Origin of the sequence: Dokdonella fugitiva (genome assembly GCF_004342425.1) — a bacterium.
GTDB classification, from domain to species: Bacteria; Pseudomonadota; Gammaproteobacteria; order Xanthomonadales; family Rhodanobacteraceae; genus Dokdonella_A; species Dokdonella_A fugitiva.
The window spans coordinates 170,878-401,563 of sequence record NZ_SLWQ01000003.1 but is presented as its reverse complement, the minus strand read 5'-3'; the positions used below and the strand labels follow the sequence as shown (position 1 = coordinate 401,563).

At 70.5% G+C, this 230,686-nt stretch carries 196 protein-coding genes (2 of these 196 running past the window's edge); 87 read left to right on the top strand and 109 right to left on the bottom strand.

The window, feature by feature from the left end:
- Positions 1-875: the 3' portion of a DUF3667 domain-containing protein gene (locus EV148_RS08535; protein WP_131996506.1), read on the top strand. Its footprint begins 340 nt before the window's first position; only the last 875 of its 1,215 coding nucleotides appear in the window; its start codon lies off the left edge, out of view; the stop codon is at positions 873-875.
- 90 nt (positions 876-965) lie between these two features.
- On the opposite strand, the gene EV148_RS08530 is transcribed toward EV148_RS08535, so the two are convergent.
- Genes EV148_RS08530 through EV148_RS08520 form a run of 3 tightly spaced genes read right to left on the bottom strand, consistent with a single transcriptional unit; the run spans position 966 to position 2,603 of the window.
- Positions 966-1,670 carry a DUF3106 domain-containing protein gene (locus EV148_RS08530; RefSeq protein WP_158287397.1) on the bottom strand — a complete coding sequence of 235 codons (705 nt, stop codon included), beginning with the start codon at positions 1,668-1,670 and terminating at the stop codon, positions 966-968.
- Positions 1,657-2,016, bottom strand: a complete 360-nt coding sequence (locus EV148_RS08525; protein ID WP_131996500.1) for a hypothetical protein — start codon at positions 2,014-2,016, stop codon at positions 1,657-1,659. Before EV148_RS08525 ends, EV148_RS08530 begins: the two co-directional genes overlap by 14 nt.
- Positions 2,013-2,603, bottom strand: a complete 591-nt coding sequence (locus tag EV148_RS08520) for an RNA polymerase sigma factor (protein WP_199222742.1) — start codon at positions 2,601-2,603, stop codon at positions 2,013-2,015. Before EV148_RS08520 ends, EV148_RS08525 begins: the two co-directional genes overlap by 4 nt.
- 469 nt (positions 2,604-3,072) lie before the next feature.
- On the opposite strand from EV148_RS08520, the gene EV148_RS08515 reads away from it, so the two are divergent.
- Complete coding sequence (locus EV148_RS08515) at positions 3,073-5,244, top strand: primosomal protein N' (RefSeq protein ID WP_131996497.1); 2,172 nt, start codon at positions 3,073-3,075, stop codon at positions 5,242-5,244.
- Between the two features lie 19 nt (positions 5,245-5,263).
- Here EV148_RS08515 and EV148_RS08510 read toward each other — a convergent pair whose 3' ends face one another.
- Both EV148_RS08510 and EV148_RS08505 read right to left on the bottom strand, forming a co-directional pair.
- Positions 5,264-6,463: a hypothetical protein gene (locus tag EV148_RS08510; protein WP_131996494.1), complete on the bottom strand. Its 1,200-nt coding sequence runs from the start codon at positions 6,461-6,463 to the stop codon at positions 5,264-5,266.
- A 112-nt stretch (positions 6,464-6,575) separates the two neighbouring features.
- Positions 6,576-8,906 (bottom strand): winged helix-turn-helix domain-containing protein, encoded by a 2,331-nt coding sequence (locus tag EV148_RS08505; RefSeq protein ID WP_158287396.1) that lies wholly within the window; start codon positions 8,904-8,906, stop codon positions 6,576-6,578.
- 157 nt (positions 8,907-9,063) lie between these two features.
- On the opposite strand from EV148_RS08505, the gene EV148_RS08500 reads away from it, so the two are divergent.
- Entirely contained in the window at positions 9,064-10,320 is a 1,257-nt protein-coding gene (locus EV148_RS08500; protein ID WP_131996488.1) for a choice-of-anchor Q domain-containing protein, read from the top strand.
- Positions 10,321-10,484: 164 nt separating this feature from the next.
- Here EV148_RS08500 and rpoH read toward each other — a convergent pair whose 3' ends face one another.
- From rpoH to gspF, 6 genes are all read right to left on the bottom strand, one after another.
- A complete protein-coding gene (gene rpoH / locus EV148_RS08495) occupies positions 10,485-11,348 on the bottom strand; it encodes an RNA polymerase sigma factor RpoH (RefSeq protein WP_131996485.1) in 864 nt (287 codons plus the stop codon).
- Positions 11,349-11,576: 228 nt separating this feature from the next.
- Positions 11,577-12,299 carry a uracil-DNA glycosylase gene (gene ung, locus EV148_RS08490; RefSeq protein ID WP_131996482.1) on the bottom strand — a complete coding sequence of 241 codons (723 nt, stop codon included), beginning with the start codon at positions 12,297-12,299 and terminating at the stop codon, positions 11,577-11,579.
- Positions 12,296-13,150, bottom strand: coding sequence for a response regulator (locus EV148_RS08485; protein WP_131996479.1), 855 nt, complete (start codon positions 13,148-13,150; stop codon positions 12,296-12,298). The genes ung and EV148_RS08485 overlap by 4 nt, the downstream gene beginning before the upstream one ends.
- Positions 13,147-14,142, bottom strand: coding sequence for a permease-like cell division protein FtsX (ftsX, locus tag EV148_RS08480; RefSeq protein ID WP_131996476.1), 996 nt, complete (start codon positions 14,140-14,142; stop codon positions 13,147-13,149). The genes EV148_RS08485 and ftsX overlap by 4 nt, the downstream gene beginning before the upstream one ends.
- Positions 14,139-14,816, bottom strand: a complete 678-nt coding sequence (gene ftsE / locus EV148_RS08475) for a cell division ATP-binding protein FtsE (protein ID WP_131996473.1) — start codon at positions 14,814-14,816, stop codon at positions 14,139-14,141. Before ftsE ends, ftsX begins: the two co-directional genes overlap by 4 nt.
- 118 nt (positions 14,817-14,934) lie before the next feature.
- Entirely contained in the window at positions 14,935-16,146 is a 1,212-nt protein-coding gene (gene gspF, locus EV148_RS08470; RefSeq protein ID WP_131996470.1) for a type II secretion system inner membrane protein GspF, read from the bottom strand.
- Between the two features lie 350 nt (positions 16,147-16,496).
- Between gspF and EV148_RS08465 the strand changes: the two genes are divergently transcribed.
- A complete protein-coding gene (locus EV148_RS08465; RefSeq protein WP_131996467.1) occupies positions 16,497-16,889 on the top strand; it encodes a hypothetical protein in 393 nt (130 codons plus the stop codon).
- A 69-nt stretch (positions 16,890-16,958) separates the two neighbouring features.
- On the opposite strand, the gene gspE is transcribed toward EV148_RS08465, so the two are convergent.
- From gspE to EV148_RS18475, 3 genes are read right to left on the bottom strand one after another with little or no spacing between them, the layout of a single operon-like run.
- Positions 16,959-18,446: a type II secretion system ATPase GspE gene (gene gspE / locus EV148_RS08460; protein ID WP_131996464.1), complete on the bottom strand. Its 1,488-nt coding sequence runs from the start codon at positions 18,444-18,446 to the stop codon at positions 16,959-16,961.
- Positions 18,443-20,509 carry a type II secretion system secretin GspD gene (gene gspD, locus EV148_RS08455; RefSeq protein WP_131996693.1) on the bottom strand — a complete coding sequence of 689 codons (2,067 nt, stop codon included), beginning with the start codon at positions 20,507-20,509 and terminating at the stop codon, positions 18,443-18,445. Before gspD ends, gspE begins: the two co-directional genes overlap by 4 nt.
- Positions 20,510-20,538: 29 nt before the next feature.
- On the bottom strand, positions 20,539-21,426 hold the full coding sequence (locus tag EV148_RS18475) for a type II secretion system protein N (protein ID WP_158287394.1): 888 nt from the start codon (positions 21,424-21,426) through the stop codon (positions 20,539-20,541).
- 135 nt (positions 21,427-21,561) lie between these two features.
- On the opposite strand from EV148_RS18475, the gene EV148_RS18470 reads away from it, so the two are divergent.
- The 3 genes from EV148_RS18470 to EV148_RS08440 all read left to right on the top strand — a co-directional run bounded on the left by EV148_RS18470 (position 21,562) and on the right by EV148_RS08440 (position 26,745).
- On the top strand, positions 21,562-23,328 hold the full coding sequence (locus EV148_RS18470; protein WP_158287393.1) for a hypothetical protein: 1,767 nt from the start codon (positions 21,562-21,564) through the stop codon (positions 23,326-23,328).
- 95 nt (positions 23,329-23,423) lie between these two features.
- Positions 23,424-23,996 (top strand): ECF-type sigma factor, encoded by a 573-nt coding sequence (locus tag EV148_RS08445; protein ID WP_131996458.1) that lies wholly within the window; start codon positions 23,424-23,426, stop codon positions 23,994-23,996.
- Positions 23,997-24,027: 31 nt separating this feature from the next.
- Entirely contained in the window at positions 24,028-26,745 is a 2,718-nt protein-coding gene (locus tag EV148_RS08440) for a serine/threonine-protein kinase (protein ID WP_131996455.1), read from the top strand.
- Between the two features lie 15 nt (positions 26,746-26,760).
- Here the strand turns inward: EV148_RS08440 and rhlB are convergent, their stop codons facing one another.
- Positions 26,761-28,497, bottom strand: a complete 1,737-nt coding sequence (rhlB, locus tag EV148_RS08435) for an ATP-dependent RNA helicase RhlB (RefSeq protein WP_131996452.1) — start codon at positions 28,495-28,497, stop codon at positions 26,761-26,763.
- A gap of 304 nt (positions 28,498-28,801) precedes the next feature.
- Between rhlB and trxA the strand changes: the two genes are divergently transcribed.
- Positions 28,802-29,131 (top strand): thioredoxin TrxA, encoded by a 330-nt coding sequence (gene trxA / locus EV148_RS08430; protein ID WP_131996449.1) that lies wholly within the window; start codon positions 28,802-28,804, stop codon positions 29,129-29,131.
- A gap of 204 nt (positions 29,132-29,335) precedes the next feature.
- Positions 29,336-31,012, top strand: a complete 1,677-nt coding sequence (gene rho, locus EV148_RS08425; protein WP_425479852.1) for a transcription termination factor Rho — start codon at positions 29,336-29,338, stop codon at positions 31,010-31,012.
- A gap of 258 nt (positions 31,013-31,270) precedes the next feature.
- Here rho and EV148_RS08420 read toward each other — a convergent pair whose 3' ends face one another.
- The 3 genes from EV148_RS08420 to EV148_RS08410 all read right to left on the bottom strand — a co-directional run bounded on the left by EV148_RS08420 (position 31,271) and on the right by EV148_RS08410 (position 34,216).
- Positions 31,271-32,110 carry a hypothetical protein gene (locus EV148_RS08420; protein ID WP_131996443.1) on the bottom strand — a complete coding sequence of 280 codons (840 nt, stop codon included), beginning with the start codon at positions 32,108-32,110 and terminating at the stop codon, positions 31,271-31,273.
- A 127-nt stretch (positions 32,111-32,237) separates the two neighbouring features.
- Positions 32,238-33,239 (bottom strand): patatin-like phospholipase family protein, encoded by a 1,002-nt coding sequence (locus EV148_RS08415; RefSeq protein ID WP_131996440.1) that lies wholly within the window; start codon positions 33,237-33,239, stop codon positions 32,238-32,240.
- On the bottom strand, positions 33,236-34,216 hold the full coding sequence (locus EV148_RS08410) for a helix-turn-helix transcriptional regulator (RefSeq protein WP_131996437.1): 981 nt from the start codon (positions 34,214-34,216) through the stop codon (positions 33,236-33,238). The genes EV148_RS08415 and EV148_RS08410 overlap by 4 nt, the downstream gene beginning before the upstream one ends.
- Positions 34,217-34,382: 166 nt before the next feature.
- Here EV148_RS08410 and EV148_RS08405 point away from each other — a divergent pair, with 166 nt between their 5' ends.
- From EV148_RS08405 to EV148_RS08385, 5 genes are all read left to right on the top strand, one after another.
- Positions 34,383-37,274, top strand: a complete 2,892-nt coding sequence (locus EV148_RS08405) for a molybdopterin oxidoreductase family protein (protein ID WP_131996434.1) — start codon at positions 34,383-34,385, stop codon at positions 37,272-37,274.
- Positions 37,271-39,037, top strand: coding sequence for an SLC13 family permease (locus tag EV148_RS08400; protein ID WP_131996431.1), 1,767 nt, complete (start codon positions 37,271-37,273; stop codon positions 39,035-39,037). The genes EV148_RS08405 and EV148_RS08400 overlap by 4 nt, the downstream gene beginning before the upstream one ends.
- Positions 39,034-39,870: a 4Fe-4S dicluster domain-containing protein gene (locus EV148_RS08395; RefSeq protein ID WP_131996428.1), complete on the top strand. Its 837-nt coding sequence runs from the start codon at positions 39,034-39,036 to the stop codon at positions 39,868-39,870. The genes EV148_RS08400 and EV148_RS08395 overlap by 4 nt, the downstream gene beginning before the upstream one ends.
- A gap of 10 nt (positions 39,871-39,880) precedes the next feature.
- Entirely contained in the window at positions 39,881-40,834 is a 954-nt protein-coding gene (locus tag EV148_RS08390; RefSeq protein ID WP_131996425.1) for a dimethyl sulfoxide reductase anchor subunit family protein, read from the top strand.
- Between the two features lie 128 nt (positions 40,835-40,962).
- Positions 40,963-41,775 (top strand): DUF481 domain-containing protein, encoded by an 813-nt coding sequence (locus EV148_RS08385; RefSeq protein ID WP_131996422.1) that lies wholly within the window; start codon positions 40,963-40,965, stop codon positions 41,773-41,775.
- A 226-nt stretch (positions 41,776-42,001) separates the two neighbouring features.
- Here the strand turns inward: EV148_RS08385 and hemC are convergent, their stop codons facing one another.
- The 4 genes from hemC to EV148_RS08365 form a co-directional block, all read right to left on the bottom strand.
- Entirely contained in the window at positions 42,002-42,919 is a 918-nt protein-coding gene (hemC, locus tag EV148_RS08380; RefSeq protein ID WP_131996419.1) for a hydroxymethylbilane synthase, read from the bottom strand.
- Entirely contained in the window at positions 42,916-43,653 is a 738-nt protein-coding gene (locus EV148_RS08375; RefSeq protein ID WP_131996416.1) for a LytR/AlgR family response regulator transcription factor, read from the bottom strand. Before EV148_RS08375 ends, hemC begins: the two co-directional genes overlap by 4 nt.
- Positions 43,650-44,696 carry a sensor histidine kinase gene (locus tag EV148_RS08370; protein ID WP_131996413.1) on the bottom strand — a complete coding sequence of 349 codons (1,047 nt, stop codon included), beginning with the start codon at positions 44,694-44,696 and terminating at the stop codon, positions 43,650-43,652. Before EV148_RS08370 ends, EV148_RS08375 begins: the two co-directional genes overlap by 4 nt.
- Positions 44,697-44,777: 81 nt before the next feature.
- Positions 44,778-45,446 (bottom strand): alpha/beta hydrolase, encoded by a 669-nt coding sequence (locus EV148_RS08365; RefSeq protein ID WP_241988027.1) that lies wholly within the window; start codon positions 45,444-45,446, stop codon positions 44,778-44,780.
- Between the two features lie 143 nt (positions 45,447-45,589).
- Between EV148_RS08365 and EV148_RS08360 the strand changes: the two genes are divergently transcribed.
- The 3 genes from EV148_RS08360 (at position 45,590) to EV148_RS08350 (ending at position 50,272) form a co-directional block, all read left to right on the top strand.
- The gene (locus EV148_RS08360; RefSeq protein WP_131996407.1) at positions 45,590-47,128 is read left to right on the top strand and encodes a malectin domain-containing carbohydrate-binding protein; all 1,539 of its coding nucleotides are present in this window, start codon (positions 45,590-45,592) and stop codon (positions 47,126-47,128) included.
- 265 nt (positions 47,129-47,393) lie between these two features.
- A complete protein-coding gene (locus EV148_RS08355) occupies positions 47,394-49,844 on the top strand; it encodes a S9 family peptidase (protein WP_131996404.1) in 2,451 nt (816 codons plus the stop codon).
- The gene (locus tag EV148_RS08350; protein ID WP_131996401.1) at positions 49,841-50,272 is read left to right on the top strand and encodes a DUF3574 domain-containing protein; all 432 of its coding nucleotides are present in this window, start codon (positions 49,841-49,843) and stop codon (positions 50,270-50,272) included. The genes EV148_RS08355 and EV148_RS08350 overlap by 4 nt, the downstream gene beginning before the upstream one ends.
- 28 nt (positions 50,273-50,300) lie before the next feature.
- On the opposite strand, the gene EV148_RS08345 is transcribed toward EV148_RS08350, so the two are convergent.
- Complete coding sequence (locus EV148_RS08345) at positions 50,301-51,311, bottom strand: bifunctional helix-turn-helix transcriptional regulator/GNAT family N-acetyltransferase (protein WP_131996398.1); 1,011 nt, start codon at positions 51,309-51,311, stop codon at positions 50,301-50,303.
- Positions 51,312-51,442: 131 nt separating this feature from the next.
- Here EV148_RS08345 and EV148_RS08340 point away from each other — a divergent pair, with 131 nt between their 5' ends.
- Positions 51,443-51,937 carry a GNAT family N-acetyltransferase gene (locus EV148_RS08340; protein ID WP_131996395.1) on the top strand — a complete coding sequence of 165 codons (495 nt, stop codon included), beginning with the start codon at positions 51,443-51,445 and terminating at the stop codon, positions 51,935-51,937.
- Positions 51,938-51,998: 61 nt separating this feature from the next.
- Here the strand turns inward: EV148_RS08340 and trpC are convergent, their stop codons facing one another.
- The 15 genes from trpC to pdsR form a co-directional block, all read right to left on the bottom strand.
- The gene (gene trpC, locus EV148_RS08335; protein WP_131996392.1) at positions 51,999-52,793 is read right to left on the bottom strand and encodes an indole-3-glycerol phosphate synthase TrpC; all 795 of its coding nucleotides are present in this window, start codon (positions 52,791-52,793) and stop codon (positions 51,999-52,001) included.
- Between the two features lie 98 nt (positions 52,794-52,891).
- Positions 52,892-53,941, bottom strand: a complete 1,050-nt coding sequence (gene trpD / locus EV148_RS08330) for an anthranilate phosphoribosyltransferase (RefSeq protein WP_182517777.1) — start codon at positions 53,939-53,941, stop codon at positions 52,892-52,894.
- Positions 53,942-53,958: 17 nt separating this feature from the next.
- Positions 53,959-54,855 (bottom strand): TolB family protein, encoded by an 897-nt coding sequence (locus tag EV148_RS08325; RefSeq protein ID WP_131996386.1) that lies wholly within the window; start codon positions 54,853-54,855, stop codon positions 53,959-53,961.
- Positions 54,856-54,874: 19 nt separating this feature from the next.
- Positions 54,875-55,471, bottom strand: a complete 597-nt coding sequence (locus EV148_RS08320) for an anthranilate synthase component II (protein WP_131996383.1) — start codon at positions 55,469-55,471, stop codon at positions 54,875-54,877.
- Positions 55,472-55,551: 80 nt separating this feature from the next.
- A complete protein-coding gene (gene ybaL, locus EV148_RS08315) occupies positions 55,552-57,255 on the bottom strand; it encodes a YbaL family putative K(+) efflux transporter (protein WP_131996380.1) in 1,704 nt (567 codons plus the stop codon).
- Between the two features lie 390 nt (positions 57,256-57,645).
- Positions 57,646-57,975, bottom strand: a complete 330-nt coding sequence (locus EV148_RS08310) for a hypothetical protein (RefSeq protein ID WP_131996377.1) — start codon at positions 57,973-57,975, stop codon at positions 57,646-57,648.
- Positions 57,976-57,979: 4 nt separating this feature from the next.
- Positions 57,980-59,254 (bottom strand): c-type cytochrome, encoded by a 1,275-nt coding sequence (locus EV148_RS08305; RefSeq protein ID WP_131996374.1) that lies wholly within the window; start codon positions 59,252-59,254, stop codon positions 57,980-57,982.
- The gene (locus tag EV148_RS08300; RefSeq protein ID WP_131996371.1) at positions 59,251-59,949 is read right to left on the bottom strand and encodes a c-type cytochrome; all 699 of its coding nucleotides are present in this window, start codon (positions 59,947-59,949) and stop codon (positions 59,251-59,253) included. Before EV148_RS08300 ends, EV148_RS08305 begins: the two co-directional genes overlap by 4 nt.
- A gap of 14 nt (positions 59,950-59,963) precedes the next feature.
- Entirely contained in the window at positions 59,964-60,173 is a 210-nt protein-coding gene (locus EV148_RS08295; RefSeq protein WP_131996368.1) for a twin transmembrane helix small protein, read from the bottom strand.
- 107 nt (positions 60,174-60,280) lie between these two features.
- Positions 60,281-61,705: an aminotransferase-like domain-containing protein gene (locus tag EV148_RS08290; protein ID WP_131996365.1), complete on the bottom strand. Its 1,425-nt coding sequence runs from the start codon at positions 61,703-61,705 to the stop codon at positions 60,281-60,283.
- Positions 61,706-61,787: 82 nt separating this feature from the next.
- Entirely contained in the window at positions 61,788-62,504 is a 717-nt protein-coding gene (locus tag EV148_RS08285) for an SDR family oxidoreductase (RefSeq protein ID WP_131996362.1), read from the bottom strand.
- Positions 62,501-63,976, bottom strand: coding sequence for an anthranilate synthase component I (gene trpE, locus EV148_RS08280; protein WP_131996359.1), 1,476 nt, complete (start codon positions 63,974-63,976; stop codon positions 62,501-62,503). The genes EV148_RS08285 and trpE overlap by 4 nt, the downstream gene beginning before the upstream one ends.
- An 88-nt stretch (positions 63,977-64,064) precedes the next feature.
- Positions 64,065-65,090, bottom strand: coding sequence for a sialidase family protein (locus tag EV148_RS08275; RefSeq protein ID WP_158287392.1), 1,026 nt, complete (start codon positions 65,088-65,090; stop codon positions 64,065-64,067).
- Positions 65,091-65,270: 180 nt separating this feature from the next.
- The gene (locus tag EV148_RS08270; protein ID WP_131996353.1) at positions 65,271-67,304 is read right to left on the bottom strand and encodes an ATP-binding protein; all 2,034 of its coding nucleotides are present in this window, start codon (positions 67,302-67,304) and stop codon (positions 65,271-65,273) included.
- Between the two features lie 153 nt (positions 67,305-67,457).
- Complete coding sequence (gene pdsR, locus EV148_RS08265; RefSeq protein WP_131996350.1) at positions 67,458-68,150, bottom strand: proteobacterial dedicated sortase system response regulator; 693 nt, start codon at positions 68,148-68,150, stop codon at positions 67,458-67,460.
- A 421-nt stretch (positions 68,151-68,571) separates the two neighbouring features.
- Here pdsR and EV148_RS18465 point away from each other — a divergent pair, with 421 nt between their 5' ends.
- Positions 68,572-68,739 (top strand): hypothetical protein, encoded by a 168-nt coding sequence (locus tag EV148_RS18465; RefSeq protein WP_158287391.1) that lies wholly within the window; start codon positions 68,572-68,574, stop codon positions 68,737-68,739.
- Positions 68,740-69,054: 315 nt separating this feature from the next.
- Here EV148_RS18465 and rpe read toward each other — a convergent pair whose 3' ends face one another.
- The gene (rpe, locus tag EV148_RS08260) at positions 69,055-69,729 is read right to left on the bottom strand and encodes a ribulose-phosphate 3-epimerase (RefSeq protein WP_131996347.1); all 675 of its coding nucleotides are present in this window, start codon (positions 69,727-69,729) and stop codon (positions 69,055-69,057) included.
- A gap of 28 nt (positions 69,730-69,757) precedes the next feature.
- The gene (gene djlA / locus EV148_RS08255) at positions 69,758-70,540 is read right to left on the bottom strand and encodes a co-chaperone DjlA (protein WP_131996344.1); all 783 of its coding nucleotides are present in this window, start codon (positions 70,538-70,540) and stop codon (positions 69,758-69,760) included.
- A gap of 182 nt (positions 70,541-70,722) precedes the next feature.
- On the opposite strand from djlA, the gene EV148_RS08250 reads away from it, so the two are divergent.
- Positions 70,723-71,619, top strand: coding sequence for a phosphoribosylaminoimidazolesuccinocarboxamide synthase (locus tag EV148_RS08250; RefSeq protein ID WP_131996341.1), 897 nt, complete (start codon positions 70,723-70,725; stop codon positions 71,617-71,619).
- A gap of 33 nt (positions 71,620-71,652) precedes the next feature.
- On the opposite strand, the gene EV148_RS08245 is transcribed toward EV148_RS08250, so the two are convergent.
- From EV148_RS08245 to EV148_RS08225, 5 genes are all read right to left on the bottom strand, one after another.
- Positions 71,653-72,117, bottom strand: coding sequence for an Mpo1 family 2-hydroxy fatty acid dioxygenase (locus EV148_RS08245; RefSeq protein WP_131996338.1), 465 nt, complete (start codon positions 72,115-72,117; stop codon positions 71,653-71,655).
- A gap of 73 nt (positions 72,118-72,190) precedes the next feature.
- Positions 72,191-74,335 (bottom strand): Ig-like domain-containing protein, encoded by a 2,145-nt coding sequence (locus EV148_RS08240; RefSeq protein ID WP_158287390.1) that lies wholly within the window; start codon positions 74,333-74,335, stop codon positions 72,191-72,193.
- Between the two features lie 205 nt (positions 74,336-74,540).
- Positions 74,541-75,290, bottom strand: coding sequence for a DUF2884 family protein (locus tag EV148_RS08235; RefSeq protein ID WP_131996332.1), 750 nt, complete (start codon positions 75,288-75,290; stop codon positions 74,541-74,543).
- Positions 75,291-75,327: 37 nt separating this feature from the next.
- Positions 75,328-76,206, bottom strand: coding sequence for an NAD-dependent epimerase/dehydratase family protein (locus EV148_RS08230; RefSeq protein ID WP_131996329.1), 879 nt, complete (start codon positions 76,204-76,206; stop codon positions 75,328-75,330).
- A gap of 4 nt (positions 76,207-76,210) precedes the next feature.
- The gene (locus EV148_RS08225; RefSeq protein WP_158287389.1) at positions 76,211-76,819 is read right to left on the bottom strand and encodes a hypothetical protein; all 609 of its coding nucleotides are present in this window, start codon (positions 76,817-76,819) and stop codon (positions 76,211-76,213) included.
- A gap of 147 nt (positions 76,820-76,966) precedes the next feature.
- Between EV148_RS08225 and EV148_RS18460 the strand changes: the two genes are divergently transcribed.
- From EV148_RS18460 to EV148_RS08205, 4 genes are all read left to right on the top strand, one after another.
- The gene (locus EV148_RS18460; RefSeq protein WP_158287388.1) at positions 76,967-77,314 is read left to right on the top strand and encodes an antibiotic biosynthesis monooxygenase family protein; all 348 of its coding nucleotides are present in this window, start codon (positions 76,967-76,969) and stop codon (positions 77,312-77,314) included.
- A 33-nt stretch (positions 77,315-77,347) separates the two neighbouring features.
- Positions 77,348-79,216, top strand: coding sequence for a choice-of-anchor B family protein (locus EV148_RS08215; RefSeq protein WP_131996320.1), 1,869 nt, complete (start codon positions 77,348-77,350; stop codon positions 79,214-79,216).
- 78 nt (positions 79,217-79,294) lie between these two features.
- Positions 79,295-79,975: an SH3 domain-containing protein gene (locus EV148_RS08210; protein ID WP_131996317.1), complete on the top strand. Its 681-nt coding sequence runs from the start codon at positions 79,295-79,297 to the stop codon at positions 79,973-79,975.
- Between the two features lie 83 nt (positions 79,976-80,058).
- Entirely contained in the window at positions 80,059-80,394 is a 336-nt protein-coding gene (locus tag EV148_RS08205) for a glutaredoxin family protein (RefSeq protein WP_131996314.1), read from the top strand.
- 206 nt (positions 80,395-80,600) lie between these two features.
- On the opposite strand, the gene lpdA is transcribed toward EV148_RS08205, so the two are convergent.
- Together lpdA and aceF are read right to left on the bottom strand one after the other, a co-directional pair.
- Entirely contained in the window at positions 80,601-82,394 is a 1,794-nt protein-coding gene (lpdA, locus tag EV148_RS08200) for a dihydrolipoyl dehydrogenase (RefSeq protein WP_131996311.1), read from the bottom strand.
- 10 nt (positions 82,395-82,404) lie between these two features.
- A complete protein-coding gene (aceF, locus tag EV148_RS08195; RefSeq protein ID WP_241988026.1) occupies positions 82,405-83,769 on the bottom strand; it encodes a dihydrolipoyllysine-residue acetyltransferase in 1,365 nt (454 codons plus the stop codon).
- A gap of 125 nt (positions 83,770-83,894) precedes the next feature.
- Here aceF and EV148_RS08190 point away from each other — a divergent pair, with 125 nt between their 5' ends.
- On the top strand, positions 83,895-84,527 hold the full coding sequence (locus EV148_RS08190; RefSeq protein WP_131996308.1) for a glutathione S-transferase family protein: 633 nt from the start codon (positions 83,895-83,897) through the stop codon (positions 84,525-84,527).
- Between the two features lie 127 nt (positions 84,528-84,654).
- On the opposite strand, the gene EV148_RS08185 is transcribed toward EV148_RS08190, so the two are convergent.
- Entirely contained in the window at positions 84,655-85,557 is a 903-nt protein-coding gene (locus tag EV148_RS08185; RefSeq protein WP_131996305.1) for a diguanylate cyclase, read from the bottom strand.
- 120 nt (positions 85,558-85,677) lie between these two features.
- Here EV148_RS08185 and EV148_RS08180 point away from each other — a divergent pair, with 120 nt between their 5' ends.
- Positions 85,678-88,110: a serine/threonine-protein kinase gene (locus EV148_RS08180; RefSeq protein ID WP_158287387.1), complete on the top strand. Its 2,433-nt coding sequence runs from the start codon at positions 85,678-85,680 to the stop codon at positions 88,108-88,110.
- Positions 88,111-88,179: 69 nt separating this feature from the next.
- Entirely contained in the window at positions 88,180-90,579 is a 2,400-nt protein-coding gene (locus EV148_RS08175) for a serine/threonine-protein kinase (protein WP_131996299.1), read from the top strand.
- 58 nt (positions 90,580-90,637) lie between these two features.
- Here the strand turns inward: EV148_RS08175 and aqpZ are convergent, their stop codons facing one another.
- From aqpZ to EV148_RS08150, 5 genes are all read right to left on the bottom strand, one after another.
- Positions 90,638-91,336, bottom strand: a complete 699-nt coding sequence (gene aqpZ / locus EV148_RS08170; protein ID WP_199222741.1) for an aquaporin Z — start codon at positions 91,334-91,336, stop codon at positions 90,638-90,640.
- A gap of 203 nt (positions 91,337-91,539) precedes the next feature.
- A complete protein-coding gene (locus EV148_RS08165) occupies positions 91,540-92,109 on the bottom strand; it encodes a hypothetical protein (protein ID WP_131996296.1) in 570 nt (189 codons plus the stop codon).
- Positions 92,110-92,281: 172 nt separating this feature from the next.
- Positions 92,282-92,743 (bottom strand): hypothetical protein, encoded by a 462-nt coding sequence (locus tag EV148_RS08160; RefSeq protein ID WP_241988025.1) that lies wholly within the window; start codon positions 92,741-92,743, stop codon positions 92,282-92,284.
- Positions 92,744-92,810: 67 nt separating this feature from the next.
- Positions 92,811-93,329: a DNA-deoxyinosine glycosylase gene (locus EV148_RS08155; protein ID WP_131996293.1), complete on the bottom strand. Its 519-nt coding sequence runs from the start codon at positions 93,327-93,329 to the stop codon at positions 92,811-92,813.
- A gap of 40 nt (positions 93,330-93,369) precedes the next feature.
- Positions 93,370-93,918: a peroxiredoxin gene (locus tag EV148_RS08150; RefSeq protein ID WP_131996290.1), complete on the bottom strand. Its 549-nt coding sequence runs from the start codon at positions 93,916-93,918 to the stop codon at positions 93,370-93,372.
- A 137-nt stretch (positions 93,919-94,055) separates the two neighbouring features.
- Between EV148_RS08150 and EV148_RS08145 the strand changes: the two genes are divergently transcribed.
- Positions 94,056-94,283, top strand: coding sequence for a hypothetical protein (locus EV148_RS08145; protein WP_131996287.1), 228 nt, complete (start codon positions 94,056-94,058; stop codon positions 94,281-94,283).
- 71 nt (positions 94,284-94,354) lie between these two features.
- On the opposite strand, the gene EV148_RS08140 is transcribed toward EV148_RS08145, so the two are convergent.
- Positions 94,355-95,080 carry a hypothetical protein gene (locus tag EV148_RS08140; protein WP_131996284.1) on the bottom strand — a complete coding sequence of 242 codons (726 nt, stop codon included), beginning with the start codon at positions 95,078-95,080 and terminating at the stop codon, positions 94,355-94,357.
- A 69-nt stretch (positions 95,081-95,149) separates the two neighbouring features.
- The gene (locus EV148_RS08135) at positions 95,150-95,899 is read right to left on the bottom strand and encodes a DUF4124 domain-containing protein (protein ID WP_199222740.1); all 750 of its coding nucleotides are present in this window, start codon (positions 95,897-95,899) and stop codon (positions 95,150-95,152) included.
- Here EV148_RS08135 and dinB point away from each other — a divergent pair.
- Positions 95,882-96,943 carry a DNA polymerase IV gene (dinB, locus tag EV148_RS08130; protein ID WP_182517759.1) on the top strand — a complete coding sequence of 354 codons (1,062 nt, stop codon included), beginning with the start codon at positions 95,882-95,884 and terminating at the stop codon, positions 96,941-96,943. The two genes, EV148_RS08135 and dinB, sit on opposite strands and share 18 nt — an antisense overlap.
- Positions 96,944-97,073: 130 nt before the next feature.
- Here dinB and EV148_RS08125 read toward each other — a convergent pair whose 3' ends face one another.
- Both EV148_RS08125 and EV148_RS18455 read right to left on the bottom strand, forming a co-directional pair.
- Positions 97,074-98,054, bottom strand: coding sequence for a DMT family transporter (locus tag EV148_RS08125; protein WP_158287386.1), 981 nt, complete (start codon positions 98,052-98,054; stop codon positions 97,074-97,076).
- A 7-nt stretch (positions 98,055-98,061) separates the two neighbouring features.
- Positions 98,062-98,250 (bottom strand): hypothetical protein, encoded by a 189-nt coding sequence (locus tag EV148_RS18455; protein ID WP_158287385.1) that lies wholly within the window; start codon positions 98,248-98,250, stop codon positions 98,062-98,064.
- A 110-nt stretch (positions 98,251-98,360) separates the two neighbouring features.
- Between EV148_RS18455 and EV148_RS08120 the strand changes: the two genes are divergently transcribed.
- Complete coding sequence (locus EV148_RS08120; RefSeq protein ID WP_131996272.1) at positions 98,361-99,332, top strand: LysR substrate-binding domain-containing protein; 972 nt, start codon at positions 98,361-98,363, stop codon at positions 99,330-99,332.
- Here the strand turns inward: EV148_RS08120 and EV148_RS08115 are convergent.
- Positions 99,318-100,037, bottom strand: coding sequence for a hypothetical protein (locus tag EV148_RS08115; RefSeq protein WP_131996269.1), 720 nt, complete (start codon positions 100,035-100,037; stop codon positions 99,318-99,320). The genes EV148_RS08120 and EV148_RS08115 overlap by 15 nt on opposite strands.
- 164 nt (positions 100,038-100,201) lie before the next feature.
- Between EV148_RS08115 and EV148_RS08110 the strand changes: the two genes are divergently transcribed.
- Positions 100,202-101,428 carry a PDDEXK-like family protein gene (locus EV148_RS08110; RefSeq protein WP_158287384.1) on the top strand — a complete coding sequence of 409 codons (1,227 nt, stop codon included), beginning with the start codon at positions 100,202-100,204 and terminating at the stop codon, positions 101,426-101,428.
- Positions 101,429-101,460: 32 nt separating this feature from the next.
- Here the strand turns inward: EV148_RS08110 and EV148_RS18450 are convergent, their stop codons facing one another.
- The 10 genes from EV148_RS18450 to EV148_RS08065 all read right to left on the bottom strand — a co-directional run bounded on the left by EV148_RS18450 (position 101,461) and on the right by EV148_RS08065 (position 114,058).
- Positions 101,461-102,417 carry an MBL fold metallo-hydrolase gene (locus EV148_RS18450; RefSeq protein WP_158287383.1) on the bottom strand — a complete coding sequence of 319 codons (957 nt, stop codon included), beginning with the start codon at positions 102,415-102,417 and terminating at the stop codon, positions 101,461-101,463.
- Positions 102,418-102,559: 142 nt separating this feature from the next.
- The gene (locus tag EV148_RS18445) at positions 102,560-104,308 is read right to left on the bottom strand and encodes a hypothetical protein (protein ID WP_158287382.1); all 1,749 of its coding nucleotides are present in this window, start codon (positions 104,306-104,308) and stop codon (positions 102,560-102,562) included.
- Positions 104,305-106,521, bottom strand: coding sequence for a DUF4175 family protein (locus EV148_RS08100; RefSeq protein WP_131996259.1), 2,217 nt, complete (start codon positions 106,519-106,521; stop codon positions 104,305-104,307). Before EV148_RS08100 ends, EV148_RS18445 begins: the two co-directional genes overlap by 4 nt.
- On the bottom strand, positions 106,518-107,681 hold the full coding sequence (locus EV148_RS08095) for a BatA domain-containing protein (protein ID WP_131996256.1): 1,164 nt from the start codon (positions 107,679-107,681) through the stop codon (positions 106,518-106,520). Before EV148_RS08095 ends, EV148_RS08100 begins: the two co-directional genes overlap by 4 nt.
- Complete coding sequence (locus tag EV148_RS08090; protein WP_241988024.1) at positions 107,678-108,586, bottom strand: DUF58 domain-containing protein; 909 nt, start codon at positions 108,584-108,586, stop codon at positions 107,678-107,680. The genes EV148_RS08095 and EV148_RS08090 overlap by 4 nt, the downstream gene beginning before the upstream one ends.
- Positions 108,583-108,975 carry a DUF4260 domain-containing protein gene (locus EV148_RS08085; RefSeq protein WP_131996253.1) on the bottom strand — a complete coding sequence of 131 codons (393 nt, stop codon included), beginning with the start codon at positions 108,973-108,975 and terminating at the stop codon, positions 108,583-108,585. Before EV148_RS08085 ends, EV148_RS08090 begins: the two co-directional genes overlap by 4 nt.
- A gap of 10 nt (positions 108,976-108,985) precedes the next feature.
- Positions 108,986-109,972 carry an AAA family ATPase gene (locus EV148_RS08080; RefSeq protein ID WP_131996250.1) on the bottom strand — a complete coding sequence of 329 codons (987 nt, stop codon included), beginning with the start codon at positions 109,970-109,972 and terminating at the stop codon, positions 108,986-108,988.
- 255 nt (positions 109,973-110,227) lie between these two features.
- Positions 110,228-110,962: a DUF4159 domain-containing protein gene (locus EV148_RS08075; protein WP_131996247.1), complete on the bottom strand. Its 735-nt coding sequence runs from the start codon at positions 110,960-110,962 to the stop codon at positions 110,228-110,230.
- 106 nt (positions 110,963-111,068) lie between these two features.
- Positions 111,069-112,403, bottom strand: a complete 1,335-nt coding sequence (locus tag EV148_RS08070) for a TldD/PmbA family protein (RefSeq protein WP_131996244.1) — start codon at positions 112,401-112,403, stop codon at positions 111,069-111,071.
- 20 nt (positions 112,404-112,423) lie between these two features.
- The gene (locus EV148_RS08065; protein WP_131996241.1) at positions 112,424-114,058 is read right to left on the bottom strand and encodes a TldD/PmbA family protein; all 1,635 of its coding nucleotides are present in this window, start codon (positions 114,056-114,058) and stop codon (positions 112,424-112,426) included.
- Positions 114,059-114,239: 181 nt separating this feature from the next.
- Here EV148_RS08065 and queD point away from each other — a divergent pair, with 181 nt between their 5' ends.
- From queD to EV148_RS08010, 11 genes are all read left to right on the top strand, one after another.
- Positions 114,240-114,599 carry a 6-carboxytetrahydropterin synthase QueD gene (queD, locus tag EV148_RS08060; protein WP_131996238.1) on the top strand — a complete coding sequence of 120 codons (360 nt, stop codon included), beginning with the start codon at positions 114,240-114,242 and terminating at the stop codon, positions 114,597-114,599.
- A 177-nt stretch (positions 114,600-114,776) separates the two neighbouring features.
- A complete protein-coding gene (locus EV148_RS08055) occupies positions 114,777-115,172 on the top strand; it encodes a phasin family protein (protein ID WP_158287381.1) in 396 nt (131 codons plus the stop codon).
- Between the two features lie 496 nt (positions 115,173-115,668).
- Positions 115,669-116,037, top strand: coding sequence for an ATP synthase subunit I (locus EV148_RS18440; protein WP_158287380.1), 369 nt, complete (start codon positions 115,669-115,671; stop codon positions 116,035-116,037).
- A 4-nt stretch (positions 116,038-116,041) separates the two neighbouring features.
- A complete protein-coding gene (gene atpB / locus EV148_RS08045; RefSeq protein WP_131996229.1) occupies positions 116,042-116,914 on the top strand; it encodes a F0F1 ATP synthase subunit A in 873 nt (290 codons plus the stop codon).
- 111 nt (positions 116,915-117,025) lie between these two features.
- Entirely contained in the window at positions 117,026-117,313 is a 288-nt protein-coding gene (atpE, locus tag EV148_RS08040) for a F0F1 ATP synthase subunit C (RefSeq protein WP_277871135.1), read from the top strand.
- Between the two features lie 60 nt (positions 117,314-117,373).
- Positions 117,374-117,844: a F0F1 ATP synthase subunit B gene (locus EV148_RS08035; RefSeq protein WP_131996226.1), complete on the top strand. Its 471-nt coding sequence runs from the start codon at positions 117,374-117,376 to the stop codon at positions 117,842-117,844.
- Between the two features lie 3 nt (positions 117,845-117,847).
- A complete protein-coding gene (locus tag EV148_RS08030; RefSeq protein WP_131996223.1) occupies positions 117,848-118,381 on the top strand; it encodes a F0F1 ATP synthase subunit delta in 534 nt (177 codons plus the stop codon).
- Positions 118,382-118,548: 167 nt separating this feature from the next.
- Entirely contained in the window at positions 118,549-120,096 is a 1,548-nt protein-coding gene (atpA, locus tag EV148_RS08025; RefSeq protein WP_131996220.1) for a F0F1 ATP synthase subunit alpha, read from the top strand.
- A gap of 100 nt (positions 120,097-120,196) precedes the next feature.
- A complete protein-coding gene (atpG, locus tag EV148_RS08020) occupies positions 120,197-121,060 on the top strand; it encodes a F0F1 ATP synthase subunit gamma (protein WP_131996217.1) in 864 nt (287 codons plus the stop codon).
- A gap of 138 nt (positions 121,061-121,198) precedes the next feature.
- A complete protein-coding gene (gene atpD, locus EV148_RS08015) occupies positions 121,199-122,635 on the top strand; it encodes a F0F1 ATP synthase subunit beta (RefSeq protein WP_131996214.1) in 1,437 nt (478 codons plus the stop codon).
- Between the two features lie 132 nt (positions 122,636-122,767).
- The gene (locus EV148_RS08010; protein ID WP_131996211.1) at positions 122,768-123,190 is read left to right on the top strand and encodes a F0F1 ATP synthase subunit epsilon; all 423 of its coding nucleotides are present in this window, start codon (positions 122,768-122,770) and stop codon (positions 123,188-123,190) included.
- 239 nt (positions 123,191-123,429) lie between these two features.
- Here EV148_RS08010 and EV148_RS08005 read toward each other — a convergent pair whose 3' ends face one another.
- The gene (locus tag EV148_RS08005; RefSeq protein WP_131996208.1) at positions 123,430-123,810 is read right to left on the bottom strand and encodes a GtrA family protein; all 381 of its coding nucleotides are present in this window, start codon (positions 123,808-123,810) and stop codon (positions 123,430-123,432) included.
- Entirely contained in the window at positions 123,807-125,753 is a 1,947-nt protein-coding gene (locus EV148_RS08000; protein WP_131996205.1) for a hypothetical protein, read from the bottom strand. The genes EV148_RS08005 and EV148_RS08000 overlap by 4 nt, the downstream gene beginning before the upstream one ends.
- Before the next feature lie 185 nt (positions 125,754-125,938).
- Here EV148_RS08000 and EV148_RS07995 point away from each other — a divergent pair, with 185 nt between their 5' ends.
- Both EV148_RS07995 and glmU read left to right on the top strand, forming a co-directional pair.
- Complete coding sequence (locus EV148_RS07995) at positions 125,939-127,888, top strand: right-handed parallel beta-helix repeat-containing protein (protein ID WP_158287379.1); 1,950 nt, start codon at positions 125,939-125,941, stop codon at positions 127,886-127,888.
- Between the two features lie 220 nt (positions 127,889-128,108).
- Complete coding sequence (gene glmU / locus EV148_RS07990; RefSeq protein ID WP_277871134.1) at positions 128,109-129,476, top strand: bifunctional UDP-N-acetylglucosamine diphosphorylase/glucosamine-1-phosphate N-acetyltransferase GlmU; 1,368 nt, start codon at positions 128,109-128,111, stop codon at positions 129,474-129,476.
- Between the two features lie 13 nt (positions 129,477-129,489).
- On the opposite strand, the gene EV148_RS07985 is transcribed toward glmU, so the two are convergent.
- Positions 129,490-131,478: an amidohydrolase family protein gene (locus tag EV148_RS07985; protein WP_131996196.1), complete on the bottom strand. Its 1,989-nt coding sequence runs from the start codon at positions 131,476-131,478 to the stop codon at positions 129,490-129,492.
- Positions 131,479-131,688: 210 nt separating this feature from the next.
- Between EV148_RS07985 and tviB the strand changes: the two genes are divergently transcribed.
- From tviB to EV148_RS07905, 16 genes are all read left to right on the top strand, one after another.
- Complete coding sequence (gene tviB, locus EV148_RS07980) at positions 131,689-132,981, top strand: Vi polysaccharide biosynthesis UDP-N-acetylglucosamine C-6 dehydrogenase TviB (RefSeq protein WP_131996193.1); 1,293 nt, start codon at positions 131,689-131,691, stop codon at positions 132,979-132,981.
- A gap of 84 nt (positions 132,982-133,065) precedes the next feature.
- Positions 133,066-134,073, top strand: coding sequence for an NAD-dependent epimerase (locus EV148_RS07975; protein ID WP_131996190.1), 1,008 nt, complete (start codon positions 133,066-133,068; stop codon positions 134,071-134,073).
- 193 nt (positions 134,074-134,266) lie between these two features.
- Positions 134,267-134,890, top strand: coding sequence for an XrtA/PEP-CTERM system exopolysaccharide export protein (locus tag EV148_RS07970; protein ID WP_131996187.1), 624 nt, complete (start codon positions 134,267-134,269; stop codon positions 134,888-134,890).
- Between the two features lie 17 nt (positions 134,891-134,907).
- Complete coding sequence (locus EV148_RS07965; RefSeq protein ID WP_241988023.1) at positions 134,908-136,461, top strand: XrtA system polysaccharide chain length determinant; 1,554 nt, start codon at positions 134,908-134,910, stop codon at positions 136,459-136,461.
- Complete coding sequence (locus EV148_RS07960) at positions 136,458-137,231, top strand: P-loop NTPase family protein (protein ID WP_131996184.1); 774 nt, start codon at positions 136,458-136,460, stop codon at positions 137,229-137,231. The genes EV148_RS07965 and EV148_RS07960 overlap by 4 nt, the downstream gene beginning before the upstream one ends.
- A gap of 104 nt (positions 137,232-137,335) precedes the next feature.
- Positions 137,336-138,640: a porin family protein gene (locus tag EV148_RS07955; protein ID WP_131996181.1), complete on the top strand. Its 1,305-nt coding sequence runs from the start codon at positions 137,336-137,338 to the stop codon at positions 138,638-138,640.
- A gap of 12 nt (positions 138,641-138,652) precedes the next feature.
- The gene (locus tag EV148_RS07950; protein ID WP_131996178.1) at positions 138,653-139,456 is read left to right on the top strand and encodes a polysaccharide deacetylase family protein; all 804 of its coding nucleotides are present in this window, start codon (positions 138,653-138,655) and stop codon (positions 139,454-139,456) included.
- Complete coding sequence (locus EV148_RS07945; protein ID WP_158287378.1) at positions 139,453-140,595, top strand: glycosyltransferase; 1,143 nt, start codon at positions 139,453-139,455, stop codon at positions 140,593-140,595. The genes EV148_RS07950 and EV148_RS07945 overlap by 4 nt, the downstream gene beginning before the upstream one ends.
- 3 nt (positions 140,596-140,598) lie before the next feature.
- The gene (locus tag EV148_RS07940; RefSeq protein WP_131996172.1) at positions 140,599-141,837 is read left to right on the top strand and encodes a glycosyltransferase; all 1,239 of its coding nucleotides are present in this window, start codon (positions 140,599-140,601) and stop codon (positions 141,835-141,837) included.
- Positions 141,830-142,972 (top strand): glycosyltransferase, encoded by a 1,143-nt coding sequence (locus tag EV148_RS07935; RefSeq protein ID WP_131996169.1) that lies wholly within the window; start codon positions 141,830-141,832, stop codon positions 142,970-142,972. Before EV148_RS07940 ends, EV148_RS07935 begins: the two co-directional genes overlap by 8 nt.
- Positions 142,973-143,050: 78 nt before the next feature.
- Positions 143,051-144,844 carry an asparagine synthetase B family protein gene (locus EV148_RS07930; RefSeq protein ID WP_131996166.1) on the top strand — a complete coding sequence of 598 codons (1,794 nt, stop codon included), beginning with the start codon at positions 143,051-143,053 and terminating at the stop codon, positions 144,842-144,844.
- Positions 144,834-146,045, top strand: coding sequence for a glycosyltransferase family 4 protein (locus EV148_RS07925; RefSeq protein WP_131996163.1), 1,212 nt, complete (start codon positions 144,834-144,836; stop codon positions 146,043-146,045). Before EV148_RS07930 ends, EV148_RS07925 begins: the two co-directional genes overlap by 11 nt.
- 5 nt (positions 146,046-146,050) lie before the next feature.
- Positions 146,051-147,919: an asparagine synthase (glutamine-hydrolyzing) gene (gene asnB / locus EV148_RS07920; RefSeq protein WP_131996160.1), complete on the top strand. Its 1,869-nt coding sequence runs from the start codon at positions 146,051-146,053 to the stop codon at positions 147,917-147,919.
- Between the two features lies 1 nt (position 147,920).
- On the top strand, positions 147,921-149,234 hold the full coding sequence (locus EV148_RS07915) for an O-antigen ligase family protein (RefSeq protein WP_131996157.1): 1,314 nt from the start codon (positions 147,921-147,923) through the stop codon (positions 149,232-149,234).
- Positions 149,231-150,802 (top strand): murein biosynthesis integral membrane protein MurJ, encoded by a 1,572-nt coding sequence (gene murJ / locus EV148_RS07910; protein WP_131996154.1) that lies wholly within the window; start codon positions 149,231-149,233, stop codon positions 150,800-150,802. Before EV148_RS07915 ends, murJ begins: the two co-directional genes overlap by 4 nt.
- Before the next feature lie 241 nt (positions 150,803-151,043).
- Positions 151,044-152,438, top strand: coding sequence for a hypothetical protein (locus tag EV148_RS07905; RefSeq protein ID WP_131996151.1), 1,395 nt, complete (start codon positions 151,044-151,046; stop codon positions 152,436-152,438).
- Between the two features lie 108 nt (positions 152,439-152,546).
- On the opposite strand, the gene EV148_RS07900 is transcribed toward EV148_RS07905, so the two are convergent.
- From EV148_RS07900 to EV148_RS07890, 3 genes are all read right to left on the bottom strand, one after another.
- Complete coding sequence (locus EV148_RS07900) at positions 152,547-155,810, bottom strand: DUF7933 domain-containing protein (RefSeq protein ID WP_131996148.1); 3,264 nt, start codon at positions 155,808-155,810, stop codon at positions 152,547-152,549.
- 440 nt (positions 155,811-156,250) lie between these two features.
- Positions 156,251-157,249: a helix-turn-helix domain-containing protein gene (locus EV148_RS07895; protein ID WP_131996145.1), complete on the bottom strand. Its 999-nt coding sequence runs from the start codon at positions 157,247-157,249 to the stop codon at positions 156,251-156,253.
- A gap of 60 nt (positions 157,250-157,309) precedes the next feature.
- Positions 157,310-158,047, bottom strand: coding sequence for a YdcF family protein (locus EV148_RS07890; RefSeq protein ID WP_158287377.1), 738 nt, complete (start codon positions 158,045-158,047; stop codon positions 157,310-157,312).
- Positions 158,048-158,223: 176 nt separating this feature from the next.
- On the opposite strand from EV148_RS07890, the gene EV148_RS07885 reads away from it, so the two are divergent.
- On the top strand, positions 158,224-159,702 hold the full coding sequence (locus EV148_RS07885; protein WP_131996139.1) for a TolB-like translocation protein: 1,479 nt from the start codon (positions 158,224-158,226) through the stop codon (positions 159,700-159,702).
- A gap of 5 nt (positions 159,703-159,707) precedes the next feature.
- On the opposite strand, the gene galE is transcribed toward EV148_RS07885, so the two are convergent.
- The 8 genes from galE to EV148_RS07845 are packed head-to-tail and all read right to left on the bottom strand — an operon-like array spanning position 159,708 to position 175,535.
- Positions 159,708-160,700 (bottom strand): UDP-glucose 4-epimerase GalE, encoded by a 993-nt coding sequence (gene galE / locus EV148_RS07880; protein WP_131996136.1) that lies wholly within the window; start codon positions 160,698-160,700, stop codon positions 159,708-159,710.
- The gene (locus EV148_RS07875; protein WP_131996133.1) at positions 160,697-162,388 is read right to left on the bottom strand and encodes a glucosamine inositolphosphorylceramide transferase family protein; all 1,692 of its coding nucleotides are present in this window, start codon (positions 162,386-162,388) and stop codon (positions 160,697-160,699) included. The genes galE and EV148_RS07875 overlap by 4 nt, the downstream gene beginning before the upstream one ends.
- Complete coding sequence (locus EV148_RS07870) at positions 162,385-163,167, bottom strand: alpha/beta hydrolase family protein (protein WP_131996130.1); 783 nt, start codon at positions 163,165-163,167, stop codon at positions 162,385-162,387. The genes EV148_RS07875 and EV148_RS07870 overlap by 4 nt, the downstream gene beginning before the upstream one ends.
- Positions 163,164-163,991: an alpha/beta hydrolase family protein gene (locus tag EV148_RS07865; RefSeq protein WP_131996127.1), complete on the bottom strand. Its 828-nt coding sequence runs from the start codon at positions 163,989-163,991 to the stop codon at positions 163,164-163,166. Before EV148_RS07865 ends, EV148_RS07870 begins: the two co-directional genes overlap by 4 nt.
- The gene (locus EV148_RS07860) at positions 163,988-171,769 is read right to left on the bottom strand and encodes a hybrid non-ribosomal peptide synthetase/type I polyketide synthase (RefSeq protein WP_131996124.1); all 7,782 of its coding nucleotides are present in this window, start codon (positions 171,767-171,769) and stop codon (positions 163,988-163,990) included. The genes EV148_RS07865 and EV148_RS07860 overlap by 4 nt, the downstream gene beginning before the upstream one ends.
- Positions 171,766-173,619: a non-ribosomal peptide synthetase gene (locus EV148_RS07855; RefSeq protein ID WP_131996121.1), complete on the bottom strand. Its 1,854-nt coding sequence runs from the start codon at positions 173,617-173,619 to the stop codon at positions 171,766-171,768. The genes EV148_RS07860 and EV148_RS07855 overlap by 4 nt, the downstream gene beginning before the upstream one ends.
- A complete protein-coding gene (locus tag EV148_RS07850) occupies positions 173,616-174,554 on the bottom strand; it encodes a cupin-like domain-containing protein (RefSeq protein WP_131996118.1) in 939 nt (312 codons plus the stop codon). Before EV148_RS07850 ends, EV148_RS07855 begins: the two co-directional genes overlap by 4 nt.
- 48 nt (positions 174,555-174,602) lie before the next feature.
- The gene (locus tag EV148_RS07845; protein WP_131996115.1) at positions 174,603-175,535 is read right to left on the bottom strand and encodes a cupin-like domain-containing protein; all 933 of its coding nucleotides are present in this window, start codon (positions 175,533-175,535) and stop codon (positions 174,603-174,605) included.
- A 244-nt stretch (positions 175,536-175,779) separates the two neighbouring features.
- On the opposite strand from EV148_RS07845, the gene EV148_RS07840 reads away from it, so the two are divergent.
- Positions 175,780-176,454 (top strand): J domain-containing protein, encoded by a 675-nt coding sequence (locus tag EV148_RS07840; protein ID WP_131996112.1) that lies wholly within the window; start codon positions 175,780-175,782, stop codon positions 176,452-176,454.
- Positions 176,455-176,463: 9 nt separating this feature from the next.
- On the opposite strand, the gene EV148_RS07835 is transcribed toward EV148_RS07840, so the two are convergent.
- Positions 176,464-177,864 (bottom strand): TIGR03013 family XrtA/PEP-CTERM system glycosyltransferase, encoded by a 1,401-nt coding sequence (locus EV148_RS07835; RefSeq protein ID WP_131996109.1) that lies wholly within the window; start codon positions 177,862-177,864, stop codon positions 176,464-176,466.
- Between the two features lie 198 nt (positions 177,865-178,062).
- On the opposite strand from EV148_RS07835, the gene glmS reads away from it, so the two are divergent.
- The 3 genes from glmS to EV148_RS07820 all read left to right on the top strand — a co-directional run bounded on the left by glmS (position 178,063) and on the right by EV148_RS07820 (position 182,690).
- A complete protein-coding gene (gene glmS, locus EV148_RS07830; protein WP_131996106.1) occupies positions 178,063-179,895 on the top strand; it encodes a glutamine--fructose-6-phosphate transaminase (isomerizing) in 1,833 nt (610 codons plus the stop codon).
- Positions 179,896-180,001: 106 nt separating this feature from the next.
- The gene (locus tag EV148_RS07825; RefSeq protein WP_131996103.1) at positions 180,002-182,047 is read left to right on the top strand and encodes a DUF7452 domain-containing protein; all 2,046 of its coding nucleotides are present in this window, start codon (positions 180,002-180,004) and stop codon (positions 182,045-182,047) included.
- Positions 182,048-182,111: 64 nt separating this feature from the next.
- Positions 182,112-182,690, top strand: coding sequence for an LOG family protein (locus EV148_RS07820; RefSeq protein WP_131996100.1), 579 nt, complete (start codon positions 182,112-182,114; stop codon positions 182,688-182,690).
- 71 nt (positions 182,691-182,761) lie between these two features.
- Here EV148_RS07820 and EV148_RS07815 read toward each other — a convergent pair whose 3' ends face one another.
- Together EV148_RS07815 and EV148_RS07810 are read right to left on the bottom strand one after the other, a co-directional pair.
- Positions 182,762-183,199, bottom strand: a complete 438-nt coding sequence (locus tag EV148_RS07815) for a TfoX/Sxy family protein (protein WP_131996097.1) — start codon at positions 183,197-183,199, stop codon at positions 182,762-182,764.
- A 32-nt stretch (positions 183,200-183,231) separates the two neighbouring features.
- Positions 183,232-183,720: a GAF domain-containing protein gene (locus tag EV148_RS07810; RefSeq protein WP_131996094.1), complete on the bottom strand. Its 489-nt coding sequence runs from the start codon at positions 183,718-183,720 to the stop codon at positions 183,232-183,234.
- Between the two features lie 142 nt (positions 183,721-183,862).
- Between EV148_RS07810 and bioD the strand changes: the two genes are divergently transcribed.
- On the top strand, positions 183,863-184,522 hold the full coding sequence (bioD, locus tag EV148_RS07805; RefSeq protein ID WP_131996672.1) for a dethiobiotin synthase: 660 nt from the start codon (positions 183,863-183,865) through the stop codon (positions 184,520-184,522).
- Between the two features lie 94 nt (positions 184,523-184,616).
- A complete protein-coding gene (locus EV148_RS07800; protein WP_241988022.1) occupies positions 184,617-184,967 on the top strand; it encodes a hypothetical protein in 351 nt (116 codons plus the stop codon).
- Between the two features lie 69 nt (positions 184,968-185,036).
- On the opposite strand, the gene EV148_RS07795 is transcribed toward EV148_RS07800, so the two are convergent.
- Positions 185,037-186,401 (bottom strand): glutamate--cysteine ligase, encoded by a 1,365-nt coding sequence (locus EV148_RS07795; RefSeq protein WP_131996088.1) that lies wholly within the window; start codon positions 186,399-186,401, stop codon positions 185,037-185,039.
- A 134-nt stretch (positions 186,402-186,535) separates the two neighbouring features.
- Here EV148_RS07795 and EV148_RS07790 point away from each other — a divergent pair, with 134 nt between their 5' ends.
- Positions 186,536-187,246: an expansin EXLX1 family cellulose-binding protein gene (locus EV148_RS07790; RefSeq protein ID WP_158287376.1), complete on the top strand. Its 711-nt coding sequence runs from the start codon at positions 186,536-186,538 to the stop codon at positions 187,244-187,246.
- An 11-nt stretch (positions 187,247-187,257) separates the two neighbouring features.
- Here EV148_RS07790 and yihA read toward each other — a convergent pair whose 3' ends face one another.
- Positions 187,258-187,959: a ribosome biogenesis GTP-binding protein YihA/YsxC gene (gene yihA / locus EV148_RS07785; protein ID WP_131996082.1), complete on the bottom strand. Its 702-nt coding sequence runs from the start codon at positions 187,957-187,959 to the stop codon at positions 187,258-187,260.
- Positions 187,960-188,086: 127 nt separating this feature from the next.
- Here yihA and EV148_RS07780 point away from each other — a divergent pair, with 127 nt between their 5' ends.
- From EV148_RS07780 to EV148_RS07760, 5 genes are all read left to right on the top strand, one after another.
- Complete coding sequence (locus EV148_RS07780) at positions 188,087-188,803, top strand: c-type cytochrome (RefSeq protein ID WP_131996079.1); 717 nt, start codon at positions 188,087-188,089, stop codon at positions 188,801-188,803.
- 110 nt (positions 188,804-188,913) lie between these two features.
- Positions 188,914-189,597: a thiol:disulfide interchange protein DsbA/DsbL gene (locus EV148_RS07775; protein WP_131996076.1), complete on the top strand. Its 684-nt coding sequence runs from the start codon at positions 188,914-188,916 to the stop codon at positions 189,595-189,597.
- 33 nt (positions 189,598-189,630) lie between these two features.
- Positions 189,631-190,287, top strand: a complete 657-nt coding sequence (locus EV148_RS07770; RefSeq protein ID WP_131996073.1) for a thiol:disulfide interchange protein DsbA/DsbL — start codon at positions 189,631-189,633, stop codon at positions 190,285-190,287.
- A gap of 41 nt (positions 190,288-190,328) precedes the next feature.
- Entirely contained in the window at positions 190,329-191,009 is a 681-nt protein-coding gene (locus EV148_RS07765) for a thiol:disulfide interchange protein DsbA/DsbL (protein WP_131996070.1), read from the top strand.
- A gap of 103 nt (positions 191,010-191,112) precedes the next feature.
- Positions 191,113-191,916 (top strand): endonuclease/exonuclease/phosphatase family protein, encoded by an 804-nt coding sequence (locus tag EV148_RS07760; RefSeq protein WP_131996067.1) that lies wholly within the window; start codon positions 191,113-191,115, stop codon positions 191,914-191,916.
- Positions 191,917-192,037: 121 nt separating this feature from the next.
- On the opposite strand, the gene EV148_RS07755 is transcribed toward EV148_RS07760, so the two are convergent.
- Positions 192,038-194,938 (bottom strand): TonB-dependent receptor plug domain-containing protein, encoded by a 2,901-nt coding sequence (locus EV148_RS07755; RefSeq protein WP_131996064.1) that lies wholly within the window; start codon positions 194,936-194,938, stop codon positions 192,038-192,040.
- Positions 194,939-195,148: 210 nt separating this feature from the next.
- On the opposite strand from EV148_RS07755, the gene EV148_RS07750 reads away from it, so the two are divergent.
- Both EV148_RS07750 and EV148_RS07745 read left to right on the top strand, forming a co-directional pair.
- A complete protein-coding gene (locus EV148_RS07750; RefSeq protein ID WP_158287375.1) occupies positions 195,149-197,257 on the top strand; it encodes a transglycosylase SLT domain-containing protein in 2,109 nt (702 codons plus the stop codon).
- A 273-nt stretch (positions 197,258-197,530) separates the two neighbouring features.
- Positions 197,531-198,460, top strand: coding sequence for a complex I NDUFA9 subunit family protein (locus EV148_RS07745; RefSeq protein WP_131996058.1), 930 nt, complete (start codon positions 197,531-197,533; stop codon positions 198,458-198,460).
- A gap of 128 nt (positions 198,461-198,588) precedes the next feature.
- Here EV148_RS07745 and EV148_RS07740 read toward each other — a convergent pair whose 3' ends face one another.
- A complete protein-coding gene (locus tag EV148_RS07740) occupies positions 198,589-199,056 on the bottom strand; it encodes a group I truncated hemoglobin (RefSeq protein ID WP_131996055.1) in 468 nt (155 codons plus the stop codon).
- A gap of 59 nt (positions 199,057-199,115) precedes the next feature.
- Between EV148_RS07740 and EV148_RS07735 the strand changes: the two genes are divergently transcribed.
- Positions 199,116-200,342, top strand: coding sequence for a multifunctional CCA addition/repair protein (locus tag EV148_RS07735; protein ID WP_131996052.1), 1,227 nt, complete (start codon positions 199,116-199,118; stop codon positions 200,340-200,342).
- Positions 200,343-200,408: 66 nt separating this feature from the next.
- Here the strand turns inward: EV148_RS07735 and EV148_RS07730 are convergent, their stop codons facing one another.
- Positions 200,409-201,584: a class I SAM-dependent methyltransferase gene (locus tag EV148_RS07730; RefSeq protein WP_131996049.1), complete on the bottom strand. Its 1,176-nt coding sequence runs from the start codon at positions 201,582-201,584 to the stop codon at positions 200,409-200,411.
- A 74-nt stretch (positions 201,585-201,658) separates the two neighbouring features.
- On the opposite strand from EV148_RS07730, the gene EV148_RS07725 reads away from it, so the two are divergent.
- Positions 201,659-202,405, top strand: a complete 747-nt coding sequence (locus tag EV148_RS07725) for a pteridine reductase (protein WP_131996046.1) — start codon at positions 201,659-201,661, stop codon at positions 202,403-202,405.
- A 36-nt stretch (positions 202,406-202,441) separates the two neighbouring features.
- On the opposite strand, the gene folK is transcribed toward EV148_RS07725, so the two are convergent.
- Entirely contained in the window at positions 202,442-202,921 is a 480-nt protein-coding gene (gene folK / locus EV148_RS07720) for a 2-amino-4-hydroxy-6-hydroxymethyldihydropteridine diphosphokinase (protein ID WP_131996043.1), read from the bottom strand.
- Positions 202,922-203,111: 190 nt separating this feature from the next.
- Between folK and EV148_RS07715 the strand changes: the two genes are divergently transcribed.
- Entirely contained in the window at positions 203,112-205,064 is a 1,953-nt protein-coding gene (locus EV148_RS07715; protein ID WP_131996040.1) for a choice-of-anchor Q domain-containing protein, read from the top strand.
- A 43-nt stretch (positions 205,065-205,107) separates the two neighbouring features.
- Here EV148_RS07715 and folB read toward each other — a convergent pair whose 3' ends face one another.
- Positions 205,108-205,464, bottom strand: a complete 357-nt coding sequence (gene folB / locus EV148_RS07710; protein WP_131996037.1) for a dihydroneopterin aldolase — start codon at positions 205,462-205,464, stop codon at positions 205,108-205,110.
- A gap of 97 nt (positions 205,465-205,561) precedes the next feature.
- A complete protein-coding gene (gene tsaD / locus EV148_RS07705; protein ID WP_131996034.1) occupies positions 205,562-206,605 on the bottom strand; it encodes a tRNA (adenosine(37)-N6)-threonylcarbamoyltransferase complex transferase subunit TsaD in 1,044 nt (347 codons plus the stop codon).
- A gap of 56 nt (positions 206,606-206,661) precedes the next feature.
- On the opposite strand from tsaD, the gene rpsU reads away from it, so the two are divergent.
- The 6 genes from rpsU (at position 206,662) to EV148_RS18435 (ending at position 210,316) form a co-directional block, all read left to right on the top strand.
- Positions 206,662-206,877 carry a 30S ribosomal protein S21 gene (gene rpsU / locus EV148_RS07700; RefSeq protein ID WP_131996031.1) on the top strand — a complete coding sequence of 72 codons (216 nt, stop codon included), beginning with the start codon at positions 206,662-206,664 and terminating at the stop codon, positions 206,875-206,877.
- A 270-nt stretch (positions 206,878-207,147) separates the two neighbouring features.
- Positions 207,148-207,594: a GatB/YqeY domain-containing protein gene (locus EV148_RS07695; RefSeq protein WP_131996028.1), complete on the top strand. Its 447-nt coding sequence runs from the start codon at positions 207,148-207,150 to the stop codon at positions 207,592-207,594.
- 16 nt (positions 207,595-207,610) lie between these two features.
- Positions 207,611-207,808 (top strand): PspC domain-containing protein, encoded by a 198-nt coding sequence (locus EV148_RS07690; RefSeq protein WP_131996025.1) that lies wholly within the window; start codon positions 207,611-207,613, stop codon positions 207,806-207,808.
- 49 nt (positions 207,809-207,857) lie between these two features.
- Positions 207,858-209,669 (top strand): DNA primase, encoded by a 1,812-nt coding sequence (locus tag EV148_RS07685; RefSeq protein ID WP_131996669.1) that lies wholly within the window; start codon positions 207,858-207,860, stop codon positions 209,667-209,669.
- A gap of 214 nt (positions 209,670-209,883) precedes the next feature.
- Positions 209,884-210,093 (top strand): cold-shock protein, encoded by a 210-nt coding sequence (locus tag EV148_RS07680; RefSeq protein WP_131996022.1) that lies wholly within the window; start codon positions 209,884-209,886, stop codon positions 210,091-210,093.
- A gap of 73 nt (positions 210,094-210,166) precedes the next feature.
- On the top strand, positions 210,167-210,316 hold the full coding sequence (locus EV148_RS18435; protein WP_158287374.1) for a hypothetical protein: 150 nt from the start codon (positions 210,167-210,169) through the stop codon (positions 210,314-210,316).
- Positions 210,317-210,338: 22 nt separating this feature from the next.
- Here the strand turns inward: EV148_RS18435 and EV148_RS07675 are convergent, their stop codons facing one another.
- From EV148_RS07675 to EV148_RS07650, 6 genes are all read right to left on the bottom strand, one after another.
- Positions 210,339-211,703: a hypothetical protein gene (locus tag EV148_RS07675; protein ID WP_131996019.1), complete on the bottom strand. Its 1,365-nt coding sequence runs from the start codon at positions 211,701-211,703 to the stop codon at positions 210,339-210,341.
- 26 nt (positions 211,704-211,729) lie between these two features.
- Positions 211,730-212,590, bottom strand: a complete 861-nt coding sequence (locus EV148_RS18430; RefSeq protein ID WP_158287373.1) for a D-alanyl-D-alanine carboxypeptidase family protein — start codon at positions 212,588-212,590, stop codon at positions 211,730-211,732.
- Positions 212,590-213,546: a DUF3617 domain-containing protein gene (locus EV148_RS07665; RefSeq protein WP_131996013.1), complete on the bottom strand. Its 957-nt coding sequence runs from the start codon at positions 213,544-213,546 to the stop codon at positions 212,590-212,592. The genes EV148_RS18430 and EV148_RS07665 overlap by 1 nt, the downstream gene beginning before the upstream one ends.
- A gap of 104 nt (positions 213,547-213,650) precedes the next feature.
- On the bottom strand, positions 213,651-215,246 hold the full coding sequence (locus tag EV148_RS07660; RefSeq protein WP_131996010.1) for a phytoene desaturase family protein: 1,596 nt from the start codon (positions 215,244-215,246) through the stop codon (positions 213,651-213,653).
- A 42-nt stretch (positions 215,247-215,288) separates the two neighbouring features.
- Positions 215,289-216,473 (bottom strand): Kelch repeat-containing protein, encoded by a 1,185-nt coding sequence (locus EV148_RS07655; RefSeq protein ID WP_158287372.1) that lies wholly within the window; start codon positions 216,471-216,473, stop codon positions 215,289-215,291.
- Positions 216,474-216,609: 136 nt separating this feature from the next.
- Entirely contained in the window at positions 216,610-217,884 is a 1,275-nt protein-coding gene (locus EV148_RS07650; RefSeq protein ID WP_131996004.1) for an MFS transporter, read from the bottom strand.
- Between the two features lie 215 nt (positions 217,885-218,099).
- Here EV148_RS07650 and EV148_RS07645 point away from each other — a divergent pair, with 215 nt between their 5' ends.
- On the top strand, positions 218,100-218,528 hold the full coding sequence (locus EV148_RS07645; RefSeq protein ID WP_131996001.1) for a hypothetical protein: 429 nt from the start codon (positions 218,100-218,102) through the stop codon (positions 218,526-218,528).
- Positions 218,529-218,577: 49 nt separating this feature from the next.
- Here EV148_RS07645 and EV148_RS07640 read toward each other — a convergent pair whose 3' ends face one another.
- From EV148_RS07640 to EV148_RS07620, 5 genes are all read right to left on the bottom strand, one after another.
- A complete protein-coding gene (locus EV148_RS07640; protein WP_131995998.1) occupies positions 218,578-219,057 on the bottom strand; it encodes a glutathione peroxidase in 480 nt (159 codons plus the stop codon).
- Between the two features lie 178 nt (positions 219,058-219,235).
- The gene (gene cyoE, locus EV148_RS07635) at positions 219,236-220,144 is read right to left on the bottom strand and encodes a heme o synthase (RefSeq protein WP_131995995.1); all 909 of its coding nucleotides are present in this window, start codon (positions 220,142-220,144) and stop codon (positions 219,236-219,238) included.
- 205 nt (positions 220,145-220,349) lie between these two features.
- A complete protein-coding gene (locus EV148_RS07630) occupies positions 220,350-221,495 on the bottom strand; it encodes a COX15/CtaA family protein (RefSeq protein ID WP_131995992.1) in 1,146 nt (381 codons plus the stop codon).
- A 1-nt stretch (position 221,496) separates the two neighbouring features.
- On the bottom strand, positions 221,497-222,045 hold the full coding sequence (locus tag EV148_RS07625; protein WP_131995989.1) for a hypothetical protein: 549 nt from the start codon (positions 222,043-222,045) through the stop codon (positions 221,497-221,499).
- Positions 222,042-222,767, bottom strand: coding sequence for an SURF1 family protein (locus EV148_RS07620; RefSeq protein ID WP_131995986.1), 726 nt, complete (start codon positions 222,765-222,767; stop codon positions 222,042-222,044). The genes EV148_RS07625 and EV148_RS07620 overlap by 4 nt, the downstream gene beginning before the upstream one ends.
- Before the next feature lie 62 nt (positions 222,768-222,829).
- Here EV148_RS07620 and EV148_RS07615 point away from each other — a divergent pair, with 62 nt between their 5' ends.
- Positions 222,830-223,039 (top strand): twin transmembrane helix small protein, encoded by a 210-nt coding sequence (locus EV148_RS07615; protein ID WP_131995983.1) that lies wholly within the window; start codon positions 222,830-222,832, stop codon positions 223,037-223,039.
- Positions 223,040-223,184: 145 nt separating this feature from the next.
- On the opposite strand, the gene EV148_RS07610 is transcribed toward EV148_RS07615, so the two are convergent.
- From EV148_RS07610 to coxB, 5 genes are all read right to left on the bottom strand, one after another.
- On the bottom strand, positions 223,185-224,051 hold the full coding sequence (locus EV148_RS07610) for a cytochrome c oxidase subunit 3 (protein ID WP_131995980.1): 867 nt from the start codon (positions 224,049-224,051) through the stop codon (positions 223,185-223,187).
- A 37-nt stretch (positions 224,052-224,088) separates the two neighbouring features.
- Positions 224,089-224,682 carry a cytochrome c oxidase assembly protein gene (locus tag EV148_RS07605; protein ID WP_131995977.1) on the bottom strand — a complete coding sequence of 198 codons (594 nt, stop codon included), beginning with the start codon at positions 224,680-224,682 and terminating at the stop codon, positions 224,089-224,091.
- On the bottom strand, positions 224,679-224,858 hold the full coding sequence (locus EV148_RS07600; RefSeq protein WP_131995974.1) for a hypothetical protein: 180 nt from the start codon (positions 224,856-224,858) through the stop codon (positions 224,679-224,681). The genes EV148_RS07605 and EV148_RS07600 overlap by 4 nt, the downstream gene beginning before the upstream one ends.
- Positions 224,859-224,946: 88 nt before the next feature.
- Complete coding sequence (gene ctaD, locus EV148_RS07595; RefSeq protein WP_425479851.1) at positions 224,947-226,554, bottom strand: cytochrome c oxidase subunit I; 1,608 nt, start codon at positions 226,552-226,554, stop codon at positions 224,947-224,949.
- Between the two features lie 79 nt (positions 226,555-226,633).
- A complete protein-coding gene (coxB, locus tag EV148_RS07590) occupies positions 226,634-227,533 on the bottom strand; it encodes a cytochrome c oxidase subunit II (protein ID WP_131995968.1) in 900 nt (299 codons plus the stop codon).
- A gap of 329 nt (positions 227,534-227,862) precedes the next feature.
- Here coxB and putA point away from each other — a divergent pair, with 329 nt between their 5' ends.
- Positions 227,863-230,686, top strand: the 5' portion of a protein-coding gene (gene putA / locus EV148_RS07585; protein WP_131995965.1) for a bifunctional proline dehydrogenase/L-glutamate gamma-semialdehyde dehydrogenase PutA. It continues 326 nt past the right edge of the window; only the first 2,824 of its 3,150 coding nucleotides appear in the window; its start codon is at positions 227,863-227,865; its stop codon lies beyond the right edge, outside the window.

Here is a 230,686-nt window from a genome sequence, read left to right as displayed (position 1 = left end):
TCTTCGCGATCCAGCTGAGCCTCGACCTCGACGACGCGAACTTCAATTTCGTCGGCGAAGGCCAGTCCGGTGGCATCGAGCGCGCGCAGACCGCGGCCGAAGTCGACACGCGCCTGCAGGAGTCGCTCGAGGGCCTCGCCGCGGCGCGCTCGGCGGCGGGCCATCGCGCCAAGGCGGTCGCGAAGATCGAGAAGGTGGAGGCGCAGCTGCACCAGAAGGCCCAGGAACGCCTCGCCTGGATCCAGCGCCGCGACGAAGCGAAGGCGGCCGGCCGGCCGGCGCCGCCGGACCCGACGGCGGACGACGACGACGGCACGCTGTCGATCGACGGCACGCCGTGGGACCCGGTCACGCATCCGATCGCGGTCGGCTGGCTGCCCGCGTTCGCCAACGCGAAGCTCAATTCGATGGCGCAGCACGCGAAGGACAACATCAATGCCGCGCGCAAGCATCCGGGCGAGGCGATCGCGCGGCTGTTCTCGGTGCTGCCGCAGACGCTGTTCGTGCTGATGCCGCTGTTCGCCCTGCTGCTGAAGATCGCCTACATCTTCAAGCGCCGGCTGTACATGGAACATCTGATGGTCGCGCTGCACAGCCACGCGTTCATCTTCATGTCGCTGCTGGTGATCGTCTCGCTGCACCTGCTGATCGGCTGGGCCGGGGCGAGCGCGACGTGGCTCGTGCCGGTGCTGAACCTGCTGCGCGCGGCGGCGTGGACGTGGCTGCCGATCTATCTGTTCCTGATGGCCCGGCGCGTCTATCACCAGGGCTGGTTCATGACGACGTTCAAGTTCTGCCTGGTTGGCTTCTGCTACCTGTTCCTGCTCGCATTCGGCCTTGCCGGCGCTGCGATCGCGAGCCTCACGATCGCATGAGGCGGCCCTGGCCCACCGCAATGCACTACGGCGGTCCGGTCGCCCCGAAACGACGAGCGCGCTTCGGTACGAAAACGGTGGGCGAAGGCCCTACGGCAATGCCGCGATGAAGGCGTCGCGCTCGGCCGGGGTCATCGCAAGCAGGCGCCGACGCAGGTCGGCGCGCGCGTCGGGCGACAGCGATTGCGCATGGCGGCGCAAGGCACGGCGCTGGTCGGGCGTCAGTGATTGCCACATCGTGCGCAACGCCGGTCGCTGCGCGGGCGGCATGTCGGCGAGCAGGCGCCGCCAGCCGCCACGGTGCTCCTGCGCGCCGGCGAAGAACGCGCGCCGCTCGTCCGGCGACATCGCTTCGTAGCGTTCGCGCAGCGCCGCGCGCTGCTCCGGCGGCAACGCGCGGAAGCGGCGGAACGCCTCGCGCAGTTCCTGCTGCCGCTCGGGCGACAGCTGGCGGAATGCCTCGTAGCGCGCGGCGAGGTCACGGCGCTGCGCGGGCGTGAGCGCCGCCCAGCGCGCGATGCGCCGCTCGATCGCCACGCGCCGCAGCGGTGGCGCGGCCTGCCAGCGCGCGGCGATGTCGCGCAGGCGTTGCTGCTGGTCCGGTGCGAGTGCATCCCATTGCGCCTGCATCGGCGCGAGCACGCCCTGCTCCGCGGGCGCGAGCTGCGACCACGCGATCCGCACCGGTTCGGGCGCTACCACCGGGGGTGGCTCGCCGGCATGGACGAGTCCGCACGCGGCGAACAGCGCCGCGAGCAGCAGGCGCAGCATCACGCGCGCATCAGCCGTCGACATCGTCCTGCTCGGCATCGAACCATGCATAGAAGTCGAGATCCTCGGAGAGTTCGAGACCATCGTCGTCGGCGAGCACGTCCAGCGCCGTGGCCTGGCCCGTGACGTGCTCCGGCGGCATCCGCGTCGCGGGCGCGAGCGCACGATGGCCGATGCCGATCATGAGCGCGAGCGCGGCCGTGCCGGCGAGTGCGAGGCCGACGCGCCAGTGGCGCAGGGTCGGCTGCACGAGCGCGGCCTGGCGCGCGCGGTTGAGGCGCGACAGGGTCGCCGCATCGAGCGATTCGGCCGACTGGTCGAGCAGGGCGAGCGAACGATCGAGCCAGGGTTCGCGCGGGGGCGTGTTCATCGATGCGGCTCCAGCCGGTTGCGCAGGTTCGCGAGCGCGCGCGACAGATGGGTCTTGACGCTGCCTTCGCTGCAGCGCATTGCGGTCGCTGTGGCGGCGACGTCCAAGCCCTCCCAGAGGCGCAGCAGGAAGGCCTGGCGTTGGCGCAACGGCAGCGCCTGCAGCGCCGCGTCGAGCGCCCGCGCCGCCTCGCCATCGGCGAGCCGCGCGAGCGGCCCCGGTTCGCGCGCATCGGGCACCGCGGCGAGCGGATCCTCATCGTCCTCGCGCCGATCCAGCCAGGCGAACCAGCGCCCGCGTACGCGCTGGCGCCGGTGCCAGTCGTGGATGCGGCTGTCGAGCACGCGCCAGAACAACGGCGGCCATTCGCTGGCGTCGCGCGTGCCGTAGCTGCGCACGAAGCCGAACATCGCGTCCTGGACGAGGTCGATCGCATCCTCGCGCTGGCGCGTCGCGAGCTCGGCCATGCGCAGCGCGCGCCGTTCGACCGCGCGCAGGAAGCGGTCCATCGTGCGTGAAGCGTCGAGGCGCCGGGCGTCATCGGTCATGCGCTCGCCGGGGATCGCCATCAGGGAGACAGGAAGCATCGTGCAACGGCCTTTCCGGGGGCTTTCGCTGCGATCCAACGCGGCTGCGGCGGATCGGTTGACGGCCCATCCGCAGCCTGCGTCGAGGAACGACAGCGGACGCCGGTGTCAAGCGGTTGTACACAGCCGTGCGCGATCGGCGCTCCGATGCTGCGAAAGCACGTGAAGATCCCTGTCGCGGAGCCGGGCCGTGCATGCAAGTATTTGAAACGAAAGGGTCATTACAGATTGATTAAACTTTCACCAACCCGTATCGCACGGCTTGGTTTCGCGCCTCGGGCAGGGCTCGCGGCACAGTGATCCACAGAGTTATCCACACATGTTGTGGATAAGCATGTTTTCCCCGCTGCCATGGTGACTTAGGGTGAAGTTCTGAAAGTTACGTGAGAAACCGACGGCAAGCGGTCCGGCCGGCTGCGCTCGCCCCGAATACACGGCATCCTGCGCGGGTTTTCCGCTTCCCACGACCATGACTTCGATCCTGCGCGTCGCCCTGCCCGTGCCATTGCACACCCTGTTCGACTACCGCGAGGGGGCCGCGCGCGCGGCGGTCGGCAGCCGCGTCCGCGTGCCGTTCGGACGGCGCGAGCGGGTCGGGATCGTCACCGAGCGCGTGGACGCCTCGACCCTGGACGAGGCTCGCCTCAAGGTCGCCGGCGAGGTGCTCGACGAGGCGCCCCTGCTCGGCGGCGAGCTGCTCGCGACCCTGCGCTGGGCGGCACGCTACTACCAGCATCCGCTCGGCGAAGTGCTGTTCGCGGCGCTGCCGACGAGCCTGCGCAACGCACGTGCGCTGCCACCCGGCGGCATCGCCGCGGCCGAACTCACGCCGGCCGGTGCCGCGGCGCTCGCCGCCGCGACGCCGCGCCGCGGCACGCGCATCGCGAGCCTGCTCGAAGCCCTCGTCGCCGGGCCGCTCGCGACGACGCGGCTCGACGCCCTCGCGGGCGCGGCGGCGCGGCGCAACGCGCTCGCGCGCGGCTGGATCGCCCGCTGCCGCCTCGCCACGCCCGCGCAGGCTGCCGCGGCGAGCGCCGGTCCGCCGCTCAACGACGCGCAGCGCGAGGCGGCGCAGGCGGTGATCGGCGCGGGCGGCGGCTTCGCGCCATTCCTGCTCGACGGCGTCACCGGCAGCGGCAAGACCGAGGTCTACCTCGAGATCATCCGCGACTGCCTCGCGCGCGGCCGCCAGGCGCTCGTGCTCGTGCCGGAGATCGCGCTGACGCCGCAGGCACTGCGCCGTTTCCGCGAACGCCTCGGCGTCGACGTTGCCGCGTTGCATTCCGGCCTCGGCGAGGTCGAGCGCGCGCGCGCCTGGCTCGCCGCCGCGCGCGGCGAGGCGCCGCTCGTGCTCGGCACGCGCTCGGCCGTGCTCGTGCCGCTCGCGCGCCCCGGCGTGATCATCGTCGACGAGGAGCACGACGGGTCGTACAAGCAGCAGGAAGGCTTCCGCTACCACGCGCGCGATCTCGCGCTCGTGCGCGCCAAGGCGCTCGGCATCCCGGTCGTGCTCGGTTCCGCGACGCCCTCGCTCGAAAGCCTCGCCAACGTCGAGGCGAAGCGCTACCGCCTGCTCCGCCTCGACCAGCGCGCGGGTCGCGCGCGGCCGCCGACGCTGCAAGTGGTCGACCTGCGCCGGCAGCGCCTGCAACACGGTCTCGCCCGCACCGCACTGGAGGCGATCGCGGCCTGCCTCGCGCGCGACGAACAGGTGCTCGTGTTCCGCAACCGACGCGGCTATGCGCCGGTGCTGCTCTGCCACGACTGCGGCTGGAGCGCCCGCTGCCCCGACTGCGAGCGCGCGCTCACCCTGCACAAGCGCGAAGGCCGGCTGCGCTGCCACCATTGCGGCCACGAGGAGCGCGTGCCCGCCGCATGTCCGTCGTGCAGCGGGCTCGCCCTGCATGCACTCGGTGAAGGCACCGAACGGCTCGAGGACGCACTCGGTGCGCAGTTCCCCGGCGTGCCGGTCGTGCGCGTCGATCGCGACACGACGCGCGGGCGGCGCCTGCGCGACGCGCTGCTCGACAGCCTGCCGGAAGGCGGCGCGCGCATCCTCGTCGGCACGCAGATGCTCGCCAAGGGCCACGACCTCCCGCACCTCACCCTGGTGGTCGTGGTCGGTGTCGACGAAGGGCTCTACAGCGTCGACTTCCGCGCCGGCGAACGCCTCGGCCAGCTCGTCGTGCAGGTCGCCGGCCGCGCCGGGCGCGCCGATCGTCCCGGCAGCGTGATCCTGCAGACGCACGACCCCGCGCACCCGCTGCTCGAGGTGCTGCTCAACGGCGGCTACCGCGCGCTCGCCTCACGCCTGCTGCAGGAACGGCGCGACGCGGGCCTGCCACCGTTCGTGCAGTTCGCGCTGTTGCGTGCGGAGGCGCCGCAGCAGGACCTGCTCGACCGCTTCCTGCGCGCGGCCGCGGCCGCCGCCGGCAGGGCGAGCGGCGTGAACCTGCACGGTCCGCTTGCCGCGCCGATGCCACGCCGCGCCGGCGCCTGGCGCGCGCAGATCCTCGTCGAGGCCGGCGAGCGCGCGCCGCTGCAGGCGTTCCTGCCCGCCTGGCTCGACGCGGTGCGCGCGCTGCCGGACGAGCGCCGCGTGCGCTGGTCGATCGACGTCGATCCGGTCGATCTGTACTGACGCGCGGCGCCCGCTGCGCTCAGTCCGCGCGCAGCGGCCCGAATCCCTCGAAGCTGTCGGCGAAGATCCAGTCGTCCTGCTGCACCTGCACGACCGCGCGACGACGCTGGTAGTCCGCGTCCAATCCGTTGAGCAGCAGGGTACGTCCGTCCGGCGTGACGCCGACGACGAGCAGGTCGATCCAGTCCGCCGCACCGAAGTCGATGCCCCAGCCGGCGAGGAAACCGGTGATGTCCTGCGGACCATCGGCTGCGGTCCAGTAGAAGCCGTGGTTGGTCGGCCCGAGGTTCGGGTCGAACACGACGTAGCTGCCGACGATGACGTTGCCGTCCTCGCTCGATTCGAAGGCGTAGGTGACCGCGCCCGCCTGCGCGCCTTCGGGGAGGTCGAGGTATTCGAGGCCGACGCCGGCCCGCCAGCGCCACGCGCGCGGATCGCCCTGGCCGTTCTCGACGCCGGCGCCGACGATGACCGAGCAGTCGCTGTTGCAGCCGATCACCTGGCCGACACGCTGGCCATTCGCGTCCGTGATCCAGCTCGGCACGCCATCGTCCCAGCGCAGGGCGTAGCGCGTGAAGTCGCCCGAGGACGTCCGGCCGAAGCCGGCGACGACGTGGCCGTCGTTCGATGCGGCCCATGCCTGCGCGCTGAATGCGTCGGCCGGCAGCGCGAGCCGGACCTGGCCGTCCGCCGCGGTCCACATCCATGGCAGCTGCGGCCACGGACCTTCCGCGGGTGGCACGGCTGGCTCCGCCGACCCGGTCAGCACGTTGCCGTCGGCGGAGATGCCGAATACCGACGCGCTGCCGAGCTCGGCGCTCGCGCCCGTGATGCGCGCCCAGTCCGTGCCGCCGGTCCAGATTTCAGGCGCCGCGACGGGCGCATCGCCGCCCTCGTCGAAGTAGCCGGTCGTCGCGATCACGGCGCCGTCCTTGGAGACGACCGGGGTGATGTTGTCGAGCGTGAACGTCATGCCGCCACCGAGCACCTCGGGTTCGGCGCCCGGTTGCCAGCGCACGACGAGGCCTTCCGGATAGGCGACGCCGATGACCGTGCCGTCCGCGGTGATGTTGGTCGCGCCGGCGACCGGATAGCCATCGGGCGCGGGCAGTTCGACCAGCGTGACCGAATCGGCGACGGCGCCGGACGCGCCGCAGAGCAGCACGGCCGCGCACAGCGGACGCAGGAACGGGCGGAGGTGGGACGTCGACGCGATCATGGAACGGCTCCGGCAGTGGGGTCCGGCCAGCTTCCGTCCGCGCCGCCGCAGGGTCACTCCAAGCGCGTTCCAAGCGCATGACGAGCGCGTCCGCGCCGCATGACGAACGCATTCATCGCGCGGCTGGAGCGTCCGGCGGGGCCAGCAGCAGCGCCGGGATCTCGCGTTCGCCGGCGAGCGCCTGCGCCTGGCGCAACGCGTTGAACCAGGCCTCGCGCGGCCCGAGGGCGCGGAACAGGCGCAACTGCAGCAGTGCACTGTCGAAGTCGCGCCCGGCCCACGGTGCGACGCGGCCGATCACCGCGACCGCGTCGTCGCGCTCGCCCGCCTCGAGCAGGAATGGGCCCTGCACCGTGGCGACCGCGACGATCTCGGCGGGCACGCCGCGCCGGTCGGCCGTCGCGGCGGCGAATTGCAGCCACGCACGCGCGCCGGCGCCGTCGCGCCGGTGGATGCACCATTCTGCCATCGCGAGCGCGTCGTCGACCGCGCCCGGTTCGGTCGCGGCGGCCGCCGGCGCTTCGCGCAGGCGGTCGAGCAAGGCCTGCGCCTCGCCGGCGCGATCGAGCGCGAGCAGCGCGCGCTGGCGCAGCCGGACGACCGCGTTGCGATCGCCGTCGGCGCCCGACGCCGGCCAGTCGGCGAGCGCCTCGGCGGCCGCGCGCCCGGCATCGGCCCAGCGTTGCTCACGCACGGCGAGATCGGCTTCGAGCGCCCGCAGGCGTGCCTGCAGCACGCGGTTGCCCGAGGTCGCGATCGCCGCCGCCTGCTGCAGGGCGGCGCGGCCTTCGCGATGACGGCCCGCGCCGTCGAGCACCTGCGCGCGATTGAGCAGCAGGTCGACGCGCTGGTCCGGATCGGTGATGCGCTCGCGCAGCGCCGACGCGCGCTCGACCGTCGCCCACGCGTCGTCCCGCTGCAGCATCGCGAGCTGCGCCTCGACGATGCCGGTCAGGGTCAGCAACAGTTCGTGCAGCGCGCCGTAGGACTGGAAGCGGTCCGCTGCACCGGGCAGGTAGTCGAGCGCGGCAGCAGGTCGGCCACGATAGAGTTCGAGCATGCCGAGGTTGGCGTCGACGCGCGTGACGCCGAGCGCGTCGCCCGCGCCTTCGAGGTCGACGCGCGCGGCGCCGAAGTCGGCCAGTGCTTCATCGTAGCGATGCGCCGCGACGCGGCTGTTGGCGCGACCGAGCAACGCCTGGCCACGCGCGAGCGCGTGCTGCTCGCCGAGCAGGAGCAGCGCGGCGTCGAAGTCGCGCCCGCCGTCCTCGAACGCGCCGCGCCGGATCCGCGTCGAGCCGCGCGCAACGAGCACGTCGGCGCGCAGGCGCGGATCGGCTTGCGTCGCCGCTTGCGCGAGCACGCCGTCGAGCGCCGCTTCGGCGCGATCGAGCCGGCCTGCGCGCAGGTCGACCTGGGCGAGGCGCCAGGCCAGTTGCGCGGGCTGCGCGGCGAGCTGCGGCGACGCGCCGAGGATCTCGCGCGCGGTGTCCAGCTCGTTGGCGAGCATCGCCGCACGCGCGCGCTGCAGCGCCTCGTCGAGCGCCGTGTCGGACTCGCGCGCCGCCGCGGGCGCGCGCCGGCCGAGCGCCGCGAGCAGCAGGTCGCCCGCGCCGCGCGCGGCATCGATCGCGTCATGCGCAGCGAACGTGACCGGGATCGCGATGCCGTGCTCGGGCTCCGCGGCGAGTTCGACGCGCCAGCCACCGGCGTCGTGATGCGCGCGACCCCGCACGAGGTAGCGCGCGCCGGTGGCGTCGCGCACGCCGGCTTCGGCATTGCCCTCGGGCGGGGCGGTGAGCAGGCCGAGCACATTCTCGCTCGGTGGCACGGTGAGCCCGGCCTGGCGCAGGCGCTCGGCGACGAGGTCCATCGCGCCGAGACGCACCCAGGCATCCTCGCGCAGGCCGTCGACCTGGATCGGCAGCACCGCCAGCGTTTCGCTGCCGGCAATGCCGTGCGTATCCGGCCGCGTCGCGTCACGGCGCGCGATCAATGCGGCGGCGAGCGCGAGCGCCGCGAGCGCCGCTGCCATGAAGGCGATGCCACGGCGCGCCCATCGCGGCGCGGCCGGCCTCGGCACGGGTGCGACCGCGGCCACGCCGACCTCGCCGGCTTCGGCTTCGATCTCGCGCGTGTCGGCGACCCAGCGGTAGCCGTAGCCCGCGATCGTGCGGATCGTGTGCTGCACGTTGCCGTCGTCGCCGAGGGCGCGGCGTGCGCGCAGCACGATCTGGCCGAGCTGCGCGTCGGAGACGTTGGAGCGGCCGAACACCGCGGCGACGAGTTCGTCGCGACCAACCGCGCGATCGCGGTGCGCGATCAGGTGCTCGATGCACTCGAACGTGCGGCGCGGCAAGGTCACGCGGCGCGCGCCGCGCCACAACTCGCGTGCGGACGGCAGGAAGCGGTACTCGCCGAATTCGAAACCAGGTGCAGTCATCCGCCAGAGGTTAGCGCGCGCGGCGCAGGCTGACGAGGAACGCGCGCGACGACGGGGCGGCGCGTTCGCGACGCGCGGTGTCCGTCTCGAGCGCGCGACGGCGTTACCCGGGGCTTCACGTCCATGAGGCGCCCGCATGCTTCCCCACCCGTTTCGCGTGAGGTCCCGCCACGCATCTTCCGCGCTCGCCGCGCTGCTCGCGATCGCCCCGGCCGGCGCAACCACGCTGACCTGGCCCGGAGCGCCTCCATGCGCGACCACACTTCAGGCGTGCATCGCGGGCGCCGGCGCGGGTGATGTCGTGGAGATCGCCAGCGACGGCCCGATCGAGGCGTCGCTCGAGATCCAGGGAAAGAGCCTGACCCTGCGCGCAGCCGAGGGCTTCACGCCGGTGCTGCAGGCGGGATCGTCCACCGACGTGATCGACGCCTTCGGCGGCAACTCGCAGGTCACGATCGTGATCGAGGGCCTGACGGTCCGCGGCGGCTCGATCACGGCGTACCAGGCCGGCAGCGGCGCGTTCGACGTGACGATCCGCGGCAACGTGGTCGAGGCCGAAGGACTGGATGCGAACCGCACCGCGATCAGCGTGACCACGTTCGGCGCCGCGCCGACCGGGCCGGTCGACTTCGCCATCACCGACAACGACGTCCGGCTCGGCTTCCTGCACGGTGACGACATCGCGGCGATCGGCATCGACGACCTGCCCGGCGCGACGACCGGCGCGATCGAGCGCAACATGATCCTCGACGGTGGCTCGTGGAGCACGCTGGGCGCGATCCTCGTGAACAACGACGATGGTGCGGCCGACGTGCTGCTGCAGCACAACCGTATCGAGGCGACCGGCTACAACGGCGGCATCGTGCTCGTGCAGTACGGCGCGGGCGGCACGCTCGATGCGCGCGTGTTCAACAATCTCGTGACCGGAACCGTCGGTGTCATGGGCCCGCAGCCCGCGGCCGTCTCGCTGCGCGCGAACGCGGGCAGCCTGCACGCCGACGTGTTCGGCAACACGCTCGTCGGCAACCACACCGGCTTCATCGCGAGCGTGAGCACCGGCGCGAGCCTGACCGGCACGCTCGCCAATACGCTCGTCGCCGGCAACGATTCGCACGGCGTCGTCATCGGCGCCGCCGCGGGCGGCGGTTTCGCCAACGAGCACAACCTCGTGTTCGACAACGGCCCGAACGACTTCACGCCCGGCGCGGGAACCGTCGAGGCCGATCCAGCCTTCGTCGGCGGCGGCGATTGGCGCCTGCGCGCCGACTCACCGGCCCGCGACGCCGGCAATTCGCTGTACGCGGCAGGCATCGCGGTCGATCTCGACGGCGAGACGCGCATCGTCGGCCCGGCGGTCGATATCGGCGCGTGGGAAGTCGGCGACGCGATCTTCGCCAACGGCTACGACGCGTGACCCCGGAGCCCCGGACGCAAACGGCCCGCAGAGGCGGGCCGTTGCTTGTCGCATTTGGCTTATGTCGACCGCGGCCGTGGGCGACGCCCTGGACTTCCGGATGGCGGGCCGATTGCCCTGTTCGACAACCGGCCGCGAAGCAGGGATCAGGGCGATCGCAAGGTTCAAGCCTCGAACAGGCCGCGCATCTTCTTCATCGCGTTCGCCTCGATCTGGCGGATGCGCTCGGCCGACACGCCGTACTCGTCGGCGAGTTCCTGCAGGGTCGCCTTCTCGCCGTCCCCGAGCCAGCGGCGCTGGATGATGTCGCGCGAACGCGCATCCAGGCGCAGCAGGCCGCGCTGCAGCGTATCGAGGCTCGACTCCTCTTCCGACTCGCTTTCGACGAGACCGTACGGATCGGCCGCATGGTCGATCAGGAACGCCGCCGGCGCGGGCTTCTCCTCGTCGTCGGCATCGACCGGCGCATCGAACGCGACGTCGCGGCCGTTGAGGCGCGCTTCCATCTCGAGCACGGTCGCCGCCGGCACGCCGAGTTCGCGCGCGACAGTGTTGACCTCTTCCGAATTCATCCAGCCCAGGCGCTTCTTCGACTTGCGCAGGTTGAAGAACAGCTTGCGCTGCGCCTTCGTCGTCGCCACTTTCACGATGCGCCAGTTGCGCAGGATGAACTCATGCATCTCGGCACGGATCCAGTGCACCGCGAACGAGACCAGGCGCACGCCGTGGTCGGGGTCGAAGCGCTTCACCGCCTTCATGAGGCCGATGTTGCCTTCCTGGATCAGGTCGGCGACCTGCAGGCCGTAGCCCGAGTAGCCGCGCGCGACGTGGACCACGAAACGCAGGTGCGACAGCACCATCCGCTTGGCGGCGTCGAGGTCGTTGTGTTCGTTGAAGCGGCGCGCGAGATCCTGCTCCTCGTCCTGACTCAGCATCGGGATCTGGTGGACCGCATTGACATACGCGTCGAGGCTTCCGACCGCACTCGGCAGCACCGGGAACTGGTTGGCAACCAAGGTATTGCTCATTCGTCTGGACTCCTCACTGCTACCCACTTTAGCACTCGGCTCCTTTGAGTGCTAAGAACGGCCAGAGTTCCGACCGACGATCCCGCCGGCCCATTTATTGAACTTGGCGGTATTGTACTAGGAAGTTTTCTAAATAGCGTTACCGGCAGCGAAACAGTGTGTCCCGCGCCGAAATCCTAACTCGTTGATTTTCCTTGGCCAGTGGCGAAGGTCATGCGCGACGGCCGCTCACGCGGGCGTCGGGGCGGGGTTTTCGAGCAGGGCGCGCGGCGGCAGGCGCCACTCGATAGGCGCCTGGCCGCGCTGGCGCAGGTACTCGTTGGCGCGCGAGAAGTGCCCGCAGCCGATGAAGCCGCGATGGGCCGAAAGCGGCGACGGATGCGGCGCCTTCAGCACGAGGTGGCGCTGGCGGTCGATCAGCCGCCCCTTCTGCTGCGCGTAGCTGCCCCAGAGCAGGAACACGAGCCCGTCGCGCTCGCGGTTGAGCGCGTCGACGCAGCGGTCGGTGAAGCCCTCCCAGCCCTTGTTCTGGTGCGAGCCGGCAAGGCCGTGCTCGACCGTGAGCACCGCATTGAGCAGCAAGACGCCCTGCTTCGCCCACGGCTCGAGGCAGCCATGGTCCGGGCGCGGGATGCCGAGGTCGCGCGCGAGTTCCTTGAAGATGTTCTCGAGCGACGGCGGCGGCTGCACGCCCGGCGGCACCGAGAAACACAGGCCATGCGCCTGCCCCGCCCCGTGGTACGGGTCCTGGCCGAGGATGACGACCTTGACCTGCTCGAACGGCGTCGTGTCGAGCGCGGCGAAGATGCGCGGGCCGGAGGGATGGATGATCTTGCCCGCGCGCTTCTCGGCGCGCAGGAATTCCGCCAGCGCGAGCATGTCGGGCCCGTCGAACGCGCTGCCGACGCGCGCCTTCCACGACGGCTCCAGCCGGACGCGGTCCCCGCTCACGCGTTGCCGCCCGCCTGTTCGCGCAGGCGGCGCGCGACGCGCAACTGGAACTGCAGCTTGTTGACGAGCAGGCGTTCCTCGATCGGCTTGTGCACGAGGTCGTTGGCGCCCGCGCGCAACAGGCCGGCCTGGTTCGCCGGGTTGTCGTCACCGGTCATGACGAGCACCGGCAATTCGCCCTTGCCGTAACCGAACGTGCCGCGGATGCGCTCGAGCAGGTCGCCACCGCTGAGCTCGCCCTTGAGGTTGACGTCGGTGAGGACGAGGTCGGCACCCGGGCCGCGGCCCTGCGCGCGCGCGGTCTCGAGCAGCGCGAGCGCATCCTCGACGCTGACCACGTGCGAGACCTTGAAGCCGCACTTCTCCATCATGCGTCGCGTCGCCAGCGCGACAACGCGGCTGTCCTCGACGTACAGCACCTCGCCGTCGATCTGCTCGGCCGGCTTGACGTAGCCGCGGATGAACGCGGCAAGCGCGTCGAAACCGAGTGCCTTGTCGAAGTAATCGGTCACGTGACTCGACAGCGTGCGCGCGACGAGGCGCTCCTGCACGTCACCGGAGACGACGATGACCGGGATGTAGGCCTGGTTGCCGCTCTCGCGCACGAGGCGGGCGAGTTCGAGCCCGTCCATGTCGGGCAGGCGCAGCGCGGTCGTGACGAGGTCGATCACGCCGTCGGCGAGATGGCGTTGCGCCTCGGCCCCGCTGCCGCAGCCGATCACGATCGCGTTCGGCAGCTCGGCCTTGAGCACGCGCTCGATCAGCTGGCGCACGACGCGCGAACCGTCGACGACTAGCACGCGCGGCTGGTCGCTCGAGATGTGCCGGGTCAGCGAAACGTCGGCGCTCATGCCGGGCGCCCCGCGGCGAGATGGCGAGCGGTCGCGATCCACGCGCCGCACCAGCCGAGCAGCGTGCTCGCGCCGGCGACCGCGGCGGCCACGCCGGCGCCGAGCCCGTGCAGCGCGAACCGGTGCGCGTAGCTCTCGACCAGCCGCGCGACCGGCTCGGCGAGCGCGAGTTCGACCACGACAACGACGAGCAGCGCGAGCAGCGCGCCGAGCAGGCCGTACCAGAAGCCGGCATAAAGGAACGGACGGCGCACGAAGCCGTTGCTCGCGCCGATCATCTGCATCACCGAAATTTCCGCCGACCTCGCCTGGATGTCCATGCGCACCGTATTGCCGATCACGAGCAGCGTCGCCAGCGCGAGCAGCACCGCGACCACCGCGACGACGCGCTCGCCGAAATGGAGGATACCGCCGAGCTTGCGTCGCCACGCCGCGTCATACTGCACCAGATCGACGCGCCTGTCCGCCTGCATCGCCGCAACGAGCGGCGGATCCTCGTCCGCGCCGCTCTCGCGCGGCGTGACGACGAGCACGCTCGGCAACGGGTTGGACTGCAGCGCATCGAGCGCCTCGCCGAAACCCGAGAGGTCGCGGAACTCGGCCAGTCCCTGCTCGGGGGTGCGCAGCAACACCGCGGCGACGTCGTCGCGCCGGCGCAGTTCGGCCGCGAACGACTCCGCCTGCTCCGGGCCGAGCGAGGGCTGCAGGAACAAGGTGACTTCGCGCGCCTCGCGCAGCCCGCCCGAGAGCTCGCGCGCGTTGTCGAAGACGAGCCAGAACAGCAGCGGCAGCGCGATCGCGAAGCCGAGCACGAGCACGGTCAGCAGGGTCGCCCACGGCCGCGCGGCGAGACGGCCGAGGCTCGAGAAGAAGCTGTAGAAGTGCTGGTCGCGCCAGGCGGCGAGCCGTTCGCCGAGCGGGGCCCGCGGACCCCGTGGTTCGGCGCCCTTCTTCGCCGGTGGCGCGGCGCGGCGCTCGGCCTGCGCGCTCATGCGGCGCGCACCGGACGGTAGTCGTCGACGAGGCGGCCGTGGTCGAGCACGAGCACGCGCTTCTGCATGCGCTTGAGCAGCAGCAGGTCGTGGCTGGCGATGAGCACGGTGGTGCCGACCGCACCGAACTCGGCGAACAGGTTCATGATCTCGAGCGAGAGCTGCGGATCGAGGTTGCCGGTCGGCTCGTCGGCGATGATCAGCGGCGGCTTGGCGACGATCGCGCGCGCGATGCCGACGCGCTGCTGCTCGCCGGTCGACAACGCGAGCGGAGCCGCCTTCTCGCGCGCCAGCAGGCCCACCTTGTCGAGCGCCGCGCGCACGCGCTTGGCGATCTCCGCGCGCGAGGTGCCGGCGATCAGCAGCGGCAGCGCGACATTGTCGAACACGCTGCGGTCGGTCAACAGGCGGTGGTCCTGGAACACCATGCCGATGCCGCGCCTGTGCTGCGGGATGCCGCGCCGGCGCACGCGCGCGAGTTCGCGCTCGTTGACGGTGACGTGGCCGCGCGTCGGCCGCTCGGCGAGGCTCACGAGCTTCAGCAACGTGCTCTTGCCCGCGCCCGAATGCCCGGTCACGAACGCCATCTCGCCCGCCTCGATCTCGAAGCTGACCTCGGCAAGCGCATCGAGCCCGGTGAGATAGCGCTTGCTGACGTTGTCGAAGCGGATCATGCAGGCGGGGAATGGGGAATGGGGAGTCGGGAATGGTTCGAACGGGCGCTTCCGATTGTACGGGCTGGGCTGCAACTTGCGGCACGGCCCCTATCCATTCCCCATTCCCCATTCTCGGCTACTTGACCATCTGATTGAGATTGAAGATCGGCAGCAGGATCGCCAGCACGATGAACAGCACGATCGCGCCGACGACGAGGATCACCGCGGGGCCGAGCACTGCCGTGAGGGCGGTCAGCCAGCGGTCGAGTTCGCGCTGCTGCTGCGCGGCGGCTTCCTCGAGCATGCGGGGCAGTTCGCCGGAGCGCTCGCCGCTCGCGATCAGGCGCAGCGCGACCGGGGGGAACTGGCCGCTCTCGCCGAGCGCGCGCGAGAACGCGCCGCCCTCGCGCACCTTGAGCGCGGCGCGCTTGAGGGCATCGCGCATCGGCAGGTTCGACACCACCTGCGCGGCGATGCCGAGCGCGTCGAGCAGCGGCACCGCGCTGCCGGCGAGCACCGCGAGCGTTCGCGTCGCGCGCGCGGTGTTCGCCGCGCGCACGAGCCTGCCTGCCAGCGGCAGGCGCAGCTGCCAGGCATGCCAGCGCGCGCGCACCGCTTCGCCGCGCAGGGCGACACGCGCGGCCGCGACCAGGGCGAGCACGGTGAGCAGGATCAGCCAGCCCCAGGCGCGCAGGAACGCGGACAGCCCGATCAGCAGGCGCGTCGCGAGCGGCAGCCCCTGGTGCAGGTTCTGGAACACGCCGACGATCTGCGGTACGACCCAGGTGAGCAGCCCGGCGACGACCGCGACGGCGACGAGCGTGAGAAGCAGCGGATAGGCGAGCGCGGCAAGGATCTTCTGGCCGAGCGCGTCGCGCGCCTCGGCATAGTCGGCGAGCTTTTCGAGCACGCCGTCGAGCCGACCCGACTGCTCGCCCGCGGCGACGGTCGCGCGGAAGATCTCGGGAAACGCATCCGGGAACTCGGCCATCGCCTGGGCGAGGCTCGCGCCTTCCATCACGCGCGCGCGCAGCGACACCGTGAGCGCGCGCTGGCGTTCGTTCTCGGCCTGCTCGGACAGCGCGCCGAGCGCCTCGTCGATCGGCAGGCCGGCGCCGATCAGGGTCGCGAGCTGGCGCGTGAGCAGCGCGAGCTGCGTGCCCGACAGCCCGCGCCGCAGCCGTACCGCGCCACCGGCGGGCGCGCCGTCGCGCACCTCGTCGACGACGAGCGGATTGAGCCCGCGCTCGCGCAGCAGCCCGCGCACCGCGCGCGCGGTATCGCCCTGCAGCACGCCGCGCTGGGTCTTGCCGGCGGCGTCGAGCGCCTGGTACGCGAATGCGGGCATCGGCAACCGTGTTGGGATGGACTTGTCCGGATTTCGTGCGAGCGGTGGAAGCCGCGATGCTCGCCGGACCGGCCGAAGAGCATCGCGGCTTGCGCGACTCCCACAGAGAGTAAACCGACGGCGGCGTGTTCCGCGACCGTCCCGAGTACTCCGGCGCGCGGCGCTGCTCCCGTGGGAGTGACGGAAATCGCGATGCTCTCCCGGCCACGGTTCCGCGCGTCCGCAACGCGCTTGCGGCGGCAGGCACCGCCGATCCGGGCCGGTGGGGCCATACGCCACGCTGCAATACCGGCGTCGATCACGCGCCGCATTCGCGCTACAGTGACCTGCGCAAGCAGGGGAACCGCGCCATGAGGGTACCCGGAACATCCGCGTCGATCGCATTCGCGCTGTCGCTGGCGGGCTGCACGACCGTGGGGCAGGTGCGCAACATCGAAGACCCGTCCTGCAGCGCGGCGTTCGAGCGCGAACTCGCCTCGATCCTCGTCGCGCAGCACGAAAGCAGCGCCGACGCCGAGGCCCTCGCGGCGAGCACGCGCGCGATGCTCGCGAGCATCGCGCTCGGCCCGCGGCCGTTCATGGTGTCGGCGCCGTCCGGCACCGACTACTCCCTCTTCGTCGAACCCACGGACGAGGGATGCCTGCTGCGCCTGTGCGGCCGGCAGAAAGGCTTCACGAGCTACACCAACAACATCACGTGGATCGAAACGCGGCCGCTGCCGGCGTGTCGGTGCACGCCTTGACGCGCAGCGGGGCGGTCGGGCCGATGAGGGCCGAGGGCTGGCCGAGGGCCGAGGGCAATGTCGGCGGCCCTATTCCTCGCGCGTCACGCGCAGCACTTCCTCGGTCGAGGTGATGCCCGCGACGCATTTGCGCCAGCCGTCCTCGAGGATCGAGGCCGAGCGCGTGCGCGCGCGCCGTTCGAGGTCGGCTTCGGACGCGCCCTCGTGCACGAGGCGGCGCAGCGCGTCGTCGAGCGCGACGAGTTCGTAGATGCCGGTGCGGCCCTTGTAGCCGCTCGCGCGGCCCTGCGCGGCGAGGTCGGCGCGCGGGCGGTACAGGGTCGCCTGCTGGTCGGCCGGCTTGCCGAACGCGGCGAGTTCGGCCGGCGTCGCCGCGTACGCCTCGCGCGTCGCGGGATCGAGCACGCGCACGAGGCGCTGCGCGAGCACGCCGATCAGCGACGATGACAGCAGGAACGGTTCGACGCCCATGTCGCGCAGGCGCGTGACCGCGCCGATCGCCGAGTTCGTGTGCAGGGTCGACAGCACGAGATGGCCGGTCAGCGATGCCTGCACCGCGACTTCGGCGGTCTCGAGGTCGCGGATCTCGCCGACCATGACGACGTCCGGGTCCTGGCGCAGGATCGCGCGCAGGCCGCGCGCGAACGTCATGTCGACGCGCGTGTTGACCTGGGTCTGGCCGACGCCGTCGATGTAGTACTCGATCGGGTCCTCGACCGTCATGATGTTGCGCGACGCGTCATTGAGCTGGAGCAGCGCGCCGTACAGCGTGGTGGTCTTGCCCGAGCCGGTCGGGCCGGTCACGAGCAGGATGCCGTGCGGGCGCGCGATGAGGTCCTCGAGCTTCGCGCGCGCGGCGTCGTCCATGCCGAGCTGGGCGAGGTCGAGCTTGCCGGCCTGCTTGTCGAGCAGGCGCAGCACGACGCGCTCGCCGCGACCGGCGGGAATCGTCGATACGCGCACGTCGACCGGGCGGCCGGCGATGCGCAGGCCGATGCGGCCGTCCTGCGGCAGGCGCCGCTCGGCGATGTCGAGCTTGGCCATCACCTTGATGCGGCTGACGACCGCGGATGCAATCGCCTTCTGCGGGCTCAGCACCTCGCGCAACACGCCGTCGATGCGAAAGCGCACGACGAGCCGGTTCTCGTACGGCTCGATGTGGATGTCCGACGCGCCTTCCTTGACCGCTTCGGTGAGCAGCGCGTTGATGAGGCGGATGATCGGCGCGTCGTCGTCGCTCTCGAGCAGGTCCTCGGGTTCGGGCAGTTCGTCGGCGAGCGCACGCAGGTCCATGCGCTCGTCGAGGTCGGACACCATCGCGCGCGCGTCGTCGCCCTGCTCGTAGAGCTCGCGCAGCAGGCGTTCGAAGTCCTTCTCGGCGAGCGCGGTGAAATGCAGCGGCGCGCGCAGGTGGCGGCGCAGTTCCGCGAGCACGTCGTTGCGCACGCCGGCGCGGCAGGCGATCTCGGCCGTGCCGTCCTTCCAGCCGGTCAGCGCGACGCCGTGGCGGCGCGCATAACCGAACGAGGGACGCGAAGGGCGCGCGGCTTCGCTCACCGCGAGCGCTCCGGGCGCGGCTGCGGATCGGCGAGACCGGGCCGGCCGTCGAGGCTGGGGCTGGCGAGGAAGTCGTGCACCTCGGGCAGCATCGGCCGCTCCGAGCGCGGCGTGATCGGCCAGTCCTGCTGGCGCATCTGCAGCTGCTCGGTGCGCATGTAGTTGTACTTCTCGCTCGACACCGCCGCTTCGGTGGCCGCGTCGCGCAGGATCTTCGGGTGCAGGAACACCATGAGGTCCTTCTTCGAGCGGTCGTTGGTGCGGTAGCGGAACAGGTTGCCGAGCAGCGGGATGTCGCCGAGCGCGGGCACCTTCTGCACGTTGTCCTTCGCCTGGTTGTCGATCAGGCCGCCGAGCACGAGCAGCGAATCGTCCTTGACCAGCACGCTGGTGGTGAGCTCGCGCTTGTTGGTGACGAGGTCGACCGCGCCGCTCACGCTCGGCGCGATCGAGGAGACTTCCTGGTGGATGTCCAGGCGCACCGCCTCGCCTTCGTTGATCTGCGGCTTCACCTTGAGCACGAGGCCGACATCCTTGCGCTCGATCGTCTGGAACGGATTGGTGATACCCGCATTGGTCGTGCCGGTGGTGGTCGCCTGCACCGCGTTGGTCGAGTACTGGCCGGTGAGGAACGGCACTTCCTGCGCGACCTTGATCTCCGCTTCCTGGTTGTCGAGCGTGAGCACCGATGGCGTCGACAGGATGTTCGACTTGCCGTCGCCACGCAGCGCGGTGACGAGCGCGCCGAGCTGGAAGATCGTGTTGCGGCCGATCGTCACGCTGCCGTCGATGTAGCCGAGGTTGAGGCCATTGCCGACGCCGAGCGGGTTCTGCGCGGCGGCGATGATGTTGTTGCCGGGCGAGGTGCCGGTGAAGTTGGTGCCACCGACCACGTGCTGGCCGTCCTTGCCGAGCGGCATCTGCCACTGCACGCCGATCTCGCTCGCGGTCTGGTCGGCGACTTCGGCGATGACCGCCTCGATCAGCACCTGGTTGCGGCGGATGTCGAGCTGGCGCACGACCTGGGCGAGCGAGCGGAAGATCGCCGGCGGTGCGCTGATGACGAGCGCATTGGTTTCCGCATGCGCCTGGATCGTCGCCGGCGACGCGTTCGCGCCGGCGCCGTCGCCCGCCTTCGCCGCGGTCGGCGGCGCGATGCCGGTGAGCGTCGCGGCGACGCCCTGCAGGATCGGCACGAGGTCCTTCGCGTTCGCGTAGTGCAGGTAGATCACCTGCGTGTCGCCGCCGTTGTCGACCGGCGTGTCGAGGTGCGCGATCAGCGCGCGCATCTTCAGGCGGCCGTTCTTCGCGCCGGCGAGCAGGATCGAGTTGGTGCGCGTGTCGGCGAACACGCGCGCGGCTTCGCCGTTCGCCGCCGCTCCCTTGTCGTCGCCGAGCATCGTCAGCGTGCGCGCGAGTTCGGCCGCGTTGGCGTGGCGCAGCGGGATCATCTCGACTTCCGCGTCCGACACCGTGTCGATGCGCCGGATGATGTCGGCGAGGCGCTGCACGTTGCCGGCGCGGTCGGACACGACCAGCGAGTTCGAGCTCGCGTGCGCGACGAGCTGGCCACCCTGGGGCATCAGCGGGCGCAGGATCGGCACGAGTTCCGCCGCGGAGACGTGCTTCACCGGCACGATCTCGGTGACGAGCTCGTCGGCCGCGCGCGTGCCGAGGCCGTTGACGCCGGTCGACCCGTCCTGCTGCGCGATCGTCTCCGGCACGATCTTGACCATGCTGCCGGCCGGCACCGCGGCGAAGCCGTGCACGCGCAGCACCGACAGGAACACGTCGTAGATCTCGTCCGGCTTCATCGGCCGCGCCGACACCACCGTGACCTTGCCTTCCACGTTCGGGCCGATGATGAAGTTCTTGCCGGTGATCTCGCTGACCGTGGCGATCAGCGCCTGGATATCGGCATCCTTGAGGTTGAGCGTGTGGCGGCCATCGGCGGTCGTGGCGTGCCCCGCGGGCACGTCCGCAGCGCCGCCCTGCACGGTCTGCGCGGAAGCCGACAGCACGGCGAGGGCGCCGGCGATCGCCGGAACGAGAAGTCGACGCATCACGAGGGGTTCCTTGGTGGGAATCGGGTTCATCGCAGGCCGACCGTGATCTCGGTCGGCTTGCCCGCACGCAGCACGGTCACGCGCACCGAGCTCGCGCTGCCGAGGCTCGACATGATCTGCTGGCCGCGTTCGATCGAATCGACCGGCGTGCCGTTGACCGCGGTGACGACGTCTCCCTGCTCGAAACCGAGCTGGCTCAGCAGCACGGTGTCGGTGCCGGTCGACACGCGCACCCCGGAGAGATGGCCGTCGCTGAGCACGGGCACGACCTGCACGCGCTTCATGAGTTCGGCCGGGTTCTGCCGCAGGCGCTCGATCTGCGCCTGCAGGCTCGTCGGCGCGCGCGCGCGCGGCGCCGGGGTGTTCGTCGACGTCGTCGTGTTCGCACGCGCCGCGTGGGACGAGGCGGTGCCGGGCGCGCCGCGCGGTACGGAGGCGGGGCGAAGATCGCCGTCACGCGGCAAGGCCAGCGTCTCTTCGGTGCCGTCACGGGTGACGACGACGCGATCGGCATAGACGCGCGCGAGGCGCACGCCGGGACTCACTTCCTCGCCCACGCGCCAGCTGCGCTCGCCGTTGCCGGCGTCGGCGATCACCGCGATGCCGGCCTTCGGATCGGCATCGGCGAGCGTCCCGCGCAGGATCAGCGAGGTCGTCGACGGGCCGTCGCCGCCGCGCTGGGCCGGCGCGCTGCCGAACAGGTGCCATTGCGCGATCGAACGTGCCGGCGCGGCCGCGCTCGCGACGCCGGCCGGCACCGGCGCGGGGGCGATCGCGGCGTCGTCGCCGGGTACCAGTGCCCACAGCAGGCGCACCAGCAGCCACAGCGCGAGCACCGCGAGCAAGGCGCAGCAGAGGTTCGCCGCCAGCAGGGCGACGCGACCGCGGTCGTGGGCGGGAAAGGCTACGGGCATGCGCAGGGGGCCGGGATTCAGTCGGCAAGGGTAACAAAACGCCGCTCGGCAGCGTCGGCGCGATGTCCGCCCCGCGACGGCTTTCGCGTACCCCCCAGCGAACCCGCCCCCTGCCGGGCCGCAACGGAGTACGCCATGTCCCGCCCCCATCCATTCGCACACCGTCGAAGCCGTACGGCCCGCCTGCTCGCCAGCCTCGTGCTGGCGCTCGCGACGGGCGCAGCGACGGCCAAACCGGACGTTCCGGAAACCGGAGCCACGCGCCTGCCGACGCAGGCCGAAGAGGCCGCGCTGCGCGAGCGTCGTCGCGCCGCGATGCTCGACGACCTCGCGATCAGTGGCGCCGACGCAATCGCGACCGAACGCGCGGCATTGCAGGCTCTGGGCCTTTCCGCCGACGATCCGGTCGCCCTTGCCGCCCTGCGGGCGGCCCAGGTAGACCACCCGGGGCCGTCGGTCGCCGCAGCCGGCGACTTCGTGCTCGACACGACCTGGGGCAACGCCGGCATCGCGCCGGACCGCTACGCCGGGCCGGACGGCGGCACCTACCGCGGCATCAAGGCGGCGGCGCTGTCCGGCGGGCTGCAGGTCGCCGTCGGCGAGGTGCGGCTGTCGCCGAGCAGCCCAACCTACCTCGGCATCACCAAGCGCGATGCCAGCGGCACGCGCGTCGCGTGGAGCGACGTCGCGCCCCCGTACAGCGTCTACGGCGGCCAGTACATCGTGTGGCCGTACAACGATGCGGCCGCGCCCGAGGTCTTTTCTGTGCACGACGTGAGGGTGCGATCCAACCGCATCTACGCGCTCGCCACCGTCCGCCTGACGTCGCCGCAGACCTACGCGCCCGCCGTCGTCTGTTTCGACGCCAATGGCGCGAGCTGTGGCTGGTGGTTTGCGTACTACTCGGCCGGTTCGGTGGTCAACGACGCCGTCGCGATGGACATCCTCGGCGACCGCCTGGTCGTGCTCGGCCGGCATTCGCTCGGCGAAAGCGGCGGCTTCTGGACCGTGAAATGGTCGATCGCGTCCGACGGTTCGCTGGTCGACCCGACCTTCGGCAATTTCCCGGCGCCGGCCGGGCAAGCGCGCGCGGAACCGGTCGACATCGCATTCCGCCGCGTCGGCCTGCTGCCGCCGGCAAACCCGGGCTACTACGTCCTGTACTCGCGCAAGTTCAGCAGCAATGCCGAAGACGTCGACTACGACCCGTGCCTGCTCGGGGTCACTGCGGCGCACGAGCCGGACACGAGCTTCGGTGGCGCCGGGGTGCGCTGCAAGCCGTTCGACCGCCCCGGCTCGGGCCTGACCGACCGCGCGGTTGCGCTGGTGACCCTCGGTTGGCAGGACTTCGCGACGCTCACCGTGCACGAGGGCGTGCAGGTGCTGGTTTCGGTGGCGCGCTCGGGTCGCCCGGGCATCGGCGTGTGGTCCCTGCTCGACCGCGTCGACCAGTCTTCGTTCGGTGCACTCGGCGGCGACAGCCACGGCCTGGGCGGGGGACGCATGCTGTTCGGCGGCTGCGAGGGAGGCGTGGGCGAGGGCTGCTCCGTGTTGCCACCGATCGGCCACAACGCGCACATGCCCGCCGACCTCGCCATCGTCGGCGACGACATCGCCATCGTCGGCTATCGATATGGCCCGGGTTTCGTGATCGGCGGCAACGACACCGAGACGCCACTGTTCGCACGCGTCGACCGCGGCACCGGCGCGCTGCTCCAGCTCGCGACGTTCCCCTCGGGCTACAGCCAGGGCCGCTTCAACGGGATCGGCGTGCGCGACACCCGCCACGTCGTCGGCGTCGGCGAAGCGATCGACGCGTCGATCGCGGCCACGACCGCGCGCACGCAGATCCAGGTCGGCCTGACCAGCGACGACACGATCTTCCGCGACGGCTTCGACTGATGCCGCGTGCGCGCATGCACGCGCAGGGGCGCGGGCGCCGGCGGAGGCCGGCGCCCCGGCTGGCATCGCGCGGCGCGGCGCGCTACGTTCGCGGCATGGGAAGCGCACGCGACGACGGGGTCACCCAGTGGCTGCACCGATGGCAGGAGGGCGACGCGCAGGCGCTCGAACGCCTGCTGCCGCTGGTCTACGCCGACCTGCGCCGCATCGCGACCGGTGTGCTCGGGGCGACGCCCGGGCACGCCACGCTGCAGACGACCGCGCTCGTGCACGACGTGCTGCTGCGCCTGCTCGGCCGCGCGCCGGCGCAGTTCGAGAACACCGCGCACCTGCTCAACGCGTCGGCGCGCATGATGCGCCAGGTGCTGGTCGATCGCGCGCGCAAGGCGCACAGCGACAAGCGCGGCGGCGGCTGGCTGCGCGACGGATTCGAGGCGGCGCTGGAGCTGCCGATCCCTGAAAGCACCGACCTCGTCGCGCTCGACCTCGCCCTGAACGAGCTCGAGTCGGCGCACGAGCGCATGGCCAAGGTGGTCGAGCTGCGCTACTTCGTCGGGCTCGAGGTCGACGAGATCGCCGCGGCGCTCGGCGTCAACGAGCGCACGGCGCGGCGCGACTGGGCGGCGGCACGCGAGTGGCTGCGCGAGCGCCTCGAGCGGCCGGCGTGAACCTCGTTTGGCGCTGCGCCGAGGGGACGGCATGAAGGACACGCCCGATGCGCGCGAACGACTCGCCGTTACGCTGCTGCGGGCCGCGCTCGACCTCGACACGGACGCGCAGCGCGCGGCGTTCCTCGCCGAACGCTGCGGCGCCGACGCCGCGTTGCACGAGCGCGTCGAACGCCTGATCGCGCGCGCGCTCGCGGCGGAGGCCGAAGCGGCGCCCGCACCGGCGCGTGCCGCGGACGACGGCGACGCGCTGACCGGCACGCGGCTCGGCCCGTTTCGCGTGGTCGAACGCATTGGTCGCGGCGGCATGGGCGTGGTCTACCGCGGCCAGCGCGAAGAGGCCGACTTCGAGCAGGAGGTCGCGCTGAAGCTGGTGCGGCGCGGCTTCGATTTCGACGACGTGCGCGCGCGCTTCCTGCGCGAGCGGCGCATCCTGGCCCGGCTCGACCATCCCAACCTGGCGCGTTTCATCGACGGTGGCATCGCGCCGGATGGCCGCCCCTGGTTCGCGCTCGAGTTCGTGCGCGGCGAAACGATCACGCGCTGGTGCGACGCGGAGCGGCTCGACCTGCACGCGCGCGTGCGCCTGTTCCTCGACGTCTGCGCGGCGGTCCAGTACGCGCACGCGCAGCTCGTCGTGCACCGCGACCTGAAGCCGGCCAACGTGCTGGTGGACGCCGGCGGTCGCGTCAGGCTGCTCGACTTCGGCATCGCGCGCCTGCTCGACGACGACGACGCGGCCGCGCCGACCACGCTCGCGGGCGGCCGCCTGCTCACGCCCGAGTACGCCGCGCCGGAGCAGTTCCGCGGCGAGGCCGCCGGCGTCGCGACCGACGTCTATGCGCTCGGCGTCGTGCTGCACGAACTGGTCGCCGGCACGCTGCCTTACGCGTTCGAGCGCGGCGACCTCGTCGCGGCCGAGCGCGCGGTGCGCGAACGGCCGGCACAGTCGCCGACGCAGTCGATCGCACGCGACGGCGCGGACGCGGCGAACGCACGCCTTGCCGCTCGGCACACGAACGCGCGCGCATGGCGGCGCCAGGTCCGCGGCGACCTCACGCGCATCCTCGACAAGGCGCTGGCGAAGGAGCCCGCGCGCCGCTACGCCAGCGTACAGGCGCTCGCGGACGACCTCTCGCGCTGGCTGCGCGGCGAAGCGGTGCGCGTGTCCGGCGACCGCTTCGGCTACCGCGCGCGCAAGTTCGTTGCGCGCAACCGCGTCGCGGTGGCGCTCGGCACGCTCGCCGTGGCCTCGCTGCTGGCCGGCTCGGCCGTGTCGCTGTGGCAGGCGCGCCGTGCGGGGGTCGCGGCTGCGGCCGCGCGCGTGGAGGCGACGCGCGCGCTCGCCGCACGCGACTTCCTCGCCTCGCTGCTCGGCAATGCCTCGCCCGAAAGCGGCGGCTCGCCGCGGACGACGGTCGGCGAGGTGCTCGAGCGCGCACGCGCGCGCATCCGCGACGAACTCGGCGCCGATCCCGAGCTGCGACTGGAGATGTCCACCCTGATCGGGCGCACCTACAACGACCTCGGCGAATTCGAGCAGGGCATGGCGCTTCTGCGCGAGTCGGCGCGCCAGGCCGATGCGGACGCGACGCTGTCGATCGAGGCACGCGCCGCCGCGCACGTCGAGTACGCGCGCGCACTGATGTCGCGCAGCGAAACCGCCGAAGCCGAGGCCGAGGCGTCCGCCGCGATCGCGCTGTTCGAACACGCGCCGCCGTCGGCCACGCTGGTCGTCGCCTGCAACGTGCTCGCGACCGCGTACTACCTGCAGTCGCGCTTTCCCGACGCGCTCGACGCGCAGCGCCGGGCGGTGGCGATCGCGGGCCGGGTGCACGGCAGCGGCAGCGAGGCGGAGGCCGCCGCGCGGATGGAGCTCAGCTACTTCCTCGCCGCGTCCGCGGCCCCGGCCGACGCCGTCGCGGTGGCCGCGGACGCGCTGCGCGCGCTCGAGCGCCTGCATCCCGGCGGCGACGCGCCGGTCGTGACGCGCGCGCTGTGGGCACTCGGCAACGCGCTGGCCGCCGCCGACCGCGATGCGGAGGCGGTGGCGCCGCTGCGTCGCGCGCGCGATCTCGTCGCGCGCATCTACGGACGCGAGGGCACCAAGTACATGCGCAGCCTGCAGCTGCTCGGCAGTGCCGAGCTGTACGGCGGCGAGCTCGTCGCCGCGCGCGACACGCTGCGCGAGGCGGTCGCGCTCGCACGGGCGAACGCACCGGACCATCCGCTGCTGCCGCTCATGCTGTGCGACCTCGCGTCCGCGCTGCTGCGCAACGGCGAGTTCGCGGCCGTATTGCCACTGGCCACGGAAGCGTTCGAACGCGGACGGCTCGCGGGGCGCACGGACGTGCAGGACAAGGCGCGCGTCATGCACGTCCAGGCGCTGGCCGGGCTCGGCCGCGCCGCCGAGGCGAAGGCCGAGGCGTCCGCGCTGGCGCCGGAATATCGCGCACGCGATGCAGCGCAGCTGGCGCCGCTGCTGACGGCGCTCGCCGCCGCGCAACGCGCGCTCGGCGAGTTCGCCGACGCGCGCGACTCGCTCGACGAGGCGGCGCTACCCGGGGATAAGCTCGGCCAACGCGCGCGCGCCGGCCTGCGGCTCGAGCGGGCGCGGCTCGCCGTCGCGACCGGCGAGCATTCCGCCGCGCGCACGCACGCGGCTGCTGCGAAGGCCCTGCTGGCCGCGCTCAACGCGCAGCGCACGCCGGAGTTCGCCGAGGTCGAGCGCCTGCTGCAGGCGGACTGAACGCGCGGGGCCGCCTCAGTGGCGGCCGAACATGCGCATGATGCGGCGGAAGAAGCCGGGCTTGGGCGGATGCGCATCGCTCGCCGCCGCCTGCGCGGCTGCCGCGTGCGGGTGCGGCTTGCGCTCGACGATCCGCTGTGGCTGCGGACCGCGCTCGCCGCGGCCGCCCTGGCCGCGTGGCGCGGTGTTCGGCGCGGGCGTCGCCGCGGCGGCGTCGCCGCCCTCGCGCCGCTTGTTGCGACCGCGACCGCCACGACGTCGGCGCTTGCGCGGCGCATCGCCGGGCGCACCCTCTTGCGGGCCGCCGTCGCCTGCAGGCGCGCGCGGCGCCGGTGTCGCGGCGGCGACCGGCGCGGCCTCGGCCGGCTTCGGCGACGCGTCTTCACGGCGACGCTCGCCGGGCGCGCGACCTTCGCGGCGACCGCCGCGATCGCCGCGTTCGCCACGGCGCTCGCCGTCGCGGCCGCGCGAACGCGAAGGGCCGGCCTTCGGCGGCGGCCCGGCGGTGTTGCGCGCGTCGTCGGCGGCTTCGTCCTCGCCCTCGACGACCGCCTTCACCGCGCGCGCGCGCGGCGGCGGCACGACGAGCAGGTCGGGCGTGATCGGGGCGGTCGGGATCTTCTGCTCGATGTAGCGCTCGATGTCCGGCAGGCTCATCGCGTACAGGTCGCAGGCGAAGCTGATCGCATCACCTTCGGCGCCGAGGCGCGCGGTGCGGCCGATGCGATGCACATAGTCCTCGGCATCGTGCGGCAGGTCGTAGTTGAACACGTGCGAGACGTCGGGAATGTGCAGGCCACGCGCGGCGACGTCGGTGGCGACGAGGATCTCGATCTCGCCCTTCTGGAAACGGCCGAGCAGCCGTTCGCGCTTGGCCTGCGGCACGTCGCCGGACAGCGTCGCGACGGTGAAGCCCTGCCGCTCGAGCGAGCGCGTGATCTTCTCCGCGGCGATCTTCGTGTTGACGAACACGATGCTGCGATGCGCGTCGATGCGCGACAGCAGGTTGATCAGCAGCGGCTGCTTCTCTTCCTTGGCCGGGAAGTAGACGAGCTGGCGCACGCGGTCGGCAGTGACGTTGTCGGCCTCGACGGTGAGCTTCTCCGGCTCGTTCATGTGGTCGTAGGCGAGCTCGAGCACGCGGTGGCTCAGGGTCGCCGAGAACAGCATGCTCTGGCGCTGCTCGCGCGGCGGCATGCGGCGGAACAGGAAGCGGATGTCCTTGATGAAACCGAGGTCGAACATGCGGTCGGCCTCGTCGAGCACGACCGCCTCGATCGCGTTGAACGAGAACACGTGCTGCTTGAGGTAGTCGATCAGGCGACCGGGAGTGGCGATGATGAGGTCGCAACCGGCCTTGAGCAGGTCGCGCTGCTTGTCGTAGTCGACGCCGCCGTAGATGAGCGCCGAGCGCAGGCCGGTGTCGCGGCCGATGTTGCGGAAGTCCTTGTCGATCTGGATCGCCAGCTCGCGCGTCGGCGCGATGACGATCGCGCGCGGGTCGGTGAGCTTGCGATCGGCGACCGCGGGCCGGGTCAGCAGGCGGTTCAGCACGGCGACGAGGAACGCGCCGGTCTTGCCGGTGCCGGTCTGTGCCTGGCCGGCGACGTCGCGCCCGGCGAGCGCGAGCGGCAGGGTCAGGGCCTGGATCGGCGTGCAGCGCGTGAAACCGGCGGCATGCAGGCCGGACAGGAGGCTGGGATGGAGGTCGAAGCTTTCGAAGGTTATGTCGGTGATCGGGTGCTGGGACATGATGGAATCACTAGGATGGCGATGAGGCGCCCCCTGCGATTCCGCGCCCGCGATGGCGTGGCGGATCCTGCTGGAGCGCCGGCTGGACGCGGCGCACGGGCGGCCGGATGGCGGCGCTGGCCCGCTCTTGCAAAGGCGCGACGGCGTCCCCAACTTGCGCCAGTGGACCGTTTGGGCTCAAATGGGTCGTGCTTCCGCACCCCCTTCGCAAGTCCCGTCTGCACCGACGCAACCGCATGAGTGTAGCGGAACGCCGCCCGACGCGCGCGGTCGCCCCCAATCCCTTGTTTTTTGGAGTAATCCCGTGAGCGAACACATTGCGCACGTGAGCGATGACCAGTTCGAGGACCAGGTCCTCAAGTCCAGCGAGCCCGTGCTGGTCGATTTCTGGGCCGAATGGTGCGGCCCGTGCAAGATGATCGCGCCGATCCTCGACGATCTCGCCCAGAGTTACCAGGGCAAGCTCAAGGTCGCCAAGATCAACATCGACCACAACCAGAAGACGCCGCGCAACTACAACGTGCGTGGCATCCCGACGCTGATGATCTTCCGCGACGGCAAGGTGCAGGCCACGCAGATCGGCGCGGTGAGCAAGACCCAGCTCGCGCAGATCATCGACAAGGCGATTGCCTGAAGACGCCGGGAATTGGGAATGGAGAATCGGGAATGGCGAGCAACTCGCTGCCCGCTCGCCGGTCCGCTTTGGTGAACCGGGCTTCAGACGATTCCCCATTCCAGTTCCCCCGTTCCCGGCCTTGACGCTTTACGCCCGCAAATCGCGGTGCTAACGTAGTCCCAGCGCCCGGAGTACCACGCTGCTCCGCCCGCTTCTCCTTCGATCTCCTTCCCTCCCCAGCTTTGCAACGGCGCCCAGCGAGGATTGCCCGTGTCCGAAAACGAAACGAACGATAGCGGCCAGGGTGCCGCCGCCGAAGGCCGTCCCGAGCCCCGGCAGCGCGGCCCGCGTGGCCAGCAGCCGCAACAGCAGGATGCAGCGCCGGCGAATGCCGAAGCGCGCACCCCGAACAACGACCAGGCCGGCGGCGATGGCGCCGAAGGCAATTCTCCGAATGCGGGCGGCGGCCAGAATGGCGGCGGCCAGCAGCAGAACCAGGGTGGTCGCCGCGGCCGGCGCGACCGTCGCAACCGCCATGGTGGCGGTGGCGGCGGCAATCCGCAGGCCAACCGCAGCGGCATGTACGACGACGAGGAGTTCGACGAGTCGAAGAACGGCGGCGGCAACGGCCCGCTGATCGACCTCAACGACCTCAAGCGCAAGAGCGCGGCCGAACTGCTCGCATTCGCCGAGAGCCTCGGCATCCAGGAAGGCGTCGCGCGCGCGCGCAAGCAGGACATCGTCTTCCTCGTGCTGAAGGCGCATGCGCGCGCCGGCGGTGGCATCTACGGCGAAGGCGTGCTCGAGATCCTGCAGGACGGCTTCGGCTTCCTGCGCGGCTTCGACGCGAGCTACCTCGCCGGTCCCGACGACATCTACGTCAGCCCGAGCCAGATCCGTCGCTTCAACCTGCGTACCGGCGACTACATCACCGGCCGCATCCGCCCGCCGAAGGAAGGCGAGCGCTACTTCGCGCTGCTCAAGGTCGACCACATCAACGGCGAGCCGCCGGAAGCGTCGAAGAACAAGGTCCTGTTCGAGAACCTGACGCCGCTGTTCCCGCGCAAGGCGTTCCACCTCGAGCGCGGCAACGGCTCGTCCGAGGACATCACCGGCCGCATCCTCGACCTCGTCGCGCCGATCGGCAAGGGCCAGCGCGGCCTCATCGTCTCGCAGCCGAAGGCGGGCAAGACGATGATGCTGCAGAACGTCGCGCAGGCGATCGTGCACAACCATCCGGAAGCGCACCTCATCATCCTGCTCATCGACGAGCGCCCGGAAGAAGTCACCGAGATGCAGCGCGGCGTGCGCGCCGAGATCGTCGCCTCGACGTTCGACGAACCGGCCGTGCGCCATGTGCAGGTCGCCGAGATGGTGATCGAGCGCGCCAAGCGCCTGGTCGAGCACAAGAAGGACGTGGTGATCCTGCTCGACTCGATCACCCGCCTCGCACGCGCCTACAACACGGTCGTGCCGTCGTCGGGCAAGGTGCTCACCGGCGGCGTCGACGCCAACGCGCTGCAGCGCCCGAAGCGCTTCTTCGGCGCCGCGCGCAACGTCGAGGAAGGCGGCTCGCTGACCATCATCGCGACCGCGCTGATCGACACCGGCTCGAAGATGGACGAAGTCATCTACGAAGAGTTCAAGGGCACCGGCAACATGGAAGTGCACCTGAACCGCCGCATCGCCGAGAAGCGCGTCTACCCCGCGATCGACATCAACCGCTCCGGCACCCGCCGCGAGGAGCTGCTGATCGACCCGGACCAGCTGCAGAAGATCTGGATCCTGCGCAAGCTGCTGCATCCGATGGACGAGCTCGCCGCGATGGAGTTCATGCTCGACAAGATGAAGAACACGAAGACCAACGACGAGTTCTTCGGCGCGATGAAGCGCGGCTGACGAGGCCGGCGCTCACGCAAGGAAAAAGGCCGGCGCGATGCCGGCCTTTTTTTTTCGTCCATCGCGCGGGATGCAACAAGGCATCGCTCACGCTTACCGCTGCGTTCCCGGCGGCAGCTCGAGGCGCAAGCAACGAACCGGCGGGTGGGCCGAAGACGCCGGGTCGCGACTTTGGCCGGGACGACGATGAGCCGCTTCGAGGACGCGTGCCCGCGCGCGCGTCGACATCACCGCCGCGCGCGCTGCGTCGGGCAACTTTCAGTCCACGCTGCCGAGATCGTCCGTCTCGACGGCCCAGCCGTTGTCGCCCTTCGCCATGAGCACGCGGCCGGCGCGCTTGATCTCGTCGCGGTCGACGCCTTCGACGCGCAGCACCGCGTGGTCGCCGCGCTGCACCGCGGAGAGGATCTTCACCGACACCGGCTTGCCGTCGCGCAGGTCCTTGAGACCCTGCTTCGATTCGTTCTCGTCGTCCTCGGGCAGGCGCCAGCGCGCCGATTCGCCGAGGATCCTGCGCAGCGCGGGCAGGTCGCCCTTGGCGAGCGCGGCGAGGTAGGCGCTGTACGCACGGCCCGGTTCGCCGCCGTCGGCGCCGAGTTGCGTGCCCGCGGTCGGCGCGGTCACGTCGGCGGCGAACGGCATGTCGAAGTCGTAGGTCTTGCCGAAGAAGTCGTCCGGCTTGGTCATTACCCAACGCCCTTCGAGGTGCGTCGGCGTGCGCTTGGGCAACGTGAATTCGCCCGAACCGGACATGTTGAACGACTCGCTCGGCTGGTCGTGCGAGAAGTACAGCCCGCATTCCTTGCCTTCCGGCGTCACGCAGATGCGCACGTAGCCGCCCGGCTTGCCGTGCATCTGCCCGCTGACCTCGCTGCCGGGATCGAATGCGTCGGCGACCTTCTGCACGTCGATCGGCGCGCTGGTCAGGAACAGGTAGACCCGCGCCGGTCCGCTGCGCTCCTCGTGCATGACCGCGTAGGCGTGCTTGATCTCCATGCGCACCTGGTCGAACCGGAAGTAGCCGGGGCCGGCCGCTGCGGCGGCGGTCGATCCGAGCAGCAGGGCAACGCACGGCAGGCGGGAAACGGGTCGCTTCATGGCTTCGCTCCGGCGCCGGAGAAAGGCGGCGCTCCGATACCGGAAACGGAAAACGACGGCCGGAGCGAACATCCGGGAGCAGATTCCCCTGTGCGGGGCGCTGCGGGGCCGGGCGCGATGGCCGGCGTCAGCGCGACGCGCGCGTCGGCATCCAGCGCGCGAGCGCCTCGCGCGTGCGGCGGCGGCCGAGTTCGATGAGTTCCTCGGCGCGATGGAACTCGTAGAACGCACAAGCATTGCGCGGAATCGTCACGAGCAGGTCGGGCGGCTGCGCCGCGAGCTTGAGCCGCGTGATCGTCTCCTGCACGACGTCGAGCGAACGCGCGAACAGTTCGAGCGCACCGGGCTCCTGCGGCGCGGCACGCCGTTCACGCCGTTCGACGAAGGCATCGACGAACGAGGCGAAACGGCGCCGCCGCATGCCCTGCGCGAGATCCGCCGGCGACGGCTTGCCCCCTTCGGGCAGCTGTTCCGGCGTCGCCTGGCCCGCGCTGCCGCCATCCTCGTCCGCGTGGTCGCCGTCGAGCGGCTCGGCCGGCGCGTTGACGTCGACCGCTATCGTCGCGTCGGTGAGGTCGCGCAAGGTCGGCGAGATCGGCAGCGGGTTGAGCAGGCCGCCGTCGACGAGCAGCCGCCCCTGGTAATGGTGCGGACGAAACACGGTCGGGATCGCGATCGACGCGCGGATCGCGTCGAACAGCGGCCCGCGCGAGAACCAGACTTCCCGTTGCGCATCGAGGTCGACCGCGACCGCGGTATAGGGAATCGCCAGGTCCTCGATCACGAGCTCGCCGATCATCTCGCGCAGGATGCCGCTGACGCGTTCGCCCTTGATGAAGCCGCCGCCGCGGAAGGTCCAGTCGATCAGGCGCAGCACGTCGAAGCGTTGCAGCGGGCGCACCCATTCGCGGTACTGGTCGAGCCTGCCCGCGGCGTACATGCCGCCGACCAGCGCACCCATCGAACTGCCGGCCACCGACCGGATCGAGAATCCCTGTACCTCGAGTTCCTCGATCACGCCGATGTGCGCGTAGCCGCGCGCGCCGCCCGAACCGAGCACGAGCGAGATCGGGACGCCACCGGGTGCATCGCCCGCGGGCGGCGGCAAGGCGGCCGGTCCCCCGCTCATTGGACATTGCCTGCATAGGCGCCGAGCGCGAGCTGCAGCAGGATCTTCATCTCCTCGCGCAGGCTCACCGGCGCGACCACCTCGGCGTCGGGTCCGTACTTGAGCACGTCCATGAGCAGCTCGCGCGAATTCGAATACGGCACCCGCAGCTCGTAGCGGCCGTCCGGCAGGCGCTCGCCCTGCTGCTGCGAATGCCAGTGCTCGTCGGCGACCCAGCGCGCCGCGTGCGAGGAGAAGCGGATCGTCGCCCATGCCTTCGGCGCGCCCGAGAAGATGCCGTAGCTCGAGGCGAGATGCGCGTCGAGCTCGGCCGCCTCGCGGTCGAGCGCGGGCTCCTCCAGCGGTTGCGGGTCGCGGATGCGATCGAGCGCGAAGCTGCGCAGCGCGTCGCGGCTGTGGTCCCAGGCATCGAGGTACCAGTTGTCGCGGTAGTGCGCGAGGCGCTGCGGCGAGACGATGCGCTCGGTGGTCGCGTCGGTCGAACGCGCGCGATAGCCGAACCTGAGCCGCGTGCGGTTGAGCAGCGCGCCGGCGACGCCGCGGAATACCGCCTGGTCGAGCCGGCGCGAGCCGCTCGTGAGCACGCGGATGCGCTCGACCGGCAGGCTGCGCCCGCTCGCCTGGTCGGACAGCAGGCGCTCGATGCGCGCGCGGAAGGGCGCGAGGGCGCCCGCGAGTACGCCCGGATCGGAGCGTCCGAGCAGTTCGTTCAGCGCGAGCAGCGCGGCGAGTTCCTCGCTGGTCAGCCACAGGCCGGGCAGCTCGAAGCGCTCCGCCTCGTCGGCGGCGTAGCGGAACGTCGACTCGTCCTCGCCGTACTCGATCGGCGCACCGAGTGCGTCGCGCAGGAACGCGATGTCGCGGTAGAGCGTCGCGCGCGAGCAGTGCACCTCGTCCTTGAGGCGCGAGAAGGACACGGGGTAGCGCGCGGCCTTGAGGATGCGATGCAAGGTCAGGATGCGTTCGTAGCGGTCCATGGCGTGCGTCTGGATGGAGGCGCGGCCCGCGGCCGCGGCGATCGGCGAAGGATCGCACACGTTGCCGTGGCGTGGGCGGGGGTGCACCGGCCGTGGCGGCTCGACCTGCGCCGCCCGCCGCGCCGCATGGCACGCGCGGCGTGGACGCATCCGCTACCATCGCGGGATGCCGCACGCCCACCTGAACCTGCACGAGCCGACCGGCGATGCGGTCGAGACGACGACCTGCTACATGTGCGCCTGCCGCTGCGGCATCCGCGTGCACCTCAAGAACGGCCGCGTCCGCTACATCGACGGCAACCCGCGCCATCCGGTGAACCGTGGCGTGATCTGCGCCAAGGGTTCGGCCGGGATCATGCAGCACTACTCGCCGGCGCGGCTGTCCAAGCCGCTGCTGCGCGTCGGCGCGCGCGGCGCGCGCGAGTTCCGCGAGATCGAATGGGACGAGGCACTCGCGCTCGCGGCGAAGTGGCTCGGCGACATCCGCGCGCGCAACCCTGATGAACTCGCGTTCTTCACCGGCCGCGACCAGTCGCAGGCGCTGACGGGCTGGTGGGCGCAACAGTTCGGCACGATCAACTATGCCGCGCATGGCGGCTTCTGCTCGGTCAACATGGCCGCCGCGGGCATGTACACCCTCGGCGGCAGCTTCTGGGAATTCGGCGAGCCCGACTGGGACCTCACCAGGTACCTCATGCTCTGGGGCGTCGCCGAGGACCACGACTCCAACCCGATCAAGCTCGGCCTCGGCAAGCTCAAGGCGCGTGGCGCGAAGATCGTCGCGATCAATCCGGTGCGCACCGGCTACGGCGCGATCGCCGACGAATGGGTGCCGATCAACCCGGGCACCGACGGCCTGCTCGCCGGCGCGCTCATCCACGAGCTCCTGCACGCGGACCGCATCGACCTCGACTACCTCGTGCGCTACACCAATGCGCACCACCTCGTGATCAGCGCACCGGGCGCAGCCGACGACGGCATGATCGCGCGGGATGCGCAAGGCCGCGCGCTGTGCGCCGCCCGCGTCGGGGACGAAGGTCCCCGAAGCACCGGCTACCGCATCGCCGACGCGGCCGGCATCGGCATCTCGCCACTCGTCATCGGCGAATACCTGCTCGCCGACGGACGCACCGCCGTGCCCGCGTTCCAGCTCTTCGCCGAACGCTACATGGCGGTCGATTACGCGCCGGACGCGGTCGCCACGACGTGCGGCATCGACGCGGCGACGATCCGCCGCCTCGCGCGCGAACTCGCCGAAGTCGCGTTCGAGCAGGCGATCCGCCTGCCGCAACGCTGGACCGATGCCTGGGGCCGCGAACACGAGGAAATGATCGGTCGTCCGGTCGCGATGCATGCGATGCGCGGCATCAGCGCGCACGCGAACGGCTTCCACACCTGCCGCACGCTGCACCTCCTGCAGATGATCCTCGGCGCGATCGACACGCCCGGCAGCTTCCGCTACCAGCCGCCGTACCCGAAGCCGGCGCCGCCGCCGAACCGGCCCGGCAAGACGCGCAAGGACGACGGCGCGCTCGACGCCGGCCCGCTCGGCTACGTGCACACGCCCGACGACCTCGTCGTCGATGCGCGCGGCGAGCCGCGCCGCATCGACAAGGCGTTTTCGTGGCAGCATCCGTTCGCCGCGCACGGCATGTTGCAGAACGTGATCGCCAACGCGTGCGCCGGCGATCCGTACCGCATCGACACGCTGTTCCTGTTCATGGCGAACATGGGCTGGAACTCGGCGATGAACACGAGCGCGACGCGCGCAATGCTGTGCGAACGCGACCCGGCCAGCGGCGAATACCGCATCCCGCACGTGATCTACGTCGATGCGTACGATTCGGAAACCGTCGCGTTCGCCGATCTCGTGCTGCCCGACACGACCTATCTCGAGCGCCACGACTGCATCAGCCTGCTCGATCGGCCGATCTCGGACGCCGACGGCGCGAGCGATGCGATCCGCCAGCCGGTCGTGCAACCCGATCGCGACGTGCGCCCGTTCCAGGACGTGCTGCTCGACCTCGGCGCGCGCCTGCGCCTGCCCGGCCTCGTCGACGACGCCGGCGCGCCGAAGTATCCGCGCGGCTACGCGCAGTACATGGTCGAGCACGAACGCGCGCCCGGCGTCGGCCTGCTCGCCGGCTGGCGCGGCGCGGACGGCGCGCAGGACGGCGTCGGCGCACCGAACCCCGGCCAGCTCGCGCGCTACGTCGAACACGGTTGCCACTGGCATCGTGCCGTGCCGGATGCGGGTCGCTACTACAAGATGGCGAACCGCGATTACCTCGAGTGGGCGAAGTCACTCGCCTTCGTCGGTTCGACCCAGCCGATCGTGCTGCAGTTCTACGCCGAAACGCTGCAACGCTTCCGCCTCGCCGCGCGTGGCCACGGCGCGATGCAACCGCCCGATCACGAACGCGCGCGCGTCGAGCGCTATTTCGACCCGCTGCCCTTCCACTATGCGTCCCTTGCCCCGCTTGCAGGGGAAGGTGCCGAAGGCGGATGGGGGGAAGGGTCGTCGCAAGCCTTCCCTCACCCCGACTCTCTCCCGCAAGCGGGAGCGGGGGTTGCGCACTATCCCCTCGCCGCCATCACCCAGCGCCCGATGTTCATGTACCACGCCTGGGGTTCGCAGAACCGCTGGCTGCGGCAGATCGCGACGCGCAACTATCTCTACGTGAATCCGCGTACCGCGGCCGAGCACGGCGTCGCCGACGGCGACTGGATCTGGCTCGTCGCGCCGCGCGGGCGCATCCGCGTCCAGGCACGCATGCACGCGGGCACCGCGCCGGGCACGGTGTGGACCTGGAACGCGATCGGCAAGCACAAGGGCGCGTGGAAGCTCGCGGCCGACGCGCCGGAGAACGTCGACGGCTTCCTGCTCAACCATCTCATCGACGAGTCGCTGCGCGACCGGGACGGGCGTGCGCGCTGCGCGAACGCGGACCCGGTGACCGGCCAGGCGGCCTGGTTCGACCTGCGCGTGCGCATCGAGCGTGACGCCGAGCCGCGTCGCGACGGCCATCGCATCGAACTCTCGGGGCCGGACGGATGAGCGGCGCCGCATGGACCACGCTCGCGATCGTGTTCGGCGCGATCGTGCTGTTCGCGAGCGAGAAGGTGCGCATCGACCTCGTCGCACTGATCGTGCTCGTGCTGCTCGTCGTGCTCGGCCTCGTCACGCCCGACGAAGCCCTCGCCGGCTTCAGCAACGAGGCGACCGTGACGGTCGCGGCGATGTTCGCGCTCAGCCTCGGCATCGAGCGCTCGGGCGCGCTGGAACCGCTCGGCCGCCTGCTCGCGCGCGTGCGCAAGCCGTGGCTGCTCACGCTCGCGCTGATGCTCGCGATCGCGCCGATGGGCGCGTTCGTGAAGAACATCGCGCTCGTCGCGACCTTCCTGCCGCTCGCGCTGCGCGTGTGCGCGCGCACGAAGACGCCGCCGGGGCGCGTGCTGCTGCCGATGGCGTACGCGGCGCAGATGGGCGGCGTGTGCACGCTGATCGGCACCTCGTCGAACCTGCTCGCCGACAGCCTCGCGCAGAAGCACGGCCTGCCGCCGTTCGGCGTGTTCGAGTTCACGCGCATGGGCGCGCTGCTCGCCCTGGTCGGCATCGTCTACCTCATGATCATCGGCCGCTGGCTGCTGCCGCGGCACATCCCCGCCGAGGTCGGCAGCGAAGCGGAGCTCGGCAAGTACGTGACCGAACTGCGCGTGCGCGAAGGCTCGCCGCTGGTCGGCCAGACGATCGCCGAGGCGACGCTCGGCGAGACCTACGGCGTCTACCCACTCGAACTGCTGCGCGGCGAGCAGCACCTGTGGTCGCCGCGCGAACAGCGCGTCGAGCCCGGCGACGTGCTGCTCGTGCGCGGCGACTGGGAGAAGATCGAGGACCTGCGCACGCGCGCGCAGCTCGACATCGACCCGGAAAACCGCTACGGACCCGAACACGGCCGCACGCGCGTGCTGGTCGAGGCCATGGTCAAGCCCGACACCACGATCGAGCACCACTCGCTCGGCGACGTCGACGTATCGCGCGAGTACGACGCGATCGCGCTGGCGATCCGCCGGCGCGGCGAGGTGTTGCGCGAGTCGCTCAAGGACGTGCGCCTCGTCGGTGGCGACGTGCTGCTCCTGCTCGTCGGCGAGAAGTCGGTCGCCGCGGTGCGCAGCGACGAGCGCTTCGTCGTGCTCAGCGAGCGCGACGACGTGCGCCGCACGCCGCGCCGCGCCATCGCCGCGATCGTGATCATGGCGGCAGTGGTCGCGCTGTCGGGCCTGCACGCGCTGCCGATCCCCGTCGCCGCGATCGCCGGTGCGGTGGCGATGGCCATCGCCGGCTGCTATGGCACGCGCGACCTCTACGCCGGCATCGACTGGAAGATCATCGTGCTGCTCGCCGCGATCCTGCCACTCGGCACCGCGATCGAGAACAGCGGCCTGTCGAAGGCGCTCGTCGACGGCGGCATGCAGCTGATCGGCTCGCACGGCCCGCTCGGCGCGTTGCTCATGGTGTACCTGCTCACCGCGCTGCTGACCGAACTCATGGGGCACAACCCGTCGGTCGTGCTCATGGTCGGCATCGCAGCGTCGGTCGCGCACGCGGTGCATGCCGACGCGCGCCCGTTCGTCGTCGCGGTCGCCTTCGCCGCGGCGACCTCGTTCGCGACGCCGGTCGGCTATCCGACCAACACGATGGTCTACTATGCCGGCGGCTACCGCTTCACCGACTTCATGAAGGTCGGCATCCCGCTGATCGCGATGTTCTGCGCGCTGTCGATGTTCCTCATCCCGACGTTCTGGCCGTTCCAACCATGACCACCCTGCCGCCACCGGGCGCGAAGAAGCTCGGCCTCGTCATCGACCTCGACACCTGCGTCGGCTGCCACGCCTGCGCAGTCGCGTGCAAGGAATGGAACGACGGCGGCCAGTTCGGCGCGCTGCCGGACGAGGATCCGTACGGCGCGCAGCCGCACGGTGTCTGGTTCAATCGCGTGCACAGTTATGCGGTCGAAGTGCCGGGATTGGTGATTGGGGAATCGGGAATCGCAAGAGCAAGAGCGCCGGACGCGACGTCACCCGCTTCTCCCATTCCCGATTCCCCATTCCCCATTCCCGGCCTTACCGTGCACTTCCCGCGCTCGTGCCTGCACTGCGAGACGCCGGCCTGCGTGACCGTGTGCCCGACCGGCGCGAGCTACAAGCGCGCCGAGGACGGCATCGTGCTCGTCGATGCCGACAAGTGCATCGGCTGCCAGCTCTGCGCCTGGGCCTGCCCGTACGGTGCGCGCGAATTCAGCATGGAGCGCGGCACGATGCAGAAATGCACGCTCTGCGTCGACCGCATCTACAACGAGACGCTCGACGAGGCGGACCGCCAGCCCGCCTGCGTGATGGCCTGCCCGACGCGCGCGCGGCATTTCGGCGATCTCGGTGATCCGCAGTCACCGGTGTCGAAGCTCGTCGCCGAGCGCGAGGGTTACGCACTCATGCCCGAGTACGACTACAAGCCGGTCAACCGCTACCTGCCGCCGCGGCCGCGTCGTGGCGGTTGCGCGGACGCGATGACGAAGGCGTCGTCGCCGGAGTCGCTCGATACGGCGCAACTGCCCGGCGTGCTGCGCTGGCTCGACCGCGTGCTGTCGCGCTGAGACGACGACCATGCGGCCGACCTTCTCGATCATCTGCTTCACCGTGCTGTCCGGCATCGGCTATGGCGCCTGGTTCCTGATCGGACTTGGCGTGGCGGTTGGTCCCCTGTGCAGTGCCCCCGGCGCGCGCTGCGCCATCCCGTTCGATTCGTTTGCAGGATGGCCTGTCGCGTTCGCGTGCGTGAGCGTCGGCCTGCTGTGCTCGCTCGGCCATCTCGGCAAGCCGGCGCGCGCGTGGCGTGCACTGTCGCAATGGCGCAGTTCGTGGCTGTCGCGCGAAGGCGTGTTCGCGCTGGTCACATTCGTGCCGGCGCTGGCCCTGATCGTCCTGTCGCATGCGGACGGCTTGGCACGCCTGTCCGGCGCCCTGCTCGCGCTCGGCTCGCTGGCGACCGTCTACTGCACCGCGAACATCTACGCGAGCCTGAAACCGGTGCGTGCCTGGCACGATCGGCACGTGATGCCTGCCTACCTGCTGCTCGGCCTCTACGGCGGCAGTCTGCTGCTGCACGCGGCGGCGACGTTGTCCGGTTCGCCGTGGCGGCCCGAGCGCTTCGTCCTCCTGTCCGGCACGATCGTGCTCGCCGCGATCTGCGGCTGGGTCAAGCAAGGCTACTGGCGTTCGATCGATGCCCAGCCGCCGGTCACGCCCGGCCGTGCGACCGGGCTCGAGGCGCTCGGCACCGTGCGCGCGTTCGAAGCGCCGCACACGGAGGAGAATTACCTGCTGCACGAAATGGGCTTCGTGCTCGCACGCAAGCACGCGCGCAAGCTGCGCGCGATCGCGCTCGTCGCGGCGTTCCTCGGCCCCGCCGCGTTCGCCGCACTCGCGCTCGCCCTGCCGGCCGCGTCGACCGCTGCCGCATGCGTCGCGTGCGCCAGCGGCATCGCCGGCCTCGTCGTCGAACGCTGGCTGTTCTTCGCCGAGGCGAAGCACGCGGTGACGGCGTACTACCAGCGCTGAGCGCGCGCGTCGACACGAAAATTCACCCCGCGGGCACCAACGTTCACGCCCGATTCAATGGCTCTGTCTACCATCCGCTCCCCGGGGCCGCTGATGCGGCCTTTTTCATTCCCGAGGAGAGAGGAACGATGAAGAAGATCCTGTTGACGGCCACCCTGCTCGCCGCGCTGCCGGCCTGCGCGTTCGCCGACGACGGCTGGTCGGGCGCAGGCGAGCTCGGCTTCGCCGCCGCACGCGGCAACGCGAAGTCGGAGAACCTCAACGCGAAGCTCACGTTGAAGAAGGAAGACGACCAGTGGAAGGACTCCTTCTACCTGACGGCGCTGCGCAGCAAGGGTGAAGTCACCGTGGCCACCGTCGACGCGAACGGCCAGGTGCAGAACGTGAAGAACTACGACACGACCGCGAACCGCTACGAAGCGGGCGCTTCGGTCGGCTACAAGTTCGACGAGCGCAGCTACATCGTCGGCGCCCTGCGCTACGAGAACGACGACTTCTCGCCGTTCGAATACCAGGCGGTCGTGTCGCTCGGCTACGGCTACACGCTGCTGAAGAACGCGACCGACGAACTCTCGGCCGAAGTCGGCCCCGGCTACAAGCGCTACAAGCCGGTCGACGTGCTCGGCCCCGATACCGCAGGTGATCCGCCGGTGCCGGTGCGCCACACGTTCGACTCCGAAGGTGAAGTCGTCGGCCGCGGCCTCATCGCCTACAAGCACGCCTTCACCGAGTCGACTTCATTCGTCGACACGCTGCTGGTCGAATCCGGCAGCGACAACACGTTCCTGCAGAACGACGCGGGCCTGCAGGTCGCGATCAACAAGTCGTTCGCGCTCAAGGCCGGCTACCAGGTGCGCCACAACTCCGACGTCGCACCCGGCATCAAGAAGACCGACCAGCTCATCACGACCAACCTCGTCTACAACTTCGGCGGCGGCTGATCGCCTCCCACCGGCGCCGCTTGATGCGGCGCCAGGCCTCGAAAAGCCAAAGCCTGAAACACGAAGGACACGAAGGAAAAGCAGAATCAAGGTAAAGCTTGAAACACGGAACACACGGAGCAAAAGCGTTCAAATGAAAAGCTCTTCTCGTCTTTGGCTTTCTCCGTGTGCTCCGTGTGCTCCGTGTGCTCCGTGTTTCAGTCTTTCCGCTTTCCGCCTTCCGCCGTCACGCCGCCCCCAGGATCTCGTCCGCGCCGCGTTCGCGCAGCGATGCCGCGACTTCGCGACCGAGCGTTTCCGGCGCATCGCGCGGCCCGCGCGCCTCGGCGCGGATGACGCGGCCGGTCGTGGCGTCGCCGACGAGGCCCCACAGGGCGAGGCCGGTTTCCGTTTGGACGCAGTAGCCGGCTATCGGCACGTTGCAGCTGCCGTGCAGGTCGAGGTTCATCGCGCGCTCGGCGGCGACGCAGCGGTGCGTGTCGGCGTCGTCGAGGACGCGCACGAGCCCGAGCACGTCGGCGTCGCCCGCGCGGCATTCGATCGCGATCGCGCCCTGCGCGACCGCGGGCAGCCAGTCGGGCGCGGCGAGCCGCTCGGCGATGCGCGCGCCGAGGCCGAGGCGTTCGATGCCGGCGCAGGCGAGGATGATCGCGTCGTAGCCGCCCGCGTCGAGCTTGGCGAGGCGCGTGTTGACGTTGCCGCGCAGGTCGGCGAGCTCGAGGTCGGGCCGCAACGCGCGCAACTGCGACTGCCGGCGCAGCGACGAGCTGCCGACGCGCGCGCCCCGCGGCAGCTGCGCGAGGCGCGGCCAGCGGTTGCTGATGTAGGCGTCGGCGGCATCGGCGCGCTCGAGCACGGCGCCGATCGCGAAGCCCGCTTCGAGCTCCATCGGCACGTCCTTGAACGAATGCACCGCGATGTCGGCGCGCCGCTCGAGCATCGCGATTTCGAGTTCCTTGAGGAACAGGCCCTTGCCGCCGATCGCGGCGAGCGGGCGGTCGATGATCTCGTCGCCGCGCGTGGTCATCGGCACGAGTTCGACGGCGAGGCCGGCGTGCGCCGCGCGCAGGCGCGCGGCGACGTGTTCGGCTTGCCAGAGCGCGAGCGCGCTCTGGCGGGTGGCGATGCGCAGGGTCTTGTTCATAGCGTGCGGATCAGCTTGCGCAGCGCGGGCAGGTTGCGGCGACTCACTTCGAGCGCGGTGGTGACGCCCTCGACGTTGGCGAACAGGCGGCCGTCCGGCGTGCGCGTCAGGCCGGCCAGCTTCGCGCGCGCAACGAGGCAGTTGCGGTGGATGCGCACGAAGCGGTCCTCGAACTCCTCCTCGAGCGCCTTCAGGGGTTCTTCGATGAGCACCTCGCCCTTGGCGTGGTGCACGACGACGTACTTGTCCTCGGCGAGCAGATAGGCGACGTCGGCGACCGGGACGAGCACGAGGCTGCCGCGCACGCGCGCGCACAGGTGGGTGCGCGTGCTGCGCCCGGCGCCGAGCGCGCGCTCCATCCCGCGCGCCTCTTCGCCGCTCCAGCGCCGCGCCTTCGCCAGCGCGGCACGCAGGCGATCGCCGCGCACGGGCTTGAGCAGGTAGTCGACCGCGTTCGCCTCGAATGCGGCGAGCGCGTGGTCGCCGTAGGCCGTGCAGAAGATCAGCGCCGGCGGCGATTCGAGCGAGCCGAGGTGGCGCGCCGCTTCGATGCCGTCCATCACCGGCATGCGGATGTCGAGCAGCAGCAGGTCGGGCGCCAACTGCGCCACCGCGTCGAGCGCGTCGCGGCCATTGCCGGCCTCGCCGACCACCTCGACGCCGCCGATCTCGGCGAGCAGCGCACGCATGCGCTCGCGCGCCAGCGGTTCGTCGTCGACGACCAGCGCTCTCATCGGACGGCTGCCTCGGGCAAGCGCACGCTCACGGTGTACACGTCGGGTCCCGGTTCCACGCGGAGCTCGCCGCGCGCGCCGAAATGGTACTCGATGCGCGCGCGGATGTTGGCGAGTGCGACACCGTTGCCGCGCACCGGCGCGCCTGGCGGCAGCGGATTGGTCAGCACGATCTCGACGCCCGCCTCGAGCGGCCTGCCGCGCAGGCGCAGGATGCCGCCGTCGGCGCGCGGCTGGATGCCGTGGTAGATCGCATTCTCGACCAGCGGTTGCAACAGGAGGCGCGGCAGCTGGAACCCGCGCGGCACGCCATCGAGGTCGAGGTCGACCTGGAGGCGATCGCCGAGGCGCAGCCGCTCGATGTCGAGGTAGCGCCCGACCAGGTCGAGCTCGTCGCCGAGCGTGCCCTGCCCGTCGTCGCTGCCGAGCGCGGCGCGGAAGAGCTCCGACAGGTCCTCGACCGTGCGCTCGGCATCACCCGGGCGCGTGCGGATCAGGCTCGCGATCGTGTTCATGCTGTTGAAGAGGAAGTGCGGCCGGATGCGTGCCTGCAGCGCGTCGACCTGCGCCTTCGCCGCCGCGCGCACGCGCTCGCGCCAACGCTCGAGCACGAACAGGTAGCGCAACAGCGCCGCGGCGATCAGCGCGCAGATCGCCGCGTTGACGAAGACGAAGCGCACGCCCTCCCCGGGCGGCGCGCTCAGGCCGAGGCCGAGCGCCTGGTCGAGGCGCAGCACCACCGCGCTGCCGAGCGTGGTCACCGCGACGCCGACCGCCCAGGCGGTGATGAAGCCCGTGCGCTCGGGCAGGCGCTGGAGGAAGGCGCGCATCGAGCACAGCACGACGGCGTTGAGCAGGGCGAGCCATTGCACGTACACGCTGAGCACGCCGAGCCGCGGCAACCAGCCGCGCCCCGCGACGTCCGGCACGAGCACGATGACGAGCGCTACGAGTTCGGCGACGATCATGACCGCGAACAGGGTCGGGCCGCTGCAGAACTGCGGCAGCCAGTTCGGCGTCGTCGTGGCACCGGTTTGTCGCATCGGCGTCCTCCCGTCGCGGCGATGCCGCGTCGCGCGTGGAATGCACAGGCGGGCGCGGCGCGCGCCGCGCCACCTTACCAGTCAGGCGGCGAGTCGCGCGCCGATCCATGCGCGCAGGTCGGCGATCTCCTGCGCGCAGACCTGGTGCGCCATCGGATAGACGTGCCAGTCGATGCCGTAGCCGAGCCGGGCCAGCGCGTCGCGGCTCGCCGTGCCGAGCGGCTCGGGCACGACCGGATCGTGGCTGCCGTGCGCCATGAAGACCGGCACGTCGCGGTTCGCCTCGCTGCGCTCGGCCGCCGTGCGTTCGGCCAGCGGCAGGTAGGTCGACAAGCCGATGATGCCGGCGAGGCGCTGCGCGTGGCGCACGCCGCCGGCGAGTACGATCGCGCCGCCCTGCGAAAAGCCGGCGAGCAGCACGCGCGCGGGCGCGATGCCGCGCTCGCCTTCACGCGCGATCAGCGCATCCAGCTGGGCGATCGACGTGCGGATGCCCGCCTCGTCCTGCTTGTCCTCGATGCGCGCGCCCTTGATGTCGTACCACGCGCGCATGCGCATGCCGCCGTTGATCGTCACCGGCCGCGCCGGCGCGTGCGGGAACACGAAGCGCAGCGGCGGCCAGGCGCGGTCGACGAGCTCGGGCACGATCGGCGCGAAGTCGTTGCCGTCGGCGCCGAGGCCGTGCAGCCAGATCACCGCGTGGCTGGGATTCGCGGCGGTTTCGGTTTCGACGCAGGGCAAGAGGTCCACGGCAGGCTCCAGGCAGGCAAGGCGCACAGGCTGCCCGGCCGGCACGGGTTTGCCAAGCCCGCGGCTGCGACACAGTGCCGGATTGCACGCGTGGCGCGTGCTAGCGTGCGCGCGCCCTCCCCCGCGCAAGGCCGACGCTCGCCATGTCCGCCCGCACCGCATTGCTCGCGACCCTGCTCGCGCTGTTCGCCGCCGGCCCTGCCGCCGCGACCTCGCCCACCGATTTCCTCTACGGCCAGGCGACCGACGGCAGCAACCTGCCGTTCCGCTACTTCGTGCCGCCCGGTTACGACGGCGCGCAGGCGTATCCGCTGATCCTGTTCCTGCATGGCGCCGGCGAGCGCGGCAGCGACAACGAGGCGCAACTGCGCAACAACGCGAACGGCGCGCTGAAGCTGCTCGGCGACGAGCAGCTCGCGCTGCAACCGGTGTTCATGATCGCGCCGCAGTGCCCGACCGACGGCTGGTGGAGCGGCGCGACCCTCGCCAGTGCGATCGGCCTCGTCGACCAGGTCGCGGCGGCCTACCACATCGATCCGGACCGCGTGTACGTGACCGGCCTTTCGATGGGCGGCATGGGCACGTGGAGTGCAATCACGGCGCAGCCGACCCGCTTCGCCGCCGCCGTGCCGATGTCGGGCAACGGCGACACGAACGCGGCGGTCGCGGTCGCGGGCCTGCCGCTGTGGTTCTTCCACGCGGCGAACGATCCCACGGTCGGCGTCGAGGGCTCCGACAACCTCGTCGCGGCACTGCGCAACGCGGGCGCGAGCACGATCTACACGCGCTACGACACCGGCGGCCACGGCATCTGGAGCGTCGCCTACGCCCACCCGCTGCTGTTCCCGTGGCTCGTCTCGCAGATGCGCGGCGGCTCGGGCTCGCCGCTGCCGCCGGTGCTGCGCATCACCTCGCCCACGGCCGCGGCTGCGCTGTCGACCGAAGCGCCGATGATCGATCTCGCCGGCAGCGCCGACAATGACGGCGAGCCGATCGAGTCGGTGAGCTGGGACCGCGTCGGCGGCGCGGCCGGCGCAGCGACGGGTACGACCGCATGGAGCGTCGACGGGATCGCGCTCGCCGAAGGCGCGAACCTGCTGCGCGTGACCGCGACCACGCCCAGCGGCCACGCCGCGTGGGGCGGCCACACGACCTTCAACGACGCCTTGCGGGTGACGCGCACCGGACCGCCGCCGCAGCCCGGCACCGTGGTCGCCGCGATCAACGCCGGCGGCGACGCCTGGCTCGCCGCGGACGGCACGCCGTACGTGGCCGATTCGCTCTATTCCGGCGGCAGCGTGCAGGTATCTTCACACGCGGTCGCGGGCAGCGACGACGACGTGCTCTACAACGACTGGCGCTACGGCAACTTCGCCTACCACGTCCCCGTGTTCGACGGTCGCTACACCGTCGAACTGCAGTTCGCCGACACCTACAACAATGCCCCGGGCCAGCGCATCTTCGACGTCGCGATCGAGGGCACGACCGTGCTCGACGATTTCGACATCATTGCCAGCGTCGGGGTCGACGTCGCGACCGTGCGCCGCTTCGACGTCGATGTCAGCGACGGCATGCTCGACCTCGTCTTCACCAACGGCAGCGCCGGCAGCGCGCGCGTCGACGCGATCCGCGTGATCCGCGCGGGCGACGATGCGATCTTCGCCAACGGCTTCGAGGGCTGAGCCGGGCTGGCCTGCAGATCTTCGACGCGGACCGGGTCCATAAAGATAAAGATTGAAGCACGAGGCACACCGGGCACACCGGGGAAGGCTCTTTCGATTGCCTTCTTCGTGTGCCCGATGTGCTTCGTGTTCCGGGCTTTTCCGGCTCCGGAATACCGGGACCGTCCGCCCCCGCACCCCCTTTGCACGACGCTTACTTTCGGGCCGGTACGCGGCGGGTGCGAGCCGCTATCCTGTGGGCTTTCATATGCCCGCGGAGCCCCGTATGGATCGTCTTGCCGTCGCCTGTTTCGTCGCCCTGGTCGGCTTCGCGGCCGCGCCGGTCGATGCCGCCCCGTCGATCACGCTCGAGCAGGCGATGGCCGACCCGGACTGGATCGGCGCGCCGGTCGAGAATCCGTACTGGAGCGTCGATGGCGCCAGCATCTATTACGACCTCAAGCGCAACGGCTCGCCCGTGCGCGATCGCCATCGCATCGACCTCGGCGACGGCCGCGATGCGATCGTCGATCCGGCTGCGATGGCCGGTGCCGATGGTGGCGCACCGGTGTTCGACCGCGCGCACGTGCGCGCCGCGTTCGTGCGCAACGGCGACGTGTTCCTGCGCGAGCTCGGCAGCGGCCGCCTCGTGCAGGTCACGCGCACGCCCGAGGAGGAAGCCTCGCCGCAGTTCTCCGCCGACGGCCGCAGCCTGCAGTATCGCGTCGGCAACGCATGGTTCCGCTACGACATCGCCGGCGCGATCGGCGGGCCGGCCGCGATCGTCAAGGCCGAGAATGATCCGCAGTCGAAGAAGCCGGACGACCTCGGCGCCGACCAGCTGCGCTGGTTCTCGACCCTGCGCAAGGACAAGGCCGACCGCGACGCGCGCACCCGGCACGGCGAGGAGTTCGCCAAGGGCGATCCGACGCGCGCGCCGCTGCCGTTCTATCTCGGCGACGACGTGCGGATCGAAGGCACCTCGTTGTCGCCGAACGGGCGCTGGATGCTCGTCGTGACCTCGCCGAAGGGCTACGAACACGGCAGGCAGGGCAAGCTGCAGCGCTTCGTCACCGAGTCGGGCTACGAGGAGCAGGAAGACGAGCGCACGCGCGTCGGCCGCAACGACCCGGCGCCGCAATCGCTCGTGCTGCTCGACATCGACAAGCACGTACAGCATGCACTCGCGAGCGAGGACCTTCCCGGCATCCACGACGACCCGCTGAAGGCGGTGCGCGAGGAGAATGCGCAACGCAAGCGCGAACTCGATGCGACGACGGACGCCGCCGCGCACGACGACGCGAAGGCGAAGAAGGACGCCGGCAAGGACGAAGCGAAGACGCGCGCGGTGCGCATCGTCTCCGACGGCGATGATGGCGGCGGTGGCGGCATCGCCTGGAGCGCGGACGGCGCCTCGCTCGCGATCCAGATCCGCGCGATCGACAACAAGGACCGCTGGATCGCGACGGTCGATTTCGACCGTGCCAGGCTCGTGAACCAGCACCGCCTTACCGATCCCGCGTGGATCAACTGGAACTTCAATGAATTCGGCTGGGAGCGCGACGACCGCACGCTCTGGTACGTGTCCGAGGAGAGCGGCTACGCGCAGCTCTACGCGAAGCAGCCGGGCGGCAAGGCGAAGGCGCTGACCAGCGGCCGATTCGAGGTGTCCGCGCCGGTGCTGTCGCCGGACGGACGCTGGTTCTACCTGCGCGCCAATGCCGAAGCGCCGTACCGCTACGACGTCCACCGCGTCGCCGCCGCCGGCGGCGCGCTCGAACGCGTGACCAACCTGCACGGCATGCAGCAGTTCGCGCTGTCGCCCGATGGCACGCGCCTCGCCGTGCTGCATTCGAGTGCCTACGTGCCCGCGCAACTCGCCGTCGTCGCCGTCGACGGCGGCGCCGTGCGCGAACTCACCGACACGCGCACGGCGGAGTACAAGGCACGCACCTGGATCGAGCCGCGCATCGTCCAGATCCCGTCGACGCACGTGAAGCAACCGATCTACGCGAAGTTCTACCAGGCGAAGGATTCCGACGCGTCGAAGAAGCACCCGGCCGTGCTGTTCGTGCACGGCGCCGGCTACACGCAGAACGTGCACGAGCAGTTCCCGTACTACTTCCGCGAGCAGATGTTCCACAACCTGCTCGTCGAGGAAGGCTACGTCGTGCTCGACATGGACTACCGCGCGAGCGAGGGCTACGGCCGCGACTGGCGCACGGCGATCTACCGGCAGATGGGCCATCCCGAGCTCGAGGACCTCGTCGACGGCGTGCACTGGCTCGAGAAGAACGCCGCGGTCGATCCCCGGCGCGTCGGCGTCTACGGGGGCTCGTACGGCGGTTTCATGACCCTGATGGCGATGTTCCGCGCACCCGACGTGTTCCGCGCCGGCGCCGCGCTGCGCCCGGTCACGGACTGGACGCAGTACAACCACGAATACACCTCCAACATCCTCAACACGCCGCAGGTCGACCCGATCGCGTACGAGCGCTCGTCGCCGATCGAATTCGCAGACGGCCTGCGTGGGCCGCTGCTGATCGCCCACGGCATGATCGACGACAACGTGCTGTTCGCGGATTCGGTGCGCCTCTACCAGCGCCTGATCGAGCTGCACAAGGACGACTTCGAACTCGCCGGTTACCCGCTCGATCGCCACGGCTTCACCCACGCCGATTCGTGGCTCGACGAGTACAAGCGCATCCACAAGCTGTTCCAGTCAAGCCTCAAATGAGCGCCTACCCGTTCGCACGGCTCGGCCTCGCCGGCGCGCTCGCCGCGCTCGCGGGCTGCCAAGCGGATTGGGTGCGCGAGCATCCGCTCGGCTGCCGCAGCGACGAGCAGTCGCTGCTGCGCGACACACTGTACTTCGGCCGGGCGATTCCCGGCGGGGGCGAGGTCGACGAGGCAGCGTGGCAACGCTTCGACCGCGAAGTGCTCGCGCGTGCGTTCCCGCGCGGCTACACCACGCTCGACGCGCGCGGCCACTGGCGCGGCGACGACGGCGCACCGGTCAGCGAAGCAAGCCGCGTCGTCATCGTCGTGCACGACGGCGGCTCGGCGAGCGAAGCCGCGTTGCACGGCGTGGTCGACGCATACCGCGAGCGTTTCCACCAGGAATCCGTGCTGCGCGAGCGCGCCGCCGTGTGCGTGGCGTTCTGACCCGAGGTTCGCGCCACGACGGACCGCTTCAGCGCCCCACCACGCGCAGCTGCTTTCGCGGCGCCGCCTTCGCGCGCAACCGCTTCGCCTTCTCCGGCTCGTACACCATGTAGACGTCCGCGCGCTGGTAGTGGCTGCCCGGTCGCGGCGCCGGGTGGTGGACGAAGCCGCCGCTCTCGTACAGCTGCAACGCGGGCCCGAGGCGCTTGCTCGATTCGAGGAACAGCGTGCGTCCGCGCCGGCGCTGGAACTCGGCGATCGCCGCCTCGAGCAGCTTGCGGCCTGCACCGAAACCGCGGAAGCCACTCTCGACGGCCATCTTCGACAGCTCGTACACGCCCGGTGCTTCCTTGAGCAGCGCGCAGGTGCCGATCACCTCGCCGTCGAGCGTCGCGAACAGGATCGCGCCGCCCGGATCGATGACGTGCGCCTGCGGATCGCCGAGCACCGCGCGATCGACCTCCTCGAGCGTGAACCAGCGCTGCAGCCATTCGGCGTTGAGGCGCTCGAAGTGCACGGCCCAGTCGCGCCGGTACGGCGCGATCTCGATCGTCGCGTCCTTCAGGCGCGCATGATGGGCGCGGATGTCCGCGGCGAGCCGGCCGCTCGCGATGTCCGCTTCGAAGGCGCCGAGCGCGTCGAGCAGCGTGCCGCCGTCGCGTACCGCAGCCGCCGCCGCGGCGCGACGGATCGCGCACCAGACGGGACCGAGCCGGTCGAGCTTGCGCTCCGCCTCGGCCGAGAGTTCCAGCACGCCGCGGCGCGCGTCGCTGCGGTCGGTGCGGCGCGTGATCCAGCCCTGCGCGCGCAGCTTCGCCGCGAGCTGGCTCACCGCCGGATGGGTCTGGCCGATCGCTGCCGCGATCTCGGTGACCGAAGCGGGCCCGCGCACCTGCAGGTAGCGCAGCACCGGGAACCAGTGCGCGTCGATGTCGTGCCCCGCTTCGCGGTAAGCCGCATTGGCCGCCGCATACAGGCTCTCGCTGACCGCCTTGAGCCGGCTGCCGAGCGCGAGCTCGCCTTGCGCGTGCAGGAACATGGGATCGTCCGTCGGCCGTTACGTAAGTGCTTACGTTACTGCCGCCGGGCGCGCCGCGCAAGACTGCCGCGCGCGGCGCCGGCGCACTAGCATTCACCCGCGGCGAACGGCCGCGCGGGCGGGAGCGTGCCATGGCGACACCTTCGATCGTGCTTCGGCGCGCCGACGACGCGGCGCACGTCGCGACCGCACGCGCCCTGTTCGGCGAGTACGCGGCGGCGATCGGCGTCGACCTCGAGTACCAAGGCTTTTCGGCCGAACTCGCGGGCCTGCCCGCGCCCTACGCGGCACCGGACGGCGCCCTGTTGCTCGCGTTCGTCGACGGCGAGGTCGCCGGCTGCGCGGCGCTGCGCCGCCACGATGCCTGCAGCGGCGAGATGAAGCGACTCTACGTGCGCGACGCGTATCGCGGCCTCGGCCTCGGCGCCCGCCTCGTCGAGGCGATCATCGACGCCGCGCGCGCCGCGGGCTACGCCGAGCTGCGCCTCGACACGCTCGCGAGCATGGCGACCGCACAGGCGCTTTATCGCCGCTTCGGCTTCGTCGAGACCGCGGCGTACGGCGATGCACATCGGGCGGGTACGCGTTTTTACGCGCTCCGGCTCGCAGCAGCCCTGCCCGGCTGAGGGCTGAGGGCTGAGGGCTGAGGGCTGAGGGCTGAGGGCTGAGCGGCCGCGCGGCGTCGCGTCAGCCGTCGAAGAACAGGCGCGCGAGTTCCGCTCCGGGATCCGAGGCGCGCATGAATGCCTCGCCGACGAGGAACGCGCCGACGCCGGCCTCGCGCATCCGCGCGACGTCGGCCGGCGCGTGGATGCCGCTTTCGGTGACAAGCACGCGACCTTCGTCGACGCGTCCGCGCAGGCGCAGGGTCGTGTCGAGCGAGGTCTCGAACGTGCGCAGGTTGCGGTTGTTGATGCCGACGAGCGGCGCGGGAATGTCGAGCGCGCGCGCGAGTTCGTCCTCGTCGTGCACCTCGACGAGCACGTCGAGGTCGAGTTCGGCCGCGAGCAGCGCGAGTTCGAGCAGTGCGGCGTCGCCGAGCGCGGCGACGATGAGCAGGATCGCGTCGGCGCCGATCGCGCGCGCCTCGTAGACCTGGTACGCGTCGATCGTGAAGTCCTTGCGCAGGACCGGCAGTTCGCATGCGGCACGCGCCTGCTGCAGGTAGGCCTCGCTGCCCTGGAAGAAGTCCGCGTCCGTGAGCACGGACAGGCACGCCGCGCCTGCGGCGGCGTAGCTCGTAGCGATCGCGGCGGGATCGAACTGCGCGCGGATCACGCCCTGCGACGGGCTCGCCTTCTTCACCTCCGCGATCACCGCCGGCAGGCCCGCCTCGAGCTTCGCCTCGATCGCCGCGGCGAAACCGCGCGTCGGCGGCAGGTCGGCGACCCGCGCGGAAAGCTCGACGAGCGGCAGGCGCGCGCTGCGTTCGGTGATCTCTTCGACCTTGCGCGCGAGGATGCGTTGAAGGATGTCGGACATGCGAGGGCCGAGGGTTGGGGGCTGAAGAAGCGTAGCGGCTGTGTCTGGCGTGGAAGCGGCGGGAGCGCGATGCTCTTTGACGGCGGGCCAAGGCCCGCCTACGCCGGCGAGGCCGCGCCCGCGGCGAGCTGCCGCGTCGCCGCGACGAATGCATCGAGCTTCGCCCGCGCGGCACCGCTCGCGACGACCGCGCGCGCGCGCTCGATGCCGTCCTGGATGGAACCGGCGAGGCCGGCCGCATACAGCGCCGCGCCCGCGTTGAGCAGCACGATGTCGCGCGCGACGCCGGGCGTGTCGTCGAGCGCCTCGAGCAGCAATGCCTTCGATTCGAGCGCGTGCGCGACGCGCAGGTTGCGGCTCGACGCCATCACGAGGCCGAAGTCTTCCGGTTCGATCACGTATTCGCGGACGACGCCGTCGCGCAGCTCGCCGACCATCGTCGCCGCGCCGAGCGAGATCTCGTCCATGCCGTCGCGGCCCCAGACGACGAGCGCATGGCGCGCGCCGAGCTGCTGCAGCGCGCGCACCTGGATGCCGACGAGGTCGGGATGGAACACGCCCATGAGGATGTTCGGCGCACCGGCGGGATTGGTCAGCGGCCCGAGGATGTTGAACAGCGTGCGCACGCCGAGTTCCTTGCGCACCGGCGCGACGACCTTCATCGCCGGATGGTGGTTCGGCGCGAACATGAAGCCGATGCCGGTCTGCGCGAAGCAGCGCGCGACCTCGGCTGGGCCGAGGTCGATCGACGCGCCGAGCGCCTCGAGCACGTCGGCGCTGCCGGACTTCGACGACACGCTGCGGTTGCCGTGCTTGGCGACCTTCGCGCCCGCGGCCGCGGCGACGAACATGCTCGCGGTGGAGATGTTGAACGTATGCGCGCCGTCGCCGCCGGTGCCGACGATGTCGACGAAGTGCGCGGGCGTGCCGACGTCGACCTTCGCGGCGAGTTCGCGCATCACACGCGCGGCGCCGGTGATCTCGCCTATCGTCTCCTTCTTCACGCGCAGGCCGGCGACGATCGCCGCGACCAGCGTCGGCGAGACCTCACCACGCATGATCTGGCGCATGAGATCGACCATCTCGTCGTGGAAGATCTCGCGGTGTTCGATCGCGCGTTGCAGCGCTTCCTGCGGGGTGATCGGCATCGGTCTGGGTCTCGCGCTCAACGGGCGCGGTAACGGATGGAATGGATGTCGGCGCGGCCCTGCCCGCCCGGGCGTTCGCCCGAGAACAGCAGCACGCCCGGATGCGCGGGATCGATGGCCGGCCCGAGGATCCAGCCGCCGTCGACGTTGACGCGCGCGTCGAGGCGCCGTGCGCGCACGTAGCGCTCGCCGTCGCGCACGGCAGTCCACAGCGCGATCGGCGCTTCGTCGATGTTCTCGGATCGCGCGAATACGAGCACGCGACCGTCGTCGAGCCAGGCCGCGTCGAAGTCATCGCCGGCGCCATTGACCTCGCCTGCGAGCGGCACTGCAGCCTGCCAGGCGCCGTCGCGCCATGTGCTCGTGAAGAGGTCGTGCCGCCCCGCGCCACCGCGGCCATTGGTCGCGAACAGGAGCGTGCTCCCGTCGGCGGACGGCGTCGGCGCCCATTCGTCGCCGGCCGAATTGACGCCCGCGCCGAGGTTCATTGGTGCGCCGAAGGTCGCCGTCGCCGGATCGAACGCGACCTGCCACAGGTCGTCGCCGCCGTAGCCGCCGGCGCGATTGGAGAAGAAATAGACGCTGCGGCCATCGGCCGAGAACGCGGGGTCGAATTCGTTCGCGGGTGTATCGAACGCGACCGCGACCGGCGCGCTCCAGGCGTCGTCACGGCGACGACTCATCCAGATGTCCCAGCCGCCCGCGCCGCCGGGGCGGTTCGTGCTGCCCCAGAGCACGGTGTCGCCGTCCGGACTCGCTGCAGGGCGGATCTCCGAGTACTCCGACGACACGATGCCGGGCAGGAACACCGACGCATCACCGTCGAGTTCGAACGCGGCCTCGTGCACCGGCTTCGTCACGCAGGCAGCGAGCAGCGCGCTCGCGGCGACAGGCAGGACATGGCGTGCATGCATCGCTCCCCTCCCGGCCCGGTCAGGCGGCTTGCGGCAATGCCTGCGCGAGGAAGTTGCGCAGCATCGCGTGGCCGTGTTGGGTGAGGATCGATTCGGGGTGGAACTGCACGCCTTCGATCGGCAGCGTGCGATGGCGCAGGCCCATGATCTCGTCGATCGAACCGTCCGCATGCTCGGTCCACGCCGTGATTTCGAGGCAGTCCGGCAGGGTCGACTGTTCGACCACGAGCGAGTGATAACGCGTCGCCTCGAACGGATCGGGCAGGCCGTGGAACACGCCCTTGCCCGCGTGATGGATCGGTGACGTCTTGCCGTGCATGATCTCCTTCGCGCGGATCACGCGCCCGCCGAACGCCTGGCCGATCGACTGGTGGCCGAGGCAGACGCCGAACACCGGCACTTCGCCGCCGAGCCGCTGCAGCACCTCGAGCGACACGCCCGCATCGTCCGGCGTGCCCGGCCCGGGCGAGATCACGATCGCCGACGGTCGCAGCGCGCGCAGCGCCGGCAGGGTCATCTCGTCGTTGCGGATCACCCGCACGTCCTCGCCGAGCTCGCCGAAGTACTGCACGAGGTTGAACGTGAACGAGTCGTAGTTGTCGATCATCAACAGCATGCGCACGCCCGTCGGGCCGGAAAGCGAAGCGGGAGTATACGGCGGAACGGCAGCACGCCCCGGTATGGACGGCTGCGCGCTCAGGCCGCGTCGGGAGCGGCCTCCGCGTCGGGCCGCCGGAACCACCGGGCGAGGCCGTCGACCGACTCGCACATGCTGCGCGCGATCTCGCGCTCGCCCATGACCGCGGCGTCGGCGCCGCAGCCGAGCAGGTAGGCGACTTCCTCGTCGGAGTGCGCACGCGCGAGCACCGCGATCGCGGGGTTCGCCTCGCGCGCGTGGCGGATGATCTGGCCGGCCTCGAGCGTCTGCGGGATCGCCACGACGATCGCGCGCGCGTCGGCGACATGGACCGCGCCGAGCTTGTCGACCGACGCCGCGTTGCCGACCAGCGCGGGGATGCCGAGCGCACGCGCGCGTTCGACCGCGTCCGCGTCGGGTTCGATCAGTGCGAGCGGCGTGCCTTCGCCGTGCAGGCGCTGGCCGACGAGCGAGCCGACGCGGCCGAAGCCGACGAGGATCACATGGTCGCGCTCGGGCAACGGCGGGCCCGGCGGAAGGTCGGGCTCGAGCGCGGCCGCGGCGGCGACACGCGCGGCCTCGCGGCGCGCGACCCAGCGGTCGAGCGCGATGAACAGCAGCGGGTTCGCGCAGATCGACAGGATCGCGCCGGCGAGCACGAGGTCGCGGCCGTCCTTCGGCAGCAGGCCGAGCTCGATGCCGAGGCCGGCGAGGATGAAGGCGAACTCGCCGATCTGCGCGAGGCTCGTCGCGATCGTGAGGCCGACCTCGGTCGGACGCCCGAACGCGCGCACGATCAGGAACGCGCCGATCGACTTGCCGAAGAGGATGATCGCGAGCACGCCGAGCACGGGCAGCGGCGCGCGCACGAGGATCGACGGATCGAACAGCATGCCGACCGAGACGAAGAACAGCACCGCGAACGCGTCGCGGAACGGCAGCGAATCCTGCGCCGCCTGGTGGCTCAGCTTCGACTCGTTGAGCACCATGCCGGCGAAGAACGCGCCGAGCGCGAACGACACGCCGAACAGCACGGCCGACGCATAGGCGACGCCGAGCGCGATGCCGAGCACGGCGAGCGTGAAGAGTTCGCGCGAGCCGGTGCCCGCGGTGCGCTCGAGCAGCCACGGGATCGCGCGTCGGCCGAACAGCAGCATCACCGCGACGAACGCGGCGACCTTGGCCAGCGTGAGGCCGAGCGCGGCGTAGAGGTTCACGCCGTCGTGCGTGGTACCGCCGAGCAGGCCCGCGAGCGCGGGCAGCAGCACGAGCGTGAGCACCATCGCGAGATCCTCGACGATGAGCCAGCCGATCGCGATGCGGCCGCGCTGCGTCTCGAGCAGGCTGCGCTCCTCGAGTGCACGCAGCAGCACCACCGTGCTCGCGGTCGACAGCGCGAGGCCGAGCACGAGACCCGCGCCGACGGGCCAGCCCGTCAACCATGCGAGCAGCATGCCGAGCGCGGTCGCGATCGCGATCTGCACCGCGGCACCCGGCAGCGCGATCGCGCGCACGGCAAGCAGGTCGCCGAGCGAGAAGTGCAGGCCGACGCCGAACATGAGCAGGATCACCCCGATCTCCGACAGCTCCGGCGCGAGCGCCTGGTCGGCGACGATGCCCGGCGTGAACGGCCCGATCGCGACACCCGCGAGCAGGTAACCGACGATCGGCGGCAGCCGCAGCCGCTGCGCGAGCATGCCCGCCACGTAGGCGAGCACGAAGGCGGAGACGAGCGTCGCGATGAGGGGGGTGGCGTGGGTCATGCTTGACTGAGGGCCGGAGGCTGAGGGTTGGAGGTTGAGGACAAAGCATCGCGCCTTCCGGTTCCCGCAAGATGCGGTCGTCCGCCCGCGCAGGCCGAACTGACTTCGCCGCAATTCCGTTCGCCCTGAACCCAGCCGCGGAACGGGCGGAGTCGAAGCGCCCATCGGGACGGCGGCCCTTCGACTCCGGCCTGCGGCGTCCATCCAGGGCGAACGGTCGCGCTCCTGCCGCGTCCGCGTCCATGGGAGCGACGGGAGCCGCGATGCTTTTCGCTCATGGCAGGTCGAGGCCTACCATACACGAGCGGGCCGTGAAGGGAATGGCGAAAGCCGCCATGCTCGTGATGATGCGCGGAACAGCAGCGCCCGATGCTCTTCGGCCCTGGCCCCTCAGCCCTCAGCCCTTCCCATGCGCCCGCCCCGCAACCAGCGCGCGCGCAGCGGCCAGGCGATCGCGAGTACCGCGAGGAACACGCCATATGCGAGCAGCGTCGCGACGATCTGCCGCCACAGGTGGCCGCCGCTGCCGGTGCCTGCGTCGAAGCCCCAGCGCATCGCGACGATGCTCGCCGCGGCGGCCAGCGCGAGCACGCCGAGGTCGGCGAGCCAGCGCGCAGCACTGCGCGGTGCACGGGGCCAGGCGCAGTAGAGGCCGCCGACGATCGCGAACGTCGGCAGGAACAGGATGAATGAGAGCCCGGTTTCGAAGAACGCGTTCATGGCTTCAATCGACGACGATGCCTTGCATCGCCTCGACGTCCTGTGCGGTGAGGGCGGAATCGCGCCCGCCCCAGCGGCGGCGCAGGTAGTTGACCACCGCCGCGATCTCGTCCGCGTCGAGCTGCTGCACGAATGGCGGCATCGAATGCGGCCGCGGCCCGTCGTCGAGCGCGACCGGCATGCCCCCATAGAGCACGAGTCGCAGCGCATTCGTCGCATCGGGCGCGCTCGCCGCGACCGAACCCTGCAAGGGCGGATACGCGCCGGGCTTGCCCTCGCCATCCTTGCCGTGGCAATCGGCGCAGGCATGCGCGTAAACCTGTACTCCCTTGCTGCCGGGGTCGTTGCCCGCCTCGGTTCCGACCGGCGCGCGCAGCGGCGCCGGTGCGACCTGCTTGAGATGCCGCGCGATCGCGAGCGCGTCGTCGGGCGTGAGCGCGCGCAGGCTCGCGTAGACGACTTCGGCCATCGGTCCGTAGGCGCTGCCGTGCGCCGACGTGCCGGTGCGCAGGTAGTCGGCGAGTTCCCCGTCGGAGTAGCGCGCGAGCTGCATGCGATCGAGCGGCGGCGCGTACCAGCCGATGCCCGGGATGCGGCCGCCGGCAAAATGGCCTTCCGGTGGCAGCGAACCGCGCTCGCCGCGCGCGCTGTGGCACATCGCGCAGTGGCCGAGGCCTTCGACGAGGTAACGGCCGCGATCGTTCGGGTCGATGCGCGCATCGCGCGGGCGATAGTGCAGCATGCGCCAGCCGACGAGCGCGCGGCGCGAATCCGCGGGCGGCTCGAGCCGGTTCGATGGCGGCTCCGACGCGCTCGCCGGCTGCGTGCGCAGCCAGGCGTAGATCGCATCGAGGTCGGCGTCGGCGACTTCGGCGAAATGCGCGTACGGGAATACCGGATAAAGCGCGCCGCGGCGTGACACGCCGTGGCGCATCACGTGCGCGAACTCGTCGGCCGACCAGTCGCCGATGCCGTGTTCGCGATCGGGCGTGATGTTGGTGCTGTAGACGGTGCCGATGCCGGTCGCGAACGCGCGCCCTCCTGCGAACGGCGTGCCGCCGCGCGTCGTGTGGCAGGCGCGGCAGTTGCCGATGCGCGCGAGGTAGTCGCCACGCGCGAGCGTCGCGGCATCGGCGGCGACGACGCGGTCGGTGTGCGGCATGCGGTACGGTTCGACGCCGCCCTGGCGCGCGAACAGCACGGCCGCGATCGCGATCGCGGCGAGCGCGCACGGCAAGACCAACCAGGCGAGCACGAACAGGACGCGGCGCAGGCTCATGGCGTCGCCTCCGTTTGCAGCGCGCCGCACGCCACGGGCGGAACGACGCTGCCCGCGGGCGCCGGGCGCAGGCCCGTGGCATTCGGCTGCTGCGAGAGCCAGGTCGCGACCGCGCGGATGTCCTCGGGCGAGAGAGCGCGCGCGACTTCGCGCATGCAGTCGGGTTCGCGCGCGCGGCGCGAACCGTTGCGCCAATGGCCGAACTGCGCGACGACGTAGTCGGCCGGCAGGCCGAGCGTCGCCGGGATGCCGGGCTCGACGCCGGCAAGATCCGGACCGTGGCAGGCGCTGCACGCGGGCACGCCGTGCTCGCGGTCGCCCTCGCGCACGAGGCGCCCGGCGCGCTCGCGCCGCTCCGGCGTGAGCTGCTCCGCCCCCGTGTCGGCGGCCTGCGTGCGCGGCGGCAACGCCGCGTAGTACGTGGCGATCTCGTGCAACCAGCCGTCGTCGGCGAACTGCACGAGCCAGGTCATCGACGCGTTGACGCGGCGCCCGTCGCGAAAACCCGCGAGTTGCTCGAACAGGTAGCCGGCCGGCTTGCCGGCGAGGTGCGGCACGTACTCGGTGCCCTGCATGCCTTCGCCATGCGCGCCATGGCAGGCGGCGCAGGCAGCGAGGCGCTCGGCGATGCCGTCGTCGGCGAACGCCGGCAACGACAGCGCGAGCAGGAACGCGACAGCGGATCGGCGATGCATGTCGGGATGCCGTGTCAGCGCCCGAGGCCGTGCGGCTGGATCCAGCCGGTCGCGACACCGAGCATGACGAGGAGGATGAGGCCGACCGACAGGCCGATGCGCCAGGTCAGCGCGCGCACGGTGCGACCGGTCGACCCGTGGTCGACCATCATGAAGTACAGCCCCGCGCCGAGCTGCCAGAGGATCGCGGCGAGGGCGCCGATGATGAGGATCTTGCCGGCCATGGTGACTCCAGGATCGTGGTCCGTGGTGGACCATAGTCGCACGCGCGAACGCCGAACCGATCAGCTGGCGCCCAAACGACCGGATCAGCCTGCGCGAATTGTCGCAGTCAGGCCGGGCGCGCCAGCCGGCCAAGCACGGCCAGCGCGGCGTCGACGCGCCCGTCATGCGGATGGCCGTAGTTGAGGCGCAGGCATCGCTCGAACTGCGCCCGCGAGGAGAAGATCGGTCCCGGCGCGACGCTGATCGACTGCGCGAGCGCGCGCCGGTGCACGTCCATCGCGTCGGCGCCGGGCGGCAGTTCGAGCCAGAGGAAGTAGCCGCCGTCCGGTCGCGTCGCGCGCGTCGCCGCGGGAAAGTGCGTCGCGACCGCCGCGAGCATCGCGTCGCGTTGGCCGGCCAGGGCCTGCCGCAACTTGCGCAGGTGGCGGTCGTAACCGCCGTGTTCGAGATACGCCGCGAGTGTCGCTTCGGCCGGCGTCGATGCGGTCAGCGTGGTCGAGAGCTTGAGCCGCGCGACCGTGCGCAGGTGGCGACCGGGTGCGATCCAGCCGATGCGGTAGCCGGGCGCGAGGCATTTGGAGAACGACGAGCAGTGCAGCACGAGGCCGGCGCGATCGTAGGCCTTCGCCGGCGGCGGCCGGCGCGCGCCGAAGTAGAGCTCGCCGTAGACGTCGTCCTCGATCAGGGGCGTGTCGTGGCGCGCGAGCAGCTCGACCAGTTCGCGCTTCTTCGCCTCCGGCATGAGGCTGCCGAGCGGGTTCTGGAAGCTGGTCATGAGCCAGCACGCGGCCGGTCGCCGGCGTTCGAGCACTTCGGCGAGCGCGCCGAGGTCGATGCCTTCGCGCGGGTGCGTCGCGACCTCGATCGCGCGCAGGCCGCGCTGCTCGAGCGCCTGCAGCGACGCGTAGAACGTCGGCGACTCGACCACCACCGCGTCTCCGGGCCTGGTCACCGCGGCGAGCCCGAGGTGCAGTGCCTCCATCGCGCCGTTGGTGACGACGAGTTCGTCGGCGTCGATCGCGAGGCCGTCGACGAGATAGCGCAGCGCGATCTGCCGGCGCAACGCCGCGTTGCCGAGCAGCAGGTGGTCTACGTTCGCGCGCGGATCGAGCCGCTGCACGGTCGACGCCATCGTCTTCGCGAGGCGCGCCAGAGGAAACAGGGATGGCGCCGGGAACGCCGAGCCGAGCGGCACGACGTCGCGTCGCATCGTCGCCTCGAGGATCGCGAATACGCGCTCGCCGACGTCGACCGCGATCGACTCGCCCAGCGGCGCCGACGCGTGCTCGAGCGGCGGCGGCGGCACCGCCGCGACGTAGTAGCCCGACCGCGGGCGGGCGCGGATCAGCCCGCGTGCCTCGAGCCGGTAGTAGGCCTGGAACACCGTCGAGGCATGCACGCCGCGGCTCGCCGCCGCCTGCCGCACCGACGGCAGCCGATCGCCGGCGCGCAACGTGCCGGCACGGATCGACGCCTCGATCTCGTCGGCGAGGGTTTCGTAGCGTTTCGACGGGCGGTCGCGATTGCGCAAGCGCGAAGCGTGAACCAAGGGCGGCGCGGCGATCAAGCACCGGTTCGCGATGGCGGTAGCGCGCCTTGATCCGACTGCGCACTCAGACGAGGTGCAGGCCGCCGTCGCACTCGAGTACGGTGCCGGTGACGAAACCGTTGCCGGCGAGGAACTGCACGGCGTGCGCGACCTCGTCGGCACGGCCCACGCGACCGACCGGCAGCACGCGGGCCTGCTCGGCGAACACGCGCTGCTTCGCCTCGGTCGGCAGGCGGTCCCACCAGGCCGTGTCGATGACGCCGGGCGCGACGGCGTTGACGCGGATCGGTGCGAGTTCGCGTGCGAGCGCGCCGAGCATCGCCTCGAGCGCGCCGTTGATCGCGGCGAGCCCGGCCGTGCCGGGATTGGCCATGCGTGCGGAGATCGAGCCGAGGAAGGTGATGCTGCCGTCGCGGCGCAAGACCGGCAGGGCTGCCTGCGCCGCGGACACCTGCGGCCAGAACTTCGCCTCGAAGCCGCGCCGCAATGCGGCGAGGTCGAGGTCGCGGAACGGACCGCCGCCCTCGCCGCCGCTCAACGCGAGCACGAGATGGTCGACGCGGGCGATGCGCGCGAAGAACGCGTCGAGTGCCGCGCGATCGCCGGCATCGAGCGCCTCGCCGACGGCGTCGCCGCTGAGCGACGCGAGCGCGGCCTCGAGTTTCGCCGGATCGCGACCGGCAACGACGACGCGCGCGCCGGCGCCGGCGATGCGCCGTGCGGTGGCGAGCCCGATGCCGGAGGTGCCGCCGAGGACGACGACGGTCTCGCGCTCGCTCACAACCCACCCGCCGCCTGGGCGACCGCGCGGAACAGCGCGCGGCCCTTGTTCATCGTCTCCTCCCACTCCTTCGCGGGGTCGGAGTCGTAGACGACGCCGCCGCCGGCCTGGACGTAAAGGCGTCCATCCTGGATGACGGCGGTGCGGATCGAGATCGCGGTATCGGCATCGCCGTTCCAGCCGATGTAGCCGATCGCGCCCGCGTAGATGTTGCGTTTGTGCGGCTCGAGTTCCTGGATGATCTCGATCGCGCGGATCTTCGGCGCGCCGCTTACGGTGCCGGCGGGGAACGTCGCCTTGAGCACGTCCATGTATGACAGGCCGTCGCGCAGCTCGCCTTCGACCTGGCTGACGATGTGCATCACGTGCGAGTAGCGTTCGATCACGAAGCTCTCGGTGAGCCTGACGCTGCCCGTCTTGCTCACGCGGCCGACGTCGTTGCGGCTGAGGTCGATCAGCATGAGGTGCTCGGCGCGCTCCTTGGTGTCGGCGAGCAGCTCCTGCTCGAGCGCGAGGTCCTCCTCGGGCGTCCTGCCGCGCGGGCGCGTGCCGGCGATCGGCCGCACCACCACCCGGCCCTGCTTGAGGCGCACGAGGATCTCCGGCGACGAGCCGACGATCTGCGTGCGCCCGAGGTCGATGAAGTACATGTACGGCGATGGATTGAGCGCGCGCAATGCGCGGTACACGTCGACCGGGCGCGCGCGGAACGGCACCGACAGGCGCTGCGACGGCACCACCTGGAAGATGTCGCCGGCGCGGATGTACTCCTTCGCGCGCTCGACCATCGCCTCGTACTGCTCGCGCGTGAAGCTCGATTCGAAGTCCGCTTCGCCGAGGCCTTTCGGATCGAGCACGTCGGGATAGCCGGAGCCGGAATGGCGCAGGCGGAACGCGAGTTCGTCGAGGCGCCGGCGCGCGCGCGCGTACGCCTGCGGCTGCGCGGGGTCGGCGTGCACGATGAGGTAGAGGCGGCCCTTGAGGTTGTCGAACACCGCGACTTCCTCGCTGAGCATGAGCAGCGCGTCGGGCGTGCCGAGTTCGTCGCGCTTGTCCTCGCGCGCGAGGCGTGGCTCGATCCAGCCGATCGTCTCGAAGCCGAAGTGCCCGACGAGGCCACCGCTGAACGCGGGCAGCCCGGGCACGCTCGCGACCCTGTACGCGGCGCGGATGCGCTCGATCTCGCCGAGCGGATCGTCGAGCTCGCGTGACTCGACCACCTCGCCGAGTTCCTCGATCGTCAGCGTGCGCCCGCGCAGCACGTGCACGCGCCGGCATGGCAGGCCGATGATCGAATGCCGTCCCCAGGTCTCGCCGCCCTCGACCGATTCGAACAGGTACGAGTACGGGCCGTCGGCGAGCTTGAGGTACACCGATAGTGGCGTGTCGAGGTCGGACAGCACCTCGCGCACGACGGGGATGCGGTTGTATCCCTGCGCGGCGAGTGCGGCGAATTCTTCCTGCGTGATCACGGCATGGCCTGCGGATGGCGGCCCGCCAAGATATCAGGGCGTGCTGCGGCGCGACAGGGAGCCCCCGCCGTGCGCCGGCGCACGGCGCTCAGGCCGGATCGAACCCGTCGGCGTGAATCACGTCGACGACCATCACACCCGGTTCGCGCACGATGTCGTAGGTGAGGCTGCCCGCGGGCGCGTCGCGCCCCCAGTAGAGTTCGACCGAGGTCGGCGACGCGCCGACGAGCGGATGCGGCTCGACGTCGTCCTCGCCCGGCGTGTCGGTCAGCGTGATCGCATCGCTCCAGGTCGCGCCGTCGCTCGAGCGGCGAACGGCGAGGTCGAACTGGCTGCCGTTCGCGCGGATCCAGAACAGTGCGAACGCGCCGTCGGGCATGACCAGCGGCAGCGAATCGTGGTTGTTGCCGCTCACCGCGAAGTCCTGCGGCGCGGCGCTCCAGTCGTGCACGTCGGTCGTCGTCTTCACGTACATCGCGAGGGCGCCGCCGCCGACCTGGTAGCTCGCGAGGTAGAGGCCGTCGCTTTCGCGGAACGCGATGCGCGGCAGTTGGCTGCCCGTCGCGATCGGCGTCTTCAAGGTGTCCCAGGTCACCCCGCCGTCGGTCGATTCGGCGACATAGCTGCCCGTCGGCAGGCGCTGGTAGCTCATCGTCAGCGTGCCGTCGGCGTGACGGACGACATGCGGGTTGACCTCCCCGCCGGTCGCCCAGCCGAGGTCGAGCTGGTCCTGTTCGGTGAACACGACGCCGTCGGTGCTCGTCGCGCGCCAGAGGCGGTAGCTCGAGTTGCCGCCGCTGCCCTTGAGGTAGAACAAGGCGTAGTTCGACGGGCCGAGCTGCAGCAGCGACGGATGGCGCTCGCTCGCGCTGCTCGCGATGATCGGCACCGGCGTGCTCCACGTCGCGCCGCCGTCGGTGGAGCGCGTCAGCAGCAGGTCGCCGGAGAATGTCGATGCGCTCAGGCGTTCGAACACGACGATGCGTGCGCCGTCGTCGCTCGAGCGGATCACCGACGGCATGTAGTCGATCTCGTCGCCACTCGTGACGGACTCGGCCGCGTGCGCGGCGGCGGCGCAGAGGAATGCGCCTGAAAGCAAGACGACGAGCTTCATGCAACGACCCCTCTTCGCGGACGACACGCGATTACGACACCGAATGCGCGAAACGGCACGCCGCGGTGCGGCAGCGCCGCCGCTTCGCGGGCTGCGCTTGGCGCGAACGGGCATGTTCGAAGCGTCGACCAGCGGAGACCGTTGATCCACGGAAGCGCGCTGCCGGCGCAGGCCCTGCCCTCAGCCCTCGGAACCGGCATCGGCCAGTCGCCGCCGCGGCATCCCCGCCATGTCGAGCGAAAACGCGACGCCGCTGCCATCGGCGAGGTTGGTGGCGTCGGCGCGGCCCTGGTGCAACTCGGCGACGAGGCGCACCACGTACAGGCCGAGGCCGAGATGCGGCACGGCACCGCTGCCGCGCGCACTGCTCTCGCGCATCGAGACGAGCGAATCGAACAGGCGCTCCTGCATCGCGGCGGGCAATGGCCGGCCCTGGTTGGCGAGGCGCACGACCGCGCCGCTCGCGTCGGCATTCAGCGACAGCGCGATCCAGCCGCCCGGCGGCGTGAACGAGCAGGCGTTGTCGAACAGCTTGTCGAGCGCCTGCGCGACGAGGTCGGGCGCGCCGTGGAACGGCACCGCCGCCGGCGGCAGCTCGAGCCGCAGTTCGCGCCCGTCACAGAGCGCACGATAGCCGTCGGCGCAACCGGCGACGAGCGCGCGCAGGTCGAAGTCCTCGGCTTCGGCCGAGGCGATCGCGCGCTCGATGCGACTGGCCTCGCTCATCGCGCGCACGATCGTGCCGAGCCGCTCGGCGCCGTCGCGCGCACGCGCGAGGTACGGTCGCGCGGCCGCCGGCACGTCGTGGTGATCGAGGTTGTCGAGCGAGGACTTGACGATCGCGAGCGGCGTGTTGAGTTCGTGCGAGAGCTTCGAGGCGAGCGTGCGCAGGTAGTCGGTGTAGGCGCCGACCTCGTCGACGAGCCTGGCGAAGCTGCGCGCGAGGTCGCCGAGTTCGTCGGGCGCGTCCGCGAGCGGCATCGGGCCATCCAGCCGTCCGGACGTCCGCACGGCGCGTTCGGCCGCGTTGCGCAGGCGGCGGATGCGCCATGACAGCGACGCGCCGAAGGCGAGCAGGATCGCCAGCGCGATCGCCAGTGCGACGAGGGTGGAGCCGGCGAGGCCGACGAGGGCGCGATTGGCGAGCAACGGCAGGGCGCGATTGGCCTGTTCGATCACGAGCGCGCCGTGCTGGCCGTCGGCCGACTGCAGCGGGATCGCCGCGGTGAGCACGACCGCGCCGCCGCGGTCGACCGCACGCCAACTAGTCGCCGGAACGCCGGACAGCGCCTGCCAGACTTCGCTCGCGTCGAGTCGCGGGCGCTCGCCGTCGAGGGTCGCGGACCCGCCGAAGCCCGGCGCAATCAGCACGCGGTAGACGAAATTGCCGAAGCCGCCCGGCGCGTCGCGCGCCGCCACGCCGGCCGCGTCGAGCCTGCCCGCATCGGCGACGAGCCAGCCGTCGGCGGCGACGAGGCGCGTGCGCGTATGCGCGGGAACCAGCGGTTGCAGCGAGCGCGCCGCGCCTTCGTCGTAAGCGATCACGCGGCGTGGCTCGGCCGGCGCCGCTTCGGCGAACGCTGAATCGTGTACCGCGAGGCCGATGCGCTCGGGCATCACGCCGCGCGGCAGGCGCAGTTCGATGCAATAGCCCGAGCCGTCCTCCTGCAGCATCCCGGACAGGTGCGCGGGCAGGCGCTCGCCCTCGCCCTGCGCCGGCGCCTCGAACGCGCCGGGCGCTGCGCTCGTTAGGCGGTAGCGACGCGACTCGGCGCCGTCGACGAGCACCAGGTCGACGTAGTCGCCGAACGCGCTGCGCGCGTCGGCGGGATCGAAGCGCGCGCGCGTCGCGTCGCGCACTTCGGCGAGCAGGTACAGCATGTCGCGATCACGCGCGATCGTCGCGCGCAGCTTCTGCGCGTCGTCGCCGGGGCCGAGCGCCTGCGCGTACGGGCGCAGGCTGCTCCAGTCGTCCGCATAGCCGTCGACGACGATGCGCTCGGCCGCGCGCTGCAGGTAGAGCACCGCGCCTGCCGGCAGCCAGGCGATGCCGCGCGCCTCTACCGTCTTCGCGAGCATGCCCGCCGAGGCGAGCAGCGCCTGCTCCTGGCCCTGGCGCAGCAACAACTCGACCTGGCGCACGAACTGCCAGCCCGCCCACGGCAGCGCGAGCGTGGAAAGCGCGACGAGCAGCAGCTTGAAGCGGAGGGACATGGGGGGAGAGAGCGAGGACCTGGTTCTTGGGGCTGGGGGCCGAGGGCGGGCGGCGAGGCAGGATGGTCAAGTATGCGAGTGTCACAGGGGAGCAGGAACCGATGCTGGCCCGCAACGCGACGCCCCCGATGTGCAGCCCCCGGCCTTCGGCCCTCAAACGGGCTTCCAGCGATATCCCGCGCCGTGCACCGTGTCGATCCCGTCGAACGCGGGATCAATCGCGATGAACTTCTTGCGGATGCGCTTGATGTGCGAGGTGATCGTCGCGTCGTCGACGACGACCTGCGCGTCGCGCATGAGCTGGTCGCGGCTCTTCACGTGGCCGGGGAAGCGCACGAGCGTGTGCACCATCCAGAATTCCGTCACCGTCAACGGCACTTCCACGCCGTTCCAGGTCACGCGCATGCGCTCGGTCTCGAGCTTGAGCGGCCCCTGCTCGATCACGCTGTCGGCCGCGACCGGCTTGCGCAGCGCGTCCATCCGGCGCAGCAATGCGTTGATGCGCGCGGCGAGCTGGTGCAGGGAAATGTCCTTGGCGAGGTAGTCGTCGGCACCGAGGCGCAGGCCGGAGATCACGTCGAAGTCGGAGTCGCGCGCGGTGAGGAACAGGATCGGCAGGGTGGCCGATTGCGCGCGCAGGTGGCGGCAGAGTTCGAAGCCGCCTTCGGGTTCGTCGCCGAGGCCGACGTCGATGATCACGAGCTCGGGCAGGCGCTGCGCGAACGCGGCCTGCGCGTCGCCGCGCGAGGCGTAGCCACGCACTTCATAGCCGAGCCGCGTGAGCGCCTCGACGTAGTTGGCGCGGATCAGCGGTTCGTCCTCGACGATGGCGATGCTGCGCGGCATGGAACTCCCCTCCTTGCGTGCCGGCGGCGCGACGCCGCTCGAGGCGATGCGAGCTTACGCAGCGCCCGCACGCATGCGCAACGCCCGTGGCGCGCCTGCCCGCGGAATGCCAGAACTCGTCGCGATCACGGCACGATCCGGGCGCCGCGCGTCCTCGCGGCGGCGCTGCAATGAAGCTGCACACCGCACCGGAGCAACGACGATGAACCCGAGCCGCCCCGACCCGAACGCCGAACTGCACGCCCGCGAACGCCTGCGCATCGTCTTCGCGCTCGGCTCGCTGCTTCTCGGCCTGCTCGCCGCCGTGCACATGTAGCCGGCGACGGTTCGCCCGCGGCGATCCACGGATGGATCGCCTTCGATCGACGACGATCGCCGCGCCATGGACACGCCGCGTCGACACGTGCCGAAGGAGACACCGATGGACCGCCAGCGCGAGGCACTGCATGCCGACCCGATCCCCGCCGCGATCGCCGAGTTCCTCTGGCTCGGCGGCGAGGCGATGGTCTCCCTGCCCGGCCTGGCCGAGCTTTCGTGCAGGACGGCTGCGACGGAACGCGACGCCGAACCGTCCTGGGTGGCGATCTGATGCATCGGCCGAGGCCGACGGTCATCGCGTGGCCCAGGGAAGGGCGCCTGCGGCATCGACGGTGCGAGCCGTCGATGCCGTGGAAGCGGCGGCGCGCGTTCGCGCCGAGGTTTCCCCTGGAAAGATTGCAATTCGGGTTGTCCCCCGCGCCGGGTGCTTCATCCTCCTTTCCCTCCCCCGGGCCCGGCGCGGTTTTTTTTCCTTGGCGGTCTTCGGCCGCCTCTCATGCCGATGTGGTCGAAGAGGCGGGGGTGCCGGGACGCCTCGAAGCGTTGCCGCCCGCCGATGCAACGCATCTTCCCGGTCGATTTCGTTTCAGGCGCCCGCGATCGCGCCCTGCATCGCGGCGATCACCGCCGCGTAGTCGGGCTCGTTGAACACGGCCGAGCCCGCGACGAAGGTGTCGGCGCCGGCGCGGGCGATCTCGCCGATGTTCGACGGCTTCACGCCGCCGTCGATCTCGAGGCGGATCGGGCGCCCGCTGGCATCGATCATCTCGCGCACGCGACGCAGTTTGTCGAGCGCGGACGGGATGAAGCTCTGTCCGCCGAAACCCGGGTTGACCGACATGATCAGCACGAGGTCGAGCTTGTCGAGCACGTAGTCGAGGTAGGACAACGGCGTCGCGGGGTTGAACACGAGCCCGGCCTGGCAGCCGTTCGACTTGATCAGCTGGATCGTGCGGTCGATGTGTTCGCTCGCCTCGGGATGGAAGCTGATAACGCTCGCGCCGGCCTTGGCGAAGTCGGGCACGATGCGGTCGACCGGCTTGACCATGAGGTGCACGTCGATCGGCGCGGTCACGCCGTGCCTGCGCAGGGCCTCGCAGACGAGCGGGCCGATCGTCAGGTTCGGCACGTAGTGGTTGTCCATCACGTCGAAATGCACCCAGCCCGCGCCTGCGGCGAGCACGGCGTCGACGTCCTCGCCGAGACGCGCGAAGTTCGCCGAGAGGATCGAGGGAGCGATGATCGGGGATTGCCTGGCCATGGTCGATTTCCCGTGATGGCGGGTGCGGTCAGCTGAAGCCGCGCTCCGCCTTGATGTGTTCGTAAGCGGCGTTGATTTCCCGCGCGCGCTGTTCCGAGCGGCGCTTCACTTCGTCGGGCACGTCGCCGAGCTTGTCCGGATGATGCTTGCTCATGAGCCGGCGATACGCCTGCTTGACGTCGCGGTCACTCACCTCGCGCGTGATGCCGAGCACCGCGTACGGGTCGACCTGCGACGGGCGCTGCGGCGCCGCGCGCCCGGCGTCGCCCGGACGGCGCGCGCCCTGCCAGCCGCCGTACCCCTTCATCGCCGACAGCGCGGCGAGTTCGTGTTCGCGCACGCCGAGCGCGGCGCACAGGCGTCGCACGAGGTCGAGCTTGGCGCCTGCCAGCGGCCCTTCGGCATAGACGAGGTCGAGCAGGAGGTCGAGCACGATGAAGGCGGAATCGCGCCGGTTGGCACACCACGCGCTGAGTTCGCCGATCGCGGTGTTGACGTTGAACTCCGGCTGCTTGCCGGCCGTGAAGCGTTCGATCGCCGCGCGGCGCTGTTCGGTGTCGAGGCCGAGCCGGGAGATCAGCGCCTCGGCCGCGTCGATCTCCGCCTGGGAAACGCGACCATCGGATTTCGCGAGCGCGCCCGCGAATGCGAACAGCGGCTCGACGAAGCCACGGCCGATCGTGCCCGGTCGCGCGCGCGCGACCGCATTGTCGTAGAAGTGGCCGAGCAGCAGTCCGACGAGGATGCCGAACGGGTTGTGGAACAGGCCCCAGCCGATCAGTGCGCCGAGCAGCTTGCCGACGAAGCTCATCGCGCGGCTCGCTGCGCGGCGGGCGCGCTCGGAAGGATGGGAACGGGTGTCGGCACGTCGGGGGCGGCGCGGAAGGAACGCCGCGGATTCTACCAGCAGGTCCCCCGCTGCACGGCGCCGGACCCGGCCGGCGGGCGCCTCGCGCCGCTACAATGGCGCCCCTTCGACCGTGGAACACGCGCGTGCCGACCGTCCTCTCGCAATCCAACCTGCCCGGCCTCGACCTCATCCATCGCGGCAAGGTCCGCGACGTCTACGCGCTGTCGTCGACCGAATTGCTGATCGTCGCCACCGACCGGTTGTCGGCGTTCGATGTCGTGCTGCCCGACCCGATCCCGGGCAAGGGCGAGATGCTCTGCCAGATCTCGAACTTCTGGTTCGGCAAGACCGCGCATCTGGTGCCGAACCATCTCACCGGCAAGGACGTCGCGAGCGTGCTGCCGGCGGGTACCGACCTTGCGTCGTACGCGAAGCGCAGCGTGATCACGAAGCGGCTCAAGCCGGTGCCGGTCGAGGCGATCGCGCGCGGCTACCTGATCGGTTCGGGCTGGAAGGACTACCAGGCCAGCGGCTCGCTGTGCGGCATCGCATTGCCGCCGGGCCTGCGCCAGGCCGAGCGCCTGCCCGAACCGATGTTCACGCCGTCGACGAAGGCCGCGGTCGGCGACCACGACGAGAACGTGAGCTTCGCGCAGGTCGTCGACCTCGTCGGGCGCGAGATGGCCGAGCGGGTGCGCGATGCAACGCTTGCGATCTATCGATGGGCGGCCGACTACGCGGCGGAGCGCGGCATCATCATCGCCGACACCAAGTTCGAATTCGGCACCGATGCCGACGGCAGGTTGTACGTGATGGACGAGATGCTCACGCCCGATTCGTCGCGCTTCTGGCCGGCCGACCGGTACCAGGTCGGCATCAGCCCGCCGAGCTACGACAAGCAGTTCGTGCGCGACTACCTCGAGACGCTCGACTGGAACAAGACGGCGCCCGGTCCGCGCGTGCCGGCCGACGTCATCGCGGGCACCGCGGCGAAGTACGCCGAAGCGCTGCAGCGGCTCGCGGGCATCACGCTCGACTGAGCAGGCGGCGGATACGCACGCCGTGGCCGTCGTTCAATACGCGATGCCGACGCGCCGCATGACCTTGCCGGTCAACCACGCGGGCCCGATCAGCAGGTAGGCGAGATCGGTGAAGAACGACGGTCGCCGACCTTCGATGAGGTGGCCGATGAACTGGCCGATCCAGGCGACGACGAACACGCCGATCGCGAGCCACAGCAGCTGGCGCGCGCCGAACGAGCGGTACAGCCACTCGGTGAGCAGCGCGAGCAGCACGAACACGACGAACATCGCCGCGCCGAGCGGTCGCGACAGCCGCCAGTAGAACGTCAGCGCGCCGACCATGACCAGGGCGCACCAGAGGCCGGCGCGACCGATCGAGGCCGGCACCGGCAGCAGCCACAGCAACGCGATCACCGCCCACAGGATCGCCGGCACGCAGATCCAGTGGATGAGCCGGTTGGTCGGGTTCTGGTGGTCCGCGCTGTAACTGCCGAACCAGTCGTTGACGCTGCGCATGCGGCCTCCAAAAAAAGCAGAAGGGCGCGCCTTGCAGCGCGCCCTTGCATGATTCACCGGGTCACGCGACGCCTCACGGCGAGGTCGCGATCACCGACGGATTGGCGACCTGCACCGCGGCACCGCCGGTGACGAGCAGGCTCGCCATCTCGCCCTGCATCTCGACCGTCGCGGCCGGGAAGTCGGTCGGATCGAGCAGCGAACCGTGTTCGCCCTGCAGGAAGCGCGTCGCGCCCCGGATGCCGTCGGCGTCCTGCACCGTGCCGACGATCGGCGCGAGGCCGAGCGCGCGGATCAGCGGCTCGGTGCCCGACAGCGGCGCACCCGGCACGCTGTTCGGGATGACCTGGTCGGGCAGCACGTCGCCGCCACCGACGACCTCGTGCACGAGCAGGCGCTTGCGCGGCAGGCTGTTGCCTTCGTCGTCGACGCGGCTCAGGTCGAGCAGCGTGCCGTTGCCGGCGAAGTTGATCGGATCACCCGACTCGATCACCGTCTGTGTCGCGACGAAGTACGCGTCGTAGTCGGGCGTGCCCGGCTGCAGGCCGGCCGCGGCAAGCCCGGCACGGATGCGCGGGCCGAACGACGGCGATGCTTCGAGGAAGCGCGCGATGCCGCCGCCCGGCACGCTCAGCAGGCCGACGTTGACGGTCGGATCGTTGGCGAGGAACACGGTGCCGACGATGCTGCCGAGCGACTGGCCGACGAAGCTCACGCGGCTCGCGTCGACATTCGGGAACGTCGATGCCGCGTGCGCGAGCTGGAGCAGGTCGGCTTCGCCCTGGCGCAGGTTGTCGCGCGAGGTGAGCAGGCTCGTCAGGTTGATCATGTAGCTGCCCGACGGGTCGATCGCGCCGTCCGGGCCCGGCGCACCGGTCGCGTTGTTGGACAGGTCGAGGTCGAACGTGCGCTCGTGCGCGATCGCGCCGAACGGCGTGTTGCCGACGTAGAACGGATTGCTCGTGCTGGTCAGGCCGTGCAGCGGCAGGTCGATCGCGACGACCGCGAAGCCCTGCGCGGCGAGCGTGCCGGCGACCGCGAACATGTCGGTGCGGTTGCGCGTGACGCCGTGCTGGAAGATCACCAGCGGCCAGCCGCCCGCCGGCATCGTGCGGCCGGAATGCGCGTTCGGGTAGGTCATCAGCAGCGGCACGGTCTCGGTCGTCGTCGCCGCCGGCACCGGGTTGCACGCGGTGAGGTTGGTCGAGGTCGGATCGAGGCCGAAACCGGCGCACTGTTCGATGTACGCACCCGCATTCGCATGCCAGAAGCCGGTCAACGGCGCGGTCGGGTTCGACGCGCTCGGCGCGGACAGGTAGTACGGCAGGCTGATCGTGCCGATATAGATGTCGGCGACCGGCGGCAGGCCGAGGCCGAGGTCGGCGAGCGTCTTGCCGGTCGGCGCGACATGCGTCGCCGCCGGCGGCGAAGCCTGCGTGATCGCGGTGAGCGCCTGCATCGTCGGCGTGATGCTCTGCGTCGTCGCGACCCACGACAGCGCGATCTGGCCGGCCGGCACGCCCGCCGCGGCCGCCGCGGCGGCCTGCGAGCTGTTGAGCTGGCGCAGCGGTTCGAGCTGGCAGGCCTGCGCGTCGGAGAGCGCGGGGTTGGTCGAATGGCCACCCGCGCAGAGCGCGCGCGGGCTGGTCGAGAGCAGGTAGGTCAGCGTGCCGCGGATCTCGTTGCCGGCAGCGTCCTTGATGCCGTTGGTGAGCACGGCCATGTAGGAGGTGCGCTGCTTGAGCGGCGCGGTCGGCACGATCGCGAGCGTCTTGTGGCTCGCATCGGACGGCGACAGCGCGGCGACGAATTCACCCGGCGAGGCGAGTTCGCGCACCACGCCGGTGACGGCGCCGCCCGGCCCGCTCAGCGTGACCTCGAACATGCGCACGTTGCCGGCGAGCGAAGCCGGATCGATCGGCGCGCTGAACGTGGTCGACCAGGGCGTGGTCGTGCCGAAGCCGTCGAGCGCGTTCATCGCGACCTTCGGGTCGCCGTAGTCGTTCGCATCGGCGACCGGAATGTTGAGGGTGAGGTCGGTGGTGCCGAGGAACAGCAAGTTGTTCGGGAACGGGATGACGCTGTGCGCAGGGTCGAAGTTCGCGGTGGCGTGGAAGACCACGGGCGCGGTGTAGTCGTAGGCCCGCGCGTCGTGCGCCGCCAAACTGCCAAACAACGCCGCGGCGACGGCCGCGGTCGTGATCGATCGAACCTGCATGGGCATGCCCCTTCTGGCTGGCGTCCTGGATTGCGTGAGTCGTGCGTGAAGCGCACCGCATCTTAGGTCGTTCAAACGAGCGTTGGCAACGCTGCACTGCGGCGAGAAAACCGCGCATCCGACCCGCTGCGTTGCAGCAAGCGCATGCGCGACGGCACGCGCCGCGCGCATGCATACCGCTGCGTAGCGACGAAGCGCGCGCGGCTCAGCGCGCGCCGCCGACGTCGAGCAGGTCGAGCGGGCGGCCGTCGCCGTCGCGCACGCCGTCCTGCAGCTCGTGCAGGCGGCGGATCGCCGGGCACAGCGTCTCGACCTGCGGGCGCAGGTCGCGCAGGCGCCGCTCGATCTTCGTCTGCAGGTTGTTGCCGAGTTCGCTCGCGCGCACCTGCAGCCGGACCGCCTCGTCGAGGTCGCCATCGAGTGCCGCGGTGACCGCGCCACGACCGACGTCGGCCGCGAGCAAGGGCACGAGGTCGGCCGACCACGCGGCGACGTCGCGCTCGAAGGCATCGGCCTGCCAGTCGCGCGTGCTCGTGCTGAGCGCGATGCGGCGGCGCAGTGCGGCTGCATGCTCGCCGATGCGCCGGTCGAGTTCCGCACGCGCGTCGGCCGAGGTGACGAGGCGACGCGTCTCGTCGCGCACGACGCCGGTGGCGAGGTCGAGCCCGCGCAGCGCGATCGCCTTCGCCTTCGGCACCAGCGCACGCAGTTCGCGCGCGAACAGCGCGAGCCGGTCCGTGTCCTCGGTGTTGAGGCGCACCACCGCACCGTCGACGCGCAGGCGGCCGTCGCGCCATTCGATCCGCCGCGGTGCCGGCGCCGCGCGTTCGAACACGAGCGCATCGGCACCGACGACGAGGTCGTAGGCGCTGCTCGCGGCGCAGGTGTCCTGGAGGCTGCCTGCGTGGGCGAGGGACGCGCAGGCGGCGAGCAGCAGCGATGCGAATCGTTTCATCGGTAACCTCCGGGGCGCAGTGATGGCCCGCATGGCCTCAATCGCCGCTGAACGGCACGACGTCGTGCCAGCAGGCCGCGTCGGGTCGGAACGGCCGCGGCGCGTAGCCGAAATCGGCGCGCGCCGGGCCATCGTCGGCGACGAGGTCGCTGCCGAGGCGATCGACGAGCGCGGGCGACAGGCGGGCGCTGCCGGCGACGCGCGCCAGCGCGATCGTCGCACGCAGCAGGGGGAGCGGCATGGGCACCGGCACGGTGCGGAACGGCAGCGACGTGCGAACGCGCTCGAGCATGGTCGCGAACGGCAAGCGTTCGCCGCCGCCGAGTGCATAGGTGCGATCGGCGCACCGCGGGCGCGAGGCGACGGCCACGCAGGCGGCGGCGAGGTCGTCCGCGTGGACCGGCTGGCGCAGGCCGCGCGCCCCCGCCACGCGCGGGAACACGCGCCAGCGCTGCGCGCGCCGGACCAATGGGGTCAGGCTGCGATCGACGCCGGCACCGTAGACGAGGGTCGGCCGCAGCACCGTGCACGCGGCGCCGCGGGCGCGCGCCGTGGCGGCGAGCGTCCCTTCCGCCTCGTGCAGGCGCGTGGCGAGGTCGCGCTCGTGCGGGTCGGCGGACGCCTGCTTGCTGTCGATGCTCATCGAACCGATCGCGACCACCCGCGCGGCGCGCACCGGCGCGCGCGCGTACCAGCGCGCGAACGCGTCGAGCGGACCGCAGCTGTAGAGCACGTCGAGCGCGGGCAACGCGGGCAGGGACTGCTCGAGGTCGCCGTGCAGCCAGTGCAGCCGTGGCGACGACGAGCCGCGCGCGACGCGGCTCAGGGCGAGGACGTCGTCGCCTGCGGCGACCAGTCGCGGCAACAGGAAACGCCCGATCGCGCCACTCGCGCCGAGCACCAGCGCGACCGCCATCGGCTCAGGACGACGCGAGCGTCGGCTCGTCGGCCGCGATCGCGGTGGCGGCGGGCGGCACTGGCGGCGCCGCGGGCGCGGCATCCGCGGGCGCGATGCGCAGCGCGCGCGCGTAGTCGGCGAGCACGTCGATCTCGCCGAGGCCGCCGTCGAGCGGCCCCTTGGCGAGGTGCAGCGGGCTCTTCTGCAGCGCGGCGCGCGCTTCGAACAACTTGCGCCGCGCGCCTTCGACGTGGCTCATGAGCTGGTCGAGCGTTGCCTTGTCGGCGCCGAAGATCATCTCGACCGGCTGCAGGCAGTACTGCACGGCCGCGTCGAACTGGCGCACGCGCTCGCGGTAGTCGGCGATCTGCGCGTCGAGGTCCTCCAGGTGCGCGCGGGCGGAGCCGAGCGGTGCGTCGAGGCGATTGGCGACCGCGACGAGCGCGTCGTGCGCGGCGGCCTGCGCGGCGCTCTCCGACGGCCCGTTGCGCGCGGCGTCGAGTTCGTTCTCGAGGTCGATCTTCTCGTAGAGGAGCTCATGGCTGCGCCCGCGCTCGGCGCGCAGGGCGCGCATCAGCCACGCCGCCACGCCGGCCGCGAGCACTGCCACCAACCAGCCGAGCCATTCCATCCCGATCCTCCCACAGCGCCCGCAACGCGGGCCTGCCGCATTATGGCCGCAGTTGCCGCCGGCGTCGCTAGCACCGAACGGCCGGGGCCGGCGCGAAAAACCAGCCGGACCATGCGAAGATGGCGGCGACGTCATCGGAGGCGGCACATGATCGCGCGCATCTGGCGGGGCATCACGCTGGCCGAACGGGCCGACGCCTATATCGCCCATCTGCGCGAGACGCTGCTCAAGGACGTCGCCGCCACGCCGGGCAACCGCGGCATCAGCGTGCTGCGGCGGCTGCAGGGCGAGCACAGCGAAATCGTGCTGATCTCGCTGTGGGACTCGATGGACGCGGTACGCGCGTTCGCCGGCGAGAACCCCGAGCGCTCGGTCTACTATCCCGAGGACGAGGACTACCTGCTCGAGATGGAGCCGCTCGTGCGCCACTACGACGTGGTCGATACCGGGACGCCGGCGGCGCCCGAGCGGGGCGCCGGCCGCGGGTCGCGCTGAACGGCTGCCGCGGCGCCTGCTAGACTCGGCCGCTTGCGCCGGTCGCGGACCGGTCGGGACGCGCCGGTCTTCGCCGGCTGCGTCGGCGACGCGGGCTACACGCACGAATCGCAATGCTGGGTGTACGCGGGCCCCGACACGGCGCACGTCGGCAGGGAGATCTGCGTCGATTCGAACGGCCCGACGCACAAGGTCGCGATCGTCGACGTGACCGACAAGGGGGCGCCGGTGACGCTGTCGTCGTTCACCTACGACGGCGCCGCCTACCCGCACCAAGGCTGGCTCACCGACGACCATCGTTACCTGCTCGTGGATGACGAGCTCGACGAAAGCAACTTCGGCCACGCCGCACGCACCTACGTCTTCGACGTGTCCGACCTCGACGCGCCGGTGCTCGTCGGCCACCACGACAGCGCGCTCGGCGTGATCGACCACAACCAGTACGTGCACGGCCAGTACGTTTACCAGTCGAATTACGAAGCCGGCGTGCGCATCCTGCGCATGGACAACCTGTCCGCCGCCCAGCTCACCGAGGTGGCCTACTTCGACACGTACCCGGCGAGCGACCACCCGCAGTTCAACGGCAGCTGGAACAACTACCGCTTCCCTGGCAGCGGCCGCGTCATCGCGACCGGCATCGACGAAGGCTTCTTCGTGCTCGAGCCGCACCTGTGCACCGCGCCGGCGACGCCCGCGCTCGCCGCCACGCCGAACGGCGACCACCGCATCGACCTCGCCTGGAGTGGTTCGGCGCCGGACGCGACCTACCGCGTCGAGCGCGCGCAGGGCGGCTGCGGCGGGCGCTTCGAGACGATCGCCGACCAGATCGCGGCGAGCAGCTGGTCCGACACCGACGCCTCGGGCGACGTCACCTACGGCTACCGCGTCGTCGCGACCGACGCGAGCGGGGGCTGCGCCGCGCCGGCATCGACCTGCGTGGAAGCGCAGACGAGCGGCAGCTGCACCGCGCCGCCACTGTTCGCGGGCATCGCGACCGCGTCCAACGCGGGCACCGCGCAATGCCGCGTCGACCTCGCCTGGGCCGGCGCGCAGCCGGCGTGTGGCGGGCCTGCCGCGTACTCGGTCTACCGTTCCGACCAGGCCGATTTCGTCCCCGACCTCGCGCATCGCATCGCCACCGGCATCGGCGCGCTCGCCTGGGCCGACGATGCGGTCGCCGGCGGGTCGCCGCAGTACTACGTCGTGCGCGCGAGCGACACCGCCAATGGCAGCGAGGAAGGCAATCTCGTCCGCCTCGCGGCGACGCCGACCGGGCCGAATCACGACGGCACGTTCGCGTCGGGCGCCGAACCCGGCGACCCGTTGTTCGAAGCCCAGGGCGTCGGCACGCCGAGCCGCGCGCCGGACCAGATCGAACATGCCGGCTGGCACATGTCCACCGCGCGCACGCACGGCGGGTTGCAGAGTTTCTGGTCGACTGCGGCGAACAACCTCTGCGTCACGCTCGTGACGCCGCCGCTCGATCTCACCGGCGGCACCTCGCCGCAGTTGTCGTTCTGGACGGCGTGGGACATCGAGCAGGGCTGGGACGGCGGCGTGGTCGAGATCTCGACCGACGGCGGCACGATCTGGAGCCGCCTGACACCGATCGGCGGCTATCCCGGCACGATCACCGATGGCGGAAATCTGTGCGGCATCGCGACCGGCTCGGGGGCGTTCACGGGCAGGGGGCAGTTCGGCTTCACGCAGCACCAGGTGGACCTCGGCGCGTATGCGGGCATGAACGTGAAGCTGCGCTGGCTCTATCGCACCGACACCGCGCAGACCGGCGAGGGCTGGTTCGTCGACGACATCGCGCTCACCCACGCGCAGGTACCCGGGACGTGCACGATCGGCGGCGACACGATCTTCGCCAACGGCTTCGACGTGGCCGCGCACTGAGCACCGCGGCGCCGCTTGCGGGCGGCGCCGAAGCGGCGCATCGTGGCCGGCGTGTCCCGCCGCCATGGAGGTCCGCGCATGAAACGCCTGTTCGCCTTCGTCTTCGCGCTGCTCGGCCTCGGCGCCATGCCCGCGTTTGCCGCCGATGCATACACGACCACGCGCCTCAGCCTGCGCGCCGGGCCGGACAGCGGCTACCCGCGCATCCGCACGCTCGCACCGGGCACGCCGCTCGCCGTGCAGGGCTGCATCGAGGACTTCCTCTGGTGCGACGTGATCGCCTATGGCGACCGCGGCTGGGTCGCCGGCGACTACCTCGACTTCGAGTACGAGGGTCGTCGCGTCTACCTGCCGGACTACGGCCTGCGCATCGGCATCCCGATCATCACGTTCACGTTCGGCAGCTATTGGGACAGCTACTACAGCACGCGGCCGTGGTACCGGCAGCGCGATCGCTGGAGCCACTGGCGGCCGGTGTACCGACCCCCGCACCGGCCGCGTCCGCCGATCCAGCATCGACCGCCATCGCGACCGAAGCCGCCGGTCGCGCAGCCGAAGCCGCGTCCACCCGTCATGCGGCCGCCCGCAACGCGACCACCCGTGCAGCCGCGGCCGCCGGTCCAGCAGTCGCGCCCGCCGGCCGCGCCGCACCCGCCGACACCCGCGCGTCCGGCGCCCGCACCCGCACGACCCGCCGTGCGTCCCGCGCCACGCGACGGCGATCGCGGCAAGGACAAGGACAAGGACAAGAAGAGCTGAGTCGCGGGAACTATCGCCCACGTCGCCCGCTCTCTGTGTGACGCAGCGGCGCCGCCCGGCGCCGCCTTTCAGGAGGGAGTGCGATGTTGCGGAGAACCCTGCTCGCGCTGGCGCTCGTCGTCGGCACCATGTCCGTCGCCGGAGCGCAGCCGGCGCTCAGCGACATCCATGCGCCGAAGGTGACGATGTACGCGACCGCGACCTGCGGCTATTGCGCGAAGGCGCGCACCTGGTTCACCGAGCACGACGTGCAATGGGAAGAGCGCGACATCGAGAAGTCCGCCTCCGCCGCCGCGGAATGGAAGGCCGCGGGCGGCGTCGGCACGCCCCTCATCGTGATCGGCGAGGCGAAGATCAACGGCTTCGACGAAGCGAAGATCGGCGCGGAACTCGCGAAGTACGCGGGCAAGCGGAGCTGACCCTCGGCGCGCGCTCGTGGCAGCAACCGCCTTCGCCGGCGGGCACACCCCGCAACTCCGTTCGCGCTGAGCGCGGCCCGCGAAGCGGGTGAAGTCGAAGCGCCCGACGGTGACGCCACCGGGGACGGCCCCTCGGCTCCGCCTGCGGCCTGCGCTCAGGGCGAACGAATGGGGTGGGCGCAGCCTTCGGCTCCAGGCCCCCGGCCTCAGCCCTTCTTCTTCGGCAAATACAGGTCCGTGATCGTCCCTTCGTAGACCTCGGCCGCCATGCCGACCGACTCCGACAGGGTCGGGTGCGGGTGGACGGTGAGGCCGATGTCGGCGGCTTCGCAGCCCATCTCGATCGCCAGCGCGATCTCGGCGATGAGGTCGCCCGCGTTCGGCGCGACGATGCCGCCGCCGACGACGCGATGCGTCGCCTCGTCGAACAGCAGCTTGGTGAAGCCCTCGGTGCGACCGATGCCGACCGCGCGACCGGACGCCGCGTGCGGGAACTTGCCGACGCCGACCTTGATGCCCTGCTTCTTCGCCTCGGCTTCGGTGAGGCCGACCCAGGCGATCTCGGGATCGGTGTAGGCGACCGACGGGATCACGCGCGCGACGAATTCGCTCTTCTCGCCCGCGGCGACTTCGGCCGCGACCTTGCCTTCGTGAGTCGCCTTGTGCGCGAGCATCGGCTGGCCGACGAGGTCGCCGATCGCGAAGATGTGCGGCACGTTCGTGCGCATCTGGCGGTCGACCGGGATGAAGCCGCGCTCGGTGACCACGACGCCGGCCTTCTCCGCGCCGATCTTCGCGCCGTTCGGCGAACGGCCGATCGCGACGAGCACGCGATCGTAGAGCTGCGGCTCGGGCGCCTTCTCGCCCTCGAACGTCGCCTTGAGCCCCTTCTTCTCGGCTTCGATCTTCGCGACCTTCACCTCGAGGTGCACGCCGGCGTAGCGTTTGGACAGCCGCTGCTGCAGCGGCCGCACGAGGTCCGGATCGGCGCCCGGCATGAGCTGGTCCATGAGCTCGACCACGGTGACCTCGCTGCCGAGCGCGTCGTACACGCAGGCCATCTCGAGGCCGATGATGCCGCCGCCGACGACGAGCAGCTTCTTCGGCACGTCGGCGAGCAGCAGTGCGTCGGTCGAATCCATCATGCGCGGGTCGTCCCACGGGAAGCCCGGCAATTTCACCGCCTGCGAACCCGCGGCGATGATCGCCTTCTCGAAGCGCACGAGCTTCGTGCCGTCCTTCGTCGCGACTTCGATCTCGTTCGGCGACACGAACATGCCCGTGCCTTCGACGACACGCACCTTGCGCTGCTTCGACATGCCGTCGAGGCCCTTGACCATCTGCGCGACGACCTTGTCCTTGTACGCGCGCAGCTTGTCGAGATCGAGCCTGGGCTCGCCGAACGCGATGCCGTAGTCGACCGCGTGCGCGGCCTCGTCGATCACGCGCGCCGCATGCAGCAGCGCCTTCGACGGGATGCAGCCGACATTGAGGCAGACGCCGCCGAGCGCCGCGTAGCGCTCGACGAGCACGGTGTCCTGCCCAAGGTCGGCGGCGCGGAACGCGGCCGTATAGCCGCCCGGACCGGAACCGAGCACGACGACCTGGCATTCGACGTCGGCCTTGCGGCCACTCGCGGAGGCGGCCTTCGGCGCCGGCGCGGACGATGCAGGCGCCGGCATACTTGCGGGCGCGGATGCGGGCGCTGCGGCGGCCGGTGCCGCGGGCGCGGGCGCCGCCGCCATCGGGGCGGCGGCATCGGTGGCCTCGATCACGGCGACCACCGTGCCCTCGGCGACCTCGTCGTTGAGCTTGACGCGCACTTCCTTGACGACGCCGGCGACGCTCGAGGGCACCTCCATCGTCGCCTTGTCCGATTCGAGCGTGACGAGGCCCTGGTCCTTGGCGACGGTGTCGCCCGGCTTGACCAGGATCTCGATGACCGGCACGCCGCTGAAATTGCCGATGTCGGGGACTTTGACTTCGATCGTGGTGGTCATGTCGTCGGCCTCAGAGCAGCACGCGCCGCATGTCGGCGAGCACCTGGCCGAGATAGGTCGTGAAACGCGCCGCGGACGCGCCGTCGATGACGCGGTGGTCGTAGCTGAGCGAGAGCGGCAGCATCAGGCGCGGCACGAACGCATTGCCGTCCCAGTGCGGCTTGATCGACGTCTTCGACACGCCGAGGATCGCCACTTCCGGCGCATTGACGATCGGCGTGAACGCAGTGCCGCCGATGCCGCCGAGCGAGGAGATCGAGAAGCAGCCGCCCGACATGTCGGCCGGGCCGAGCTTGCCGTCGCGCGCCTTCTTCGCGAGCTCGCCGGTTTCCTGCGCGATCTCGATCACGCCTTTCCGGTCGGCATCCTTCAGCACCGGCACGACGAGGCCGTTCGGCGTATCCGCGGCGAAACCGATGTGGAAGTATTTCTTCAGCACGAGGTTCTCGCCGCCCGCGTCGAGCGACGCGTTGAAGTCGGGGTACTTCTTCAGCGCGGCGACCACCGCCTTGATCAGGAACGCGAGCATGGTCAGCTTGATGCCTGCCTTCTCGTTCTCCTTGTTGAGCTGCACGCGCAGCGCCTCGAGCTCGGTCACGTCCGCTTCGTCATGCTGCGTGACGTGCGGGATCATCGCCCAGTTGCGCGCGAGGTTGGCGCCCGAGATCTTCTTGATCTTCGACAGCGCCTTCGTCTCGATCTCGCCGAACTTGGCGAAGTCCACCTGCGGCCACGGCAGCAGGTTGAGTCCGCCGCCGCCACCGCCCGCCGCCGCGCGCGGCGCGCTGCCGGCGAGCGCCGCCTTGACGTAGTTCTGCACGTCTTCCTTCGATATGCGGCCCTTGCGCTCGCTGCCCTTGACGTGCGCGAGGTCGACGCCGAGTTCGCGCGCGAACTGGCGCACGGCCGGGCTCGCATACGGGACCTGGTCCGGCATCACCGCACTCGCGTCGAACGGGACCGGCGGCGTACGCGGCGAGCCCGTATCGCCCGCAGGCGCCGCCACGGCGGTCGGTGCCTGCGTCGCCGGTTCGCTCTTCGCGGCCGCGGGTGCCGGCGCCGCCGCAGCAGGTGCCGCCTTGGGGGCATCCGCGGTCTTCGGCGCTTGCGCGGCAGCCGGCTTCGCCGCACCCGCATCGGCCGCTTCGAGGAGCGCGACGACCGTGCCTTCGGAGATCTCGTCGCCGACCTTCACCTTGATCTCGCGCACGACGCCATCGAATGGCGCCGGCACTTCCATCGTCGCCTTGTCCGACTCCAGCGTGACCAGGCCCTGGTCGCGCGTCACCGTGTCGCCGACCTTCACCAGCACTTCGATGACGGGGACGTTGGTGTAGTTGCCGATGTCCGGCACCTTCGCTTCCTGGACGGCCATGCTTGCTCCGGATCGTGAGGCAGGAGGGCAAGTTTCGCCGATTTCGAGGGCCGCCGTCATGCGCACCGGTTGCCGGCGCGCGCGCAGGTAGAATCCGCCGGCCCTCGCGCCGACCGGAGACACGCATGTACATCCTCTACTACTCCCCCGGCACCGCCAGCATGGCCGTGCACCAGGCCTTGCTCGAGATCGGTGCGCCGCACGAGCTGCGCGCGCTCGATCTCGATGCGAAGGCGCACAAGAGCGCCGAATACCTGCGCCTCAATCCGAACGGCACCGTGCCGACGCTGATCGTCGACGGCGCGCCCGTGTACGAATGCGCGGCGCTGCTCCTGCTGCTCGCCGAACGGCACCCCGAAGCCGCGCTCGCGCCGCTGCCCGGCGACGCCCGGCGCGCAAGCTACCTGCAGTGGATGGTGCACTTCGCCAACACGCTGCAGCCGGCCTACCGCCAATGGTTCTATCCGCAGGACTTCGCCCCGGCCGAACACGAGAAGGAATCGAAGGAAGCCGCGCGCCGCCGCATCGAGGCGACCTGGGACCGCCTCGAGGCGCATCTCGCCGCGAACGGCCCGTATATCCTCGGCGACGCGTTCGGCATCGTCGACCTCTACGCGACGATGCTCATGCGCTGGTCGCGCAACATGCCCAAGCCCGCGACGGGCTGGCCACACGTCGCCGCGCTCGCGCAGCGCGTGAAGGCGCGGCCGAGCTGGAAGCGGCTGTACGACGTCGAAGGCCTGACCGAATGGGCCTGATCGCCGGGCGATCCCGTAGGGCGGTACGCGCGAAGCGCGTGCCGCCGTCCGTGCGTGCCGCAAGGCGGCGGCACTCGCGGTCGGACGCACCGCGCCGACCGCAGCGCACCGCGCGCTCCGTACCGCCCTACGCCGCGATGCAGACGCGGTTGCGACCGCCCTGCTTGGCGCGATAGAGCTCGGCATCGGCGGCGCGCAACAGGTCGGCGACGGTCGCCGCGTCCGCGTTCCAGCCGGCGACGCCGATGCTCACGGTCACGTTGCGCACGCCGGCCTGCTCTCCGAGGTCGAGCGCGGCGATCGAATCGCACAGCCGCTGCGCGAACGCGCCCGCATCGGCGACGCCCTGCTCGGGCAGCATCGCGGCGAATTCCTCGCCGCCGATGCGCGCGACGAGGATCTCGCCATGGGCGAGCGCCTGAAGCGCCACGGCGACCTGCTTGAGCACGACGTCGCCGGCCGGATGCCCGTAGCGGTCGTTGATCGACTTGAAATGGTCGAGATCGATGATCAGCAGCGACAGCGCGCGGCGATGGCTCGCGCTGCGCGCGAGTTCGCGTTCGAGCAGCTCGAGGAAATGCCGGCGGTTGTACAGCCCGGTCAGCGGGTCCATCGTCGCGAGCTGGTAGATCTCGTCGTGGTAACGCGCCTCGACCGACGAGCGCTCCATGAACTTCAGCACGCAGCTGCCGATCGAGATGTGGTCGCCGTCCTTGAGCTCGGCCTCGATGATCGGCTGGTCGTTGAGCAGAGTCTTGTTGGTCGAGTCGAGATCCTTGATGCGGTAGCCGTTCGGCTCCTTCCAGATGCGCGCGTGCTGGCGCGACACGCTGCGCTCCATGATCTGGAAATCGCATTCGGGCGCGCGGCCGAGCGTGACGACCTGCTCGCCGACGTCGATGCGCTGGCCGAGGCGCTGTCCCTGCAGCACGACGAGGCAGGCGGCGGAACCGCTGCGCGCCTCGAAGCCGCGTGCGGGCCGGATCGTGCGCCGCTGGGTGGTGCTGGAATCGTTGTGGCGGGAAGTCATGCGGGTCCGCTGCAGGCGCCGTCGCCGATGCCGAGTTTACGCGACTCGCCGGCGCCGTGGCGCTGGCAATCGGCCCGGCGCTCACTACACTGGCGCACGGCGATCCGGACAGGGGCGGACATGCACGGCGACGAAACCAGCGCTGACGACGCCACCGAGTTCATCGGCCGGACCGCCGCGACCGGCTCGGCCGAGGCGCTCGAGCCCGGCATGCAGCTCGGGCCCTACCTCATCCGCTCCGTGCTCGGCGAAGGCGGCATGGGCCGCGTCTACCTCGCCGAGCAGCTGCGCCCGGTCCATCGCGACGTCGCCCTCAAGCTCATCCGCGAGCAGGTCGCGAGCCCGCTCGCCCGCGCCTACTTCGACGTCGAGCGCCAGGCCCTCGCGCAGATGCAGCACCCCGCGATCGCCCAGGTGTTCGATGCCGGCACTACCGAGCAGGGCTATCCCTATCTCGCGATGGAAGTCGTCGAGGGCGTGCCGATCACGCGCTTCTGCCGCGAGCAGCAGCTCGGGCGCGATGCACGCCTGGCCCTGTTCGCGCGCGTCTGCCACGGCGTCCAGCACGCGCACCAGAAGGGCATCATCCATCGCGACCTCAAGCCCGCCAACGTGCTCGTGCGCCGCGTCGACGGCACGCCGATGCCGAAGATCATCGACTTCGGCATCGCCATCGGCGGCATCGCCGACGCCGGCAGCGGCGTCGCCGCGAGCGCGACGGTCGCCGAGCGCGCCGGCACGAGCCTGTACATGAGCCCCGAGCAGGCCCAGCCGCACGGCATCGACACGCGCAGCGACGTCTACTCGCTCGGCGTGATGCTCTACGAAGTACTCACCGATGCGGATGCCGCGGCGGTCACGCCGATCGCCCACCACTCGACGCGCCGCCTGCACGAAACCCTGCTCGCGGCGATCGACAGCGACACCGCGGTTGCCGACGCGGCGAACGCCTCCGGCGCGCTGCTCGCCTCGGCGCGGCACCTGCCCGGCGGCCTGCGCGCGATCCTGCGCAAGGCGCTCGCGACCGACCGTGCCGATCGTTACGACTCCGCCGCCGCCCTCGCCGACGACCTCGAGCGCTACCGCGAGCGGCGGCCGCTCAAGGCGGTCGAGCCGACCCGCTGGTATCTCGCGCGCACGTTCGTCGCGCGCCACCGGCTCGGCCTCGCGGTGAGCGCCCTCATCGCCCTGTCGCTCGTCGCCGGCATCGCACTCGCGCTCGATGGCCTCGCCCGCGCGCGCCGCTCCGCCGCGATCGCGGAAATCGAGGCGGCCAAGGCCGATCGCGTCGCCGCGTTCACCCGCGGCATGCTCGCCGGCATCGACCCGAACCGCGCCAAGGGCATGGATCGCAGCCTCATGCACCTCGTGCTCGACTCCGCGGCCGAACGCGCCGGGCGCGAGCTCGCCGACCAGCCGGCGGTGCGCGCGTCGATCGAGCGGACCATCGCCGACAGCTACTCCTCGCTCGGCGACTACGCGGTCGCCCAGCGCCACTACGACGCCGCGCTCGCCGCCGGCAAGCAGGCGGGACTGCCCGCGGCCGCGCAGGCGCGCACGCGCGCACGCGCGGCGACGAACCTGTTCAACCACGCGCCTGCGGCGAATGCACTCGCGCTCGCGCGGCAGGCGTTCGCCGAAGTCGCGGACCTGCCCGCCGACGATCGCGACCGCCTCGCCATCGAGAGCTCGCTCGGCGCGATCGAAGGCATGGCCGGCAGGCCCGAGGAGGCCCGCGCGCGCCTGCAGCGCGTGCTTGCCGCGCAACGACGCCTGTTCGGCGACGAGGACGAAGACGTGCTCGTGACGAGCGACGACCTCGCCTCGATCGACATCGACACCGCGCACCTGGACGAAGCGCGGCCGCTGCTGGAAGGCCTGCTCGAGCGGCGCATGAAGCAGTACGGCGCGGAGAACTCGAAGACGGTCGACGCCGTCAACGGCCTCGCCATCATCGCGCTCGAACAGAAGCGCTACGCCGACGCCGAGGGCCTGCTCGCGCCGCAGCTGCCTACCGTCGAGCGCGTGTTCGGCAAGGACCATCCGCTGACGATGCGCCTGATCAGCAACCTCGGCGGCGCGATCCGCCAGCAGGGCCGCAACGAGGACGCGCGGCCGTATTACGAGCGCACGGCCGCACTCGCGGCCAGGCTGTACGGCCCGACCAACCCGGCCACGGTGATCGCCGAATCGAACCTGTCGCTGCTGCTGCGCGACGCCGGCGACCTCGCCGCCGCGGAAGCGCACGGGCGCACTGCCGTGGGCAACGCGTCCGCGGCGTTCGGCGACAATGCGATCCGTGGGATCATCCATCGCGAGTTCGCGACCGTGCTGGTGCGGGAGCGCAAGTTCGAGGAAGCCGAGAAGGAACTGCTGCTCGCCTGGGATGTGTTCTTCAACGCCGAAGGCTACGGCCCGCGGCACCCGCGCAGCCAGGACGTGGTCGACACCTGCATCGAGCTGTACGGCGCCTGGCGCAAGCCGGACAAGGAAGCGCTCTGGCGCGGGCGCAAGGCCTCGGCCGACGCCACTGCCGCTGCCGCCTCGCCGTGACCAGCGGGCGCTGTCATTCCGCCCGCCACTCACTACACTGCGCGCACGGCAATCCGGACAGGGGCGGACATGCACGGCGACGAAACCAGCGCTGACGACGCCACCGAGTTCATCGGCCGGACCGCCGCGACCGGCTCGGCCGAGGCGCTCGAGCCCGGCATGCAGCTCGGGCCCTACCTCATCCGCTCCGTGCTCGGCGAAGGCGGCATGGGCCGCGTCTACCTCGCCGAGCAGCTGCGCCCGGTCCATCGCGACGTCGCCCTCAAGCTCATCCGCGAGCAGGTCGCGAGCCCGCTCGCCCGCGCCTACTTCGACGTCGAGCGCCAGGCCCTCGCGCAGATGCAGCACCCCGCGATCGCCCAGGTGTTCGATGCCGGCACTACCGAGCAGGGCTATCCCTACCTCGCGATGGAAGTCGTCGAGGGCGTGCCGATCACGCGCTTCTGCCGCGAGCAGCAGCTCGGGCGCGATGCACGCCTGGCCCTGTTCGCGCGCGTCTGCCACGGCGTCCAGCACGCGCACCAGAAGGGCATCATCCATCGCGACCTCAAGCCCGCCAACGTGCTCGTGCGCCGCGTCGACGGCACGCCGATGCCGAAGATCATCGACTTCGGCATCGCCATCGGCGGCATCGCCGACGCCGGCAGCGGCGTCGCCGCATCGACGACCAGTTCGGACCGCGCCGGCACGACGCTCTACATGAGCCCGGAGCAGGCGCTGCAGCCGGCGCGCGGCATCGACACGCGCAGCGACGTCTACTCGCTCGGCGTGATGCTCTACGAAGTGCTCACCGACGCGGACGCGTCCGCGCTCAACTCGGTCGCACACCATTCCACGCGCGCGCCGCAGCAGACCCTGCTCGCGGCGATCGACAGCAACGCCGATGCCGATGGCGCGCCCGACTCGTCCGCCCTGCTCGCCGCCGCGCGGCGCCTGCCACCCGAGTTGCGCGCGATCCTGCGCAAGGCGCTCGCGATCGAGCGCACCGAACGCTACGACTCCGCCGCCGCGCTCGCCGACGACCTCGAGCGGTTCCGCGAGCAGCGTCCGGTCAAGGCGCTGCCGCCGACGCGCTGGTATCTCGCGCGCAAGTTCGTCGCACGCCACCGCCTCGGCCTCGGCGCGACCATGCTGGTCGCGCTGGCGCTCGTTGCCGGCACCCTGCTCGCGCTGCGCGGCCTCGCCATGGCGCGCCAGGAGGCGGCCAAGGCCGAACGCGTGTCCGGCTTCGTGCGCAGCATGCTCGCCGGCATCGATCCGGACCGCGCGCGCGGCATGGACAACCGCCTGCTGCGCTCGATCCTGGATGCCGCCGCCGACCGCGCCAGCCGCGAACTCGCCGCGCAGCCGGACGTGCGCGCGGAGATCGAACGCACGATCGCCAGCAGCTATTCCTCGCTCGGCGAATTCGCGCTCGCCGGCAGCCACTTCGATGCCGCGGTCGCGGCCGCGCGCGAAGCGCGACTGCCGCCCGCGGCGAGCGCGGACATCGCGAGCCAGCGCGCGCTCGGCCTGAATGCCGCCGGGCACTCCAGGGACGCACTCGACGCCGCCGAGGCCGCGTTCGCGCTCGTCGCCGACCTGCCCGCGGACGATCGTGGCCGCCTGCTGGTCGAGAGCCGGCTCGCCTCGATCGAGCGCGACGCCGGCAGGCTCGATGCCGCCCGCGCGCGCTACGCGCGCGTAATCGAACAGCAGGAGAAGGTCCTCGGCAGCGACGACGAGGCGACGCTCGAGAGCGAACAGGGGCTGGCGATCGCCGACTTCCTCGCCGGCCGCTTCGCCGATGCGCGCCCGCGGCTGCAGCGCCTGATCGCGACGTATCGCGCGCACCGTGGCGCCGAGGACATCAAGACCGTCGGCGCCCAGGTCAGTCTCGCCGTGCTCGAGAACGAAGACGAACACCCGGCGCAAGCGGTGGAGCTGCTGGCGCCGTTGCTGCCGGTCGTCGAGAAGGTGTACGGCGTCGAGCATCCGCGCACGCTCGTCGTGGTCATGAACCTCGGCAGTGCGCTGCGCTCCGTGACGCGTTACGACGAGGCACGTCCGTACTACCTGCGCGCGCTCGAACTCGCGCGCAAGCTCTACGGCGACAGGGCGCCGCGCACGCTGATGGCCGAGGGCAACCTGTCGCTGATGTTGCGCGATGCGGGCGACCTGGCCGAAGCCGAGCGCCATGCACGCTTCGTCGCCGACAATGCCGAGAAGGCGTTCGGCGACAACCCGTACCGCGCCGCCATGTACCGTGGCTACGCGACCGTGCTCACCGCGATGGGTCGCTATGCCGACGCCGAACGCGAACTCGATCGCGCCTGGAGCGTGTTCACGAGCGCGCCCGGCTACGGCCCGGATCATCCGCGCGCGCAGGAAGTCGTCGACAGCTACGTCGCGCTCTACGACGCCTGGAAGAAGCCGGACAAGAAGTCCGAGTGGGCCGCGAGGAAACACGCCGCCGCCGCGGCGGGTTGAACGCGCGTTCGCTACGGATCACCGCATCACGCGATGCGATGCGGTGATCCGGGTACGCTCAGCGCCGAGCGTCGCCGAACAGCGCGCGCCAGGCGAAGCCGCCGAGCGCGCCGCCGACCAGCGGCGCGAGCCAGAACAGCCACAGCTGCGACACCGCCGCCGTGCTCGCGAACAGCGCGACGCCGGTCGAACGCGCGGGGTTCACCGAGGTGTTGGTGACCGGGATGCTGACGAGATGTATCAACGTCAAGGCCAAGCCGATCGCGATCGGTGCGAAGCCGCTCGGCGCCGCGGCGTGCGTCGCACCCATGATCACGAACACGAAGAAGAACGTCATTACGATTTCGCAAACCAGCGCAGCCTGCAGCGGGTAGTGCCCGGGCGAAAGCTCGCCGTAACCGTTGCTCGCGAAGCCGCCGGCCTCGAAGCCGGGCTTGCCGCTCGCGATGAAGTACAGCACCGCGGCCGCGGCGATCGCACCGAGTACCTGCGCGACGACGTACGGCACGAGTTCGCCGAACGGGAAACGCCCCCCGGCCGCGAGGCCTACCGATACGGCCGGATTGAAATGACCGCCGGAAACATGGCCCACCGCGTATGCCATCGTCAGCACGGTCAGCCCGAACGCGAGTGCGACGCCGGTGAAACCGATGCCGAGCGACGGGAAGGCTGCGGCGAGCACCGCGCTGCCGCAGCCGCCGAATACGAGCCAGAACGTGCCGAAGAATTCGGCTGCCACGCGCTTGCCTATCGACATGACTTCCTCCCGTGGTGAGTCGCGCGAATGAACGCCGGACGCCAGGGTGCGAGCCCTGCCCTGCCCGACCGGCGCATCCTAACGGGATCGCGGCGCGGCCGGGTTGCAGCTCATCATTCTTTACACCAGGGAACCGGGCGCGACCGGTGGGCCACGTCATGCGCGCCCCGCATCGTGCGCGGCGATGCCGCAGGCGACGCCACTCAGAAGCTGCGCACGCGCCGCGGCTTGATCAACAGCGACATGCCGATGCCGGCGAGCAGCCAACCGCCGAATTGGTCGGCGAGATCGCCGAGCAGGAACGAGGTCGGGAAGCCGTACCACGTCCATTGCGACACGGAGATCGACAGCCATGCGATGACGCCGATCGCGGCCATCGACAGCACGCGGCGCGCGACGCCGCCGCCGAGCTGCACGAGCAGCAAGGCGCCGAGCAATGCGGCGAGCACGTTGGAAACGAATTCGGTGACGAGCTGGCGCGGCGACATCGCTTCGCCGCCATTCGGCCGGTAGATCAGGAGGCCGGACGGCCCGCCGGCGATGCGCTGCTTCCAGGCTTCGTGCTGCTGCGGCGTCGCATTGGCGTAATCGAGCCACGGGAAGTAGTACATGCCGGGCTGGTCGAGGCTGCTGCCGAGGTTGGCCATGACGGCCGCCTCGTTCGGCAGTGGCCTCAGCGCGTCGCGTTCGAACGGCAGGACGACATGCGACACCGCACCCCAGACGAACATGAGCAGGCCGCCGACGATCGCGGCCAGTACGACACGAACCATGGTTCACTCCCCGCGAGCCGACGCAACCGGCCGATCATACGCGCGTGCGCAGTGCGCGTGCGTGCGGGGGACGTCGGGGACGAATGCGAGCCCGTCGCGGCAATCTGCGTCGATGCAGGACGAGCAGGCGACGGGCCGCGATCGCGGCCCGCCTCCCGGCGAATCCCGGTCCTTACTTGCGGATCTTGCCCGCCGGCTCGATCGTGAAGCCACCGACGCTCACGCCGAGTTCGACGCCTTCGCCGGAACCGGCGAGTGCGAGCGAGACGGTGCCCTTGGTGAGCACCTGCGCCGTGCCCGCCTTTACCGCACCCGCACTCGCGTCACCCTGCGCGTAGGTGCCGAGCACGTCGTTGATGTTGTGCACGTCGGTGAAACGGCCCGTGCCGTTGTCGATGTGCGACTTGCCGACGGTGAGACCGCCGCCCTTGGCGGAGATCTTCACGTTCATCGACTCGCCGTTCTCGCACATGACGGTGCCATGGCCTTCGGCGTGCTTGAAGATGAGCGACCAGCCGGTCAGCGAGAACTTGAGCTTGCAATCCAGATTCGCCGATTCCGCATGCGCCTGGACCGAACCGAACACGGCCAGCGCGAGGCCGGCGGCAAGCGCGGAAAGGGTACGGTGCTTCATGGGACAACCTCCTGTGTTGGACCGGCGGCAGTCTCGCGCCGCCAAGCTGAACGGCGCGGGACCGCTGTCAGCGCCGGTCGGGCTGCGTCCATGCGAGCAGTTCGCGCCAGCGCGCGAGCTTGTCCGCGCGCGGAATCGACGCGTTGGCCGGGCTCGTCGACGGCATCGCGAGCACCGCGAGACGCTCGCGGCGTGATGGGTCGATCGCCGGTTCGATGCGGCGCCGATAGACCTGCAAGGCCTTCGCGCCGTTGAGCGCGAGCGCGGCGATGGTCGGCTCGCGCGCGAGCAGTCCCGGGATGTCGTTGGCGACCTCGCTCGCGGCGACGATATCGCTGTCGAGGCTGCCGCGACGCTCGCAGCGCTCGAGCACGTCCCAGATGCCGACGCCGCGCGCATGCAGGCGCGCGATGCGCTCGGCATACGGCAGTTCAGGACCCGCGTCGAACAGCTCCCGCATGAACGGCCAGAACAGGTTCTGCGCGTGGCCGTACGACTGGCGCAGCGCGAGCGAGGCGAGGCTCGGCACCGTGCCGAGCACGAGCACCCGGCAGCCGGCGCCGACCTGCGGAGGAAAACTCTCCACGCGAGGCGCCGCGTCGGCGGCGGCACTCCCGCGCGCCGGATCAGCCGGCCGTCTTCTTGAGTTCGGCAAGGTCGGCGAGCACCTGCTTGGAGTTTTCCTTCGGATCGACGTCCTTGTAGCGCCGGGCCACCTTGCCCGCGGGGTCGATGAGGAACGTTTCGCGGCGCGCATAGCTCATGCCCGACTTGGACGTGGTGAGCACGCCGTAGGCCTTCGCGGTCGACTGGTCGGCGTCGGACAGCAGGCGGAACGGTACGTGGTACTTCTCGGCGAACTCCGCGTGCGACTTCACGTCGTCGAGGCTGACGCCGTAGACATCGGCTCCCGCCTTGCGCAAGGCGACGATGTCGTCGCGGAACGTGCACACCTCGGTCGTGCAGCCGGGGGTGAAATCCTTGGGATAGAAATAGAGCACGGTCCACTTGCCGCGCTCCTGCGCGAGCGTGTGCCAGTCGCCCTTCTGGTCCTGCAGGCGGTAGTCGGGCGCGGCATCGCCGACGCCGGGACCGGCAGGCGCAGGTTCGTCGGCGAACGATGGCGCGACGAAGAGCGCGAGGGCGAAACCGAGCAGGCAGGTGAAACGTTTCATGGCAGGCTCCGGGGAAGAAATGGGGCGAAGTCGGGCGGCAGTCTACGCCGCCGCGCACGGAGGACCGGGGATCGCTGCACTTTCATTCAGATGCGATACGGTATTGCGTGGATCGGCAGGCGCGTGGAAGCGAAGGCATGGCAGGCATGGTCCTCAAGCACCTCTATCACGCCCGCGGCAGCGACGGGAACGACTACGAGATCCATGTCTACGTCGAGCCGGCGAGCCACGAGAATGCGCACATCGAGCGCCTCGCCAAGGTCTGCCTCGCCGATGGCGGGGAGCTCGAGGTACTGTCGAAGCGCCACTATCGGATCGTCGCGAGCGGCGTGACGCTGGAGGCGCATGATGCGGACGCGATTTGAGGCGCAGGCCGAGACGCTGTCGTGTGGGGGCGCGACGTAAGCCCTCGTCTTTGTCGCCCGCCGCGTCGACGCTACTTCTTCTTCGCCAGCTGCGGAAACTTCGACGCGTCGTAGCCTCCCACTTCGAACACGAGCGTGCGCGGTCCCTTGCCCTTCTCGGTCACGTCGATGCTGAGCTTCCGCGTGTCGGCGAGCTTGGCGATGAAACCCTTGTCGTCCTTGATGAAGAGTGCCGGCTCGCCGGTGTCGGGAAGGTAGGCAGCGATCTTCTGCGGCTTGTCGTCGAAACGCGCGGCGAGGCTGCAGGTGCCCTTGCACTCGAAGCCCTTGCCGCCGCCGAACAGGTAGACGCTCTGCCCCCAGGCCGAGTGGCGGCGCAGGATCAGGCGCACGCGCTTGTCCGCGGCGAGGTCACTGCTGTAGATCGAAGCCGTGACCTGGTCGCCGCCCGATTCCTTGCCCGACTGGTAACTCCAGAGCGCGACGAGGCGCCGCCGCGTCGCGATGTCGCTCGCCTTCGCGGTCACGTCCGCAAGCGTCCCGCTGATTTCCTTCGCGGCGGCGCTGTCCGGCCACTTGTCGACGACTTCCTTGCCGATCGGCGCGGCGAGTTCCCATTGTTGTTCCTTGTACAAGGTGCGGTAGAGCTCGAGCGACTTGGCCTGACGCGCGTCGGCCGCAGGCGCCGCCGGCGCGGCGGCCGGCGCGGTCGCCTGGCCCGCGTTCGACGGGGATTGCGACGGCGAACAGGCGGCGACGGCGGCGGCGAGCGCGAGAAAGGGGATCTGGCGACGCATCGGCAGGCTCCGTGACGGATGGAACGTCCATCCTACCCGCATGCATGCCCGCTGCGTCACGCATTCGCGTCAACGGCAGGGATCGCGCCCCGCATTGCGCTCGTAGGTCGACACGACCTCGTCGTGCTCGCGACCAGGACGCCCGCGCTCGCGTGCGAGGCGCCGGCACGCCTCGGCACGCGGCAACGGTGTTGCCGATACGCTCACCGCGGCCTTGCCGCTCCTCGTGCCCGGTGACGCGCCGCGCACCGTGATCGTCCTGGGACAGCGGCCATGGCGATAGAACACCGACCCATCGTCGGCGCGGCATTGCCACGACGTCGCGGCGCCTGACGCCACGGCGCGCGGACGGTGGGCGGCGTGCACGCGTTCTGGCGTGTGGTCCTGCGTGCTGCGTGCGGACCCGTGGCTCGCCGCCGGGGGCGCTGGGGGTGGGTCGAACGCGATTTCCGACTGCTGTTCGCCCGCGCCGCAGGCGCGATCCTGGTAGGCGATCTGCCCGCGTGCATTGCGACAGCGATAGACCGGATCCGCATGCGCAGGGGTGCCGAGCATCAACCCCAGCAAGGCCGCCCAGCAGGGCGCGATCCGCAGGCATCGACGCATGATCTTCCTCCCGAAAAGACCGGACCATGCTGCGCGACGGGCATGTCGCGCCACGATCGCCCGCGCCGGTGCGATGGCGTAGGATTCCCGCGCGTGCACACGCGCGATGGTTCCGTTCGCACGCGTGCGAACGGCCCGCGCGAAGCCGCGCACCCGGTAGTAGCATCGCGCGCTTCGACGCAGCAGCTCCGAGCCGTGCGCAAGTTCATCCACATCGACATGGACGCGTTCTACGCGTCGGTCGAGCAGCGCGACGATCCGTCGCTGCGCGGGCGGCCGGTCGTCGTCGCCTGGCGCGGCGCACGTTCGGTCGTCTGCGCGGCGAGCTACGAGGCGCGTACCTACGGCGTGCGTTCGGCGATGCCGGCCGTGCGCGCCGAGCGGCTCTGCCCCGACGCGGTCTTCGTGCCGCCGGACTTCGCGCGCTACAAGGCGGTGTCGCAGCAGGTACGCGCGATCATGCTGCGCCACACCGACCTGGTCGAGCCGCTGTCACTCGACGAGGCCTACCTCGACGTGACCGAGCCCAAGTCGGCACTGCCCAGCGCGACCGCGATCGCACGCTCGATCCGCGCCGAGATTCGCGAAGAGACCGCGTTGACGGCATCGGCGGGCGTCGCGCCGGCGAAATTCCTCGCCAAGATCGCATCGGACTGGCGCAAGCCGGACGGCCTGTTCGTGATCCGCCCGCACGAGGTGCAGGCCTTCCTCGAACCGCTGCCGGTCGCGCGCATCCACGGCGTCGGCAAGGTCATGGACGGCAAGCTCGCCGCGCTCGGCATACGCACCGTCGGCGAATTGCGCGCATTCGACGTGCACGCCCTCGAAGCGCGCTTCGGTCGCTACGGCCGGCGCCTGTCCGAACTCGCGCGCGGCATCGACCATGGCGAAGTGCGGCCCGACCGGCCGACGCAATCGATCTCGTCCGAAGACACGTTCGCCGACGACGTGCCGCTCGCCGCGACCGAACCGATGATCCGCGCCCTCGCCGCGCGCACCTGGGCGGCGACGCGCCGCACCGAGCGCATCGGCCGCACGGTCGTGCTCAAGCTCAAGACGCGCGAGTTCCGCATCCTCACGCGCAGCCGCACGCCGGAGACACCGCCACAATCGGCCGACGAACTCGTCGCCATCGCACTCGCCCTGCGCGAACAGGTCGCGTTGCCGCCGGCGACGCTGTACCGCCTCGTCGGCGTCGGCCTCGCCAATTTCTGCGACCCCGACGACACGCCGACGCAACCGGCGCTGTTCGCGTGACGCACCGTCGTCTCTCGCTGGAATGAAAGCGGAAAAGCCTGAAACACGGCGCACACGGGGAAAGCAATACAAGGGGTGATGCAGGCCCGCCTTCGTGTGCTCCATGTTTCCGCCCCTTTCACGCCGCTCCTCAGCGCAGCTGGATCGCCGGGCCGTGCGGCGCGATCGCGCAGGTGAGGTCGGGCGAGGCCGGGCGCGGTGCCTGCGATGCCTTCGGCGCCGGCGCGGCCTTAGGTGCGCCGCGCACGGTGAGCAGCACGCCGGCGAGCGTGACCGCACCGCCGGCGATCGCGAGCACGCCCATGGTCTGGCCGAGCCAGAGCCAGGCGAGCACGCCGGCGATCAGCGGCTGCGCATAGAGGAAGCTCGAGACGATCGAGACCGGTGCGCGTGACAACGCGAAGCTCCAAGCGATGTAGCCGAGCACGGTCGGGCCGACACCGAGCCAGATCGCGCTGGCGACTTGCGCTGCCGATGCGGCGGCGAGCTTCTCCGGCAGGTGCAGGCCGAACGGCAACAGGCCGAGCGTGCCGACGAAGATGCTCGCCGCCGTGAAACCGAGCGGCGTCGTCCGCTGCAGCAGCGGCTTCTGGAATACGAAGTAGATGCTCGTCGCGAACACCGCGACCAGCACGAGCAAGGCCATCGGTTCGAAACGGATCGCATGGCCGGAACCGAACGTCACGAACAGCGCGCCGACGAACGCGATGGCGAGGCCGACGAGCACGCGCCGACCCAGGCTTTCACCGAGGCGTAGCGCGGCGAGTGCGGCGACGACCCCCGGTGCGATCGACATGATCACGGCGGCCGAGCCGGCCGGCACGCGCGTCATCGCATAGCCGAGCGCGAGCTGATAGAGGGTCATGCCGAGCAGCGCGAGCACGACGACGGCGACCCAGTCGCGCCGCGGCGGCAGGGCGATCCAGCCGGACGCGACCGGCACCGCGAAGATCGCGGAGGCGACGAGGAAGCGCAGCAACGCGAGCTCCGCAGGCGCGAACGCCTGCAGTCCATAGGAGATCGCCGGGAACGCCGACGACCAGACGAAGATGGTCGCCGCGGCCGCGAGCAGCGGCAGCGCGGCGAGGAAGGGACGGTTGCGGATGTCCATGGGAGCCTCAGCTGTGGAGTGCATGGCGGCCGAGCGGGCGACCGTCACGCGCAAGCGCGCCGTGCTTCGGCGCGCGGATGGATGGGTGGTGATCGGCGGGCGCATCGCGGCGCGGCACGCCCGACCACACCGGTTGCGTCGGGTAGCCCCTGAGACCCAGGAGACCACCGGCGATGGCATTCAATTCCTTCAACATGGCACTGGCTCCGACGACTTGCGGGATTGGCCCGACAAGCGCGACGATAGGCCGATTCGGCATGGCGCAGTAGCGACATGTTTGATAACCAGACTTGAGGTTTATTCAAGATGGATCGCGCTCCGCTCAATGCGCTGCAGGTGTTCGTGACCGCCGCGCGCGCGGGCAACATGACGCGCGCCGCCGAGCGACTGCACTTGACCGTGAGCGCGCTGAGCCACCAGGTGCGCCTGCTCGAACAACGCCTCGGCGTCACCCTGTTCGTGCGCGGCCCGCGCGGGCTCAAGCCGACGGCGGAGGGCGCGATGCTGCTGCAGCGCGTCGGCGCGCACCTGGACGCGATCGACGACGCGCTGCAGCCCCTGCGCGCGCGCCGCGACTGCGTGCTCGGCATCAGCGCGTTGCCGTCGCTGGCCTCGAGCTGGCTGGTGCCGCGCCTGCCGCGCTTCGTCGAGCAGCACCCGGACTTCGAGTTCAACCTCGATTCGTCGGTCGAACGCATCGACTTCGCCGACGGCCGCTTCGACGGCGCACTGCGCTACGGCCCGGGCCACTGGGACGGCGTCACCGCCGAGCTGCTGTTCGAGGAATGGCTGACCCCGGTCGCGAGCCCCGCCCTGCTGCAGGGCCGCCGCCCGCCGCGCCTGGACGAACTCGGCGACTGGCCGCTGTTGAGCCCGGATGATCCGTGGCCGCGCTGGTTCGGCCAGTTCGGCGGCAAGGAACCGAAGCGCTACATCGCGACCTTCAGCGATTCGGACACCCTGCAGCGCGCGACCGTCGAAGGCATGGGCATCTCACTCGGCCGCGCGACGCTGATGCGCCCGCTGGTCGAAAGCGGTCGCCTCGTCGTGCTGTTCCCCGAGCGCATGAAGGCGCGCTACGCGCACTACCTCGTCTATCCCGAGCGGTCGGTCCGCCACAAGGGTTTCCAGGCCTTCCGCGACTGGCTGCATGCGGAAGCCGCCGCATTCCGCGCCAGCGGCGCCGCCGATGCGATGCCGGTCGCCGCGCGCACGCAAGGCGGCAAGGACGCCAAGTCCGCACGCTTGGCGCGAACGGCGCGGTCACGTCGCACCTGATTCATTCCCGGGCGCAGCGGCGAATCCCACCGACAACCGCCGTGCCGAGGGGCTTGGTCGCCCCCGTGCAGGCATGGCGCCGAATGCGGGACCTGCGTCGAGGCTGCGCATCGCATCGTCGACGCTGTGCCAGCACGACACCCCGTCTTCGTCGAACGGTGCATCGACGCAGAACGCTCCTGAAACCGGCGAGGCCAGTGCATCGATCCATTTGCCCAGCCACGTCCGCAATACCTGCGCTCTCGCCCTGCCTGCCGGTGGCACCCGCATCGTCGCGAAGACGATCGTCGCGTGCCGTGATCGTGCGAGCCACGCGCCGAAGTCGGCGAAGTCTACGCACGGCATGCCTTCGTTGCGTAACCCTCGCAGAAAACGGACGAGCGCGATGATCCCGGCGATCCGCTCGCGCTCGCCGAAGGGTATGCGACATGTCGATGCATCGCGCGACCAGTGCCGGTCGCTACTCTGGTAGAGGAATGCGCTGGGAGACGGTTCCGCACCATCGGTAGCGAGGACCATGGACATCGACTGCAACATGGCGGCACGCACCGACACGAGCACGAGGTCCGGGCGCCAATGCGCCAGCGAACCACGCGGCTCCGCTGCGGCTGCACGCCCACCGTCCACATTCAACTGCGCGCACCCGGCGGCCATGAGCGGCCGGCGGAAGCGCCATGCGCTCGCACTGTCGGTGAGCAGCAGCACGCGCGCCCGCCGGTCACCGAACCACTCACGCGAAACATGCCATCGCATCTTCGTCTCTCCGATCCGCCGGCAGCTCCGGCGACCGTAGAACGCTCGACCCGGCCTTTCGCGTTGGTTGCGGGCGGCCGCGGCCAGTGCAACGATGAATCCAGGAGGGTCGAACCGTGGCCATCGCATCCGATACGACGCGCCGGCTCGAACAGCTGCGCGCAATCCTTGCCGCGCGCCGCCGCCAGCTGGATTCGGATCGCGCGCGCCTCGCGCCGGACTTCAATGCATTGCAGTTCCTGCGAACCGACGAATACGGACTGTCGGCTATCATAAGGGAGCTGCTCGATCCACGCGGCACGCACGGGCAAGGCGCCTCCTTCCTCGAGTTGTTCGCCAAGGAGCACCTGGCGGACTGGAAGATCGAGCCCGCAGCATTGGGGTCGGCTGAGCCGAGACTCGAAGAGTCGACCCGACACATCGAGGCTTCGCGGCGACGAATCGACATCTGTCTCCAGTGGCAGGATTCCATCGTCGGCATCGAGAACAAACTCCACTGCGCACAAGAACAGGAAGGCCAAGTGGAGGCGTACCTCGAGCATCTCGGGAAGGAATGCTCGCACCATCGGCTGATATACCTCACGCGCGACGGTTCGATTCCCTCGGAGAAGAGCATCCCGGCATCGGGGCGCGTCGCGGCCTTGGCGGCGGATGGTCCGCCTACGCTGCGTTGCATTGGCGCCGCCGATCTGGCGAAGTGGGTCGATCGATGCGCGCATGTCTGCGAGGCCGAACGGGTGCGCGCCTTCCTGCACGACGTTTCCGATTACATTCGCACCGAGCTGCTCGGAGAGGAGCGCATGGAAGAACAGCGGTCGGTCGTCGACTGGTCAGTCAGCAACGCGGAGAATTTCTCGGCCGCGATGGCCGTGTTGCGTTCGCAAGAAGCCATACGCAATCGCCTGTTCGTGAAATTGAAGGACCATCTCGTCACGGACGTCGCGCGAACCCCTCTGCTGCGAGCGTGGCATGTCGGCGATTGCGGCGATTCGGGCGAGCCCTACCAGGTCTGGATACGACCAACGTCGAACGCGAGGTACGGGATACGGTACAGCCTGAAGGAGGGCATCATCGGCATATGCCCCCAGGACGACCGACCGCACGACCGGGAACTCGAGGATGTCGCGCGTGCGCTCGAGGCGCGCTGGAAAGGAAAGTCGAGCCAACGCTGGCCCTGGTTCAAGGATTTCGAAATCAGTGGCAGGACCGGAGAAGGCCTCACCCGTGTCCTTGCCAAGACACTGGACCCGGCCGGAAACAACCTCGCCGCGCGCGTGCTTGACGAATTCACCCGGATCGCGATGCTGCTGGACGAGAAGGGACTGGTGCTTCGATTGCAGTGACGCCCCGGTCACGCAAGCCGCTTCGGTGAACATCAGGCTGCGCAGAGGCTCTTCTTCTTCGCCGCATCACGCAGCACGCCGTCGATGTAGTAGTCGAGCAGGTTGCGCGCGAGCTCTTCGCCGGCGGCGGGGATCAGCGATTGCGCATCGCGCATCCAGCCGTCGATGCACGCGGCTTTCGCCGCCTTCCCCGCGCTGCACGCGAGCAAGTGGTCGAATGCCGTGCGATAGACGCGCAACTGCACGCGCGTGAGCGGCGCGCCGTGGCCGGGCACGAGGCGCTCGAAGTCGACTTTCGCGAGGTGACCGAGCGCGGCCTGCCAGCGCGCGGGACAGGCGGTGTCGAACAGCGGCGCCGGCAACGTGACGAGATCGCCGGCCGCGAGCGTGCGCGTGGCCGGGTCGAACAGCCAGACATCGCCCGCGGTGACAGCGCGCGTCTCGAAGCCGACCAGCAGGCGGCGGCCCGCGACCATGCGCGTGCCGCCGCGCGTGATGCGCTCGTCCGGATACAGCGCGGCACCGGCGTCGAGGAGGGCGAGCTCGCCGCGCAGCGCAGTCGCCTGCGCCGCGTCACCGGCGGGTTTGGCCAGCACCTGCTCGATCTGCTCGCGGTACCTGGCGAGGAAGCCGTGCATCGCCTGCTCGATCGCGCCGCTCGCGTGCACGCGCGCGCCGGGACACGCCTCGCGCAGGCGCGCATTGCCGCCGACGTGGTCGAGGTGCCAGTGGCTGTTGAAGATCGCGGTGACCGGCAGCGCACGCGTGTGAGCATAGGCGATGATCGCGTCGGTGTGCGCGGCATGCCGGCCCGTGTCGAACACGATGAGCGCGCCGGCGCCATCGAACACCACCGTATTGCCGTCAGGCTGCTCGCCCGCGACGAAGCGGCCGGGCACGAGGTGCACGCCGGGCGCGAGGTCCCCGGCCGCGGCAAGGGTGGCCGCGAGACAGCTCGCGGCGAGGCAGGAGAGGATCCGGCGCAGCATCGGCGTGCTCCACGAAACGATGCCGCGAGCGTCCCGCGCGCATGGCCTCGTGGCACCTGCCATTCGTCCCGGAGCGCGCGCCATTGCGACGAGGCGAAGCCGCGGCACGCCGGACGCCCGGTCACCGGCGTGGCGTGCCGCGTCACGCGCGCGGCGTGGCGGTCCCGCCGTCACCGCGCGCGGCGCGCTCGACGAGCCAGAGCATGCCGGCAAGCGCGAGCCAGGCAAGGAAGAACGGCCAGCGCGGCAGCGCGACGACACGGGTGTCGTGCCCGGCCGGTTCGCCCGGACCGACGAGCAGGCGCGTCGCGTCGTGAGCGGCGGCGGCGGCGAGTGCGGGCGCATCGTCGCGCGCGCGCACGTGCACCGGATGGCGGTGCGCGGCGTCGACGAGCACGTGCCAGCCCGCCTGTGCCGGCCACCAGGCGGCGCAGCGCTCGCCGGCTTGCTCGACGACCGCGAGTGGCCTGCGCTCGCCCGCCGGCGATTCGACCACGGCGCCGTCCCCGATGCCGCACAACGCGGCGCGTTCGTCGACGCGTGCCTGCACCGGCAGGCGTGGCGACGCCTTCGCGTGCGGCCGCGCCAGCGTCGCGAGCGCGTCGCTCCACAACGTGCCGTAGCGCGCGCGCTCGCCCGCGAGCGCGAGGCGGAATGCATCGTCGAGCCACCAGAGCCCCACGCGCCCGCGGCCGCGCACGCGCCAGGCGGCGAGCGTCGAACCATCGTCGGCGCGCAGCAGCGGCGCCGCGTCGCTGGCCTGCACGTCGATAGGACGGCGCGTGAACGGAAGCCGCGCATCGCCGCCGCCGCGCGCACGATCGACCGCGACCGCCACCGCCTCCTGCCCGCTCGCACGCACCTCGAAGCCGAGCCCGGCCCAATCGCGCGCGACCCCGGCCGGCAGCGGACCGGTCATGCGCAACAGCAGGCCGAGGCCGTCGTCGACCGCGGCGAGCAGGGCGGCTTTGGGCGCGGCGCCGAGCGCCGCCCATGCGCGCTCGTCGACGAGCGCGACGTCGGTCGCGGCGAGCATCGCCGCATCGAGCGTGGTTCCGCCCTCGACCAGCGCGACGCCTTCGCTGAGTGCAACGCGGCTGTCGAGGCGCACGCCGGCATCGACGGCCCAGCGGCGCAGGTACTTGAGTTCCGCATCGGGTGCGCCGGCGAGCACGAGCAGGGCGAGCGGCTCGCCGTCGCGCACCGATACCGGTACCTCGATCTCGTCGATGCGGCTGCCGTTCGCGTCGCTCGCCCGCAGGCGCAGCGACAGCGTGCCCGCCGCCCGCGCGCTGGTCGCGAGGGTGAAACCGCCGTCGGCATCGGCGCTCGCGCTCGCGACCGTCGCGCCGGCGGGATCGAACAAGTCGATGCGTGCGCCGGGCGCGCCTTCGACGCGGCCGCCGATGCGCAGGGCATGGCCGGCGAGCGCTTCGCGTGGCGCGTCGAGCGCGACGAAGCCACGCGGCAACGGCGCCGCATCGAAGGCGACGACGCGCCCGCGTGCTGCGTCGCGGTCGCGCGCGGGCAGGCCGCCGCCGACCACGCGCACGCGCGAGGCGTCGGCATGCCGGCGCAGCGCGCCGGCGAGATCGGGCACGCGCTCGATCGCAGGCGGTGCATCTACGCCGGGCAACGCGACGACGTCGTCGCCGCGACCGAGCGCGGCGATCTGCGCCGCGGTCGCGCGCGGCGTCAGCACGACGAGTTCGCCGGCGCGATGCGCCTCGCGCATCGGCGGCGGATACAGGCAGGACCAGAGTGCGGTCGCGGCCAGCACCTGCAACACGATGCGCGCGATGCGATGCGCCCGGCCATCGCGCGCACTGCGCCACGCGGCGAAGGCGACGCCGGCCGCGAGCAGGAGGGCGACGAAACCCGGCGTACTCATCGCACCGGCTCCCGGGCATCGAGCGCGTCGAGATAGGCCCGGCTCGCCGCATCGGGCGCGGGACGCGTCGTCGCCGCGGCGGGCACGCCCGGCAACAGCGGCCACAGCGCTGCCTGCAGGTCCCGGCGGCAGTCGAGGCAATCCGCTTCCCGGTGCGCGCGATCGAGCGCGGCGAGTACGCCGAGCACGTCGGGCCCGTCGCCGTGCGCGGCGAGCGCGCGTTGTGCCGCGTCCCAGTCGGCCTCGCCGCGGCCGTCGAGCGCCTGCCACAGCGCGACCAGCGCGGCGTCGCCCGCCGGCGCGGGCGCGAGCAAACCTTCACGGTCGGCGAGGTCCTTGCGCTCGCCGCCGAGGCGGCGCGCCTCGTCCGGCACGGGCAATTCGAGGCCGACGCGCGCGAGGTAGATGCGCGTCGCCTGCTGTACCTGCTTGATGTAGTCGAGCGCGCGCTGCTCGTACGGCAGCGCCTGCGCGGGCGCGCCCTGGCGCAGGTGCAGTTCGGCCTGCCACATCTCGCCGAGCGCGGCTTTCAGCGTCGCGCGCGTATCCGGATCGATCAGGGTCGACGCCTCGGCGATGTCGTGCACGTGGCCGTAATCGGCGACGACGTCGCCGGCTTCGCCGAACCTCGCCGCTGCACCCGGCCGCGCCTGCTCCCGCGCTTCGTGCGCGGCGGCGAGCGCGCCGGCCTGCGTGTCGGCGCCGCCGACCGCGCCTTCGGGCGCGTGTTCGGCGTGCCCTTCCGCTTCCTCGCCGAGGAACTGGCCGTAGCGCAGGCGCAGCAGCTTCTGGTCGACGCCGATCGTGTCCGAGCGCGCGAGGAACTTCGCATCGTCGAGCTGCGCGCGCTCCGCCAGCAGCGCTTGCGTGTCGATGATGATCTGCCGCTGGCTGCGGAAGTAGGCCGGCATCGTCTTCTGCACGATGCCGTCGAGGCCGGCGCCGTCCTTCGACGGATCGGCCGGCCAGCGCAGGATCAGGCTCGGGCTGCGCGTCGCATTCGGTTCGGGTGCGCGGTTGTCGGTGACCGTGACCTTCGCGACGACGTCGTCGCCCTTGGAAAAACCAAGGGCCGCCAGATCGAGCGTGTGGGCATATCGCAGCACCACGCGCGGCCCGGCACCGCCCCCCTTCCGCATCGCGGGAGAGGAGGGAGCCGTCTGCGCAGCAGACGGTGGGGCGAGGGCGGCTTCCGCGGGCATTCCAACCAACTCGACCGCCTGCTCCTTGAACGCGATGTTCTCGCCGCTGCCTTGCGCATGCGTGACGACGAGTACGGCGCGCGCGATACCGTAGTCGTCGCTCGCTTCGAATGCGAGCGGCCAGATCTTCTGCTGCGGCTCGGCGAGCACGAGCGTCTTGTCCGGCGAGAGCACGCGGATCTCGGGCGCCTCGTCCGCGATCGCGTCGATGCGGTGCAGGCGATCGTCGGCGGGCGCGGGCGCGGGCGCGCCGTCGACGACGATGCGATAGAGCATCGACGCGGCGAGCGTCACCTCGCCACGCCAGTCGTCGCCCTCGCGTCGCAGCTCGACGCGACGACCGTCGTGCAGCGCGAGTGCGACGCGCGTCGGTTGCGGCGCGAAACGCAGCCGCCAGCGCAAGCTCGAATCCTGCGGCGCTTTCGCGTCGAGCGACGACTCGTGCCGCTCCGGCAGGCGCGTGTACGACGGCGGCGCGATCACGAGCTCGACCGCCTCGACCCGCGTCGCGTCCGCGCGCGCGGAGGCCGCCGCGGTGGCCGGCGCCGGGGCGCCGTCGCGGCGCGACGCGGACGCGAGCGCGGCGATCGCGAGCAGCAGCGCGGCGAGCGCGATGCTCGCGCCGAGTGCACGCCACGGCCACGGCGCGCGCAGGTCGAGGTCGAGCCGGTCGAGCCGCTGCAGCAGGCGGTCGCGTTGCAGCGACTCGATGCGGGCGAGTGCACCAGGCTCGCGGAACAACAGCTCCGTGCTGTCCTCCATCGCCGGCGCGCGCGCGTCGATGGCCCGCGCGAGCCAGCGCGCGTCGATGCCGCGCGCGATCCGCCGCAGTGCGACGCCGAGCGCCACGGTCGCCGCCGCGGCAAGACCGGTCGCCGCGCGCGCACCGCACACGCGGTCGAACACGACGCTGCAGGCGACCAGCGGCGGCAGCGCGAGCGCGCAGGCGACGAGGCACCGCCGTCCGACCGCCGCACGGCGCAGGCGATCGATGCGCGGATCGAGGCTCATGGGGCGACCTCGCGCGGCACGTGCGTCGCGAGCACGCGCTCGACCAGGAACAGGAAGGCCACCAGCAGCGCGATTCCGGCATCGAGCGACCGTCGCGCACCTGCCGGCGCACTGACGTCGGCCTGCGCGGCACCGGGAACGGCCACGGGCTCGTACGCGGCGGCGTCGGCGCGGTCCGGCGCGACCGCCGCGCCACGCAGCGCGTCACGCAGCTGCGTGGCGAAACCGGCGTCGAGGACGATCGGCATCCGCGCCGGCGACAGCACATCCGGCACCGCGACGACGCGCCCCGCACCGAGCGGGCGCGAGCGCGCGAGGACGTCACCGGCGTCGTCGCGCCAGAGCGGCTCTCCCTGCGCATCGTGCGTGACGAGCGCGACGCCGCCGCGCTCGATCCACGCATCGACCTCGGCGGGTCGCGAAGGCGCGAGCCACGCGAGCCACCGCGCGTCCGCGGGCATGCCGCGGGCGGCCGGTGCGGCGTCGAGCACGTAGCGACCGGGCTCGCGCGCGTTCCAGGCCGCGACTGCGGCGCGCAGGTACGGCAATGCGCTTGCCTCTTCGTCGGCGTAGCGCACGGCGAAGCGGACCGTTCCAGGCTCCGCGCTTGCCGCGGCCGCGGCGCCATCGACGATGCGCCAGTCGAGCGCATGGACGAAGTGGGGGCGCTCGCCGTCGAGCCCGGCGAGCGTGCGCGGCACGACGACCCGCAACACCGCGCCTTCGGGCAGGCTCGCATCGGCTTCGCGCAACAGGCTCGCGAGCGGTACGGCCGTGTCGGCGAGTGGCTGCTCGATGGACGGGAACGACGGCGCGAGCCAGCGCAGGTCGAGGCCGGGGCGGTCGAGTGCCGCGCGCGCCATCGACGGCGCGACGCCGGGAACGACGAAGGCGCGCGCGACGGGCGTCGTTTCGATGTGCTCGAGCACGGGCCGGGCGAGCAGCAGCGCGAGTGCGACGAGCAGCAGCAGGCGCACGAGCAGCAACCAGGGCCGCTCGAAGCGGATGCGGCGTCGTGGCGGCGAATCCGCGCCGATCCAGCGCAGTGCGGCGAATTCGGTGCGCTCGAGCTGCAACCGTCGCACGAGATGGATGAGGATCGGCAGCGCGCATGCGGCGAGCGCAGCAAGGCCGACCGGCGCGAGCAGGGCGAAGCTCATGTCGCCTCGCCGACGGGATCCGACGCGCGTGCACCGAACAGGCGACGCAGCGGCAGGTCCGCGGGCTCGTCGAGCACGTACTCGGCATGACGGATGCCGCGCGCGGTTAACCGGCGCGCGAGCTCCGCGCGCGCCGCGGCGAAGCGGGCGAGGAAATCCGCACGCGCGCGACCGGCCTCGACGCGGCGCTCGGCCGGCGACTCGGGGTCGACGAAGCGATGGCCGCCCTCGAACGGGAAGTCGCGTTCGTCCGCGCCGATCAACTGGATGCTCGCGACCTCCCGGCGTGCGGATGCCAGGCGCTCGGCGAGCACGACGGCCGCTTCGTCGAAGAAGTCCGACAACAGCACGACCAGCGACGACGGCGCGACGCGTTCCCACAGCGTGCGCGCCGATGCCTCGCCCGGCCATGCGCCGGCCGGCCGGCACTGCACGAGTTCTAGCACGCAGCGATCGCGCTGGCGTGCGCCGCCACCCGCGGGCACGACGCGCGGCGCATCGCCGCCGAGGACGACGAGGCCGAAGCGGTCGCCCTGGCGCAGCGCGAGTTCGATCACGCAGGCGGCGAGCGTCTTCGCGGCGTCGAGCTTGCTGCGCCCGGGTTGCGCGCGGTCGGCCTGGCGCATCGACGCGCTCGCGTCGACGATGATCCACGCGGTCAGCGGACTGTCGCGCTCGGCCTCGCGCACGAAGAAGCGATCGGAGCGCGCATACAGCTTCCAGTCGATGCGCCGCGGTTCGTCCCCGGGTTCATAGGCGCGGTATTGCGCGAACTCCAGGCCGGCGCCGCGGCTGCGGCTGGAATGCTGGCCGAGACCGTCGCCACCCGCATGGCTGCGCAGCGCGAGGCGCAGCTCACGCAGGCGTGCGCGCACGTCGGCCGGCACCAGCACCGGCGTCGTCACGGCGCGCGCCTCGCGGCGCGACCGATGCGGCCGAGGTGCGTGTCACCGAAGCCGCTCGCGTACTTAAGGCCGTAGCCGAGCGCACGGTCGAATCCCACGTGGGCGATCCAGATCAGGCCGGCGACGAGCAACGCGGGTTGCGCGAGCAACCGGCCCGCGACGAAGCACGCGATCGCGCCGACATGGGCGTGCGTCGCGTTGTAGCAGCAAGCTCCGACGCGTGGCCCGGCGAGGTAGCCGAGGAAGGCGAGGTCCGGTGCGAGGAAGCAGAGCGCGAACACGCCCCAGCCGTAGCCCGATTGCGCGTAGAGCCAGCATGCGGCGAACAGCACGCATGCGCCTTCCACGCGCAACAGTGCACGCACGCCGCCTTCGGCCGCACCGCTCATCGCCGTCCGCTCAGTTCGGCGCCGGCAGCGCGCGCAGGAGGGCGGCGACGACGTCGTCGCTGCTGCGCTGCTCCGCCTCGGCGGCGAACGACAGCAGCAGGCGATGGCGCAGCACCGGCGCGGCGAGCGCGCGGACGTCCTCGCGCGTCGCGGCGAGGCGGCCATGGATGAGCGCGCGCGCTTTCGAGGCGAGCACGAGCGACTGGCCCGCGCGCGGACCCGCTCCCCAGCGCACCCAGTCGCGCACCTCGGCGATCGTGCTCGCCTGCGGGCGCGATGCGCGCACGAGGCGCGTGATCCAGGCGAGCAGGTCGTCGCCGACGTGCACGTTGCGCGTGAGGGCCTGCAGCGCGATGACCTCTTCGCCCGTCATGACGGGCTCGATGCGCGCGCTCGCCGAACCGGTCGTCTGCGCGAGGATCGCGCGTTCTTCCGCCTCATCCGGATAGTCGACGCGCACATGCAGCAGGAAGCGGTCGAGCTGCGCTTCCGGCAGGGGATAGGTGCCGGCCTGTTCGAGCGGATTCTGCGTCGCCAGAACGAAGAACGGCTGCGGCAGGCGATGCGTCGTCCCGGCGTAGCTGATCGTGCGTTCCTGCATCGCCTCGAGCAGCGCCGACTGCGTCTTCGGCGGCGTGCGGTTGAGCTCGTCGGCGAGCAGCAGGTTGGTGAACACCGGGCCCTGCTGGAACTTGAAGTAGCGCTTGCCGGTGCCGTGGTCCTCCTCGAGGATCTCGGTACCGACGATGTCGCTCGGCATGAGGTCGGGCGTGAACTGCACGCGGCAGAAATCGAGCGCGAGCGCTTCGCCGAGCGAGCGCACGAGCAGGGTCTTGCCGAGACCCGGAACGCCCTCCAGCAGGCAGTGCCCGCCCGCGAGCAGGCCGATCAGCAGCTGCTCGACGACCCCGGCCTGGCCGACGATGACCTGCGCGATCGCCTCGCGGAGCGCAGCGAGCTTGCCGAGTTGCTGCTGGATGGACTGTTCGTCGGTCATGCGGAGGTGCTCGGGTATTCGCGGAATGGAAAGAAGGCAAAAGCTTGAAACACGAAGGACACGAAGGACACGAAGACAAGCAACAGGTCAAAAGCCTGAACACGGAGCACACGGAGCACGCGGAGGAAGAGCCCTTCAGATGAAGGAGCTCTCCGTCTTTTGCTGTCTCCGTGTGCTCGGTGTTTCAATCTTCATCTTGATCCTTCTTCGTGTCCTTCGTGTCCTTCGTGTTTCAGTCTTTAAGCTCCGGAACAATCATGCGGTCAGCGCGTACACGACGACGTTGACCGCGAACTTCGTGTTGTCTTCGGCGAGGAAGCGCTTGTTGCGCCAGTCGTAATCCCATTCGCAGCCGTAATCCTTGTTGCTGTAGAGCACGCCGAGGCGGCCGTCGACCTCGATGCCCTTGAGGTACTCGTGGACGAGGTCGTCGCCCCAGCCGTTGAGCTCGAACGCGGTGTTCGGCGGGCCGTCGAAGCGGAAGAAGCTCGTGAACAGCGGATGCGTCTTCGGCAGCTTCTTCAGCGCGTCGGCGCCGAAGATCGTCGCCATCTCCTGCTCGAACGACTTCGCGAACAGACCGTCGACGTCGTGGTTGCAGTCGTCGACGAGGACGAAGCCGCCGGCACGCACGTAGCGCTCGAAGTTGCGCCGCTCGTCCGGGTTGAACTCGACGAGCTTGTGCCCGGCGAGGTAGCAGAACGGCTGGGTGAGCATGCGAGCGTCGGCGAGCGGCAGCACGCGCTCGCGCGGATCGACGCGCAAGGTCGTGTACTGGATCAGCGCGTCGAGCAGGTTAGACGGCATGCGCGCATCGACGTCCCAGTCGCCCGACTCGTACATGAGGCGGGTGAACCAGAAGTCGTAGGAGCCGGGAATGGAGAGTGGGGAATCGGGAATGGGAGCCGCTTCGCGCGCCCGCGCCGCCGGCGCAATCGCGAGGCCCGCGGCACCGGAAAACATCAGGCGGAGGAACTCGAAGCGGGTCATGCACCAACCTGGCGTCGGGAACCGGGAACAGGAATCGGCTGCCGCGGTGCTTCGCAGCCGCTTCAGGATTTCCTATTCCCGATTCCCCATTCCCTATTCCCGTCCTTCAAACCGCATCCGACAACGACGTGAACGTGAAGTCGCGGATCTTCAGCGGCGGGATCATCATCACGAACGGCGATTCGTCGTCGGCGACGCGTACCGGCTTGCCGATTTCCTCGATGTTGTTGAGCATGATCGCCGGCGACTCGTTGAAGCGGAAGTTCTTGATCGGGTATTTGATCTCGCCGTCCTCGATGTAGAACGTGCCGTCGCGGGTGAGGCCGGTGAGCAGCACGGTCTGCGGATCGACGAGGCGGATGTACCACGTGCGCGTCACGAGCACGCCCTTCTTCGTGCCCTTGACCAGGTCCATCGTCGACTTGTCGCCGCCGACCATGATGAGGTTGCCGGGCTGGCCGATCGCCTTCTTGCCCTGCTTCTGCGCCCAATAGCGCGAGTACTGAAGGTATTCGACCTTGCCCTTGGTGATGATCGGCGTGCGCTCGCGGGCGAGGCCGTCGTTGTCCCACGGCAGCACCGCGGCCTGCTCGTCCCAAGGGTCGGCGTACATCGTGACGCGCTCGTCGAACAGCTTCTCGCCGAGCTTGTTGCCGCCGCCCTTCTTCGACAGGAAGCTGCGGCCCTCGTCGGACTGGCGCGCGTCGAACCCGAACATCATGAACGAGATCAGGCCCGCACTCGCCGCCGGTTCCATGATCACGGTGTATTTGCCGGGCTCGAGCGCCTTCGCGTCGACCGAGCCCCTGGCCTTGCCGATCGCGGTCTGGATCTCGCTCTTCGCGTCGAATTTCGATACGTCGCCGAGGTTGCGCGCGACCCAACCCGAACCGTGGCCGTCTTCGGTGCGCACCGTGCAGGTGAAATCGATGCCGCTCGTCTTCTGGTAGCCGAAGTTGCCCTTGCTGTTGGCGATCGCCGAAAAGGCCTGGCTGTCGGTGAAGAAGCCGGCGGCGACGAGCTTGTCCTTGCGGCACGGCTCGATGCACGCGGCGGCGACGCTGGCGCGGTACTCGGGCGTGATCGCGGCGGTCTTCTCCGAAAACGTGCTGCTCGCCTTGTAGGCCTGCTTGTCGATCGTCGGCATGAATTCGGGGTTTTCCGGCGCGAGGCGCGCGAGCTCCTCGGCGCGGCGCACGACCGCCTCGATCGACGCGTCGTCGAAGCTGTTGGTGGTGGCGGTGCCGACGCGCTTGCCGAAGGCGACTTCGACCGCGAGATCGCAGTCGCTGACGCGCCCGCTGGTCGACACGCTGTTGAGCGCATAGCGGATGTTGCCGTTGAAGCCGCCGTTGAGCGTGGCGCTGCACTGGTCCGCCTTCGACGCCTTGATCGCCTTGTCGAGGATCGCCTTGGCCTGTTCTTCGGTGTAGATGCTCATCGCTGTGTTCTCCGCTTCGCTCAGCCGAGGCTGCGCGCCGTGTTGATGACGTTGGCGCCGTTGAAGCGCGCGGTGCTCGAGCCGTGCGAGACGGCCGAGACCTGGCCCGGCTGGCCCTTGCCGTCGAAGAACGAGCCGCCGAAGCGGTAGTCCTTCTCGTCGCAGACCGCCGCGCACGAATTCCAGAATTCCGGCGTGCGCATCTGGTAGGCGACGTCCTCGAGCGGCTGCGTGATCTTGCCGTTCTTGATTTCGTAGAACAGCTGGCCGCCGAACTGCGCGTTGTAGCGCTGCTGGTCGATCGAGAACGAACCGTCACCGATGATGTAGATGCCGTTTTCGATGTCCTTGATCATGTCGTGCGGCGACATCGCCTGCTTGCCCGGCGCGAGCGAGACGTTGGCCATGCGCTGGAACTGCACGCTCGACCAGGAGTCGGCATAGCAGCAGCCCTGCGATTCCTTGAGACCGAGGATGTGCGCCTGGTCGCGGATGACCTGGTAGTTGACCAGGATGCCGTCCTTGATGAGGTCCCAGCGCTGCGTCTTGACGCCTTCGTCGTCGTAGCCGACCGCGCCGAGCGTGCCCTTCTGCACCTTGTCGGCGAAGATCGTGACCTTGTCGCTGCCGTACCTGAACTTGTCGCGCCACTTGTCGAGCGTCGCGAAACTCGTGCCGGCGTAGTTCGCCTCGTAGCCGAGCACGCGGTCGAGCTCGAGCGGATGGCCGACCGACTCGTGGATCGTCAGCCACAGGTGCGAGGGGTCGAGCATGAGGTCGTACTTGCCCGGCTTGACCGTCTGCGCGGTGAGCTTCTCCTTCGCCTGCTTCGCCGCGGCGATCGCGTCTTCCTTCATGTCGTAGGAATCGCCGTAGACGATCGCGCCGCCAGGCAGCTCGACCCTGTCGGACTTGTTGCCGTCGAGGTATTCGAAGCCCATGCCGCGCGGCGCGGAAAGCCCGGCGCGGATGCGGAACTTGCCGGTCTTCTGGTCGACCGCGGTGACCTGCATCGGCGCCCAGATGCGGTGCACGTCCTGGTCGATGTAGGAGCCGTCGGTCGAAGCGAAGTACTTCTGCTCGTTGACGAGGAACAGGATCGAATTGATGAAGTTCGCGCCGGCCTGCATCGCCGCGGCATTGACGCCGAGCAGCAGGTCGACCTTGTCCTTGATCGGCACTTCCATCGAGTTCTTGACGATCGGCGTGGCCCAGCTGACCTCGCCGACGCCCTTGACCGGGGCGAGCTCGACCGGCTTGGCCTGGATCTTCGAGTTCGCCTTGGCGATCGCGACGGCTTCCCTCGCCGCCCGGGCGATCGCGTCCGCACTCATGTCGCTGGTCGCGGCGAAGCCCCAGGTGCCCTTGGCGATGACGCGTATGCCGATGCCGCTCGACTCGGTGTTGACGACGTTCTGCACCTTGTCTTCGCGCGTGATGACGAACTGGCGCAGGTAGCGGCCGATGCGCACGTCGCAGTAGCTCGCGCCGGCGGACCTGGCCGCGTTGAGCGCGATGTCGGCGAACTTCTTCTTGGTCGCGACGTCGAGCCTGGTGAGCAGGGCCTCGGCCGCGATCACGCGGCCATGCATCGCCGGCAGCAGCAGGCTGCCGAGACCGATGCCGGTCATCTTGAGGAAGTCACGCCTTTCCATCTGTCCCTCCGGGTTCGTTCGCCGCACACGCGCGTCGGTCGATCTTGTCGGATGGGCTCATGCCTTGATACGTGCCAAACGGCATGGCTGCCGGCGCGCCGGCCTGCGCCCGCGGGACGACCCGCGCTCCGGCCGTGGTCCGGCCGCGGGCGCGGCGACACGGCTTGCTAGACTTGCGCGCATGGAAATCTCCAAGACCTTCCGCATCGAAGCCGCGCACCGGCTGCCGAACGTGCCGGCCGGGCACAAGTGCAGCCGCCTGCACGGGCACTCGTTCGCGATCGCGATCCACGTGAGCGGCCCCCTCGATCCCGAACTCGGCTGGGTCATGGACTACGCCGACCTCAAGGCCGCGTTCGCGCCGCTGTACGACCAGCTCGACCACCGCTACCTCAATGAGGTGCCCGGCCTCGAGAACCCGACCAGCGAGCAGCTCGCGCGCTGGATCTGGGAGCGTCTCGCCCCGCGCCTGCCGCTGCTCTCCAAGGTGGTCGTCAACGAGACCTGCACGACCGCCTGCGAGTACCGCGGCAAGGACTGACTGATCTGCGGCGGCGCCGCACAGCCCGCCCGAGGCGCCCAATTCACTGAATTGAAACGAAACGACTGGATGATTGCCCGGCCGGCCGGGGTGTTTGCGCATCAATCTTGTTGCATCGCAACAAAGAACCTGCTAGGATGCCGTCCAACACTCCCCAATACCGCAGAGGTATCGAACATGTTCGAGCAGATCAACACGCAGTCCCTTGCGCTCGGCAAGAGCTATGCCGATGCCTTCGTCAAGGCGCAGGGCCTCGCCCTGGCCGGTTTCGAGCGCATCACCGAGCTGAACCTCAAGACCTTCGAGGACCGCGTCAAGGCGTCGGTCGAGTTCTGGACCGAAGCCGCCGAAGTGCGTGATTTCGAAGGCGCCAAGGCGATCTCGGCCAAGGGCGTCCAGCTCGCCAAGGAGAGCGCCGAGAAGCTCTACGCGAACAGCCAGGAAGTCCTCGGCGTCTCGCTGAAGACCTCCGAAGCGATCGGTTCGCTCGCGAAGTCCTCGTTCGAGTCGGTCAACGAGACCGTCACGGACACGCTGAACAAGACCGTCAAGGCCGCCAAGAAGGCCGCCTGATCGGGCAAGTCCCCAGAAAGACGCCGCCGCTACTCCCCTTGGCGCGGCGTCGACCTCGAAAGGCCGGGCTCTCTCCCGGCCTTTTTTTCGCCTGCAGCGCGGCGGCCTGCAACGGGCCGCGCGCGCCCACGGGCGGGCGCAGTGCGACAAGATGTCGCGCTGATCACCCACCGCGCCCGCCCCGATCTTCAGCGGCGGAGTTCGGGGCAACCGGCCCCACGGACGAGGTACCGCGGTGCGTACAAGCGTGGTCGCGACCTCCAGCAAAAACAGGCACTTGTGCATGGGCCACCGTCGCGCGCAGGACCACCGCCGACGCGCGCGCACGCCGGGCCGGTTCCGGCTGGCGGGCCGGGCGCCCACCGCGGCGCCCGGCCATACTCCTTTTGTTGATTGCGGCGTATACGCGCCGCTTGATAAACTGCGCGGCCTTTTGGAGAGGTGGAGCGCGCCGGGACGCGCGCCGCGACGAACCCTCCACCGGCGGGAGCTCCCAGTGCGTAATTCCATCGCCCACGGCTGGCACGTGGCGGCTCGCACGGCAGTCCTGCAGTTCGGCGCAACCTTCGTGGTATCGCTGGTGGTGGCGGGGTTCGGCTGGCGCGGGGGGCTCGCTGCCCTGGTGGGCGGGACCATCGTCTCCGCGGGCAACGTTTTGTTCGCACTGCGCCTGTTCGGCCGCGGCATCGCGCCGCCGCGCAGTGTACTGCGCTCCGCCTGGGCGGCGGAGGCACTGAAGTGGTTCTGGCTGTGCGCGACGCTGTATCTCGCGATAGCCGTGTGGAAGCTGCCGTTCGTCGGGCTCATTGCCGGCGTGCTGGCGGCGCAGTTCGCGTTTTGGATCGCCCTCATCGCAACCAGGTAGAACGATGGCCACCGAAGAAGCCGCCGGCTCGGTCAACATGACCGAATACATCCAGCACCACCTGCATCACCTGCAGCTGAGCGTGGGCGACGGCGCTTTCATGACGATCAACCTCGACACGCTGTTCTTCACCGTACTCGCCGCGCTGACGTTCCTCGTGTTGTTCGTGCGCGTCGCACGCCGCTCCACCGCCGGCGTGCCGGGCAAGTTGCAATGCGCGATCGAAATGGTGGTGCTGTTCGTCGACGGCCTCGTCAAGGAGACCTTCCACGGCAAGAGCCGCATGATCGCGCCGCTCCTGATCACGATCTTCTGCCTCGTGTTCCTGATGAACTTCCTGGACCTGCTGCCGATCGACCTGCTGCCGTGGGCTTGGGCGAGCGGCCATTCGCTGGCCGGCCACGATCCTGCGCATGCGTACCTGCGCATCGTGCCGACCGCCGACCTGAACACCACGCTCGGCATGGCGCTGGCGGTGTTCCTGCTGATCCAGTACGTCGGCATCAAGAACAAGGGTGTCGGCAAGTTCTTCGGCGAGTTCCTGACCGCGCCGTTCCATGCCGAGGGCATCGTCGGCAAGGTCCTGCTGGTCCTCCCGAATCTCCTGCTGCGCCTGATCGAGGAGTGCGTGCGCCCGGTTTCGCTGAGCCTGCGACTGTTCGGCAACATGTATGCGGGCGAGCTGATCTTCATCCTGATCGCGGTGATGACGCTCGGCAGCAGCCTCGGCACGTTCTCGACGTGGCCCCTCGGCCTCGCCCAGTTCCTCGCCGATTTCGGCTGGACCGCGTTCCACATCCTGATCATCACGCTGCAGGCCTTCATCTTCATGGTGCTGAGCCTCGTGTACCTCAGCATGGCGGCGGAAAGCCACTAGCTCGTGCGTTCGTCCTCGAACGCGAAGATCAACAACCGGCCATTCATGGCCGCGCTGTTCAACTGAAGAGTTTTTCCTTTTTCAACCTTCACCAGAGAACCGGAGACAACCATGGAAACCATCGCCAACGTCGCACAGGTCGCTGATGTGCTGAGCATGACGGTCATCGCTGCGGCGATCCTGATCGGCCTCGGCGCCCTCGGCACCGCGATCGGCTTCGCGATCCTCGGCGGCAAGTTCCTCGAAGGCTCCTCGCGCCAGCCGGAACTGACCCCGATGCTGCAGACCAAGATGTTCATCGTCGCCGGCCTGCTCGACGCGGTGCCGATGATCGGCGTCGCGATCGCGCTGCTGCTGCTGTTCGCGAACCCGCTGCTCGGCCACATCGGCGCCAAGTAAGAAACCGCAGGCATGCGACGGCCGCGCGGCGCGCGGCCCGTCGCTACGCAGGAGCAGACGATGATTCCCAATCTCACCCTGGTCATCCAGGGCCTGGCGTTCTTCGCCGTGGTCCTCATGGTCATGAAACTCGGTTGGCCGCATATCATCGCGGCGATCGAAGATCGCCAGAACAAGATCGCCGAAGGCCTGTCGCAGGCGGAGAAGGCGCGCAAGGAGCTCGCCGATGCCGACGCGCGCGTCGCCGACGAGATCCGCAAGGCGCGCGCGGAAGCGATGCAGATCATCGACAAGGCGCACCAGCAGGCGGCGCAGATCGTCGACAAGGCGCGCCAGGATGCGATCGTCGAGGCGACCAAGCAGAAGGCGATCGCCGCGGCCGACATCGAGGCGCAGGCGCACAAGGCGCGCGAGGAACTGCGCGGCAAGGTCGCCGCGCTCGCGGTCGCCGGTGCCGAGAAGATCCTCAAGCGCGAGATCGACGCGAACGCGCACAAGTCGCTGATCGACCAGCTCGTCACCGAGATCTGACCGATGTCGACCGCCCTCACCTTCGCCCGTCCGTACGCCCGCGCCGCGTTCGAGCTCGCGCGCGCGAACAATGCCCTCGGCGCGTGGGCCGGCAAGCTCGCGTTCGCCGCGCAGGTCGCCGCCGATCCGCGCGTCACCGCGCTGTTCGGCGACCCGCGCGTCGCCCAGGCCGACCTCGCCGCGCTGGTCACGCCGGAAGGCGAAGCGGCCGATTCGCCGTTCGCCGGCTTCGTGCGCCTGCTCGCCGAGAACCGCCGCCTGCCGGTGCTGCCGGAGATCGGCGCGCTGTTCGAGGAGCTCAAGCAGGAAGCCGAGCGCGTGCTCAAGGTGAACGTGCGTTCGGCCACGCCGATCGACGCGAACGAAGCCGCCAAGCTGAAGGAAGCGCTCAAGCGCCGCTTCGGCCGCGACATCGAGATCGAACAGTCGATCGACGCCGACGTGCTCGGCGGCGCGGTGATCGATGCGGGCGACGTCGTCATCGACGGCTCCGTGCGCGGCAGGCTCGCGCGCCTCGGACAGGCGCTCGCGCAGTAAGGAAAATCCGGCCTGCCGGCCACGAACCGGCAGGCCGTCGTTTGCAACGACGTCGGAAGTCAAACGTCGACGATCGATCGAAGCGGCAGCATCGAGAACGATCCGCGACGTTTGACTTTTGACCCCTTGGAACCGTCGCTCGTCGACGAGAGCAGGAACCACAGACCATGGCTACGACGATCAACCCGTCCGAAATCAGCGAGCTCATCAAGAGCCGCATCGAGAAGTTCAAGCTGTCCGCGGAAGCGCGCAACGAAGGCACCCTGACCGGCGTGTCGGACGGCATCGTGCGCATCCACGGCCTCAACGACGTGATGTCGGGCGAGATGGTCGAGCTGCCGGGCAACACCTACGCGCTCGCGCTCAACCTCGAGCGCGACTCGGTCGGCGCGGTCGTGCTCGGCGACTACGAGCACCTGCGCGAGGGCGACGTCGCCAAGACCACCGGCCGCATCCTCGAGGTTCCGGTCGGCCGCGAACTGCTCGGCCGCGTCGTCAACGCGCTCGGCGAGCCGATCGACGGCAAGGGCCCGATCGGTGCCAAGCAGACCTCGCCGATCGAGAAGGTCGCGCCGGGCGTGATCTGGCGCAAGTCGGTCGACCAGCCGGTGCAGACCGGCTACAAGTCGGTCGACTCGATGATCCCGATCGGCCGCGGCCAGCGCGAGCTGATCATCGGCGACCGCCAGACCGGCAAGACCGCGCTCGCCGTCGACGCGATCATCAACCAGAAGAATTCGGGCATCAAATGCATCTACGTCGCGATCGGCCAGAAGCAGTCGTCGATCGCCAACGTCGTGCGCAAGCTCGAAGAGCATGACGCGCTCAAGCACACGATCATCGTCGTCGCCTCGGCTTCCGAGTCGGCCGCGATGCAGTACATCGCGCCGTACTCCGGCTGCGCGATGGGCGAGTTCTTCCGCGACAACGGCGAAGACGCGCTGATCATCTACGACGACCTCACCAAGCAGGCGTGGGCGTACCGCCAGATTTCGCTGCTGCTCAAGCGTCCGCCGGGCCGCGAGGCGTACCCGGGCGACGTGTTCTACCTGCACAGCCGCCTGCTCGAGCGCGCCGCGCGCGTCAACGAGGAATACGTCGAAAAGCACACCAACGGCGCCGTCAAGGGCAAGACCGGCTCGCTCACCGCGCTGCCGATCATCGAGACCCAGGCGGGCGACGTGTCCGCGTTCGTGCCGACCAACGTGATCTCGATCACCGACGGCCAGATCTTCCTCGAGACGGACCTGTTCAACGCCGGCATCCGCCCGGCCGTGAATGCGGGCATCTCGGTGTCGCGCGTCGGTGGCGCGGCGCAGACCAAGATCGTCAAGAAGCTGTCCGGCGGCGTGAAGCTCGCGCTGGCGCAGTTCCGCGAGCTCGCCGCGTTCGCGCAGTTCGCCTCCGACCTCGACGCGGCGACGCGCGCACAGCTCGAGCGCGGCCAGCGCGTGACCGAGCTCATGAAGCAGAAGCAGTACTCGCCGCTGTCGATCGCCGAGCTCGCGCTGTCGGTCTACGCGGCCGAGAAGGGCTTCCTCGACGACCTGCCGCTCAACAAGGTGCTGCCGTTCGAAGCCGCGCTGCACGCGCACTTCCACGCCAACTACGGCGACCTCATGAAGAAGATCGTCGAGACCGGCGACTGGAACAACGACATCGAGGCCGCGTTCAAGAAGGGCCTGGAAGAGTTCAAGAAGACCGGGTCCTGGTAAAGCCGTGATTCGTCATTCGTGATTCGTGATTCGCAACGGCGGATCACGGACGCGAATCACCAATCCCGAATCACCAATCACGAACGAGCGTAGCGAGCAGATGGCAGGCGCAAGAGAAATCCGCACCAAGATCAAGAGCGTCGCGAACACGCGCAAGGTCACGCGCGCGCTCGAGATGGTCTCGGCCTCGAAGATCCGCAAGGCGCAGGACCTCATGAAGGCCTCGCGCCCGTACGCGCGCCTGATGCGCCAGGTCATCGGCCACATCGCGCATGCGAACGTCGAGTTCCAGCACCCGTTCCTGGTCGAGCGCAAGGACGTCAAGCGCGTCGGCTACGTGATCGTGTCGACCGACCGCGGCCTGTGCGGCGGCCTCAACTCGAACATGTTCCGCAAGCTGCTCGGCGAGATCCGCGGCTGGCAGGACAAGGGCGTGGAAGTCGACGTCGTCTGCATCGGCCAGAAGGCGACGCAGTTCTTCCGCCGCCTCAAGGTCAACATGCTCGGCTCGGTCACGCACCTCGGCGAAAAGCCGCAGATCGCCCAGCTGATCGGCGTGATCAAGGTCGTGCTCGACGCCTATACCGACGGCCGCATCGACCGCCTGCACCTCGCCTACAACGACTTCGTCAACACGATGACGCAGAAGGCGACGGTCGACACGCTGCTGCCGCTGCCGCCGTCGCCGGAACTCGCGACCACGCACGCGTGGGACTACATCTACGAGCCGGACGCGGCCACCGTGCTCGAGCACGTGCTGACGCGCTACATCGAGTCGCTCGTGTACCAGTCCGTGCTCGAGAATCTCGCCAGCGAGCACGCCGCGCGCATGGTCGCGATGAAGAGCGCGTCCGACAACGCGACCAAGGCGATCGGTTCGCTCACGCTCGTCTACAACAAGGCGCGCCAGGCGGCGATCACGCAGGAAATTTCCGAAATCGTCGGCGGCGCAGCAGCCGTCTGACGGCGGCTGTGTGATTCGTGATGGGTGATTGCAGGCCGACCGGCTTTACGAATCACGAATGACGAATCACCAATCACGAAATCCATCCAGATGGCAGTCGCCATCCGAACAGAACAAAGTTAACCGGAGCAATCCACAATGAGCCAGGGCAAAGTCGTACAGATCATCGGCGCCGTCGTCGACGTCGAATTCCCGCGCGAGTCCGTGCCTAAGGTGTACGACGCGCTCAAGGTCGAGGGCACCGCCTCGCCGATCACGCTCGAGGTGCAGCAGCAGCTCGGCGACGGCGTCGTGCGCACGATCGCGCTCGGCTCGACCGACGGCCTCAAGCGCGGCCTCGTCGCCCGCAACACGGGCAAGGCGATCAGCGTGCCGGTCGGCACCGCGACGCTCGGCCGCATCATGGACGTGCTCGGCAATCCGATCGACGAAGTCGGCCCGATCGACGCCAAGGACCACTGGGAAATCCATCGTCCGGCGCCGTCCTACGACGAGCAGGCGGCGGCGAGCGAACTGCTCGAAACCGGCATCAAGGTCATCGACCTCGTCTGCCCGTTCGCCAAGGGCGGCAAGGTCGGCCTGTTCGGCGGCGCCGGCGTCGGCAAGACCGTCAACATGCTCGAGCTCATCAACAACATCGCGACGCAGCACTCGGGCCTGTCGGTGTTCGCGGGCGTGGGCGAACGCACGCGCGAGGGCAACGACTTCTACCACGAGATGATCGACGCGGGCGTCGTCAAGCTCGACGACAAGACGCAGTCGAAGGTCGCGATGGTATACGGCCAGATGAACGAGCCGCCGGGCAACCGCCTGCGCGTCGCGCTGACCGGCCTGACCATGGCCGAGTACTTCCGCGACGAAAAGGACGCCAGCGGCAAGGGCCGCGACGTGCTGTTCTTCGTCGACAACATCTACCGCTACACGCTCGCGGGCACGGAAGTGTCGGCGCTGCTCGGCCGCATGCCGTCGGCGGTGGGTTACCAGCCGACGCTCGCCGAGGAAATGGGCGTGCTGCAGGAGCGCATCACCTCGACCAAGACCGGCTCGATCACTTCGATCCAGGCCGTCTACGTCCCGGCCGACGACTACACCGACCCGTCGCCGGCGACGACGTTCGCCCACCTCGATTCGACCGTCGCGCTGTCGCGCGACATCGCTTCGCTCGGCATCTACCCCGCGGTGGATCCGCTCGCCTCGACGAGCCGCCAGCTCGATCCGCTGGTGATCGGCCAGGAGCACTACGACGTCGCGCGTCGCGTGCAGGGCACGCTGCAGCGCTACAAGGAGCTCAAGGACATCATCGCGATCCTCGGCATGGACGAGCTCAGTGAAGACGACCGCAACACGGTCTATCGCGCACGCAAGATCGAGCGCTTCTTCTCGCAGCCGTTCACGGTCGCGCAGGTGTTCACCGGCGCGCCGGGCAAGTACGTCACGCTCAAGGAAACCATCCGCGGCTTCAAGATGATCTGCGACGGCGAGTGCGACCACCTGCCGGAACAGGCGTTCTACATGATCGGCGGCATCGACGAGGCCTTCGAGAAGGCCAAGGCGATGGAGAAGAAGGCGGCCTGAGGCCGGTATTCGTGATTCGGGATTGGTGATTGGAAAGTGCCGTCTGGAGGCCCCGCGAAGCGGGGGGCCGCCTTCGGCGAATCACGAATCACGAATCTCCAGTCGCGTCGATCGAACGAAGTGAGATAAACAATGAGCACAATCCGTTGCGACATCGTCAGCGCCGAGGAAGAAATCTTCCACGGCCAGGCGCAGATGGTCATCGCGACCGGCGAGATGGGCGAGCTCGGCATCGCGCCGCGCCACGCGCCACTCATCACGCGCCTCAAGCCCGGCCAGGTCCGCGTGCAGCTCGAGAACGGCGAAGAACAGTTCTTCTACGTCTCCGGCGGCATCCTCGAGGTGCAGCCCCAGGTCGTCACCGTCCTCGCCGACACCGCGATCCGCGCCAGGGACCTCGACGAGGCCGCCGCGCGCACGGCCAAGGACGAAGCCGAACGCGCGCTCGCGAACCGCACCGACGCACTCGAAGTCGCGCAGGCGCAGGCGCAGCTCGCGCAGGCGATGGCGCAGTTGCAGGCGCTGGAGCGCCTGCGTCGCTCCCTGAAGCACTGACCTCGCGATCCTCCTTGGATCGCACGGGTCGCTGCGCGCGGGGTCGTGAAGGCCCTGGTGTGCGCGGCTCCAGAGTGGCCATCCATGGCCACGCTCTTCAGGCAAGCAATGCACTCGACGCCGGCGTATGCCGGCGTTTCTCTCTGGCACGAACCTGCGCGCGAGCGGCGTTCCGGCATGTGTCGCCCGGAATCGGGCGACGACGCTGCGTTCCCGGCGGACGCGACGGACACCCCGCTTCAGCGGTAGACCCAATGCCGCGAAGCAAGGAAGCTGCCGAGGGCGAGCGTGCCGTCGACGAGGGGTTTGCCGAGCCAGGCGCCGTGCAGGCCGAACAGCGCATCGATCGTCGTTACGCCCGCCGTACTCAGCGTCGTGTTCGCGCACCAGAGCAGCACGTAACGGCCAAGTTGTCGCCAGCCCGGCCGCTGGCCGTCGCGCGCGAACGTGTAGTTGCCGTTGAGCCAGAACCCGAGCAGCGCGCCGACGACGCGGCCGGCGATGTTCGCTGCCGCGACCGGCACGCCCGCGCGGCTGAGCGCGAACATCACGCACCAGTCGGCGGCCCATTGCAGCAGGCCGACCGCGACGAACGAACGGCCCTGGCGCAACAGGCTCACGGCGTCGCCTGCACGGGCTCGATTTCCCACAGCTGCGCGGTTTCGGCGCGGGCAATGCGGCGGGCGCCGAGTGCGGCGAGCGCTGCGCGCTGCGCATCGCTCGAGCCGTCCGTGCGCGACAGCAGCCAGCGCGCGCCCGTCCCGCGGATCAGCGCCTGCCACGCCGCGCCGCTCGCGTCGTCGTCGGCGACGATTCGCGCGCGTTCCAGCGCGGGTGCATAGTGCGCGACGCTGCGCCCGCGCCGGCCGAGTTCGGCGACCCAGGGGGCGCGCGGATCGAGCGCGAGCACGATCGAGTCGCCGTCGTCACGCCGGCGCAGCTCGGCGACCAGCGTGCGTTCGGGCGCATAGCGGCGCAGCGCCTCGCTCGCGCCGTCGAGATGGCCGACCAGCTTGCGCAGCGTGTTCACGCCGAGCAGCCAGTGCGCATTGGCCTGGAACGCCAGGTTCGCCACGCAGAGGGAAAGCAGCAGCCGCGTCGCGACGCGCTGGCCGAGCGCGTGTACCGTCGCCACCGCAAGCGCGGGCACCAGCAGGACGAGGCCCGGAAACGCATAGCGCGCGTACTGCATCGGCAACAGCGGCACGAAAAGCATGATGCTCGCGACCACGGCGAGCGCGCGCGTCCTGCCCGCGGCGAGGGCGATCAACCACGCGCCGGCGAGCGCGACGAGCACGAAACCGAAGCCGCCGTCCACGGCCTCCAGGTAGCGATCGGTGTCGAACGTGATCGACCACGGCAGTCCGATGCCGAAGCCGGCATGCCAGCGCGGATCGACGAGCTGTTCGGCCGGCAGCAGCGGCGAGCGGAACACCTGATTGAACAACGGGAACAGCGGATTGCCGGTCGTGCGCCACGCCGCGACGTAGCTCGAGCCGGCGAGCAGTGCGAACAGCGCGAGCGCCGCGGGCAGTCGCGCCCATGGGATGCGCGTGCGCGCGCGTGCGAGTGCCCAGCCGACGAGTACGAGCGCGCAGACCGCGCTGCCGAACTTGAGCGCGACGAGGCCTGCGCAGACCACCGCGCCGGCGAACAATCGATCGACGCCAGGCTCAGGCGCCGCGCCACCCTGCGCTTCGACGACGAGGAGCGCACCGGCGAGCAGCAGCGCGGTCGTCGGCAACTCGGTATGCATGCCGCCGAGCAGCGCGGCGAGCAACGGCAGGCTCGCGCAGAGCGCGACGGCGAGCCACGCCGTCGCCGCATCCGCATCGACGCGGCGGGCGAGCCGCCACGTCGCCGCAGCGGCGACGAGCAGCCACAGCGCATCGAGTGCGCCGCGCGCCTCGCGCTGCGCGACGACCTGCGCGATGCCCTGCAGTACGTCGCCGAGCCACGGTGCCAGTGCCCAGATCTGCCGCGCCGGATCGGCGAGGTACGCCGCATCGCGCTGCAGCTGGCTCGGCAGGGCGAGATGGTAGGCGAGGTCGTCGGCCTGCATCGTCGGCAGCCAGGCGCCCACCGACGCAAGCCCGAGGGCGAACACGGCAACGGCAGCGAGCGACGGCGACGCCGCGACCGCGGCGCGCCAGCCGAGGCGTGCGCGCCCGAGGCCGTCGCGCAGCGCCGCGCGCCGCCACACGCACATCGCGCCGAGCAGTGCCGCATGGACCCAGGCATGGTGCACCGGCCACGACAGCGTCCATCCCGCCACGCCACCGATCAGCGCGAGCCCGACGGGAAGCGCAATGACAGGGTCGCGCGGGCCGGCAAGGACGCTGCCGATCGCGCACGCCGCCGCGCCGAGCAAGGCGACCGAGAGCACCGGCGGCACGCCCGCGAAGCGCACGAGCGCAAGCGCCCACACCAGGGCGAGCGCGGTCGCGAACGGCATCGCGCGCAGGCGGCGCAGCAGCAGGGCGGCCGCGAGCGCGCCCAGCGCGAGCACGAGGCCGTCGCCGGCGCGCTTCCAGGGCAGGTCGAGCCAGGATCGATGGACCACGAAGCCCACGGCACACGCGGCCACGCCTGCCCACACGAGGGCGGCGGCGGCGATCGGGCGTCGGCTGGCGGGCATCGTCGGGGACCGGGACCGGGCAGCCGCGCATGCTAGCAGCGGCGGCGAACGCATCACATCGGCCTGCAGGCCACCGTGGCAGTATCGGCGCGCCCATCGGAGCCCCAGCCATGCGCCGCGCCCGTTTCGCCCTCCCCTTGCTCCTGTCGCCATGCCTCGCGCACGCGCAGAACGCGTCGACGTTCGGCACGCTCGAGGGCTACGGCACGCTCGCGGCCGGTGGCGTGGTGGCGACCATCACCGGTGATGCGAACCGCAACGCGACCGCGCAACTGGAGTGGCGCGCGCAGGGGGCGCCGGCGTGGCGCGCCGGGCATCCGCTCGTGCGCGTCGACGCCACGCATTTCCTCGGCAGCCTGTTCTGGCTCGAGGCGGGACATGCCTACGACGTGCGCGTGACGCTCGCCGACCCGGATGGCGTGGGCGCGACGCCTGCGCGCACGGCGAGCGTGGTGACGCGCGCCGAAGCGTCGCCCTTCGTTCCGACGCGCACGCTCTACGTCTCGCCCGGCGGCTCGGACGCGCACGACGGCAGCAGCCCCGCGCAAGCCCTGAAGACGATCCAGCGCGCCGCAAACCTGGCACGCCCGGGCGATCTCGTCTCGGTCGCCGCGGGCATCTACCGCGAGAGCGTCGGCGTGCCGCAATCGGGCAGCGCGAGCCAGCCGATCGTGTTCCGCGGTGCACCCGGCGCGATCCTCGACGGCGCCGACGCGGCGATCGCCGCCGGCGCGAGCTGGACCAATGCGGGCAATGGCGTGTGGTCGCGCGCGACCGGCTTCGCCACCGCGCTCGTCGTCAGCGACCAGGGCCGCCTGTTCCCGTATGCGAGCCTCGCCGCCCTGCGCACGCTTTCGTCGGGTGCACCGGGCGGCTTCCAATTCGACGGCACGACGCTGTCGGTCAAGTTCAGCGACGGCTCGAGCCCGGCGCAGCGCCACGTCGACGTCGCGCGCCTGCCGGCCGGCTTCGTCCTCGACGGCGTGCACCACGTGCGCATCGAGAACTTCGAGATCCGCCACTACGGCAGCGACGAGTACGGCAAGGGCATCTATCTGCGCTACGCGAGCGACACGATCGTCTCCGGCAACACGCTGCGCGAGAACGCCGCGACCGGCGTCTGGCTCAAGGGCGGCGACCGCAACCTGATCGAGCACAACGTCGTCAGCGACAGCTCGATCTTCGGCTGGCCGTGGGAGGCGACCCACGACAGCAGCGCGCAGAACAACGCGATCTACTTCACCAACGACGTCGGCCGCGGCAACGTGATACGCCGCAACACCGTGCACGACACCTACGACGGCCTGCATCCGTGCGGCGACTCGGCGCCACCCGCCGGCTTCAGCAACGAGACCGACGTCTACGAGAACACGATCTACCGCCACAACGACGACGCGATCGAGGCCGAGGGCTACTGCGCGAACCTGCGCATCTGGGGCAACCGCATCCAGGACAGCCTGATGGCGTTCGCGGTCGCGCCGGCGGGCGCCGGACCGGTATGGATCGTGCGCAACATCGCCTGGAACCTCGGCAACACGCGTTCCGCGCTCGTCGACGGCTACACCTCGAGCGGCATCAAGATCAACAGCGACTACCCGACGCCGGTCGGCCCGCTGCTGCTCTACCACAACAGCGTCGTGACGACGGCGCCGGATACCGCCGCGCTCGTCTTGCTCGATCCGGGCGTGACGACCTCGCTGCGCAGCCGCAACAACCTCTACGAGGGCACGCACTCCGCGCTGCGCAAGATCAACACGATCGCGCTCGACCTCGACTACGACGACCTGCATGCCGCGGCCACGCCACTCGTGCGCTGGTATTCGACCAGCTACGCCGACCTCGCCGCGCTGCGTGCCGGCACGGGACAGGAGTTGCACGGCGTGTCGGCGCCGCCGCTGCTCGGCGCGCCCGCCGCGGGCGACTTCATGCCGATTCCCGCGAGCCCGCTCGTCGATCGCGGCGTGCCCCTGCCCGGCATCAACGACGCCTACGCCGATGCCGCACCGGACATCGGCGCGGTCGAGCGCATCGACCTCATCTTCGCCGACGGCTTCGACTGAGCCGGCGGGCGGACGGCGCCGACGGTCGGCGCGACGGCAACCCCGATCCGCCTCTAGAATGTGAGCCACGTCTCACCGACGGGTCCCCGCGGGGTGGTCATGCCGCCCTCACGGGCCCGCCTGCGGCATCGGGGCCGGGGGGGACGGGTGGCGCGGCGCGGCCGCGACCTTGCGAGCCGGGCGCGCCATGGCGTCCGGCATCCTGTCGAGAGGATGTTCCGTGACGAGCACACCCCTGCATGTGATCGTCCTCGCCGCCGGCGAGGGCAAGCGGATGAAGTCGGCCAAGCCGAAGGTGCTGATGCCGCTCGCCGGCCGACCGATGCTCGCCCACGTGCTCGACGCGGCACGCGCGCTGCAGCCGGCGCGCATCCACCTCGTCTACGGCCATCTCGGCGAGCAGGTCAAGGCGGCCGTCACCGACCTCGGCGACCTCGCCTGGGTGCACCAACCCGAACAGCGCGGCACCGGCCACGCGGTCAAGCTGGCCATGCCCGACGTGCCGGAAGACGCACGCGTGCTCGTGCTGTACGGCGACGTGCCGCTGATCCGCACCGACACCCTGCGCAAGCTGCTCGCGGTCGAAGTGCCGCTTGCCGCGCTCGTCACGCAGCTCGAGAATCCCTACGGCTACGGCCGCGTCGTGCGCGACGGCATCGGCCGCATCCGCGCGATCGTCGAGGAGAAGGACGCGACGCTCGAACAGCGCGCGATCACCTGGGTCAACAGCGGCATCCTTGCAGCCGATGCGCGCCGCCTGCGCGTGTGGATCAACAACCTCACCGATGCCAACGCGCAGCGCGAGTACTACCTCACCGACGTGTTCGAGCAGGCGAACGACGAAGGCGAGCCGGCCGAGGCGGTGCCGTGCATCAATCCGCAGGAAGTGTTCGGCGCCAACGATCCATGGCAACTCGCCGGCCTCGAGCGCATGCACCAGCGCCTGCGCGCGACCCAGCTCGCCGCCGCGGGCGTGCGCTTCGCCGACCCGGTGCGCTTCGACGTGCGCGGCGACGTACGCGTCGGCCGCGACGTCGAGATCGACGTCGACGTGATCCTCGAGGGCCTGGTCGAACTCGGCGACGAAGTGCGCATCGGGCCGTTCTGCCGCGTGCGCAACTCGACCCTCGCCGCCGGCACGATCGTGCATTCGCACTGCAACCTCGACGGCGTGGTCACCCACGGCCCGTGCGACATCGGCCCGTTCGCGCGCCTGCGCCCCGGCACCGAACTCGCCGCGCACGCGCGCATCGGCAACTTCGTCGAGACGAAGAAGTCGCGCTTCGGCGAACACTCGAAGGCGAACCACCTCGCCTACGTCGGCGACGCCGAGGTCGGCCGCGACGTCAACATCGGCGCCGGCACGATCACCTGCAACTACGACGGCGTGAACAAGCACGCGACGACGATCGAGGACGGCGCCTTCATCGGCTCGAACACCGCGCTCGTCGCGCCGGTGCGCGTCGGCAAGGACGCGACGATCGGTGCCGGCTCGGTGATCGGCAAGGAAGCGCCCGCGGGCGAGCTCACGGTCGCCCGCGCGCGCCAGACCACGGTACCGGGCTGGCGGCGGCCGAAGAAGGGCTGAGGCGCGCGCCGCGTCAGCGCGCGCCCGGTCGCGGCGCGATGCCGACCGCGCGCTCGATCGCCATGGGATCGTACAGCTTGCCGCCCTTGATCACGGTCGCGACCTTGCGGATGTCGGCGATGTCGCGCGTCGGATCGCCGTCGACGAGCACCATGTCGGCGTACTTGCCCGGAGCGATCACGCCGCGGTCGCGCGCAACGCCCATGACCTCGGCGGGCACCAGCGTCGCGATGCGCAGCACCTCGGCCGGGGCGATGCCTGCCTTCGCATAGAGCTCGAGCTCGTGGTGCAGCTGGTAGCCGGCGAGCGCGTCGGTACCGGGGATGATCGTGACGCCGGCGTCGTGCAGCGCCTTGAGCAGGGCGAGCATGGCCGGGAACGCCGCGCGGTACGCGTCCTCCTGTCCCTCGGGCACCGGCAGCGCGTTGCCGTATAGGCTGCGTCGCACCTGCGGCGGCAGTCGCGGTGCGACGGCTTCGAGGCCGGGCATGATCGCCTCGGGGTCGGCGCTGAACAGGTTCTCGAAGATCGTCATGGTCGGATCGAGCACCGTGTGGTGCGCCTTCAGGAATGCGATGAACTCGCGCACCTCCGGCCGGTCGGGCGTGAACTCGCGCGCATGTTCGGCGACCTTGATGAAGCGGTCGCGGTTGCGCGTTTCCTTCACGCCCGGATAGAGGAAATTGAGCATCACGAAGTTGAGGTGCTGGAGCTCGTCGGCGCCGCCCTCGACGAACTGCCGTGCCGACATGAACGCCGGCACGTGCCCGCTCACGCGCAGACCGCGCTCGTGCGCGCGCGCGGCGAGCACCGGCATCAGCTCCGGCTTGATCGACGAGTAGATCTTGATCTGCGCGTAGCCGTGGTCGGCGTACCAGTCGACGGCCTTGGTCGCCTCGGCAGCGGTGTCGACGCGCATCTTCGTCGGCCCGGCCAGTTCGCCGGTGCCGTCGATGATGCCTGCCTTCAGCACGCGCGGGCCGATCTCGCTGCCGTCGTCGAAGCGCGCGACGCGCGCGAGGAAGCCGTCGGTGTCGTTGGCCATGTCGCGCGCGCTGGTGACGCCGTTGGCGATGTCGAGCAGGCCGTCGAACTCGCTGAAATGCTGGTGGTTGTCCCACAGGCCCGGCATGAGGAAGCGCCCGTGCGCATCGAGCACCTCGGCATCACCCGCATCCTGCAGGGCCGCATCGGGCGCAATGCGCACGATGCGTTCGCCGCGCACGAGCACGCTCGTGTGCTCGCTCACGCCGAGGTCGCGCGGATCGAACACGCGCGCGTCGCGTATCAGCAGGCCACCCTTGGGCGTACGCGCGAGTTCGCGCGCGAGGCGCGCCGAGCGCGCGTTGTCGGTCTCGTCCTGCGCCGCCTGCAGCGGCTCGAGACTCTTCGCCAGCGCCTCCGGCACGATCGAGAACCAGCCCGAGACGATCGCCCCGGTCGCGCCGTCGCCCTCGAGCCAGATCGGTTGCGGCGTGAAGTCGAGGCCGGCGACGCGGTACTGGCGCAGCTCGCGCCCGCCGGCGCGGACGATGCCGTGCGCTTCGAGCGTCGCTTCGCCGGTCGGCAGCAGGGCGAGCCGATGGCCGGGCGCCTTGAGCAGCGCGCGCGCGAGCACGCCGAGGAACTCCGGCGGCGGATTGGCCGGCATGTAGAACGCGCCTGCGGCGGGCGCGCTGCCGTGCTCGGTGCGGTTGCGCCAGCTCGCCTTGCCGTCGACGATCGCGAAGTGCTCCTCGACCGGTGCCTTCATGTAGTCGTTGCCGCGTCCCTCGTAGGTGACCGGCCGGCCCGCATCGTCGAGGGTCCAGTCGGCGACGACATGGTCGCCGCGGCCGCGATCGTTGTACGAATACTCGGCATGCACGCGGCTGCCGACAGCCGCATCGACGGTCTGCGTGCCGGCGGCGATGCCCTGGATCAGGATCGTGTCGGTGCGGGCGGCGGCGAATGCGGGCGCGATGCAGGCGGCGAACAAGGCGGCGGCGAGAATGCGCGACATGATGGACTCCGATGGGCGGAGCGCCGAGCTTAGCCGGCCCTCCGCGCCGCCCGCCCCTGCCGAAAGGCAATCCCCGTCGCGGATCGCTCTTGCTAGACTTGCGCGCCGCCTAGCAGGAAGCCGGGAAACGGACCGTGCTCCTTTTCTCGCTGCAGCGATCCTGTGGATCGTGCCTGCGGGCGCTTCCCCTTCAGCCTGCCGGAGCCCCGAATGGACGCTGCCGCTCTGCCCCGTCCCGACGATACCCGCGTCGCCGTCATCGGCCTCGGTTACGTCGGCCTGCCGCTCGCGGTCGGCTTCGGCCGCCACCTGCCGACGCTCGGCTTCGACATCAACCGGGCGCGCATCGCCGAGCTGCGCGAGCACCGCGACCACACGCTCGAGGTGTCCAGCGAGGAACTCGCGGCGACGCCGCAGCTGCGCTTCAGCGCCGACGCGGACGACCTCCAGGCGTGCAACGTCTTCATCGTCACCGTGCCGACGCCGATCGACGACGCCAAGCGCCCCGACCTCACGCCGCTCGTCTCGGCGAGCCGCACGGTCGGCAAGGCGATCGGGCGCGGCGCGGTGGTGGTGTTCGAGTCGACCGTGTACCCGGGCGCGACCGAGGAAGTGTGCGTGCCGATCATCGAGCGCGAGTCGGGGCTGCGCTTCAACGTCGACTTCTACGCGGGCTACAGCCCGGAGCGCATCAATCCCGGCGACAAGGAACATCGCCTCGAGACGATCCTCAAGGTGACCTCGGGTTCGACGCCCGCCGCCGCGGACTTCGTCGACGCGCTGTACCGCCGCGTCGTCACGGCCGGCACGCACAAGGCATCGAGCATCCGCGTCGCCGAAGCGGCGAAGGTGATCGAGAACACGCAGCGCGACCTCAACATCGCGCTCATCAACGAACTCGCGCTGATCTTCCACCGGCTCGGCATCGACACCGCCGAAGTGCTCGCCGCGGCAGGCACCAAGTGGAACTTCCTGCCGTTCCGCCCCGGCCTCGTCGGCGGCCACTGCATCGGCGTCGACCCGTACTACCTCACGCACAAGGCGCAGCAGATCGGCTATCACCCGGAAGTGATCCTCTCCGGCCGGCGCATCAACGACGGCATGGGCCAGCACGTCGCGCAGCGCGTGATCAAGCTCATGACGCAGCGGCGCATCCACGCCGCGGGCGCGAACATCCTCGTGCTCGGCCTCGCCTTCAAGGAGAACTGCCCGGACCTGCGCAACACGCGCGTGACCGACGTCGTCGGCGAGTTCAGGAGCTACCACGCCGACGTCGACGTGTACGACCCCTGGGTCGACGCCGCCGAAGCACGCCATGAATACGGCCTCGAGCTCGTGCCCGAACTCGCGCCGGGCAAGTACGACGCGGTCATCCTCGCGGTCGCGCACCGCCAGTTCCTCGAACTCGGCGCCGAGCGCATCCGCGCGCTCGGCAAGCCCGGCTGCGTGCTGTTCGACGTCAAGCAGGCGTTGCCGCGCGAGCTCGTCGACGACCGGCTGTAGGGCGGCACGCGCTTGGCGCGTGCCGCCGCAACGCGACGACACGACCGCCGGACGCGAAGCGCGGCCGGCCCATGGAGAAGACACATGCGCATCCTCGTCACCGGCGCCGCCGGCTTCATCGGATCCACCCTGAGCCATCGCCTGCTCGAGCGTGGCAACGACGTGCTCGGCTACGACAACCTCAACGACTACTACGACCCGACCTTGAAGGAAGCGCGGCTCGCGCGGCTGGCGCCGCACGCGAACTTCCGTTTCGTGCGCGGCGCGCTCGAGGACCGGCCGGCACTCGAACGCGCGTTCGCCGAATTCCGTCCGCAGCGCGTCGTCAACCTCGCCGCACAGGCGGGCGTGCGGTACTCGCTGACCAATCCCTACGCCTACGTCGAGGCCAACCTCGTCGGCTTCATCAACGTGCTCGAAGCCTGCCGCCACGGCGGCGTCGAACACCTCGTCTACGCGTCGTCGAGTTCGGTCTATGGCGCGAACCGCAAGCTGCCGTTCTCGGTGCAGGACGCCGTCGACCACCCGGTCAGCCTCTACGCCGCGACGAAGAAGGCGAACGAGCTGATGGCGCACACCTACAGCCACCTGTACCAGCTGCCGACCACGGGCCTGCGCTTCTTCACCGTGTACGGGCCCTGGGGGCGGCCGGACATGGCGCTGTTCCTGTTCACGCGCAAGATCCTCGCCGGCGAGCCGATCGAGGTGTTCAACCATGGCAAGCACACGCGCGACTTCACCTACATCGACGACATCGTCGAGGGCGTGATCCGCACGCTCGACCGCGTGCCCGCGGGCGACCCCGCGTTCGATCCGATGCACCCCAATCCGGGCTCCTCGGCGGCGCCGTACCGCGTTTACAACATCGGCAACAACCGGCCGGTCGAGCTGGCGCACTACATCGAGGTGCTCGAGCAGAAGCTCGGCCGTCGCGCCGAGAAGATCCTGCTGCCGCTGCAGCCGGGCGACGTGCCGGACACGTTCGCCGACGTCGCCGAACTCTCGCGCGACACCGGCTACGCCCCGTCGACGCCGGTCGAAGTGGGCATTGGCCGCTTCGTCGACTGGTACCGCGCGTACTACGCGGTCTGAAGCGGCGGGGCGCGCCACGGGGCACCGCGACGGCCGACCGGCAGGTTGCCGTGGTCCGGGGATACCGGCGCCACGCAGGTGGACTATCCTGTCCAGGACCCCGGCGATGAAGGGCGCCGCGCGTCGCCGATACCGTCCTGGGTCGTCATGAAAGTGTGATAGGGTTCACATTTCCATAGGGAGGGAGCGCGCCATGTCGCCATTCGTCCGGCTGGTCCTGATCACTATCGTGTTGATTTTTCAAGGCTGTGCCGCGGGACCCGGGGTAAGCACCGGAACGCCGCAGATCAATCCCGAAGCGCAAGCGGTCAGCGTCTACCGGATCGGCGTCGACGACATCGTCGAGGTGTCGGTCTGGCACAACCCCGACCTCAGCGCGAAGGTGCCCGTGCGCCCGGACGGCATGATCTCGATCCCGCTCGTCGGCGACGTCATGGCCGGCGGCAAGACGCCCGAGGAGGTCTCGGCCGAGATCGCCGGCAAGCTCAAGACCTACATCCGCGATCCGCAGGTCGCGGTGATCCTGACCGAACTGCGCAGCCACGAGTACCTCTCGCGCGTGCGCGTGACCGGCGCCGTGCGCAACCCGGTCTCGGTGCCGTACCGGCAGGGCATGACCGTGCTCGACGCGGTGCTCGCCGCCGGCGGCACCACCGAATTCGCGGCGGGCGACCGCACCGAGCTGTACCGCAAGGAAGGCGAAAGCACGCGCGCCTACGCTGTGCGCCTCGACCAGATCCTCAAGAAGGGTGACCTGTCGACGAACTACCCGGCCCAGCCGGGCGACGTGATCACCGTGCCCGAACGCGTGTTCTGACCGGGCGGAGCGGCGAAATGGCGAATGCGATGGTGCCGATGGGCGAACTGGTGCCGGTGCTGCTGACCGAGGCGCGCCGGCGCAAGCTCACGCTCGGCACGATGTTCGCGGTCATCGCGATCGCCGCGCTGGTCATCGGCGTGTCGTTGCCGCGCAAGTACGAATCGTCGACGACGATCCTCGTGCAGGAAAGCAACATCGTCACCGGCCTCATGGAAGGCCGCGCGGTCGCGACCGGCGTCGCCGACCGCGCCGCGATCGCGCGCGAGGTGATCTTCAGCCGCAAGGTGATGACCGAGATCCTCGCCGCGGGTGGCTGGCTCGACAGGCATCCTTCGGCGATCGAGCAGGACCGCATGATCGAGGCGATCACCGACCGCACGAAGATCACCAGTCCGCGCGACAACCTGATCCAGATCACCTACGCCGACAGCCTCCCGGAGCGCTCGTTCCACGTCACCCAGCGCCTCGCCGAACTCTTCATCCAGGAAAGCCTCGCCGCGAAGGAGCGCGAGAGCCGCAACGCGTTCGAGTTCATCGACGGCCAGGTCCAGGCCTACCACAAGAAGCTCACCGACGCCGAAGACAAGCTCAAGACGTACCGCGAGGCCAACGTCGACGCGCGACCCGGCGGCGAGGCCGACAGCAACAGCCGCATCGCCCAGTTGCGCAGCCAGATCGAACAGGCGCGGCTCGAGCTCATGGAACAGCGTTCGCGCGAGAGCGCGCTCGTCTCGCAGGTGTCGGGCGAGTCCGAGATCACCGCGGTGCAGACGCGCGCGAGCACCTACCGCGTGCAGCTCGCGGAACTCCAGAACCAGCTCGACCGCCTGCTGCTCACCTACACCGACGACTATCCTGACGTCGTGCGCATCCGCCACCAGATCCAGGACATCCAGGATGCGCTCAAGCGCGACGAGCAGCAGCGCGCCCTCGCGCCCCGGACGAACAAGGGACCGTCGTCGGTCGACGACAGCATCCAGTACAACCCGCTCTACCAGGAACTGCGCAGCAAGCTCAACGAAGCGCGCCGCAACGGTTCGGCGATCGCCTCGCGCCTGAGCGTGACCGAAGGCATGCTCGAAGCCGAACTCGAGCGCAGCAAGCGCATCGCCAATTCGGAGAACGCGCTGTCCGAACTCACGCGCGACTATGAAGTGAACCGCGACATCTACCAGGACCTGCTCAAGCGCCGCGAGAACGCGCGCGTGTCGATGGACCTCGACGCCAAGCAGCAGGGCCTCACCTTCCGCATCCAGGAACCGGCGGTGATGCCGGTGCGCCCGTCCGGACTGCGCCTCATGCATTTCGCGATCGCCGGGCTCCTGCTCGGCATCCTCCTTCCACTCGGCCTGCTCTTCGGCTATGCGCGGTTCGACCCGCGCGTGCGCTCGGCGGCGCAGATCGAGCGCATGGCCGGCGTGCCGGTGCTGGCGACGATTCCCGCCTACCCGACGCCGGGCGACCGCCGCCGCAACGCATTGCATGGCACCGTGCTCATCGTCATCATCATCGGCGTGCTGCTCACCTACGCGGCGATGTACTGGATCCGCCTGGAGGTCATGCGATGAGCGCGGGCGACAGTGGCAAGCCGGCCGACCACGTCGGCGGCGCGCTCGAGGCCGCCGCGAGCAAGCTCGGCGTGCGCACGAGCGCGAGCCGCTCGATCGCGCGCATGGCCGAGCCGAACGCGCTGACGCCGCGCCAGCTGGACGAGCGACGCCTGATCCATCGCGACGATTCGGTGCGCCAACAGGCCGACGCGTTCCGCGAGATCCGCACGCGCCTGCTCGCGCTCGGCGGCGACCAGAACTTCGTGACGATGATCGCGCCGGTCAGCCCCGGCTCCGGCGGCAGCTTCGTCGCGCGCAACCTCGCCGCCGCGTTCGCGTTCGACGAGGCGAAGACCGCTTTGCTGATCGACTGCAATCCGCGCCATGCCGCGCAACACAAGGCGCTCGGCACGGAACCGGGCCCCGGCCTGATCGACTACCTCGACCACCCGGCGATGGGCATGGAGCCGATCATCCACCGCACGGGCATCCCGCGCTTGCGCCTGATCCCGTCGGGCAAGCCGCGCGAAACCAGCGGCGAATACTTTTCCTCGTTCCGCATGCGCGCCGCGCTCGATTCGCTGCGCTGCCGCTACCCGGACCGCTACCTGTTCCTCGACGGCCCGGCGGTGAAGGGTTCGCCGGACGCGCGCATCCTGTCCGACCTCGCCGACTTCGTCGTGCTCGTCGCCGGTTACGGTCGCGACACACCGGCGGCGATCGCGCAGGCGGCGGCGATCTTCGACCCGAACCGTTTCGCCGGCGTGGTGTTCGACGAATTGCCCTGATCCGCATGGTGCGGCACGCGTGTCGAGGAAACGTGACGTATCGGCTCGCGGGTGCGGTTGCCGTGGACGCGGGAACCGCGGGTCCTGATAGGGAGGGGAGACCAATGCGTATCACCCATCGCGGCTGGTTCGCCGCCGGCATCGCGCTCGCCGCGGCCGGCGCGCCGTCGGCGCAGGCGGAGCCCGCGCTGAACTACAGCGTCGGCGTCGAACTCGAGCAGAACGACAACATCAACCTGAGCCGCGACAACCCGGTCGAGGAGACCGTGCTGACGCCGACCCTCGGTTTCGACCTGAGGCAGCAGGGCGCGGTACTCAGCGCGACCGCCGCCGGCAGCGTCTCGTACCGCGACTACCTCGGCGGCAAGTTCTCCGACGAACTGCGCGGCCTGCTCTCCGGCGTGGCGACGTGGTCGATCAGCCCGGAGCGCTTCGACTGGGTCGCCGAGGACTACCTCGGCCGCCAGCCGGTCAACGTGCTGCAGGCGGACGTGCCGAGCAACCAGCAGCAGACCAACGTGTTCAGCACCGGGCCGACCTGGCGCGCGCGCCTCGGCGACAACCTGCGCGGCCGCCTCGACCTGCGCTACACGAACACCTACGCCGAGGAAACGAACGACTTCGACAGCGACCGGTTCAGCGCCGCGGCGCGCCTCGCCTGGCTGCTCGGCGCGCTCGACACCGTCAGCGGCTCGCTGACCGCATCGCGCGTGCGCTACGACGAAGCCGCGTCGCGACCGTTCGACTACGACCGCGAGGATGCCTACGTCGGCTACGAGCACACCACCAATACGCTCAAGCTGCAGGCCGCCGCGGGCTACAGCTGGGTCGACCTGCGCGGGCCCGACAACCGTTCCGGCGCGCTGCTCAGCTTCGGCCTGCGCTGGATGCCGTCGTCGGCGACCGACCTGGGCATCAGCGCGGCGCGCCAGTTCGCCGACGCGAGCCAGGATCTCGTCATCGATCCCGCCTCGATCGGCAACCTCGGCGTCGGCAGCGGCCGCAACGGTGCGGTGATCTCGCCGCAGCTCTACGTCGAGAAGCGCATCGGCCTCGACTTCAACCACCGCGAGGAGCGTTACACCTTCAGCGTCGCGCCGTTCTGGCGCAAGATCGACTACATCGAAGGCGAGTTCTTCAGCCAGCACGCGTACGGCTGGACCGCGACGTTCAACTGGCTGTTCCGGCCGACCTTCGCACTATCGCTGTCGACCGGCCGCGAGCATCGCGACTACAGCGACCTCGACCGCACCGATACCGACGCGAGCTACTCGATGGCGCTGTCGTGGCGCCAGACCAGCCACTGGACGTGGGCGCTGCGCGCGACGCACGCGCTGCGCGACAGCACGCTGCGCGAAGCGGGTTACTCGGACAACGCGGTCATCCTCTCCGTGACCTACACGCGCTGACGACGGGGCCGGATGATCGACGCGATTCCCTCCAGCACGACGGCGACGCGCAGCATCGCCCTCATGTATCACGCGATCGGCGGACCCGGCAGCCCGGACGCCGCGCAGGACCCGCACTACACGGTCGAGGCGTCGCGCTTCGCGACGCAGCTCGACGCGCTCGTGCGCGTCGCCGGCGGCGCGACGAGCGCGCGCGACTGGCTCGCCGCGCCGAGCCGCGCGGTCGTGCTCACCTTCGACGACGGCCATGCGAGCAACCACGCGCTGGCCTGGCCGATGCTCGCCGAGCGCGGCCTGCGCGCGGACTTCTTCGTCAATCCGGGCAAGGTCGGCGAAGCCGGGCTGGCGAGCTGGGCGCAGCTGCGCGAGATGGCGGCAGGCGGGATGTCGATCCAGTCGCATGGCTGGAACCACCGCTACTTCACCGAGCTCGACGACCGCGCCCTGCGCGAAGACCTGCTGCGTTCGCGCCTCGCGATCGAGGACCACGTCGGTACCGCGGTCACCCTGCTCGCGCCGCCGGGCGGGCGCATGCGCGCCGAGCTGCCGGCGGTCGCGCGCGAATGCGGATACACGCACGTGCTCGGCTCCGAGCCCGGCGTGCTCGACGGCGCCGCGAGTACGCGCGCGCTGCCGCGCATGAGCGTGACCGCGGCGCTCGACGCCGCGACGCTCGAACGCTGGATCGCCGGTCGCGGCATCGCGCGCGCGCGCCTGCGCTACGGCGTGCTCGGCTTCGCCAAGCGCGCGCTCGGCGATCGCCGTTACGAACGCCTGCGCGGCCGCCTGCTCGGCCAGGGGGATGTCGCCCGATGAAATGGACCTTCGTGCTCAGCCTGCTCGCGCTCGGCTGGACCTACCTCGGCTATCCGCTCGCGATGCTCGCGCGCGCGCTGTACCGCCCGCGGCGCGTGCAACCGGCCGAGTGGGAGCCGGACGTCGAGATCGTCATCGTCGCGCACAATGCCGCCGGGGAACTCGCCGCCAAGCTCCGGAACATCGCCGCGCTCGACTATCCGCCGGACAAGCTCCGCTTCCACGTCGCCTCGGACGGCTCGGAGGACCACACGCCGACCGTGCTGCGCGAGTTCGGCGATCCGCGCCTGGTGCCCTACGTGTTCCCGGTGCGGCGCGGCAAGTCCGCCTGCCTCGGCGACATCGTGCCCAGGCTCGAGGCCGACGTCGTGCTGTTCGCCGACGCGCGCCAGCGCATCGAACCCGGCGCGCTGCGCGCGCTGCTGCGCGTGCTGTCGGACCCGCGCGTCGGCGCGGTCGGCGGCGAGCTCGCCTTCGAGCGCAGCTACAGCGACTACGGCGACGGCGTCGACTTCTACTGGCGCTACGAAACCTTCATCCGCGGCAACGAAGCGCAGAGCGGCTCGGTCGTCGGCGTCAGCGGCGCGCTGTACGCGGCGCGACGCGCGCTGCTGCCGCGGATCCCCGAAGGCCTCATCCTCGACGACCTGTGGATCCCGCTGCAGATCGCCCGTGACGGCTCGCGCATCCTCTTCAGCAGCGAAGCGCGCGCATGGGACCGGCCGTCGAAGGACGCGGCGATCGAATCACTGCGCAAGCGCCGCACGCTCGCCGGCAACTTCCAGCTGATCGCGCGCGAACCCTCGCTGCTGCTGCCGTGGGCGCACCCGCTCGGCTGGCGCCTGTGGGGCCACAAGTGGCTGCGCCTGTTCGCGCCGTGGTTCATGCTCGCCGCCTTCGTGAGCAACCTCGCGCTGGTCGCCGAGTCGCCGAAGTGGACCCTGCTCGCGCTCGCCCAGGTCGCGTTCTACGGGCTCGCGTTCGCCGCGATGCGCAAGCCGGAGCTGCTGCGCATCGCGCCGGTGCGCGTGATCACGACCTTCGTGCGCATGAACGGTTACGCCGTGCTCGGCCTGCACGACTTCCTCACCGGGCGCGCCGCCGCGGCGTGGTCGGTCACCCGACGCGGGGACACCTGATCGATGGCCACGAGCACGAGTTCTCCCCGCCCGCTGCGCATCCTCTACGTCGTCTCGCTGTTCCCGTGCTGGTCGGAGACGTTCATCGTGCGCGAAATGCACGCGCTGCTCGAACGCGGCGCGCAGCTTTCGATCCTGTCGCTGAAACCGGCGAGCGAGAAGATCGTGCAGGAGCGCGCCGCCGTGCTGCTCGACCGCACGCTGCATCCGCGCGGCGCGCCCGCCTCGGTGCTCGCCTTCCTCGGCCTCGTGCTGCGCCGGCCACTGGTCACGCTCGGCTTCGTCGCGCGCCTCGTCGCCGGCCTCTGGCGCCAGCCGAAGGTGTTGTTCAACAGCCTCGGCGCGATCTGCCGCGCGGCCGGCCAGTTGCACCGACTGCGTGCCTTCGAAGCCGATCTCGTGCACGCGCCGTGGGCGACCTACCCGGCGACGGTCGCCTGGTTCCTGTCGCGCCTGCTCGGCAAGCCGTTCTCGTTCACCAGCCGCGCGCACGACATCTTCGTCGAGGACCACATGATGGCGGCCAAGCTCGCCGCGACGAGCCTCGCGGTGACGATCACGCGCAACAACGTCCGCCACATGCAGCGCTGGATCGATCCGCCGGGTTCGGTGCCGATCCAGGTCATGCACTCGGCGCTCGAACTGGACGAGACGCGCTATTCGCGCGAAGGGCGCCTGCCGCATCGCCTGCTCTCGGTCGGCCGGCTCGACCCGATCAAGGGCTTCGACGTGCTGCTGCCCGCGCTCGCGCTGCTGCGCGACCGTGGCATCGCCTTCGACAGCGTCGTCATCGGCGAAGGCGAGGAACGTGCACGGCTCGAGGCGCAGCGCGACCAGCTCGGCCTGCAGGACCGCGTCGCCTTCGTCGGCGCCAAGCCGCAGGCCGAGGTACGCCGGGCGATGGCCGAATCGACGCTCATGGTCATGCCCTGCGTCGTCACGCCGGAGGGCAATGCCGACGGCATCCCGAACGTACTCACCGAAGCGATGGCGGCAGGACTGCCGGTCATCAGCACGCGCGTGTCGGGCATCCCCGAGCTCGTCGACGACGGCGTCAGCGGCCGCATCGTCGAGCAGCGCGATGCCGCCGCGCTCGCCGACGCGATCGCCGCGCTGCTCGCCGATCCCGCGCTCCGCGACGCCTACGCCGCGGCCGGACGGGCCAAGGTCGAGCGCGAGTTCGACGTGCGCATCGAAGCCGGGCGCCTGTTCGACTGCTTCGTGAAGGTCGCGCGTGGCTAGCACGGGCGCTCCCGCACGCGTGCTCGTCGTCAGCGACGAGATGGAGGTCGGCGGCAGCCAGCGCCAGATCGCGCACCTGCTCGCCGGGCTCGACCGCACGCGCTGGCAGGCGGAGCTGCTGTTTTTCCGCAACCGTTCCTTCCTTGCCGACCGCCTCGTCGAGGCGGGCATCCGCGTGCACGAACTGCCCAAGCACGGCCGCGTCGATCCGCGCTTCGTGCTGTGCCTCGCCGCGTTGCTGCGCCGCGGCCGCTACGACATCGTGCATTGCTATTCGCTCACCGCGGAGCTGTGGGTGCGCGCCGTGCTGCCGCTCGCGCCGCGCTGCGCCTTCATCGCGTCCGTGCGCGGCCTGTGCCTGCACCATACGCGCCAGCAGTGGCGCTTCAAGCGCTGGATCGTGCGGCGCGCGGACGCGGTCATCGCCAACGCGCGCGCGGGCGCGCGCGCTACCGCCGAACATACCGGCCTGCCGCTCGCGCAGATCAGCCTCGTGCCGAACGGGGTGGAAATCCCCGCACCGCTCGCGCCGGAGCGACGCGCGGCGGAACGCGATGCGCTCGGCGTCCCGCCGGGGCGTCGCTGCGGCCTGTTCGTCGGCCGCTTCGTCGTCGTCAAGGACATCCCGTTGCTGCTCGATGCCCTCGCGCGCGTCGCGCCGGAGCGACGACCGTTCCTGCTGCTCGCCGGCGGCGGGCCGCTCGACGCCGAACTGCGCGATCGCGCCGGGCAGCTCGGCCTCGAGGCGGACGTGCGCTTCCTCGGCGAGCGCAGCGACGCGCAAACGCTGATGCAGTGCGCCGACTTCCTCGTGCTCTGCTCGCGCGAGGAGGGCCTTTCCAATGTCGTGCTCGAGGCGATGGCCGCGGGCTGCGCGCCGATCGCGTCCGCGGTCGGCGGCAACCCCGAGCTCGTCGAGCACGAACACAACGGGCTGCTGTTCCCGGGCGGCGATGCGGACGCCCTCGCCGCCGCACTCGAGCGCATCGGCGGCGACGACGCGCTGCGCGTGCGCCTCGGCACCGCGGCGCGCGCCGACGCCGAGCAGGGCTATGCGATCGAGGAAATGGTCCGGCGCACCGAAGCGGTGTACGCACGCGTGTCCGGCGCGCCCCACTCCGCCGGCGGGAGCTGAAGCGATGCCCCTGCCGATCCAATCCTCAGCGACCCCGCGCATCCGCGCGCCGCGGTCGCCCGTGCCGGGATGTCCAGCATGTCGACGATGAACGACCCCGCCAGCGTGATCGGCGACTTCGCCTGCGCGTTCGGTCCCGCGGCCGCCCGCGCGATCGTCGCGCCCGACGGGTATGCCGTCTGCGGCGACGGCGACGTGCGCATCGCCACGCGCGGCGCGGTGCGCCGCGGCGAAGCCGGCGGCGTGCACTGGTTCGCGCTGGCCGACCTCGTCGAGGGCCGGTGCGCCGACGGCGTCGCTGCACTCGATGGTGATGGACCGCATGCGCGCTGGCGCGGCCGCTTCGTTCAGGTCGTCTGGAGCGCGGAGGGTCGCCGCGTCGCCGCGCTGACCGACCACTTCTCGACGCTGCCGCTCTACGTACTCGAGCAGGGCGGCACCGTGCTGCTGGCGAGCGACCTGCGCCTGGTCCTTGCGAGCCCGCTGTGCGCGCGCGAGGTCGATCCCCTCGCGATCTACCACTACCTCAACTTCGCCTACGTGCCCGCACCACTGACCATCTGCGCCGGCGTGCAGCACGTGACGCCGGGCACGCGCTACGCCTGGGATGGCAGGCGCGGGGCCAGCACGCGCTACTGGCTGCCCGAATACGCGGAGGACCTGCGCGGCAGCGACGAAGCCCTCGCGCGCGACCTGCGCGCGCAGATCGTCGCGAGCGTGCACGACTACCGTCCCGCCGACACGCGCAGCTGGGGCTGTTTCCTCTCCGGCGGCACCGACAGTTCGAGCATCGTCTCGATCCTCGCCAGCGAGCGCCCCGAGGCCAGGGTGCGCAGCTTCTCCATCGGCTTCGCCGAGGAAGGCTACGACGAACTCGCCTACGCCGAACTCGTCGCCCGCACGGTCGGTGCCGAACCGTACACCGCGCGCGTGAGCCGCGGCGACGCGCTCGCCCTGCTCGAGCGCGTGGTCGGGGCGTGGGACCAGCCGTTCGGCGACGCATCGGCGGTACCGACGCTCGCCTGCGCCGCGCTCGCGGCGACGCAATCGGTCGACACCTTGCTCGCGGGCGACGGCGGCGACGAGATCTATGGCGGCAACGAACGCTACGCCAAGGACCAGGTGATGGAGGCGTTCCACCGCCTGCCCGCGTCGCTCAAGGCGCTCGCGCGGGGCATCGGTCGCCTCGCCGGCCGTTCCTCCTCGCACTTCCTCAACCGCATCGACAATTTCACGCGTCGCGCGTCGCTGCCGAACCCGGATCGCTTCTACACCGACGATTCGTTCGGCTCCGACGACTACGACGAGCTGCTGACGCCGGCGTTCCGCGCGCGCGTGCCGCGCGACGCCTCGCTCGAATTCATGCGCGAGGTGTACGCGCTCGGGGGGCATGCGGGCCCGTTGCACCGGATCATGCGCCTCGACCTCGGCATGGCGATCGCGCAGAACGATCTCTACAAGGTGCACGGCGCGTGCCGCGCGCACGGCATAAGCGCGCGCTATCCCTACCTCGATCCACGCCTCGTCGCCTGGACCGGCCGCCTGCCGCCCGACTGCAAGGTGCGCGGCACGGCCAAGCGCTACCTGTTCAAGCAGGCGATGGCCGGCATCCTGCCGGAGGACGTGCTGAAGAAGAAGAAGCAGGGTTTCGGCCTGCCCGTCGCGGTGTGGCTGCGCAGCGACGCGCCGTTCCAGCAGTTCGTGCGCGAGGTGCTGTTCGATGCGCGCACGCTCGCGCGCGGCGTGTTCGAGCGCGCGTTCGTCGAACGCCTGCTCGCCGAGCACGCGCGCGGCAGCTGGGACCACTCGCGCGGCATCTGGCAGCTCGTCGTGCTCGAGCTGTGGCTGCGGAGGCACCTCGATGCGGCCTGAGCCGAGCTCCGGCGGCGCCGGCCTGCGGCCGATGCGCGTGCTCATGGTGCTGGAAAGCAACTTCCCGGTGATCGGCGGCGGCGGCGCCGAGTCGCAGGTGCGCACGCTCGCGATGCGCCTGCGCGAGCGCGGCCATCGCGTGACCGTGCTGACGCCCCTGCGCGACCCCGACCTCACGCCCGCGCGTATCGGCCGGCACGAAGGCATCCCGGTGCTGCGCATCGCCTATCCGCGCATCCGCCTGTTCGGTTCGCTCGTGCTGTGGTTGCGCCTGCTCGCGTTCCTCGCGCGCCATGGCCGCCGTTACGACGCCTGGCACGTGCACATCGCGCACCACCTCGGCGCGCTCACGACGATGATGGGGCGGCGCATCGGCCGCACCGTGGTCGTGAAGATCTCGGGCTGGTGGGAACTCAAGAAGGGCCTGCTGCGCGACGATGGCGGTCTCGTCGCACGCATCGGCCAGCGCTGGCTGCGCGGTGCGCATGCGCTGCAGGCGATCAGCCACCGCATCGAAGCGGAGCTGCTGCGCCATGGCTTCGCCGGCGAGCGCATTGTCGCGCTGCCCAATGCGATCGACACGCGCCGCTTCGGTTTGCGCGCGGCGCCGGCCGCGGACGGCGTGCCGACCGCGGTGTTCGTAGGCCGGCTGGTGCCGGAGAAGGGCCTCGGCGTGCTGCTCGATGCCTGGGCCGACGCGTTCCCGCAGGCCGGACGCGCGCGCCTGCGCCTGGTCGGCGCCGGCCCGCTCGAGGCATCGCTGCGCGCGCAGGCGGAACGCCTCGGCATCGCCGCGCAGGTCGAGTTCCTCGGCCATCGCTCCGACGTCGAGCACCTCCTGCGCGAGGCCGATTTCGGCGTGCTGACCTCGACCATCGAAGGCCTCTCCAACACCCTGCTCGAATTCATGGCTTCATGCCTGCCGGTGGTCGCGAGCCGCGTCAGCGGCAGCGAGGACTTCATCGTCGACGGCCGCAACGGCTGGCTGTTCGAGCCGGGTGACCATGCGACGCTCGCGCACCGCCTCGCCGACGCCGTCGCGCGGGGGCGGCCCGGCCTGCACCGGCTCGGCTGCCAGGCGCGCGCCGACGTCGCCGCGCGCGCCGACCTCGATGTCGTGGTCGATCGCCTGCTCGCGTTGTACCGTGGCGAGGACCCGGCGCGCATCACCGCGTCCGCCACGCTGCCCCAGGGGGACTGAAACGCATGTGCGGCATCATCGGCCTCGTCGTCGCACCCGGCCAGCAACCGCCCGACGCCGGCGTCGGCCGGGCCATGAACGACGCGATCCGCCATCGCGGCCCGGACGACGAGGGCTACTACCGCGATGCGCGCGTGCTGCTCGGCATGCGCCGGCTCGCGATCATCGACATCGCCGGCGGCCACCAGCCGATGTCCGCCGACGGCGGGCGCATCCAGCTCGTGTTCAACGGCGAGATCTACAACTACCGCGAACTGCGCGCCGAACTGCAGGCGCTCGGCCGCGAGTTCCATTCCGCCTCCGACAGCGAGGTCGTCGCGCAGGCGTTCGCCGAATGGGGCGAGCGCTGCTTCGCGCGCCTCGACGGCATGTTCGCGCTAGCGGTCTGGGATCGCCGCACGCAGACGCTCGTGCTCGCGCGCGACCGCTTCGGCGAGAAGCCGTTGTTCTACGCCCACGACGACGCGCGGCTGCTGTTCGCGAGCGAGCTCAAGGCGCTGATCGAAGTGCCGGGCTTGCGGCGCGAGCTCGATCCCGCGGCGCTGCGCTCGTACGTGCGCTACGGCTACGTGCCGACCCCGGCGAGCATCTTCGCGAGCGTGCGCAAGCTGCCCCCGGGCTGCTACCTGCGCTGCAGCGACGGGCGCATCGCGGTCGAGCGCTACTACACGCTCGACTTCGGCCGCCGGCAGGCGATCGGCGCGGCCGACGCGGAGCAGCGCCTCGCCGAACTGCTCGACCGCGCGGTGCACAGCCGCATGGTCGCCGACGTGCCGTTCGGCGCGTTCCTCAGCGGCGGGCTCGACTCGAGCACGGTCGTCGCTCTGATGACGCGCCATTCGTCGCAGCGCGTGCGCACCTATTCGATCGGCTTCAAGGAAGCCGCCTACAACGAACTGTCCGACGCACGTCGCGTCGCCGAACACCTCGGCACCGACCATCACGAACTGGTGGTCGAGCCCGACGCGGTGGGGCTGCTCGAACAGCTCGTCTGGTACCTCGACGAACCGTTCGCCGATTCGTCGGCGGTACCGACCTTCCTCGTCTCGCAGCTCGCGCGCACGCAGGTGGCGATGGTGCTGACCGGCGACGCGGGCGACGAGACGTTCGCCGGCTACACGCGCTACCTGCGCTTCCTCGCCCTGCAACGCCTCGGTCCGCTGAAGGCGTCGGTCGCGCTCGCTGCGCGCGCGGGCGCCAGCCTCGTCGGTGGCTCGTTCGGCTATCGCCTGCGCGGCGTCGCCGAGCGCATGCGCATGCCGTTCCCGGATAGTTACCTCGGCAGCGTCGCGATGAGCCGTCCCGGGACCGTGCGCGACCTGCTCGGCGCGGCGGTGCGGGACGGCTACGAGGACCCGCTGCACGCGCTCGCGCGCGGCGGCAGCGCGCGTCATTCGATGCTCGACCGCATCGTCGAGCTCGACTTCGGCAGCTACCTGCCGGACGACATCCTGGTCAAGGTCGACCGCATGGCGATGGCGAACTCGCTCGAAGGCCGCGTGCCGTTCCTCGACCCGGCCGTGGTCGAGTTCGTGGTGAGCCTGCCGGAGAACCTGCGCGTGCGGCACGGGCGCGGCAAGCACATCCTGCGTCGCGTCGCCGAACGCTGGCTGCCCGCGGACGTCCTGGCGAAACCCAAGCAGGGCTTCGCGATCCCGCTCGGGCAGTGGTTCCGCGGCCCGCTGCGGCCGCTCGCCGAGGACGTGCTCGCGAGCCGCGCGTTCCGCGAACGCGGCCTCATCGATCCGGCCGCCGCGCGCGCGTGCCTCGACGATCATCTCGCCGGGCGTGCCGACCGCGGCGAATCGCTCTGGCTGGTGCTCTCGCTCGAACTGTGGGCGCGCCGCTTCCTCGACGCGGCGCCGCGCGCCTGACATGTTGCGCTTCCTGCTCCTGTTCCAGATCCTCTACACGGTCTACCAGGGCCACTACAACTTCGAGTCCGGCGTGCCCGGGCTCAACCTGCCGAACGCGCTGTTCCTGCTCGTGCTGGTGATGCTGCGCTTCTCGGGCAGGCCCGACGAGGTCGAGCCGAAGGCCTTCATGCGCGGACCGCTGCTGTTCTTCATGGCGATGCTCGTGCTCGCGTTCGTGATCGCCCAGGTACGCGCGCCGGGCGCATTCATGGTCGACGTCACCTACCTCAAGAACGCGCTGTTCTCGCCGCTGCTCTATTTCATGTACCTGCACTGCAGGCAGGACCTCCGCAACACGCGCCTGCTGGTGATCGCGGTGATGGCGGTCGCCGCGATCGCCGCGGTGCAGGCGATCCGCCAGGGCTTCGACTACGGCATCGGCACCTACGTCGAGACCCATCGCGCCTCCGGGCCGTTCGGCAGCAATTACCGCGATGCGAACCGCGCCGGCGTCTACTACGCGATGTTCCTGCCGATGTTCATCGGCCTCGCGCTGTTCCTGCGCGACAAGCGCTGGCGCATCGCCGCGCTCGGCGGGGTCGTGCTGCTGACGATGGCGCTGCTGTTCACCTATTCGCGCCAGGCCTATTTCATCGCCGTGCTCGGCCTCGCCGTGCTGCTGCTCCGGCGTAGCGTGCTGCTCGCGATCGTGCTCGGGGCGACGCTCGCCTCGCTGGTCGGCTTCCTGCCCGAGAGCGTGACCCAGCGCGTCGAGGAAACGCAGCAGAAGGGCCCGCACGGCGAAGAGAAGGTCGACGAGAGCACGGCCAGCCGCTGGGAGATCTGGGCCGGCGCGCTGGCGATGTGGCAGGCCAACCCGGCCGGCGTCGGCCAGAACCGCTTCAAGGACGAGATCGGCCACTACTCGGCGTTCCAGCACTTCGATGCGCACAATTTCTACGTGCTCACGCTCGCCGAGGGCGGGCCGCAGGCGCTGCTCGCGCTGCTGCTGCTCGTGCTCGCGACGTTCCGCCTCGGCGCGTGGCTGCGGCGGAGCATGCCCCCCGACGACCCGGAAGCGCGTGCGCTCGCGATCGGCTTCAGCGTGACAGCGCTGTGCATGGCGCTCGGCAACCTCTACGGCAGCCCGTTCCTCGAAGGCAACGTGATGGGCACGTTCTGGATCCTGTGCGGACTGCTCGAGCGCTACATGTTGCTGAAGACGCGGCAGGTGCCCGCGTCGACCGCGCTGGTCGTCTCCGGCGCCGATCGCATGATCGAGCGCTTCCCGCTCGCCGCGCGTGCGCGCGGCCTGCCGGCGCGCCGCCCGTGAGCGCGACGCGGCCGCGCCGCGCGGTACTCGCGCTGTCGGGGCTCAACCTCGCCGGCAAGCTGCTTGCGATCGGCAAGACCCTGATCATCGCCACGCTGTTCGGCACGAGCGGCGTGCTCGACGCGTTCTGGGTCGCCTACTCGCTGCCGCTGATGCTGCCCAACCTGCTCACCACGGTCATCACGGTCGCGTTCGTGCCGCGCTTCGTGAAAAGCCTCGAGGGGCGCACCGGCGCCGACGCCTGGCGCGGCGCCAACACGCTGTTCACGCTCGCGATCGGCGTGTCGCTGCTCGCCTGCGCGGCGATCCAGCTGTGGACCGGCGCGCTCGTGCACCGGCTTGCGCCCGGCCTCGCGCCGGAGAACCAGCAGCAGGCGATCGCGATGATCCGCCTCATGCTGCCGTGCATGCTCATGCTCACGCTGTCCTCGCTGCTGTCGGCGCTCAGCAACGCGCGCGAGCGCTTCGTGCTGCCCGGCCTCGACGGCATCGTCAACAACAGCGCGATCATCCTCGTCGCGCTGCTGCTCGCGCGCGAGCTCGGCGTGCGCGCGCTCATCGCCGGCATCACGCTCGGCTTCTTCGTGCAGCTGTGCATCCTTGCCTTCGGCAACCGCGACCTGTTCCGCAGCAGCCTGCGCCCCGCGTTCGCGCTCGGCCATCCGGATTTCCTGCGCCCGCTCGCGCACCTGCTGCCGTTGCTGGTCGGTTCGGTCGGCGCGATGCTGACCGGCCTGGTCGACCAGTATTTCGTTTCGCGCCTGGACGCCGGCTCGATCTCGGCGCTCACCTACGCGACGATGATGGCGATGCTGCCGGTCGAAGTGTTCGCGCAGGCGATCATCACGAGCTATTACCCGTCCCTCGGTCGCGGCGTCGCCGCCGGCGACCACACCGCGGTCGCGGCGACCTGGCGCAGCGGGCAACGCCTGATCCTGCTGCTGACGCTGCCGTGCGCGGTGCTGCTGGTCGGCCTCGCCAAGCCGATCGTGATCGTGCTGCTCGAACACGGACGCTTCGACGAGCGTTCGACCGCGCTCACCGTCGAAGCGATGAGCCTGCTCGCGATCGGCATGGTGTTCCGCTCGCAGGCGTACTTCAGCTACCGGGTGCTGCACAGCATGGTGCGCCCGTGGACGCAGGTGTTCATCGGGCTCGCCGGCGTCGCGACCTGCGTCGGCCTGAACCTGCTCTGGGCGCAGCGCCTCGGGCTGCGCGGGGTCGCGCTGTCGGCGGTGCTGTCGCAATTGCAATCGTCCCTGCTCGCCGCGATCGTCGTGCGCCGGCTGCTGCGGGCAGGCGCGCCCGCGCAGCGTCCGCTGTCGGCGCCATTGCTGCTACCGCTCGGCGTGCTCGCGGCCGGCATCCTGCTGGCGCGCGTGATCGTTCCGGCGGGCCTGTACGAGGCGAGCCACCGCCTGTGGGCGATCGCCTGCGGCCTCGCCACGCTGCCGGCCGGGCTCGCCGCCTTCGCCCTGGCCTGGCGCCTCGGCCTGCCTGAAGCACGGGACATCGGGGCGAGGCTGCGCGCCCGTCGCGCGCGCCCACGCGGCGCCGGTGGATCGTGATGCTTTTCACGAATCGCGCCGTGGCAGCCGCCTGAAAATCGACGCTCGATAATCGGACGCGGATTAATCAGGACCGATTTTTCCGGTGAATGGCCGATAACCGGATTCACGATTTTCCAACGGCGCTCACACAATTTTGGCGATTCGCGCCAAGTCATTGTGCGACGTTGCGAATTTCGTCCCAAACCAGGTGCGGACCGGGCGGCAGAATTTCCGCCTCGACTCTCCCCCTGGAAAATCCATGCCCGCTTCGCCGCTCCGCACTGCCTCGCTGCTCGCCGTCTCGGTCACCGTTTCATCGATTTTCACGATCGCACCCGTTCGCGCCGAATCCGTCCCCGACACGGTCTTCGACAGTGGTTTCGAGGCACCGGTCGGTGGCGGCATGGCCAACGCCTGCGACGGCTTCTACCAGCCCGGCTTCGCGCTGCTCGAAGGCAAGATCAACCCACCCGCCGGCAGCCTCGCCAAGCCGGCCAAGGGCCAGGCCTTCGCCGATCCGGGTTTCGACACCTGCATGGTGCGCATGACCCAGCACGACGTCGAGCCGCCGCAGCAGTTCGCGCGCAACGACTACTCGCGCCGCCAGCCGTTCAATGCCGACAACAGCCGCGTGCTCGTCTACGGCTCGGGCGGCAACTGGCACATCTACGACGCGAACACGCTGCAGTACGACAAGCGCCTCAACGGGCCGGCCGGCGACGCGGAAGTGCAGTGGCATCCGACCGACCCGAACAGCATCTACTACATGCCGACCAACGGCGGCATGAAGATCTTCAAGCTCGACATCCGCAGCAACACGTCGACGACGGTCGCCGACTTCACCGGCCGCCTGCCGTGGTCGAACGCGGCGCGCCTGTGGACCAAGAGCGAAGGCTCGCCCTCGCGCGACGGCCGCTACTGGGGCTTCCAGGCCGAGACGAGCAGCTTCGGCATCCTCGGCTACGTCGTCTACGACCTGCAGGCCAACCAGATCGTCGGCACGCGCAACGCGAGCGTGCGCCCCGACCACACGAGCATGACGCCGTCCGGTCGCTGGTTCACGTCGTCCGACGACACGCTCGGCACGTGGGCGTGGTCGCCCGACTTCACGCAGAAGAAGAAGCTGTTGCACAAGTCCGAGCATTCGGACATCGCGGTCGGCGCGAATGGCCACGACCTCTACACCTCGATCGATTTCCAGAGCAACAACGGCGACGTGTTCTTCGTCGACATCGACGCCTGCCCGAGCGTGCCAGCCGACGCCGACCCCGCGTCGACGCCGGAGTGCCCGCGCACCGTGCTGTTCCCGACCTACGTCAATGGTTCCTCGACGTCGGTGCACATCTCCGGCAAGGCGTACGACAAGCCGGGCTGGGTGCTCATCTCGACCTACAACACGCGCCAGGACCGCAGCGGTGCATGGCCGTGGTTCACCAACAAGGAAATCGCGGTCGAACTCAAGGCGAACGGGCGCGTGTTCGGCCTCGGCTACCACCATGGCGGCGACGACGGCTACTGGACCGAGAACCAGGGTGCGGTCAACCGCGACTTCACGCGCGCCGCGTTCAATTCCAACTGGAGCACGGGCAGCGCCACCGACGTCGACGACTACCTGATCCAGCTCGAGCCGGGGATGATTCCCGCGGCGCAGTGAGGCTGCGCCCGCTGCATCGGGCATTGGAGCCCTGAACGGAAAGGCCGGCGGTCGCGAACCGCCGGCCTTTCATTCTTCATGCGGCGCGCGATCGCGCGTGCGCGCCGGTCACGGGATCGTGATCGCCGCCCCGCTGCGGTCGTAGGCCCAGTCGAGCACCTGCGCCGGGAAGCCCGTCGGCCCGCTCGTCACCACGTGCAGGTAGCCATACTCCACCTGCCCGCCCGCTTCGTCGTAGAAGGCGATGCCGAGATAGCCGTCCGCGCCGGCGACCCAGCGGCCGAGGCGGCGCGAGGCGCCTGACACCGTCGAGCCCGGACCGATCGTGTCGCCCGCGTGCAGCACCGCGAACTCGCCATCACCGTCGACGACGCCGCCGACCAGCGCCTCGAACGCGGGCGGCACGACGTCGCCGTACCAGTACACGTACATGCCGTCGCCATCGGGACCGCCGACGAGGTCGTAGAGGTTGACGTCGTCGCCGGTCGAGTTCGCGTCGTAGCCATGGTAGTCCGCGCGCGCGAAGTCGAAGGCGCTGCCGTCGACGCTGTCGGCCACCGCGGCGCCGATCGTGCCGGCGACGATGTTCGGGTTCGTGCTCGACTCGAAGCCGTCGCAGAACAGGGTGTCGCTGCCACCGCTGCACGCGGCCGCGGGCGGATGCCCGACGACGAGCGTCACCGGGATCGCGAGCACGGCCTGCGACGGATCGTTCGTGACGAGGCAGACCTCGGCGTGGTACTCGCCTTCGGCGAGCGCGCCGATCGAGGCATCGGCGACCACCTGGATCGTCGTGCTCGCGCCGCCGTCCACGCTCGTCGCGCCCGCGCTCGCGGCGAGCCAGGGCACCACCGGCCCCGCGCACGCGCCGCCGTTGCCGCCACCGGTGGCGACCGCGCGGATCATCAGGTTGCCGTCGAGCGTGCCCTGCTCCACGTCGCCGATCGTGCCGGTGATGTCGTTGTTGCCGAGATTGGACAGGTCGACCGGCGGCGTCGACGTCGACGAGATGTACGAGCGCCCTTGCGGCGCGGACTCGTCGAGCGCGGCCGGGAACAGGCGCGGCGTGAAGTGGCCCGCGAGCGCCCACTGGTCGACGAAGCCGAGGTAGACGTCGCCCGCGGCCGGCACCTCGAAGTCGACCGCATAGGTCTCGAAGTTGCCCGTGCGCGCGATCGGCACCAGCGCGTCGACGCCGAGCCGCACCGCATTGCGCGGGTCGCCGTCGCCGTCGGCGTCGTAATAGGCGACGAGGTTCGCCTGCAGGCCGGCGAGGTCGCCGTCGCCGGACGGCCAGTACACGCCGACCGAGTGGATCGTCATCGCGTCGCTCGCGACGTAGCGGTTGAGGTACACCGCGGCCTGTTCGCCGGATGAGTCACCGGCGCCGAGCGCGGTTTCCGCGCTGCCGTCGTCGAGCTGCAGCGTGAACGCGTCCGACGGCAGCCATGGCGATGCCGCGCGCGACGGGCGCGCGAGCGCGCGCGCGGCGATCGTCGCCGGTACGCGCGTCGAAGTCGCCTTGCCGACGCCTGCCTTGGCGCGCGCATACGGCAGCAGGGTCGCATGCGTGGCGCTGCGCGTCTCGATCGTGAACGCGAGCGGTGCGCTGCCCGGCGCATTGGAGAGCACGACCGAGCCGCTGGCGCTCGCGCCTTCGTCGACCTGGAACTCGAGTGAAGCCGGGGCCACCGATGCGCTCGGCGGCACCGCATCGACGCCGAGCGCGACCGAGTCGATCCACCAGCCGTTGTCGCCGTCGGCGACGAACGAAGCATCGTCGGCGGTACGGAAGCGCAGGCGCGTCGTGTGCCCGGTCGCCGCGTCGGGCAGGGTCGCGACGGTCGTCATCCAGCCGTGGCTGTCGCCGGTCCATGCGGCGCGGCCGCCGATCGGGTTGTTGCTGGCGTCGTTGAGCGTGGCGCCGTAGCCGCCGCTGCCGAAACGTCCGCCCGCGTCGACGATGTCGACGTACGGCGCACCGTCGATCGACACCTCGAGCACGGCGCCGTCGAAGCGGCGTTCGAGGTTGTAACGATGGCGGAACGACACGTTCTGGCGCGCGACCGGCGTGAACGCCGGCGTTTCGAGCGTGAAGTCGGCGACGAAGGCGCGCTCGGGCGCATGCGCCGAGATCGGCGCGGAGTCGGCGACGTCGCTGACGGTGCGCCAGTCGGCGCCGCTGCCGTCATCCGACGAGATCCATCCTGCCGGCAAGGCCGGGGGAGCGCTGCCGTCGAAATCCTCGGCAGGCGGGAAGGCGCCGCCGCCCGTGCTGGTGACGAGCAACGCCGCGCTCGCCGCGCCGGCATTCGCGCCGAGGTCGGTCTGCAACGCACCCGCGGGAATCGTATTGGCATAGTTGCCCGGCGTCGCGCCGCTCACCGCGACACTGACGCTGCAGGTGCCGGTAGCGGGAATCTGCGCGCCCGCCGGCAGGATCACGTGCGTGCCGTTCGCGTCCGGCGTGGCGCCCGCGCACGTGCTGGTGGCGGCACCCGCGACGACGAGCCCCGCGGGCAGCGTGTCATCGAGGTCCGCGGTCAGCGTCGCCACGCCCGGCTGCGCCTGGTTGCCGAGCGTGATCGTCAGCGTCGACGGGCTGCCCGCGGGCACGACGGCCGGGACGAATGCGATCGCGACGCCGGGCGGCGCGAGCATGCCGGCCGCGCGGAAACGCAGGTCGTCGATGAGTTCGCCGCCGTCGTTCTGCGCACGGAAGACGACCTTGCCGATCGGCGCCGGGCTCGTCACGCCGAAGAACGCGGCGTTGTCGCGCGTGCCGGCCGGCGTGACCGTGGTCGTGCCGAGCGAGGCACCGTCCGCGTCGAAGACTTCGATGTCGACCGCGGTGCCGCCGCTGAGGCCGCCGTAGACGTTCGCGGCGACCGCGTCGGCGGCCGGCTCGAGCGTCACGATCGTCGAATCGGCGAAGGTCGTCGCGCCGACCGCACGCGTGGCCTGGTTCGGCCCGAGGAACGCGGGCGGGAACTCGATGATGCCGTTGCCGGAGGTCGAGGTGATCGCGAAGCCGGCCGCGAGCTGGCCGGGCGCGAAGCAGACGTCGTTCGACGTGCTGCCCATCGGTTCGCCGCACAGGGTCGGGAACGGCCCGACCGGGCTGCCGCCGTCGAAGCTCTCGGTCGTGAGGTTCGGCGGTACGCCGAGTGCGGCGTCGAACGACGCTTCATCGGCATGGAACTCGACGCCGCCGCGCACGGCAGCGGTTGCGGCGTGCATGGGTGATGCAGCGAGTGCCGCGCCGAGCAGCGCGGCAGCGAGCGTGATCGGCGCGCCGCGGCTTGCGGCGGGGCGCGGGTGTTGCGCGAATCGGGGGTGCCGCGCACGAGGCGCGGCCAGCGAAGTCTTCATGGCTCATTCCGGGTTGCAGGGACGTGCGCGCGCATCCGCACCGGCTCGGAGCGGACGACGGGCGTCACGACGATCCGGCCTGACTGCGCTCCGTGCGCGGCGGCCGTGGGCAACACGCGCCGACTTGGCGCGCCCATTGGTCCGCCGGGACCGCGTGCGAGTACGCGGCCGGTGCGCCGCCGTCCGTCGCGGCGCCTGCCGCGGGCTCGCGCGTGCCGGAGCACGCACCGCGACGGCGGAACCGGCACAGCCTAGGCGCGCCGCGCGCGCTCCGGCAATGTGCCGGCGCGGCGCACTTGTGCCGTTGGCACAAACATGCCGAACGTCGACCCGAGGCGGCCGCGTCGGCGGCGCGAACGGCGCATCCGTCCGCGGCCGCGCGTGCGCCACGCTCGACTTTCGGTCGGGGCGCGCGCCGGCCGCGCCGGCGCTTTCGCGCCTCAGCGATGCGCCGCTGCGCGCTGGGCGGCGAGGAAGCCGAGCTGGCAGCGCGTCGCCGCGCCGAGTTCCTTCATGAGCGCGCTGATGCGCCGCGCGAGCGTGCGGTGCGAGATGCCGAGCTCGAGCTGGATCGCCTTGTCGTTGAGTCCGGAGGTGAGCAGCGACAGCAATGCATCGCGCGCGCCCGCGTCGGCATCGGGCGCGACCGTGTACGGCGTCGCCGCCCGCCACAGCATCTCGAAGATCTCGCACAGCGCATCGAGCAGCGACGACGGGCGCACGAGCAGGACCGGCCCGCCGGGCCGGCCGAGATCGAGCGGGATGATCGCCATGCGGCGGTCGGCGATGACGAGCTTGAACGGCAGCGAGGCCGCGATGCGGCACTCCTCGCCGCGCGCGGCGTTGTCGCGCATGTGCTCGGTCCAGCCCGGCATCGACAGCAGGTCGCTGTCGATGAGCGCGCGGCAGCGCACGCCGCGCGAGAGTGCCTCGAACAGCAGGTGGTCCGGTTCGTCGACGTTCGACACGAGCATCGGCGCGCGCGTCAGGCTGAGCAGTTCCTCGCGCACGGTGCGATGCATGTGCACGAACAGCTGCGCGGTGGCGCTCGGGCTCAGGATCTCGACCAGGCGCCCGTCGCGCACCACGGCGCCGGCGCCTGCCGCGCCGAGGGTCGCGATCGCGGCACGCGCGCGGCGCTGGCGCTGTTCCTCCTCGCGCTGGCTCGCCGCGATCAAGGCTTCCACCGCGACGTCGGGCGGCGCGGCGAAATAGCGCGGTGGCCGGTCCGGCGTGTGCGACACCATGCCCTTCTCGCCGAGCGCGCGCAGGACGCCGGCGATGCGCCTCGAGGCGAGGCCCAGGCGCCGCGCGAGTTCGGCGGACGACAGGCCTTCGTGGCGGAGCAGCAGGCGATAGGCGCGCTCCTCGAGCGCGCCGACGCCCATGACCTCGAGCGCGGGCCGCGTGGCGGTGGAGGAGACGGGACGCGACGGCATGAGGGGCACCTGCGGCGGAAAACCGTCGCTACGTAGCACGCCCGTGCGCGCGCGACAACGTCAGTCGCGCGACGCGCGCCAGGCGCGCAGGCGGTACGCGACCTCGCCGACGAGTTCGTGCAGCGCGTCCTCCGCCTTCATCGTCGCGCTGCCGGTCGGCAGCAGGTAGCCCGGGTTGTCCGGTGCGTGGTAGCGCGGCTGCACCGGGTACGCGCAGGCGTCGAAGCCGGCGGCGCGGAACGCGACGAGCGCGCGCACCATGTGCAGCCGAGAGGTCACGAGCCAGATGCGTCGCGGCAGCGCAGGCGCGAGCCGGGCGCTCGCCTGCGCGTTCTGCCACGTGTTCAGCGACGCGGTTTCCACCTGCAACGTCGATGCATCGACGCCGAGGTCGCGCGCGAGGTTGGCGAGGATCACGCTGTCGGCCACGCCACGATCGCTGGTGCCGATGACCGCGAGCGGCACCGCGCCGAGCGTGCGCTGCAACTCGACCGCGCCGATCAGCCGCTGGATGCTCGCCAGGCCGAGCGCGGCGTAGTCGCGTTCGCCGCGCGGACGCGCGACGAGGCCGCCGGACAGCACGACGACCGCCTGCGGCGGCATGCCCGTGCATGTCGCCGGACCGGGCACGCGCGCCTCCTGGATGCGCACGAGCGCATTGGCGCCGAGCGGCGTGGTCAGCACGACGAGCAGGGTGGCGGCGGCGATGCAGGCCACGCGCACGCGACGCCAACCGAGGCGGCGCGCGAGCCACCACAGGGCTCCGACGATCAACAGCAGTCGCAACGGCGACAGCATCAGGTTCCTCCCCGCGAAGGGCCGCCAGTGTCGCACGGCGCACCGGCTGCGTTCCCGGCCAGCGCGCCGGCGCCGCGCTGCGCGCCATGCGTGGCGATGCAGCGCATGCGCGGGCCGCTGCCATACAATCGGCATCGCGCACGAGTCGCTCGTGCCCGCAGGCAGGAGCCGACCGGATGACCGACGACCGCAGTGCCGCGCATCACCCGCCACGCGCGCGCGCGCGGCTCGCGCTCGTCGTCGCCACCCTCGCCGCCGTCGCCGACGCGGGTGCGCAGGAGGGCCATTCGCAGCGCGAACTGCCGCCGCTCGTCGTGAGCCGCTCGACCGGCACGGCGCGCGAGGGGGTCGCCGCGGCGTGCGCGTCCGAGGTGTACGCGGACCAGCCGCCCGCGCTGCGCAGCCTGCAGCCGCAGGGCAGCGATCCGCCGCAACCGGTGCCGCCGAAGCCGGCCAAGGGCGCGGTGTTCCGCGACCGCGCCGGCACCTGCGTCGTGCGCGCGACCGCGCACGACGCGGAGCCGCCGCCGACGTTCGCGCGCAACGACTACGCGCGCCGCCAACCGTTCAATGCCGATTCGAGCTACGTCCTCGTCTACGCGAGCGGCGGCTACTGGCATCTCTACGACGCGCGCACGCTGCGCTACCTCAAGCGGCTCGACGGTCCCGCCGGCGACGCCGAACCGCAGTGGCACCCGACCGACCCGAACACGCTGTACTACCTGCCGACCAACGGCGGCCTCGTGCTCCATGCGCTCGACGTCCGCGACAACCAGTCCCGCGTCGCCGCCGACTTCAGCGGCCGCCTGCCCTGGCCCGACGCGACCCACCTGTGGACCAAGGACGAAGGCTCGCCCTCGGCCGACGGTCGCTGGTGGGGCTTCCAGGCCGAGGCCGGCAACGATTTCGCGATCCGCGGCTACGTCGTCTACGACCTCGCGACCGACCGCATCGTGGGTACGCGCGCGGCGACCATCCGCCCCGACCACGTGAGCATGAGCCCGTCGGGGCGCTGGTTCACGAGCTCGGGCGACGAGGAAGGCACCTGGGCCTGGTCGCCCGACTTCCGCAGCAAGAAGAAGCTGCACCACAAGTCGGAGCATTCCGATCTCGCGATCGGCGCGAACGGCCACGACCTCTACGTCTCGATCGATTTCCAGAGCGCGCGCGGCGACGTGTTCTTCGTCGACATCGACGCCTGCCCGTCGGTGCCCGCATCGAAGCCGGCCGCCAGCGTCCCCGAATGTCCGCGCACCGTGTTGTTCCCGACCTACCTCGACGGCGCGCACGCCTCGCTGCACTTCTCCGGCAAGGCATTCGCGAACCCCGGCTGGGTGGTCGTGTCGAGCTACGACACCCAACCCATGCGCAGCGGCGGCTGGCCGTGGTACACGAACAAGATCTTCGCGGTAGAGCTCGCCGCGCACCCGCGCATGCGCACGCTCGGCTACCACGAGGTCACCCGCTACGCCGGTTACTGGACCGAACCGCACGCCTCGCCGAACCGCACGCTCGACCGCGTCATGTTCAACTCGAACTGGGGCACGGCCAGCGCCGACGACGTCGACGACTACATGATCGTGCTGCGCGAGCGCGCGCTGCCGCTCGCCGCCCGCGGCGCGGCGACGCCTGCACCGCCCGCGCAAGGCCGCTGAGCGGCTCACGCCCCGCGCGCGGCGAGCCTGCGTTCCCATGCGAGCGCGGTGCGCGCGATGAGGTCGAGGTCGTCGTGGCGCGGCGTCCAGCCGAGCACGTCGCGGATGCGTCGCGCATCCGCGACCAGCGCGGGAATGTCACCGTCGCGGCGCGGGCGCTCGACCACGCGCAGCGGCGCGCCGCTCGCGCGTTCGACCGCGGCGATCACTTCGCGCACCGAGTAGCCGTGGCCATAGCCGCAATTGAGCGTCGTCGACGCGCCGCCACGATCGAGGTGATCGAGCGCGCGCAGGTGCGCATCGGCGAGATCCTCGACGTGGATGAAGTCGCGGATGCCGGTGCCGTCGGGTGTCGCGTAGTCGGTGCCGAAGATCGCGAGTTCCCCGCGCTTGCCGACCGCGACTTCGCAGGCGACCTTGAACAGCAGGGTCGAATCGCGCGTCGAATGACCGATGCGCCCGTGCGGGTCGCAGCCGGCGACGTTGAAGTAGCGCAGGATCACGTGCTTCATGCTGCCGTTCGCGTCGAGGTCGCGCAGCATCCATTCGCTCATGAGCTTGGAACAGCCGTACGGACTGATCGGCTGCGTCGGCGTGTCCTCGCCCGCGCGGCCGTCCGCGGTCGGGCCGTACACGGCGGCGGTCGAGGAGAACACGAAGCGACGCACGCCGTGGCGCACGCAGGCCTCGAGCAGGTTGCGCGTCGCGCAGGTGTTGTTGGCGTAGTAGCGCAGCGGGTCGGCGACCGATTCCGGCACGATCGTGCGCGCGGCGAAGTGCAGCACGGCGTCGACATGGTGTTCGCGCAGCACCGCGTCGACGAGCGCGGCGTCACCGGTGTTGCCGACCACCAGCGGCGCGTCGAGCACCGCTTCGCGGAAGCCGGTGCTGAGGTCGTCGAGCACGACCACCGCCGTGCCGGCTTCGCGCAGCTGGCGCACGACGTGACTGCCGATGTAGCCGGCGCCGCCGGTGACGAGGACGGTCTTCGTGCTCACGGGGACTCCGGTGTCGTCGCGGCGCGCAGGTGCCGGCGCGGCACGAGCCGCTTGCCGTCGACGATCTCGATGCCGGCGCCGCGGTTGTAGGTGTGGCAGCCGCGCAGGCCGCGCAGCCAGTCGGGTTCGATGCGACCGAGCGGCCGCTCCTCGTAGCGCTGTGGATCGAGCGCGACGACTTCGTTGAAGACCACCGCGTAGCCGTAGTCGACGCTGCAATCCTGCGCGGGACGGATCAGGCGCCCCTCGTGCGCGAACAGCTTGCCGGCCGGTCGCGCGCGACGCACGTCGCTGAGGAGCGGATTGGCCGGATGCGCGCGCCACGGTCCGAGCGGCGAGTCGGCGACGAACAGGAACAGGTCGGTCCACACGCGGCGGTCGACGTCGAGCGGGCTCTCGCTGATGCAGGCGAACAGGTACCAGTGCGTGCCGTCATGATGCAGGGTACCGTCGACCGCGTTGCGGCCGCGCAGCAGTTCCGCCGCGAACGCCCAGCGCGCCGGGAATTCGATCGCACGATGCAATGCGAACGTGCGTGCCGCGGAGGACTCGACCGTGAGCCAGAGCTCGCCCTGCCATTCGTACACGAGCGGGTAGGACAGGTGCCATGGTTCGTCGAACACCGTGCGCACGTTTATCGGCGCGAGCGTGGCGTCGAGCTCGGCGACCGCGATGCGCCCGCGCCGCGTCGCGTAGGGATACTCCTCGACGAACAGCCAGTCGCGCCCTTCATGGTGGACGAGCGACGGGTCGGCCCAGAACCGGCCGGGCGGCGTCGCCAGCACGCGCAACCCCTGCGCATCCGGTCGTGCGGGGTCGAGCGGCGCGTCGGTGCGGCGCGCCGCGAGCACCCAGTCCTCGGCGCGCCCGAGGCGCGGCAGATGCCGGCGCAGCGCGCGTGCGGCGAGGCGCAACGCGAGCAGCACGGTCGCGATCACGCCGGGTGGCGTGAACGCGGGCACTGTTTCGCCCGTCGGCGCTTGGCCCGCGGCGAGATGGCGCAGCAGGCGCACGAGGATCGCTGGCACGCGCAGCAACTGGTACGCGCGGTTGCGCGCGAACGAGAGTTGCGCGGTCGCGCTCCAGTCGTCGCCGCCGCACAGGCGCCAGCCGTCGCCGTCGTGCATGACGACGCCGCCGCGGCTCACCGCGTCGCCGCGGCGCAACGCGTCGAGATGGCGCAGGCCGTGCCGGCGTGCGTCGGTGGCGTCGCGCTCGAGGAACCAGGCGCCACGACGCGCGAGCGCGCGCACCGCCGGCGTCGGCGGCGGCAGGCCGAAACCCAGCAGCAGGTCGGCTTCGAGCGCGCGCAGCAGCGCCGCCGCGCGCTCGTCGAGCGCGAGCCCGCCGGCATCCTCGCGCGCGACGACGTCGTGCAGCGGCACGCCGGCGAGGCGATCGCGCAAGGCGACCGCGGCGGTCGCCTTGCGCGCCGCGCCGGCGAGCGCGGCATCGATGCGCACGAACGCGTCGATCGCGCGATGGCGCGGCCGCGGCGGCGGCAGCGGCGCACGCAGCACCGCGACCAGTTCGCAGGCGTCGTCGGCCGCCAGCGCGGCGAGCGCCTCGGCGATCCACGCGGGCACGACCTCGCGATCGACGAGGGCGACCACGCGCAGCGCACGGCATCCCGGCGGCAACGGCGCGTACAGCGGCGTCGGCGCGGCGGCATCGGCACGCTGCGTCATGCGAAGGCCCGGCCCCAGTCGCCGATCGCCTGCAACAGGCGTGCGCGATCCTGCACGCGCATGAACATGTGGTCGCAGTCGGGCCAATGGTCGAAATGCACGCACGGCGCCGCGGCCGCCGCGCCGAACGTCGCGGCGAACTGCGCGCGGTGCGTGAAGTACGCGGCGGCGCCGCCGGTGTAGAGCGCGAACACGCCGACTTCGCGCGCGACGAGCCGGCCGAGTTCGACGCGCGCGGCGGCGAGCGACGGCCAGTCGCGCATGTTGCCGTCGCCGATCGCGGGCGCGCGCCGGCGCCGCGTGAAACGGCCGAGCAGGGTCTTCAGCGCCGACGCGCCGCGGCCGAGCAGGAGCTGCAGTTGGCCGATGCGGAACCACGCGCCGCGGTGCGCGTACGGGTCGAGCAGGAGCAGGCCGCAGACGCGTTCGTCGGCGAGCGCGACCTTCCAGCCCTGGTCGGCCGCGCTGCACAGTCCGCCGATGATGAAGCGGTCGGCGCCGGCGAGCTCGGCGAGGCGGTCGAAGCCGTGGCGGATCACCGCGATGTCGTCGCCACGCTTGGGCGGCGCGTCGCCGACGCCGGGCTGGTCGACGCGCAGCACCGCGAACCCCTGCGCGGCGAGCTGGCGCGCGAGGTCGACGTGCATGCGGAATGGGCCCGAGCGCGGGATGAAGCCGGCGTTGAGCAGCACCCACAGCGGCCGGCGCGTCGGCTGTGCAGGGCGCGTGAGCACGCCGGTGAGGCCGAGGCCGAGGTCGATCGGCGTTTCCTCGATCATGCCGTCCCTCCGCCGGGCGCCGCCTGGGCGAGCGCGTCGATGCACGCCGCGACCGGCGGCGTGATGAAGGTCGCGCGCAGGTCGATCTGCTCGTGCCAGCCCGCGGCCGCGGCCGGCAGGGCGAGGCGCTGGCGTGCGTGCGCGATCGGCGCGGCGCGCTCGTCGTCGACGACGTGCACGTCGGACAGGCCGTCGCCGAGCAGGTCGTCGAGCCGCTCGGCCGCGATCTGCGCGCGCAGTGCAGGCGGACAGTACGAGGCGAGCAGGCGCTCCGGATCGGCCGCTTTCGGCTGCGTGCCGATGAACGGATAACGCAATCGCGAAGCTCGCTCGCGCGCGTCCATCGCGACGAGCTCGTCGAGCCATGCACGGCCGTCCGTGAGCGGTTGCCACAACCACAGCGGCAGGCGATGCTGTCGCGCGAGCCGCGCAGCCGGCCATGCGCCGGCGCGCGCGCCGAACGCGACCAGCGGCACGCCGGGCACGCGGCGCGTGACTTCGGCGAGCGCCGTTCCGGCATCGGCGCAGGCGCCGTCGAGCGTGAACGCGCGTTCGTCGCCCCACGAATCACCGCTGCCGTAGTAGTCGAAACGCAGGCTCGCGATGCCGCGCTCGGCCAGCCGCGCCGCGACGAGCGAGAGCAGGCGGTAGCTCAGGAACTGTTCGTGGAAGAACGGCGGGCAGAGCACGAGCGCTGCGCGCGCCGTGCCGCGCGCGGCGCGGAACACGGTGAACAGGCGCCGCTCCGGCGCACCCGCGAACGCGAACTCGTGCAGGGCCTCGCCGGCGCGCTCCGGCGCCGGCCGTGCGATCGTCGCCGTCATCCGCCGCGCCCGCCGAACAGGCCGCGCAGGCGCGACATCCAGCCGCCCTGTTTCGCCGCGCGTTCGCGCGGCAGCATCTCGGCCACGCTGCCGAGCGTGCCGGTGGCGATCGCGAGCACGTTGAGGCGCACGCCGGTTTCGCGTTCGACGCGCGCCATCATGTCGACCGCGAGCAGCGAATCGCCGCCGAGGTCGAAGAAGTTGTCGTCGACGCGTGCCTCGGCGACGCCGATGAGTTCGCACCAGAGCGCGGCGAGGTAGTTCACGCGCGCGTCGACCGGCGCGGACGTGGCGTCATCGGCGTGGCCGCCCTGCTCGGACGGCATCGGCAGCGCCTTGCGGTCGGTCTTGCCGTTCGGCGTGGTCGGCATCGTTTCGAGCACGACGATGTGGTTCGGCCGCATGTACGGCGGCAGCGATTCGCGCAGGCGCTCGCGCAGGCGACCGGCGAGGTCGCCGTAGCGGTCGCGCGAGGTCACGTAGAGCACGAGGCGCTGGTCGTGCGACCCGAATTCGCGCACCGCGGCGGCGGCTTCGCGCACGAGCGGGTCCTCGTGCGCGGCGGCTTCGATGTCGCCGAGCTCGATGCGGAACCCGCGCAGCTTCACCTGGTCGTCGGCACGGCCGTGGAAATACAGCACGCCGTCCTCGAGGCTGCCGACGTCGCCGGTGCGGTACATGCGGCTGCCGTCGTCCGCGAACGGATCGACGCGGAATCGTTCGGCGGTGAGGTCGGGCCGGTTGAGGTAGCCGTCGGCGACACCGTCGCCGCCGATCCAGATCTCGCCCCGCTCGCCCGCGCCGAGCGGGCGGCCCGCCTCGTCGAGAACGTGGATGCGCGTGTTCGCGATCGGCCGGCCGAGCGGCACGGGGCCCTCGCCGGCTTCGACGCGATGGATCGTCGACCAGATCGTGGTTTCGGTCGGGCCGTACATGTTCCACAGTTCGCGGCAGTGGCGCACGACCTCGTTGGCGAGGTCGCGCGGCATCGCTTCGCCACCGACGAGCAGCTTGAGGCCGGCGAGGCCTTCGACGCGGCCGCCGTCGCAGAGCAGGCGCAGCAGGGTCGGCGTGGTCTGCAGCACGGTCGCGCCGCAGGCCTTCATCAGGGCCATCGTCTTCTGCGGATCGCGCACTTCCGCTTCGGTCGCGATGTGCACGCGCGCGCCGCTGACGAGCGGCAGGTACAGCTCGAGCCCGGCGATGTCGAACGACAGCGTGGTCACCGCGCAGATGACGTCATCGGGCCCGAAGCCGGGCGATTCGCGCATCGAACGGAGGAAATTGGCCAGGTTGCGATGCAGGATGCGCACGCCCTTCGGCTCGCCCGTCGACCCCGACGTGAACAGCACGTAAGCGAGGTCGGCGCCGCCGACGGCCGGCAGTGCCGCCTCGTCCTCGCCGCCGGCGCGGATGTCCGCATCGTCGACCGGGACCAGCACCGCATCGTGTTCGGTCACCGCGGCCGGCAGCTCGTGTCCGGCGAGGACGACCGTGTGGCGCAGCGCGGCGCGTTCGATCATCGTGCGCAGGCGCTTGTCCGGGAAGCTCGAATCGAGCGGCACGTAGGCTGCACCCGCGCGCAGCACGCCGAGCGCGGCCGCGACCATTTCACTGCGCCTCGGCATGCAGATGCCGACGAGGTCGCCGCGCGCGACGCCCGCGGCGAGCAGGCGCGACGCGACGCGGCCGCTCGCGCGCCAGAGGTCGGCGTAGGTGTAACGCTGCGTATCGCAGCTGACCGCGATGCGTTCGGGCGCCGCGCGCACCTGCTCCTCGACGAGATCGAGCAGCGTGGGGCCGGGACGTACTGCAGGGAGCGATGCCGGCGGCTCCGCGGCGGCCACGGTCGCCGCCGGTCGCGTCGGTGCGGCCACAGGGTCAGGGGTTTGCATGCCGATGTCCTCGAGCATTCGTTCGTATCCGGCGATCCAGCGCCGGATCGTCGCCGCGTCGTACAGGGCGGTGCGGTAGTGCAGGTCGAGCGCGAGCTGGCGCCCGTCGTCGTTGAGGTTGAAGAACAGGTCCCACAGCAGCGCGACGTGGCGGCAGTCGCGCCATTCGGTGACGACGCCGTCGAACTGCGGCGTGCGCACGCGCGGATTGAGGTTGAAGATGATTTCGCCGAGCGCGCCACGCCCGCTGCGCCGGCGCAGCGAACGCGCGCGCAGGATCGTCATCAGCGTGAGGTCCTGGTGCTCGGCCGCGTCGAGCAGCGCGGCCTGAGCGGTCGACACCGCGGCGTCGGCACCGGCATGCGGGTCGATGCGCAGGCGCAGCGGCAAGGTATTGACGCCGTCGCCGATCAGTGCGCCGCTGCCCGCGAGCGCCTGGCCGGAGAACGGGATCGCGATGGCGAAATCACGCTGTCCCGACAGGCGCGCGACGAACAGGCCGAACGCACCGAGCAGGAGGCCATACAGCGTCACCCCGCGCCGGCGCGCCTCGGCGCGCAGCGCGGCGGCGAGCGGCGCGGGAAACACGTGCCGTTCCGTGTCGGCATCGAAGCCGGCGTCTTCGACGTGCGGACGGTCGCCCGGCAGTTCCAGCGGCGCGGGAATGTCGGCGTAGACGCGGTTCCAGTAGGCGATCTGCGCGGCACCGTTGGCGTCGCGGCGCGCGCGCTCGGCGAGCGCGTAGGCGCGGAAGCTCTGCGCCGGCGCGAGGCGCGGCTCGCGCCCGCCCACGTACGCGTTGTAGCAGGCCTGCAGCTCGTCGCAGAACACGGCGAGCGACCAGCCGTCCATGATGAGGTGATGCGCGACCAGGTGCAGCGCATGGCGATGCTCGCCGAGCCTGAGCAGCGTGAAGCGCACGAGCGGCGCGCGCGCCAGATCGAACGGCGCGCGCATCTGGCGATCGCACCACGCGTCGAGGCGCGCCTGTGCGTCTTCGCCGGCGAGATCGACCTGTTGCAGCGGCAGCGGCGGCAACGCCTGCAACGACAACGTGCGTCCATCGGCGGCGATTGCGAAGCGGAACGCCTCGTGCCGGTGCCAGACCGTGGCGAGCGCGCGCTGCAGCGCGCCGACGTCGAGCGCGCCGTCGAACGTGAGCACGACCGCCTCGTTGCAGGCGAGCGCGGCATTCGCGCCGTACTGGCAGCCGAGCCACTTCTCGAGCTGGCCGTCGGTGAGAGGGATCGCGTCGGGCAGCGCCGGCGCGTCGCCGGCGTCGGCCACGGGCGCGCCCGCGCGCGCCCCGCCGCGCGGCACGAGCAGGCCGGCGCCGAGCAGGCCGTCGAGCGCCGCGCGCACCGCGGCCACGATGCGCTCGACCTCGGCGGCGCCGTGCGCCTCGGTGAGGAAGCAGTTGAACTGTTCGTACAGGTGCAGGCCGTTCGCGCGCAGCGCATACCAGAACAGGCTCGCGTACGGCTGGTCCTCGTCGGCGACGATGCGCCAGAGCGAACTGAAACCGACCGCGCGCAGCGGCGCGCCGCGCTCGTCGAACAATGCATTGAGGCGCGTGACGAGGTCCTGCGTGCGCGCGTTGAGTTCTTCCTGCAGTGCCGGCCCGCGCCGCTTCAGGTGCAACAGCGCGGCCTTCGCCGCGGCGAGCGCGAGCGGATGGCGCACGAAGGTGCCGGCGAAATAGGTGACGCCCGCTTCCGGATACGAATCGTCGCCGAAGCGCCAGTCGCCGCCGTCGAGCGCGTCGAGCCAGCGCGGGGCGCCGGCGATCGCCGCGAACGGCAGGCCGCCGCCGATGATCTTGCCGTAGGTGGCGATGTCCGCGCGCACGCCGTAGTACGCCTGTGCGCCGCCCTGTGCGACGCGGAAGCCGGTGATGACCTCGTCGAAGATCAGCGCGCAGCCCGCGTCGTCGCAGATCGTGCGCAGCGCCTGCACGAACGCGCGCGGTTGCAGCGACGGGTTCTTGCCCTGCACCGGCTCGATCATGATCGCGGCGAGCTCGTGCGCGCGCTCGCGCAGCACGCGCAAGGCTTCGTCACTGCCGTAGTCGAGCACGAGCACGTTCTCGACCGCGCTGGCGAGGATGCCCGGCGCGGCGGCGAGCGAGCGCAGGCTGCGCGTGCCGCGCACGATCACTTCGTCGAAGATGCCGTGGTAGGAATTGGTGAAGATCGCGATCGTGCGCCGGCCGGTGACCGTGCGCGCGATGCGCATCGCGCCCATGACCGCTTCCGAGCCGGTGTTGCAGAACGCGACGCGCGCCATGCCGGTCATGCCGGCGATGAGCTCGGCGACCTCGCCGGCGAGGGGATGCTGCGGACCGACTTCGAAGCCGGCGTCGGCCTGCCGCTTGAGCGCGGCGACGACGTAGTCGGGCTGGTGGCCGAGGAAATTCGCGCCGAAGGAGTTGAGGCAGTCGACGTATTCGTTGCCGTCGAGGTCGTGCAGCAGCGCGCCCTTCGAGCGCTCGACGACGATCGGGTAGACGAGCTCCTTCCACAGCGGATTGAAGCCGGTGACGACGCGCGGGTCGGCCATGCGCGCGCGGTGCGCCTGCGCGTATGCCTTCGAACGCGCGGTGCGCGCGTTGTAGCGGCGCGTGAAGTCGTCGACCCAGGCGCGCTGCGCCGGCGTCATCGCGTGGTCGCGCCGCAGCGTGATGCGCGCGGACGCGCCGAACGGCCGCTCGACGAGATCCGCGGGCGGCGCTTCGTCGGTGCGCGACGCCGCCGCCGGCGCGGGCGCGGCCGCGGCCGGCGCGGCGCCGGTGCCGGTGGCGAGGCTCGCGAGCAGCTGCATCTGCTGCTGCATGAGCGCCTGCTGGCTCTGGATAAGCGCGAGCAGCGGCGATGCCGCGTCGGCAGCGACGGTCGCGGGCGCGGGTGCGCTCGCCGCGATCGGTGCCGGCGCCGGCGCCGTCGCTGGCAGCGTCGGCTCGAGCAAGGTCGCGAGCTTGGCGATGCTGTCGACGTCTTCCATGAGGCGGCGGAATTTCAGCTTGAGGCCGTAGCGGCGCTCGAGTTCGAGCGCGGCCTGCGTCAGGGACAGCGAATCGAGTCCGAGTTCGAGGAAGCTCGCCTCGTCCTGCGCGGCAGCGAGGTGTTCGCCGGTAAGCGACTCGACCAGCTCGCGCAGCTCGGCGCGCAGGCGCGACGTCGGCTGCGGTGCCGCGGGCGTCGCGACGATCGCGGGATGGATTTCCTTCATGCTCGTTTCCCCAGGGACGCCCGCTGCCGGCGTCGGTACATCGATCCAATGACGCTCGCCGCGGAACGGGTAACCCGGCAGCGCGACGCGGCGGCGCGCCTGCCCGGCGTAGTACGCGTCCCAATCCGGTTCGCGGCCGCAAGTCCAGCACGCACCGAGCGCGGCGGCGAGGTGCTCGGCGTCGCTGCCCGGCTTCGCCGCCGGGCCGAGCGAGGCGACCGCGCGCCCGCCCTCGCCGAGCTGGCTGCGCGCGAACGTCGTCAGCGCCTGCGACGGACCCACTTCGACGAACAGGGTCGCGCCGTCGGCGATCGCGTGCGCGATCGCATCGGCGAAGCGCACGGGCTCGCGCAGCTGACGGCACCAGTACGCGGGTTCCACCGCAGCGTGCGCGTCGATCGGCGCGCCGCTCACGCACGAATAGAACGGCCGCGTCGGCGGCGCGAGGCGCAGGTTCGCGAACGCGCGCTCGAACGGCGGCAACGCGCCGTCCATCAGGGCCGAATGGAATGCATGGCTCACCTTGAGGCGCGTGCTGGCGATGCGCTCGGCGTCGAGCGAGACGGCCAGGGCGCCGATCTCGGTGTCGGTGCCGGCGACGACGCACAGTTCCGGCGCATTCACCGCCGCGAGGCTGACGCCGCCGCCGAGGCGCGGCGCGATCGCCTGCGCGACCGCGCGCACCGCGAGCATCGCCCCGGGCGGCTGCGCCTGCATCGCCGCACCGCGCGCGCACACCAGCGCGATCGCGTCCTCGAGTTCGAACACGCCGGCGAGCGTCGCCGCGACGTATTCGCCGATGCTGTGGCCGATCATCGTGTCGGCGACGATGCCCCAGCTTTCCCACAATCGCGCGAGCGCGTACTCGACCGCGAACAGCGCTGGCTGCGTCCAGCGTGTTTCGGCGAGTCCGGCCGCTGCCGCGGCCGCCTCGCCGGCCGCCGGCAGGATCAGCGCGCGCAGGTCGCGGCCGAGCCGGGCGCTCGCGAGCGCGCAGCAGCGCTCGAAGTGTTCGGCGAACACCGGTTCGGTCCCGGCCAGCTCGCGGGCCATGTCCGCGTGCTGCGAACCCTGGCCGGGGAACAGGAACACGAGCTTCGGCCGCCCGGCGCGTTGCGGCGCGATGCGCGCGAGCGCGTCGCGCGCCTGGGCCGCACTGCGTGCCACCACGGCGGCACGCGACGCCATCGGCTTGCGGCCGAGCGCGAGCGTCGCGGCGACATCCGCCAGGTCGGCATCCTGCACGTGCGCGAGATGGGCGGCGAGATCCGTGGCGCGGCGCTGCAACGCCTCGTCGTCGCGCGCGGACAGCACGAGCAGGCTCGCCGGGCGTGCCGGGCCCGGCGCGGCGGCGGGCGGCGCCTCCTCGAGCACGACGTGCGCATTGGTGCCGCCGACGCCGAACGAACTCACGCCGGCGCGCCGCGGCGGCGCGCCGCGCGGCCATTCGACCGGCGCCTGCACGAGGCGGAACGGCGACGCACCGAAATCGATTTCGGGGTTCGGCGTGCGCAGGTTCGCGGTCGGCGGGATCCGACCGTGATGCAGCGCGAGGGTCGCCTTGATCAGCCCGGCGACGCCGGAGGCGGCGACGAGGTGGCCGAGATTGCCCTTGATCGATCCGAGCCAGCAGGACGCGGGCGCGGCGCCGTCGGCGCGGAACGCGCGCGTGAGCGCCTCGACCTCGATCGGGTCGCCGAGCGGCGTGCCGGTGCCGTGCGCCTCGACGTAGCCGATCGAACCCGCATCGACGTTCGCGCTCGCGAGCGCGAGGCGGATCGCCGCGGCCTGGCCGCGCACGCTCGGGGCGCCGAAGCTCGCCTTGTCGGCGCCGTCGTTGTTGACGCCGACGCCGCGGATCACCGCGTAGATCGTGTCGCCCTGCTCGATCGCGTCGGCCAGGCGCTTGAGCACGACGGCGCCGGCGCCGGACGAGAACACGGTGCCACTCGCCTCGGCATCGAACGGCCGGCAATGGCCGTCGGCGGATTCGATCGCGCCTTCGGCAGGCAGGTAGCCCGATTCCTGCGGCACCACCACGTTGACGCCGCCGGCGAGCGCGACGTCGCACTGCCAGCTCATGAGCGCGTACCACGCCTGCGCGACCGCGACGAGCGAGGTCGAGCACGCCGTGTACAGGCTGATCGCCGGGCCGGTCAGGCCGAGCCGGTGGGCGACGCGCGTCGCGACGTAATCCTTCTCGTTGGCAAGCATCGCGGCGAACTCGCCGCTCGCGGCGACGATGTCGGGGCGCGCGTCGACGAGCCTGCGATAGCCGTTGTTGGACGTACCGGCCCAGACGCCGATACTGCCGCCTGCGCGCGCGGGATCGATGCCGGCGTGTTCGAGCGCGTTCCAGCAGAGCTCGAGGAACACGCGCTGCTGCGGGTCGATCAGCTGCGCCTCGCGCGCGGGAATGCCGAAGAACGCCGCATCGAAGCGCTCGACGCCGGCGATGATGCCGCGCGCCGGCACGTAGCGCGGATGCTCGCGCAGTTCGCGCGGTACCAGCGGCGAGAGTTCGTCCGGCGCGAAGCGCGTGATCGATTCGCGTCCCGCGAGCAGGTTCTGCCACAGCTCGTCGATCGATGCGGCACCGGGGAAACGCCCGGCCATGCCGACGATCGCGACGCCGTCGAGTGCGGGACCGCTCATCGGGTGCCTCCGGCGCGCGGGCCGAAGCGCGTGAAGGCGGCGCGCTGCGCGGCGCCGCGCGCGCGTTCGCCGGCGGCATCGGCGACCGGCGCGGCCGCGGCGGCGAGCGCGCGCGCCTGCGCCGCGACGGTCGGGTGCTCGTAGGCCTGCGCGACGCCGAGGACGTGCCCGTGCCGCCGCAGTTCGGTCAGCGCGCGCACGACCAGCAGCGAGCGCGCGCCGTGGTCGAACAGGTTCGCTTCCACGTCCAGATCATCCACCCCGAGCAGCTGCTTCCACAAGTCGAGAAGTTGATTCTGCAGGGGCGCGCCGTCGAGCCAGCGCAACTGGACGGCCGGCGCCGCGGCGAGCGCGCGGCGGTCGATCTTGCCACTCGCGGTCAGCGGCAGCATCGCGTGCACCGACACCGCGTGCGGGACGAGGTAATCGGCCAGCGACGCGGCGCAGTGCGCGCGCAGATCATCGGCGAGCGTGGCCGCGTCGGCGCGCGCGTCGCGCGCGACCACGTGGGCGACGAGGCGACGGCCGCCGGCGCCGTCGGCGGCGACGACGACCGCCTCGGCCACCGCGGGATGGCGGCAGAGCACGGCCTCGATCTCGGCCGGTTCGATGCGGAAGCCGTCGATCTTGAGTTGGTCGTCGAGCCGTCCGAGGCAGTCGAGCACGCCGTCCGCGGCACGCCGCGCGCGGTCGCCGCTGCGATACCAGCGCTCGCCGTCGAGTTCGATGAACCGTTCGGCGGTGAGCTCGCGGCGGTGGATGTAGCCCGCCGCGAGGCAGCCGCCGCCGAGCAGCAGCTCGCCTTCGGCCCCGTCCGGCAGCGGCGCGAGCGCGGCATCGACGATGCGCACGCGCACGTGCGGCAGCGGCGTGCCGATCGGCGGCAGCTCCGGCCATGCCGCCGGATCGCCGGCGAGCTCGTGCGCCGTGACGACGTGGGTTTCGGTCGGGCCATAGTGATTGTGCAGCACCGCGCCGGGCAGCGCGGCGAACAGCGCGCGGATCGCCGGCGTGACGCGCAGTTGCTCGCCCGCGGTGACGATGTCGCGCAAGGCATGCGGCACGCCGCCGCCCGCGGCGACGGCTTCGGCGAGCGCCTGCAGGCCGACGTAGGGCAGGAACAGCCGTTCGATGCGCTCGCGCTCGAGCAGGGCGAGCAGCGCGTACGGATCGCGCCGCTCGGCTTCGCTCGGCAGGACGAGGCAGCCGCCGGTCGCGAGCGTCGAGAAGATCTCCTGGAACGACACGTCGAAACCCAGCGGCGCGAACTGCAGCGTGCGCGCAGGCATGCCCAGGCGCGGATGCGCGCGATGCCAGTCGATGAGCGCAGCGACCGCGGCGCTGCGCATCGCGACGCCTTTCGGCCGGCCGGTCGAGCCCGAGGTGAACAGCACGTAGGCGAGATCGCCGGCGACCTCGTCGCGCAGCGGCGCGGCCGGCGCGGCCGGCGCGTCTGCCGGCCAGCCGACGCGCGCGACGCCGGCCGGCACGCGCGCATCGGCCGCGCCGTGAAAGCAGCGTGGCCGCGCGTCGTCGAGCATCGCGGCGAGGCGCGCGGCGGGGAAATCGAGGTCGAGCGGCAGGTAGGCGGCGCCACGCGCGATGCAGCCGAGGATCGCGGCGATCGTCCCGGCGCTGCGCGTCGCGGCCAGCGCGACGACGTCGCCGGCGACGACGCCCGCGTCGCGCAGCGCGTCCGCGTGCAGCGCCGCGCGCGCGAGCAGCTCGGGGTAAGCGAGTTCGACGCCGGTGGCGCGCAACGCCGGGGTCGCGTGCCGGGCATGCGCGAGCAAAGGCGCGAGCAGCGAAGCCGCGCGCCGTTCCGCCTGCAACGGCACGCCCGCTGTCATCGGGCGCCCCAGCGGGTCCCGCGATTCGCGCCGCCGAGCTCCTGCAACGTGAGCAGCGGCCCGATCGCGCGCAGCCAGGTCCCGAGCGCGAGCGCCTTGAGCGGCTTGCGATTGCGCCGGCGCTCCTCGACGACGTCGCCGACGAAGTCGCTCCAGTTGTCCGGGCCGAGCGAGTCGAACGCGACCGAAATCGTCATGTTGAGGCTGCGCGCGGTATGCCACCATCCGCACGGCAGGAACAGCGTTTCGCCCGCGTGTACCACGACCTTCTGGCACTTCGCCTCGCGGAACAGCGGGTAGCGGTCGTAATCGGGGTGGTGGTGGTCGCGGATCGACGACTGCCACGGCATGTCGGGGTTGACGTAGAGCAGGTGCTCCTGCCCCGGCGCGTAGAGGGTGAATTCCTTGTCGCCGTGCAGCTGCGTGATCCACGCGTGCATGCGCAGCACGTCGTAGTGCAGGTACGGGAACTCGCCGCCCGGGCCGCCGAAGAAGATCTCGAGGTTGTTGACGCCGGAGAACAGCCGCTGCGGCACGAGCGGGTTCGCCTGCCGGTCGGGCAGGCTGTAGCCGAAGCGGGGCGTCACCTCGGGCAGCAGTTCGCGGAACGTCTTGGCGATCTCGAACTTGCACGGATACGGCCCCGGCTTGTCGACCGTGGAGGCCTCGAGCAGGTCGATGAGTTCGGCGAGCCGGTAGTCGCGGCCGCGCACGCGCACGACGTGCTCGCCGTAGGTGTGGCGGAAGTAGTCCGGATCGGCGCGCCCGTACAGCGGCCATGCGCGCGCCGCGTCGCCGAGCACGACGGGCCGGCGCGGGTCGCGGTACTCGGCGATGAAGTCGTCGACGCCGAGCCCGCTGCGTCGGTCGACCCAGCTGCTGCCGCCGGCAACGGCGGTGACGGCGCCGGCTACGCCGGCTTGCGTCGTGTTCATGCTCGCCCCCTCCCAAAAGCTGCGGCCGGCGCGACGCCGGCGGTCCGGTCAATGCAGGCGCGCGACGCCCCAGTCCGCGCGGCGATTCGCGCCGCAGCGTTCGGCGAGCGTCAGCATCGGCCCGAGCAGGCCGAGATACAAGCCCAGCCAGCGCGCCCGCGCGGCATGGCCCTTGCGCCGTTCCTCGACCACGACGTCGCGGACGAACTCGCGCCAGTTGCTCGATTCGAGCTGGTCGAACGCGACCGTGATATTCATCGTCAGGCAGCGCGCGGTGTGCCAGGTGCCGCACGGGATGAAGAGCGCCTCGCCCGCGTGCACGACGACGCGATGCCGCCGCGCCTGGTGCAGCAGCGGCCAGCGCTCGACGTCGTGCAGATCGTCCACGCGCGACATCCACGGCATTTCCGGGTGCACGTACAGCAGGTGCTCCTGGCCGCGCTCGTACAACGTGAATTCCTTGTCGCCATGCACCTGGGCGATCCACGCGTGCATGCGCAGCATGTCGTAGTGCAGGTACGGGAACTCGCCGCCCGGACCGCCGAAGAAGATCTCGAGATGGTTGACGAGGTCGAACACCGACTTCGGCATGAACGGGCTCGTGTGCCGGTTCGGCAGACTGCAGGCGAAGCGCGGCGTGACATCCGCCATGAGGTCGGCGCATTCGGCGAACGTGCACGGGTACGGCGCCGGCTGCGCTTCGCTCGAGGCCCGTTGCAGCGCGATGACTTCGCCGAGGCGGTAGTGGCGGCCGCGGATGCGCACCGGGTGATCGGCATAGCGTTCGAGGAAGAACTCCGGGGTGAACCGCGCGGGCGCGCTCCACCGTTCGAGCGCGTGGCGCAGCACGACCGGCCGGCGCGGCTCCAGGTAGCGCTGGCGGAACTCGCGCGGGTCGAGCCGGTCGACGCGGTCGACCCAGCCGCCGGCCTCGCCGGCCTGCGGCGCATCCATCGCTACCGAGCCTGCCCCGATCGTCATGGAAACCTGGTCCTCGCGGGTGACATCCGGGACGACGCGGCCAGCGACGCGCGTTTCGACCCGGAAAGGGTGACGCAGTTCACATTTTATCGCCAAGACGGCAATCTACGCGAGGCACACCCCGCCGCGCCAGTGGTGCCGGTCGGCGCGCCGCCAGCAGGTAGAATCCCCTGCGCGCACGTTCGGGGGAACGGCGTCCGCGCCTGCGGCGCGAGCCGTGCCGGCGGATCGTTCGGGGGCAAGCGTGCTCGACAAGGCCGATTTTTTCTCGCTCTACCAGCAGCTTGGGCTGAAGCCCGGTTGCACCTTCGACGAGCTCAAGGTCGCCTACCGGCGCCGCGTCGCCGAACTCCACCCCGATCGCCGCGGTGCCGACGCCGATCCGGCGGATGCGGCGCGCCTGCAGGAACTCACGGCCGGTTACAACGCGGCGAGCGCGTTCCATCGCCGCTACGGGCGCCTGCCTGGAGGCCTGCACCAGGCGCCGCGCGCACCGATGCCGCGCGCCACGTGCATGGTGCAACCGGCCGCGGCCGTGCCGGCCCGCTCCGGCGGCGGCCGCGCGCGGCGCTGGCTCGGGCTCGCGCTCGCCGGCGGCCTCGTGTGGCTGGCGTGGAACGGCGGCGTGTTCGACCGCGGCGGCGAGGTCGGCGGCGGGCCGGCACCGGGTCGCCCGGCGGCTGCGACGCCAAGCACGCCTGCGGGCGCCTCGACCGGCCTCATCGGCATCGGCACCGCGGCGGCGACGGTGCGCGCCCTCGAAGGGCGACCGGTGATGGAGAACCCGCAGCGCTGGGATTACGGACCCTCGTGGATCGCGTTCGACGACGGCAAGGTCAGCGACTGGTACAGCTCGAAGCTGCGCCCGCTCAAGGTCGCCAGCGCGCACCCACCGCCGCCGGAGCCGGCCACGCGCTGAAGCGCCGGCTCAGCGCGCGCCGCGGCCGAACAGCACGACCTCGACCGTCTGCACGAGGATCGTGAGGTCGAACAGCAGGTCGTGGTTCTTGACGTAGAACAGGTCGTACTTGAGCTTCTCGACCGCGTCCTCGACCGAGGCGCCGTACGGGTAGCGCAATTGGGCCCAGCCGGCGAGGCCGGGCTTCACGCAATGGCGCAGGTTGTAGTAGCGGATCTGCCGGGCGAGATCGTCGACGATCGACGGACGCTCGGGCCGCGGTCCGATCACGCTCATGTCGCCGCGCAGGATGTTCCACAGCTGCGGCAGCTCGTCCAGGCGCGCGCGGCGGATGAAGCGCCCGACGCGCGTGACGCGGTCGTCGCCGGGCTTTGCCCAGCGCGCGACGCCGTCGCGTTCGGCGTCGGTGCGCATGCTGCGGAACTTGGCCAGCGCGAAGACGCGGCCGTGCTCGCCGACGCGGTCCTGCCGGTACAGGATCGGCTGGCCGGGGCCCGATTCGAGGCGGATCGCCAGCGCGACGAGCAGCATGAACGGCCATGCGAACGCGAGCACGAGCAGCGCGATCGACACGTCGAACACGCGCTTGATCGCATGGCGCAGCGGCGAATTGTCGAAGCCCTGCGAGAACACCAGCCACGACGGGTCGACCAGCGACAGCTTGACGATGCCGAGTTCGCGCTCGAAGAACGAGGCGAGGTTGCTGACCGCGATGCCGGCCTGCTTGCAGTCGAGCAACTCGTCCATCGGCAGGCCGCCGCGGCGGTCGTCCGGCCCGACCACGATCTCGTTGACCTGCAGGGACTCGGCGAACGCGCGCAGGCTGCCCTCGACCACGAGCAGGCGATCCTCCGGTACGCACACCGCCTCCTCGCCCATGCGCACGAAGCCGAGGATGATGAAACCGCGCCGGTCGGTGCGCCGGCGCATGCGCTGCGGGATCGTCGCGGCGTTGTTGCCGGCGCCGAGCACGAGCACGCGCCGCTTCAGCGATTCGACGTCGACCAGGCGCGCGATCAGCACGCGCCAGCCCTGCACCGCGGCGAAACCGATCACGATCGCGATGGCGAACACGCCGCGGCCGATCGCCACCGCGGGGAACAGGTAGTAGATCGTGATGAGGCCGAGCACGCCGAGCACGAAGCCGACCAGCTGGCGCGCGAACAGGCCGAACCAGTTCTCGCGCAGGTGCTGCTGGTAGAGGCCGAGCGCCGACATGCCGAGCACGATCGTGACCGCGAACAGCAGTCCGCGCAGCCACAGGTTCTCCGAAAACCCGGCCAGCGCCGGCGCGTCGGCGAAATAGCGCAGGCGTGCCGCGAGCTGCACGCCGAGCGTGAGCGACGCGAGTTCGAGCAACACCAGCAGGGTGAGCCAGCGTATCGACTGTCGCCGCAGCGCCCGCAACATCCGCTCGTCTCCATCCGGGAAACCGCCCGCCGGCGGCATTGCACTGCGGGGCCGGCGCGCGCGAGGTCGACGGCGTGCCATCGCCGCGCCATGCTTCCGCCATGCCCCCGCCACGGCGGGTCGGTTTATCATCTTGGCAGCGCGGGGCGACGCCGGCAAGGCGAGACCGCGGCCCCGAACCAGCCCGAGGATGCCCGCATGTGTGGAATCGTCGCCGCGACCGCGGCCCGCGACGTGGTGCCGGTGCTGATCGCCGGACTCAAGGCGCTCGAATACCGCGGCTACGACTCGGCCGGCATTTCCGTGCTCGAAGACGGCCGCCTCGCGCGCGTGCGCGCAGTCGGCAAGGTGCGCGAACTCGAATCGCTGTACCGGGCCGCGCCGGTCGCCGGCGCCACCGGCATCGCGCACACGCGCTGGGCCACCCACGGCGCGCCGAGCACGAGCAACGCGCACCCGCACGTGTCGAGCGAACGCGTCGCGGTCGTGCACAACGGCATCATCGAGAACCACGCCCAGTTGCGCGAGGAGCTCAGGGCGAAGGGCTATCGCTTCGAATCTGAGACCGACACGGAAGTGATCGCGCACCTGGTCGAGGACGCGATCGCCGGCGGCGCGAGCCTGCTCGAGGCGGTCATCGCCGCGACGCGGCGCCTGCACGGCGCCTATGCGATCGCCGTGATGAACCGCGACACGCCCGAGCGCATCGTCGGCGCGCGCAGGGGCAGCCCGCTCGTCGCCGGCCTCGGCGACGGCGAGTTCTTCCTCGGCTCGGACGTGCAGGCGCTCATCAAGCAGACCAACCGCTTCAAGTTCCTCGAGGAAGGCGACGTCGCCGAGATCAGCCGCGACGGCTGCGCGATCTACGATGCCGACGGCACGCCGGTGGAGCGCCCGGAGCGCAAGAGCGAACTGTCCGCCGACGCGGTCGAGCGCGGCGAGTACCGCCATTACATGCTCAAGGAGATCTTCGAGCAGCCGCGCGCGATCGCCGACACGCTCGAGGGCCGCATCGCCGACGGCCGCGTGCTGCCGAACATCTTCGGCGTCGACGCCGACCAGCTGCTGCAGCGCGTGCGCCACGTGCAGATCGTCGCCTGCGGCACGAGCTACCACGCCGGCCTCGTCGCGCGTTACTGGCTGGAAGGACTCGTAGGGCTGCCGTGCAGCGTCGAGGTCGCGAGCGAGTACCGCTACCGCCGCGCGGTCGTGCCCGAGGGCACGCTGTTCCTCGCGGTGTCGCAGTCGGGCGAGACCGCCGACACGCTCGCCGCGCTGCGTGACGGCCGCAACCGCGGCTACCTCGGCTCGCTCGCGATCTGCAACGTGCCCGAGTCGAGCCTCGTGCGCGAGTCCGACCTCGTGCTGATGACGCGCGCGGGTCCGGAAATCGGCGTCGCCTCGACCAAGGCGTTCACGACCCAGCTCGCCGCGCTCGCACTGCTCGCGATCGAACTCGCGCGCATCAACGGCATGGCCGCGGACAAGTACGCCAAGCTCGTCGCCGAACTCGCGACACTGCCGCGCGTGGTCGCCGAGGTGCTCACGCTCGAACCGGAAATCGCCAAGCTCGCCGAGCGCTTCGTGCCCAAGCACCACGCCCTCTTCCTCGGCCGCGGCGTGCACTATCCGGTCGCGCTCGAAGGCGCGCTCAAGCTCAAGGAAATCTCCTACATCCACGCCGAGGCGTACCCGGCTGGCGAGCTCAAGCACGGCCCGCTCGCGCTCGTCGACGAGGACATGCCGGTGATCACCGTGGCGCCGAACAACCAACTGCTCGAGAAGCTGAAATCCAACCTCGAGGAGGTTCGGGCGCGTGGCGGCGAGCTGTTCGTATTCGCCGACACCGACGCGCCGGTGCAGCAGGACGGCACGCGCGGCGCGGTGCTCAAGGTCGCTTCGGGTGGCAACCTCATCGCACCGGCAGTGTTCACCGTGCCGCTGCAACTGCTCGCCTACCACGTCGCGGTGCTGCGCGGCACCGACGTCGACCAGCCGCGCAACCTCGCCAAGTCGGTCACGGTGGAGTAACCGCACGTTTCGTGACGCGGTTCGCCTCACGGCTGCGTCACACTTCGCATCCGGCCTCGGCCCGGCGGCGTATCGTCCCGCCGGCTGGAAACGAGGAGGGACCTGCATGTCACACGCTCATCGCTCCGCAGCGGTCGTGCTGTTCCTGCTGCCTGCATTCGCCGCGGCCGCGACCCGCACCTGGCCGACGACCGCGCCGTGCAACGGTGGCACGCTGCAGGCATGCCTCGACGGAGCCGCGAGCGGCGACATCGTCGAGGTCGCGACCGACGCGACGATCGACGAAAACCTCGGCTTCAGCGTACCGCTGCGCCTGCGTGTCGCGAGCGGGTATCTACCGCGGCTCGCGCCGGATCGCTCGATCGCCGTCAACGCCGGCGTCGACGGCACATACGCGGTCGAAGGCTTCACCCTGCAGCGCGGAAGCGTCAACGTCGCGCATTACGACGGCGACGTGCACGTGCGCATCCGGCGCGTGCGGGTGCTCGCCACGCCGACGAGCGGGAGCGCTCAGATCTCGCTCTACAGCCCGGCGGCGACACCGCTCGACTACGACATCGGCGAGAACCAGCTCAGCTATGCCTGGGACACCTACGACGGCGCGATCCGCGCCGCGCTGCAGGTGCTCGACTCGCAGAGCGGCAGCAGCACCGGGCGCATCCACGAGAACCGCATCGATGCCGGGGGCCAATGGTCGAGCGGCATCCTCGTGGTGAGCGGGGACCAAACCCATGTCGTGCGCATCGACGGCAACTGGGTCCGCGGCGGTCGCGCCTACGGCAGCATCGACGTGCGCCATGGCGCCGTGGGCGCCAGCGGTGGCGGCTCGCTGACCGCCTATGTGGTGAACAACGTCGTCACGCCGCTGCGCGCGCCGACCGACGCGTTCGGCATCCGCGCCGAATCCTACTTCGGCAGCCTCGCGCTGCAGGCGTTCAACAACACCGTGACCGGCGCCTCCAGGGGCGTGAGCGTCGAGGTCGGCAGCGGAGCGACGATCAGCGGGCGCATCGCCAACAACCTGCTCGCCGGCAACATCCTCAACCTCGCCTACTCCAACGGCGGCAGCGGCAGCATCAGCAATGACCACAACCTGCTGTACGACGGCGCCATCTCGGGATTCACGCCGGGGGCAGGCACGATCAACGCAGATCCGCTGCTGCGCGGCGCACCGGGCAACCCCTGGCTCAACGCCGGCTCGCCCGCGATCGATGCGGCCGACAGCACGTCGCTGGCCAACCTGCTCGTGGCGGCGGGGCTCGCGCGCATCGACGGCGCCGGGCTGCGCCGCTTCAAGGGTCTCGCCGACATCGGCGCACTCGAATACGGCGACGCGACGTTCCTGCACCGCACGCACGACGCGTCGCCGGGCATCTACAGCCTGCTCGCCCACCCGGCCGTCGACGCGCAACCGCAGCGGCGGCCGCACGTGACCTCGAACTGGAATCCCCCCGGCACCCTGGGCCTCTACTGGAACCACCCGGTGGGCGCGCTCTACGACGACGTCTCTTCGCGCTGGTTGCTGCGCGCCGAGGACCTCGTGCCGTTCGCCGACGACGCGCGCTTCAACATCTTCGCGCCGGCTACGGGCGAGGGCAGTTTCGCCCATGTGGCCACCGCGGCGAACGTGAGCGGCGCCGGCACGCAATTGTCCGCAAGCGGGCTGAACGACCAACCCGACCGGGTCCTGCTCGTCACGCGCGATTCGCTCGATCCGGGCAACAGCATCTACGACGACGTGCATCCCTTCGGCGTGTTCTACTTCTCGTTCGGCGGGCCGGGCAGCTGGTTCATCGCCCACTTCGACTCGATCGACATGAATGCCGGCGGCGGCTATCACGTCTACTGGCAGCCGCCGAGCGCGAACGCCTTCCGGCACATCGCGATGCCCGGCAACATCAGCAACAACTACACCCTGCTCGACCATCCGCTGCTCAACGGCCATGCATGCGCGCAGGTGCACGTCACGCAGGGCGCCGGGGGCGGCGTGCTCAACGGCCACCACGTCGGCGTCTGGTACACCGGCAGCCGCTGGGCGATCTACAACCAGGACCTCGCGTCGATGCCGATCGGCGCGGAGTTCCACGTCGTCGTCGACGCGCGCCAGGTGGTCGAATGCAACGACGTGATCTTCGCCGGCGCCTTCGACTGACGCCGCGGCGTCGACTCGGCGCGCACGCGCGCACTACACTGCGGCCCCACGATCGGGAGCCTCCATGCGCATCTGCGTCTACTGCGCGTCCAGCGAACACGTCGACCGCCGCTACCACGCCGCCGCCGCCGCACTCGGCCGGGCGATCGCCGAGGCGGGCTGCACGCTCGTCTACGGCGGCGGCGCGGTCGGCCTCATGGGTTCGCTCGCCAACGCCGCGCTCGCCGCAGGTGGTGACGTGGTCGGCATCATCCCGCGCTTCATGACCGAGGTGGAGTGGCAGCATCCGGGCCTCGCCAACCTCGAGGTCGTCGAGGACATGCGCGAGCGCAAGCACCGCCTGCTGACCGGTTCCGACGCGGTGGTCGCGCTGCCGGGCGGGTGCGGCACGCTCGAAGAGCTGTTCGAGGCGATGACGCTCAAGCGACTCGCGCTTTACCTCAAGCCGATCGTGCTGTTCGACGTCGACGGCTTCTATGCGCCGCTCGAGCGCTTCCTCGAGCAGACGATCGAGCAGCGCTTCATGAATCCGCAGCACCGCGCGCTGTGGACCAGCGTCGCGCGGGTCGAGGACGTGCTGCCGACGATCCGCGCGACGCCGGATTGGGACGTGCATGCGCGGGACTACGCGGCGGTGCGGTAGGGTGACGCGTACGCCGGCGGGACTCGCGCTCCGCACTCGACCCGCCCTACGAGGTCGTTGCGCGCTCGATCCTAGTCGAAGCGGCTGAGTTCGCGGTCGGCGTCGGCGCCGGCGGACGAGCGATCCTCGTCGTCCGGTTCGTCGAACAGGCTTGCCGGGGCGACGTCGCCCGCATCGTCGGATGCGCGTGGCGCGGCGCCGGGTTCGCTCGCGGCCTTCTGCTTTTCCCAACGCGTCTTGATCGGATTGGCCGATTCCGCCGCGTCGAGCGCGAGCAGGAGTTCCTGCTTCTGCTCCTCGGGCAGGTCGGCCCAGTGGCAGTCGGCGAGCGCACCCGCCATCGAATAGAGCAGGTTGAGGCTCGGCCGGAAGCCGGCACGCTTGACCTTGAGGAAGGTCTCGACCGGGCCGATGCGCGCAAGGTCCTCGGTCGTGCGCACGCCGACCTGGCGCAGCCATGCGGCCGACTTCGGGCCGACATTGCGGATCTTCACGTCGCGTGCGCTCATGCGGGGCTCCCAGGCATTCGAAAAAACGACGATCAGCGCAGCGCGTCGAGAAACACGCGGCAGAGCGCTTCCATGCCGGCGCGGTCCTCGTCGTCGAACCGCGCGAGGTCGGGACTGTCGACGTCCCACACGCCGAGCAGCGCGCCTTCGGCGTCGACCAGCGGCACGACGATTTCCGAACGCGATGCGCCGTCGCAGGCGATGTGCCCCGGGAACGCATCCACGTCACGCACGACCTGCGTCTCGCGCGTGGCCGCCGCCGTGCCGCAGACGCCCTTGCCGAGCGCGATGCGCACGCAGGCCGGCTTGCCCTGGAAAGGACCGACGACGAGTTCGCGGCCGTCGAAGAAATAGAAGCCGCACCAGTTGATGCGCGGCAAGGCGTGCCAGGCGAGCGCGGCGAAGTTCGCCGCGTTGGCGATGCGGTCGCGTTCGCCGTGCAGCAGGCCGCGCGCCTGCATGGCCAGCTCGGCGTACAACCCCGCCTTGTCGGCGGCCTCGATCGGTGCGGCGGCGAACATGCGCGTTCCCGTTGGACGGAAGTCGTATTGTATCGCGCCGCGTCGCCGGCGTGCCGCATACTTCAGGCCTGCACCGAGCGACCCCTGCGAGCGCATGACCACGCCGATCGACTTCACCCCCGGAAGCACCGTGGCCGTGGACATGGGGCGCGACCTGTTCGTGACCGGCACCGACACCGGCGCCGGCAAGACCCATGTCGCGGTCGCGCTGCTCGGCGCGCTGCGCGCGCGCGGGCAGCGCGCGAGCGGCATGAAGCCGGTCGCGAGCGGGTGCATGCGGACCGCCGAGGGCCTGCGCAACGAGGACGCGCTCGCGCTGATCGCGGCGAGCGATCCCGCGCCGGCTTATGCGACGTGCAACCCGTATGCGTTCGAACCGCCGATCGCGCCGCACCTCGCCGCCCACGCGGTGGCTCGCAGGATCGAACTCGCGCCGATCCGCACTGCATTCGAGCAACTGCGCGCCCGGGCCGGACGCGTCGTCGTCGAAGGCGTCGGCGGCTGGATGGCACCGCTGTCGGACGGCCTGATGCAGGCCGATCTCGTGCGCGACCTCGACCTCGACGTCGTGCTCGTGGTCGGCCTGCGCCTCGGCTGCCTCAACCATGCGCTGCTCAGCGCGCGCGCGATCGCCGGCGACGGTTGCCGCCTCGCCGGCTGGATCGCCAATCACATCGATCCGGCGATGGCCGCCGTCGACGACAACATCGCCACGCTGCGCGCGCGCATCGACGCGCCGCTGCTCGGTCAACTCGCGTACGGCGGCACCGGCTTCGTCGCGATCGACGCAGCCGCGCCTTGAGTCCGCGCGGCGTCGCGCCCGCCTGCCGGCCGTCACGGCTGCATTCATGTCGCGCGCTGCTAGACTCGAACCGAGCACACTGCAAGGGATGCCCATGAACACGGTACAGCGTTACATCTTCACCATCGACGACCTGCCCAAGGCGCGTGGCGAATCGCACGAACTGTCGTTTCAGGGCGGCTCGGCGGAAAGTTTCGCCGCGCTGCTGCAACAGGCATTGCGCGAGCCCTCGCTGTGGCAGCGCTGGAAGTCGATGCAGCCCGATCCCGACGCGATCGATCCCGCGCTCGGCGCGAATGATCCGGCGGCGACCGTCGAAGCGCACCAGTCGGACGTGCACGTCAGCGTCGACGTGCGCAGTTCGCTGCCGCACGCGGTGATCAAGCACCGCATGACCCTGCTGATCGGCAAGCACTGGACCCTGCGCGACGTCAGCGCGGCCTGAGGGGCACGCCACGGCCCGCGGCGCGGGCCGTCCGGCAGCGCGCTGGAAGAAGCGCGCTTCGCGCCGCGCTCAGTAGGCGAATTCGCGGAACACGCGGTCGATGTCCCCGTTCCACTCGCCGCGGAACAGCTCGAGCTTGCGCTCGGCCGGCGTCTGGTCGGCGTCGGCGATCTGCATGAGGATGTCGAGGAACATCGCCTCGTCCGCGCCGTGGCGATTCCGGCGCGCGCGCCGCGCGAGTCCGTGCGCCGAGATCTTCAGCGCCTCGATGGCGAGTTCGCGCACGCGCGCGTGGCGGAACGGCAGCTTCAGCGCGTGGCGCGGCACGCCGTCGCGCAGCGCATGGCGTTCCTCGCGCGTGAAGTCCTTGACCAGGTCCCACGCCGCGTCGAGCGCGGCGCCGTCGTAGAGCAGGCCGACCCAGAACGCGGGCAGCGCGCACAGGCGGTTCCACGGCCCGCCGTCGGCGCCGCGCATCTCGAGGTACTTCTTGAGCCGCACCTCGGGGAACGCGGTCGTCGTGTGGTCGGCCCAGTCGCGCAGGGTCGCCTTCGCGCCCGGCAGTTCCGCCAGCTCGCCGGCGAGGAACTTGCGGAAGCTCTTGCCCGCGAGGTCGATGTAATTCCCGCCGCGGTAGCTGAAGTACATCGGCACGTCGAGCAGGTAGTCGACGTAGCGCTCGTAGCCGAAACCGTCCTCGAACACGAAGTCGAGCATGCCGGTGCGGTCGGGATCGGTGTCGGTCCAGATGTGCGAGCGGTAGCTCTGGTACCCGTTCGGCTTGCCGTCGGTGAACGGCGAGTCGGCGAACAGCGCGGTGGCGACCGGCTGCAGCGCGAGCGCGACGCGGAACTTCTTCACCATGTCCGCTTCGCTCGAATAATCGAGGTTGACCTGCACGGTGCAGGTGCGCGTCATCATGTCGAGGCCGAGCGAGCCGACCTTGGGCATGTACTCGCGCATGATCCTGTAGCGGCCCTTGGGCATCCACGGCATCTCGTCGCGGCGCCACTTCGGCTGGAAGCCCATGCCGAGGAAGCCGAGGCGCAGCTCGTCGGCGACGGTCTTCACTTCCTGCAGGTGGCAGGCGACTTCGCAGCAGGTGTCGTGGATCGTCTCCAGCGGCGCGCCCGAAAGCTCGAGCTGGCCGGCGGGCTCGAGCGTGATCGACGCGTCGTCGCGGACGAGCGCGATGAGTTTGCCGTCCTCCTCGACGCGCTGCCAGCCGAAGCGCGTCAGCCCTTCGAGCAGCACGCCGATGCCGCGCTCGCCTTCCCAGGTCGGCGGGCGCAGGTCGTCGAGGCGGAAGCCGAACTTCTCGTGCTCGGTGCCGATGCGCCAGGCGGCCTTCGGCTTCTCGCCGGCAGCGACGTATTCGACCAGTTCGTTGCGGCCCGCGATGGGGGAGTCTTTGACGAAGGACGGTCCGGACACGGCGGGCTCTCGCTGGGGGAGCCCGCACTATGAGGCCCGCGCGGGCCGGTTAAAAGGGGCCCGGGTTGCCGCGTCCAGCGGCTCCGCGGCGGACTGTTATGATGCCGCGGCGACGCGCAAGGGGGACTCACGCCATGATCCGGACAGTGCTCGCCGGCGGCTTGCTGGCGATGGCGGGAGCGGCGTTCGGCGCCTGCCCGCCGGTGTTCCAGTCCAGCGGCAACGCCACCCTGTACACGCCGGGCACGCTGCTCGCGTGCTCGGTGCCGGTCGACCCGTTGGACACTATGGTCACGGCGCTCGCCGGCGCGCAATGGGACGGTTCGGCGCATTGTGGCGAATGCCTCGAAGTGACCGGCCCGCTCGGCACCGTGACCGTGCGCGTCGTCGACCGATGCATCGGCTGCAGCGCCGGCGGTCTGGACATGCACCCGGACGCATTCGCGCAGATTGCCCCCGTTGCTTCCGGCAGTGCCGCGGTCACGTGGAGGCGGGTCGATTGCCCGGTCGACGGAAACGTGCTCGTGCGCATCCGCGAAAGCGCGAACCCGTACTACCTCCCGTTCACGCCGGACCAGCATCGGCAGGCCATCGCCGGCATTGCGGCGATGACCGGCAGCGGCTGGGAGGATCTGCCCCGGGCAGAGGACAACACCTTCGTGCTGACCGGCGGCGGCCCCTATGAACCACCCTTGCCGCTGCGCGTCGTCTCGACCAGCGGCGAGGTGATCGAACAGGCTGCGACCTCGCTCGCGGCGGGCAGCGTGCTCGACCTCGGGCGACAGTTTTCCGCCTGCATCGAAGACGCGATCTTCATCGACGGTTTCGAGCCGTCGGCGGGCTGAAAGTCGCTCGATCAGGCCGTACGTGCGCCCGACCCGCCGTCGGCGGGCGCTGCGCCGATGCCGAGCCAGTGCGCGACCCGCGCACGCGCTTCGTCGAGGCCGGTGCGCGCCAGCGACGAGAACAGCTGCGCGGTCGCGTCCGGCGCGAACGCGGCGAGTTCCTTGCGCACGGCGGCGAGCGTGCGCAGGCCTTCGCTGCGCGACAGCTTGTCGGCCTTGGTCAGCAGGCAATGGCAGGCGCGACCGCTCGCTGCGCCGAACTCTAGCATGTGGCGATCGAACTCCTTGAGCGGATGGCGCGAGTCCATGACGAGCACGAGCCCCTTCAGCGAGGCGCGCGTGCGCAGGTATTCGTCGATCACGCCACGCCAGTGCAGGCGCATCGCTTCGGGCACCTTCGCGTAACCGTAGCCGGGCAGGTCGACGAGGCGACGCGCGGGGTCGCCGACCGGGAACACGTTCAGCAGCTGGGTGCGGCCCGGCGTCTTCGACGTGCGCGCCAGGCCCTGCTGGTCGCAGATCGCATTGAGCGCGCTCGACTTGCCCGCGTTGGAGCGGCCCGCGAACGCGACTTCGGCGCCGCTGTCGGCGGGCAACTGGGCGAGGCGGTTCGCGCTGACGAGGAACTGCGCCTGGCGGAACGGATGAGTCTTGGCGGTCACGTCGGCCTTCGGGATGCGGGGCGGGTCGCTGCGCGGCGTCGGTGCCGGCATGCCGGCACCGCGATGGTTTGACCGCCTTCGGGGTCGCGGGGATAATTCCGCGGTTTTCGCCCGCGTCGCCGATCCGGCACGTGCAAGGCGGGTTCGCGGTCATCCCACGGGTTTGCGGAGTGAGTGTATGAGCTTTCGGCGCGTCTTTGTTCAGTCCCTGCTCGCCGTGACGGCGCTGGCCGCCGGCGCGGCACAGGCGCAGACCGCGCCGAGCGAAGCGGCTGCCGCCGCGCCCGAAGCCGCCCCGGCGCACGCCGGGCCGATCCTCGGCGACGCCAAGGCCGGTGAGGCGAAGGCGGCCGTGTGCGGCGCCTGCCATGGCATCGACGGCAATCCGACCGACAAGCAGTATCCCAAGCTCGCCGGCCAGAACGAAGCGTACATCGCGCGCCAGCTCGCTCTCTTCAAGGGCCAGAAGCGCCAGAACCCGATCATGCTCGGCTTCGCCGCGCCGCTGAGCGAGCAGGACATGCACGACGTCGGCGCCTACTTCGCCGGCAAGGCCGCGCTGCCCGGCGTCGCCGACGACGCGCTGGTCGAGCGTGGCCAGGCGCTCTATCGCGCCGGCGACGCCAAGCTCGGCGTTCCCGCCTGCATGGCCTGCCACGGTCCCGACGGCCGCGGCATGGCCGGCGCGGGCTACCCGCAGCTCGGCGGCCAGTGGACCGACTACGTCGCGACCAAGCTCAAGGACTGGAAGGCCGGCACGAGCTGGGGCGAGGATGCAAACGCCAAGGTGATGCCGGCGATCGCACAGAAGCTCGGCGACGCCGACATCGCGGCGGTCGCCTCCTACGTCGAAGGCCTGCACACGGCCACGGGAACCCAGGCCGCCGCGAAGTGATCCAAGCGGCGCGCGACGGATTGCAGTCGCGTTCAGCGGCCCGCATCGAGACTCGCGCCGCCGACCGCGGCGCGTGCGCCGACCCCGTACCATTTTCCAGGAGATCCTCGATGTTGAAGGGCCTGTTCCAGACCGCGTCCGTGCTGCTGCTCGGCGCCGCCTTCGCCACCGCCGCGCACGCGGACGACGCCTTCGAGGCGGGCAAGCACTACTTCCTGGTCGAGCCGCCGCAGGCGACCGCGAGCGACAAGCCGGAAGTGGTCGAGGTGTTCTCCTACGCCTGCCCCGCCTGCAACATGTTCCAGCCGACGATGCGCAAGCTCAAGGCGGAACTGCCGGCCGGCACCGAACTCCTCTACCTGCCCGCCGGTTTCCGCCCCGACGAGGACTGGCCGGTGTTCCAGCGCGCGTTCTACACGGCGCAGGCACTCGGCATCCTCGAACAGACGCACGACGCGACCTTCGACTTCGTCTGGAAGGACGACGGCCCGCTGCGCATCAGCGACGCGAGCACGCACAAGCCGAAGAACCCGATGCCGAGCATCGAGGACGTCGCCAAGGCGTACGCCAAGTTCGGCGTGAAGCCCGACGAATTCACCGCGACCGCCAACTCGTTCGCGATCAACACGAAGGTCAAGCGCGCCGATGCGATGCTCAAGGCCTACGGCGTCGATTCCACGCCGACCCTCGTCGTCGACGGCAAGTATCGCCTGACGGTCGCGAGCGCCGGCGGCGTCGACAAGGTGTTGCCGCTGATCAAGTTCCTGATCGAGAAGGACGGCGCCGCCAAGTAGGCACGCCTCCCTCCACCCGAGAGGAAGAGCCCGATGTTGATGCGCAGCCTGATCCTGGTCGCCGGCCTGTCCTGCACGACGGCGTTCTCCCATGCCGCCGACGCCGACGCCGCGCCGAAGTGGGAAGCCGGCACGGCGTGGCAGCCGATCGATCCGCCGCAGCCGACCAGCACCGGTTCGAAGATCGAGGTGCTCGAGGTGTTCTCCTATGCGTGCCCGCACTGCGCGCATTTCCAGCCGTACGCGGAAGCGCTCAAGGCGAAGCTGCCGAAGAATGCCGAGTTCGTGCTGATGCCGGCCGACTTCCAGCCGCGCTGGGTCGCGTTCGCGCGCGGTTTCTACGTCGCCAGGGACCTCGGCCTGCTCGACAGGACGCACCAGGCGCTGTTCGACGCGATCTACCGCGACCACCGGCCGCTCAATTCGCTCGACGACATCGCCGGCTTCTACGCCGGGTTCGGCGCCGACAAGGAAAGCTTCGTCTCGACCATGCAATCGTTCGTGATCGACGGTCGCATCGCGAAGATCCGCGAGATGGAAGGCAAGTACGGCGTCGACCAGACGCCGACCCTGATCGTCAACGGCAAGTACCGCGTCATCGCGAACCCGGACAAGGGCATCGGCTTCGACCAGATGGTCGAGATCGCGCTGTACCTCGTGAAACAGGAATCCGCGGCGAAGAAGCACTGATCGCCGCGGCCCATCGACCGTCGCACCCGAAGGACATCGCCATGCTGAAACATCTGGGCTTCCTGCTCGCCGGCCTGCTGCTGGCGTCGACCGCGACCGCGGACGAACCGGCTGCCGCCGCACCGGCGACGTGGGAAGCGGGCAAGAACTACTTCCTGATCGACCCGCCGCAGCCGACCTCGAGCGGTGACAAGGTCGAGGTGCTCGAAGTGTTCTCGTACGCGTGCCCGCACTGCGCGCACTTCCAGCCGTACGCCGAGCAGATCAAGCAGTCGCTGCCCGACTACGCCGCGTTCGGCTACATGCCCGCGATCTTCAATGCGCAGTGGGAGCCGTACGCGCGCGCGTTCTACGCGGCGCAGTCGCTCGGCGTGCTCGAGCAGACCCATCAGGCGCTGTTCGACGCGCTGCATCGCGACCACCTGCCGCTGCGCACGATCGACGACCTCGCCGGCTTCTACGCCGGCCACGGCGTCGACAAGGCGAAGTTCCTCTCCTCGGCCGCGTCGTTCGAGGTCGAGAGCAAGCTGCAGCACGCGACGGAAGTCGTGCGCGGCGCCGGCGTCGACGGCACGCCGAGCATCCTTGTCGCCGGCAAGTACCGCCTGAGCGGCCAGTCGGCCGGTGGCTATCCGCAGATGATCGAGCTGGTCAATTTCCTCGTGAAGAAGGAACACGACGAGCATGCGAAGCCGGCCAAGGCCGCCGCGAAGAAGAAATAGCGCCGTGCATCGGCGCAACGCGGCCGGCGCGCCCACGGGTGGCGCCGGCCACGCGTCGCAGGCGGCGCTTGCCCCTGCCGCGCATGCTGGTTAGCCTCGCGTCATGACCCACCTCGCCGCCCGCACCGAATCCGACGCGCGACGGCTGAACCTCCTCAGCTGCAACATCCTCGCCGGCGGCAGCGTCAAACGCTATCGCGACTACGTCACGCACAGCTGGAAGCACGTGCTGCCGCACGGCAAGCGCGCCAATCTCGATGGCCTCGCGCGCGTGATCGGCGAGTTCGACCTCGTCGGCCTGCAGGAAGCCGATGCCGGAAGCCTCCGGTCGGGGTTCCTCAACCAGACGCAGTACCTCGCCGAAGCCGCGCGTTTCCCGTACTGGACGCACCAGCCGAACCGGCGCGTGTCGCGGCTCGCGACGTCGAGCAACGGCCTGCTCGCGCGCCTGCATCCGGACGAAGTGCTCGACTACCCGCTGCCCGGCCGCATCCCCGGCCGCGGCGCGCTGTGGGTACGCTTCGGTCGCGGCGACGCTTCGCTCGTCGTCGTCATCGCGCATCTAGCGCTCGGCCCGGCCGCGCGTGCGCGCCAGCTCGCGTTCCTCGCCGAGATCATCGGCCAGCACCCGCATGCGGTGCTCATGGGCGACCTCAATACGCCCGCGCAAGGCAAGGAACTCGACCTGCTCTACGCGCGCACGTCGCTCGTGCGGCCCGAACACGCGCCCGCGACGTTCCCGAGCTGGCGGCCGACGCGCGCGATCGACCACATCCTCGTCTCGCGCGGCATCGAAGTGGAGAAACGCTGGGCACTGCCGCATCCGGTATCGGACCACCTGCCGATCGCCGCGAGCATCGTCATGCCCGCGTTCGCGACGACGGAGCCTTCCGTCGACGCATCCTGACGCGTCCCGCATCCGGAACCCTGCGCGGCCGCGCGCCGGTCGTCGCCGACTACGCCTGGCGCTCGGAAAGAAGAAGGGCCGCACGAGGCGGCCCTTCTCCTTCCCCATCAAGCGGACCTGATCAGAACTTCACGCTCGCCTCGACGTAGGTGAAGCGGCCCGGCAGGTCGTAGTTCGACGCGTCGTAGCCGTTCAGCGAGCAGGAGATGCAGACCGGCGCATCCTTGTCGAAGATGTTGTTGATGCCGCCCGAGATGCTCATCTCGAAGCGGGTCGGCAGCTTCCAGCTCACGCGCAGGTCGTGGTACGTGACTGCACCGAGGCGGTTGAGCCCGGACGGGCCGCTGCTGTCGACGATCGGGCCCGCGTCCGGGCTGCGGCAGGTCGGGAAGTCGCGATAGCCGTTGTCGGAACCGCCGCACGATTCGGTCAGGTGCGAGATGTAGCGCATCGTCCAGCTCGCGCTCCAATCGGCGAGGCCCCAGTTGAGGCTCAGCGTCGAGCGGTACTTCGGAATGCCGCTGTCGGCGACTTCGACGCCGACGCCGCGTGGCTCGGCCGCGCCGGTATCGGAAGCGACCGCGCTGTAGTCCTTCGTGTAGGTCAGCTGCCAGTTGGCGCCGACATGGCCCCACGACCATTCCGGACCGACCCAGTTCACGCCCAGGTCGTAGCCGCGCGTGTCGATGCGGCCGAGGTTGCGCAGCGTGTTGTTGAAGCCGTCGATCGAACCATTCGCGGCGCGCGTGATGCCGGTGCAGAACAGCGGGTCGAGCGTCGCCACGCAGCGATCGAGCTGGGTCTTGGCGTCCGGCGCGAGGATCGCGTCATCGACGTGCAGCTTGTAGTACGTCAGTTCGAAATCGACGCGCTGCGACCAGCCCGTGTTCTCCGCCCAGGACGGGCTGTAGACCGCGCCGAGCGTGAGGCTGGTCGACGTTTCCGGTTTCAGCTCCGGATTGCCGCCCGTGATGATCGAGATCTGCGGGTTGTTCTGCGTGAAGCCCGGCGGCACGCCGAGCGCTTCGCAGTTCGGCGTCACGTTGCCGCCGCAGGGGTCGATGAGCTGCGCGTCGAAGCGCGAGAACGTGCCGAACAGTTCGCCGATCGACGGCGCGCGGAAGCCTTCGGCCCACGTGCCGCGCAGGGTCAGGTCATCGACGAGCTGCCAGCGCAGGCCGAACTTGTTGTTGGTCGTGTTGCCGAAGTTCGAATAGTCGGACCAGCGCGACGCGACCGACAGGTCCAGATGCTTGGCGAACGCCATGTCGGCGAGCAGCGGCGCGTTGAGCTCGAGGTAGAACTCGTCGATCGAATAGCCACCCTTGGTCGGACCGGACGGCACGCCGTTCGAATCACCCGCGACGACGACCGCGTCGGGCGTGTAGGAACCGTCGAGCTTGCGGTGTTCGTAGCCGGCGGCGACGTCGAGCGAACCCGCGGGTAGCTGGAAGAGGTTGCCCGAGATGTTGGCCGTCCAGACCTCGAGGTCCTGCGTGCTGTGGTCGTTTTCCTGGAACAGGATGTAGTTGAGCATCTCCGGCGTGATCGTGCCCGGACCGCCGAACAGGTTGAGCGGCACGCACGGCGCGGTGCACTGGTCGACCGGACCGAGCGCATTCATGATGTGGCGGATGTTGTAGGTGCCGTCGACGGTCTGGCGCGCATCGTTCGAGCTGTTGACGTAGTTCACGTCCCAGAAGAACTGGTGGTCGGAAAAGCTGAAGTCGCCGTTGAATCCGGCGGTGTAGTACTTCGTGTCGACCTTCTGCTTGAACACGCGCGGACCGCCCTCGACCGCGCGGCGGCCGAGACCGAAGTTGGGGCTCGCTCCGTCGAGCGTGAAGCCGAACGGGTTGTACGGGTTGGTGGCATCGACGCCGACGTTGTAGCAGAGGTCGCGCGCGGCGCAGAACTGCTTGCCGAGGAAGATCGGCTCGGGCGCGGCCTGGTTGGTCGAATCACGCGTGTTGTACAGGCCCTTCAGCGTGAAGTTGACGTGGTCGGTGATGTGGTACGTGCCCTGCGCGAAAATGCCGGTGCGCTCCTGCGGGGTGAGCAGCAGGTTGTACGGCGCGAAGTTGAAGCGATCGGCGCCGGTGAATCCGTGGAAGCCGTCCGGGAACGACTGCACCCCGCCCGGCGGCGTCGCGCCGTTCGCAGTGATGTTGCAGAAGCCGCCGTCGCAAAGGCCACCAAAGTCCTCCCCGTTCGGCGTGTCGAACAGGTAGCGCGTGAACGGCGTCGCCGAACTGCCGCCGGCGAGGCCCACGCCCGGCACCGGGAAGCGCGACTGCGCCCAGTCATTCGAACTGATGCCGTTCTGCTTGAATCGGCTGATGTCCATGAAGAAGTCGAACTTGTCGGTGCTGCCACCGAGCGAGATGTTGCCCGACCAGGTCTTGCCGTCGCCGGTCGAGTAGTCGCCGCCGTAGACGTGGAAGCCGAGACCGTCCTGCTTCTTCTTCGTGATGATGTTGATCACGCCCGCGATCGCGTCCGAGCCGTACAGCGACGATGCGCCGTCCTTGAGGATCTCGATGCGATCGACCACGCTGGCCGGGATCGTGTTGAGGTCGACCGCGGCGGATACGCCCGACGCCGACGATTCGTTCACCCAGCGCAGGCCGTCGACGAGGATCAGCGTGCGCTTCGCGCCGAGGTTGCGCAGCGAGATCGTGGTCGAGCCCGAGCCGACGCCGCCACCGTCCGGCGGGAAACCGAAGTTGCCGGCCGAGTTGAACTTGGTGTTGAGCGACGAGCCGCTGACCGAGAGGCGCTGGATCACGTCACCGATCGAACCGAGTCCAGTCGCCTCGATGTCCTTCGAGGTGATCGTGAGCACCGGCGTCTGGCCTTCGATCTCGGCCTTCTTGATGCGCGAGCCGGTGACTTCGATCGCTTGCAGCTTCTGGATGTCCTCGCCGGTCCTGTCCTGCGCCAGCGCGGGCGCGACATAGAGCGCGGAAAGGATGGCGCCCGAGAGGGCGTGGATCGCAACTCTGGCCAGACGTGAACGCATGAAAATCTCCAAGGGTGGTCACGGGATGGTTCGATGGAGGCACACGCGCGGTGGTCTTCCCTCCCCCGGGCGCAAGCGTCAAGAAAATGTAAAACAAATGTTTCGGGTTTGCTATGACGTGTTGCGCGGATGGCGATTTCGATGTCACGCCGCCGTGCGATGCGGCAGCGCAGCACGCTACACTGGGGCACGCCGAATCGAGACGTTCCAATGCGTTCGACCCCTGTTGTCCGGCGATCGTGGCGCGCATGCGCCGCCTTGCTCGTGCTCGCGGCGGGCTGCGCCGCCGTTCCCGCGGCCGCGGCCGACCGCGCCAGCCAGCGCGCCCAGTTCCGCGCCGCACTCGCAGCCGCTAAGAAGCCACCCGAAGGCGCCTGGCGCAAACTCGCCGCCGGGCTCGACGCCGACCGCTACCCGCTCTATCCCTACATCGAACTCGCCGCGTTGCGGCCGCGCATCGCCAGGCTCGAACGCGCCGAGGTCGAGCGCTTCCTCGAGCGCTGGCGCGGCACCCTGCCCGCGCAGGACCTGCGCGAGGCCTGGTTGCGCGAACTCGCGCGCCGCGGCGACTGGAAGACGTATCGCGCAACGTACGCGCCGAGCGAGGACCGCGACCTGCAGTGCAATGCATTGCTCGCCCGCCTCGCCGATGGGGAAAAGCCCGACTACGCCACGGACGTGCAGCCGTTCTGGCAGGGCGACCGCGCGCTGCCTGCGAGTTGCGAGGCGGTGCTGCAGGCCCTGCGCGTGCAGCACGTCGTGTCCGATGCACAGGTGTGGGAGCACCTCGAGCGCGCTGCCGACGCCGGCAGCGCGGATGCCGCCGACGATGCAGCCGCGCTGCTCACCGGCAGCGAACGCGTCGCTGCCGATCGCATCGTCGCCGCGTTGCGCGAGCCCGCGGCGATCCTCGCCAAGGCGAAGGACTGGGCCGACGACGCACGCACGCGCGATGCGCTGTCGTACGCGCTCGCGCGCCATGCACGCCGCAACAGCGACGCCGCGGAAACCGCGTGGGCCGACCTCGGCGCGCGCTTCAAGTGGAACGAGGCGCAGAAGAACCGCATCCTCAACGCGCTCGCGCTGTACCGCGCGACCAGCTATTCGCCCGATGCGTCCGCGCGCCTCGCGGCCTTGCCCGCGGCCGCCGACGACGACGCGACACGCGAATGGCGCGTGCGCGTCGCGCTCGCGGGTGGCGATTGGGCCGAGACGCTGGCAGCGCTCGATCGCCTGTCGGACACGCAGAAGGCCGATGCGCGCTGGCGCTACCTGCGCGCGCGCATGCTCGGCAAGCTCGGCCGCGACGACGAGGCGAAGGCGCTCTACGCCGACGTCGCGCGCGAGGCGAACTTCCATGGCTTCCTCGCCGCCGACTGGAGCGGAACGGCGTATTCGATCTGTCCGCTCAAACTCGCCGGTGACGCGCAATCGGAAGCGGCGCTCGCGCAGCAGCCCGATCTCGAGCGTGCGTTCGAGTTCCGCGAACTCGGCATGCTGCCGGACGCGCGGCGCGAATGGCGATTCGCGCTCGGCAAACTCGATGCGAACCAGCGCCGCCTCGCCGCCGACTACGCCTATCGCAAGGGCTGGTACGACCGCGCGGTGTTCGCGTTCTCGGCCGATCCGGAAACGCAACGGCTGTACGAGCAGCGCTTCCCGCTCGGTCTCGAGGCGCTGGTCAGGCGCGAGGCCGCGCGCGTGGGGATCGACCCGTCGTGGTCATACGGCATCCTGCGAGCGGAGAGCGCGTGGATGACCGATGCGCATTCGCACGCCGACGCGTATGGCCTCATGCAATTGCTGCCGGGCGTCGCGAAGAAGCTCGCCAAGGCGGAGAAACTACCGTATTCCAGCGCCCAGGACCTGTTCGACCCGACCCTCAACGTGCAGCTCGGCACGCGCTTCCTCGGTCGCATGGCGGACGCCTACGACGGCAGCCCGTGGCTCGCGAGCGCGGCCTACAACGCGGGCCAGGCACCGGTGGGGCGCTGGCTCGACGCGCGCGGCTCGCTCGACCCCGACTTCTTCATCGAGACGATCCCGTACAAGGAAACACGCGAATACGTCGCGCGCGTGCTCGCCTTCAGCGTCATCTACGACTGGCGCATGAACGGCAAGGCCCTGCCGCTGTCGGCGCGCATGCCGAAGATCGGCCAATCCTATCGCGCACCTGACGCATCCACGCCGCGCAAGGAGGTCGTCTGCGCGAGCGCGGCGATGCAAAAACCCCCTGCGGACGCGCCCGCGAGCGACGCACCCCCACCCGATGCAGGGATCACCGGTCCCGCCACACCGCAACCGTCCGCACCACGCTAGCCTCCGCGCAATCCGGAGGCAAAGAGAAGCGAAAGCCTGAAACACGAAGGACACGAGAGAGCGAAGAGAGAGATTGAAACACGGAGCCCACGGAGCACACGGAGAAGGCATTCGCTCTTCTCCGCGTGCTCCGTGTTTCAAGCTTTGGCTCTTTCCCTCTTCCGCCTTCCTTCGCGTCCTTCGTGTTCCACGCCTTTCGCCGTTGAACGGCACCGCGGATTTGCAAGCGCAGGCGAAAGGCGTTAAACGGGAGATTCCCTGCAGGAGTCCGCGATGAGACCGCAGAAGATCGTCGTGCTCGGCGGCACCGGCTTCGTCGGGCGCCACCTCGTGCCGCGACTGCAGCGGGATGGCCACGCGCTCCGCGTGCTCACGCGCAATCGCGACCTGCATCGCGAGCTCGGCGTGCTGCCGCGCGTCGCGATCGCCAATGCCGACGTGTACGACCGCAGCGTGCTCGCGCGCGAATTCGCCGGCGCGGACGCAGTGGTCAACCTCGTCGGCATCCTCAACGAACGCGGCAACGACGGCAGCGGATTCCGCAAGGCGCACGTCGAACTCACGCGCACGGTGATCGACGCCTGCATCGGCGACGGCGTGCCGCGGCTGCTGCAGATGAGCGCGTTGCGCGCGGGCGAGGGCACGAGCCACTACCTCGCGACGCGCGGCCAGGCCGAGGCACTCGTGCAGTCGTCTCCGCTCGCCTGGACGATCTTCCGCCCGTCCGTGATCTTCGGCGACGGCGACGGCCTGTTCTTCCGTTTCGCGTCGCTGCTGCGCATCGCGCCCATGCTGCCGCTGGCGCGCGCGCGCGCACGCTTCCAGCCGGTCCACGTCGGCGACGTCGCCGAGGCCTTCGCCCGTGCGCTCGTGCATCCGCACACACGAGGGCACGTTTACGAACTCGGTGGCCCGCGCGTGATCGAGCTCGGGGAACTCGTGCGCTGGACCGCACGCATGACCGGCAGGCGGCGCCTCGTGCTGCCGCTGCCCGATGCACTCGGCCGCGTGCAGGCGCTGGTCGGCGAATGGCTGCCGGGCAAGCCGATCTCGCGCGACAACTTCCGCTCGCTGCAGCTCGACTCGGTCGTGCGCGACGACGGCCTCGCCGCCCTCGGCATCGTCGCCACGCCGATGGAAGCGATCGTGCCACGCCTGCTCGGAGCGGAGGGTCGCCGACGCGATCGCAACCGACAGGGTTGATCGACCGCGCAGGGCGGCACGAAGCGCACGAGGCACATGGCCGGGGCCGAGGCGCTCATCCGTGAGGCCGCCGCGGGTTCGCCGAACGTGACGACGGCGGCACTCGCCGCTGCGCGGCTCGAGCCGCCCTACTGCCCTACGATCTGCGGGCGCATCGGGCCGAACAGCGCGAGCAGTTGCTGCTGCAGGTCCTTGGGCACGGCCGCCTTGTCGAACGCGCGCACGAGGTCGGCGACGAAGCGATCGAAATCCTCGTCGGTGAGGTTGAGGCCGCCGTGCGCCTCTTCCATGCTGCGGCCGGTGTATTCGCACGGGCCCCCGGTCGCCGCGCAGAACTGCTCGACCAGCAGGCGGCGCAGATCCGGCATGTCGGTGTTGGCGAAGAACAGGTCGATGTGCGGGTCGTTGTGGATCTCGACCAGCGCGGCATCGACGACCTTCTCGATGCCGGCCTGTGCGCCGAGCGCGCGGTAGAGCGAATCGTCGCGCGCGGCGGCTGGCGCCGGGGGCGCGGCCGGTGCGGGCTTGTTCGCGGTGTTCGCGCATGCCGCGACGGCGAGCAACGCGCAAGCGAGGACGACATGGCGCGCGTGCATGCGAATCTCCCCCGGTTCACTGGCACAATGCCAGCCGGTTTCCACGGGCAAGTCAAGCGATGCGCATCTACCTCGTCGGCGGCGCCGTGCGCGATCGCCTGCTCGGCCGCGACGTCGCCGACCGCGACTTCGTCGTCGTCGGCGCCACGCCGGACGAGATGCGCGCGGCCGGTTATCGCCCCGTCGGCAAGGACTTCCCGGTGTTCCTGCATCCGGCGACGCAGGAGGAATACGCACTCGCGCGCACCGAGCGCAAGACCGGCCACGGCTATCACGGCTTCGCGTTCCATGCCGATCCCTCGGTCACGCTCGAACAGGACCTCGAGCGACGCGACCTCACGATCAACGCGATGGCGATGGACGAGCGCGGCGAACTCGTCGACCCATTCGCCGGCCGCCGCGACCTCGAACAGCGCGTGCTGCGCCACGTCTCGCCCGCGTTCGTCGAGGACCCCGTGCGCGTGCTGCGCGTCGCGCGCTTCGCCGCGCGCTACGCGCCGCTCGGCTTCCGCATCGCCGACGAGACGCTCGCGCTGATGCGTCGCATGGTCGACGACGGCGAGGTCGACCACCTCGTCGCCGAACGCGTCTGGACCGAGACGCGCAAGGCGCTCGGCGAGCCCGCGCCATCGGCATTCCTGCGCGCCCTGCGTGCATGCGGCGCGCTGCGCGTGGTCTTCCCGGAAGTCGACGCGCTGTACGGCGTGCCGCAACGCGCCGAGTTCCATCCCGAAGTCGACACCGGTCGGCACATCGAACTCGTGCTCGACCAGGCCGCCCGCCTCGCCCCCGGCGACGACCTCGTCGGCTGGTGCGCGCTCGTGCACGACCTCGGCAAGGCTCTCACGCCGCAAGACGAACTGCCGCGCCACGTCATGCACGAGCAGCGCGGCCGCGAGCCGGTGCGCGCGGTCAGCGCGCGCCTCAAGGTGCCGGCCGAACACGCAGCCTTGGCCGAACTCGTCTGCCGCTTCCATCTCGACGCGCACCGCGCATTCGAACTGCGGCCGGAAACCGTGCTCAAGTTGCTGGAGAGCCTCGACGCATTCCGCCGTCCCGAGCGCGTCGCGCGCTTCCTCGCCGCCTGCGAAGCGGACAAGCGCGGCCGCCTCGGCCTCGCCGATGAACCCTATCCGCAAGCCGACTACCTGCGCGCCGCCCACGCCGCCGCGCGCGCGATCGATGCCGCGCCGTTCGTCGCCCGGGGCATCACCGGTCCCAAGGTCGGTGACGCCGTCCGCGCCGCCCGCATCGCCGCGATCGCTTCGCTCGAACGCACCATGTAGGGCGGTACGCGCCGGGCGCGTGCCGCCGCGCCGGCCCAGTGCGGGAAAGCACGTGAAGTCTACGCGCTACAACCGATGCGAGAGGTCGAACGCGCGCAGCCCCGGCAGCGCGTCGACGCCGCCGCGGGCGAACGCGATCGCCTGGAAGCGTTCGCCCATGTCGCCCGGGAGCGTCAGGCGTTTGACTTCGGCGACGCGCCGCACGCGCTCGATCTCGGGCAGGTCGTCGCCGACGACGTCGAGCAGGCCGCTCGCGAGCAGGAACTGGCCTTGCGGCGCGTAGCCGACGAAGTCGAGGCCGGCGCCGACGCCCGCTTCGGCGAGTGCGGTGAAGTCGACGAAGGCGGTGAGGTCGGTGAGGCCGGGCCAGTGCAGCGGGTCGGCATGCGCGCGATGGCGGTAGTGGCAGACGAGCGTGCCGTCGTTGCGCGCGGGCAGGTAGTACTCGGCGCGCGGATAGCCGTAGTCCACGAACAGCACGACGCCGGCCTCGAGCGAAGCGGTCACCGCCTGCATCCAGTACGGCAGGTGCGGCAGCACCTCGGAGCGGTAGCCGTCGGCGAATGGTGCGCCGAGCACGCGCTCGAGGTGGCGGACGGCGTTGCCGACGAGCAGGTCGGCCGGACGATCGACGCGCTCGAAGCGCTCGGTCGAATCGAGCGCGACGTGCTCCTCGTAGACCTCGCCTTCGCGCACGGTGAAGCGCGTCGTCGGCAAGGCGTCGACGACTTCGTTGGCGAACAGCACGCCACGCCAGCCGTGCTCCGGCGGCCGCGCGACCCATGCCGCGCGCGCGCCGATCTCCGGCGGCAGTTCCGCGGCGACGCGCGCGCGCTGGCGCGCGGCGAGGTCGGCACTCGGTTCGAGGATGAGGAAGCGGCGCGGCAACGCGTCCTGCGCGGCGAACTCGCGCAGCGCCGCGACGGCGAACGCGCCGCTGCCGCCGCCGAGCTCGAGGAAATCCGCGTCGGGACCGAGCGCGCGCACGGTCGGCGCGAATGCGCGCGCGAGGCAACGCGCGTAGAGGTCGCCGAGTTCCGGCGCGGTCACGAAGTCGCCGGCGGCGCCGAATTTCGTGCGACCCGCGCTGTAGTAGCCGAGTCCCGGCGCGTACAGGCAAAGCTCCATCCAGCGCGCGAACGGCATCGCGCCGCCCGCGCGGATCTCGTCGCGCAGCAGCGCGGCAAGCTGGTCGGAATGTTCGCGCTCGTCGGCGCCCGGTTCGGGAAGTGATGTGTTCAGGACTGGTCGGCCGCGGCGTTCTGCGGCACTCTCGGCGGTGACGTAGAGGAAGCATAACCCGAGGAGAACCGACGATGGCGAGCACGCAGCAACGCCCGGTCGCGCTCGTGACCGGCGCCGCCCGCCGCGTCGGCGCGACGATCGTGCGTACCCTGCATGCGGCCGGCTACGACCTCGCCCTGCACGCGCGCAACTCGTACGCGGAGCAGGAGGCGCTCGCGCAGGAACTCGAGGCGCGGCGACCCGACAGCACGCTGACCCTGCAGGCCGAACTCGGCGATGCGGACTGCCTGCCCGATCTCGTCGACGCCGTACTCGCGCGCTTCGGCCACCTCGACGCGCTCGTCAACAATGCGTCCGCGTTCTACCCGACGCCGCTCGCGACGGTGACGCCTTCGCAATGGGACGAGCTGTTCGCGGCGAACGCGCGCGCGCCGCTGTTCCTCGCGCAGGCGGCCGCGCCTCACCTCGCCGGTCGCAACGGCGCGATCGTCAACCTCGTCGACATCTATGCCGAGCGACCACTACCGCGCCACAGCGTCTACTGCATGGCCAAGGCGGCGCTGGCGATGCTCACGCGCGCGCTCGCGCAGGAACTCGCGCCGCTCGTGCGCGTCAACGGCGTTGCACCCGGCGCCGTGCTCTGGCCCGAGGCGGGCAAGGACTACGCCGACCAGCAGGAACTCATCGCGCGCACGCCGCTCGCCCGCCCCGGCACCCCCGACGACGTCGCCGGCGCCGTGCTCTGGCTGCTGCGCGACGCTCGCTACGTGACCGGCCAGATCATCCGCGTCGACGGCGGCCGCTCGCTGTCGATGTGACAGGTTTTCTGCAGTCCTGGCCCGGCCCGAAGGCATCTACAACGCGACAGGATCGAAGCAAGTCGCGTGGTCGGGGGAGGCGGACCAGAGGTCGGCGAGCGTGCGGCCGTCACCGGGGACACGCAGGTCGGGCGCGATTTCCGCGAGGGGCTTGAGCACGAAGGTCTCGGCAAGCTCACGCCGCGGTACCTGCAGATGGCCCGGGCCGTCGATGATCGCGTCGTCGAACAGCACGATGTCGACGTCGAGCGTGCGGCTCGAATAGCGCGGTACGTCGCGGCGACGGCCGTGGCGATCCTCCAGCGCATGCAGCCAGGCGTCGAGTGCAGGTGCGTCGATATCACTCTCGATGCCTGCGGCGAGATTGACGAAATCCGGGCCGTCGAAGCCGACCGCGGGGAACCGATAGGCGGTGGAAACGGTGATCGCGAAACGCGCGCGCAATTCGGCGAGTGCCGCGCGCAGGTGGCGTTCGGGATCGAGATTGGAACCGAGACTGAGCCAAGCGTGATGCATGACGCATTCGAGCCGTGCGCCATGCACGCCGTCAAGTGCGGGTTGCCCCGCAGTTCGGCGCGCCGGGCCGTGCCGCGCCTCGACAGTCGCGCGCCGCGCGCCTAGGGTGGGCGATTGCCGGACACGAGGTCCGGCAAGCCCAGACGCTGCGGCGAAGCCGCGGCGCCATCCGGAGAAGGGGAGCCAGCTCATGACTACTACGCGAAACAGGCGCTCGCAGCCGAACGCGCGCACGTTGTGTGTCGCATTGTCCGTCGCACTCGCCGGCACGGCGGCTGCCGCGCCGGCGAACGGTCCCGTCGCACGGGCCGTACCCACGCCGCACCAGCAGGAGTTCCGCGGCTTCGGCGGCGCCTTCGTACCCGCGGCTGCAACGACGGCACTGACGCCGTCGCGCGCAGCGGCCGTGCGCAGCGTCACGTCGCTCGCTGACAGCGGCGCGGGATCGCTGCGCGAAGCCCTCGTGACCGCCGTCGATGGCGACGTCATCGACCTCGGCGGCCTGCAGGGGCGCATCACATTGTCGAGCGCGCTCGAGCCCGCGGCGGCGGTCACGATCGCCGGGCCGGGCAGCGATGCACTCGTGATCGACGCCGGCGGTCACGACCGCGTGATCGCGACGTCGCATTCGTTGACGCTGTCGAAGGTCGCGCTCGTCAACGGCAAGGCGCCTGCGCCGGCCGGCGCCGGGATCGCCGTCGGCGGTTGCCTCTACATCGAGGGCGACCTGCAGCTGACGAACGCGACGATCTCGGGCTGCAGCGTCGGCGACGCGGAGACCGGCGGCGCCTACGGCGGCGCGGTCGCCGTGAGCGGCGCGGCCTACCTCAAGTACTCGACGATCGCGGACAGCCATGCGACCGCCTTCGGCGCGGCCGGCGGCGGCGGCCTGGCGGTCGCGGAAGGACCGCTGGTCGCGGTCCACAGCACGATCAGCGGCAACGGCGTATCCCAGGTCGTTCCGCCGCCCGCGGCGCCGGCGCATCCGCTCGGCCTGGCCTCGCGCGCGATCGGCGGCGGCGCCGCCACCTTCGGCTCCGCGCCCGCCTATTTCGTCTTTTCCGACGTGACCGGCAACAGCGTGGATGCGGCAGGCTCCGGCTCCGATGGCATGGCGCTCGGCGGCGGCGCATTCGGCTCCGGCAAGACCGTGAGCTACTTCAGCACGATCGCCGGCAACACCCTGAGCGCGGGTGACACGGTGCATGGCGCCGGCTTCTACATGTCGGCGTACGCGCCACCGGCGCCCGGCGCCAGCCGCCCGTTCGCGCTGCCTGCGCTGGTCGGGGGCACGGCAACCCACGCCGTGGTGTTGAGCACGATCGCGTCCAACCACGCCACATCGACGGCGGGCACGGCGACCGGTGGCGGCGTCTTCAGCGCCGCACCGCTGGGCATCCAGGGCAGCGCACTGCGGGACAACACGGTCGAATCCGCCTGCACGGCGTTGTGCCTGACGGCTGGCGGCGCGATCGTCGGGCGTTCCGCCGTGACCCTCATGGCGAGCAGCGTGACCGGCAATTCGGCCACCGTCACCGGAACCGGTTCGCTCTATGGCGCAACGGGCGGCGGCATCGCGAACTACTACGCCCAGCCACTGGTGATCGTGGGCAGCACCGTGTCCGGCAATACCGTCACGGCAACCCCGAGCCGCGGCGGCGGCGTCGCTGCGTCCGAGGTCGAGATCCACAACAGCACGATCGCGTTCAATTCGGCGACCACGGGTGGCGGCGGCCTCGTGCTGTACGGCGATGGCGTCAGCACCAACATGGTGCTGTCGAGCACGATCGTCGCCGGCAACACGGCGAGCGGCGATCCGGCGAGCGCCGACGTCCTGGGCAATCATGCTCCGCCGGCGGCGGTCACCGGCAGCAACGACATCGTCATCGCCCACTCGCAGATCGCACTGCCGGGCGACACGCTGGCACAGGACCCGCTGCTGGAACCGCTCGCCTACAACGGCGGGCCGACGTTGAACCACGCGCTCGGCACGGGCAGCCCCGCGATCGATACCGGCGTCAATTCCGGCGCCCTGTCGACGGACCAGCGCGGGTTCGGGCGCACGGTCGGCGCCAATCCCGACATCGGTGCCTACGAACGCGACGACGATCGCATCTTCTTCGACCGGTTCGAATACCTGTAGCCGCACGCGCCGCGCGGATCGGTTCCAGCCGATCCGCGCGGCCTCAGGCGCGCTCGCCGCGCTCGATGATGACGCCGACCGCGCGCGAGCCGGTCACGGCGCCCGGCTTGGAGAGCTTGAGGCGCAGCCACGGCACGCCGAATTCCTCGCGGATGATCGCCGCGCAGCGCTCGGCGAGCGTCTCGACGAGCTCGAAGCGCGATTCGCCGACGAACGAAATGAGCCGCTTGGACACCGCCTTGTAGTCGAGCGTGTCGCCGATGCGGTCGCTCGCGGCGGGGCGCGTGTTGTCGAATGCCATTTCGATGTCGAGCGCGACGACCTGGCGCGTCGTGCGTTCCCAGTCGTAGATCCCGATGATCGTTTCGATCCGCAGGTCTTCTATGAAGACGAGGTCCATGCTTCTTGAGGGCCGAAGGTTGAGGCTGGAGGACGGACCGGCGCGAAGATCGGGGCGCCATGGAATCCGGGGTGCCCGAGTTTAGCGGCAACGCGGGTCAGGCGACCGGCGGCAGGCTCGCGAGGTCCCAGCGCGGGCGCACCGCGATCGCGGGCGTTTCGTGCTGGCCGGCGGCGAGGCGCAGGGCGCCGGCGAGCGCGATCATCGCACCGTTGTCGGTGCAGAACTCGAACCGCGGGAAATGCACGCTGAAACCTTCGCGCGCGCCCGCATCGGCGAGTTCCGCGCGCAGGCGACGGTTCGCGCCGACACCGCCGGCGATGACCAGCCGGCGCGCGCCGCTCTGCACGAGCGCGCGGCGGCACTTGATCGCGAGCGTCTCGACGATTGCTTCCTCGAACGCGCGTGCGACGTCGGCCTTCGTCTGCTCCGAGCGGTCGCTCGCCTGCCAGGCGAGCAGCACCTGGGTCTTGAGGCCGGAGAAACTGAAGTCGAGACCTGGCCGGTCGGTCATCGGCCGCGAGAAGCGGAATGCGCCCGCACGCCCCTGTTCGGCCAGCCGCGCGAGCGCGGGGCCGCCCGGGTAGGGCAGGCCCATGAGCTTGGCGGTCTTGTCGAACGCCTCGCCGGCGGCATCGTCGAGCGTGTCGCCGAGCAGGGTGTAGCGGCCGATCCCGGCGACCTCGATCAGCATCGAGTGGCCGCCCGAGACGAGCAGGGCGACGAACGGCGGCTCGGGCGGGTCGGGCTCGAGCAGCGGCGCGAGCAGGTGCCCTTCCATGTGGTGTACGCCGATCGCGGGCAGGCCGAGCGACCAGGCCAGCGCGCGCGCCGCGGTCGCGCCGACGAGCAGGGCACCGACGAGCCCCGGGCCGGCCGTATAGGCCACCCCGCCGAGATCGCCGACGCCGAGGCCGGCGCGCGCCAGGGTTTCGCGCACGAGCGGCAGCAGCTTGCGCACGTGGTCGCGTGAGGCGAGTTCCGGCACGACCCCGCCGTAATCCGCGTGCATGCGGATCTGGCTGTAGAGGGTGTGGGCGAGCAGGCCGCGGTCGAGGTCGTAGACGGCCACCCCGGTCTCGTCGCAGGAGGTCTCGACCCCGAGGACGGGACCCGGCGCCTTTGCAATGGGCTGATTCATCGGGATAGAATACACGGCTCGCCCGCCAGCCCCGGGCCTGTGTCATTGGAGAATGTATGCCCAGCGTCAAAGTTCGCGAGAACGAACCGTTCGAGTTTGCCCTGCGCCGCTTCAAGCGCACCTGCGAAAAGGCCGGCGTGCTGGCCGAAGTGCGCAAGCGCGAGTTCTACGAAAAGCCGACCCAGGAGCGCAAGCGCAAGCGCGCCGCCGCGGTCAAGCGTCACCTCCGCCGCGTTTCGCGCGACGTGACCAAGCGCCAGCGCCTGTACTGATTCCCAGCGCGGGTCCCCGGCGCCGCCGCTGCCCCGTGCAGTCGTTGCGCGAGCCGGACGCCGGATCCGCAGGATGAAAGGGCTGTTCATCGGCCGGCACCCGCAAGGGTGCCGGCTTTTTGCGTTGCGCCGCGACGCCGGCGCGGGCTTCGGCTCGCGCGGCCTTGGCCGTATAGTCCGGCATCCGGCGAACGCGCCCGTCCGCAGCAGGCGCCCCGCGCCTGCGACACCCACGATGTCCGCGCCCGCCAGCGGGCCATGGAGTTTCCGATGTCACTCAAGCAGCAGCTCACCGACGACATGAAGGCCGCGATGAAGGGCGGCGACAAGGAGCGCCTCGGCGTGATCCGCCTCGTCAACGCGGCGATCAAGCAACGCGAGGTCGACGAGCGCGTCGTGCTCGACGACACCCAGGTGTTCGCCGTGCTCGAGAAGATGCTCAAGCAGCGCAAGGACTCGGTCGCGCAGTACGAAGGCGCGGGCCGCGAGGATCTCGCCGCGGTCGAACGCTACGAGATGGGCGTGATCGAGGGCTACATGCCCGCGAAGATGTCGGCCGACGAGATCGAGGCGATCGTCGCCAGGGCGATCGCCGACAGCGGCGCGACGAGCGCGAAGGACATGGGCAAGGTCGTCGGCCTGGTCAAGCCGCAGGTCGCCGGGCGCGCCGACATGGGTCAGGTGTCGGCGCTGGTCAAGCAGAAGCTCGGCGGCTGAAGCGGGGAACGCAGCCATGGCCGACGCACGTCCGCTGCGCCGTTCGCGCCGCAACCGCATCATCGGCGGCGTCATGGGCGGCATCGCGGCACACTTCGGATTGAATCCGACCGGGCTGCGCGTCGTCTACGTCGTCGGCTCGATCGTGTCGGCCGCATTTCCGGGCCTGCTCGTCTACCTCGTACTCTGGCTGTTGATTCCGCGGGAAGACTGATCCGCTGGCGCGCCGGCGACAGTCGATCCTGCATGGCATGCTGAGCCCCATGGCCGGCCGCATCCCCGAAAAGTTCATCGACGACCTGCTCGCGCGCGTCGACATCGTCGACGTGATCCAGGAGCGCGTGCCGCTGAAGAAGGCCGGGCGCGACTGGTCGGCGCGCTGCCCGTTCCACGACGAGCGCTCGCCGTCGTTCACCGTGAGCCCGGCCAAGCAGTTCTACCACTGCTTCGGCTGCGGCGCGCACGGCAGTGCGATCGGCTTCCTCATGAACTACGACCGCCTCGAGTTCCCCGACGCGGTCGAGGAACTCGCCGGCCGCGTCGGCCTCAAGGTGCCGTACGAAGGCGGGCGCGAGGCGCCGCGCGAGGACAGCACCGACCTGTACAAGCTGCTCGACGCAGCCGCGGCGTTCTACCGCCGCCAGCTCGAGGCGAGCGATCGCGCGAGCGCGTACTTCGAAGGCCGCGGCCTCGATGCGTCGACGCTCGCGCGCTTCAACCTCGGCTTCGCGCCCGATGCCTGGGACGCGCTGAAGAACGCGCTCGGCACCAACGCGCAGCGCATCGCGCTGCTCGAGAAGGCGGGCATGCTCACGAGCGGCGAGCGCGGCTCGAAGTACGACCGCTTCCGCAACCGCGTGATGTTCCCGATCCTCGACCGGCGCGGCCGCACGATCGCCTTCGGCGGGAGGATCATTCCCAGCGATCGTCCTGATCGCGAAAGTCGAGAAGCGGGCATCCCTGCCCGCACTTCTCGACAGGACGCCGCTCCGAAGGAAGCATCGGACAAGGCTGAAGGACCAAAGTACCTCAACTCGCCCGAGACGCCGCTGTTCCACAAGGGCCGCGAACTGTTCGGCCTCTGGCAGGTGCGCGAGGCGCACGCGAAGATCCCGCGCCTGATCGTCGTCGAGGGCTACATGGACGTGATCAGCCTGCACCAGTTCGGCGTGCCGCAGGCGGTCGCGACGCTCGGCACCGCGACCACGCGCGACCATGCAGAGATCCTGTTCCGCCAGTGCGCGGACGTCTACTTCTGCTTCGACGGCGATCGCGCCGGTCGCCAGGCCGCGTGGCGCGCGGTCGAGTCCGTGCTGCCGCGCATGCGCGACGGCCGCCAGGCACTGTTCCTGTTCCTGCCCGATGGCGAGGACCCCGACACGCTCGTGCGCAAGGAGGGCCTTGCCGGCTTCGAGCAGCGCCTCAGGGAGGCGACGCCACTGGGCGAGTTCTTCTTCGCCGAACTCGGCAAGGACGTGAACCTCGGCTCGCTCGACGGCCGTGCGCGCCTCGCCGAACGCGCGCGGCCACTGCTCGCGCAGATCCCCGACGGGGCATTCCGTGACCTCATGCTCGCCGAGCTCGACAAGTCGACCGGCGTGCGCGTGCAGGTCGCCGCGCCACCCTCGGACGTGCCGTCGAAGCCGCGCGGCGCGAAGCCCGCGCAGCGCTCGCTCGTGCGCGCGGCGATCACCCTGCTCGTGCAGCGGCCCGCGCTCGCGCTCGCGCTCGAACCGCCGTGGTCGTTCGCCGGGCTGCGCCAGCCGGGCATCCCGCTCCTGGTCGAACTCATCGCGTTGTGCCGCGCGCGCGCGAACCTCACGACCGGCGCGCTGCTCGAGCATTTCGCCGAACGCGAGGAGGCGAAGGCGCTGCAGAAGCTCGCCGTGGTGGACTTCCCCGGCGGCGAGAGCGAGGCGCGTGCGGAGTTCGTCGACGCGATCGCCCAGCTCGAGCGCCAGACCGCGCAGCAGCGCCTCGACGACCTCACCCGCAAGCAGGCGCAGGGCCCGCTCAGCGACGAGGAAAAGCAGGAACTGCGCGCCCTGCTCGCCGGCAAGGCCGCGCGAAGCTGAACGGATCCGATCGGCCGATTCGCTTTGCGCCGCGTTTACCTGTATGGTGCGCGCACTGTTGCTTGTCAGGGTCACTGTGAACCGTGACCTGAAGCGATCGAACCTTTCGATCCGCTCCATCGCTCCGTCGCTTTCTCCTTGCCAACCTCAGTCTCGACCCGGGAGGTACCCGGATCGCGAATTCCATTGTTTTCGAGTAGCAGGAGTCAAAGTCATGGCGAATCGCCAGAGCGGTACGGTCAAGTGGTTCAACGATGCGAAGGGTTTCGGCTTCATCACGCCGGAAAGCGGCCCGGACCTGTTCGTGCATTTCCGCGCGATCCAGGGCACGGGTTTCAAGACCCTCGCCGAAGGCCAGCGCGTCACGTTCGTGCCGGTGCAGGGCCAGAAGGGCATGCAGGCCGACCAGGTGCAGCTCGCGTAATCCGCTTCACCGCGTCAGTGTCACCAACCCCGGGTCGCGAGGCCCGGGGTTTTTCTTTTTCGAGGAGCCGCCGATGGCGATGAAACCCAATTACAACTTCGAGAAGCGCCAGCGCGAACTGGCCAAGAAGAAGCAGCAGGACGAAAAGCGCCTGAAGAAGCTCGCCCGCAATGGCGACAAGCCGGCCAACGGCACCGACGCGGACCCGAAGCCGCAGTCCTGACACCGTCTTCGCCGCGACGCGTTCAGCCCGCCGGGCACGTCGCAGGCATCGCGTCGCCGGGCGAGACCAGCTCGAGATTGATCGCCGCCTGCGCATTCGCGGGCTCGAGCGCGAGCGCGCAGCGGTAGGCGGCGGCCGCCCGCGCCGCATCGCCGTCGACGCGATGCGCATAACCGAGATTGAGCCAGGCGCGCGCCTTGCGTGGTGACTCGCGCACCGTCGCCTGCCACAACGCGACTTCGCTGCGATAGTCCGCGTTGCGCATCGATGTCGCCACGGCGAGCGCGGCGCAGAGCCCGCAGGCGACGACGCGAACGAAGGGGCGTGCCGCGATCCGTTCGCCGATGCGGGCCAGCGCGCACGCGAGCGCGAGCGCCGGCCCGGCGAGCGCGAGATACAGATGACGGTCGTTGGCGAGGTCGAGCCGCGGCAGCAGCGAATTGGCCGGCGCGAGCTGCAGGAAGTACCAGCCGATCGCGAACGCGAGCCACGGCAGGCGTCGGCGCGACGCGAACATCGCGGTGACGGCTGCCGCGAGCAGCAGCGCACTCGCGACCAGCGGCGCCGACCACGCGGGCGGCACGCGCAGGTCCGGATCGATGTTGGTGATGCCGAGCAGCGGGTGCGTGGCGAGGTAAGCGTGCGCGAGCACCTGGCCCATGAGCTGTTCGGCCGGCGCGCGCGTGCCGAGGCTGACGCCGAAGAACACGTGATAGCCGGGTGTCGCGAGGACGGCGACCAGCGCCGCCGCGAGCACGAGCGCGTACGGCCACAGCCTGCGCAGCGTCGCACGCAACGGTTCATCGCATGCCCAGGCGCGCAGCAACGGAACCAGCGGCATCACGAGCGCGGTTTCGCGCACCGCGAGCGCGAGCGCGAACAGCGCAGGACCGGTCCATGCGAGCGCGCGACGCGAAGGCCGTTCGCGCGCGGCATCGTCGGCGAGCACGGCGCCGAGCATGAATGTCGCTGCGAGCGGGATCGAGCGGCCACTCGCGTACGTGACCGCTTCGGTCGCCGCGGGATGCAGCGCGAACAGCAGCGCACCCAGCAGCGCGACGCCGCGATCGTTTTCGAGTGACGGCGCGAGCCGCGGCACCCAGCGACGCCACAAGGCCCACAGCAGGATCGCATTGACGCCGTGGATCACGACATTCGTCGCGTGGATCGCGACCGCGCCGCCGCCAAGGTCGAACGTGAGCGCAAAGCTCAGCTTGAGCAGCGGCCGGATGCCCGGCAGCGACGACCACCAGCCGGCGACGCTGCGCGCCGATGGATTGGCGAGGATCGCGGCGAAATCGTCGAACTGGTACGCAGCGGTGTATGCATTCGCGTAGGCGGCGAGGACGCCGGCAACGAGGATGATGATCGCGGCGCGGCTGCGCATGTCGTGCACCGTGGCCTGTCGCTCGCCTACGGGCGCGGCGGCGATGCGGCTTCGAACGCGAGTTCGACCAGCGCGACGCTGTCCCACCAGCGCTCGGGCGCGTGCAGCAGCACGGCGAGCACGCGATGGCCGTCGCGTTCGACGACGGCGACGAGGCAACGTCCGGCCGCGGGCGTGGTGCCCGTCTTGAGGCCACGCGCGCCGGGCAGGCCGTCGAGCAATGCATTCGTCGAGCGCGCGGCCAGTGCGCGGCCGCGATCGGTCGTGATACGGAGGTCCCGGTGCTGCGCGATGTCGGCGAGCGTCGGCTCGGCCAGCACCGCGCGCGCGAGCACGGCGAGGTCGCGCGCACTCGTGTATTGCGCCGGATCGTCATGGCCGCACGGATTCGCGTAATGCGTGTCGGCGAGGCCGAGCGCGGTTGCACGCGCGTTCATGCGCGCGACGAACGCGCCAGTCGCATCGCGCGCGTCGATCGTCGCGCCGACCGCGTCGGCGAGCGCGCGGCAGGCGTCGTTGGCCGAGCGCACCATCGCCGCGTGCAGGAGATCGCGCCGCGTCACGCGCTCGCCGCGGCGCAAGCCGATGCGCGTGCCGGTTTCCGCCGCGGCTGCGGCGGACACCGCGGCCCAGGCGTCGAGATCACCCTGCTCGACCGCGACCAGCGCGGTCATGAGCTTGGCGAGGCTCGCCATCGGCAGTCGCGCATCGGCACGGCCGGCCCACAACGGCCGGCCGTCGAGTTCGACCCAGTACGCGGCAGCGACGTCGGGATAGGCGTCGATCGGCGCCTCGCCCGGCGCCACGGCGAACGAGGGCCGCGCACCGGTGCACGCGAAGGCCAGCACGAGCGCGCACGCGCCGACGAGCGTGCGCGACGCGCGCATCAGCGGCTGCCGCCCGAACCCTTCGCGCCGGCCTCGCCGCGCGCACGCAGGCGCTCGGTCGCATAGCTGCCGCAGAACGCTCGGTACGGGGAGGACTGCATCGCGGTGTAGCCGCGGCCTTCGCACTGCTGCGCGGCGAGCGTGCGCGCGCGTTCGGCGCAATGCTGCGCGAGGAAGCGGCCGTTGCGGTTCGGATCGGCGTCGGCACAGTGCTTCGGCGCGAGATCCGGGCACATGTCGCCGACGAAGTCGAGGTCGCTGGTGCCTTCGGCGCGCGCGCAGGCCTTGGCGAGGAACGTCGCGCGCGATCCACCACCACACGCTTCGACCGCCTGCCAGGCAATGCCGCCGAACGAGCGGTCGGTTTCGGCGAAGTGCGCCGGATCCCCGGCCTGTGCCATCGAGCGGCTCACGTTCGCGCAGAACTTGTCCTTCCAGGCGGGGCACGCCGCCTTCGGCCCGACATACATCGAATACGACGGGATCGACGTGAGCTGTGCCTCGCATGCCTGCGCGGTCATCGCCTTGCCGATCGCCTCGGGCGACTCGCTCGCGTAGTCGCAGCTGCCGATGCGCTTGCCTTCGTAGCTCATCGTGATCTGCTGGCCCTCGACCTGCGCCTTCATGCTGCCGCGATAGCCGTCCGGCAGGGTCTCCATCTCGCCGTCGCCGGTCATCGCGTTCTTGCCCTTGCAGACGACGTGATACGACGCCTTGCTGCCTTCGATGCGGAAGCCCTGCACCTCGCAGTCCTTGTCCTTGGGAATGGCCTGCTCGCTGACCGGGTTCGCACGCGCGGTGCAGACCTCGACCGGCTTGCCCGGCATCGACATGCCGGCCATCTGCATCTTCGTCGTCACGCGGTAGCGGTCGCCGCTGTCGGGCGCGGCGACGGCCGGGATCGCGGCGCAACACAACGCGACGGCGGCGACGGTGCGCAGTGGGAACGGGCTCATGGGTGGACTCCGTGGAACGGCGCAGCCGGCGCCGGGGCCCTTCTTTTTACGTCAAAGCGGATCCAAAACCACCATCCGGCCGGCACGACCGGGCCGCGGCGGGTTCAGCGCAGGTCGTGCAGGATCGCGCGCGCTGCGTTGTGTCCGGGCGCGCCGGTCACGCCGCCACCCGGGTGCGTGCCGGCGCCGCACAGGTACAAGCCCGCGAGCGCGCCACGGTAGTCGGCGTAACCGAGCATCGGCCGCGCGCTGAACAGCTGGTTGAGCGACAGCGCGCCGTGGAAGATGTCGCCGCCGAGCAGGCCGAAGTCGCGTTCGAGATCGAGCGGCGACTTGATCTGCCGGCCGAGCACGGAGGCCTTGAAGCCGGGCGCCCAGCGATCGACCGTTTCGATCATGAGGTCGGCGACTTCCTCGCGATGGTCGTCCCAGGAACGCCCGTCCGGCAGCTCCGGCGCGACGTGCTGGCAGAACAGGCTCGCCACGTGGTGGCCCGGCGGCGCGAGCGAATCGTCGAGCGTCGACGGAATCAGCATTTCCACGATCGGCTGCTTCGACCAGCCGTGCGCGCGCGCGTCGAGGTAGGCACGATCCATGTAATCGAGGCTCGGCGCAATGATGATGCCGGCGGTGAGGTGATCGCCCGGTCCGGGCAACGCGCGGAAGCGCGGCAGCTCCGACAGCGCGACGTTCATGCGGAACGTGCCCGAGCCGCAGCGCCAGTTCGCCATGCGCTCGCGCACCGGCGCCGGCACGTGCGCCGGATCGAGCAGGCGCTCGTACAGCAGCTTCGGATTGACGTTGGCGACGACCGTGCGCGCACGCAGCGTTTCGCCCTTGTCGGTGACGACTCCGACCGCGCGGCCGCGCTCGACGATGATCTCGCGCACGCCGCAACCGGTGCGGATCTCCGCGCCCGAGGCCGCGGCCGACTTCGCCATCGCCTGGGTGATCGCGCCCATGCCGCCGATCGCGTGGCCCCAGGCGCCCTTGACGCCGTTGACCTCGCCGAACACGTGGTGCAGCAGCACGTACGCGCTGCCCGGCGTGTAGGGGCTCGCATAGTTGCCGACCACGCCGTCGAAACCGAACAGCGCCTTGATCGGCTCGCTCTCGAAGAAGCGGTCGAGATACTCCGCCGCGGAGATCGCGAACAGGTCGAGCAGGTCGGTACGCAGGCCCGCGTCGAGTGCCTTCACGCGCCGGCCGAGCCGGCCCGCGCGCAGGAGTTCGGGCAGCGCCTTCAACCAGCCGCCTTCGACGATGTTCGGTGGCGCCTCGAGCGCGAGCGCGCGCAACTCGTCGGCGATCGCATCGAGGCGGCGTTCGTATTCGGGCAGGCGCTCGGCGTCGCGCGGCGAGAACTTGGCGACTTCGGCGAGCGTGCGACCCGCGCCGCTGACGAGGTAACGGTCGTCCGCGAGCGGCAGGAAGTTGTTGAGCTTGCGCTGCACGACGCGCAGGCCATGACGTTCGAGTTCGAGCTCGCGGATCACCTTCGGCTGCAGCAGCGACACCGTGTAGGCGGCGACCGAATTGCGGAAACCCGGATGGAATTCCTCGGTGACCGCGGCACCGCCGACGACGTCGCGCCGTTCGAGCACGGTGACCTTGCGCCCCGCGCGTGCGAGGTAGGCCGCACAGACGAGGCCGTTGTGGCCGCCACCGATCAGGATCGCATCGCGCATGGGTTCGCTCATGTGCCCGATTATCCGATGATTCGGACGGAAGCGGCGCGCCGGTCAGGGCGACGGGTCGTCGAAACCGTCCGCGAAGACCAGGTCGGCGAACTCGGGCACGAAGCGCTCGGCCGCCGCGGTCGGCATGTCGCCGACCGTGTCGCCGGCGAAGGCCCAGCCACCCGCGAGCAGGATGCTGCCGTCGGCGAGCGTGACCGGCATCGCCTCGTAGCGCGGCACGGCCATCGTGCCGATGTCCTCGAAGCGCGCGGTCGCCGGGTTCCAGGCTTCGGCGATCGGCACGGTGACGCTGCCCGGCTCGCCCGCGAGATGGGCGCCGCCGGCGACGAGCACGCGCCCGTCGGGCAGGAGCGCTGCCGACTGCAGTTCGCGTGCGTGCGCGAGCGTGCCCGCCGGCGTGAACGCGCCACTGGCCGGATCGTAGACGGCCGCATCGGGCAGGTAGATCGGGAAGCCGCCGTTGTAGCCGCCATCGCTGCCGCCGACCATGAGCACGCGGCCATCGGCAAGGCGTACGAACGACTGCACCTCGCGCGGTTCGGGCAGGTCGCCGGTCGGCGCGAACGTGCCGGTGAGCGGGTCGTAGAGTTCGGCGCTCGCTAGCGGGCCGCCGAGGCCATCGCCGCCCGCGATGAGCACGCGGCCATCGGCGAGCCGCACCGCGAGCGGCTGGATGCGCGCTTCGACCAGCGACCCCGTGGCGCTGAAGACGCCGGTCGCCGGATCGTAGAGTTCGGCCGTCGCAAGCACGTCGCGCGCGGTGAGGCCGCCGGCGACGAGCACGGTGCCGTCCTCGAGCAGGGTCGCGCTCGCGACGTAGCGCGGGCCGGCCATCGAGCCCGTTGCGCTGAACTGGCCGGTCGCGGGGTCGTAGATTTCCGCGGTTCCGAGCGCATCGCCGGTCTTGCCGCCGCGGCCACCGAGCACGAGCACGCGGCCGTCGGCGAGCGCGACGACCGTCGGCCGCATGCGGACCTCGGTCATCGATCCGGTCGGCACGAATGCGTCGGTCGCCGGGTCGTACAGCTCGGCCTGGACCAGGTGCACGCCAAAGTCGGCGATGCCGCCGGTGAACAGCACGCGGCCATCGGGCAGCAGCGCGGTGCCGTACGACGCGCGCGGCGTCGCCATGTCGGCGCTGCGGTGGAAAGAGCCGCCGGCGAGCGCGTCGGCGGACGAGAGGACGAAGGCGCCGATCGCGCAGGCGATCGGATGCAGGCGGCGCATGGCGGGACCCCGGTCGGCGGCAATGGACGCAGGCACCCTGCGCCGATCCCTGCCGTACCGCATGCGCGTCGCCTCACGCGCGCATTCGCGCATCATTTGGAACGCGTTCGTAGCGCGCTGCGGCAGGGCTTCCGCTTCAAGTCGCCGTCGCCGCCTTCGCCCGCATCGGCACGAACGCGAGCACGAGGCCGAGCACGCAGAGCGCCGCGACGTACCATGCCGGCGCGAGCGGCGCGTCCTGCATGAGCATCGTGACGACGAGCGGCGTGAGGCCACCGAACACCGCGTAGGCGATGTTGTAGGCGAACGACACGCCCGAATAGCGCACCGCGGGCGGGAACGCCTGCACGAGCAGCACCGGGATCACGCCGACCACGCCGACGCAGAAACCGGTGGCACCGTACAGCGCGTGAAGCCGCCCGGGCGTCTGTGCGAGGCCGTAGTAGAGCAGCAAGGTCGTCGCGAGCAGCATCACGCAACCCGCGCCGAGCGCCTTCGCGGCGCCGATGCGGTCGGCCAGCAGGCCGAACGCGATGCAGCCGAGCGTGAGCGCGAACGTCGCGACGCTGTTCGCGGCGAGCGCGCGCGCCGCGGGGATCGCGTACAGCTTCTGGATCAGTGTCGGCGTCATGAGGATGAGCACGACGATCGCCGCGGTGAGCAGCCACGTGAGCAGCATCGACAGCACGACCGCGCGGCCGTGGCCGGCGAGCACGACCTTGAGCGGCAGGCCGCGCACGAGTTCGCGCCGGCGGCGCAACTCCTCGAAAACCGGCGTTTCCTCGAGCATGCTGCGCAGGAACACCGCGCACAGGCCGAACACGCCGCCGACGAGGAACGGCACGCGCCAGCCCCAGGCCGCGAGCTCATCGGCATCGAAGCGCGTATTGACCCAGGTCGCGATCAGCGAGCCGAGCAGGATGCCTGCGGTGAGGCCCGCGGTAAGCGTGCCGCAGGCGAAGCCGATGCGCCGCCCGGGCACGTGCTCGGCGACGAAGGTCCATGCGCCCGGCACTTCGCCGCCGACCGCGGCGCCCTGCAGGATGCGCAGCAGCAACAGCGCGATCGGCGCGGCCGCGCCGATCGACGCCCAGGTCGGCAGCAGGCCGATCGCCAGCGTGGGCAGCGCCATGAGCAGCACGCTCAGCATGAACATGCGCTTGCGCCCGTCGCGATCGCCATAGTGCGCCATCAGGATGCCGCCCAGCGGCCGCGCGAGGTAGCCCGCCGCGAACAGTCCGAACGTCTGCAGCTGGCGCAACCAGTCGGGCGTGTCGGGCGGGAAGAACAATTGCCCGATCGTCGCGGTGAAGAACACGAAGATGATGAAGTCGTAGAACTCGAGCGCGCCGCCGAGGGCGGCGAGGGTAAGCGTGCGGATTTCGTCGCGACGCAGCGTCGGGGCGGGCATGGGCGTCCGGGATGGCGGGCGGTGCGCATACATACCACCGGCGGCGGCCGCATGCCTACCCGCCCCGGCTGGCGCCGATGCGACCGGCCGCTTGCCCGCCGGCGCACGCCGTCGCCCTGGCATGTTGTATACGTTGATCTAGGTATACTAATATCGCGGCGACGCCGCCCGGCGCCCGGCACGTCGCCGCTCTTCCATCTACAAGGAGTCGTCCCATGAAGATGCTTCATGCGCTCGCGTTCGCCGTCGCGGTTTGCGCCTCGCCGCTCGCACTCGCGGCAGGCAAGGGGCCTGCCAGCGCGCAGGATCGATCGGAGAACGCCGTTCCGACGAGCAGCAGCGACACCACTTCGCTCGCCTGCTATTTCCAGAAAGGCGACAGCATCACCTGGTACTGGGGCCTGACGTCCGACTCGCAGTGGTACACGCTGCCCGGAAGCTGGCAGACGACCCCTTACACCAAACTGCAGAAATTCTTCTCGACGGCAAGCCAGAGCGACATCACGCAGGCCTGCGGCAATTCGTCGACCTACTACGGCCTGGTCGGTTACTCGCTGCTCGCCGCGTTCGCGGCGGACAGGAAGGCCGGCAGCAACTACCCGATCATCGTCGGCGGCAGCACGGAGCTGTGGCCGCAGTACTGACGCGGCGCGACGACCGGCGTCGTGCGCGACGCCGGTCCGTCCGCGCGTTTCACAACCGGCTCGCGAGTTCCTTGCCGATCGCCTCGGGCGTGTCGGTCGGCGCGTAGCGCTTGACCACCTCGCCGTCCTCGTCGACGAGGAACTTGGTGAAGTTCCACTTGATCGCCTCGCTGCCGAGCAGGCCTTTCGCCTGCTTCTTGAGGTAGCGGTAGAGCGGGTGCGCGTTCGGGCCGTTGACGTCGATCTTGGCGAACATCGGGAACTGCACGTCGTAGGTGAGCGAGCAGAAATTCCTGATCTCCGCCTCGTCGCCGGGCTCCTGGTGGCCGAACTGGTCGCAGGGGAAGCCGAGCACGACGAGGCCGCGGTCGCGGAACTGCTCGTACAGCGCTTCGAGCCCGGTGTATTGCGGCGTGAAGCCGCATTTCGACGCGACGTTGACGATCAGCATCGTCTTGCCCCGCCAGGTCGACAACGACTGCTCGTCGCCGTCGATCGTCCTGGCGCTGAAATCGTAGATCGACGTCATGGCCACCTCCGCATGGACGGCCAGTGTATGCCCGCGGCCTCGCGCGGCCTAGGGGCGTGCGGGAGGCTGCGGGGCGCGGCCGTCAGCCCCGGATCTCGCCCAGCCTGCCGGTGTGCGCGAAGTACGGTCGGCTTCGCAGGCTGCCGAGCCCGATGATGCCGCCTTCGGGGCGGCAGGTTCAGCCGACGCGGCGGAACGCGATCGTGGGATCGGCGAGCGCTTCGGCGGGCAGGTAGTGGTCGACCAGCAGGAATGCGAACAAGGCCATCAGGTAGACGACGGAGTACTTGAACACGCGCATCGCGAAAAAGTCGTCCGGCGGGTCGAGCAGGCGGATCGCGTAATAGAGGAATGCGCCGTCGAGCACGAGCGCACCGCCGAGGTAGAACAGGCCGCTCATGCCTGTCAGGTACGGCAGCACGGTGATGACGACGAGCAGCACGGTGTAGAACAGCACGTGCCAGCGCGTATAGGTCACGCCGTGCGTGACCGGCAACATCGGCACCTGCGCACGCGCGTAGTCCTCGCGGCGGAAGATCGCCAGCGCCCAGAAATGGGGCGGCGTCCAGATGAAGATGATGAGGAACAGCAGCAGTGCGTACGGATGCACGTTGCCGGTCACCGCGGCCCACCCGAGCACCGGCGGCGCGGCGCCGGCAGCGCCGCCGACGACGATGTTCTGCGGCGTCGCGCGCTTGAGGTAGGCGGTATAGACGACCGCGTAGCCGATCAGCGAGGCGAACGTGAGCAGGGCCGTGAGCGTGTTGACGAACACGACGAGGATCGCCATCGACACGACGCCGAGCACCACCGCGAAGGCGAACACCTGCTTCGGCGTCAGCGCCCCGGTCGCGAGCGGCCGGTGCGAGGTGCGCGCCATCACCTTGTCGATGCGCTGGTCGATCAGGTGGTTGAACGCCGCCGCCGAAGCGGCCGCGAGCCAGATGCCGATCGTCCCGGCGATCACCGCCCGCAACGGCGGCAGGCCCGGTACCGCGAGGAACATGCCGATGACCGCCGTGAACGCGATCAACGCGACCACGCGCGGCTTGGTCAGCTCGAGGTACTGGCGGGCGATGGGGGGCATCGTGGTCGGATTTTTGCTCGGGAGGAGAAAGATTGAAACACGAAGGACACGAAGGACACGAAGGAAACAAGAAAGGCTCGAGAGGTCGTCAGCGAAGGCCATGGAGCGCACCGCGGGAAGAAAAGCTGCGTCCGGAGGCGTGCTCTGCCCAGCCTGTTGCGTATTCCTGTTCTTCCATTTCGCCTTGCTTCGTGTCCTTCGTGTTTCAGGCTCTTCGATCGACGGCGACTGGCGGTACGACCCGCACGAGGAGTGCGATCAGGGAGAACAGCAGCAGTGCGGCGACGCCGTTGTGCGCGGTCGCGACCGGCAGCGGCAGCAGCAGCTTGACGTTGAGGATGCCGAGCGCGACCTGCGTGCAGAGCAGCATGGCGACGGCGGCCGCGTTCGCGCGCAGGCCGCGCCGCCAGGCGAGGATCGCGGTCGCGAGCACGTGGCCGAACACGACGAGCGCGCCGAGGCGGTGCGCGATCTGGATCGCCGCGCGCGCCGCGGCGTCGAGTACGCCGCCTTCGTAGTTGACGCCGACGCCACGCCAGAGCACGAAGCCCTCGCGGAAGTCCGTCTGCGGCCACCAGCTACCGGCGCAGGTCGGGAAATCCGCGCCACAGGCGAGCGCGGCGTAGTTCGCGCTGGTCCAGCCGCCAAGCGCGATCTGCAGCGACAGCAGCACGAGTGCGGCGACGATGATCGGTCGCAGCCGGCGCTGCGCATCCGTCGGCGCGGTGCGCGCCGCCAGCGCGAGCGTCACCGCGGCGAGCAGGGAAAACGTGAGCAGGCCGCCGAGCAGGTGTCCCATGACGACGATGGGCTTCAGCAACAGGGTGACCGTCCACATGCCGAGCGCCGCCTGGAACACCACGACGCCGAATGCGGCGACCGCGATCCGCCATGGCCAGGCGCGCGGCAGGATCGCGGCGACGGCGAGCGGTGCGGCGAACGCGAAGGCGAACAGCAGCGCGGACGCGCCGTGGTGCGCCTTCATGTAGAGCGCGACGCCGGCCGCCGCCGCGAGCGCCGCGCCGAGCAGTGCGGCGACGTGCGCGCGCCGCGGCCACGCGGCGACCAGCGCGAGCGCGAACACGAGCGTGCCGAGCGTGCCCGCGAGCATGCGGTGCACCTGCTCGCGCCAGGCCTTGTGCGTTTCGAACGGACGATCCGGGAATGCCTCGTTCGCGCGTGCGATCTCCCCTGCGTGCCCGGGCCAGGTCGCCTTGCCGTAGCAGGTCGGCCAGTCGGGGCAGGAAAGGCCCGCGTCCGACAGGCGCACGAACGCGCCGAACACGATGACGAAGAACGCGAGCAGCGCGGTGAACGCGGCGAGGCGGAACGGTGTCACGGGATTGCGCATGTCAATTCTTCACCACGCGCGCAAGATCCTTGCGCAATTTGTTGGCATCGAAGCCGACCGGGTAACTGAGCACGAGGAAGCCATGCGGATCGGCGAACGCGACCGCGACCTCGTCCGCGTGCGCGGGCCGCAGGGCGGCAAGCCGTTCGTCGAGATCGCGCACCGTGTACACCGGTTTCAGCGCCGCGAGCGCGTCGGCCGGGAGGTCGCCGACGACGACCACGCGCACGCGGTACGCGTTCTGGTTCAGCGTGAGGCGGGCGCGGCGCAGTTCGTCGATGCGCTGGAGGCACGCGTCCGCGCACGCCGGGCCCGGCAGCGCGAACACCGTCCACGACCAGTTCTCGTCCTTCCACGCGAGCGACTTGCCGTCGCGATCGACGATGCGCGCGCCGGTGATGTCCTGCGGCGGCTCGATCAGCGTGCCGTAGTTGCGCATGCCCGCCGGACGCCAGCCGAACGCGTTGAGCACGTAGGCGGTCACCAGCGGCGCGGCGAACAGCGACGCGATCAGGATCAGGCCGATGCGGTTGCGCATGCGGGGGGTCATGGATGGTCCTCCCGCCGTCGCGGCGGCCGGTGCAGGATGAAGAACGTCGCCGCGACGACCGCGGCGAAGGTGAACCAGGTGAAGGCGTAGCCGTAGTGGCGCTCCGGCGGAAACACCTCCGGCTTCCACTCGCGCACGAACGTCGTGACTTCCTCGCCGGGCAGCTGCAGCAGCACGCGCGTATCGAGCGGCCGGCCGAGGTCGGCGGCGACTTCGGCCGGATCGAGGTAGATCGTCGTCTTCGGCCAGCGCGTCTGGTGCGGCAAGGCATCGCCGCCGAGGCGCAGGCCGCTGCCCGGCGCAGGCGCGTACAGTGCGCGCAGCGTACGTGCGCCTTCGGGCGGCGGCGGGATCGTCGGCATCGCGCCGTGGGCGTCGCGCGCGAGGAACCCGCGCGCGACGAGCACGGCCGCGCCGCCCGTGGACGGCTCGAACACGTCGTAGACGATGACGCCCGCGCGCCCGCCGCGCACCTGGTTGTCGAGCACGTAGGCGTGCGCGGGATCGAACCGGCCGGTCACCTCGACCAGCGGATAGCGCATGCCCTCCGCGAGGCGCGCCTGCTCGAGCGAAACGGGCGGCTGGCGCGCGGCGCCGTCGAAGGCGGCGAACAGCGCTTCCTTCTCGTGCGCCCGGCGCAGTTGCCACAGGCCGAGCGAGACGAACACGGCGATGCCGGCCAGCGTCGCGACGATGGCCGCCGGATGCGGGTGCCTAGCCATCGGAACGCGGGGCTATAATCGACGAGGCTGCCGGAACCGCGTTCCGGCCGGAAGCGCAAGCCATGCTCGGCACCGTCCTGATCGTCGTGTTCTTCATCGCCATCGTCTACAACCTGGGCGCCGGCTTGTATTTCATGATCACCGACAAGGGCGGCACCGACCGTACGCTGAAGGCGCTCACGCGGCGCATCGCACTGTCGGTGCTGCTGATCGCGCTCGTCATGCTGGGCATCTGGACCGGCATCATCCGCCCGCACGGCGTGGGCGGATGATTCGAGGCTGAGGGCCGGTGACCGGGCGCCGAGGGCTGCGAGCCCACGGCGCCTGCGCGCGATCATTTCCGATCATCCGGCCGGCGCGTCCGTTCGAGCCGAGGGCGCGGGCTTCGACCCTCAGCCCTCCGCCCTCAACCTGCCCTCACAGCACGTACACGAACAGGAACAGCCCCAGCCAGACCACGTCGACGAAGTGCCAGTACCACGCGACCGCTTCGAAGCCGAAGTGGTTGTCGCGGCTGAAATGGCCCTTCGCGCAGCGGAACCAGATCACCGTGAGCATGATCGCGCCGAGCGTGACATGCATGCCGTGGAAGCCGGTCAGCATGAAGAACGTGCTGCCGTAGACGCCGCTGCCCAGCGTGAGGTTGAGGTGACCGTAGGCCTCGGCGTACTCGTGCGCCTGGAAGCCGAGGAAGATCGCGCCGAGGAGGACGGTGAGCGCGAGGAAGACCAGCAACTGCTTGCGGTTGCCCGCGCGCAGCGCATGGTGCGCGATCGTGATCGTGACGCCCGACGACAGCAGCAGCAGCGTGTTGAGCAGCGGGATGCCCCACGGCGACATCGTCGAGAACGCGCCACCGACGTCGCCCGGGCCGTTGGTCGGCCATGCGGCCGAGAAGGCCGGCCACAGGTAATGGTTGGTCAGCGCGCCATGGCCTTCGCCGCCGAGCCACGGCACCGAGTAGGTGCGCGCGTAGAACAGCGCGCCGAAGAACGCGGCGAAGAACATCACTTCCGAGAAGATGAACCAGATCATCCCCATGCGGAACGAGGTGTCGACCTGCTTGTTGTACTTGCCGCCGACCGATTCACGGATGACCGTGCCGAACCAGCCGAACATCATGAACAGCAGCAGCGCGATGCCGACGAACATGATCGGCTTGCCGATATCGGCTTCATTGAGCCAGAGGCCCGCGCCGCCGACCGTGCCGAGCAGGCCGAACGAGCCGATGATCGGCCAATGGCTGCCGTGGGGAACGTAGTAAGCACCTTGTGTTTGCGCCATGGCGGCTGGTCCCGATCGTTGCGTCAATTGCCTGGAGTCAGCCCGCTGCCGGCGGCGGCGAGCCCGTCTTGGTGTGTTGCTCCGCGGACAGGCGCACGGTGGCGGCCTCGTTCGCGTAGAAAGTGTACGACAGCGTCAATTCGCGCACGGCCCTCGGCAGCTGCGGATCGACGTAGAAGCGCACCGGCATGCGGCGCGATTCACCTGCCTGCAGCACCTGCTCGGTGAAGCAGAAGCATTCGGTCTTGTTGAAGAACGCCGACGCTTCGCTCGGCGCGATGCTCGGCACCGCATTGCCGACGATCGCCTCGCCGCCATTGTTGGTCGCGTCGAACCACACCTCGGTCAACTTGCCCGGGTGCACCTCGACGCTGGAAAGCTCCGGCGTGAACGACCACGGCAGCTTGCTGTTGACGCCGGTCACGAACTGCACGCGCACCGTGCGGCCCGCATCCTCGACCAGCCCCGCGACCCGGCTGCGATCGACCGCACCCGGCGCCAGCTTGATGCCGAGCACGTGCTCGCAGACGACGCGGTACAGCGGCACCATCGCGAAGCCGAACAGGAACGCACAGGCGACCACCACGCCCGCCGTCTTCAACACGCCGAGATTGCGGTTCCCGGCATTCATCGATTCAACACGACGCCGGCGATCGCGACCAGATAGATCGTGACCGCCACCAGCCCGACGACGAGCGCGGTGCGGCGCGCTCGCGCGCGGCCGGCAACCTGTTCCTCGTTGGCGTGCTGGTATTTCATCACCTCGAGGTCGGTTCGCAGCGCGCTGTATTCCACGAGTGCGGCCATGGATGGCCGCTTGTGGACCAGCGACTCACGCAACGCTACGAACCAACTCCACCTCCATCGAAACGGCGATCACGGACGATCGCACCACTCAGTGCGTCACGTCGCCATGGGCCAGCGCATCGTCGCGAATCACCGGCGGCACCGTGAACGTGTGGTGCGGCGCCGGCGACGGTACCGTCCACTCGAGGCCGTGCGCGCCTTCCCACACCTGGGTCGTCGCGCGGTTCTTCGAGAAGTACACCGCGTGGATCACCACGCCGACGAAGATCAGCTGGCTCGCGCCGAACCAGAAGCCGCCGATCGACGAGATCATGTTGAAGTCGGCGAACGCGACGTTGTAGTCGGGGATGCGGCGCGGCATGCCGGCGAGGCCGAGGAAGTGCTGCGGGAAGAACAGCACGTTGACCGAGATCACGCTCGACCAGAAGTGGATCTTGCCCCAGCGCTCCGAATACATGTTGCCGCACCACTTCGGCAGCCAGTAGTACGTGGACGCCATGATCGCGAACACCGCGCCGGTGACCAGCACGTAGTGGAAGTGGGCGACGACGAAATAGGTGTCCTGGTACTGGAAGTCGGCCGGCACGATCGCGCACATGACGCCGGAGAAACCGCCGATCGTGAACAGGATGACGAATGCGATCGCGAACAGCATCGGCGTCTCGAACGTCATCGAGCCGCCCCACATGGTCGAGACCCAGTTGAACACCTTCACGCCGGTCGGGATCGCGATCAGCATCGTCGCGTACATGAAGTACAGCTCGCCGCCGAGCGGCATGCCGACCGAGAACATGTGGTGCGCCCAGACGATGAAGGACAGGAACGCGATCGAGGCGATCGCGTACACCATCGCCTGGTATCCGAAGATCGGCTTGCGGCTGAAGGTCGGGATGATCTCCGACACGATGCCGAACGCCGGCAGGATCATGATGTAGACCTCGGGGTGCCCGAAGAACCAGAAGATGTGCTGGAACATCACCGGGTCGCCGCCGCCGGCCGCGTTGAAGAAGCTGGTGCCGAAGAACTTGTCGGTGAGCAGCATCGTCACCGCACCGGCGAGCACCGGCATGACCGCGATGAGCAGGAACGCGGTGATCAGCCAGCTCCACACGAACACCGGCATCTTCAGCAGGTCCATGCCCGGCGCGCGCATGTTGAGGATCGTCGCGATGATGTTGATCGCGCCCATGATCGAGCTGATGCCCATCAGGTGCACCGCGAAGATCATGAAGGCGACGTTGGTGCCACCCTCGAGCGACAGCGGCGGGTACATCGTCCAGCCGCCCTGCGGGCCGCCGCCCGGCATCCAGATCTCGGAGATGAGCAGGAAGAACGCGAACGGCAGGATCCAGAACGACCAGTTGTTCATGCGCGGCAACGCCATGTCCGGCGCGCCGATCATCAGCGGGATCATCCAGTTGCCGAGGCCGACGAACGCCGGCATGACCGCGCCGAAGATCATGATCAGCGCGTGCATCGAGGTCATCTCGTTGAAGAACTCCGGCTGCACGAGCTGCATGCCCGGCTTGAAGAGTTCCGCGCGGATGATCATCGCCATCGTGCCGCCGACGAAGAACATCAGCAGCGAGAACACGAGGTACAGCGTGCCGATGTCCTTGTGGTTCGTCGTGAACAGCCAGCGATGCAGGAAGCCTTGCGGCTTGTGATCGTGGTCGTCGTGGGCGTCGTGATCGATCGCGGGATTGGCAGCGGCCATGGCCTTCGAACCTCTATCTGTCTTCGCTCGCGTTCACGCATGAACGCATGGATGTCTCTCAGCCCTGCGCAGCCGGCGCCGGCGTCGCCTGCGCAGTCGCGCCGGCCTGCTCCGCGGCCTTGGCCGCTTCCTGCTCGGCGAGCCACTTCTCGAACTCGGCCTTCGGCACCGCCTTGACGACGATCGGCATGAAGCCGTGGTCCTTGCCGCACAGTTCCGCGCACTGGCCGCGGTACACGCCAGGCTGGTCGATCTGCGTCCAGTTGTCGTTGATGATCCCGGGGATCGCATCCTGCTTCCAGCCGAGGCTCGGCACCCACCAGGCGTGGATGACGTCGTCGGCGGTGATCACGAAGCGCACCTTGACGCCGACCGGCAGCACCAGCGGCTTGTCGACGTTGAGCAGGTAGCTCGGGTAGTCGCCGTCCTTGATCGAGCGCGGGTCGATGCCCGAACCCAGCTGGCGCGCCTTGTTCGACTCGGCGTCGAGGCTGGAAATGAAGTTGACGCTCGACGGCTTGTTGAAATAGTCGACGTACTCGTAGCGCCACTTCCACTGGTAGCCGGTGATCTTGATCGTCATGTCCGAGCCCTTGGCTTCGGCCATGTCGACGAGCAGCTTGGTCGCCGGCCACGCCATCACGACGAGGATGATGATCGGCACGACCGTCCAGATCACTTCCATCGTGGTGTTGTGGCTCCACTTCGCCGCGACCGCGCCCTTGGATTTGCGGAAGCGCACCATCGCGACGATCATCGCGCCGAACACGACGACGCCGATCGCGACGCAGACCCAGAACGCGAGCATGTGCACGCCGTGGATGCGCTGCGAGATCGAGGTCGCACCGGGAGCCATGTTGAGCTGCCACGGCTGCGGATTCGCGAACGCCGTTCCGCTCGCCAGCAGCGCGAGTACCGCGAACGCGCGGCAGGCGCGCAGGACCCCGGATGAAATCATCGCCATCACCTTTCTGGTTTTGCTCGGATGCGCCCCATTGCGCGGTCGCCACGACGACCGCGCGGCCGAGGCCGGACGCGCCAAACGTCGGGAGCGTAACCCGTCAATGATAGTGGAGCGCGCGCGGCAGCGGCAACCGCGCTGCCGCGGCGCGAACGGCCCGGACGGGGCAGGCCGCGACAAAGCGCCGCAGGCGCCCCGGCCGGCCCGGGCTCGCGCGCGCGGTCCTTGGCCGGCCGCGACGCGCTCACTACACTAGGCCATTCTGGCGTCTTCCCGTCCCCGCACCGGCCACCGCGCCGGCGCTTCCCAGCACCCGAGACCGGCCCTTGAGCGCATCGCTGCTGCCTGAACTCCCGCCTGCCCCCGACGCCGTCTGGGCGCGCATCACCGCCGCCTGGACGCGCGACGAGGCCGAAGCCGTCGACGACCTGCTCGCCCAGGCGACCCTGCCGCCGGCCGAACGCGAACTCGTGCTCGCCCGCGCATCCGAGCTCGTCGCGCGCGTGCGTGCGCGCGCCGGCGAGCAAAGCGCGGTCGAATCGTTCATGCGCCAGTACGACCTGTCCAGCGAGGAAGGCGTGCTGCTCATGTGCGTGGCCGAGGCGCTGCTGCGCATCCCGGACAAGCTCACCGCGGACAAGCTCATCCGCGACAAGCTCGGCGAGGCGGACTGGAAGAAGCACCTTGGCACGAGCGACTCGGTTTTCGTCAACGCGTCGACCTGGGGCCTCATGCTCACCGGCCGCCTCGTCGCGCTCGCCGAGGAGACGCGGCGCGACTTCACCGGCGCGCTCAAGCGCCTCGTCGGGCGCGCCGGCGAGCCGGTGATCCGCCTCGCGGTGCGCCAGGCGATGCGCATCATGGGCCACCAGTTCGTCATGGGCCGCACGATCGAGGAAGCGCTCGACCGCTCCGCGGAGAAGGACAACGCGGCCTACCGCTATTCCTACGACATGCTCGGCGAAGCCGCGCTCACTGCCGCCGATGCCGAGCGCTACCACCGGGCCTACAAGGACGCGATCGACGCGCTCGGCCGGCGCGGGCCGTTCGACAGCGTGCTCGCCGCGCCGTCGATCTCGGTCAAGCTGTCGGCGTTGCATCCGCGCTACGAAGTCGCCAAGCGCGCACGCGTGCACGCCGAGCTCACTCCCAGGCTGCTCGAACTCGCCCAGCTCGCCAAGGCGAATGGCATCGGCATGACCGTCGATGCCGAGGAATCGGACCGGCTCGAACTCTCGCTCGAAGTCATCGGTGCGGTGTTCGCCGATCCGTCGCTGGCCGGCTGGAACGGTTTCGGCCTCGCCGTGCAGGCGTACCAGAAGCGTTGCCCGTTCGTGATCGACTGGCTCGCCGAGACCGCGCGCAAGGCCGGCCGCCGCTGGTGCGTGCGCCTGGTCAAGGGCGCGTACTGGGATTCGGAGATCAAGCGCGCGCAGGAACAGGGCCTGTCGGGTTACCCGGTCTACACGCGCAAGCCGAACACGGACGTGTCCTACCTCGCCTGCGCCAAGCGCCTGTTCGCCGCCGGCGCCGACCTCATCTACCCGCAGTTCGCGACGCACAACGCGCACACCATCGCGGCGATCCACCATCACGCGCGCAAGCGCCCGTTCGAATTCCAGCGCCTGCACGGCATGGGCGCGGACCTTTACGACGAAGTCATCGGCGAGAAGAACCTCGACGTGCCCTGCCGCGTCTACGCGCCGGTCGGCAGCCACGAGGACCTCTTGCCGTACCTCGTGCGGCGCCTGCTCGAGAACGGCGCCAACACCTCGTTCGTCAATCGCGTCGTCGACGAGAACGTGTCGATCCGCGATCTCGTCGCCGACCCATGCGAAACGGTCGCCGCGTTCTCCTCCAAGCCGCACCCGCGCATCCCGCTGCCGGTCGGCCTCTACGGTGCCAGCAGGAAGAATTCCATGGGCGTGAACCTCGCCAACGACAACGAACTCAAGGCCCTCGCCGACGCCGTCAATGCGCCGCGCGCACCGTGGACTGCCGCGCCGCTCGTGCCGGGCGCGAGCACCGGCGAAGCGCCGCGCGCAGTGACCAACCCTAGCGATCGCCGCGAAGTCGTCGGCGAGACGCGCAATGCCGACGCGGCGACGATCGAGAAGGCGCTCGCCAACGCCGTCGCCGCTCAGCCGGACTGGGACACGCTGCCGGCCGCGAGCCGCGCCGCGATCCTCGAACACGCGGCCGACCTGCTCGAGCAGCGCCGCGGCGAATTCATCGCGCTGTGCGTGCGCGAGGCAGGCAAGACGATTCCCGCCGCGATCTCCGAAGTGCGCGAGGCGGCCGACATGTGCCGCTACTACGCGTCCCTTTCGCGCAAGCTGTTCGGCACGCCCGAGGCACTGCCCGGCCCGACCGGCGAATCGAACCAGCTGTTCCTGCGCGGCCGCGGCGTGTTCGTCTGCATCAGCCCGTGGAACTTCCCGCTCGCGATCTTCATGGGCCAGGTGGCCGCCGGCCTCGCCGCGGGCAACGCGGTGATCGCCAAGCCGGCCGACCAGACCACGCTCGTCGGCCATGCCGCGGTGAAACTGCTGCACGAAGCCGGCGTGCCCGAAGCGGTGCTGCAGTTCGTGCCGGCGAAGGGCTCAATGATCGGCAACACGCTGCTGACGAAGCCGGAAGTGTCCGGCGTCTGCTTCACCGGTTCCACCGAAACCGCGTGGACGATCAACCGCACGCTCGCCGCGCGCAACGCGCCGATCGCCGCGCTGATCGCCGAAACCGGCGGGCAGAACGCGCTGATCGCGGACTCGTCCGCGCTGCCCGAGCAGCTGGTCAAGGACGTGCTCGCCTCGGCGTTCGATTCGGCCGGCCAGCGCTGCTCGGCCGCGCGCGTGCTGTACGTGCAGGAAGACATCGCCGACAAGGTCATCGCCATGCTCAAGGGCGCGATGGACGAACTCGTCGTCGGCGACCCGGCCAGGCTCTCGACCGACGTCGGCCCGGTCATCGACGAACCCTCGCGCACCTTCCTCGTCGAGCACGCCGCGCGCATGGACCGCGAGGCGAAGAAGATCAACGAGGCGAAGCTCGACGCGGGCAGCGAGCACGGCACGTTCTTCGCGCCGCGCGCGTACGAGATCCCGTCGCTGTCACTGCTCACCCAGGAAGTGTTCGGCCCGGTGCTGCACG

Excerpts from the sequence above, each read along its gene's own strand:
- EV148_RS07900 (WP_131996148.1), bottom strand. The coding sequence starts at position 155,810 with ATGAAGACTTCGCTGGCCGCGCCTCGTGCGCGGCACCCCCGATTCGCG.
- atpA (WP_131996220.1), top strand. The coding sequence starts at position 118,549 with ATGGCTACGACGATCAACCCGTCCGAAATCAGCGAGCTCATCAAGAGC.
- EV148_RS08235 (WP_131996332.1), bottom strand. The coding sequence starts at position 75,290 with ATGAAACGATTCGCATCGCTGCTGCTCGCCGCCTGCGCGTCCCTCGCC.
- EV148_RS18470 (WP_158287393.1), top strand. The coding sequence starts at position 21,562 with ATGTCCCGCCCCCATCCATTCGCACACCGTCGAAGCCGTACGGCCCGC.
- EV148_RS08190 (WP_131996308.1), top strand. The coding sequence starts at position 83,895 with ATGTACATCCTCTACTACTCCCCCGGCACCGCCAGCATGGCCGTGCAC.
- EV148_RS07835 (WP_131996109.1), bottom strand. The coding sequence starts at position 177,864 with ATGTTGCGGGCGCTGCGGCGACAGTCGATACGCTGGCTCACCCTGCTG.
- glmS (WP_131996106.1), top strand. The coding sequence starts at position 178,063 with ATGTGTGGAATCGTCGCCGCGACCGCGGCCCGCGACGTGGTGCCGGTG.
- EV148_RS08420 (WP_131996443.1), bottom strand. The coding sequence starts at position 32,110 with ATGAAGCGACCCGTTTCCCGCCTGCCGTGCGTTGCCCTGCTGCTCGGA.
- EV148_RS07680 (WP_131996022.1), top strand. The coding sequence starts at position 209,884 with ATGGCGAATCGCCAGAGCGGTACGGTCAAGTGGTTCAACGATGCGAAG.
- EV148_RS08415 (WP_131996440.1), bottom strand. The coding sequence starts at position 33,239 with ATGAGCGGGGGACCGGCCGCCTTGCCGCCGCCCGCGGGCGATGCACCC.
- EV148_RS08395 (WP_131996428.1), top strand. The coding sequence starts at position 39,034 with ATGACCACCCTGCCGCCACCGGGCGCGAAGAAGCTCGGCCTCGTCATC.
- EV148_RS07775 (WP_131996076.1), top strand. The coding sequence starts at position 188,914 with ATGTTGAAGGGCCTGTTCCAGACCGCGTCCGTGCTGCTGCTCGGCGCC.
- EV148_RS18430 (WP_158287373.1), bottom strand. The coding sequence starts at position 212,590 with ATGCGCGCGTCGCGCACGCTCGTCGGCGCGTGCGCGCTCGTGCTGGCC.
- EV148_RS07640 (WP_131995998.1), bottom strand. The coding sequence starts at position 219,057 with ATGACGTCGATCTACGATTTCAGCGCCAGGACGATCGACGGCGACGAG.
- ftsX (WP_131996476.1), bottom strand. The coding sequence starts at position 14,142 with ATGAGCGCGCAGGCCGAGCGCCGCGCCGCGCCACCGGCGAAGAAGGGC.
- EV148_RS08140 (WP_131996284.1), bottom strand. The coding sequence starts at position 95,080 with ATGCGTCGCCAGATCCCCTTTCTCGCGCTCGCCGCCGCCGTCGCCGCC.
- EV148_RS18455 (WP_158287385.1), bottom strand. The coding sequence starts at position 98,250 with ATGTTGAAGGAATTGAATGCCATCGCCGGTGGTCTCCTGGGTCTCAGG.
- EV148_RS07630 (WP_131995992.1), bottom strand. The coding sequence starts at position 221,495 with ATGCGCAATCCCGTGACACCGTTCCGCCTCGCCGCGTTCACCGCGCTG.
- aqpZ (WP_199222741.1), bottom strand. The coding sequence starts at position 91,336 with ATGTCGATAGGCAAGCGCGTGGCAGCCGAATTCTTCGGCACGTTCTGG.
- EV148_RS07675 (WP_131996019.1), bottom strand. The coding sequence starts at position 211,703 with ATGCGCAGCCGCGCCGCGATCATCATCCTCGTTGCCGGCGTCCTCGCC.
- EV148_RS07925 (WP_131996163.1), top strand. The coding sequence starts at position 144,834 with ATGCGGCCTGAGCCGAGCTCCGGCGGCGCCGGCCTGCGGCCGATGCGC.
- EV148_RS07760 (WP_131996067.1), top strand. The coding sequence starts at position 191,113 with ATGACCCACCTCGCCGCCCGCACCGAATCCGACGCGCGACGGCTGAAC.
- EV148_RS07960 (WP_131996184.1), top strand. The coding sequence starts at position 136,458 with ATGAGCGCGGGCGACAGTGGCAAGCCGGCCGACCACGTCGGCGGCGCG.
- EV148_RS08245 (WP_131996338.1), bottom strand. The coding sequence starts at position 72,117 with ATGCGCAGCGTCAACGACTGGTTCGGCAGTTACAGCGCGGACCACCAG.
- EV148_RS07685 (WP_131996669.1), top strand. The coding sequence starts at position 207,858 with ATGGCCGGCCGCATCCCCGAAAAGTTCATCGACGACCTGCTCGCGCGC.
- EV148_RS08340 (WP_131996395.1), top strand. The coding sequence starts at position 51,443 with ATGGCGACACCTTCGATCGTGCTTCGGCGCGCCGACGACGCGGCGCAC.
- EV148_RS08070 (WP_131996244.1), bottom strand. The coding sequence starts at position 112,403 with ATGAGCATCTACACCGAAGAACAGGCCAAGGCGATCCTCGACAAGGCG.
- EV148_RS18475 (WP_158287394.1), bottom strand. The coding sequence starts at position 21,426 with ATGCCCGTAGCCTTTCCCGCCCACGACCGCGGTCGCGTCGCCCTGCTG.
- EV148_RS07600 (WP_131995974.1), bottom strand. The coding sequence starts at position 224,858 with ATGGCCGCACTCGTGGAATACAGCGCGCTGCGAACCGACCTCGAGGTG.
- EV148_RS07975 (WP_131996190.1), top strand. The coding sequence starts at position 133,066 with ATGCGCATCCTCGTCACCGGCGCCGCCGGCTTCATCGGATCCACCCTG.
- EV148_RS08165 (WP_131996296.1), bottom strand. The coding sequence starts at position 92,109 with ATGGTTCGTGTCGTACTGGCCGCGATCGTCGGCGGCCTGCTCATGTTC.
- EV148_RS07950 (WP_131996178.1), top strand. The coding sequence starts at position 138,653 with ATGATCGACGCGATTCCCTCCAGCACGACGGCGACGCGCAGCATCGCC.
- ftsE (WP_131996473.1), bottom strand. The coding sequence starts at position 14,816 with ATGATCCGCTTCGACAACGTCAGCAAGCGCTATCTCACCGGGCTCGAT.
- EV148_RS08180 (WP_158287387.1), top strand. The coding sequence starts at position 85,678 with ATGCACGGCGACGAAACCAGCGCTGACGACGCCACCGAGTTCATCGGC.
- EV148_RS08505 (WP_158287396.1), bottom strand. The coding sequence starts at position 8,906 with ATGACTGCACCTGGTTTCGAATTCGGCGAGTACCGCTTCCTGCCGTCC.
- EV148_RS07745 (WP_131996058.1), top strand. The coding sequence starts at position 197,531 with ATGAGACCGCAGAAGATCGTCGTGCTCGGCGGCACCGGCTTCGTCGGG.
- EV148_RS07955 (WP_131996181.1), top strand. The coding sequence starts at position 137,336 with ATGCGTATCACCCATCGCGGCTGGTTCGCCGCCGGCATCGCGCTCGCC.
- EV148_RS07890 (WP_158287377.1), bottom strand. The coding sequence starts at position 158,047 with ATGCTGTCGCCGTTGCGACTGCTGTTGATCGTCGGAGCCCTGTGGTGG.
- EV148_RS18465 (WP_158287391.1), top strand. The coding sequence starts at position 68,572 with ATGGACCGCCAGCGCGAGGCACTGCATGCCGACCCGATCCCCGCCGCG.
- EV148_RS07985 (WP_131996196.1), bottom strand. The coding sequence starts at position 131,478 with ATGTCGCGCATTCTCGCCGCCGCCTTGTTCGCCGCCTGCATCGCGCCC.
- EV148_RS07800 (WP_241988022.1), top strand. The coding sequence starts at position 184,617 with ATGAACACGGTACAGCGTTACATCTTCACCATCGACGACCTGCCCAAG.
- EV148_RS07660 (WP_131996010.1), bottom strand. The coding sequence starts at position 215,246 with ATGAGCGAACCCATGCGCGATGCGATCCTGATCGGTGGCGGCCACAAC.
- EV148_RS08175 (WP_131996299.1), top strand. The coding sequence starts at position 88,180 with ATGCACGGCGACGAAACCAGCGCTGACGACGCCACCGAGTTCATCGGC.
- EV148_RS07945 (WP_158287378.1), top strand. The coding sequence starts at position 139,453 with ATGAAATGGACCTTCGTGCTCAGCCTGCTCGCGCTCGGCTGGACCTAC.
- EV148_RS08465 (WP_131996467.1), top strand. The coding sequence starts at position 16,497 with ATGAGGGTACCCGGAACATCCGCGTCGATCGCATTCGCGCTGTCGCTG.
- EV148_RS07615 (WP_131995983.1), top strand. The coding sequence starts at position 222,830 with ATGCTCGGCACCGTCCTGATCGTCGTGTTCTTCATCGCCATCGTCTAC.
- EV148_RS08310 (WP_131996377.1), bottom strand. The coding sequence starts at position 57,975 with ATGAACGCGTTCTTCGAAACCGGGCTCTCATTCATCCTGTTCCTGCCG.
- EV148_RS07610 (WP_131995980.1), bottom strand. The coding sequence starts at position 224,051 with ATGGCGCAAACACAAGGTGCTTACTACGTTCCCCACGGCAGCCATTGG.
- EV148_RS08065 (WP_131996241.1), bottom strand. The coding sequence starts at position 114,058 with ATGGAAAGGCGTGACTTCCTCAAGATGACCGGCATCGGTCTCGGCAGC.
- EV148_RS08345 (WP_131996398.1), bottom strand. The coding sequence starts at position 51,311 with ATGTTCCTGCACGCGCAAGGCGAGCTCGCGCTCGGCAGCCGGCTCAAG.
- EV148_RS07740 (WP_131996055.1), bottom strand. The coding sequence starts at position 199,056 with ATGCACGCGCGCCATGTCGTCCTCGCTTGCGCGTTGCTCGCCGTCGCG.
- djlA (WP_131996344.1), bottom strand. The coding sequence starts at position 70,540 with ATGAGCTTCGTCGGCAAGCTGCTCGGCGCACTGATCGGCTGGGGCCTG.
- EV148_RS08300 (WP_131996371.1), bottom strand. The coding sequence starts at position 59,949 with ATGCATCGCCGATCCGCTGTCGCGTTCCTGCTCGCGCTGTCGTTGCCG.
- ybaL (WP_131996380.1), bottom strand. The coding sequence starts at position 57,255 with ATGACCCACGCCACCCCCCTCATCGCGACGCTCGTCTCCGCCTTCGTG.
- EV148_RS07695 (WP_131996028.1), top strand. The coding sequence starts at position 207,148 with ATGTCACTCAAGCAGCAGCTCACCGACGACATGAAGGCCGCGATGAAG.
- EV148_RS08515 (WP_131996497.1), top strand. The coding sequence starts at position 3,073 with ATGACTTCGATCCTGCGCGTCGCCCTGCCCGTGCCATTGCACACCCTG.
- EV148_RS07995 (WP_158287379.1), top strand. The coding sequence starts at position 125,939 with ATGCGCCGCGCCCGTTTCGCCCTCCCCTTGCTCCTGTCGCCATGCCTC.
- EV148_RS08075 (WP_131996247.1), bottom strand. The coding sequence starts at position 110,962 with ATGACCCGCTTCGAGTTCCTCCGCCTGATGTTTTCCGGTGCCGCGGGC.
- EV148_RS08230 (WP_131996329.1), bottom strand. The coding sequence starts at position 76,206 with ATGGCGGTCGCGCTGGTGCTCGGCGCGAGTGGCGCGATCGGGCGTTTC.
- EV148_RS07665 (WP_131996013.1), bottom strand. The coding sequence starts at position 213,546 with ATGAGCCCGTTCCCACTGCGCACCGTCGCCGCCGTCGCGTTGTGTTGC.
- EV148_RS08520 (WP_199222742.1), bottom strand. The coding sequence starts at position 2,603 with ATGCTTCCTGTCTCCCTGATGGCGATCCCCGGCGAGCGCATGACCGAT.
- EV148_RS07810 (WP_131996094.1), bottom strand. The coding sequence starts at position 183,720 with ATGTTCGCCGCCGCACCGATCGAGGCCGCCGACAAGGCGGGGTTGTAC.
- EV148_RS08125 (WP_158287386.1), bottom strand. The coding sequence starts at position 98,054 with ATGGACATCCGCAACCGTCCCTTCCTCGCCGCGCTGCCGCTGCTCGCG.
- EV148_RS08370 (WP_131996413.1), bottom strand. The coding sequence starts at position 44,696 with ATGCGACAAACCGGTGCCACGACGACGCCGAACTGGCTGCCGCAGTTC.
- EV148_RS07930 (WP_131996166.1), top strand. The coding sequence starts at position 143,051 with ATGTCGACGATGAACGACCCCGCCAGCGTGATCGGCGACTTCGCCTGC.
- EV148_RS07845 (WP_131996115.1), bottom strand. The coding sequence starts at position 175,535 with ATGACGATCGGGGCAGGCTCGGTAGCGATGGATGCGCCGCAGGCCGGC.
- EV148_RS07855 (WP_131996121.1), bottom strand. The coding sequence starts at position 173,619 with ATGACAGCGGGCGTGCCGTTGCAGGCGGAACGGCGCGCGGCTTCGCTG.
- cyoE (WP_131995995.1), bottom strand. The coding sequence starts at position 220,144 with ATGCCCCCCATCGCCCGCCAGTACCTCGAGCTGACCAAGCCGCGCGTG.
- EV148_RS07895 (WP_131996145.1), bottom strand. The coding sequence starts at position 157,249 with ATGCCGTCGCGTCCCGTCTCCTCCACCGCCACGCGGCCCGCGCTCGAG.
- atpD (WP_131996214.1), top strand. The coding sequence starts at position 121,199 with ATGAGCCAGGGCAAAGTCGTACAGATCATCGGCGCCGTCGTCGACGTC.
- EV148_RS07905 (WP_131996151.1), top strand. The coding sequence starts at position 151,044 with ATGCCCGCTTCGCCGCTCCGCACTGCCTCGCTGCTCGCCGTCTCGGTC.
- EV148_RS08150 (WP_131996290.1), bottom strand. The coding sequence starts at position 93,918 with ATGAAACGTTTCACCTGCCTGCTCGGTTTCGCCCTCGCGCTCTTCGTC.
- rpe (WP_131996347.1), bottom strand. The coding sequence starts at position 69,729 with ATGGCCAGGCAATCCCCGATCATCGCTCCCTCGATCCTCTCGGCGAAC.
- EV148_RS08530 (WP_158287397.1), bottom strand. The coding sequence starts at position 1,670 with ATGTCGACGGCTGATGCGCGCGTGATGCTGCGCCTGCTGCTCGCGGCG.
- EV148_RS08385 (WP_131996422.1), top strand. The coding sequence starts at position 40,963 with ATGAAGAAGATCCTGTTGACGGCCACCCTGCTCGCCGCGCTGCCGGCC.
- EV148_RS08160 (WP_241988025.1), bottom strand. The coding sequence starts at position 92,743 with ATGAAGCACCGTACCCTTTCCGCGCTTGCCGCCGGCCTCGCGCTGGCC.
- EV148_RS07655 (WP_158287372.1), bottom strand. The coding sequence starts at position 216,473 with ATGCGCCGCCTGCATCCGATCGCCTGCGCGATCGGCGCCTTCGTCCTC.
- EV148_RS08095 (WP_131996256.1), bottom strand. The coding sequence starts at position 107,681 with ATGAGCTTCGCCCTGCTCGCGCCGGTCGGCCTTGCTGCGCTCGCCGCA.
- EV148_RS18460 (WP_158287388.1), top strand. The coding sequence starts at position 76,967 with ATGATCGCGCGCATCTGGCGGGGCATCACGCTGGCCGAACGGGCCGAC.
- EV148_RS08350 (WP_131996401.1), top strand. The coding sequence starts at position 49,841 with ATGAGCGCCTACCCGTTCGCACGGCTCGGCCTCGCCGGCGCGCTCGCC.
- gspF (WP_131996470.1), bottom strand. The coding sequence starts at position 16,146 with ATGCCCGCATTCGCGTACCAGGCGCTCGACGCCGCCGGCAAGACCCAG.
- EV148_RS08400 (WP_131996431.1), top strand. The coding sequence starts at position 37,271 with ATGAGCGGCGCCGCATGGACCACGCTCGCGATCGTGTTCGGCGCGATC.
- hemC (WP_131996419.1), bottom strand. The coding sequence starts at position 42,919 with ATGAACAAGACCCTGCGCATCGCCACCCGCCAGAGCGCGCTCGCGCTC.
- tsaD (WP_131996034.1), bottom strand. The coding sequence starts at position 206,605 with ATGAATCAGCCCATTGCAAAGGCGCCGGGTCCCGTCCTCGGGGTCGAG.
- trpD (WP_182517777.1), bottom strand. The coding sequence starts at position 53,941 with ATGCCGATCACCCCGCAGGAAGCGCTGCAACGCGCGATCGAACACCGC.
- EV148_RS07865 (WP_131996127.1), bottom strand. The coding sequence starts at position 163,991 with ATGACGGCGACGATCGCACGGCCGGCGCCGGAGCGCGCCGGCGAGGCC.
- EV148_RS07735 (WP_131996052.1), top strand. The coding sequence starts at position 199,116 with ATGCGCATCTACCTCGTCGGCGGCGCCGTGCGCGATCGCCTGCTCGGC.
- folK (WP_131996043.1), bottom strand. The coding sequence starts at position 202,921 with ATGCATCACGCTTGGCTCAGTCTCGGTTCCAATCTCGATCCCGAACGC.
- trpC (WP_131996392.1), bottom strand. The coding sequence starts at position 52,793 with ATGTCCGACATCCTTCAACGCATCCTCGCGCGCAAGGTCGAAGAGATC.
- bioD (WP_131996672.1), top strand. The coding sequence starts at position 183,863 with ATGGGGCGCGACCTGTTCGTGACCGGCACCGACACCGGCGCCGGCAAG.
- EV148_RS07850 (WP_131996118.1), bottom strand. The coding sequence starts at position 174,554 with ATGAACACGACGCAAGCCGGCGTAGCCGGCGCCGTCACCGCCGTTGCC.
- EV148_RS08240 (WP_158287390.1), bottom strand. The coding sequence starts at position 74,335 with ATGCAGGTTCGATCGATCACGACCGCGGCCGTCGCCGCGGCGTTGTTT.
- tviB (WP_131996193.1), top strand. The coding sequence starts at position 131,689 with ATGGACGCTGCCGCTCTGCCCCGTCCCGACGATACCCGCGTCGCCGTC.
- EV148_RS08325 (WP_131996386.1), bottom strand. The coding sequence starts at position 54,855 with ATGCATGCACGCCATGTCCTGCCTGTCGCCGCGAGCGCGCTGCTCGCT.
- EV148_RS08270 (WP_131996353.1), bottom strand. The coding sequence starts at position 67,304 with ATGTCCCTCCGCTTCAAGCTGCTGCTCGTCGCGCTTTCCACGCTCGCG.
- EV148_RS08120 (WP_131996272.1), top strand. The coding sequence starts at position 98,361 with ATGGATCGCGCTCCGCTCAATGCGCTGCAGGTGTTCGTGACCGCCGCG.
- yihA (WP_131996082.1), bottom strand. The coding sequence starts at position 187,959 with ATGCCGGCACCGACGCCGCGCAGCGACCCGCCCCGCATCCCGAAGGCC.
- EV148_RS08145 (WP_131996287.1), top strand. The coding sequence starts at position 94,056 with ATGGCAGGCATGGTCCTCAAGCACCTCTATCACGCCCGCGGCAGCGAC.
- EV148_RS08085 (WP_131996253.1), bottom strand. The coding sequence starts at position 108,975 with ATGAGCGGTGCGGCCGAAGGCGGCGTGCGTGCACTGTTGCGCGTGGAA.
- EV148_RS08010 (WP_131996211.1), top strand. The coding sequence starts at position 122,768 with ATGAGCACAATCCGTTGCGACATCGTCAGCGCCGAGGAAGAAATCTTC.
- EV148_RS08185 (WP_131996305.1), bottom strand. The coding sequence starts at position 85,557 with ATGACTTCCCGCCACAACGATTCCAGCACCACCCAGCGGCGCACGATC.
- pdsR (WP_131996350.1), bottom strand. The coding sequence starts at position 68,150 with ATGCCGCGCAGCATCGCCATCGTCGAGGACGAACCGCTGATCCGCGCC.
- EV148_RS07885 (WP_131996139.1), top strand. The coding sequence starts at position 158,224 with ATGACCGACGACCGCAGTGCCGCGCATCACCCGCCACGCGCGCGCGCG.
- EV148_RS07875 (WP_131996133.1), bottom strand. The coding sequence starts at position 162,388 with ATGACGCAGCGTGCCGATGCCGCCGCGCCGACGCCGCTGTACGCGCCG.
- EV148_RS07765 (WP_131996070.1), top strand. The coding sequence starts at position 190,329 with ATGCTGAAACATCTGGGCTTCCTGCTCGCCGGCCTGCTGCTGGCGTCG.
- EV148_RS07820 (WP_131996100.1), top strand. The coding sequence starts at position 182,112 with ATGCGCATCTGCGTCTACTGCGCGTCCAGCGAACACGTCGACCGCCGC.
- EV148_RS08375 (WP_131996416.1), bottom strand. The coding sequence starts at position 43,653 with ATGAGAGCGCTGGTCGTCGACGACGAACCGCTGGCGCGCGAGCGCATG.
- EV148_RS08035 (WP_131996226.1), top strand. The coding sequence starts at position 117,374 with ATGATTCCCAATCTCACCCTGGTCATCCAGGGCCTGGCGTTCTTCGCC.
- EV148_RS08275 (WP_158287392.1), bottom strand. The coding sequence starts at position 65,090 with ATGAAGCTCGTCGTCTTGCTTTCAGGCGCATTCCTCTGCGCCGCCGCC.
- EV148_RS08100 (WP_131996259.1), bottom strand. The coding sequence starts at position 106,521 with ATGAGCCTCGATCCGCGCATCGATCGCCTGCGCCGTGCGGCGGTCGGA.
- atpE (WP_277871135.1), top strand. The coding sequence starts at position 117,026 with ATGGAAACCATCGCCAACGTCGCACAGGTCGCTGATGTGCTGAGCATG.
- EV148_RS08405 (WP_131996434.1), top strand. The coding sequence starts at position 34,383 with ATGCCGCACGCCCACCTGAACCTGCACGAGCCGACCGGCGATGCGGTC.
- EV148_RS18450 (WP_158287383.1), bottom strand. The coding sequence starts at position 102,417 with ATGCTGCGCCGGATCCTCTCCTGCCTCGCCGCGAGCTGTCTCGCGGCC.
- EV148_RS08445 (WP_131996458.1), top strand. The coding sequence starts at position 23,424 with ATGGGAAGCGCACGCGACGACGGGGTCACCCAGTGGCTGCACCGATGG.
- EV148_RS07815 (WP_131996097.1), bottom strand. The coding sequence starts at position 183,199 with ATGAGCGCACGCGACGTGAAGATCCGCAATGTCGGCCCGAAGTCGGCC.
- EV148_RS07825 (WP_131996103.1), top strand. The coding sequence starts at position 180,002 with ATGTCACACGCTCATCGCTCCGCAGCGGTCGTGCTGTTCCTGCTGCCT.
- EV148_RS08305 (WP_131996374.1), bottom strand. The coding sequence starts at position 59,254 with ATGAGCCTGCGCCGCGTCCTGTTCGTGCTCGCCTGGTTGGTCTTGCCG.
- atpG (WP_131996217.1), top strand. The coding sequence starts at position 120,197 with ATGGCAGGCGCAAGAGAAATCCGCACCAAGATCAAGAGCGTCGCGAAC.
- EV148_RS07970 (WP_131996187.1), top strand. The coding sequence starts at position 134,267 with ATGTCGCCATTCGTCCGGCTGGTCCTGATCACTATCGTGTTGATTTTT.
- EV148_RS07870 (WP_131996130.1), bottom strand. The coding sequence starts at position 163,167 with ATGATCGAGGAAACGCCGATCGACCTCGGCCTCGGCCTCACCGGCGTG.
- EV148_RS07605 (WP_131995977.1), bottom strand. The coding sequence starts at position 224,682 with ATGAATGCCGGGAACCGCAATCTCGGCGTGTTGAAGACGGCGGGCGTG.
- EV148_RS07755 (WP_131996064.1), bottom strand. The coding sequence starts at position 194,938 with ATGCGTTCACGTCTGGCCAGAGTTGCGATCCACGCCCTCTCGGGCGCC.
- EV148_RS08360 (WP_131996407.1), top strand. The coding sequence starts at position 45,590 with ATGTCCGCCCGCACCGCATTGCTCGCGACCCTGCTCGCGCTGTTCGCC.
- EV148_RS07645 (WP_131996001.1), top strand. The coding sequence starts at position 218,100 with ATGAAGATGCTTCATGCGCTCGCGTTCGCCGTCGCGGTTTGCGCCTCG.
- EV148_RS07770 (WP_131996073.1), top strand. The coding sequence starts at position 189,631 with ATGTTGATGCGCAGCCTGATCCTGGTCGCCGGCCTGTCCTGCACGACG.
- EV148_RS08080 (WP_131996250.1), bottom strand. The coding sequence starts at position 109,972 with ATGACCGACGAACAGTCCATCCAGCAGCAACTCGGCAAGCTCGCTGCG.
- asnB (WP_131996160.1), top strand. The coding sequence starts at position 146,051 with ATGTGCGGCATCATCGGCCTCGTCGTCGCACCCGGCCAGCAACCGCCC.
- EV148_RS08390 (WP_131996425.1), top strand. The coding sequence starts at position 39,881 with ATGCGGCCGACCTTCTCGATCATCTGCTTCACCGTGCTGTCCGGCATC.
- EV148_RS07690 (WP_131996025.1), top strand. The coding sequence starts at position 207,611 with ATGGCCGACGCACGTCCGCTGCGCCGTTCGCGCCGCAACCGCATCATC.
- EV148_RS07790 (WP_158287376.1), top strand. The coding sequence starts at position 186,536 with ATGATCCGGACAGTGCTCGCCGGCGGCTTGCTGGCGATGGCGGGAGCG.
- folB (WP_131996037.1), bottom strand. The coding sequence starts at position 205,464 with ATGGACCTCGTCTTCATAGAAGACCTGCGGATCGAAACGATCATCGGG.
- EV148_RS08030 (WP_131996223.1), top strand. The coding sequence starts at position 117,848 with ATGTCGACCGCCCTCACCTTCGCCCGTCCGTACGCCCGCGCCGCGTTC.
- EV148_RS08510 (WP_131996494.1), bottom strand. The coding sequence starts at position 6,463 with ATGATCGCGTCGACGTCCCACCTCCGCCCGTTCCTGCGTCCGCTGTGC.
- EV148_RS08225 (WP_158287389.1), bottom strand. The coding sequence starts at position 76,819 with ATGGAATGGCTCGGCTGGTTGGTGGCAGTGCTCGCGGCCGGCGTGGCG.
- queD (WP_131996238.1), top strand. The coding sequence starts at position 114,240 with ATGGAAATCTCCAAGACCTTCCGCATCGAAGCCGCGCACCGGCTGCCG.
- lpdA (WP_131996311.1), bottom strand. The coding sequence starts at position 82,394 with ATGACCACCACGATCGAAGTCAAAGTCCCCGACATCGGCAATTTCAGC.
- aceF (WP_241988026.1), bottom strand. The coding sequence starts at position 83,769 with ATGGCCGTCCAGGAAGCGAAGGTGCCGGACATCGGCAACTACACCAAC.
- EV148_RS08055 (WP_158287381.1), top strand. The coding sequence starts at position 114,777 with ATGTTCGAGCAGATCAACACGCAGTCCCTTGCGCTCGGCAAGAGCTAT.
- EV148_RS07715 (WP_131996040.1), top strand. The coding sequence starts at position 203,112 with ATGACTACTACGCGAAACAGGCGCTCGCAGCCGAACGCGCGCACGTTG.
- EV148_RS18445 (WP_158287382.1), bottom strand. The coding sequence starts at position 104,308 with ATGAGTACGCCGGGTTTCGTCGCCCTCCTGCTCGCGGCCGGCGTCGCC.
- EV148_RS08485 (WP_131996479.1), bottom strand. The coding sequence starts at position 13,150 with ATGAGCGCCGACGTTTCGCTGACCCGGCACATCTCGAGCGACCAGCCG.
- EV148_RS08410 (WP_131996437.1), bottom strand. The coding sequence starts at position 34,216 with ATGGACCGCTACGAACGCATCCTGACCTTGCATCGCATCCTCAAGGCC.
- EV148_RS08205 (WP_131996314.1), top strand. The coding sequence starts at position 80,059 with ATGTTGCGGAGAACCCTGCTCGCGCTGGCGCTCGTCGTCGGCACCATG.
- rhlB (WP_131996452.1), bottom strand. The coding sequence starts at position 28,497 with ATGTCCCAGCACCCGATCACCGACATAACCTTCGAAAGCTTCGACCTC.
- atpB (WP_131996229.1), top strand. The coding sequence starts at position 116,042 with ATGGCCACCGAAGAAGCCGCCGGCTCGGTCAACATGACCGAATACATC.
- rpoH (WP_131996485.1), bottom strand. The coding sequence starts at position 11,348 with ATGAGCAATACCTTGGTTGCCAACCAGTTCCCGGTGCTGCCGAGTGCG.
- rpsU (WP_131996031.1), top strand. The coding sequence starts at position 206,662 with ATGCCCAGCGTCAAAGTTCGCGAGAACGAACCGTTCGAGTTTGCCCTG.
- coxB (WP_131995968.1), bottom strand. The coding sequence starts at position 227,533 with ATGATTTCATCCGGGGTCCTGCGCGCCTGCCGCGCGTTCGCGGTACTC.
- EV148_RS07650 (WP_131996004.1), bottom strand. The coding sequence starts at position 217,884 with ATGCCCGCCCCGACGCTGCGTCGCGACGAAATCCGCACGCTTACCCTC.
- EV148_RS07625 (WP_131995989.1), bottom strand. The coding sequence starts at position 222,045 with ATGACCCCCCGCATGCGCAACCGCATCGGCCTGATCCTGATCGCGTCG.
- EV148_RS07725 (WP_131996046.1), top strand. The coding sequence starts at position 201,659 with ATGGCGAGCACGCAGCAACGCCCGGTCGCGCTCGTGACCGGCGCCGCC.
- EV148_RS07780 (WP_131996079.1), top strand. The coding sequence starts at position 188,087 with ATGAGCTTTCGGCGCGTCTTTGTTCAGTCCCTGCTCGCCGTGACGGCG.
- EV148_RS07915 (WP_131996157.1), top strand. The coding sequence starts at position 147,921 with ATGTTGCGCTTCCTGCTCCTGTTCCAGATCCTCTACACGGTCTACCAG.
- gspD (WP_131996693.1), bottom strand. The coding sequence starts at position 20,509 with ATGCGTCGACTTCTCGTTCCGGCGATCGCCGGCGCCCTCGCCGTGCTG.
- EV148_RS08440 (WP_131996455.1), top strand. The coding sequence starts at position 24,028 with ATGAAGGACACGCCCGATGCGCGCGAACGACTCGCCGTTACGCTGCTG.
- EV148_RS08295 (WP_131996368.1), bottom strand. The coding sequence starts at position 60,173 with ATGGCCGGCAAGATCCTCATCATCGGCGCCCTCGCCGCGATCCTCTGG.
- EV148_RS08320 (WP_131996383.1), bottom strand. The coding sequence starts at position 55,471 with ATGCTGTTGATGATCGACAACTACGACTCGTTCACGTTCAACCTCGTG.
- EV148_RS07860 (WP_131996124.1), bottom strand. The coding sequence starts at position 171,769 with ATGAGCGGTCCCGCACTCGACGGCGTCGCGATCGTCGGCATGGCCGGG.
- EV148_RS07620 (WP_131995986.1), bottom strand. The coding sequence starts at position 222,767 with ATGGCTAGGCACCCGCATCCGGCGGCCATCGTCGCGACGCTGGCCGGC.
- EV148_RS08525 (WP_131996500.1), bottom strand. The coding sequence starts at position 2,016 with ATGAACACGCCCCCGCGCGAACCCTGGCTCGATCGTTCGCTCGCCCTG.
- EV148_RS07940 (WP_131996172.1), top strand. The coding sequence starts at position 140,599 with ATGGCCACGAGCACGAGTTCTCCCCGCCCGCTGCGCATCCTCTACGTC.
- EV148_RS08355 (WP_131996404.1), top strand. The coding sequence starts at position 47,394 with ATGGATCGTCTTGCCGTCGCCTGTTTCGTCGCCCTGGTCGGCTTCGCG.
- EV148_RS08210 (WP_131996317.1), top strand. The coding sequence starts at position 79,295 with ATGAAACGCCTGTTCGCCTTCGTCTTCGCGCTGCTCGGCCTCGGCGCC.
- EV148_RS18435 (WP_158287374.1), top strand. The coding sequence starts at position 210,167 with ATGGCGATGAAACCCAATTACAACTTCGAGAAGCGCCAGCGCGAACTG.
- EV148_RS07750 (WP_158287375.1), top strand. The coding sequence starts at position 195,149 with ATGCGTTCGACCCCTGTTGTCCGGCGATCGTGGCGCGCATGCGCCGCC.
- EV148_RS07965 (WP_241988023.1), top strand. The coding sequence starts at position 134,908 with ATGGCGAATGCGATGGTGCCGATGGGCGAACTGGTGCCGGTGCTGCTG.